Annotated in this window: 222 protein-coding genes, 6 tRNA genes, 3 rRNA genes and 2 riboswitches (2 of these 233 cut by a window edge); of the genes, 148 read left to right on the top strand and 83 right to left on the bottom strand. The window is 42.0% G+C overall.

The window, feature by feature from the left end:
* Positions 1-1,190 carry the 5' portion of a TonB-dependent receptor gene (locus METVE_RS0103845; RefSeq protein WP_020167128.1) on the bottom strand. It extends 883 nt beyond the left edge of the window, so the window shows 1,190 of its 2,073 coding nt (coding positions 1-1,190); the start codon lies at positions 1,188-1,190; its stop codon lies off the left edge, out of view.
* Positions 1,191-1,366: 176 nt separating this feature from the next.
* On the opposite strand from METVE_RS0103845, the gene METVE_RS0103840 reads away from it, so the two are divergent.
* Positions 1,367-4,819: a hybrid sensor histidine kinase/response regulator gene (locus METVE_RS0103840; protein ID WP_020167127.1), complete on the top strand. Its 3,453-nt coding sequence runs from the start codon at positions 1,367-1,369 to the stop codon at positions 4,817-4,819.
* A complete protein-coding gene (locus METVE_RS0103835; RefSeq protein ID WP_020167126.1) occupies positions 4,816-5,763 on the top strand; it encodes a response regulator transcription factor in 948 nt (315 codons plus the stop codon). The genes METVE_RS0103840 and METVE_RS0103835 overlap by 4 nt, the downstream gene beginning before the upstream one ends.
* Before the next feature lie 345 nt (positions 5,764-6,108).
* Here METVE_RS0103835 and METVE_RS0103830 read toward each other — a convergent pair whose 3' ends face one another.
* Both METVE_RS0103830 and METVE_RS0103825 read right to left on the bottom strand, forming a co-directional pair.
* Complete coding sequence (locus tag METVE_RS0103830; RefSeq protein WP_020167125.1) at positions 6,109-6,273, bottom strand: rubredoxin; 165 nt, start codon at positions 6,271-6,273, stop codon at positions 6,109-6,111.
* A gap of 190 nt (positions 6,274-6,463) precedes the next feature.
* Positions 6,464-7,957, bottom strand: coding sequence for a catalase (locus METVE_RS0103825; protein ID WP_020167124.1), 1,494 nt, complete (start codon positions 7,955-7,957; stop codon positions 6,464-6,466).
* Positions 7,958-8,330: 373 nt separating this feature from the next.
* Between METVE_RS0103825 and METVE_RS0103820 the strand changes: the two genes are divergently transcribed.
* Entirely contained in the window at positions 8,331-9,233 is a 903-nt protein-coding gene (locus tag METVE_RS0103820; protein ID WP_020167123.1) for a hydrogen peroxide-inducible genes activator, read from the top strand.
* A 100-nt stretch (positions 9,234-9,333) separates the two neighbouring features.
* Here METVE_RS0103820 and METVE_RS0103815 read toward each other — a convergent pair whose 3' ends face one another.
* The 7 genes from METVE_RS0103815 to dsbD form a co-directional block, all read right to left on the bottom strand.
* Positions 9,334-10,440, bottom strand: a complete 1,107-nt coding sequence (locus METVE_RS0103815) for a zinc-ribbon and DUF3426 domain-containing protein (protein ID WP_020167122.1) — start codon at positions 10,438-10,440, stop codon at positions 9,334-9,336.
* Positions 10,437-11,336, bottom strand: coding sequence for a 50S ribosomal protein L11 methyltransferase (gene prmA, locus METVE_RS0103810; protein WP_020167121.1), 900 nt, complete (start codon positions 11,334-11,336; stop codon positions 10,437-10,439). The genes METVE_RS0103815 and prmA overlap by 4 nt, the downstream gene beginning before the upstream one ends.
* Positions 11,337-11,381: 45 nt before the next feature.
* A complete protein-coding gene (gene accC / locus METVE_RS0103805) occupies positions 11,382-12,731 on the bottom strand; it encodes an acetyl-CoA carboxylase biotin carboxylase subunit (protein WP_020167120.1) in 1,350 nt (449 codons plus the stop codon).
* 41 nt (positions 12,732-12,772) lie between these two features.
* On the bottom strand, positions 12,773-13,237 hold the full coding sequence (accB, locus tag METVE_RS0103800; protein WP_020167119.1) for an acetyl-CoA carboxylase biotin carboxyl carrier protein: 465 nt from the start codon (positions 13,235-13,237) through the stop codon (positions 12,773-12,775).
* 75 nt (positions 13,238-13,312) lie between these two features.
* Complete coding sequence (aroQ, locus tag METVE_RS0103795) at positions 13,313-13,774, bottom strand: type II 3-dehydroquinate dehydratase (RefSeq protein ID WP_020167118.1); 462 nt, start codon at positions 13,772-13,774, stop codon at positions 13,313-13,315.
* A 247-nt stretch (positions 13,775-14,021) separates the two neighbouring features.
* Positions 14,022-14,552, bottom strand: coding sequence for a TlpA disulfide reductase family protein (locus METVE_RS0103785; protein WP_020167116.1), 531 nt, complete (start codon positions 14,550-14,552; stop codon positions 14,022-14,024).
* Positions 14,552-16,189, bottom strand: a complete 1,638-nt coding sequence (gene dsbD, locus METVE_RS0103780) for a protein-disulfide reductase DsbD (RefSeq protein WP_020167115.1) — start codon at positions 16,187-16,189, stop codon at positions 14,552-14,554. Before dsbD ends, METVE_RS0103785 begins: the two co-directional genes overlap by 1 nt.
* A 118-nt stretch (positions 16,190-16,307) precedes the next feature.
* Between dsbD and METVE_RS0103775 the strand changes: the two genes are divergently transcribed.
* A complete protein-coding gene (locus METVE_RS0103775) occupies positions 16,308-16,775 on the top strand; it encodes an FxsA family protein (RefSeq protein WP_020167114.1) in 468 nt (155 codons plus the stop codon).
* A 53-nt stretch (positions 16,776-16,828) separates the two neighbouring features.
* Entirely contained in the window at positions 16,829-17,860 is a 1,032-nt protein-coding gene (locus METVE_RS0103770) for a CDP-6-deoxy-delta-3,4-glucoseen reductase (protein WP_020167113.1), read from the top strand.
* Between the two features lie 2 nt (positions 17,861-17,862).
* On the opposite strand, the gene METVE_RS0103765 is transcribed toward METVE_RS0103770, so the two are convergent.
* Positions 17,863-18,678, bottom strand: coding sequence for a uroporphyrinogen-III synthase (locus METVE_RS0103765; protein WP_020167112.1), 816 nt, complete (start codon positions 18,676-18,678; stop codon positions 17,863-17,865).
* A gap of 11 nt (positions 18,679-18,689) precedes the next feature.
* Positions 18,690-19,628, bottom strand: a complete 939-nt coding sequence (hemC, locus tag METVE_RS0103760) for a hydroxymethylbilane synthase (protein WP_026361996.1) — start codon at positions 19,626-19,628, stop codon at positions 18,690-18,692.
* Between the two features lie 168 nt (positions 19,629-19,796).
* Between hemC and METVE_RS0103755 the strand changes: the two genes are divergently transcribed.
* Positions 19,797-20,486, top strand: coding sequence for a mechanosensitive ion channel family protein (locus METVE_RS0103755; RefSeq protein ID WP_020167110.1), 690 nt, complete (start codon positions 19,797-19,799; stop codon positions 20,484-20,486).
* 57 nt (positions 20,487-20,543) lie between these two features.
* Here METVE_RS0103755 and METVE_RS0103750 read toward each other — a convergent pair whose 3' ends face one another.
* Together METVE_RS0103750 and METVE_RS0103745 are read right to left on the bottom strand one after the other, a co-directional pair.
* The gene (locus tag METVE_RS0103750) at positions 20,544-21,323 is read right to left on the bottom strand and encodes a LytR/AlgR family response regulator transcription factor (RefSeq protein ID WP_020167109.1); all 780 of its coding nucleotides are present in this window, start codon (positions 21,321-21,323) and stop codon (positions 20,544-20,546) included.
* A gap of 72 nt (positions 21,324-21,395) precedes the next feature.
* Positions 21,396-22,385, bottom strand: a complete 990-nt coding sequence (locus METVE_RS0103745; protein WP_020167108.1) for a sensor histidine kinase — start codon at positions 22,383-22,385, stop codon at positions 21,396-21,398.
* 112 nt (positions 22,386-22,497) lie between these two features.
* Here METVE_RS0103745 and argH point away from each other — a divergent pair, with 112 nt between their 5' ends.
* Positions 22,498-23,913 carry an argininosuccinate lyase gene (gene argH, locus METVE_RS0103740; protein ID WP_020167107.1) on the top strand — a complete coding sequence of 472 codons (1,416 nt, stop codon included), beginning with the start codon at positions 22,498-22,500 and terminating at the stop codon, positions 23,911-23,913.
* Positions 23,914-23,932: 19 nt separating this feature from the next.
* A complete protein-coding gene (locus METVE_RS0103735) occupies positions 23,933-25,489 on the top strand; it encodes a type IV pilus assembly protein FimV (protein WP_020167106.1) in 1,557 nt (518 codons plus the stop codon).
* 34 nt (positions 25,490-25,523) lie between these two features.
* Here the strand turns inward: METVE_RS0103735 and hemW are convergent, their stop codons facing one another.
* The 6 genes from hemW to METVE_RS0103705 all read right to left on the bottom strand — a co-directional run bounded on the left by hemW (position 25,524) and on the right by METVE_RS0103705 (position 30,508).
* Positions 25,524-26,765: a radical SAM family heme chaperone HemW gene (hemW, locus tag METVE_RS0103730; protein ID WP_020167105.1), complete on the bottom strand. Its 1,242-nt coding sequence runs from the start codon at positions 26,763-26,765 to the stop codon at positions 25,524-25,526.
* Entirely contained in the window at positions 26,743-26,985 is a 243-nt protein-coding gene (locus tag METVE_RS0103725) for a hypothetical protein (RefSeq protein ID WP_020167104.1), read from the bottom strand. The genes hemW and METVE_RS0103725 overlap by 23 nt, the downstream gene beginning before the upstream one ends.
* Positions 26,982-27,614 carry an RdgB/HAM1 family non-canonical purine NTP pyrophosphatase gene (gene rdgB, locus METVE_RS0103720; protein WP_020167103.1) on the bottom strand — a complete coding sequence of 211 codons (633 nt, stop codon included), beginning with the start codon at positions 27,612-27,614 and terminating at the stop codon, positions 26,982-26,984. The genes METVE_RS0103725 and rdgB overlap by 4 nt, the downstream gene beginning before the upstream one ends.
* Positions 27,615-27,694: 80 nt before the next feature.
* The gene (gene rph / locus METVE_RS0103715; RefSeq protein ID WP_020167102.1) at positions 27,695-28,423 is read right to left on the bottom strand and encodes a ribonuclease PH; all 729 of its coding nucleotides are present in this window, start codon (positions 28,421-28,423) and stop codon (positions 27,695-27,697) included.
* Positions 28,424-28,552: 129 nt separating this feature from the next.
* Positions 28,553-29,482 carry a PP2C family protein-serine/threonine phosphatase gene (locus METVE_RS0103710; protein WP_020167101.1) on the bottom strand — a complete coding sequence of 310 codons (930 nt, stop codon included), beginning with the start codon at positions 29,480-29,482 and terminating at the stop codon, positions 28,553-28,555.
* A gap of 84 nt (positions 29,483-29,566) precedes the next feature.
* Complete coding sequence (locus METVE_RS0103705) at positions 29,567-30,508, bottom strand: serine/threonine protein kinase (RefSeq protein WP_020167100.1); 942 nt, start codon at positions 30,506-30,508, stop codon at positions 29,567-29,569.
* A gap of 235 nt (positions 30,509-30,743) precedes the next feature.
* On the opposite strand from METVE_RS0103705, the gene METVE_RS0103700 reads away from it, so the two are divergent.
* The 12 genes from METVE_RS0103700 to ubiA all read left to right on the top strand — a co-directional run bounded on the left by METVE_RS0103700 (position 30,744) and on the right by ubiA (position 44,176).
* Positions 30,744-31,598 carry a YicC/YloC family endoribonuclease gene (locus METVE_RS0103700; protein ID WP_020167099.1) on the top strand — a complete coding sequence of 285 codons (855 nt, stop codon included), beginning with the start codon at positions 30,744-30,746 and terminating at the stop codon, positions 31,596-31,598.
* A gap of 279 nt (positions 31,599-31,877) precedes the next feature.
* Positions 31,878-33,437 (top strand): circularly permuted type 2 ATP-grasp protein, encoded by a 1,560-nt coding sequence (locus METVE_RS0103695; protein WP_020167098.1) that lies wholly within the window; start codon positions 31,878-31,880, stop codon positions 33,435-33,437.
* The gene (locus tag METVE_RS0103690) at positions 33,431-34,378 is read left to right on the top strand and encodes an alpha-E domain-containing protein (RefSeq protein ID WP_020167097.1); all 948 of its coding nucleotides are present in this window, start codon (positions 33,431-33,433) and stop codon (positions 34,376-34,378) included. Before METVE_RS0103695 ends, METVE_RS0103690 begins: the two co-directional genes overlap by 7 nt.
* A gap of 77 nt (positions 34,379-34,455) precedes the next feature.
* The gene (locus METVE_RS0103685) at positions 34,456-35,310 is read left to right on the top strand and encodes a transglutaminase family protein (RefSeq protein WP_020167096.1); all 855 of its coding nucleotides are present in this window, start codon (positions 34,456-34,458) and stop codon (positions 35,308-35,310) included.
* A gap of 35 nt (positions 35,311-35,345) precedes the next feature.
* Complete coding sequence (locus tag METVE_RS0103680) at positions 35,346-36,548, top strand: hypothetical protein (protein WP_020167095.1); 1,203 nt, start codon at positions 35,346-35,348, stop codon at positions 36,546-36,548.
* A 104-nt stretch (positions 36,549-36,652) separates the two neighbouring features.
* Positions 36,653-37,381, top strand: a complete 729-nt coding sequence (locus METVE_RS0103675; protein ID WP_020167094.1) for a proteasome-type protease — start codon at positions 36,653-36,655, stop codon at positions 37,379-37,381.
* 3 nt (positions 37,382-37,384) lie between these two features.
* A complete protein-coding gene (gmk, locus tag METVE_RS0103670; protein ID WP_020167093.1) occupies positions 37,385-38,020 on the top strand; it encodes a guanylate kinase in 636 nt (211 codons plus the stop codon).
* Positions 38,021-38,168: 148 nt separating this feature from the next.
* Complete coding sequence (gene rpoZ, locus METVE_RS0103665) at positions 38,169-38,381, top strand: DNA-directed RNA polymerase subunit omega (RefSeq protein ID WP_020167092.1); 213 nt, start codon at positions 38,169-38,171, stop codon at positions 38,379-38,381.
* A gap of 32 nt (positions 38,382-38,413) precedes the next feature.
* Positions 38,414-40,651 (top strand): RelA/SpoT family protein, encoded by a 2,238-nt coding sequence (locus METVE_RS0103660; protein WP_020167091.1) that lies wholly within the window; start codon positions 38,414-38,416, stop codon positions 40,649-40,651.
* A gap of 38 nt (positions 40,652-40,689) precedes the next feature.
* Entirely contained in the window at positions 40,690-42,741 is a 2,052-nt protein-coding gene (recG, locus tag METVE_RS0103655; RefSeq protein WP_026361992.1) for an ATP-dependent DNA helicase RecG, read from the top strand.
* 5 nt (positions 42,742-42,746) lie between these two features.
* Positions 42,747-43,286, top strand: coding sequence for a chorismate--pyruvate lyase family protein (locus METVE_RS0103650; RefSeq protein WP_020167089.1), 540 nt, complete (start codon positions 42,747-42,749; stop codon positions 43,284-43,286).
* Complete coding sequence (ubiA, locus tag METVE_RS0103645) at positions 43,283-44,176, top strand: 4-hydroxybenzoate octaprenyltransferase (RefSeq protein ID WP_020167088.1); 894 nt, start codon at positions 43,283-43,285, stop codon at positions 44,174-44,176. Before METVE_RS0103650 ends, ubiA begins: the two co-directional genes overlap by 4 nt.
* A 35-nt stretch (positions 44,177-44,211) precedes the next feature.
* Here ubiA and METVE_RS0103640 read toward each other — a convergent pair whose 3' ends face one another.
* Entirely contained in the window at positions 44,212-46,116 is a 1,905-nt protein-coding gene (locus tag METVE_RS0103640) for a type IV pilus assembly protein FimV (protein ID WP_232415373.1), read from the bottom strand.
* A 272-nt stretch (positions 46,117-46,388) separates the two neighbouring features.
* Here METVE_RS0103640 and rplM point away from each other — a divergent pair, with 272 nt between their 5' ends.
* From rplM to METVE_RS0103605, 7 genes are all read left to right on the top strand, one after another.
* Positions 46,389-46,832: a 50S ribosomal protein L13 gene (rplM, locus tag METVE_RS0103635; RefSeq protein WP_020167086.1), complete on the top strand. Its 444-nt coding sequence runs from the start codon at positions 46,389-46,391 to the stop codon at positions 46,830-46,832.
* A 25-nt stretch (positions 46,833-46,857) separates the two neighbouring features.
* Positions 46,858-47,250, top strand: a complete 393-nt coding sequence (gene rpsI, locus METVE_RS0103630) for a 30S ribosomal protein S9 (RefSeq protein WP_020167085.1) — start codon at positions 46,858-46,860, stop codon at positions 47,248-47,250.
* Between the two features lie 95 nt (positions 47,251-47,345).
* The gene (gene argC / locus METVE_RS0103625; protein ID WP_020167084.1) at positions 47,346-48,401 is read left to right on the top strand and encodes an N-acetyl-gamma-glutamyl-phosphate reductase; all 1,056 of its coding nucleotides are present in this window, start codon (positions 47,346-47,348) and stop codon (positions 48,399-48,401) included.
* Between the two features lie 10 nt (positions 48,402-48,411).
* On the top strand, positions 48,412-48,783 hold the full coding sequence (locus tag METVE_RS0103620; protein ID WP_020167083.1) for a hypothetical protein: 372 nt from the start codon (positions 48,412-48,414) through the stop codon (positions 48,781-48,783).
* A gap of 90 nt (positions 48,784-48,873) precedes the next feature.
* Positions 48,874-49,257 carry a bactofilin family protein gene (locus tag METVE_RS0103615; RefSeq protein WP_026361991.1) on the top strand — a complete coding sequence of 128 codons (384 nt, stop codon included), beginning with the start codon at positions 48,874-48,876 and terminating at the stop codon, positions 49,255-49,257.
* A 200-nt stretch (positions 49,258-49,457) separates the two neighbouring features.
* Positions 49,458-49,823, top strand: coding sequence for an iron-sulfur cluster insertion protein ErpA (gene erpA / locus METVE_RS0103610; RefSeq protein ID WP_020167081.1), 366 nt, complete (start codon positions 49,458-49,460; stop codon positions 49,821-49,823).
* 84 nt (positions 49,824-49,907) lie between these two features.
* Positions 49,908-50,543, top strand: coding sequence for a GDSL-type esterase/lipase family protein (locus tag METVE_RS0103605; RefSeq protein WP_020167080.1), 636 nt, complete (start codon positions 49,908-49,910; stop codon positions 50,541-50,543).
* A 53-nt stretch (positions 50,544-50,596) separates the two neighbouring features.
* Here METVE_RS0103605 and gltA read toward each other — a convergent pair whose 3' ends face one another.
* The 3 genes from gltA to METVE_RS0103590 form a co-directional block, all read right to left on the bottom strand.
* On the bottom strand, positions 50,597-51,898 hold the full coding sequence (gene gltA, locus METVE_RS0103600) for a citrate synthase (RefSeq protein WP_020167079.1): 1,302 nt from the start codon (positions 51,896-51,898) through the stop codon (positions 50,597-50,599).
* Between the two features lie 108 nt (positions 51,899-52,006).
* Positions 52,007-53,143 (bottom strand): anhydro-N-acetylmuramic acid kinase, encoded by a 1,137-nt coding sequence (locus tag METVE_RS0103595; protein WP_020167078.1) that lies wholly within the window; start codon positions 53,141-53,143, stop codon positions 52,007-52,009.
* Positions 53,144-53,183: 40 nt separating this feature from the next.
* The gene (locus METVE_RS0103590; protein ID WP_020167077.1) at positions 53,184-54,548 is read right to left on the bottom strand and encodes a M23 family metallopeptidase; all 1,365 of its coding nucleotides are present in this window, start codon (positions 54,546-54,548) and stop codon (positions 53,184-53,186) included.
* Between the two features lie 105 nt (positions 54,549-54,653).
* On the opposite strand from METVE_RS0103590, the gene tyrS reads away from it, so the two are divergent.
* The 13 genes from tyrS to pnp all read left to right on the top strand — a co-directional run bounded on the left by tyrS (position 54,654) and on the right by pnp (position 71,304).
* Positions 54,654-55,877 (top strand): tyrosine--tRNA ligase, encoded by a 1,224-nt coding sequence (tyrS, locus tag METVE_RS0103585; RefSeq protein ID WP_020167076.1) that lies wholly within the window; start codon positions 54,654-54,656, stop codon positions 55,875-55,877.
* A gap of 743 nt (positions 55,878-56,620) precedes the next feature.
* A 16S ribosomal RNA gene (locus tag METVE_RS0103580) occupies positions 56,621-58,158 on the top strand.
* A 115-nt stretch (positions 58,159-58,273) separates the two neighbouring features.
* Positions 58,274-58,350, top strand: a tRNA-Ile gene (locus METVE_RS0103575).
* Positions 58,351-58,364: 14 nt separating this feature from the next.
* Positions 58,365-58,440, top strand: a tRNA-Ala gene (locus METVE_RS0103570).
* 397 nt (positions 58,441-58,837) lie between these two features.
* Positions 58,838-61,728, top strand: a 23S ribosomal RNA gene (locus METVE_RS0103565).
* 229 nt (positions 61,729-61,957) lie between these two features.
* Positions 61,958-62,071: ribosomal RNA gene (rrf, locus tag METVE_RS0103560) — 5S ribosomal RNA — on the top strand.
* The 16S, 23S and 5S rRNA genes sit together here with 2 tRNA genes alongside, the layout of an rRNA operon.
* A 291-nt stretch (positions 62,072-62,362) precedes the next feature.
* Positions 62,363-62,848, top strand: coding sequence for a ribosome maturation factor RimP (gene rimP, locus METVE_RS0103555; RefSeq protein ID WP_020167075.1), 486 nt, complete (start codon positions 62,363-62,365; stop codon positions 62,846-62,848).
* Between the two features lie 84 nt (positions 62,849-62,932).
* Positions 62,933-64,399: a transcription termination factor NusA gene (gene nusA, locus METVE_RS0103550; RefSeq protein WP_020167074.1), complete on the top strand. Its 1,467-nt coding sequence runs from the start codon at positions 62,933-62,935 to the stop codon at positions 64,397-64,399.
* Positions 64,400-64,524: 125 nt separating this feature from the next.
* A complete protein-coding gene (gene infB / locus METVE_RS0103545; RefSeq protein ID WP_020167073.1) occupies positions 64,525-67,233 on the top strand; it encodes a translation initiation factor IF-2 in 2,709 nt (902 codons plus the stop codon).
* Complete coding sequence (rbfA, locus tag METVE_RS0103540; RefSeq protein WP_020167072.1) at positions 67,233-67,589, top strand: 30S ribosome-binding factor RbfA; 357 nt, start codon at positions 67,233-67,235, stop codon at positions 67,587-67,589. Before infB ends, rbfA begins: the two co-directional genes overlap by 1 nt.
* 26 nt (positions 67,590-67,615) lie before the next feature.
* Positions 67,616-68,539, top strand: coding sequence for a tRNA pseudouridine(55) synthase TruB (truB, locus tag METVE_RS0103535; protein WP_020167071.1), 924 nt, complete (start codon positions 67,616-67,618; stop codon positions 68,537-68,539).
* Positions 68,540-68,732: 193 nt separating this feature from the next.
* On the top strand, positions 68,733-69,002 hold the full coding sequence (gene rpsO, locus METVE_RS0103530) for a 30S ribosomal protein S15 (protein ID WP_020167070.1): 270 nt from the start codon (positions 68,733-68,735) through the stop codon (positions 69,000-69,002).
* 187 nt (positions 69,003-69,189) lie between these two features.
* Positions 69,190-71,304: a polyribonucleotide nucleotidyltransferase gene (gene pnp, locus METVE_RS0103525; protein WP_020167069.1), complete on the top strand. Its 2,115-nt coding sequence runs from the start codon at positions 69,190-69,192 to the stop codon at positions 71,302-71,304.
* A gap of 105 nt (positions 71,305-71,409) precedes the next feature.
* Here the strand turns inward: pnp and dksA are convergent, their stop codons facing one another.
* Both dksA and folD read right to left on the bottom strand, forming a co-directional pair.
* Positions 71,410-71,832: an RNA polymerase-binding protein DksA gene (gene dksA, locus METVE_RS0103520; RefSeq protein ID WP_020167068.1), complete on the bottom strand. Its 423-nt coding sequence runs from the start codon at positions 71,830-71,832 to the stop codon at positions 71,410-71,412.
* Between the two features lie 136 nt (positions 71,833-71,968).
* Positions 71,969-72,838 carry a bifunctional methylenetetrahydrofolate dehydrogenase/methenyltetrahydrofolate cyclohydrolase FolD gene (gene folD / locus METVE_RS0103515; RefSeq protein WP_020167067.1) on the bottom strand — a complete coding sequence of 290 codons (870 nt, stop codon included), beginning with the start codon at positions 72,836-72,838 and terminating at the stop codon, positions 71,969-71,971.
* Between the two features lie 92 nt (positions 72,839-72,930).
* Here folD and METVE_RS0103510 point away from each other — a divergent pair.
* The 16 genes from METVE_RS0103510 to METVE_RS0103435 all read left to right on the top strand — a co-directional run bounded on the left by METVE_RS0103510 (position 72,931) and on the right by METVE_RS0103435 (position 89,088).
* A tRNA-Pro gene (locus tag METVE_RS0103510) sits at positions 72,931-73,007 on the top strand.
* Between the two features lie 66 nt (positions 73,008-73,073).
* Positions 73,074-73,150: transfer RNA gene (locus tag METVE_RS0103505), tRNA-Arg, on the top strand.
* 30 nt (positions 73,151-73,180) lie between these two features.
* A tRNA-His gene (locus METVE_RS0103500) sits at positions 73,181-73,256 on the top strand.
* Positions 73,257-73,622: 366 nt separating this feature from the next.
* Complete coding sequence (locus METVE_RS0103495) at positions 73,623-75,059, top strand: sigma-54-dependent transcriptional regulator (protein ID WP_020167066.1); 1,437 nt, start codon at positions 73,623-73,625, stop codon at positions 75,057-75,059.
* A 48-nt stretch (positions 75,060-75,107) separates the two neighbouring features.
* Entirely contained in the window at positions 75,108-76,508 is a 1,401-nt protein-coding gene (locus tag METVE_RS0103490) for an AAA family ATPase (protein WP_020167065.1), read from the top strand.
* Positions 76,509-76,621: 113 nt separating this feature from the next.
* Positions 76,622-78,505: a pilus (MSHA type) biogenesis protein MshL gene (gene mshL, locus METVE_RS0103485; protein ID WP_020167064.1), complete on the top strand. Its 1,884-nt coding sequence runs from the start codon at positions 76,622-76,624 to the stop codon at positions 78,503-78,505.
* 29 nt (positions 78,506-78,534) lie between these two features.
* A complete protein-coding gene (locus METVE_RS0103480) occupies positions 78,535-78,765 on the top strand; it encodes a hypothetical protein (protein WP_020167063.1) in 231 nt (76 codons plus the stop codon).
* Positions 78,766-78,767: 2 nt separating this feature from the next.
* Positions 78,768-80,087 carry a tetratricopeptide repeat protein gene (locus METVE_RS0103475; protein WP_020167062.1) on the top strand — a complete coding sequence of 440 codons (1,320 nt, stop codon included), beginning with the start codon at positions 78,768-78,770 and terminating at the stop codon, positions 80,085-80,087.
* A gap of 102 nt (positions 80,088-80,189) precedes the next feature.
* Positions 80,190-81,896, top strand: a complete 1,707-nt coding sequence (locus tag METVE_RS0103470) for a GspE/PulE family protein (RefSeq protein ID WP_020167061.1) — start codon at positions 80,190-80,192, stop codon at positions 81,894-81,896.
* 9 nt (positions 81,897-81,905) lie between these two features.
* Positions 81,906-83,111: a type II secretion system F family protein gene (locus tag METVE_RS0103465; protein WP_020167060.1), complete on the top strand. Its 1,206-nt coding sequence runs from the start codon at positions 81,906-81,908 to the stop codon at positions 83,109-83,111.
* A 32-nt stretch (positions 83,112-83,143) separates the two neighbouring features.
* A complete protein-coding gene (locus METVE_RS0103460) occupies positions 83,144-84,790 on the top strand; it encodes a hypothetical protein (protein ID WP_020167059.1) in 1,647 nt (548 codons plus the stop codon).
* Positions 84,787-85,404, top strand: a complete 618-nt coding sequence (locus METVE_RS0103455) for a hypothetical protein (protein ID WP_020167058.1) — start codon at positions 84,787-84,789, stop codon at positions 85,402-85,404. Before METVE_RS0103460 ends, METVE_RS0103455 begins: the two co-directional genes overlap by 4 nt.
* The gene (locus METVE_RS0103450; RefSeq protein ID WP_020167057.1) at positions 85,404-85,904 is read left to right on the top strand and encodes a hypothetical protein; all 501 of its coding nucleotides are present in this window, start codon (positions 85,404-85,406) and stop codon (positions 85,902-85,904) included. Before METVE_RS0103455 ends, METVE_RS0103450 begins: the two co-directional genes overlap by 1 nt.
* A 3-nt stretch (positions 85,905-85,907) precedes the next feature.
* Positions 85,908-87,533, top strand: coding sequence for a hypothetical protein (locus METVE_RS0103445; RefSeq protein ID WP_020167056.1), 1,626 nt, complete (start codon positions 85,908-85,910; stop codon positions 87,531-87,533).
* On the top strand, positions 87,530-88,339 hold the full coding sequence (locus tag METVE_RS0103440) for a type II secretion system protein (RefSeq protein WP_020167055.1): 810 nt from the start codon (positions 87,530-87,532) through the stop codon (positions 88,337-88,339). The genes METVE_RS0103445 and METVE_RS0103440 overlap by 4 nt, the downstream gene beginning before the upstream one ends.
* Before the next feature lie 2 nt (positions 88,340-88,341).
* Complete coding sequence (locus METVE_RS0103435; RefSeq protein ID WP_020167054.1) at positions 88,342-89,088, top strand: HesA/MoeB/ThiF family protein; 747 nt, start codon at positions 88,342-88,344, stop codon at positions 89,086-89,088.
* A gap of 12 nt (positions 89,089-89,100) precedes the next feature.
* Here the strand turns inward: METVE_RS0103435 and METVE_RS0103430 are convergent, their stop codons facing one another.
* Together METVE_RS0103430 and METVE_RS0103425 are read right to left on the bottom strand one after the other, a co-directional pair.
* A complete protein-coding gene (locus METVE_RS0103430; protein WP_020167053.1) occupies positions 89,101-90,123 on the bottom strand; it encodes an NAD(P)/FAD-dependent oxidoreductase in 1,023 nt (340 codons plus the stop codon).
* A gap of 48 nt (positions 90,124-90,171) precedes the next feature.
* Positions 90,172-92,148, bottom strand: a complete 1,977-nt coding sequence (locus tag METVE_RS0103425) for a monovalent cation:proton antiporter family protein (protein ID WP_020167052.1) — start codon at positions 92,146-92,148, stop codon at positions 90,172-90,174.
* Between the two features lie 201 nt (positions 92,149-92,349).
* Here METVE_RS0103425 and METVE_RS0103420 point away from each other — a divergent pair, with 201 nt between their 5' ends.
* The 16 genes from METVE_RS0103420 to METVE_RS0103345 all read left to right on the top strand — a co-directional run bounded on the left by METVE_RS0103420 (position 92,350) and on the right by METVE_RS0103345 (position 106,664).
* On the top strand, positions 92,350-93,369 hold the full coding sequence (locus METVE_RS0103420) for a KpsF/GutQ family sugar-phosphate isomerase (RefSeq protein ID WP_020167051.1): 1,020 nt from the start codon (positions 92,350-92,352) through the stop codon (positions 93,367-93,369).
* Positions 93,369-93,950: a KdsC family phosphatase gene (locus tag METVE_RS0103415; protein ID WP_020167050.1), complete on the top strand. Its 582-nt coding sequence runs from the start codon at positions 93,369-93,371 to the stop codon at positions 93,948-93,950. Before METVE_RS0103420 ends, METVE_RS0103415 begins: the two co-directional genes overlap by 1 nt.
* Before the next feature lie 49 nt (positions 93,951-93,999).
* On the top strand, positions 94,000-94,704 hold the full coding sequence (gene lptC, locus METVE_RS0103410) for an LPS export ABC transporter periplasmic protein LptC (protein WP_020167049.1): 705 nt from the start codon (positions 94,000-94,002) through the stop codon (positions 94,702-94,704).
* A gap of 120 nt (positions 94,705-94,824) precedes the next feature.
* Positions 94,825-95,463 carry a lipopolysaccharide transport periplasmic protein LptA gene (gene lptA / locus METVE_RS0103405; protein ID WP_020167048.1) on the top strand — a complete coding sequence of 213 codons (639 nt, stop codon included), beginning with the start codon at positions 94,825-94,827 and terminating at the stop codon, positions 95,461-95,463.
* Between the two features lie 46 nt (positions 95,464-95,509).
* Complete coding sequence (gene lptB, locus METVE_RS0103400; RefSeq protein WP_020167047.1) at positions 95,510-96,232, top strand: LPS export ABC transporter ATP-binding protein; 723 nt, start codon at positions 95,510-95,512, stop codon at positions 96,230-96,232.
* 12 nt (positions 96,233-96,244) lie between these two features.
* The gene (locus tag METVE_RS0103395) at positions 96,245-97,819 is read left to right on the top strand and encodes an RNA polymerase factor sigma-54 (RefSeq protein ID WP_020167046.1); all 1,575 of its coding nucleotides are present in this window, start codon (positions 96,245-96,247) and stop codon (positions 97,817-97,819) included.
* 157 nt (positions 97,820-97,976) lie between these two features.
* Positions 97,977-98,339 carry a ribosome hibernation-promoting factor, HPF/YfiA family gene (gene hpf, locus METVE_RS12560; RefSeq protein ID WP_036297921.1) on the top strand — a complete coding sequence of 121 codons (363 nt, stop codon included), beginning with the start codon at positions 97,977-97,979 and terminating at the stop codon, positions 98,337-98,339.
* 12 nt (positions 98,340-98,351) lie between these two features.
* The gene (hprK, locus tag METVE_RS0103385) at positions 98,352-99,404 is read left to right on the top strand and encodes an HPr(Ser) kinase/phosphatase (RefSeq protein WP_020167044.1); all 1,053 of its coding nucleotides are present in this window, start codon (positions 98,352-98,354) and stop codon (positions 99,402-99,404) included.
* Positions 99,404-100,291: an RNase adapter RapZ gene (gene rapZ, locus METVE_RS0103380; RefSeq protein WP_020167043.1), complete on the top strand. Its 888-nt coding sequence runs from the start codon at positions 99,404-99,406 to the stop codon at positions 100,289-100,291. The genes hprK and rapZ overlap by 1 nt, the downstream gene beginning before the upstream one ends.
* Before the next feature lie 82 nt (positions 100,292-100,373).
* Entirely contained in the window at positions 100,374-100,796 is a 423-nt protein-coding gene (locus METVE_RS0103375) for a PTS sugar transporter subunit IIA (RefSeq protein WP_020167042.1), read from the top strand.
* 86 nt (positions 100,797-100,882) lie between these two features.
* The gene (locus METVE_RS0103370; protein ID WP_020167041.1) at positions 100,883-101,152 is read left to right on the top strand and encodes an HPr family phosphocarrier protein; all 270 of its coding nucleotides are present in this window, start codon (positions 100,883-100,885) and stop codon (positions 101,150-101,152) included.
* A 2-nt stretch (positions 101,153-101,154) separates the two neighbouring features.
* Positions 101,155-102,945: a phosphoenolpyruvate--protein phosphotransferase gene (gene ptsP, locus METVE_RS0103365; protein WP_020167040.1), complete on the top strand. Its 1,791-nt coding sequence runs from the start codon at positions 101,155-101,157 to the stop codon at positions 102,943-102,945.
* 18 nt (positions 102,946-102,963) lie between these two features.
* Positions 102,964-103,320, top strand: coding sequence for a DUF4870 domain-containing protein (locus tag METVE_RS0103360; RefSeq protein WP_020167039.1), 357 nt, complete (start codon positions 102,964-102,966; stop codon positions 103,318-103,320).
* Positions 103,321-103,368: 48 nt separating this feature from the next.
* Positions 103,369-105,429, top strand: coding sequence for a M3 family metallopeptidase (locus METVE_RS0103355; protein ID WP_020167038.1), 2,061 nt, complete (start codon positions 103,369-103,371; stop codon positions 105,427-105,429).
* A 94-nt stretch (positions 105,430-105,523) separates the two neighbouring features.
* Entirely contained in the window at positions 105,524-106,192 is a 669-nt protein-coding gene (locus tag METVE_RS0103350; protein ID WP_232415372.1) for a DUF5343 domain-containing protein, read from the top strand.
* Positions 106,185-106,664, top strand: coding sequence for a TIGR02391 family protein (locus METVE_RS0103345; protein WP_020167036.1), 480 nt, complete (start codon positions 106,185-106,187; stop codon positions 106,662-106,664). The genes METVE_RS0103350 and METVE_RS0103345 overlap by 8 nt, the downstream gene beginning before the upstream one ends.
* A 36-nt stretch (positions 106,665-106,700) precedes the next feature.
* Here METVE_RS0103345 and METVE_RS0103340 read toward each other — a convergent pair whose 3' ends face one another.
* A complete protein-coding gene (locus tag METVE_RS0103340) occupies positions 106,701-107,360 on the bottom strand; it encodes an HAD family hydrolase (protein ID WP_198290313.1) in 660 nt (219 codons plus the stop codon).
* 132 nt (positions 107,361-107,492) lie between these two features.
* Here METVE_RS0103340 and xth point away from each other — a divergent pair, with 132 nt between their 5' ends.
* Positions 107,493-108,272: an exodeoxyribonuclease III gene (gene xth, locus METVE_RS0103335; RefSeq protein WP_020167034.1), complete on the top strand. Its 780-nt coding sequence runs from the start codon at positions 107,493-107,495 to the stop codon at positions 108,270-108,272.
* 69 nt (positions 108,273-108,341) lie between these two features.
* Here the strand turns inward: xth and METVE_RS0103330 are convergent, their stop codons facing one another.
* The 8 genes from METVE_RS0103330 to def all read right to left on the bottom strand — a co-directional run bounded on the left by METVE_RS0103330 (position 108,342) and on the right by def (position 117,212).
* Positions 108,342-109,610, bottom strand: a complete 1,269-nt coding sequence (locus METVE_RS0103330; RefSeq protein ID WP_020167033.1) for a sigma-54-dependent transcriptional regulator — start codon at positions 109,608-109,610, stop codon at positions 108,342-108,344.
* A gap of 75 nt (positions 109,611-109,685) precedes the next feature.
* The gene (locus tag METVE_RS0103320; protein WP_020167031.1) at positions 109,686-111,890 is read right to left on the bottom strand and encodes a sensor histidine kinase; all 2,205 of its coding nucleotides are present in this window, start codon (positions 111,888-111,890) and stop codon (positions 109,686-109,688) included.
* An 18-nt stretch (positions 111,891-111,908) separates the two neighbouring features.
* Complete coding sequence (locus METVE_RS0103315) at positions 111,909-112,688, bottom strand: DUF4390 domain-containing protein (RefSeq protein ID WP_232415371.1); 780 nt, start codon at positions 112,686-112,688, stop codon at positions 111,909-111,911.
* A 46-nt stretch (positions 112,689-112,734) separates the two neighbouring features.
* The gene (gene rsmB / locus METVE_RS0103310) at positions 112,735-114,030 is read right to left on the bottom strand and encodes a 16S rRNA (cytosine(967)-C(5))-methyltransferase RsmB (protein WP_020167029.1); all 1,296 of its coding nucleotides are present in this window, start codon (positions 114,028-114,030) and stop codon (positions 112,735-112,737) included.
* Between the two features lie 59 nt (positions 114,031-114,089).
* Entirely contained in the window at positions 114,090-114,530 is a 441-nt protein-coding gene (locus METVE_RS0103305) for a cupin domain-containing protein (protein ID WP_020167028.1), read from the bottom strand.
* Positions 114,531-114,663: 133 nt separating this feature from the next.
* The gene (htpX, locus tag METVE_RS0103300) at positions 114,664-115,527 is read right to left on the bottom strand and encodes a zinc metalloprotease HtpX (RefSeq protein WP_020167027.1); all 864 of its coding nucleotides are present in this window, start codon (positions 115,525-115,527) and stop codon (positions 114,664-114,666) included.
* Positions 115,528-115,723: 196 nt separating this feature from the next.
* Positions 115,724-116,674, bottom strand: a complete 951-nt coding sequence (gene fmt, locus METVE_RS0103295; RefSeq protein WP_020167026.1) for a methionyl-tRNA formyltransferase — start codon at positions 116,672-116,674, stop codon at positions 115,724-115,726.
* 37 nt (positions 116,675-116,711) lie between these two features.
* Positions 116,712-117,212 (bottom strand): peptide deformylase, encoded by a 501-nt coding sequence (gene def, locus METVE_RS0103290; RefSeq protein WP_020167025.1) that lies wholly within the window; start codon positions 117,210-117,212, stop codon positions 116,712-116,714.
* A 165-nt stretch (positions 117,213-117,377) separates the two neighbouring features.
* On the opposite strand from def, the gene METVE_RS0103285 reads away from it, so the two are divergent.
* The 3 genes from METVE_RS0103285 to METVE_RS0103275 are packed head-to-tail and all read left to right on the top strand — an operon-like array spanning position 117,378 to position 120,080.
* On the top strand, positions 117,378-118,445 hold the full coding sequence (locus METVE_RS0103285; protein ID WP_026361987.1) for a LysM peptidoglycan-binding domain-containing protein: 1,068 nt from the start codon (positions 117,378-117,380) through the stop codon (positions 118,443-118,445).
* A gap of 21 nt (positions 118,446-118,466) precedes the next feature.
* The gene (gene dprA / locus METVE_RS0103280) at positions 118,467-119,576 is read left to right on the top strand and encodes a DNA-processing protein DprA (protein WP_020167023.1); all 1,110 of its coding nucleotides are present in this window, start codon (positions 118,467-118,469) and stop codon (positions 119,574-119,576) included.
* Positions 119,577-119,621: 45 nt separating this feature from the next.
* Positions 119,622-120,080, top strand: a complete 459-nt coding sequence (locus METVE_RS0103275) for a DUF494 family protein (RefSeq protein WP_020167022.1) — start codon at positions 119,622-119,624, stop codon at positions 120,078-120,080.
* Positions 120,081-120,192: 112 nt separating this feature from the next.
* Here the strand turns inward: METVE_RS0103275 and metF are convergent, their stop codons facing one another.
* The 4 genes from metF to metK form a co-directional block, all read right to left on the bottom strand.
* On the bottom strand, positions 120,193-121,032 hold the full coding sequence (metF, locus tag METVE_RS0103270; RefSeq protein WP_020167021.1) for a methylenetetrahydrofolate reductase [NAD(P)H]: 840 nt from the start codon (positions 121,030-121,032) through the stop codon (positions 120,193-120,195).
* A gap of 62 nt (positions 121,033-121,094) precedes the next feature.
* Positions 121,095-121,439 carry a phage holin family protein gene (locus tag METVE_RS0103265; RefSeq protein WP_020167020.1) on the bottom strand — a complete coding sequence of 115 codons (345 nt, stop codon included), beginning with the start codon at positions 121,437-121,439 and terminating at the stop codon, positions 121,095-121,097.
* Positions 121,440-121,479: 40 nt separating this feature from the next.
* On the bottom strand, positions 121,480-122,889 hold the full coding sequence (ahcY, locus tag METVE_RS0103260; protein ID WP_020167019.1) for an adenosylhomocysteinase: 1,410 nt from the start codon (positions 122,887-122,889) through the stop codon (positions 121,480-121,482).
* A gap of 113 nt (positions 122,890-123,002) precedes the next feature.
* Positions 123,003-123,102: riboswitch (S-adenosyl-L-homocysteine riboswitch) on the bottom strand.
* 80 nt (positions 123,103-123,182) lie between these two features.
* Positions 123,183-124,346, bottom strand: coding sequence for a methionine adenosyltransferase (gene metK / locus METVE_RS0103255; protein WP_020167018.1), 1,164 nt, complete (start codon positions 124,344-124,346; stop codon positions 123,183-123,185).
* A gap of 159 nt (positions 124,347-124,505) precedes the next feature.
* Here metK and dapF point away from each other — a divergent pair, with 159 nt between their 5' ends.
* The 8 genes from dapF (at position 124,506) to METVE_RS12880 (ending at position 131,343) form a co-directional block, all read left to right on the top strand.
* Positions 124,506-125,336 (top strand): diaminopimelate epimerase, encoded by an 831-nt coding sequence (dapF, locus tag METVE_RS0103250; RefSeq protein ID WP_020167017.1) that lies wholly within the window; start codon positions 124,506-124,508, stop codon positions 125,334-125,336.
* A gap of 43 nt (positions 125,337-125,379) precedes the next feature.
* Positions 125,380-126,045 carry a DUF484 family protein gene (locus METVE_RS0103245; RefSeq protein ID WP_020167016.1) on the top strand — a complete coding sequence of 222 codons (666 nt, stop codon included), beginning with the start codon at positions 125,380-125,382 and terminating at the stop codon, positions 126,043-126,045.
* Between the two features lie 58 nt (positions 126,046-126,103).
* On the top strand, positions 126,104-127,048 hold the full coding sequence (gene xerC, locus METVE_RS0103240) for a tyrosine recombinase XerC (protein ID WP_020167015.1): 945 nt from the start codon (positions 126,104-126,106) through the stop codon (positions 127,046-127,048).
* A gap of 156 nt (positions 127,049-127,204) precedes the next feature.
* Positions 127,205-127,786: a superoxide dismutase gene (locus METVE_RS0103235; protein WP_020167014.1), complete on the top strand. Its 582-nt coding sequence runs from the start codon at positions 127,205-127,207 to the stop codon at positions 127,784-127,786.
* A gap of 253 nt (positions 127,787-128,039) precedes the next feature.
* On the top strand, positions 128,040-128,498 hold the full coding sequence (locus tag METVE_RS0103225) for a YybH family protein (RefSeq protein ID WP_020167012.1): 459 nt from the start codon (positions 128,040-128,042) through the stop codon (positions 128,496-128,498).
* Positions 128,499-128,705: 207 nt separating this feature from the next.
* Complete coding sequence (locus tag METVE_RS0103220; protein ID WP_232415544.1) at positions 128,706-129,014, top strand: hypothetical protein; 309 nt, start codon at positions 128,706-128,708, stop codon at positions 129,012-129,014.
* A 59-nt stretch (positions 129,015-129,073) separates the two neighbouring features.
* Positions 129,074-131,134 (top strand): TonB-dependent receptor, encoded by a 2,061-nt coding sequence (locus METVE_RS0103215; protein ID WP_020167010.1) that lies wholly within the window; start codon positions 129,074-129,076, stop codon positions 131,132-131,134.
* 83 nt (positions 131,135-131,217) lie between these two features.
* Positions 131,218-131,343: a hypothetical protein gene (locus tag METVE_RS12880; protein ID WP_020167009.1), complete on the top strand. Its 126-nt coding sequence runs from the start codon at positions 131,218-131,220 to the stop codon at positions 131,341-131,343.
* Positions 131,344-131,389: 46 nt separating this feature from the next.
* Here the strand turns inward: METVE_RS12880 and METVE_RS0103205 are convergent, their stop codons facing one another.
* On the bottom strand, positions 131,390-131,806 hold the full coding sequence (locus METVE_RS0103205; RefSeq protein ID WP_020167008.1) for a diacylglycerol kinase: 417 nt from the start codon (positions 131,804-131,806) through the stop codon (positions 131,390-131,392).
* Between the two features lie 94 nt (positions 131,807-131,900).
* On the opposite strand from METVE_RS0103205, the gene METVE_RS0103200 reads away from it, so the two are divergent.
* The 5 genes from METVE_RS0103200 to METVE_RS0103180 all read left to right on the top strand — a co-directional run bounded on the left by METVE_RS0103200 (position 131,901) and on the right by METVE_RS0103180 (position 138,415).
* The gene (locus METVE_RS0103200; RefSeq protein ID WP_020167007.1) at positions 131,901-132,176 is read left to right on the top strand and encodes an oxidative damage protection protein; all 276 of its coding nucleotides are present in this window, start codon (positions 131,901-131,903) and stop codon (positions 132,174-132,176) included.
* A 342-nt stretch (positions 132,177-132,518) separates the two neighbouring features.
* On the top strand, positions 132,519-133,022 hold the full coding sequence (locus tag METVE_RS0103195) for a MarR family winged helix-turn-helix transcriptional regulator (protein ID WP_020167006.1): 504 nt from the start codon (positions 132,519-132,521) through the stop codon (positions 133,020-133,022).
* A 61-nt stretch (positions 133,023-133,083) separates the two neighbouring features.
* Positions 133,084-134,067: a carbohydrate kinase family protein gene (locus METVE_RS0103190; protein ID WP_020167005.1), complete on the top strand. Its 984-nt coding sequence runs from the start codon at positions 133,084-133,086 to the stop codon at positions 134,065-134,067.
* 38 nt (positions 134,068-134,105) lie between these two features.
* On the top strand, positions 134,106-136,307 hold the full coding sequence (locus METVE_RS0103185; protein WP_020167004.1) for an HAD-IIB family hydrolase: 2,202 nt from the start codon (positions 134,106-134,108) through the stop codon (positions 136,305-136,307).
* A gap of 155 nt (positions 136,308-136,462) precedes the next feature.
* Complete coding sequence (locus tag METVE_RS0103180) at positions 136,463-138,415, top strand: amylosucrase (protein WP_020167003.1); 1,953 nt, start codon at positions 136,463-136,465, stop codon at positions 138,413-138,415.
* Between the two features lie 156 nt (positions 138,416-138,571).
* Here the strand turns inward: METVE_RS0103180 and phoU are convergent, their stop codons facing one another.
* Positions 138,572-139,279, bottom strand: coding sequence for a phosphate signaling complex protein PhoU (gene phoU, locus METVE_RS0103175; protein WP_020167002.1), 708 nt, complete (start codon positions 139,277-139,279; stop codon positions 138,572-138,574).
* A gap of 111 nt (positions 139,280-139,390) precedes the next feature.
* Positions 139,391-140,050 (bottom strand): ribose-5-phosphate isomerase RpiA, encoded by a 660-nt coding sequence (rpiA, locus tag METVE_RS0103170; RefSeq protein WP_026361984.1) that lies wholly within the window; start codon positions 140,048-140,050, stop codon positions 139,391-139,393.
* 130 nt (positions 140,051-140,180) lie between these two features.
* Here rpiA and ilvA point away from each other — a divergent pair, with 130 nt between their 5' ends.
* Complete coding sequence (gene ilvA, locus METVE_RS0103165; protein ID WP_020167000.1) at positions 140,181-141,692, top strand: threonine ammonia-lyase, biosynthetic; 1,512 nt, start codon at positions 140,181-140,183, stop codon at positions 141,690-141,692.
* Positions 141,693-141,930: 238 nt separating this feature from the next.
* On the top strand, positions 141,931-143,064 hold the full coding sequence (locus METVE_RS0103160; RefSeq protein ID WP_020166999.1) for a YVTN family beta-propeller repeat protein: 1,134 nt from the start codon (positions 141,931-141,933) through the stop codon (positions 143,062-143,064).
* An 88-nt stretch (positions 143,065-143,152) separates the two neighbouring features.
* Here the strand turns inward: METVE_RS0103160 and METVE_RS0103155 are convergent, their stop codons facing one another.
* Positions 143,153-143,614 carry an EVE domain-containing protein gene (locus METVE_RS0103155; RefSeq protein ID WP_020166998.1) on the bottom strand — a complete coding sequence of 154 codons (462 nt, stop codon included), beginning with the start codon at positions 143,612-143,614 and terminating at the stop codon, positions 143,153-143,155.
* A gap of 95 nt (positions 143,615-143,709) precedes the next feature.
* Between METVE_RS0103155 and METVE_RS0103150 the strand changes: the two genes are divergently transcribed.
* Positions 143,710-144,069 (top strand): DUF2237 family protein, encoded by a 360-nt coding sequence (locus tag METVE_RS0103150; protein WP_020166997.1) that lies wholly within the window; start codon positions 143,710-143,712, stop codon positions 144,067-144,069.
* Between the two features lie 503 nt (positions 144,070-144,572).
* Here the strand turns inward: METVE_RS0103150 and METVE_RS0103145 are convergent.
* Both METVE_RS0103145 and METVE_RS0103140 read right to left on the bottom strand, forming a co-directional pair.
* Entirely contained in the window at positions 144,573-144,878 is a 306-nt protein-coding gene (locus METVE_RS0103145) for a cell division protein ZapA (protein WP_020166996.1), read from the bottom strand.
* On the bottom strand, positions 144,875-145,111 hold the full coding sequence (locus METVE_RS0103140) for a hypothetical protein (RefSeq protein ID WP_020166995.1): 237 nt from the start codon (positions 145,109-145,111) through the stop codon (positions 144,875-144,877). Before METVE_RS0103140 ends, METVE_RS0103145 begins: the two co-directional genes overlap by 4 nt.
* Positions 145,112-145,306: 195 nt before the next feature.
* Positions 145,307-145,533: riboswitch (cobalamin riboswitch) on the top strand.
* A 151-nt stretch (positions 145,534-145,684) separates the two neighbouring features.
* Here METVE_RS0103140 and METVE_RS0103135 point away from each other — a divergent pair.
* The 5 genes from METVE_RS0103135 (at position 145,685) to METVE_RS0103115 (ending at position 149,881) form a co-directional block, all read left to right on the top strand.
* Complete coding sequence (locus METVE_RS0103135) at positions 145,685-147,628, top strand: TonB-dependent receptor (protein ID WP_020166994.1); 1,944 nt, start codon at positions 145,685-145,687, stop codon at positions 147,626-147,628.
* Between the two features lie 91 nt (positions 147,629-147,719).
* Entirely contained in the window at positions 147,720-148,301 is a 582-nt protein-coding gene (locus METVE_RS0103130; RefSeq protein WP_020166993.1) for a hypothetical protein, read from the top strand.
* Between the two features lie 53 nt (positions 148,302-148,354).
* On the top strand, positions 148,355-149,095 hold the full coding sequence (bluB, locus tag METVE_RS0103125) for a 5,6-dimethylbenzimidazole synthase (protein WP_020166992.1): 741 nt from the start codon (positions 148,355-148,357) through the stop codon (positions 149,093-149,095).
* Complete coding sequence (gene cobU / locus METVE_RS0103120) at positions 149,088-149,636, top strand: bifunctional adenosylcobinamide kinase/adenosylcobinamide-phosphate guanylyltransferase (protein WP_020166991.1); 549 nt, start codon at positions 149,088-149,090, stop codon at positions 149,634-149,636. The genes bluB and cobU overlap by 8 nt, the downstream gene beginning before the upstream one ends.
* A gap of 23 nt (positions 149,637-149,659) precedes the next feature.
* Positions 149,660-149,881, top strand: a complete 222-nt coding sequence (locus METVE_RS0103115) for an RNA-binding S4 domain-containing protein (RefSeq protein ID WP_020166990.1) — start codon at positions 149,660-149,662, stop codon at positions 149,879-149,881.
* Positions 149,882-149,903: 22 nt separating this feature from the next.
* Here METVE_RS0103115 and cobC read toward each other — a convergent pair whose 3' ends face one another.
* The 5 genes from cobC to lysM all read right to left on the bottom strand — a co-directional run bounded on the left by cobC (position 149,904) and on the right by lysM (position 153,352).
* Positions 149,904-150,482, bottom strand: coding sequence for an alpha-ribazole phosphatase (cobC, locus tag METVE_RS0103110; RefSeq protein ID WP_020166989.1), 579 nt, complete (start codon positions 150,480-150,482; stop codon positions 149,904-149,906).
* Positions 150,483-150,486: 4 nt separating this feature from the next.
* Positions 150,487-151,287, bottom strand: coding sequence for an adenosylcobinamide-GDP ribazoletransferase (locus tag METVE_RS0103105; RefSeq protein WP_020166988.1), 801 nt, complete (start codon positions 151,285-151,287; stop codon positions 150,487-150,489).
* On the bottom strand, positions 151,287-152,402 hold the full coding sequence (cobT, locus tag METVE_RS0103100) for a nicotinate-nucleotide--dimethylbenzimidazole phosphoribosyltransferase (RefSeq protein WP_020166987.1): 1,116 nt from the start codon (positions 152,400-152,402) through the stop codon (positions 151,287-151,289). The genes METVE_RS0103105 and cobT overlap by 1 nt, the downstream gene beginning before the upstream one ends.
* A 120-nt stretch (positions 152,403-152,522) precedes the next feature.
* Positions 152,523-152,810, bottom strand: a complete 288-nt coding sequence (locus METVE_RS0103095) for a hypothetical protein (protein WP_020166986.1) — start codon at positions 152,808-152,810, stop codon at positions 152,523-152,525.
* 41 nt (positions 152,811-152,851) lie between these two features.
* On the bottom strand, positions 152,852-153,352 hold the full coding sequence (gene lysM, locus METVE_RS0103090; RefSeq protein WP_020166985.1) for a peptidoglycan-binding protein LysM: 501 nt from the start codon (positions 153,350-153,352) through the stop codon (positions 152,852-152,854).
* A gap of 214 nt (positions 153,353-153,566) precedes the next feature.
* Between lysM and METVE_RS0103085 the strand changes: the two genes are divergently transcribed.
* Positions 153,567-153,642: transfer RNA gene (locus tag METVE_RS0103085), tRNA-Phe, on the top strand.
* Positions 153,643-153,646: 4 nt separating this feature from the next.
* Here the strand turns inward: METVE_RS0103085 and METVE_RS0103080 are convergent.
* The 8 genes from METVE_RS0103080 to METVE_RS0103045 all read right to left on the bottom strand — a co-directional run bounded on the left by METVE_RS0103080 (position 153,647) and on the right by METVE_RS0103045 (position 161,194).
* A complete protein-coding gene (locus METVE_RS0103080; protein WP_255349066.1) occupies positions 153,647-154,681 on the bottom strand; it encodes a tyrosine-type recombinase/integrase in 1,035 nt (344 codons plus the stop codon).
* Positions 154,600-154,938: a helix-turn-helix domain-containing protein gene (locus METVE_RS12845; protein WP_232415368.1), complete on the bottom strand. Its 339-nt coding sequence runs from the start codon at positions 154,936-154,938 to the stop codon at positions 154,600-154,602. Before METVE_RS12845 ends, METVE_RS0103080 begins: the two co-directional genes overlap by 82 nt.
* A 2-nt stretch (positions 154,939-154,940) precedes the next feature.
* A complete protein-coding gene (locus tag METVE_RS0103070) occupies positions 154,941-156,143 on the bottom strand; it encodes a replication initiation factor (RefSeq protein WP_232415367.1) in 1,203 nt (400 codons plus the stop codon).
* Positions 156,144-156,376: 233 nt separating this feature from the next.
* Positions 156,377-157,144 carry a hypothetical protein gene (locus METVE_RS0103065; protein ID WP_020166982.1) on the bottom strand — a complete coding sequence of 256 codons (768 nt, stop codon included), beginning with the start codon at positions 157,142-157,144 and terminating at the stop codon, positions 156,377-156,379.
* A gap of 12 nt (positions 157,145-157,156) precedes the next feature.
* Complete coding sequence (locus METVE_RS0103060) at positions 157,157-157,708, bottom strand: hypothetical protein (RefSeq protein WP_020166981.1); 552 nt, start codon at positions 157,706-157,708, stop codon at positions 157,157-157,159.
* A 14-nt stretch (positions 157,709-157,722) separates the two neighbouring features.
* A complete protein-coding gene (locus METVE_RS0103055) occupies positions 157,723-158,295 on the bottom strand; it encodes a hypothetical protein (protein ID WP_020166980.1) in 573 nt (190 codons plus the stop codon).
* Positions 158,288-159,112 carry a TIGR04255 family protein gene (locus METVE_RS0103050; protein WP_020166979.1) on the bottom strand — a complete coding sequence of 275 codons (825 nt, stop codon included), beginning with the start codon at positions 159,110-159,112 and terminating at the stop codon, positions 158,288-158,290. The genes METVE_RS0103055 and METVE_RS0103050 overlap by 8 nt, the downstream gene beginning before the upstream one ends.
* Before the next feature lie 555 nt (positions 159,113-159,667).
* Positions 159,668-161,194 carry a porin gene (locus METVE_RS0103045; protein WP_020166978.1) on the bottom strand — a complete coding sequence of 509 codons (1,527 nt, stop codon included), beginning with the start codon at positions 161,192-161,194 and terminating at the stop codon, positions 159,668-159,670.
* A gap of 370 nt (positions 161,195-161,564) precedes the next feature.
* Between METVE_RS0103045 and METVE_RS0103040 the strand changes: the two genes are divergently transcribed.
* From METVE_RS0103040 to dsrE2, 4 genes are all read left to right on the top strand, one after another.
* Positions 161,565-162,308: a hypothetical protein gene (locus METVE_RS0103040; protein ID WP_020166977.1), complete on the top strand. Its 744-nt coding sequence runs from the start codon at positions 161,565-161,567 to the stop codon at positions 162,306-162,308.
* Positions 162,309-162,455: 147 nt separating this feature from the next.
* Complete coding sequence (locus METVE_RS0103035; RefSeq protein WP_020166976.1) at positions 162,456-162,779, top strand: rhodanese-like domain-containing protein; 324 nt, start codon at positions 162,456-162,458, stop codon at positions 162,777-162,779.
* Positions 162,780-162,926: 147 nt separating this feature from the next.
* Positions 162,927-163,160, top strand: coding sequence for a sulfurtransferase TusA family protein (locus METVE_RS0103030; protein WP_020166975.1), 234 nt, complete (start codon positions 162,927-162,929; stop codon positions 163,158-163,160).
* Between the two features lie 10 nt (positions 163,161-163,170).
* The gene (dsrE2, locus tag METVE_RS0103025) at positions 163,171-163,638 is read left to right on the top strand and encodes a sulfur carrier protein DsrE2 (protein ID WP_020166974.1); all 468 of its coding nucleotides are present in this window, start codon (positions 163,171-163,173) and stop codon (positions 163,636-163,638) included.
* Positions 163,639-163,692: 54 nt separating this feature from the next.
* Here dsrE2 and METVE_RS0103020 read toward each other — a convergent pair whose 3' ends face one another.
* The 5 genes from METVE_RS0103020 to METVE_RS0103000 form a co-directional block, all read right to left on the bottom strand.
* Positions 163,693-163,893: a (2Fe-2S)-binding protein gene (locus METVE_RS0103020; protein WP_020166973.1), complete on the bottom strand. Its 201-nt coding sequence runs from the start codon at positions 163,891-163,893 to the stop codon at positions 163,693-163,695.
* A 33-nt stretch (positions 163,894-163,926) separates the two neighbouring features.
* Positions 163,927-166,821, bottom strand: a complete 2,895-nt coding sequence (locus METVE_RS0103015) for a valine--tRNA ligase (RefSeq protein WP_020166972.1) — start codon at positions 166,819-166,821, stop codon at positions 163,927-163,929.
* A gap of 84 nt (positions 166,822-166,905) precedes the next feature.
* Positions 166,906-167,820 carry a hypothetical protein gene (locus METVE_RS0103010; RefSeq protein ID WP_020166971.1) on the bottom strand — a complete coding sequence of 305 codons (915 nt, stop codon included), beginning with the start codon at positions 167,818-167,820 and terminating at the stop codon, positions 166,906-166,908.
* Between the two features lie 27 nt (positions 167,821-167,847).
* Entirely contained in the window at positions 167,848-168,414 is a 567-nt protein-coding gene (locus tag METVE_RS0103005; RefSeq protein WP_020166970.1) for a LemA family protein, read from the bottom strand.
* 51 nt (positions 168,415-168,465) lie between these two features.
* Positions 168,466-169,704 (bottom strand): FAD-binding domain-containing protein, encoded by a 1,239-nt coding sequence (locus tag METVE_RS0103000; RefSeq protein WP_020166969.1) that lies wholly within the window; start codon positions 169,702-169,704, stop codon positions 168,466-168,468.
* A gap of 310 nt (positions 169,705-170,014) precedes the next feature.
* Between METVE_RS0103000 and METVE_RS0102990 the strand changes: the two genes are divergently transcribed.
* Positions 170,015-170,458, top strand: a complete 444-nt coding sequence (locus tag METVE_RS0102990; protein WP_020166967.1) for an NfeD family protein — start codon at positions 170,015-170,017, stop codon at positions 170,456-170,458.
* 82 nt (positions 170,459-170,540) lie between these two features.
* On the top strand, positions 170,541-171,383 hold the full coding sequence (locus tag METVE_RS0102985) for an SPFH domain-containing protein (protein ID WP_020166966.1): 843 nt from the start codon (positions 170,541-170,543) through the stop codon (positions 171,381-171,383).
* A 91-nt stretch (positions 171,384-171,474) separates the two neighbouring features.
* On the opposite strand, the gene moaC is transcribed toward METVE_RS0102985, so the two are convergent.
* Complete coding sequence (gene moaC, locus METVE_RS0102980) at positions 171,475-171,966, bottom strand: cyclic pyranopterin monophosphate synthase MoaC (RefSeq protein WP_020166965.1); 492 nt, start codon at positions 171,964-171,966, stop codon at positions 171,475-171,477.
* Positions 171,967-171,993: 27 nt separating this feature from the next.
* On the opposite strand from moaC, the gene METVE_RS0102975 reads away from it, so the two are divergent.
* From METVE_RS0102975 to soxZ, 3 genes are read left to right on the top strand one after another with little or no spacing between them, the layout of a single operon-like run.
* Positions 171,994-173,628 (top strand): beta-barrel assembly-enhancing protease, encoded by a 1,635-nt coding sequence (locus METVE_RS0102975; protein ID WP_020166964.1) that lies wholly within the window; start codon positions 171,994-171,996, stop codon positions 173,626-173,628.
* Positions 173,628-174,068, top strand: a complete 441-nt coding sequence (locus tag METVE_RS0102970; protein ID WP_020166963.1) for a thiosulfate oxidation carrier protein SoxY — start codon at positions 173,628-173,630, stop codon at positions 174,066-174,068. The genes METVE_RS0102975 and METVE_RS0102970 overlap by 1 nt, the downstream gene beginning before the upstream one ends.
* Before the next feature lie 11 nt (positions 174,069-174,079).
* Complete coding sequence (soxZ, locus tag METVE_RS0102965; RefSeq protein WP_026361983.1) at positions 174,080-174,394, top strand: thiosulfate oxidation carrier complex protein SoxZ; 315 nt, start codon at positions 174,080-174,082, stop codon at positions 174,392-174,394.
* A 57-nt stretch (positions 174,395-174,451) separates the two neighbouring features.
* Here soxZ and METVE_RS0102960 read toward each other — a convergent pair whose 3' ends face one another.
* From METVE_RS0102960 to METVE_RS0102945, 4 genes are all read right to left on the bottom strand, one after another.
* Complete coding sequence (locus tag METVE_RS0102960; RefSeq protein ID WP_020166961.1) at positions 174,452-175,570, bottom strand: calcium:proton antiporter; 1,119 nt, start codon at positions 175,568-175,570, stop codon at positions 174,452-174,454.
* A 37-nt stretch (positions 175,571-175,607) separates the two neighbouring features.
* Positions 175,608-177,242 carry an NAD(P)/FAD-dependent oxidoreductase gene (locus METVE_RS0102955; protein ID WP_020166960.1) on the bottom strand — a complete coding sequence of 545 codons (1,635 nt, stop codon included), beginning with the start codon at positions 177,240-177,242 and terminating at the stop codon, positions 175,608-175,610.
* Between the two features lie 122 nt (positions 177,243-177,364).
* Positions 177,365-177,967, bottom strand: a complete 603-nt coding sequence (locus tag METVE_RS0102950) for an HdaA/DnaA family protein (protein ID WP_020166959.1) — start codon at positions 177,965-177,967, stop codon at positions 177,365-177,367.
* Positions 177,968-178,033: 66 nt separating this feature from the next.
* Positions 178,034-179,140, bottom strand: coding sequence for an AI-2E family transporter (locus METVE_RS0102945; RefSeq protein WP_020166958.1), 1,107 nt, complete (start codon positions 179,138-179,140; stop codon positions 178,034-178,036).
* A gap of 108 nt (positions 179,141-179,248) precedes the next feature.
* Here METVE_RS0102945 and purM point away from each other — a divergent pair, with 108 nt between their 5' ends.
* From purM to METVE_RS0102915, 6 genes are all read left to right on the top strand, one after another.
* Positions 179,249-180,319 (top strand): phosphoribosylformylglycinamidine cyclo-ligase, encoded by a 1,071-nt coding sequence (purM, locus tag METVE_RS0102940; RefSeq protein ID WP_255349063.1) that lies wholly within the window; start codon positions 179,249-179,251, stop codon positions 180,317-180,319.
* 73 nt (positions 180,320-180,392) lie between these two features.
* Complete coding sequence (locus METVE_RS0102935; protein ID WP_020166956.1) at positions 180,393-181,106, top strand: DUF3108 domain-containing protein; 714 nt, start codon at positions 180,393-180,395, stop codon at positions 181,104-181,106.
* Positions 181,096-182,226, top strand: a complete 1,131-nt coding sequence (locus METVE_RS0102930) for a DUF3108 domain-containing protein (protein ID WP_020166955.1) — start codon at positions 181,096-181,098, stop codon at positions 182,224-182,226. Before METVE_RS0102935 ends, METVE_RS0102930 begins: the two co-directional genes overlap by 11 nt.
* Positions 182,227-182,288: 62 nt before the next feature.
* Positions 182,289-183,821, top strand: coding sequence for an RsmB/NOP family class I SAM-dependent RNA methyltransferase (locus tag METVE_RS0102925; RefSeq protein WP_020166954.1), 1,533 nt, complete (start codon positions 182,289-182,291; stop codon positions 183,819-183,821).
* 6 nt (positions 183,822-183,827) lie between these two features.
* On the top strand, positions 183,828-185,066 hold the full coding sequence (locus METVE_RS0102920; RefSeq protein ID WP_020166953.1) for a dicarboxylate/amino acid:cation symporter: 1,239 nt from the start codon (positions 183,828-183,830) through the stop codon (positions 185,064-185,066).
* 203 nt (positions 185,067-185,269) lie between these two features.
* Entirely contained in the window at positions 185,270-185,803 is a 534-nt protein-coding gene (locus METVE_RS0102915) for a GNAT family N-acetyltransferase (RefSeq protein WP_020166952.1), read from the top strand.
* Between the two features lie 105 nt (positions 185,804-185,908).
* Here METVE_RS0102915 and ampD read toward each other — a convergent pair whose 3' ends face one another.
* On the bottom strand, positions 185,909-186,481 hold the full coding sequence (gene ampD, locus METVE_RS0102910) for a 1,6-anhydro-N-acetylmuramyl-L-alanine amidase AmpD (RefSeq protein ID WP_020166951.1): 573 nt from the start codon (positions 186,479-186,481) through the stop codon (positions 185,909-185,911).
* Positions 186,482-186,547: 66 nt separating this feature from the next.
* On the opposite strand from ampD, the gene METVE_RS0102905 reads away from it, so the two are divergent.
* Positions 186,548-187,549 carry a sodium:calcium antiporter gene (locus METVE_RS0102905; RefSeq protein WP_020166950.1) on the top strand — a complete coding sequence of 334 codons (1,002 nt, stop codon included), beginning with the start codon at positions 186,548-186,550 and terminating at the stop codon, positions 187,547-187,549.
* Positions 187,550-187,606: 57 nt separating this feature from the next.
* On the opposite strand, the gene METVE_RS0102900 is transcribed toward METVE_RS0102905, so the two are convergent.
* Genes METVE_RS0102900 through METVE_RS12780 form a run of 3 tightly spaced genes read right to left on the bottom strand, consistent with a single transcriptional unit; the run spans position 187,607 to position 190,993 of the window.
* Positions 187,607-189,028, bottom strand: coding sequence for a sigma-54-dependent transcriptional regulator (locus METVE_RS0102900; protein ID WP_020166949.1), 1,422 nt, complete (start codon positions 189,026-189,028; stop codon positions 187,607-187,609).
* A gap of 5 nt (positions 189,029-189,033) precedes the next feature.
* A complete protein-coding gene (locus METVE_RS0102895) occupies positions 189,034-190,713 on the bottom strand; it encodes a two-component system sensor histidine kinase NtrB (RefSeq protein ID WP_020166948.1) in 1,680 nt (559 codons plus the stop codon).
* Positions 190,714-190,741: 28 nt separating this feature from the next.
* Positions 190,742-190,993 (bottom strand): PP0621 family protein, encoded by a 252-nt coding sequence (locus tag METVE_RS12780; protein WP_026361981.1) that lies wholly within the window; start codon positions 190,991-190,993, stop codon positions 190,742-190,744.
* Between the two features lie 175 nt (positions 190,994-191,168).
* On the opposite strand from METVE_RS12780, the gene METVE_RS0102885 reads away from it, so the two are divergent.
* The 4 genes from METVE_RS0102885 (at position 191,169) to METVE_RS0102870 (ending at position 193,414) form a co-directional block, all read left to right on the top strand.
* Positions 191,169-191,759, top strand: coding sequence for an RNA polymerase sigma factor (locus METVE_RS0102885; protein WP_020166946.1), 591 nt, complete (start codon positions 191,169-191,171; stop codon positions 191,757-191,759).
* On the top strand, positions 191,756-192,178 hold the full coding sequence (locus tag METVE_RS0102880; RefSeq protein WP_020184170.1) for a DUF3619 family protein: 423 nt from the start codon (positions 191,756-191,758) through the stop codon (positions 192,176-192,178). Before METVE_RS0102885 ends, METVE_RS0102880 begins: the two co-directional genes overlap by 4 nt.
* A gap of 122 nt (positions 192,179-192,300) precedes the next feature.
* Positions 192,301-192,810 carry a DUF3106 domain-containing protein gene (locus tag METVE_RS0102875; RefSeq protein WP_020166944.1) on the top strand — a complete coding sequence of 170 codons (510 nt, stop codon included), beginning with the start codon at positions 192,301-192,303 and terminating at the stop codon, positions 192,808-192,810.
* Between the two features lie 193 nt (positions 192,811-193,003).
* Positions 193,004-193,414 carry an RDD family protein gene (locus tag METVE_RS0102870; RefSeq protein WP_232415366.1) on the top strand — a complete coding sequence of 137 codons (411 nt, stop codon included), beginning with the start codon at positions 193,004-193,006 and terminating at the stop codon, positions 193,412-193,414.
* A gap of 20 nt (positions 193,415-193,434) precedes the next feature.
* Here the strand turns inward: METVE_RS0102870 and lptG are convergent, their stop codons facing one another.
* Both lptG and lptF read right to left on the bottom strand, forming a co-directional pair.
* On the bottom strand, positions 193,435-194,523 hold the full coding sequence (lptG, locus tag METVE_RS0102865) for an LPS export ABC transporter permease LptG (RefSeq protein ID WP_020166942.1): 1,089 nt from the start codon (positions 194,521-194,523) through the stop codon (positions 193,435-193,437).
* 12 nt (positions 194,524-194,535) lie between these two features.
* The gene (lptF, locus tag METVE_RS0102860) at positions 194,536-195,663 is read right to left on the bottom strand and encodes an LPS export ABC transporter permease LptF (protein ID WP_020166941.1); all 1,128 of its coding nucleotides are present in this window, start codon (positions 195,661-195,663) and stop codon (positions 194,536-194,538) included.
* A gap of 256 nt (positions 195,664-195,919) precedes the next feature.
* On the opposite strand from lptF, the gene METVE_RS0102855 reads away from it, so the two are divergent.
* From METVE_RS0102855 to METVE_RS0102845, 3 genes are read left to right on the top strand one after another with little or no spacing between them, the layout of a single operon-like run.
* Positions 195,920-197,398, top strand: coding sequence for a leucyl aminopeptidase (locus METVE_RS0102855; protein WP_020166940.1), 1,479 nt, complete (start codon positions 195,920-195,922; stop codon positions 197,396-197,398).
* 41 nt (positions 197,399-197,439) lie between these two features.
* Positions 197,440-197,889 carry a DNA polymerase III subunit chi gene (locus METVE_RS0102850; protein WP_020166939.1) on the top strand — a complete coding sequence of 150 codons (450 nt, stop codon included), beginning with the start codon at positions 197,440-197,442 and terminating at the stop codon, positions 197,887-197,889.
* Positions 197,890-197,910: 21 nt separating this feature from the next.
* Positions 197,911-199,176, top strand: coding sequence for a hypothetical protein (locus METVE_RS0102845; RefSeq protein WP_020166938.1), 1,266 nt, complete (start codon positions 197,911-197,913; stop codon positions 199,174-199,176).
* Positions 199,177-199,211: 35 nt separating this feature from the next.
* Here METVE_RS0102845 and METVE_RS0102840 read toward each other — a convergent pair whose 3' ends face one another.
* On the bottom strand, positions 199,212-199,592 hold the full coding sequence (locus METVE_RS0102840) for a glycine cleavage system protein H (protein WP_020166937.1): 381 nt from the start codon (positions 199,590-199,592) through the stop codon (positions 199,212-199,214).
* 262 nt (positions 199,593-199,854) lie between these two features.
* Here METVE_RS0102840 and pbpG point away from each other — a divergent pair, with 262 nt between their 5' ends.
* Entirely contained in the window at positions 199,855-200,961 is a 1,107-nt protein-coding gene (gene pbpG / locus METVE_RS0102835) for a D-alanyl-D-alanine endopeptidase (RefSeq protein WP_020166936.1), read from the top strand.
* A 168-nt stretch (positions 200,962-201,129) separates the two neighbouring features.
* Here the strand turns inward: pbpG and topA are convergent, their stop codons facing one another.
* From topA to METVE_RS0102820, 3 genes are all read right to left on the bottom strand, one after another.
* Entirely contained in the window at positions 201,130-203,751 is a 2,622-nt protein-coding gene (gene topA / locus METVE_RS0102830; protein ID WP_020166935.1) for a type I DNA topoisomerase, read from the bottom strand.
* A 127-nt stretch (positions 203,752-203,878) separates the two neighbouring features.
* Complete coding sequence (ttcA, locus tag METVE_RS0102825) at positions 203,879-204,811, bottom strand: tRNA 2-thiocytidine(32) synthetase TtcA (protein ID WP_020166934.1); 933 nt, start codon at positions 204,809-204,811, stop codon at positions 203,879-203,881.
* A gap of 25 nt (positions 204,812-204,836) precedes the next feature.
* A complete protein-coding gene (locus METVE_RS0102820) occupies positions 204,837-205,577 on the bottom strand; it encodes a pteridine reductase (protein WP_020166933.1) in 741 nt (246 codons plus the stop codon).
* A gap of 65 nt (positions 205,578-205,642) precedes the next feature.
* On the opposite strand from METVE_RS0102820, the gene METVE_RS0102815 reads away from it, so the two are divergent.
* Both METVE_RS0102815 and trmB read left to right on the top strand, forming a co-directional pair.
* Positions 205,643-206,833 carry a class I SAM-dependent methyltransferase gene (locus METVE_RS0102815; protein ID WP_020166932.1) on the top strand — a complete coding sequence of 397 codons (1,191 nt, stop codon included), beginning with the start codon at positions 205,643-205,645 and terminating at the stop codon, positions 206,831-206,833.
* 35 nt (positions 206,834-206,868) lie between these two features.
* Positions 206,869-207,609: a tRNA (guanosine(46)-N7)-methyltransferase TrmB gene (gene trmB / locus METVE_RS0102810; protein ID WP_369751040.1), complete on the top strand. Its 741-nt coding sequence runs from the start codon at positions 206,869-206,871 to the stop codon at positions 207,607-207,609.
* 60 nt (positions 207,610-207,669) lie between these two features.
* On the opposite strand, the gene METVE_RS0102805 is transcribed toward trmB, so the two are convergent.
* Together METVE_RS0102805 and yihA are read right to left on the bottom strand one after the other, a co-directional pair.
* Positions 207,670-208,101 carry a cupin domain-containing protein gene (locus METVE_RS0102805; protein WP_020166930.1) on the bottom strand — a complete coding sequence of 144 codons (432 nt, stop codon included), beginning with the start codon at positions 208,099-208,101 and terminating at the stop codon, positions 207,670-207,672.
* The gene (yihA, locus tag METVE_RS0102800; RefSeq protein WP_020166929.1) at positions 208,098-208,742 is read right to left on the bottom strand and encodes a ribosome biogenesis GTP-binding protein YihA/YsxC; all 645 of its coding nucleotides are present in this window, start codon (positions 208,740-208,742) and stop codon (positions 208,098-208,100) included. The genes METVE_RS0102805 and yihA overlap by 4 nt, the downstream gene beginning before the upstream one ends.
* A gap of 100 nt (positions 208,743-208,842) precedes the next feature.
* Between yihA and METVE_RS0102795 the strand changes: the two genes are divergently transcribed.
* The 3 genes from METVE_RS0102795 to ccsB all read left to right on the top strand — a co-directional run bounded on the left by METVE_RS0102795 (position 208,843) and on the right by ccsB (position 212,903).
* Positions 208,843-209,547: a c-type cytochrome gene (locus METVE_RS0102795; protein ID WP_020166928.1), complete on the top strand. Its 705-nt coding sequence runs from the start codon at positions 208,843-208,845 to the stop codon at positions 209,545-209,547.
* Between the two features lie 261 nt (positions 209,548-209,808).
* The gene (locus METVE_RS0102790; protein ID WP_020166927.1) at positions 209,809-211,725 is read left to right on the top strand and encodes a cytochrome c biogenesis protein ResB; all 1,917 of its coding nucleotides are present in this window, start codon (positions 209,809-209,811) and stop codon (positions 211,723-211,725) included.
* A gap of 32 nt (positions 211,726-211,757) precedes the next feature.
* Positions 211,758-212,903, top strand: coding sequence for a c-type cytochrome biogenesis protein CcsB (ccsB, locus tag METVE_RS0102785; protein WP_020166926.1), 1,146 nt, complete (start codon positions 211,758-211,760; stop codon positions 212,901-212,903).
* A gap of 92 nt (positions 212,904-212,995) precedes the next feature.
* Here ccsB and METVE_RS0102780 read toward each other — a convergent pair whose 3' ends face one another.
* The gene (locus tag METVE_RS0102780) at positions 212,996-214,648 is read right to left on the bottom strand and encodes a sensor histidine kinase (protein ID WP_232415543.1); all 1,653 of its coding nucleotides are present in this window, start codon (positions 214,646-214,648) and stop codon (positions 212,996-212,998) included.
* A 319-nt stretch (positions 214,649-214,967) separates the two neighbouring features.
* On the opposite strand from METVE_RS0102780, the gene METVE_RS0102775 reads away from it, so the two are divergent.
* From METVE_RS0102775 to METVE_RS0102675, 21 genes are all read left to right on the top strand, one after another.
* On the top strand, positions 214,968-215,618 hold the full coding sequence (locus METVE_RS0102775) for a prepilin-type N-terminal cleavage/methylation domain-containing protein (protein ID WP_020166924.1): 651 nt from the start codon (positions 214,968-214,970) through the stop codon (positions 215,616-215,618).
* 109 nt (positions 215,619-215,727) lie between these two features.
* The gene (locus METVE_RS0102770) at positions 215,728-216,534 is read left to right on the top strand and encodes an ABC transporter ATP-binding protein (protein WP_020166923.1); all 807 of its coding nucleotides are present in this window, start codon (positions 215,728-215,730) and stop codon (positions 216,532-216,534) included.
* 16 nt (positions 216,535-216,550) lie between these two features.
* Positions 216,551-217,357 carry a lipid asymmetry maintenance ABC transporter permease subunit MlaE gene (gene mlaE / locus METVE_RS0102765; protein ID WP_020166922.1) on the top strand — a complete coding sequence of 269 codons (807 nt, stop codon included), beginning with the start codon at positions 216,551-216,553 and terminating at the stop codon, positions 217,355-217,357.
* An 18-nt stretch (positions 217,358-217,375) separates the two neighbouring features.
* Complete coding sequence (gene mlaD, locus METVE_RS0102760; protein ID WP_020166921.1) at positions 217,376-217,942, top strand: outer membrane lipid asymmetry maintenance protein MlaD; 567 nt, start codon at positions 217,376-217,378, stop codon at positions 217,940-217,942.
* 90 nt (positions 217,943-218,032) lie between these two features.
* Positions 218,033-218,602 (top strand): MlaC/ttg2D family ABC transporter substrate-binding protein, encoded by a 570-nt coding sequence (locus METVE_RS0102755; protein ID WP_232496459.1) that lies wholly within the window; start codon positions 218,033-218,035, stop codon positions 218,600-218,602.
* Positions 218,603-218,631: 29 nt separating this feature from the next.
* Positions 218,632-218,940: an STAS domain-containing protein gene (locus METVE_RS0102750; protein ID WP_020166919.1), complete on the top strand. Its 309-nt coding sequence runs from the start codon at positions 218,632-218,634 to the stop codon at positions 218,938-218,940.
* A gap of 218 nt (positions 218,941-219,158) precedes the next feature.
* On the top strand, positions 219,159-220,109 hold the full coding sequence (locus METVE_RS0102745) for an ABC transporter ATP-binding protein (protein WP_020166918.1): 951 nt from the start codon (positions 219,159-219,161) through the stop codon (positions 220,107-220,109).
* A complete protein-coding gene (locus METVE_RS0102740) occupies positions 220,096-220,884 on the top strand; it encodes an ABC transporter permease (RefSeq protein WP_020166917.1) in 789 nt (262 codons plus the stop codon). Before METVE_RS0102745 ends, METVE_RS0102740 begins: the two co-directional genes overlap by 14 nt.
* An 84-nt stretch (positions 220,885-220,968) precedes the next feature.
* Complete coding sequence (locus tag METVE_RS0102735) at positions 220,969-221,214, top strand: BolA family protein (RefSeq protein WP_020166916.1); 246 nt, start codon at positions 220,969-220,971, stop codon at positions 221,212-221,214.
* A gap of 70 nt (positions 221,215-221,284) precedes the next feature.
* The gene (gene grxD / locus METVE_RS0102730; RefSeq protein ID WP_020166915.1) at positions 221,285-221,596 is read left to right on the top strand and encodes a Grx4 family monothiol glutaredoxin; all 312 of its coding nucleotides are present in this window, start codon (positions 221,285-221,287) and stop codon (positions 221,594-221,596) included.
* Positions 221,597-222,862 (top strand): UDP-N-acetylglucosamine 1-carboxyvinyltransferase, encoded by a 1,266-nt coding sequence (gene murA, locus METVE_RS0102725; protein ID WP_020166914.1) that lies wholly within the window; start codon positions 221,597-221,599, stop codon positions 222,860-222,862.
* Between the two features lie 51 nt (positions 222,863-222,913).
* Complete coding sequence (hisG, locus tag METVE_RS0102720) at positions 222,914-223,558, top strand: ATP phosphoribosyltransferase (RefSeq protein ID WP_020166913.1); 645 nt, start codon at positions 222,914-222,916, stop codon at positions 223,556-223,558.
* Between the two features lie 68 nt (positions 223,559-223,626).
* Entirely contained in the window at positions 223,627-224,922 is a 1,296-nt protein-coding gene (gene hisD, locus METVE_RS0102715; protein WP_020166912.1) for a histidinol dehydrogenase, read from the top strand.
* Positions 224,923-224,935: 13 nt separating this feature from the next.
* Positions 224,936-226,018, top strand: coding sequence for a histidinol-phosphate transaminase (gene hisC / locus METVE_RS0102710; RefSeq protein ID WP_020166911.1), 1,083 nt, complete (start codon positions 224,936-224,938; stop codon positions 226,016-226,018).
* A gap of 236 nt (positions 226,019-226,254) precedes the next feature.
* The gene (gene hxlA, locus METVE_RS0102705) at positions 226,255-227,139 is read left to right on the top strand and encodes a 3-hexulose-6-phosphate synthase (RefSeq protein ID WP_020166910.1); all 885 of its coding nucleotides are present in this window, start codon (positions 226,255-226,257) and stop codon (positions 227,137-227,139) included.
* Positions 227,140-227,295: 156 nt separating this feature from the next.
* Complete coding sequence (gene hisB, locus METVE_RS0102700; RefSeq protein WP_020166909.1) at positions 227,296-227,883, top strand: imidazoleglycerol-phosphate dehydratase HisB; 588 nt, start codon at positions 227,296-227,298, stop codon at positions 227,881-227,883.
* Between the two features lie 34 nt (positions 227,884-227,917).
* Positions 227,918-228,571, top strand: a complete 654-nt coding sequence (gene hisH, locus METVE_RS0102695; protein WP_020166908.1) for an imidazole glycerol phosphate synthase subunit HisH — start codon at positions 227,918-227,920, stop codon at positions 228,569-228,571.
* A 79-nt stretch (positions 228,572-228,650) separates the two neighbouring features.
* Complete coding sequence (hisA, locus tag METVE_RS0102690) at positions 228,651-229,388, top strand: 1-(5-phosphoribosyl)-5-[(5-phosphoribosylamino)methylideneamino]imidazole-4-carboxamide isomerase (protein WP_020166907.1); 738 nt, start codon at positions 228,651-228,653, stop codon at positions 229,386-229,388.
* Between the two features lie 42 nt (positions 229,389-229,430).
* On the top strand, positions 229,431-230,198 hold the full coding sequence (gene hisF / locus METVE_RS0102685) for an imidazole glycerol phosphate synthase subunit HisF (RefSeq protein WP_020166906.1): 768 nt from the start codon (positions 229,431-229,433) through the stop codon (positions 230,196-230,198).
* Between the two features lie 13 nt (positions 230,199-230,211).
* Complete coding sequence (gene hisI / locus METVE_RS0102680; protein WP_020166905.1) at positions 230,212-230,610, top strand: phosphoribosyl-AMP cyclohydrolase; 399 nt, start codon at positions 230,212-230,214, stop codon at positions 230,608-230,610.
* 49 nt (positions 230,611-230,659) lie between these two features.
* Positions 230,660-230,686, top strand: the beginning of a protein-coding gene (locus METVE_RS0102675; protein WP_020166904.1) for a phosphoribosyl-ATP diphosphatase. It continues 291 nt past the right edge of the window; only the first 27 of its 318 coding nucleotides appear in the window; it begins with the start codon at positions 230,660-230,662; its stop codon lies beyond the right edge, outside the window.

The following is a 230,686-nucleotide window of genomic DNA, read 5'->3' as shown; positions in this document are numbered from 1 at the left end:
CACCATAAGCCAACACTGCCTTGTTTTACGGCATCTTCTCTGGTTGTGCTTAAGCGTTGGCGTGCAACTGTGCGATACAAACCGACATTGCCAATATCATCGTAACGGCCTTGTAGACCGATTTGATGACTGGTTTCCAAGTCTGCAATATTCGCATTAAAACTGCGTATAACTGCACCGCCAAATACATTGCGCTTATCGGCTTGTTCAAATTGGTCGCCGTTTATTGAGTCATCCAAAAAGTAGGTAAAGTTAGAAAATAAATCCAGTTTGTAATGAATCGCATAAGCATTAGCTTGCCATACGCCATCATGCCAATCGGCAGATAAGCTGTATCGGCTGGTTTCGCCGCCATCCGAGGTGTCGATTGCGCCAAAGCGGTTGATTAAGCCAGCGTTAATAGCACGTTTTGGCACTTGGTCTGTGGCATCCCATTTTGAGTTATAACCCATTGCCGTGATATTCCAGCCATGTTCTTCAGTACCCGTGCTGTAACGCAGCAAGCCATTGAATTTTTTAAGATTTTGGCTATTATCCCAAGCGCCATCATAACCTTGTGCTTCTACGGCGTATAAAAATTGACCATCTGTGATACCTTGCGAACCTGCGTTAAACAAACGTTGAAAACCATAACTGCCAAGCGTGAGTTTTGCAATAGATTGCGGTAATGTTTTGGCGTAGTGCAAATGTGTTGAGCCAGCTGCTGAAAAATCGCCCTGTTCCGCATGATAAGCACCTTTTTTAAATTCCAAACTGTCAATTAATTCTGGCATTAACCAATTAGAATCAATATAACCTTGGCCGTGCGCATGTGTCGGCATATTAAGCGGCATACCATCTAACCAAACGGCAAAATCGGTACCGTGATCGAGATTAAAGCCACGCAAATAATATTGATTGGCTTTGCCATCGCCCGAATGCTGGCTAACAATCAAGCCAGGCACTTGCTCTAACACTTCACCAGGGCGAGAGTGTGGGATATTACTGATGCGGTGGTTACTGATCACGCCTTCGCTGGCGGTATCCGCAATGCCGATTAAATTTTCGCGAACGGCAGTGACTTTGATATCTTCGGTTTTAATACTTTCAAATTGAATCTGCTCAAGATTAAATGATTCAGCGAGAACGTTTGTAGATAATAAGACTAGGTATGCACTTGAATAAAACGACGGTTTGTTTTTACGGGCCATAACTTACTTAAGATGAATGATTTTTTGATGATAATCGAGCAGTGAATATGCGTTAATACGTCATACTGCGTACAGGTTTTTTCTCCGATTTTAATTATGATAGTATTGGGTGATTCAACCATGTGGCATGGTTGTTGCTGTCGTATATGTACTAAACGCTTTACTTGATAAGGATAATGGTTGATGTGGTGGTTGAATTGAAGACAACGGATCTAACTGCTACCACACAGGGCAATACCGAACCAACACAGCGAATCGTTAAAATTCGCCGTGATTACAACACGTGGGTAGCAAACGAAAGTATTGAAGATTACGCGCTACGATTCACGCCGCGCTCATTCCGCAAATGGTCAATCTTGCGCGTTTCAAATACGGCTTTAGGTGCGATCTCATTTTTAGTGTTAGAAGCAATTGGCGGCACAATCGCGGTTAATTACGGTGTAATCAACGCACTTTGGGCGATTTTAGCAGTCGGCATGATTATCTTTTTAACCGGTCTGCCGATTAGCTACTACGCCGCTAAATATGGCCTAGACATGGATTTGCTCACACGCGGTGCAGGTTTTGGCTATATCGGCTCCACCATTTCATCGTTTATTTACGCGTCGTTTACCTTTATCTTATTTGCGCTAGAAGCCGCGATTATGGCTTACGCGCTTGAGCTATATTTTCATATGCCACTGTATATCGGTTACTTAGTCAGCGCGCTGGTTGTCATTCCGCTGGTCACACATGGCGTCACGCTAATCAGCCGTATTCAAATGATTACGCAACCAATCTGGTTGATTTTGATGTGTTTACCATTTATTGCGATACTGCATCAAGACCCACTTATATTCTCCAAAGTATTAGCATTTTCTGGCGTTTCTGGCAGTTCAGGTGAATTTAATCTGCTCATGTTTGGTGCAGCAACTGCGGTTGGTGTGGCATTAATTCCCCAAATTGGTGAACAAGTGGATTTTTTACGCTTTATGCCAGAAAAAACCGCCAAAAACCGTTGGCGCTGGAATTTTGGCGTATTAATGGCTGGGCCAGGATGGGTTTTTTTGGGCATGCTGAAAATGTTGGGTGGCGTGCTATTGGCGTATTTGGTCATTCAAAGTGATCTGTCGTTTGAGCAGGCGGTTAATCCGACCCATATGTATTTGGTCGGGTTTGGTTATGCATTTAGTTCACACGAAATCGCCTTAGCGGCCACCACTTTATTTGTGGTGATTTCACAGGTTAAGGTGAATATGACCAATGCCTATGCGGGTTCATTGGCATGGTCCAATTTTTTTGCACGGCTTACACACAGTCATCCTGGTCGCGTCGTATGGGTGGTATTTAATGCGCTGATTGCCATTATGTTGATGGAATTAGATGTATTCAAAGCCCTTGAGCAAGTATTGGGGCTTTATTCTAATATTGCGATTGCCTGGATTACCGCTGTAGTTGCCGATTTAGTCATCAATAAGCCGTTAGGTTTAAGCCCAAAAGGAATTGAATTTAGGCGTGCATATTTGTACGATATTAATCCTGTTGGTGTGGGTGCGATGTTTTTGGCATCTGCAGTATCGATTGCAGCGTTTTCGGGCATATTTGGCGAAGAAGCTAAAGCGTTTTCTTCCTTTATCGCTTTGATTACCGCGCTGGTGACTTCACCACTTATCGCGTGGTTAACCAAAGGTAAATATTACATCGCGCGCAAGCAATATAGTTTTCCAGTGAAAACGCGCACGCAAAAATGCGTGATTTGCGAGCGAGATTATGAAACCGACGATATGGCACATTGCCCAGCGTATCAAGGCGCGATTTGCTCGCTATGTTGTTGTTTAGATGCGCGATGTAACGACGCCTGCAAGCCGCAAGCGCGGTTATCGCAGCAGTGGTTAAACGCAAGCAAATTTATGTTACCAGAATGGATATGGCCGCATCTCAAAGGTGGGGTGGCACATTATCTTTTATTGATGTTTATCGCGCTGGCATTTTTTGGCGCATTGCTGGGTTTGATTTACTTTCATGAAACGATAACGCTAAAAGAAAACTCCTCTGCCTTATTGCCACAATTGCAGGCAGGTTATCTAAAAGTATTTGCATCGCTGGTTTTTGCCAGTGGCATTATTGCCTGGTGGTTAGTGTTAACTACTGAAAGTCGCCGCGTGGCACAGGAGGAATCGAATCGTCAAACAGGGCTTTTATTGCGCGAGATTGATTTACATAAGCAGACCGATAACGAATTACAGTTGGCAAGGCATCTTGCAGAGCAAGCCAACCAAGCCAAAAGTCGCTATATCACGGGGATTAGTCACGAATTAAGAACGCCGCTAAATAGCATTTTGGGTTATGCACAATTGCTGGATAACGATAGTTCGATTCCCCTGCACCGCAAGCACGCGATTCGTGTGGTGCGGCGCAGTGGTGAGCACTTACTATCGTTAATTGAAGGCACGCTGGATATTGCGCTGATTGAAAGTGGAAAACTGACGTTTGATATCAAGCCGATTAAATTTCGCGAATTTATTAGCCAAATCGTCAGCATGTTTGAGTTGCAAGCGCGTAATAAAGGCCTGGATTTTAAGTATGAAGCAATTGGCGAATTGCCAACTGTTGTTAAAGCCGACCAAAAACGATTAACGCAGATTTTGATTAATATACTGGGTAATGCCGTTAAATTTACCAAAGCGGGCAGCATTACTTTCCGCGTGCGTTATGTGCGCGAGATCGCTTATATCGAGATAAAAGATACTGGCCCCGGCATTACACGCGCAGAATATAACAAAATATTTGAGCCATTTTCACGCGGCAGTGCAGCCAATCAAATCAATATCGGCGGTACTGGGCTTGGTTTGACGATTAGCAAATTACTTACCGAGTTAATGGGCGGCGAGCTAAATTTCACCAGCGAAATCGGCAAAGGGACGACTTTTCAGATTCGATTATTTCTATCGCAAGTACATCATTTAGAAGAAATCGATACCAACGTTTTCGCTAATCGTGTGACCTATCTAGGTGCTAGGCGCAAAGTATTGGTGGTGGATAATGAGCAAGTGGATAGGGAACTGTTGGTGAATATTTTGGCACCACTGGGCTTTGAAATGGCGCAAGCGGCCACAGGTCAAGAGTGTCTGGATATTTATGAAGCGTTTAACCCAGATGTTATCCTGATGGACTTAGCCATGCCGGTAATGGATGGCTGGGAAGCGGCCTATGTCATCCGTAAAGTGCACCAATCGCCCATCCCGATTGGCATTGTCTCGGCCAATGCCTATGATAAAAACCTTGAAAATGCAGCAGGAATCGCTAGCGAAGACTTTATCGTCAAGCCAGTGAATGTAGAGGAATTGTTAAATTGGCTGGGCAATCGATTGAATCTGGAATGGATAACCGATACGACGATGGCGGAAAATTTACTGCAAAATCAAGATGATATAGTTGATCATAGCAAAATGGTTATGCCCCCTGAAAAAACATTAACTGAATTGTTGGAGTTGATTAATCTTGGCTATATAAAAGGCATCAATGGTAAGCTGGACGAAATTATTTTAATTGACCCTATTTATTCGGGTTTCGTAGAGCTTATGCGAAAGTTCTCTAGCCAGTTCCAGATCGATATCATGAAAAACTTTATACAAGAAATTAAAGCATGAGTAAACCAGATTTAAACCGACATCAATCGTCCGTTGTGCTGATTGTGGATGATGTGATGGATAATTTAGCCGTGCTGCACGATGCGCTTGATGAGTCTGGTTATACCGTGCTGATCGCGAATAACGGTAAAGTAGCGATTGAGCGCGCAGAGGCTGCACAACCAGAAATTATTTTGTTAGACGCCATGATGCCGGAGATGGACGGTTTTGAAGTCTGCCGCAAATTAAAAGCGAATGCTAAAACCAGCCATATTCCGGTGATTTTTATGACAGGTTTAACCGAATCGGAGCACGTAGTAGCTGCTTTTCAAGCTGGCGGTACTGATTATGTGACGAAACCGATTCGCACCACTGAAGTGATTGCAAGAATTGCTGCGCATCTCAAAACTTCACGTCAAGTACATCAAGCGCGCGGTGCGTTGGATGCGTTTGGTCAGGCGGCCATCGCCATCACTCCGCAAAATGGCAAAATTGTTTGGCAAACACCACTGGCACGGCAGTGGATACAGAGTTATTTTTTTCCGGATAATGAAGTCAGTGAGTTTGTGACGCCTTCGCCCGTATTCAATTGGATTGCTTCTGCTTATCAGGCTGATGCTTCTGGCAAAACATTGCAAGCGATGACGATTATTCAAAGTACAAAACGTTTAAGTTTTAGCCCGGCGGATATCAGTAGCGATGAACAATGGGTCATTGTGCTGAGGGAAGAATCAGATACAGCGCAGATTGAAGCATTGATGCTGACTTTTAAGCTAACAAAACGCGAATCGGAAGTGCTTTATTGGGCGATTAAAGGTAAAACCAGCCGTGATATTGGCGATATATTAAGCAGTAGCCCAAGAACGATTAATAAGCACTTGGAACACGTTTTTGTGAAGTTAGGTGTTGAGACAAGAACGGCTGCAGCATCTCTTGCTGCTTCAAAATTACGCGGTTTTAACTAGCAGATATAAATAAGTGTTTGAAATTAAAAAAGGCCTTTAAGGCCTTTTTATTTACAGTATTAATTATTTAACGTATCTGGTACAAGTGAACAAAAACGCACAGACCACGACCAGCACACCTAATAAATAATAAATACCCACAGCGCCAACAAAGTCCAAAATACTCTCCGATATAAATTTACAATTGATTAAAAAGTATTGCGCCAAAAAACTTGCGTACAAATAACTTACGTAAGTTCTGGTGCTAATTTTCGGATAATATTTTAGCTTAACTTAAAAAAATATCAAATACCCGTGAGTAAATACTAATTACTTGCGGTAAAAGTTTCACATAATTGGCATTTTTTAGAACTCAACCATTTCAAATTCTGCTTTAGTCACACCGCATTCTGGGCATGACCAATCGGCTGGCACATCTTCCCAGCGTGTACCTGGCGCAATGCCGTCATCAGGCCAACCTTTTTCTTCTTCGTAAATAAAGCCACATACAACACACATCCAAGATTTCATTTATTTTCCAATGATTTAAGTGGTTAACTCAAAGTTCTTATTATTTTAATTTAGCGATAACACATTCATTATAAATGGTTAATTTAACAAGGTGAACGCTTAGTTAACCACTATTAAACCTCAATTTTTCATAAAAATAGCCCACTTGCGTGGGCTATTAACTCGACTTAAGTGTTAACTAAAAAACTTATTACGCTGCAGCAAGTGCCTTTTTAACACCTTCTGCATATGCGGGGTCGGCCTTTTCAAACTGGGCTAACATGCGCTCTTGAATACTGGCATTCGCGGTTGATAATCCACCAGCAATATTGTCAAATAATTGCGCTTTTTGGCTGTTATTCATAATGCGGAATAAATTACCTGCTTGCGTGAAATAGTCCTCAGCATCTTGGCTGTGATAGCCAATCCAAGCGTCGCCTAACACCGGCATTGGTGGCGGTGTAACTTGCGGTGCAGGCACTGGCGCACCGTCATTTGCTCTATCATTGGGGAAAAAGTTCGAAGCACTAACGGTATTCACTTGACTGCCAAAACTTGCTTCGCCGTTTTCGCTGCCATGACCAACAGGACAACCCATTCCTGCAAATGCGCCATCACGTTGATAGTGATTGACTGGGCATTTTGGCGCATTGATTGGAATCTGATTCACATTTGCGCCAACTCGATAGCGATGTGCATCTTGATAAGCCAATAAACGACCTTGCAACATTTTGTCAGGCGATGCATTAATGCCGGGCACAAAATTACTTGGCGCAAATGCCACCTGTTCGGTTTCTGCAAAATAATTGTTCACGTTTTTGTTTAACTCTAATTGGCCAATCTCAATTAAAGGATAGTCTTTGTGCGGCCATACTTTAGTCAAATCAAAAGGATTAATGCCGTAAGTGCGTGCATCAGCCTCGCTCATTATTTGTACTTTTACCGTCCAACTTGGAAACTCTCTACGGTCAATCGCCTCGACCAAATCTTTTTGCGCGCCGTTTACAGGCATTTTTGCGGCTTCATCATTGGTTAAAGTTTTAATGCCTTGATTGGTTTTAAAGTGCCATTTGCACCAAACGCGTTCACCTTTTGCATTATAAAAGCTTAATGTATGACTGCTAAAACCGTGCACGTGACGATAGGATAATGGAATGCCACGATCAGACATCAAGATTGTCATCTGATGTAATGATTGCGGGTGATTCGCCCAAAATTCAAACGCATTGGCTGGGTTGGGTAAATTGGTGCGCGCATCTTTTTTCTGGCTATGGATAAAGTCTGGAAACTTGATTGGATCATTTAAAAAGAATACCGGTGTATTGTTGCCCACCATATCCCAATTACCTTCTTGGGTATAAAACTTGATTGAAAAGCCACGTGGGTCACGGGCGTAATCGTTAGAATCTTGCCCGCCACCTACCGTTGAAAAGCGTAAAAATACATCAGTTTGCTGACCAACCTCTTGTAAAAAGTGAGCAATCGTGTGGTCTTTTAAGCTTTTAGTCACAGTAAAAGTACCGTGAGCCGCCGTACCGCGTGCGTGCACCACGCGCTCAGGAATACGCTCGCGATTAAAGTGGGCTAATTTCTCAAATAAATAATGGTTATCAAACGTTAATGGACCGCGCGGGCCAACCGAAATACTATTATTATCATCTGGAACTGGTGCGCCTGCTGAGGTGGTTAGTGTTGTTTTACTCATACTGCTCTCCTTGATAAAGATTTTGCTCACTATAAAACTGTTTTTTGGATTAATTTATTTTGTGTCATGAATGTACTAGATTAATAAACCAGCGCATAAGTTGCCAGCAGCTCAATAAGCACTTGGTTTGTTGAATTAAATGGTTGTTTTAACATGTGCAGCTCCTTTTCAATCGTTCTGTTAATTATTGGCTTAATTTTAGTGTTAAGTTTTACGGTTAATTCTTTTTCAACACGATATTGATAACATGAAGTGCATTTTAGAGCAGTTATTTTGCTTTGTATAATTGTCTATTTTGATACCATTGATAAATAAAATTAATCAATGTAAGATTATTGATGATGATAAATTTTACTAATTCTAATGGAAAAAAATGACTTTAATCGAGCTTAAATTTGTAATGGCAGTAGCACAAGAGCGTAATTTTAGGCGCGCGGCCGAGAAATGTTTTGTGACGCAACCCGCATTAAGTTTAGGCATAAAAAAACTAGAAGATGAATTAAACGTGATGATTTTTGAGCGTAGCCGCAGCGATGTGACGCCAACGGAAATCGGCGCACAAATCATTGAGCAAGCATCACGCGTGCTAGAAGAAGCCGCGCGCATTAAGCAATTGGCGGAATTGGGCAAAAACCAATTAAAGGGCGCATTAAAACTTGGCATGATTCATTCAGTTGGGCCGTATTTATTGCCAGAGATTATTCCCATTTTGCGCAAAACAGCACCAGATATGCCGCTAGAAGTAGAAGAGAATTTAACCGCGAATCTTGAGGCGCAGTTGCGTAATGGCGTGATTGATGTGGCGATTGTTGCATTACCATTCGATGTGCCTGGCTTGCAATACAAAGCGCTGTACGATGAAGAGTTTGATGTGGTGGTGCCGATTCATCATCATTGGGCGACGCGTAAACAGATTAATCCAGAAGAATTATCCGATGAAAAAGTCTTGTTACTAAACAGCGGGCACTGCTTTAGTAATCAAGTTACACAAGCTTGCCCAGAGTTATCGCGCAAAGGTGAAGTTTTACAAGGTAACTCGCTAGAAACCATCCGAAATATGGTGGCTTCTAATTTGGGCATCACGGTTCTGCCTTGTTCTGCAACGGCAGAACGTTACAATAATCCATTAATTAAAGTAATCCCATTTACCAGCCCAGCGCCCACCAGACGCATCGCGATTGCTTGGCGGAAAAGTTTTGTGCGGGTGGAAACAGTGGAAAAAATCGTCGATGCGATTAAAGCGATTCGTTCTGATTATATGAATATGATTGCTTGAGTTTGGGTGTTAAAAAAGAGTTAAGTCAAACCACTAAATTTAAGTAAAGTGAGTGATTTAGAGTTGAATAACCGAAACTAAAATACAGGGAAATTGACGTTCAATAAGTTAATAACACACGATAACCCGCAACGGATAAAGCGTGCACATTAATCGCCAGCTTAATACGCTCTTCGTCATGTGCCCCAATGCCTTTTGCAGGGTCTGTTGTTGGCTGTAAATACTCTTGCGGCTTAACCAGTTTTCTCAATACAGGTTTATCTTCAGCATCGGTGAGCGTTAATTCAATATTGGGATACGCCTGCACATGATTGGAGTTATTAATAATTAAGCTAGAAAAATCAACTACATCTTGATGAATTTGACTTTCTTGCATATCCGAGTCATCAATGCTGAGTAAATCTAACTGTTGCGGTAAATGGATTTTACAGCGTAGATGTTCACAGGCTTGTACTAAATAAGGCTTAAATTGTGGATAATCGGCAGCAATTTTAGAGCGTAAAAAATAAGCGCTTTGTAAAATTGCCGCAAGCAATAATAAGCAATTAATCGCGATTAACCAGAAATTACGTTTTGGTTTTGTTAGCTGAAATTTAGGATCTGCGGTCAGGTCTTCTATTAAGATAGGCGCGCGAATGGATTCAATATCCACATCATCTTCTGAAATGATGATGGGTGTGAGATTGCTAATATAGGGATTACGCGTTGTGTCAATCGAGCCCAAATTGGCTTGTGCAAGTTCTGATGAGGTTAAGTCGGATAAGTCTGGCACGCCTTCCAACACAACATTTAATTTTTGACTAATCGGTTTTTCGTCGGTATTGCTAATGGGTAGCGACTTTATAGGTTCGCTAGCTGTTGATTCAACAGCTGAGGCTTCAATTTCTATATCGTTTGTTAAGGTTGGATTTGGTTCGATTTTAGAATCTGCAGCCAATTCAGTATTGGCATATTCTGCTGGAGTGTACAGATCTGAGTCGTGCTCAGTCGAATCTGATTCGGCTACTATATTTTCTGTTGCGCCATCTTCTGCTACGCTATATTCCTCAACACTTTGAATATCGTCAGAAACTTCGGTTAACCGGTTTTTTGCATTAAAAACATGATTGCAATTGCCGCATTGCACTTTGCCGCGATACGCTTTTAAGTGCTCTTTCGTGATTAGAAACTGCGTTTCGCAAGCGGGGCATGCGGTGATGTAATTCATTTTTTAGTGCCGGTTAGCAACACCCAAGCATCGCGTTGATGTGGCGCATCCATGGTAAACCATTCGCTATAACGTTCAATCAATGCGTCAGTTTGGGTTTCTAGTATGCCAGATAATGCTAATTTTCCACCAGCTTTGCAGTATTTTGCAAGTGCGGGCGCTAATACCATTAACGCGCTAGATAAAATATTCGCCACAACTACATCAAAGGTTTCATGGCTGAAAGTGTCAGCATCAAAAAAATCTGCATCTACTTGATTTTGCTCTGCATTATAGCGGCTGGCTACAATTGCTTGCGAGTCGATATCTACACCAACCACTTGCTGTGCGCCTAATTTTTTAGCCGCAATAGCTAGAATGCCTGAACCACAACCGTAATCTAAAACGCTTGGGCTCGGCATGGTTTTAGTTAACCATTCCAAACATAAATGCGTAGTAGGGTGGCTGCCCGTACCAAAAGCTAAACCTGGATCTAATACGATATTAATCGCTTCTTGATTCGCAGTTTGTTGCCATTCTGACTGATGCCAAGTTGGCACGATCCACAATTTATCGGTAATTTTAATCGGGTCAAATTGCGCTTGCGTGCTGCGTACCCAATCTTGTTCGGCGATTATTTCCGTCGCATACTGAAAGCTTTCAATGGCGGTAGCGGCACTTAATTGCTGAATCACTTGTGCGACATCTACTGCGTCATCAAACATGGCGGTGACGATATTTTGCTGCCAAATACCCGGCGGTGGATCTCCAGGTTCACCAAACAATGCTTGTTCTGCCTGAGTTTCTGCGTTGGCATCTTCAATACTGCAAGATAGTGCGCCCAAATCCATTAATGCGTCGCTTATGGTATCGGCATTATGTTCATTTGCTTGAATTTTAAGTAATAGCCACGCCATTATGTATTTTTACAGGTTAAGTTGTTGCAGATTAAAACAGAAAGATTACTTATGACTAATCCCCAATTTCTGCTCAAGATAATGAATGCTGGTACCGCCTAGATGAAACGCAGCATCTGCCATTAAATCTGCATGCAGCGGAATATTGGTTTTAATGCCATCCACTAGCATTTCAGATAATGCGATACGCATACGGGCAATTGCTTGTTCACGTGTTGCGCCATGCGTAATCAGTTTGCAAATCATCGAATCGTAATGCGGCGGAACGGTGTATCCCGAATAAACGTGCGTATCGATACGCACACCTGGGCCGCCAGGCATATGAAATGTCGTTAATTTGCCAGGCGAAGGTACAAAGCTGTATGGATCTTCGGCGTTAATACGACATTCAATCGCATGGCCGCGCAGCACGATATCTTTTTGGCGGAATTTTAATTTTTCGCCAGCGGCAACAAAAATTTGCTGCTGCACTAAATCAATACCCGTAATCATCTCAGTTACTGTGTGCTCAACTTGCAAACGCGTATTCATTTCAATGAAATAAAACTCACCATTTTCATACAAAAATTCAAATGTACCTGCGCCACGATATTTGATTTTGCGACAGGCTTCTGCGCAGCGCTCACCAATTTTGTCACGAATACGCGCACTTAAAAGTGGTGATGGTGCTTCTTCAATAATTTTTTGGTGACGGCGCTGCATAGAGCAATCACGATCGCCTAAAAATACCGCATTACCATGCTGGTCGGCCAAAATCTGTATCTCGATATGGCGTGGATTCTCTAAAAACTTTTCCATGTAAACCATCGGGTTGCCAAAAGCCGCTTGCGCTTCTGCTTTAGTCATATTCACGGCATTAATTAGTGCCGCTTCTGTGTGTACGACACGCATGCCACGTCCGCCACCGCCACCAGCCGCTTTGATGATCACGGGATAACCTACTTTTTTAGCGGTTTTGATGATTTCTATTGGGTCATCCGGCAGTGCACCTTCAGAGCCTGGCACACAAGGAACACCAGCAGCTTTCATGGCATTTTTGGCGGAAACCTTATCGCCCATCAGGCGAATAGTTTCTGCACGCGGGCCGATAAATACGAAACCGCTTTGTTCAACGCGCTCAGCAAAATCGGCATTTTCAGACAAAAAACCATATCCAGGATGAATGGCTTGTGCGTCAGTTACTTCTGCCGCGCTAATCACAGCAGGAATATTTAAATAACTTAAGCTAGAGGAAGCAGGGCCAATACAAACGGACTCGTCTGCTAACTTAACGTATTTAGCTTCTTTATCGGCAACAGAATGCACAGCAACTGTTTTAATACCCAATTCGCGACAAGCGCGTTGTACTCGTAGCGCAATCTCGCCACGGTTTGCAATTAATATTTTTTCAAACATGTTTAATTAACCAATCAGTCTTAATCATTATCGAATCTAGGCTATTCAATAATGAAAAGTGGTTCACCGTACTCTACGGGCTGGCCATTTTCTAATAATATTTTCTTCACTACGCCAGCAACGTCAGACTCAATCTCGTTGAGCAATTTCATCGCTTCAATAATACATAAGGTATCACCAATGGCGACTTTAGTGCCTACATCAACGAATGGTTTAGAATCAGGCGATGATGAACGATAAAACGTACCAACCATCGGCGATTTAACAATTTGACCTTCTATTTCTGCAACAACAGGCGTTGCAGCAACTGGCAACGGAGTTGTTTGAGCAACTGGCGCAGTTTGTTGTGCTGACATATAAGGTGCTGTCGTATATTGCACAGGCGCTTGGTTTGGCATCAGTGCGCGACTAATGCGGACTTTTTCTTCGCCTTCGGTTAATTCCAGCTCAGAAATGCCAGACTCCTCTACCAAATCGATCAATTTTTTTAGTTTACGTAAATCCATAATAACCTCGAGATAATCTATTTATAAGAATTTTTATTAGAATAATATTTAAATAATAATGGCTTAATAGAGAAATTAAGCCGGTTTTTTGTTGAATTGATTGATTGCGTAATTCAGTGCTGCGATATAGCCATCTGCACCCAAGCCGCTAATCACACCAACGGCAATATCGCTAAAATAAGAGTGATGTCTAAAACTTTCCCGCGCAAACACATTGGATAAATGCACTTCAATAAATGGTGTTTTAATTGCAGAGAGTGCATCGCGAATGGCAATGGAAGTATGCGTGAACGCCGCGGGGTTGATAATGACAAAATCGACGGAGTTAACCGCTAATGACTGTATTTTAGCAACAATATCGGCTTCTGAATTGCTTTGATGCGTTTCTAAATTAATATTAATATTCGCTTGTTGCGCTAACGATTTCAAACTGTCGTTAATCGCATCTAGCGTTAAACTGCCGTAATGCTCTGGTTCACGCAAGCCTAATAAATTTAAATTTGGGCCATGCAACACCAATACAGAACGAGCCACCATTATTTAGCTGCCTTTAATTGCAGATTGATTAATGAAGGCTCTGTTAATAACGGCTGGATTAAATGTATTTTTGACGCATTTGTGCAAGGTTTCATACTAACAAGTTTGCCGAACTTAAAGACTTTTGTCCAGCAAATTCGCAGTAGTTAAGCGAACTTAAGTTTTTAATTGGGCTTTAAAAATCATAAGTGATTGAATAGAATATGGATTTTAATATAATGAATTGATGTGCCAAGTATATGTAATTCTACATTAATGTTTTTAAAGTTTGTTCTAATAATGGTTTAGTCACGCGTCCAAAGTAAGTTTTGGCTATTGTTCCGTCCGCTTTAATGATGACAGTAAACGGCAATACACCTTTATTATTGCCTAAATTGCTGGCGATTTCCATGCCCTGCATATCAGCGGCAAATAAAGGATAACTGACTTTCGTTTCTTTTAAAAAGTCTTTAACTGCCGCAACATCTTCAATCGCCATGCCCAACACAACTAAATTACGATCTTTGTATTCAGTATGCAGTTGAGATAGTTCTGGCATTTCTTCGCGACAAGGTTCGCACCAACTTGCCCAAAAATTAAGCACTACAATTTTGCCCGCATATTGTTCTAATGCTTGTGGCTGACCATTCTCATCTGGGAAATTAGCAGCGAATAAAGTTTTGGTCGATTGATTACCGCCATCCTCTGCTTGCGTATTAAGGAAGAAATGAAAAATGCCAAAGCCAATCGTCATCATCAAGACGAGATAAAAAATGGGTGTCTTTAACTTGTTAAGCATTATTGTGTATTCACTTTATTGAGTATTTTTAAGAAGTCATTGGTGTTTTTATAGCCAATCACTTTAGGTGTTATTTCTTTACCTGACGCATCAAAAAAGATAATGCCGGGCGGGCCAAATAATCCAAAGCGTTTGAGTAATGCTTGATCGGCTTCGTTATTTTCAGTGACGTCTGCTTGCAATAAAACAGCGTCTTTTAATGCGGCTTTAACTTTGTCATCGCTGAAAGTGAATTTTTCCATTTCTTTACACGCAACGCACCAATCCGCATAAAAATCTAACATGACAATTTTGCCATTGGCGGCTTGAATGGCAGCATCTAAATCTGCAGTGCTTTTAATACGAGTAAAAGGTAAATGGTGTTCAGAGGAGTTGCCGATTAACTGATTGACGGGTGTAGTAATACTTGCAGGTAAGACTGGCCACACCAAATAAACGGCCATGGCCAACATCAATACACCAAAAAAGTTACGGATGATATTCATCCAACTGCCTGTTTTGGGCAGCAAACTGCCAGCAGATGCGCCGATTAGTAATAGCGGTACGCCCATGCCAATCGCTAAGGCGAATAATCCTGCGCCGCCTAAAAATACATTATGCGTTTGACCAATATAAATAAGCGCACCCGCTAATGGCGCGGCGACACATGGGCTAACGATGAGCGCTGAAAGCACGCCCATTACAAACACGCCTAAAAATTCACCGCCTTTTAATTTTTGACTAGCGCCTAATATTTTATTTTCAAATGTGGCAGGCAATTTAAGCTCATAAAAGCCGAACATGGAGAAAGCCAGCGCGACAAAAATCAAAGCGGTCGCACTTAATACCCAAGCGTTTTGTAAAGATTGGCTGAGTAAATTGCCAGATAAACCTGCTGCAATTCCTGCCAGCGTATAGCTCAACGCCATACCAAGTACATATGCAATTGACAGACTAAAAGCATGCAATTTGCTAGGTTGCGCGCGCTTACTTTGGCTACCAACAATAATGCTGGATAGAATCGGTATCATCGGCAAAACACAAGGTGTGAATGACAGTAATAAGCCAGCTAGAAAAAAGCCGCCAATCACTAACCATAAGTTGCCGGATTTTAAAGCTTGTGTGGTTTTATCGTCATCGCCAGTGCTGGAAACATTTGCATTTTGAGCTGAGCCAGTACTATTTTCTGCTAAGTTTAAGCTAATGATTTTAGTAATCGGCGCATAACATAGGCCTTTTTCACTACAACCTTGATAAGTTGCATGAATAATTGGATTGTTGGCTGCACTTAACTGAATTTTTGCATCAAATTCGTGATGATAAACTTCTTGCTTGCCAAAGTTCGGATCATCTTTAATCTCGCCTGCTGGTAAATTAATCGCTTCAATTTTTCCTGTACTTATATCTTTAATCACAAATTTAATGCGTTGTTTATAAAGATAATAACCTGGAACGACTTTGAAGTTGGCGTTCAAATTGTGCGCATCAATCGCAGTTAAATCCAATTTAAAAGCGACATCGGGCGATAAGAATTCGTCTTCTTTAACCTCTTCTAGAAAAGCATTTCTGCCAGCCGAACTACTTTCGCCCGCATGCAACAATGGCAAGGTGAGCGCTGTCACAAAAGCGATTACAATACTATTTAATAGGTGTTTCAAAAATGCTCCGCTGCAATGTTTTTTGCGTATTAATTAGGTTGAAAATTGGTATCAGCGGTTGCAAATGCCGTATTTAACCCCCAATTAGTTTAATAAATTGGTCAGAAAGTTCTTTAATATGCGTTATTTAATAGGTTTAATTTTACTCGCTTTTCCATTTGCCGAGCTATTTCTGCTGATAAGCCTTGCAGATGCTTACGGCTGGTGGCTATTGTTTTATTTAGTCGTGGTTGGCTTCTTGGGCTTACAATTGATTCGCGGCGAGAAATTATTGATGACCGCGAAGATGATGCAAAGTCTTACAGCTGGTGGCAATCCAGTTAAAACGATGATTGGTAGTGCGCGTAATATGGTAGCGGGCGTGTTGCTAATTATCCCTGGCGTTATTACGGATATTATTGCGGTCGTTTTATTGTTAATTCCTATTAGTAAGCAATTGAATAAACAAGGCGCAGATGCCACTAACCAATATCAACAACCGTTTCAGCAGCCGCAATATCAGCAAACACCCAATGTAGGCGCCGCCAATGAAGATGTGATTGAAGGCGAATATAAGCATGTGCCAGACGATAATGAGAAAAGCTAACTATTAAAAAAATAGTTATTTAAAAAAACAGTCATTGAAAAAGTGCGATTAACATGAGTAAAGTCATCATTAAAAACAGTGGCCACACATTCGATGTGCGCCCCAGCCAAACAGTGCTACAAGCAGCCATTGAAGCGGGTATCAATCTACCTTATGGCTGTCGTAACGGTGCATGTGGCGCCTGCAAAGCCGAAGTGATTACGGGCAAAGTCATGCATGACGATTATCAAGGCAGTGCGATGTCGGATGCAGAGCTGGCTGCTGGAACTGCGCTGTTATGTTGCGCAAGACCGCTGGAAGATTTAACTATTGAGTGCCGCGAAGTCGGCGGTTTAGCCGGTATCAAACCACGTATTTTACCAGCACGAGTAGCAAAAAAAGAACAGCTTGCGCATGATGTTATCGCGCTTCACCTGCAATTACCTGCAAGTGAGCGCTTACAATTTAAAGCGGGTCAATATATCGAGTTTATTTTAAAAGATGGCAAACGCCGTGCTTTTTCTATCGCCAATGCGCCGCACGATAGTGATTTTTTACAATTACATATTCGTGTGATTCCAGGCGGTCAATTTAGTGAATACGCTGCTAATGAGCTGGTAGAAAAAGCCATCTTAAGATTAGAAGCGCCTTTCGGCAGTTTTTTCTTGCGCGAAGATTCAAACAAACCAATCATTTTTGTCGCTGGCGGCACAGGTTTTGCGCCAGTAAAAGGCATGATAGAACACATGCTACACAACAATATCAAACGCGACATTACTCTCTATCGAGGCTCACGCCAATTGCGCGATCTTTATATGCACGACCTGTGTGAAAAGTGGGCAGAACTGATGCCTAATATTCGCTATATCCCAGTGCTATCAGAACCCGCTACAAGTGACGAATGGCAGGGTAGAACAGGGCTAGTACATCAAGCGGTTTTAGATGATTTTGAAAGGTTAAGCGATTATCAAGCCTACGCCTGTGGCGCGCCTGGAATGGTAGATATCGCGCATCAAGCCTTTGTGCAGCAAGGCTTAGAGTCTGATGAGTTTTTTAGTGATGCCTTTACGTTTGCAAATCCTGCGCCAAAATTAGCCAACGTATAAACTCAGTTTAACTGGGTGATATTCTCTAACATCCCAATATCACCTGGTGTATCCGCGATTTTCACTTTCAAGCCTAGTTGCAAAGGCAATTCCGCAATTCGGGCGTGATTCACATATAAAGTCACCTTCTTCAACCATCCTAAATCGCCCGCCAAATCTAGCAGATGGCGCATAGCCTCACTGCTAGTTACTACTACGCCGTGTAGTTTTTTTTCAGCCCATAATTTTGCCAATAAATCGCAGTTAGTTTGTGGGTTAATGCGTTGGTAGCATTCGGCAAACGTAACGATTGCGCCACGCGCTTTTAGCGTTTCTGCCAATACATCACGCCCGCCAATGCCGCGGAATAGCATGACTTTTTTGCCTTGTATCGCGTGCATTTCTGGCAAAGCCAGTAAAGACTCTGAATCAAAACGGACTTTATATTCTTCGTCTTGTTTGGCGTGGCTTAGTGGAGTTAACACTTGTTTTACGCCAAAATTTTGCAATTCGGCAGCAGTAACTGGGCCAATTGCGGCGAATTGTAATTGTGTTGGAATAACCTGTTTAAGCAAACGCGGCATGCCGTTTTGTACCGCATTGCTGCTGATAAAAATAGCCCAATCGTATTGGTCAATTGAGCTGATAACTGATTCAAACTGGTTGTAATCGGTGAGCGATGTGATTTCAATCAGTGGAAATGAAATCGGCGTGCCGCCTGCATCGCTAATTAATTGGCTTAATTTTTTGGCTTGGTCGATTGGACGAGTGATGGCAATACCGATACCTGCGAGCGGTTTTTCAGTAGGTGAATGACCAGTTAATAATTTGTCAGTCATGCTGGGTAAAACTACTTAATATGATCCAGCGCCGCCAAAATTTTATCAGCACCTTTTTCGACTAGTTTTGCCGCTAATTGCTGTCCTAGTGCTTCTGCATTATCCACACTGCCACTAAGTTTTTCGCGTAATATCTGTTGACCATCTACACTGGCGACAAAGCCTATGACGTTGAGTATATTGCCATCGCGTACCGCATAAGCGCCCAGTGGCACGGTGCAACTGCCAGCAAGCGCGCGGCTCATGCCGCGTTCGGCTTCTACACATAATTGCGTGTCGATGTGGTTTAGCGGCGCCAATATCTCGATTAAATCAGTACGACTTGCACTGATTTCAATGCCCAGCGCGCCTTGCCCAACGGCAGGAATACTCAATTCTGCTGAAATAAATTGGCGAATCCTGTTGCCTAATTGCAGACGAATCAAACCCGCTGCGGCTAAGATAATCGCCGCATATTGGCCTTCATCTAATTTGCGCAAACGCGTTTGCACATTGCCGCGTAACGATTCAATTTTTAAATGTGGAAATCGCGCTTGAATTTGGCTTTGGCGGCGCAAGCTGGATGTTCCAACAACACTGCCAATCGGCAAGTCTTCCAGTGCATTAAAATCGTTTGAAACAAACGCATCGCGCGCATCTTCACGTTCGCCAGTTGCTGCCATTACAAAGCCTTCAGGCAAGTTCATCGGAACGTCTTTCATGCTGTGCACAGCTAAATCTGCACTGCCATCCGCTAATGCGTTTTCCAGTTCTTTTACAAACAAACCTTTGCCACCAATACGCGCTAAAGGTGAATCTAATATTTGGTCGCCAGTAGTGGTCATGCCTAAAATAGTCACATCACAATTAGGGTAAATTTTTTGTAGTTTGGCTTGAATATGCTTGGCTTGCCACATTGCCAGCGCACTTTCGCGTGAGGCAATCACCAGTTTTGTGGGTTGATTTTTCATAACAATAATTTTAGCATGGCTTGTAGGCAATAAACGGATATACAAAATGGCGTTTTTTGGGTTAAGCTAAAAAGGATAAGCAATAAATTTAATGATAGGTTTTAATTTTTAAAGCAGACTTGTATTAATACATTAATCAGTTGCTTTAAACGTTTTTAGGAGAAGGTCATGCAATATCAATTAGATACTTTTGTCAGTTCGCTGAATGAGTTTTGGGGGCAATTGATTCACTTTGTGCCGCGATTACTAGCGGTAATTGTGATTTTGTTTTTCGGCTGGCTGATTGCCAAACTAGCCAGGGCGGCGGTAAAGCGCCTGTTGGTATTAACCCAGTTTGACAAATTCGCGCAAAAATCTGGTTTAGAATCGTTTCTCAATCAAGGCAGTTTAAATGTGACTTTAAGTGGCATTATCAGCCAAGTGGTTTATTGGCTGGTGATCCTATTATTCGTGATTACTGGCGCAAATGCGCTGGATCTAAGAGAAGTGGCGGTTTTACTACAACAATTAGCCAGCTATCTACCACGCATTATCGTGGCGATTTTAGTGTTGATTTTTGGTACTTTATTAGCGCGTTTTGTAAATCGTTTAGTATTTGCATGGCTTTACAGCATTAAGTTTAGCAACGCGTTAACCATCAGTACATCGGCTGAATACGGCATACAAATTTTGGCGGTATTTGTCGCGCTTGAGCAATTAGGCATCGGCATGCAATTGATTCACTCATTATTTGTAATCGTTTTCGGCGCTTTCTTCTTGGCACTTGCGCTGGCTTTTGGCTTGGGCGGACGCGATTGGGCAGCTAAAACGATTGCTGAAATGGACTCTAAAAAGAAAGTATCGCAAAAAGAGCAATAACGCTTGAGCAAATTTAATGCTAATTTTGAAGCAGTATTTTTTAATTAATTTTAAGTGTTAAGTTTCGCGCACAAGATGTTGTTGGCGGCGGCTAATGGCAACGGTTTCGGGAATGCCTTTTAATAAGGCAACCCAGCGTTGTTCGTTAACATTATCGCTATTTTCGCCATTGTTTGACTCTAAGTTTTGTTCAACGCTTTGCTGTATGTGACGTTTTTCGTAGCCAGCAATAAATAACGGCGCAACCAAGCAATTGCGATGCAAACGTACAAATCGCTCACCAAATTCGTTTTCTAGATGGGTGAGTGATTCTTCAATTAAATATTCCCGTTCAGCCGTGCGCACGGTGATATATTTCAACTCGGCACGCAGATAAATAATCTGCTCAACTGGCACCAAAATCACGCGACCTCGTTCATGAATACTCAGATGCGTGCGGGATTTTTGTAGCGGTTTTAACGCGTCGATCTGTTTGGGCTTTAGCGCTTGTGCTTTATCAATCGCGGTTTGCAGTCGTTCTAGCCGAATCGGTTTCAGTAAATAATCAATCGCATTTAAATCAAACGCTTTAATCGCATACGCATCAAACGCGGTGGTGAAAATAATGTGCGGTTTAGGTTCTAACTTCTGTGCATGTTGCGCCGCTTCAATGCCATCCATTAACGGCATGCGAATATCCAGCAACATCAAATCTGGCTTGGTTTGCATGGCGAGATCAATGGCTTCTTTACCATTTTTAGCTTCTGCCACAATACGCACTTCGGCAATATCGCCCAGCAGATCACGTAAGCGATTGCGCGCTGGGGTTTCGTCATCGGCGATTAAAATAGTTAACATGTTTTTTTGGGCGAATTTTTCAGTGAATTTTAAAAGATTTTTTGAGCGATTTTAAGTGTTAAGTAAGGGTTTTTAACGCGTTAATGGCAAGCGAATATGCACTTCGTAACGATCCTCTTTAGCCTGCGCTCTTAATGCCGCTTCTAAATCAAAATGCAAACTTAAGCGTTCTTTGATATTTTTCAAGGCCATTTTATTGCCAGTCAAATGCTGATTCTGCGCACTATACGGATTGCTGATATAAATATGCAACTCTTTATGGCGCGTATAAATCGTCACAATAATCTCGCCGCCGTCAGCCATCGGCTCGATTCCATGGTAAACCGCGTTTTCTAATAAGGGCTGTAAAATCAACGGCGGAATCAGCGCATCGGGTGGCATATCTTCGATTTGCCAAGTCACTTTTAAACGTTCATCTAAGCGCAGTTTTTCTAAAGCTAAATACTGGCGGCTTAATGCAATCTCTTGCGCCAGCGGTACTAAATCGCGATTATCGGCCATCAATACGCGAAATAAATCGGCCATATCTTCTAAAGCTGTTTCGGCACGTTTTGGTTGGCTACGAATCAGCGATAAAACCGCGTTAATACTATTGAACAAAAAATGTGGTCGAATACGCGCTTGCAAAGCCTGCAAACGCGCTTCTGCAATGGCTGGCGAATACGCACGTTGCTGCAAATGAAAGTAGTAAAAAACGATGCTGGTAACGATAGCCGTCAATAAACAAGCGCGATAAGGATCTGGAATAGTCGCAAATAAAAAAAGCTTGTTAAAAAATACAAAGACGAAAAAAGTCAGGCTGATTTCTAGTAGTAAAATGACGGCAATACCCAACCAATACGGCAATTTGTTGATCAGCGGATATAACGCATATAAAACTAACATGCTGAGCAGTAAAATGGGCTGCACGACTGCGGATAACTCGGCTAAAAGCGGTAAAAATTCCGTCAGTTGTTTGCTGAATAAAACTGCCGTATTGGCGGCTAATAGGTTCACAATCAGCAAAATGCGTAAGTGAATGCCAAGGTTATGAAAATTGGGTAAACGGCTATTTTTGCGCACGGCGTATAGTTCGTTATAATATTGTTGTAAGTATATTATTTTTAAAGAAATTTTTCACATTTAACAAGCGGCAATCTTTAAGCCCGTTAGCAATGACAAGAAAGTAAACCCCGTGCAAGAAAAAACAGCGCAAGACAATTCATTAAATAAAAAATCAACCGCGTGGTCTGGCCGTTTTAATGAGCCAGTGTCAGAGCTAGTTAAAAAATACACAGCATCGGTAGATTTCGATAAACGCTTGGCGGAATTTGATATTGCAGGTTCAGTCGCGCATGCAAAAATGTTAGGTGCGCAAAACATCATCAGCCTAGATGATGTCGCTCAAATTGAAAAAGGTTTGGCTGAGATTTTGACAGAAATTCAAGCGGGCAGTTTTGAATGGTTGCTGGATTTAGAAGATGTACATTTGAATATTGAAAAGCGTTTAACCGATAAAATCGGCGATGCAGGTAAGCGCTTACATACCGGCAGAAGCCGTAACGACCAGGTGGCGACTGATGTGCGGCTTTGGTTACGCGCTACGGTTGATGATATTTTAGTGGCGATTCAAAAGCTGCAATTGAGTATCGTCGATTTGGCTGAACAACATGCTGAAACCATCATGCCAGGCTTTACGCATTTACAAGTGGCGCAACCTGTGACGTTTGGCCATCATTTATTGGCTTATTTTGAAATGTTAAAACGCGATGCAGAACGCTTTGTGGATTGTCGTAAACGTATCAACCGTTTGCCATTAGGCGCGGCAGCTTTGGCCGGCACTAGCTACCCGATTAACCGCGAAATGGTTGCCAAAAGTTTAGGTTTTGATGGCGTTTGTGAAAATTCTTTAGATGCGGTTTCGGATCGCGATTTTGCCATCGAATTCACTGCAGCCAGCGCATTGTTAATGACGCATTTGTCGCGCTTTTCTGAAGAACTGATTTTATGGTCTTCACCCCGATTCGCTTTTGTGGATATCGCCGACCGTTTTTGTACGGGTTCATCGATTATGCCGCAAAAGAAAAATCCTGATGTACCAGAACTGGTGCGCGGTAAAACTGGCCGTGTGAATGGTCATTTGGTTGCCTTGTTAACTTTAATGAAAGGCCAGCCGCTGGCTTACAATAAAGATAATCAAGAAGACAAAGAGCCGCTGTTTGATACGGCTGATACGATTTTAATCACGCTGGCAATCTATGCCGACATGTTACGCGGTGTAGAAGTGAACAAAGCCAACATGCGCCAAGCGGCGTTGGAAGGTTTTGCGACTGCTACTGACTTGGCAGATTATTTAGCCAAAAAAGGTTTGCCGTTTAGAGATGCGCACGAAGCAGTGGCTTTGGCTGTCAAACATGCGGTGCAAAAAAAATGTGATTTGGCCGATTTGCCATTAGCCGATTTGCAGCGATTCAGTCCATTGATTCAAGATGATGTGTATGCGGTATTAACGCTGGAAGGTTCATTGGCAAGCCGTAACCATATTGGCGGAACTGCGCCAGCACAAGTGAAAAAAGCCATTGCGCGCGCGCGCCATTTATTAAGTTTGTAAATAGTTAACTAAGGTTGTTTTGAAACGAAAACTGTTTTTAAGCCTATTGATTGCGCTCATTTTCGTGGGAAATGTGGGCGCTGTTGATGGTTTAATAAATGATACGCAAGTTCAGAACGGCACATCTCGCGATACACAAAATACTCTGTCGTGGCCGGCGAAACCTGGCGAAAATCTGAACGATATGGCGTACGCGTTTTACCCGAAAAACCGTGCAATGCAGCGTTTATTTATCGCCAGAACTTTGCAATTAAACCCAACGATTGCGCCAAAACTTAAAGCATCAATGGTGTTTGAAGAGCCAACTTTAATCACCATTCCCACGCTTAAATCCTTATCGAAAAGCAAACAGGCGATTAACGCTGCAAAAATTGCTAACGAAAATCGCCAACTTAACATGAGTCTTAATATGGATAGTGTTGCGAGTGAAATCCCAGCGTTATTGGGGCAAGAGTATGAATTATTGTTAAGTAAGAATGCTTTATTAAAGACTGAATTAGAGGGTTTACATGCAAGAATCAATGCATTACAGGCCAAACTAAGTAGTTTAAAGCTGGTATTCGATAGAACACTGAGTTTATCCAATAATACAAACACGGATGACCAAAATGCCGCTGACAAAAATACGGCAAATAACTTAGTCTCTGAACATAATCAACCAGAAGTAACAGCTGAAACAAACACATTATCTGCCAAAAAAACATTCAAAAATTTAGATGAAAATAGTACGAATGCCGTCAATACGGTTGTTAAACAAGTAAAACCGCTTACGCAACAATCGCCAGAATCTGCTGTGATGACATCAACAATCACATCAGAAAAAGGTGAAGAAGCTTCAAATTTATTGAGCTACATTTTGTTGGCGGTTCTTGGCTTAGTAGCTTTGTTGGCTTTAGGCGCTTATTTATTTAAACAATATCGCTGGCGCAAACTGAGAGAGTTTAGTGAATCTGTGCCTATGATGAATGACACTTTGTCAGATTTTGGCGGCAATTGGCAAGACACGGGCCAAGGCGCAGAACAAGCGGCGCCAGCGGAGTATGTAGTTGAGCCCCAGTCAGCACCAACCAATAATTTTTTGAATACGCAAATGCGCGATGAGCAAGCCAAAGCGACTTCCAGTTTAGAGGAAGCAAAATTGCTGATGAGCGTAAGTCGGACGCAAGATGCGATTGATCACTTAAAGTTAACCATCGAAACGCAGCCAAAAACTTCAATCAATCATTGGCTGTATCTGCTGGAAATTTTCAGAAAGTTACATTTAAAAGAAGATTTTGAAGTTTATGCGCAAAGTCTGCACCGCGCATTTAATGTGATGACACCGGTGTGGTACGAAAGCAATGTTGCCAATAACGTGGCAATTAATACGGCAATTATAGTACCGCAGCAGTTGGAAGATTTTACGCATATTATGGTCAAGCTAGATGCAGTTTGGCCGAGTGATTTGGCGAAAGTCTATTTACATAGTTTGTTAACGGATAATCGTGACGGTGAGCGAGCAGGTTTTAGCAATGCTGTGTTAGACGAGATTTTAATGCTGATTACGCTTTTGGATACGCGCAAAGAATTTGATTAAACATTCAAAAACTCAATTTCAAGCTTATAAAAGCTTAAATCAAAAACAGTTCTAATAAATCGTTTAAATAACGTTGACCCAGTAAAGTCGGTTTTATGCGTTGCAAATCTTGCAAGATCAATTGTTTCTGCAAAGCAATCTGTAAACCAGAGCTAATGGTTTGTATGGATTTACCCGTACGTTCCTGAAATAATTTTGTCTCAAAACCGCTCGTTAATCGCAGTGCGTTCATCATAAACTCAAACCCCAAATCTGCTTGCGGAATCAACCAGCTATTATCTACAGCATTGCCAGCTTCTGCATTTTCCATAAACGCTTTTGGATGTTTATGCCGCGTTTCGCGCATGATTTTATCGTGATAACTTAATTTGCTGTGCGCGCCCGCGCCAATGCCCAAATAATCACCAAATTGCCAATAATTAAGATTGTGCCTTGCATGAGAGTTTGGCTTGCAGAAAGCCGATGTTTCATAATGTTCGTAACCATGTTCAGCCAACAACGCTTCAATCTGTTCTTGCATATCAGCGCTCAAATCATCATCAGGCAAACTAGGCGGCGTGCGGTGAAACGGCGTATTGGGTTCCAGCGTTAAATGATAAAACGATAAATGATCCGGATTTAGCGCAACTGCCTGTTTTGCATCTTGTAAAGCATGCGCTAGCGATTGGTTCGGCAACGCATACATCACATCTAAATTCACGCGTTCAAAGGTGTTAAGTGCCAGCTCAGCAGCTGCAATCGCTTGCTTGTCATCATGAATGCGACCAAGTGCTTTTAAATAATCCGCATTAAAACTTTGAATGCCCAGCGAGATGCGATTAACGCCAGCTTGTTTATAGCCAGCAAAACGGCCAATTTCCACCGTGCCAGGATTTGCTTCTAATGTTATTTCTGCGCCGTATTCAAGCGGAGTTAACATGCGCACAGTGCTCAAAATCTCGTCAATCGATTCAGCCGAAAATAAACTCGGCGTACCGCCACCAAAAAACACACTTCTAATTTTGCGCCCATAAACGCGTGGCACGGACTGTTCTAAATCGGCAATTAACGCCGCTACATAACGCTTTTCAGGTATGTCCGTACGTGATTCATGCGAATTAAAATCGCAATATGGACATTTTTTAACGCACCACGGAATGTGAATATACAGCGACAAGGGCGGCGGATTGGTCAGGCCTGATAATGTTGCATGACCTAAAAGTGGTGATGTGCTATTGATGGGCTCAATTTGCGAATTGAAAAGCGTATCCGCTTTAATTGGTATAACTTTTTTCAAGGGCCGCTTTGGTTTTTAGATAAGGGTTAATTAACTGATCGACGAGCTGATGCAAAGCATCGCGCATCTGCGTTTCAGAGACTTCCAGCAATAATCCATCCTCAAATGCATCTTGGGCGATTTGTTGAATCTCTTCAAAATTTTCGCGCATCACTTTGATTTTTTCGGTGCAAGAGACAATGCTGCCGTCATCTCGTAACCAGATTGGTAGTTTTTTCATACGTTTAATGCCTTGATTTTAATCATTAATTGTTGCAATGCTTGCCCGCGATGGCTGATTTTGTTTTTGATTTCGGTGCTTAATTCTGCGCCTGTTTTGTTGTGATTAGCATCTAAAAACAAAGGGTCGTAACCGAAACCGTTTGAGCCTCTAGGCGCCGTTAAAATTTCACCTGACCAGAAGCCCTCTGCGATGATGGGTTGCGGGTCATCATGCCGGCGCACTAATACCAGCGCACAATAATAATAAGCGTTGCGATTACTTTGGTCTCCCAGCGCACTTAATAAAGCTAGATTATTTTTTTCATCGCGGCCTATTTTTTCGGCATTTGTTTCAGCGCAATCTTCAGGATTCAGCATATCGGCAAAACGTGCCGAATAAACACCAGGCCGACCTTGCAAAGCTTCAACACACAAGCCTGAATCATCTGCTAATGCGGCTAATCCACTGTGCAAGCTGGCATGTCGCGCTTTGGCCAGCGCATTTTCGATAAAGGTGAAATGCGGCTCTTCTGCCTCTTGAATCTTTAAACTTGCTTGCGGTAGCGCTTTAATATTAAGTGGAGATAACAATGCTTGAATTTCAAGCAATTTGCCTTGATTATTCGATGCAATCACAAGTTTATTCATGGTAATTAATTTCCCAATTAACAATCAGGTTAATTCTGCAAATTGACTGATTTCTTTATCGATTGGTTCGTAACAATGTACTAACGTGCCAAAGCAGTTTGCTGCATCACCAGCAATTCACCAATGCCGCTGGCGGCTAAATCCAGCATCGCATTCATGGTTTCGCGCGAAAAAGGTTCGCCTTCCGCTGTGCCTTGAATCTCAACAAAGCCGCCATCTGCGGTCATGACGACGTTCATGTCTGTATCGCAATCAGAATCTTCAATATAATCTAAATCTAACACAGGCGTGCCTTTATAAACGCCAACAGAAATCGCGGCAACTGCTTGTTTAAGCGGATTCTCAGTGATTTTTCCACTAGCTAAAAGTGTAGAGATTGCGTCGTTTAATGCCACAAAAGCACCCGTAATACTGGCAGTGCGTGTGCCGCCATCGGCTTGAATCACATCGCAATCAATGTGCACGCTGCGTTCGCCTAGTTTTTCAAGATCAATAATGGCGCGTAAACTTCTACCAATCAAACGTTGAATTTCTTGCGTGCGGCCAGATTGTTTGCCCTTTGCCGCTTCTCTATCCATGCGGCTGCCCGTTGAACGTGGCAACATGCCGTATTCTGCAGTTACCCAGCCTTGATTTTTACCTTTTAAAAAGCCTGGCACTCTTTCTTCTACACTGGCGGTACAAAGCACGTGCGTATCGCCAAATTTAACCAATACCGAACCTTCGGCATGTTTGGTGTAATGGCGGATAATTTCTACAGTGCGTAATTGATTAGTGGCGCGTTGGCTTGGGCGGATAGTTGATTGCATGGTAATGACTTTAATAAATGTGCGTTAAGTAAAGACACATTATAAGCTATGCATTATTGCTATGCTGTTAAAACTGAATGTCTGTTAAAGCGAGCTATGACTTAACCCTAAAATTAGCCTAAAAATCGACTAGATTCTTGGTTTCTGCTGCGTTTTATTCAAAGCGTTTTGAATTTCGGCGATAGTATTTTCAATATCGTCATCAGAAAGATCTTGCAGATTCATCTCATCATTTGTCTGTTGCTGCACGGTATTCATAATGGTGGTGGTTTCGCCCAAAGGCATCAATTGGGTAGAAACCGCATCAGTGCTTTGTTGCCTATCGCCCCATTGCAAGCCAATCGCACTCATATTGTCGCCGCGTTCATCGCTGGCAAATTCGGCGTTGTCCATCAACTTATTCATGGCATCCGCAATCACGATATTGCGCTGAATAATCTCTTTGATTTGTACATCGCTCAATACGCCCCAAACGCCATCGGTGCATAACAAAATGGTGTCGCCTTCTAGCAACTCAAAACGGTCAGATAAATCAATTTGCGGCGGCGTTTCGCCACCTAAACAGTTGTAAATCTTATTTTTGTAAGGATGCGTCGCCATTTCTTCTTTGGTGATCATGCCTTTTTTATATAGCGATTGCACAACAGAATGATCTTCGGTACGGAACAGTAGATGACCATCACGGAAATGATACAAACGAGAATCGCCGACATGCGCGCAATATAGAAAACCACGCTGAATAATCGCCACAACGATGGTTGTGCGCGGCGATTCGATTAACTCTTCACTTTGTGTGACGTTATCAATCATATCGTGCACTTGCTGAATATGATCGATTAGAAATTTGGCAGGACTGCTTAAAAAAGGTACGGCTAAACGTTGAAAAGCATCGGTTAAAGTTTTAACCGCCAAATGTGCAGCCACTTCGCCATTGCGATGACCGCCCATGCCGTCTGCCAATACCAATAGCAAAGCATCTTTGCTGTAGGAATAAGCCAAGCGGTCTTGGTTGTAATTCCTAGGACCTTGACGGCTATTTTGATAAATAGAAAATTTCATTTAAGCGATTGTTTTATTTAGATATTCTAATATTTAACTGGTTTAAATTCACTGGTTTTAATATTAAACTTAAATTGACTGAATTTAAAGCGGCTTACTTAAAACATCTTTGATTTTTTCAGCCAAGCTGGGTTTCTTAACCACTAATGGCGGCACATCTTCAAATAATGTTTTCTGTAATGAGAACACGCTTTGTGGCCGTTCCATGTAGTTTAATTTTAAGCAGTTATCAATAATCTGCAGTAACTCTTGAGTATAAATACCTTTACCTACTTTTGCTGCTGGCGCTAAAAAATCCTTTTTGGCGCGTTGATTGGCGGCCATTGGCGCAGACCTTGCCAAGCAAGAGTACATGCTAGCGCCCACGCTATAAATATCGCTCCAAGGGCCTAATTGTTTACGCTCAAAATATTGTTCTGGCGGGGCAAAGCCTGGCGTATAGCTAGGGGATAATTTAGATTGCGTTTGCGTGAGTGTTTGGCGCGCAGAGCCAAAATCGAGTAACACAGGAGAGCCATCTAAACGAATATAGATATTGGCTGGCTTAATATCCAAATGCAGCAATTTTTGTGTATGCACTTCGCGCAAACCATTCAAAAGCTCACCAAATACACGGCGCACGAATCTTTCATTTACCGGTTCTGGTTGCGACAGAATAAAATCTTGCAAGGATTTGCCGCGCTCGTACTGCATCACCATGTAAACAGTGTTGTTTTCTCTGAAAAAATTCAGCACGCGCACGATGTTTTTGTGGTCAATTTTAGCTAGCGCTAAACCTTCTTCAAAAAAACATTTTAAACCGTGTTTAAACGTTGCAGCATCGTCATCGCTGCCTAATAATACCGTTGCGCCATCTTCACGCAAGGCTAAGCCAGTCGGCATGTATTCTTTAATCGCCACGATATTTTTGTTCATATCTTGCGCAAGATAGACAAAACTAAAGCCGCCAGTGCTTAACACCCGCGTGATAATGTAATCTTGCAGAATATAGCCGATAGGCAAAGATAGGTTTTTAAGTGTGGCCATCTAAAATTAGTTTAATAACAGTTTAGTTTAATCAAACACAGTCAATTTAATGCGCTAATTGTACTGAAAGAATGAGATTCCATGATACAGAAATTAAAGTGATTCTCACACACAATTTGCATTAAATCATAATTAAATCATAGTTGTTTGCTACAATTGTTACAAGTTACTTTAAGAAATTACATTAAACGGCAGGTTAAGTCGTTACTTTAGGAAACACCCAATGATATTAAGCATGACCGGATACGCTTCACTTGAAAGCCATACTAAAAATGGCGTTTTATTAATCGAATGCCGTTCGGTAAATCATCGTTACTTAGAATTACAACTAAAGCTGGATGACAATTTACGCCAGTTTGAGGCAACTGCACGCGAGTTGGTGCAAGCTAAATTAGGTCGCGGTAAAGTAGATATTCGCATGAACTTAATGCGTGAAATTGGCGCAGATGCCGCGCCGCAGTTGAATCATACAGTGTTGCAACAAATTGCAGAAAGCGCTAAAACCGCCGCGCAATATTTTCCACATACGCAGCCAGTGAATATGTTGGATATTTTGCGCATGCCGGGTGTGATGATGGCAGATGCGCTGGATAACGATGCATTGGAGATAGATTTTAAGCAGCTATTGAATCAAGTTTTGCAGAATCTAATCGATGCGCGCGGGCGTGAAGGCGCAAATTTAAAAGCGATTATTTTGGATAGATTGCAACAAATTGAGCAGCACGTTGTAAAAGTAAAACCGATGATGCCCAACTTAATTACACAATATCAAGCAAAATTGAGTGTTAAGTTACATGAAGCGACCAATAGCCATGACGATGACCGTATTCGGCAGGAAATGGTTTTGTATGCGCAGCGCATCGATGTAGATGAAGAGCTTTCACGCTTAAGCTCGCATATCTCGGAAGTGAAACGTATTTTGCAAGGTGGCGGCGCGGTGGGTAAGCGTTTAGACTTTTTAATGCAAGAAATGAATCGCGAAGCGAACACGCTAGGTTCGAAATCGGTAGCGATTGAAACCAGCAAAATCTCAATGGAACTGAAAGTGTTGATTGAGCAAATGCGCGAACAAATCCAAAATATTGAATAAATATCCTTAAAAACTCCTTTAAATAACGGTTTTTAACCGAATCGCATAAAACTAAATCCCCAAAGCACGCACTAATCTGTTGCGTGCGTTTAAAAAACCACTTTTGTCACGCACTAAATCTGTGCATATTTTCGAGGTGTTAAAAAATATTATTCTAAATAGTTGATTTTATTAAATAAATTAACTGGCATACGCCTTGCATAAGCTTTTATATTGGGCTTTTATATTAGTCCAGCATTCAAACCAATAAGTGTTTTATATTAAGCAAAGATTTTAATTATGCAAAAATCACTTCAATCATTTTTTGATGAAATGCAACTGGATTCAGCCAATGTAGATGAAACGCGAGTGCGTCATATTTATACGGCTTATCAGGATTGGTTAAAAGATATTCCACATCATCAATTAGAAAGTAAACGTCAAGAAGCGGAATTATTGTTCCGCCGCGTGGGCATTACTTTTAATGTGTATGGTGAAGAAGATGGCGCAGAACGCCTGATTCCGTTTGATGTGATTCCGCGTTTGATCTCTGCGACCGAATGGGCAAAACTGTCTGCCGGCGCTATTCAACGCGTGCGTGCCTTAAATATGTTTTTGCATGATATTTACCACGACCAGGAAATTATCAAAGCGGGCATCGTGCCAACCAGTATTTTAGCCAACAGCCAATATCGTCCAGAAATGTTTGGTGTCGATGTGCCAAACCAAGTCTACGCGCACATTGCAGGGATTGATTTAGTGCGCACTTCGGAATCACAATTTTATGTGTTGGAAGACAATCTGCGTACGCCATCAGGCGTGTCGTACATGTTAGAAGACCGCAAAATGATGATGCGGCTATTCCCTGAGTTATTCCGCCGTTATCACATCGCGCCAGTCGATCATTATCCGCAAGTGTTACTGAAAAACCTACGCGCGGTTGCGCAAACTGGTGTGCATGATCCAGTTGTCGTATTGTTATCGCCAGGCGCTTGTAACAGTGCTTATTTTGAGCATGCTTTTATCGCCCAACAAATGGGTATTGAGCTAGTGGAAGGCCAAGATTTATTTGTGCGCAATAACGCGGTGTATATGCGCACCACGCAAGGCCCGCAACGTGTGGATGTGATCTATAGACGTATCGATGACGATTATATTGATCCGCTGGTGTTTAATCCAGATTCTATGTTGGGCGTGCCGGGTTTATTGTCTGTGTATAGAAACGGTGGTGTGACTTTGGCAAATGCCGTGGGTACAGGCGTTGCAGACGATAAAGCGACCTATATTTACGTGCCAGAAATGATCAAGTTTTATTTAGGCGAAGAGCCTTTGCTGGAAAACGTACCGACTTATCAATTGAGCAAAGAAGATGAGCTGCAATATACCTTAGAGCATCTGCATGAACTGGTCGTTAAAGAAGTGCAAGGTTCTGGCGGCTATGGCATGTTGGTTGGGCCAGCGGCCACTAAAAAAGAGATTGAAGAATTCCGGTTACGCATTTTATCTAAACCTTCCAATTACATCGCGCAGCCGACATTAGCGCTTTCTACTTGCCCAACTTTGGTCGAGGCGGGTATTGCGCCGCGTCATGTCGATTTGCGACCTTTCGTATTATCTGGCAAAACGGTCACATTGGTACCAGGCGCTTTGTGTCGCGTGGCGCTGAAAGAAGGTTCGCTAGTAGTGAACTCATCGCAAGGCGGCGGCACTAAAGATACTTGGGTATTAGAAAGTGATGCATTAGAGCCAAAAGAGTTAACACCTAAAAATGCGCAAAAAGCAGCAGGACAAGCAGCTGGCGAAACAGAAGTTAACACTCAAAAACAGGTAAAAAATATCAAGGCGGAGTCCGTATGTTAAGTCGAACCGCTGATCATCTGTACTGGATGGCGCGCTACATTGAGCGTGCAGAAAATATGGGCCGCGTGTTGGAGGTCACTTACAGCATGTCTTTAGTGCCAAACGCGGCTGAAAGTGAAGCTGCGCTTTGGTTGCCTGCGCTGGAAATTTCTGGCAACGTAGACGAATATGAAGCGGAATATGGCGATATTAAAGCTTCTGATGTGATTCATTATCTGGCGATGGATCCAGATAATCCATCCAGCATTTATAACGCACTACGCAATGCGCGTGAAAATGCGCGGGCTGTGCGCGTGGCGATGACATCGGAAACTTGGGAGAATATCAACGCATTATGGCTTGAGTTTGAGCAGTTTAATGGCCAAGATCTCGCGGTAAATGGCTTGCGCGAGTTTTGTGATTGGGTAAAAGCGCGCTCACATTTATTTAGAGGCGTTTGTTTTGGCACGATGTTGCGCGACGATGCGTTTAGTTTTGTGCGCTTAGGCACGTTTATTGAGCGTGCGGACAATACTGCGCGTTTATTAGATGTGAAATATCACCTGTTATTGCCAGAGCAGGAAGAAGTTGGCGGCGCGGTAGATTACTACGAATGGAGTGCGGTGTTACGTTCAGTTTCTGCGTTCCAAGCGTATCAAAAAATATTCAGCGATACGATCGTGCCGTGGCGCGTAGCCGAATTATTGGTGTTAAGACGCGATATGCCGCGCTCGCTACACGCTTGTTTAGACGAAATCAGTCCGATATTAGATCAGCTTTCTGGTAATCGTCATACCGAGTGTAGAAGGCTTTCGGGCGAACTGCATTCTAGATTGCGTTACGGAAAAATGCAGGACATTTTCCAACAAGGTTTACATGAGTTTTTAAGCGACTTTATCGACTCTAACAATCTATTAGGTGCCGAAATTCAACGGGCGTTTTTAAGTATTAATCCAAGTTAACAAAATTAACAACGCTAACTTAGTCATTAATTAATCAGTCAGCAGTTAAAAAAAGTAAACAATTTAAAAGCAAAATTATGCGCCTTACTATCGAACATCATACGCAATACGTCTATACCACGCCGGTCAATTATACGATTCAGCAACTGCGTCTTACGCCGCAAAGCGGTTTTGGTCAGCACGTTAAATATTGGGATATTAAAGTGCAAGGCCAAATGCATGAATTTGAAGATGCTTTTGGTAATACCACGCATACGCTGGTGGTCGATACGCCGCATACGGAGTTAAGCGTGACAGTAGTGGGCGAGGTGGAAACTGGCGTCAATGATTATTCGCAAGAGCAACCGTTGCCTCTGATTATTTTTATGCGAGATACACCGTTAACCTTGGCGGATGCCGCCATTAAAGATTTTGCGATGGCTTTCAAGCATAAGCCAATTGATGACTTAATGCATGGATTGGTGGATAAAGTCGGTTACATTCCTGGCGCAACTGAAGTGACGACTACCGCGATCGAGGCTTTTAGGTTGGGGCAAGGCGTGTGTCAGGATCATGCGCATGTGTTTATTGCCTGTTGCCGCAGTTTGGGTTATCCGGCACGTTATGTAAGCGGATATTTATTCACCCAAGATGGCAGTTTGATGCAAAGTCATGCGTGGGTCGATGTATGGTTTGATAACGTTTGGCAAAGTATCGATGTATCCAACGGTTGCCATGCGGGCGAAACGTATGTGCGTTTGGCGACTGGTTTAGATTATCGTACCGCCAGCCCTGTCACGGGCATGCGTTCTGGCGGTGGTTCAGAGGGCATGGCCACTAGCGTGGTGGTGAATCAAGCTGGCGTGCCAATCCATCAAAAACATAAACTGAATCAAATCGAATTACTCAAACAGGCGCAGTTAATTCAACAAGCCCAACATGCGCAGCAATAATTAAAACTATTTGGATAGTAATAATTTAAGCATTTATGACCGTTAACTCACTGCAATCCATTCGCCATGGCGATAAAGAAAATTCCCCGTTTTTTGAGGAAAACTTAATCCGCTTGTTAGAAGAGCGTGACCAGTTGGGTTTAACCAGCATGATTCATGAAATTGATGCGCTGATGATTTCGGTTGATCCAGAACACGCGACCAAATATATCGCCGAACTGGCATTGATGACGCCGTATCATTACATGGTGACACTGGAAACCGAGCAACATTTAACGCATATATTGCGCATCGATTTGAATTCACCCGATATTTTGTTGCGCGAAGTAAAAGATCCTAACTTACGCGGTATTTTCAGAAGTTTGAATGAAGTGTATCCAATCGGTGCGAAAAAACCGAACAGTCGTTATATGGGCGAGATTATCCGCGTGAACGATTTACATAGCGTGGTGAAATTGCAAGCGCAGCGTGGATTTCGCTTTTTTAATCAAGACGAAGTGCGCAAATTAGAGTTGCCGGGCAATGTCGCCATTAGCAAGCCATCGCCATATACGCACAATATTGTCGGCTATTTAGAGCGAAAACCCGACGAATTAAGAGTGTATGCGCTGGGCGTCAGCATGATTAAAGCCGATGTGCAAATTGCTTATGAAGAAGCGAAAACGCTGCAAACAAAAATAGGCGTAACCGATTTATTATTACCGTTAGATCATTTAGCTACGCGGGTTTACAGCCAAAACCGTGAAGTGGCTATTTTGGAATATCTGTCGCTATCCAGCTATTATTTTTGGGGCGCCTATAATATTAAAGACCAAAACTCATCCACAAATGTAACCAAAAGCACGCATCCGATTCCAGAATCTAAAAGTCCAGCAAAAGTATTCACCGCTAACAACACGCCTTATTTTATTAACCATCTAGAACATTTGCCTTCGCCGACAGAAACGTTTGTACGCAATTACGGCCCGCGTTTGCACCATATGGCGATTTCGGTAAAAGATGGCGAACATAGGGGTAAAGAGAATATTGATTTTGTGGTGGATGCGATTGCCGAAAACGGCAAAGGCTTTTTGCTGGATGTGATTGGCTCCAAAGAGCAAGGCCTTAAACAAATATTCTCAAACGCCTCTGAACATTCTTCTTTGATCATCGAATATGTGCAGCGTTACGGTAGTTTTGATGGATTTTTTACTCAAGAAAACGTCGCTAAATTGACCGAGGCCGCTGGATTTATGTAGTTAAATCAGATTAAAAAGCCAGTAAATTTTATTAATTTCGCCATCAGCCATTATTCAAAATGGTATGATTTGTTTTTAGCAAATTCCGTATCTCCATCATTATCATGACATATTGCGTCGGCATATCATTAGAGCAAGGTTTAGTTTTCGCATCCGATACTCGCACCAATGCGGGAATCGATCAGGTGGCAATTGCGCCAAAAATGCATATTTTTGAGGTGAAAGATGAGCGCGTAATCGTGTTAATGACCTCAGGAAATCTAGCCGTTACACAATCTGTCGTCAATTCATTAAAACTTAAATTAATGGATCCTGATAACAAGCACCTAAAAAACGTAGGCAGCCTGTTTGAAGCAGCATCGCTGGTCGGTGATGAGATACGCGCATCTTTTGCACGCGATGGTGCGTTTTTAAAAGACCACGATATTGATTTCAACGCCACTATTCTGATCGGCGGCCAGATTAAAGGCGAAATGCCGCGATTATTCAAAGTGTACGCAGCAGGTAATTTTATTGAAATCGGCCAAGATACGCCTTACTTTCAGATTGGCGAAACCAAATACGGCAAACCGATTATCGACCGTGTGGTGAAATACGATACCGATATGATGGATGCGGTGAAATGTTTACTGGTTTCATTTGATTCCACCATTCGCAGTAACGTTTCAGTCGCGGCACCAATTGATTTACTGATTTATCGTACAGATAGTTTGCATGCGGATTGCAAGCAACGTATTACCGAAAGTGATCCTTATTTTTCCGCAATCAGGCAAGGTTGGGGCACTGGATTGAAGCAAGTTTTTTCGGCGCTACCAAGTCCGGATTGGTGTTAAAGCATGACATTAAGTTTGGTTTTAGATCAGGTTCAAGGTAACCTTTTTATCGTCACAGCGCCTTCTGGTGCGGGCAAAACGAGTTTGGTCAAATCGATATTGACGCACGATGCGCAAGTCAAATTGTCCATTTCACATACAACCCGTGCGTCAAGAGTAGGCGAAGAAAACGGCGTGCATTATCATTTTGTGAATGAAACGCAATTTTTAAGCATTTTAAATGATGGCGGATTTTTAGAGAGCGCAGATGTGCACGGCGCGAAATATGGCACCTCGCAAGCGGCGGTAGATAGCGCATTGCAGGCTGGTTATGATGTTATTTTAGAGATTGACTGGCAGGGTGCGGCGCAAGTGCGTGAGATTTATCCAGAAAGTATTGGCATTTTTATTTTGCCGCCGTCGGTCGAAACATTGGCATTTAGGCTGAATAATCGTGGTCAAGATACGACAGAAGTGATTAATAAACGCGTTGCCGCTGCGCGCGAAGAAATGAGTCATGTGGTCGAGTTCGATTATGTTACAATTAACGATAATTTCGATGTGGCTTTGCAAGATTTAATGGCGATTATTCGCACTTGCAGATTAGAAACCCAGTCACAATTACAGCGTTATGCTGCGCTGGTTAAACAATTAACTTAGACAATAATCATTCTATTCAAATAGTTAACCCTAAAAATAGGTTAACTTTTGGGGTGAATCCAGTGTTAATCTAAATTTTAACCACATTGATTTAAAACTCAGTATTTAAAGTTTTATTTAATTAAAACTTAACCTAAAGGTAAAAACCATGGCACGTATTACAGTAGATGATTGTTTAGATAAAATCCCAAACCGTTTTCAATTAACCTTAGTTGCGGCATATCGTGCGCGCCAATTGGCTAACGGATCAGATCCATTAGTGCACACTACTGGCCAAAAAGACAAGCCAACGGTGATGGCTTTGCGTGAAATTGCTGCGGGTAAAGTGGGCGTAGAAATCTTAAACCGCACACATTCTTAAGTATTTTCGTCCGTATTTAAGCATGCAATTCAATGCCAAAATCAGCAACCAAAAACGGCATTCATAAACAGACAATCGACACATTTCAACCTGCCGAGCCACACTTGTTGCCGGCAGATTCTGAAACTTCACAACTCACCTTATTATTAAAAGAGTATTTTAGCCAAGCCGACATTGAACAAGTGTGGGCGGCTTATCGCTATGCAGCGAAGGCGCATGAAGGCCAGATGCGCAAAACCGGTGAGCCGTACATTACGCATCCTGTAGCAGTCGCTTGTATTCTCGCCAAACTCCATTTAGATTTACCCACATTATTGGCAGCTTTATTGCATGACGTGGTAGAAGATACTGGTGTGTTGGTATCTGAAATTGCAGAGCAGTTCGGCAAGCAAGTGGGCACGCTAGTCGATGGTTTAACTAAGCTAGATAAAATTGAGCTGCAAACTGCAACCCAGGCACAAGCCGAAAATTTCCGCAAAATGTTGTTGGCGATGAGCCAAGATGTGCGCGTGATTTTGGTGAAATTGGCCGATAGATTGCATAATATGCAAACGCTGGAATCCATGCGGCCCGAGAAGCAAAAGCGTATCGCCCGTGAAACGTTGGAAATCTACGCGCCAATCGCCAATCGACTTGGGTTGAATGTCATTTATCAAGAGTTGGAAGATTTAAGTTTTCAATATTTGTATCCCATGCGCCATCGCGTGTTGTCAAAAGCCATTATGGTTGCGCGTGGTAATCGTAAAGAGGTCATCGCCAAGATCTTAGATGCAATCAAACACCGTTTAGAAGATGTGCAAATTGAGGCGGATGTTAAAGGCCGCCAAAAACATCTGTACAGCGTGTATCGTAAAATGGTCAGCAAAGGCAGTTCGCTAGAGCAGATCCACGATATTTATGGCTTTCGCATTTTGGTTAAAGATATGGCGCATTGCTATCTGGCGCTAGGTCATTTGCATGCGCTTTACAAACCGATTCCCGGTAAATTCAAAGACTATATTGCGATTCCTAAAGCCAACGGTTATCAATCTTTACATACCACCTTGTTTGGCCCTTTTGGTACGCCAATTGAGGTGCAAATTCGTAGTGAACAAATGCATAGCGTCGCTAATTCTGGCGTTGCCGCACATTGGATGTACAAAACATCGGATGCGAATTTAACCGCCTTGCAGCAACAGACGCATCAATGGCTGCAACGCTTGTTAGAGATTCAAACAGAGAGCGAAGACAGTTACGAATTTTTAGAAAACTTCAAAGTGGATTTATTCCCCGATGAAGTGTATGTATTTACGCCAAAAGGCAATATTCTAGCTTTGCCGCGCGGCTCAACCGCGGTAGATTTTGCCTATGCGGTACATACTGACGTAGGCAACAGTTGTGTGGCGGTTAAAATCAATAATGAGCTAGCGCCGCTACGCGCAGAAATGCGCAATGGCGATCATGTGGAAATTATCACTGCTGCGTTGGCTAAACCCAATCCTGCTTGGCTGAATTATGTGGTCACGGGCAAGGCGCGTTCACATATTCGCCATTATTTAAAAACCATACAAGTATCTGAATCGGCGCATTTGGGCGAGCGTATGTTGAATCTGGCTTTGCGCGCTTTGCATGTGGATACCAGCTTGATTAGTGATAAACAATGGCAAAAAGTCATGCGTGATTATGGCGCTAAAAATAAAATGGATATTTTGGCAGAAATTGGTTTGGGCAAACGCATGAGCTTGATGGTTGCGCATCAATTAGTTGCAATCGGTCAAGAGTTAACTAATGTTGAGAATACCAAAACCAAAAAACCGCTCGATATCATTACCATTCGTGGCTCTGAAGGTATGGCAGTGCAATTTGCGCAGTGTTGCACGCCAATACCAGGTGATCCTATTTTAGGGTTTATTAACAAAGAAAAAGGCTTAATTATTCACACGCATGATTGCCCAACGGTGGCTAAATTCAAGCTGGATCCTGATAAATGGCTGGATGTGGAGTGGGATCCTGATAATAAAAAACTGTTTAAAGTAAACGTGCGCATAGTAGTTGCGAATGAACGCGGCATGCTGGCAAAAATTGCGGCAGGCATTTCGGATGCAGGATCTAATATTGATAACGTCAGTGTTGAAGAGTCTGATGGCAGTCAATATTCCAATGTGAACTTTACCGTGCAAGTGAGCAACCGCGTGCATCTGGCAGGTTTGATGCGTAATTTACGCAAAATCCCCAATGTCGTGCGCATTAATCGAGTAAAAGGCGGCAATTCAGAAAATCGTATTCAGTAAGTGCTTAATTTTTGGGCATGCCCGCGCTTAGTAAATCTATGACCACACTAGCTGAAATCAAAGCTTTCTCAAAACCGCTGGTCGCCAATCTGCAAAAGTTGGGCATTTCAAATATTCAAGATCTCTTACTGCATCTGCCATTAAGGTATATGGACGAAACGCGCATTACCACCATTCGCGATTTGCACCTTGGCGATACCGTACAAATAGAAGGCGAAATTATCCACGCAGAAGTCACTTACAAGCCACGCAAAGCCTTAATTGCGCGCATTGAAGACGCTAGCGGGCAATTAACCTTACGTTTTTTACACTTTTATCCCAGTCAAATTGCCGCGTTGAAAGAAGGCTCAAAATTACGCGTTTATGGTGAAGTGCGGCATGGTTTTTTTGGTTATGAGATGGTGCATCCGCAATGCAAAGTTGCGGGTGAAAGCACAAGAGTGGCTGAAACACTCACCCCGATTTATCCCACTACAGCTGGCTTAACGCAACCCACCATCCGCAAGGCGATTGCACTGGCGATTCAGCAAAATGCACTAGCCGAAACCTTGCCCGTTGGTGTTTATAGGCACCCTGGCTTGAATGGTCATCTGCACAGTTTTGCCGAAAGTATCCTTGCTTTGCACAACCCCGCGCCCGATGCCAATTTAGTCGCCTTAGAAACTCACACCACGCCAGAATGGCGCCGTTTGGCCTATGATGAATTGCTGGCACAACAACTTTCAATGCGTAAACTTTATGCTAAAAGACGCAGCATTAACGCGCCCGCAATCGCAATTTCCAAAACATTAACCCATCAAATGCTTGAAAATTTGCCTTTTGATTTAACTGGTGCGCAAAAAAAAGTCGTGGCAGAAATCAGTCATGATTTGACTCAACCGCACCCGATGCAGCGCTTATTGCAAGGCGACGTCGGTAGCGGAAAAACGATTGTGGCGTGTATGGCTGCGTTGCAAGCGATTGAGCATGGCTGGCAAGTGGCGCTCATGGCACCCACAGAAATTTTAGCCGAACAGCATTTTAAAAAATTTGAAATGTGGTTAAAACCGCTCAATATCAATATTGCGTGGCTTACTGGCAGCCAAAGTAAAAAAGAACGTGAGTTAGCACTTGCTAACATCTCTAATGGACATGCTCAATTGGCTATCGGCACGCATGCATTGTTTCAGGATGCGGTTATATTCAAAAAATTAGGCTTAGCCATTATTGACGAACAACATCGCTTTGGCGTGCAACAACGTTTGGCTTTGCGCAAAAAAGGTGAGCCGGAACCGCATCAGCTTATGATGTCCGCCACGCCCATTCCGCGCACATTATCCATGAGCTATTTCGCAGATTTAGATGTATCCGTGATTGATGAATTGCCGCCAGGCCGTACCCCAATTGTGACCAAGTTAGTCTCAGATGAACGGCGTGATGAAATTCTGCAACGCGTACGCGAAGCCTGTTTGGCTGGCAGCCAAGCTTACTGGGTTTGCCCGTTAATTGAAGAGTCGGAGGCTTTACAACTGCAAACCGCCAATGACACCTTTGCCCATATGCAAGCCAGTTTTCCCGAGTTGAAAATTGGTTTGGTACATGGCCGCATGAAACCCGCCGAAAAACAGGCGGTGATGATGGCTTTCAGCAAAAATGAAACGCAATTGCTAGTTGCGACCACAGTGATAGAAGTTGGTGTAGATGTCCCCAACGCCAGTTTAATGGTGATTGAGCACGCAGAACGCTCTGGCTTAAGCCAACTGCATCAGCTACGCGGCAGAGTAGGGCGCGGTGCAGCCAAGAGTACTTGTATTTTGCTTTACCAAAACAAGTTAAGTGAGACAGCTAGAACGAGATTAAAAGTCATATTCGAAAGTAATGACGGCTTCGCAATCGCTCAGGCAGATTTAAATTTGCGCGGCCCAGGTGAGTTTCTGGGCACCCGCCAAAGCGGTGTGCCAATGTTAAAAATAGCCGATTTAGAGCGCGATGTGGATTTATTAGAAGCAGCAAAAAAATTAGCGGATAAACTAATCAGCGACTATCCGCAAGCAGTAGACGCACACCTACAGAGATGGATGAGTCACGCAGGTGAATTGGTGAAAGTTTGAATCAAATGTTAGTAAAATTTGCTTCAGGGAAGGTTAATTGGCTAAACAAACCAATATTGCCTGGACAATTAAAACCATGGTTAATTGACCATGGTTCACTAACTTCAAGCCTGCGGCGACGTTACCCGGATTTTAAAGTGCGACCTGTTGCGTTGAAATTCGCCAAGGCGATTGTGGATGAGACCAATTTATTACATATACCTGCACACAATACGGCTTTAATACGCGAGGTGCTATTGCTTGGTGGCGGCCAACCCGTTGTATTTGCGCATAGCGTATTACCAAGATCAAGTTTGCGCGGCTCATGGAATGGGCTTGGTAAGCTGGGTAATAAGCCTTTAGGCGCTGCATTATTTGCTAACCCTAAAGTAAAACGTGCGCCGCTTAGTTATAAAAAACTTTCCCCTCATCAGGTTTTGTACCAAAAAGCAGCGCAGCATTTAAGCGAGAAACCTGCTTATTTGTGGGCGCGACGTTCGGTTTTTCGGTTGAATTGCGCTACTATTTTGGTTACCGAAGTGTTTTTGCCCAATCTTTTAAAATGAATTCAGCCAACAATACAAAAATATTCATCCAAAAATTAGATGCTTATGAGCGTTTAATGCGCCTGGATAAGCCGATTGGCATTCTATTATTGTTATGGCCAACGCTCTGGGCGCTATGGATAGCCAGTCGTGGTAAACCAGATTGGATTACTGTGCTGATTTTTGTGACAGGAACCGTGTTAATGCGTAGCGCTGGTTGTGTGCTAAATGACATTGCTGATCGCAAATATGATGGTTTAGTCGAACGCACTAAAAATCGACCGCTGGCAACAGGTGAAGTAAGTGTAAAAGAAGCTTATTTATTGGCGGCAGGTTTGAGTTTGTTGGCGTTTTGTTTGGTGTTATTGTTTAATAAAACCACCATTTTATTGTCTTTCGCTGCCTTGTTTTTAGCCGCAACCTATCCTTATACCAAACGTTTTTTAGCTATTCCGCAGGCTTATTTGGGTGTGGCATTCGGCTTTGGTATTCCCATGGCATTTGCCGCAGTGAATGATTACATTCCTCCATTAGCTTGGCTTTTATTAACAGCAAATGTATTTTGGGCGATTGCTTACGACACGCAATATGCGATGGTTGATCGCGATGACGATTTGAAAATCGGCATAAAGTCTTCTGCCATATTTTTTGGTAAATATGATGTGATTGCAGTGATGGCATGTTATGCCGTCATGTTGGGATTATTGGCTTATATTGGTCAGTTAATGGGTTATGGGCAATATTATTATGCTGGCCTTGTTGTCGCATTATTGCTAACGCTTTGGGAATATAAATTAATACAAAAACGCTTTAAAACTGATTGTTTTAAAGCGTTTTTATACAATAACTGGATTGGATTAGCGATTTTCGCTGGGCTTGTCGCTGAGTATTATTTCAAATTTTCAGCTTAATTCGTCACCAAAATCCAACCAACTCAAATTGAAAGCTATTTATAATCAACCAAGTTGAATTCAAACATTTCCTCAGGTATTTCAAGTGATTTGGAATCATTTTTTGCTGCTGCAACCAAGGTTAACTCTTCCAGTTTCTGTAATTTATTTGCTTTAGTTGCCGCTAATTTTGCTTCTTTCAGTTCTTTAATCGCCATTTTTTTCTCATCCAATTGAATTACATCTGCTTTGTTAACATTGCTTTGGGCAATGCTTCTTAATAAAACCAACTCTTCTAATACGCTTTTTTCAAATCCAACGCGGTTTTCTAAGCGACTGTTGTAGATTAAGTCATCCAAGTAAACTAAGGCGGCAGGCGTTCCCCATGCTTGCTCTAAACCGGCAGTTAAGCGTGGAAAATCTTCTAATTTTTGTTTTGGGCTGGCTTCGTCATTAGTAAATGCGGCAATGCGGATATTGAAATGCTCTTTACATTCCAGCGTAGTTTGCTCGTAAACCGCCTGTAAATTTTCTTTGGCCAATAAATCCAACAAAAATAACCAGATAGTGACAGATTGTTTTGGATAATCCTGCAAATGATTTTGCAATAATTGGATCGCTAAGCTGGTGCGACCATGAGACAAAAATACATCAGCATGATCCAAAATGTTGTTTTCAAAAAGTTCTTCTTCAATTTGAAAAGGTACTGAAATGGTTTGAGTTGCCTCAAAATCGTCAGCGACTAATGCATCTTCTGCTTTAGTCGCTGCATCTGCAACTGGTTTGCTTTCAAAAAGTGTGTCATTAAAATCAAGCTCTTTGTAATAACCTACATTATTTGAGTTTGCGTCTAAAACGTCCCATACATCCTCAGCGTTATCTAATTGTTGCGATTGGCGACGACGGCGCCAAAAATCTGCCGAAAAATAGCTAGCTATAAGCAAGCCAGCACCAGCCAAATATGGCCACCAAGCGAAATTAAAGTTATCACCAAAGTTAGATTTAGCTATTTTTGATTTTTGCGTGTTTTGTTGAGTAGGTTGTGTGGTTAATTTTTTTTCGGCTTCCAACACATTGTTGCGTTGTTGCAAGGTGGTAATTTGTTGCTCTAAATGTGCAAGGCGATTGCTCAATACAGTTGCTTCATCTTCAACCGCAATGTTGCTGGCAAGTGCTTCCGGCGCTGTTTCTGCAGAAAAATGTAATTGTTTATCTAAACGTAAGCCGATGCTGTTGGCATTATTAAATACATCGCCACCAGAAATACTCAAACGAGGTTTGGATTCTTTTGGCGTTTTTTTAATGGCAGCACTGCTGGTATTTGAATTTGCACCATCATTATTGTTAACTGTTTTTTGCGCGCCATAATCAACGCTCAATACAGTATTCTCGTTAGAGGTATTTTTATTGGCAATAATTTGTTTATCAGCAGATTGTTTTTTGCCGGTATTTTTTTTATTACTATTATTTATTCTGGTCGTTTGCGCGACGGCTAGCGCAGGTTTTTTTGCAATATTGTCGATATTTTCGACAGAGCTGATTGTTTCTTCATCACTTGTTTGATTAATTTCAGTGGTTAAAAGCGGGTCAATTAACAACACGTAATCGCGACGAAAATTAGAATCACATTCTGCAATAACCGACAAGCTGACAATTGGCTCACTAATCGCCTCAGTAGTAGAAATCGTTAAAACACCTTCATCACCTTTAATATTAGTGAGCTTTAAATTGGCATGATTAATCGCGTTAATGCCGTCAGAATCGCCGCCAATCCTAAAACAGGCTTTGTCCTTAAGCTCACCAATGCCTTGCACGTTAATTCTGGCTTGCAGCGGCTGACCGATATGCGATCTCACCTCAATCTCGCCCAAGCCAACAGCAAAAGCCTGGCTGTGCAGGCCAATGCTTAGAATGGCAAGTGCCGTCATAACGGCTTCTTTTAATATATAATTGGTTTGCATAATGATTACCTGTTCTTCAGACTATCGTTCATGTATTTGGGTAAGCAATCTGTGTGCCAACTCAAATATATGCATTTGATATCGCTGTGGATATTCGACCAAGCAATATCCAAAAATTCTATATTCAGTATTAACTGTAAAAATAGAGTAATTAATCATTTTTTGTAATTGACAAGCGGATAAGCAAAAGCATATAATCCGCCCTCTTGATTTTATAAGCTGTAGAAAGTATACGGCTTAATACTGAACCGGCTTAATTAGGTAGTTATACGATGAATATTTTTTCTGGAAAAACATTTTCTGCAAAATCGCACGAAGTACAACACGATTGGTTTGTGATTGACGCAACCGATTTAGTGTTAGGTCGCCTGGCAAGTGCTGTAGCGCACCGCTTACGTGGTAAGCATAAAACCATCTACACACCACACGTTGATACGGGTGATTACATTGTAGTGATTAATGCTGACAAAATTAAAGTGACAGGCGCAAAAGCGACTGACAAACAATACCATAGTCACTCTGGTTATCCAGGCGGCATTAGCACTACTACTTTCTCTAAAATGCAAGACCGTTTTCCAGGTCGTGCTTTAGAAAAAGCGGTAAAAGGTATGTTGCCAAAAGGCCCTTTAGGCTATGCAATGATTAAAAAAATGAAAGTTTATGCTGGCGATAAGCATGAACATGCTGCACAACAACCAAAAGCATTGACTATTTAATAGTTTAAGAGACAGGGTAAATAAGATGATTGGTAAATACAATTATGGTACAGGCCGCCGCAAAAGTTCAGTAGCGCGCGTATTCATAAAATCGGGTAAAGGTAATATCGTTGTAAACGATAAACCTGTTGATGAGTACTTTTCACGCGTAACAGCGCGTATGATTTTACGTCAACCATTAGAGTTAACGAACAACTTAACCAGTTTCGATATTATGGTTAACGTTATTGGTGGTGGTGAATCTGGTCAAGCAGGTGCAGTGCGTCATGGCATTACACGTGCGTTGATTGACTATGATGCAGCTTTGAAAAGTGCATTGTCACACGCTGGTTTCGTAACACGTGATGCACGTGAAGTTGAGCGTAAAAAAGTGGGCTTCCGTAAAGCGCGTCGTCGTAAACAATTCTCTAAACGCTAATTTATTTAAGCGTCATGAAGTTAAAAAAGGTCGCGTTAGCGGCCTTTTTCATTTAAGGTTTAGGTTTTTAGATTATCATTTTGGTCGTAACGCATATGGCAAATCAAAAGTTAAAAATTGGTATTGTGGGTGGCACTGGCTATACGGGCGTAGAGTTACTGCGTCTTTTAGCTATTCATCCGCATGCACAAATAACAGCAATCACTTCGCGTGGTGAAGCAGGTTTACCAGTGGCAGATATGTTTCCTAGCTTGCGTGGATTTGTTGATTTAGCTTTTTCTGATCCTACAACGGCCGACTTAACTAGTTGTGATGTCGTATTTTTTGCAACACCGCATGGTGTGGCAATGAGTCAAGCGCAAGCTTTGCTGAAAGCGGGTGTGAAAGTAATCGATTTAGCCGCCGATTTTAGATTGCAAGATACTGCTGTTTTTGAGAAATGGTACAAAATGCCGCACAGCTGCCCAGATATTTTGGATGAAGCCGTTTATGGGATTCCAGAGCTTTATCGTGAAAACATTAAATCGGCTAAAGTGATTGGTAATCCAGGTTGCTACCCCACAACTGTCTTGTTAGGGTTGGCGCCACTGCTAGAGCTTGGCTTAATTGATTTTTCAGCACCGATTATTGCCGATGCTAAATCGGGTGTGTCAGGCGCGGGTAGAAAAGCAGAAGTGTCGACTTTGTTTGCGGAATCAAGTGACAATATGAGGGCGTATGGCGTGGCGGGACATAGGCACCATCCAGAAATTCATGCGCAGATGACGCAATTGGCTGCGGGCAAAAAAATAGATTTCATTTTTGTCCCGCACTTGATTCCTATGATACGTGGCATGCTTTCAACGCTTTATGTCAAATTGACTGACTCTGCTAAACAAATAGACCTGCAAGCAGTTTATGAAAAACGCTATGCCGATGAAGTATTTGTTGATGTGATGCCAGCGGGTAGCTTGCCAGAAACACGCTCAGTGCGCGGCGCTAATCAGTTGCGTATTGCTTTGCATCAACAAGCAGATACGGGCTACTTAACCATTGTTGTGGTGCAAGATAATTTGGTTAAAGGTGCTGCAGGACAAGCTGTGCAAAATATGAATATTATGTTTGGCTTGAATGAAAGTAGCGGTTTGCAAGTTGTGCCGCTGTTGCCTTAATTAAAAGCTTATGAAGCCAGTCCGCCGTAAAATTCGCCGCCATTTTGGGTTAACTGCTAAACAAGTGGCGGTACGTTCAAAGCGTCCGTGGTATTTCCAAACCCTATTAGCCATATTATTTGTTACTTTGGGGTTTGGTTCGGCTTACTGGATTTTTCAGGGCGGAGAAAATCAAAGCATTCGCCAAAAATCTGAACAGATTGCGTTGGAAAATAGAGTGCTGCAAACTAAGCTGGTTGGCGCGCAGCGTGAGTTGCAAATAGAGCTGGCAACCAATAATAACCTTGCCAAAGAGCTTGCAAGCGTTCAAGATGAGAGCATTAAAATCAAAGAAGATTTATTCTTTTACAAAAATATGCTGAAAGGTAAAAGCTCAAAATAGTCGATGGCTGATTTGATGATGTCGTTATATTTTAGACTATTTTGATCATAGATTTAGTAATGGATAAGCCTTTAGCAGCGGGGAATGAGCATGTTTTTTAAGAAAGCCAATAAGATTGATAACCGTATCGATACGCTAGTGGGTGCTGATACACGTATTGAAGGCGATTTGCATTTTAGCGGTGGTTTGCGTGTAGATGGTGTGATTCGTGGCAACGTCAGCGAACAAAGCGACACGCCCAGCACTATTATCGTGAGTGAGCATGGCAGAATAGAAGGCGCAGTGAGTGCTGCAAAAATCGTACTGAATGGCAAAGTGATTGGCCCAGTGAGAGCGAGTCAGTTTATTGAGCTGCAAACCAAAGCACGTATTACAGGCGATTTGTATTACAAATCGCTAGAAATGCACACTGGCGCGGTAATAGAAGGTAAATTGGTTTATTTAGGTGATGGTGTAGCAGACGAAGTACTTTAAATTGTCTGGTTGTGGCTAACACTATAAATTAAGTCTTAATTAAACAAATCTTGCAAAATAAGACTTATAAATTAAATAGTTAATCACTTGTAAAACGGAACATTAATCCCCAATTGTGTTCTATAGCGATTGACATATAATAGAAAACATAACGGCTTAATCTTAAGCCAAGCAGTATTGTGAAGTTTAAGGAGCAAAATATGAATGCAGTGACCGATTTAGCTGATGTAGAAATGCCAACACCGTTGGTATTTACTGATAATGCTGCCAAAAAAGTGAAAGAATTAATTGAGGAAGAAGGCAGCCCCGATTTGAAATTGCGCGTTTTTGTCAGTGGCGGCGGTTGCTCGGGCTTTCAGTACGGCTTTACTTTTGAAGAAGAAGTAAACGACGACGATACCCAAGTGCAAAAAGACAGCGTTACTTTGTTAATTGACCCGATGAGCCTGCAATACTTAATGGGAGCAGAGATTGATTATCAAGATAGCCTACAAGGCTCACAATTTGTGATTCGCAATCCACAAGCGACTTCTACTTGTGGTTGCGGTTCATCATTCTCTGTTTAGTATTTTTCATATTAATTGTTGATGTGTCATAAAGAATAAAGGCCAAGCTTTTGCTTGGCTTTTTGTGTTAAAGGCTGACGTTTCGTGAAAAAATATTTTGTTATTCTGTGCATTTTATTCATTGCTTTAGTCACTGCTTGTAACAAGCAAGAAAAATACGCAGCAATACCCAAAGGCGCAACAGTACTTGTTTTGGGTGATAGTTTGAGTTATGGAACTGGCGCAAAAGAGGGCGAAGATTATCCTACTTTATTGGCTAAAAAAACCGGTTGGACAATCATTAACGCAGGCGTTGCTGGCGATACATCGGCAGCTGGTTTAGAGCGGCTTCCGGTTTTATTAACAGAATATCAACCGCAATTATTAATAGTTGAACTGGGTGGTAACGACTTGTTGCATCAACTACCGCAAAGCGAAACAGAAGCAAACTTAAAGGCTATTTTGTCATTAGCCAAAGCACAAAACATTAAAACGATTTTAGTAGCAATTCCAGAAATTAATGCTTTAAGAGCCGTGATGGGCAAGTTAACCGACCATCCGATGTATGCATTGATTGCTAAAGAGACCGCTACGCCATTAATTAAAGCTATATTTTCAGACGTATTGTCAGATAGAAGCTTGAAAGCTGACCAAGTACATCCTAATGCGGCTGGCTATGCAGAAGTGGGGAATAAAATGCATCAAGCGTTAACAGATTTAGGTTTTCAGGTTAAAAATTAATATTCTGTAAGCCTGAGTAAAGACAGCTTACAGAATAATTTAGGTGCTAATTTTTAAACTCTTTTATCAAGCGGTACAAACTCACGTCTGTTCTCGCCTGTATACAATTGTCTTGGGCGCCCAATTTTGTGGTCTGGGTCGGCGTTCATCTCAGACCATTGCGCTATCCAGCCAGCTGTGCGGGCTAGGGCGAAGATGGCGGTGAACATGCTATTAGGAATTCCCATGGCGCGTAACACAATGCCGCTGTAAAAATCGACGTTTGGATATAGTTTGCGACTGACGAAATATTCGTCTTCAAGGGCGATTTTTTCTAAGGCTATAGCAAGTTTAAACATTGGGTCGTCATTTAAGCCCAGCTCTTTTAATACTTGATGACAGGTGCGTTGCATGATGACGGCGCGCGGATCCATGCTTCTATAAACGCGATGACCAAAACCCATTAAGCGGAAGCTATCAGACTTGTCTTTAGCGCGTTTGATAAATTCGCCAATGCGCGAAACATCGCCAATTTCTTCTAACATTTTAAGTGTGGCTTCGTTAGCGCCGCCATGTGCAGGACCCCATAAAGAGGCGATGCCAGCGGCAATACAAGCATAAGGGTTGGCGCCGCTTGAGCCAGCTAAACGTACGGTGGAAGTGGATGCATTTTGTTCATGGTCTGCATGCAAAATAAGGATTTTTTCAAAAGCATCCGCCAAAATAGGGTTTGGTGTGTAGGTTTCGCATGGCGTTGCAAACATCATATGCATAAAATTTTCAGCATAATTCAGATGATTTTGCGGATAAGTAAATGGTTGGCCAATATTATATTTATAGCTCCACGCTGCGATGGTTGGCACTTTAGCCAATAAGCGCAGTGCAGACGCTTGGCGATGGGCAAAGTCATACACGCTCATATCGTTGAAATAAAATGCCGACATAGAACCAACAACCCCAACCATTACTGCCATCGGGTGCGCATCGCGCCTAAAACCTCTAAACACATTGTTTAGTTGATCATGCAACATGGTGTGAGAGTTAATGGTTTTGGTAAACGCTTCTTTTTGCGTCGTATTTGGCAGTTCGCCATTAATCAACAAATATGAGACTTCTAAAAAATTACAGTTTTCGGCAAGTTGCTCAATGGGATAGCCGCGATAATATAAAAGACCTTTTTCGCCATCAATAAAAGTGATATCTGAATGGCACGATGCGGTGGACATAAAACCAGGGTCATAGGTAAATACGCCATGTTTGCCAAGGCTACGAATATCAATCACATCGTTGCCTAGCGTGCCTGATAACATCGGTAATTCAATTGGCGCTGCACCATTATCAAAAGTGATGGTGGCTTTGGTGGGTTTTATGGTCATAATTGGGTCTTTAAATGGACGTTAATTAAATGAAGCTTTAATTAAGTCGACGTTTACTTAAGTTTGATTAAGCAATAATAATACCAAATGCTTGCTGACTCGTGTGTTTTAGGCGGGATAAATTGCGCCTAAAACGCGCAAACCTTTTGCACCAGTCACGCTAGGTAAATTGCCAGATTGGTTATCGATACATTGCTTGGCAAGCCAGGCAAAGGCGGCGGCCTCAACCCAATCCACGCCGACACCTAATTCTGCTGTGCTTTCGAGTGTGGCGGTAAGCTGGTTATTGGCTAGCATCTCTTCTAAATGCCGGATCAATAAAGTGTTATGAGCACCACCACCACACAAATAAACGGTATTTACATTGCCACAATATCGGGCAAGCGCATCGTGAATGGTGCGTGCGGTAAGCGCAACCAAGGTGCGCGCGACATCTTGCGGAAGCCAATGATGATTGGCTAAATGTTGCTCAAGCCAAGTATCGTTAAACAGATCGCGGCCAGTGCTTTTAGGTGGAGGTAATGCGAAAAATGGTTCAGCCAGCATTTGTGCTAACAATGGCTGAATCACTTGACCAGAAGCTGCCCAAGCGCCATCTGCATCGTAATCTCTGCCTAAATGTTGCTTTACCCACGCATCTAACAGCATATTGCCTGGACCAGAATCAAAACCCAAAACTTGGGCGGAATTCAAGGTTAAGTCGTCAATATTTTTGCCAAGATAAGTAATATTGGCGATACCGCCGATGTTAACCAGCGCACGATTGCTATGCTGAGAGCTAAATACTGCTTGATGAAAAGCTGGCACCAATGGTGCTCCTTGTCCGCCTGCTGCAATGTCGCGGCTTCTGAAATCAGATACTACGCAGATATTGGTCAACTCTGCCAGCAAAGCCGCATTGCCGATTTGCAATGTAAAACCCAATTCTGGCTTATGGCGAATGGTTTGGCCGTGACAGCCAATTGCAGCAATTGCATCTGGTTTTAAGTTTTGCTTTTCTAATAAAGCATTAACAGCCTCAGCATATAAAAATGCGAGTTTATTGGCGGTTAAGGCGCTTATTTCTAGTTCGTTTTCACCGATTGTATGTAGCTGTAATAATTGAGTTTTTAATGCTGACGGATACGCTAAAAAATGCGTTGCGGCGACTATACATTTGGCGTCGTTTAAATCGCACAGTGCAACGTCAATGCCATCCAAACTGGTGCCAGACATGATGCCAATAAATAATTGTGCTTTAGACATGGTTAATTTTGTGCTTATTTAAACTTAATTTGGGGTTTGATTAATCAGTACTGGCTGTGTGACGACGATTCAGCATTTCAATTTGTGCCATTAAATCTAAACTTTGTGCATCGAATTCTTTTTTGTATTTGCCATCTATCGGCACGCTCATGGGCAAAGCGACTGTCATGGGGTCGCGATGTATTTTATTTACAAGGAATTCATAATGCAAATGCGGGCCAGTGGCTAAACCCGTCATGCCAACAAAGCCAATAATATCACCTTGCGATACACGCATACCTCTGCGCAGGCCCGGCGCGAAGCGAGATAAATGCCCGTACACTGTGCTAACACCGTTTTCGTGTTTGAGTACGATCACGTTGCCATATCCGCCTTTGCGCCCGACAAAATCGACTACGCCATCGCCAGAAGCTTTAATGCGCGTGCCAGATGGCGCAGCCATATCGACGCCTTTGTGCGCTTTAATGCGATTTAAAATAGGATGAAAGCGCCCGCTACTGAACGATGAGCTGATGCGCGTAAACTCAAGCGGTGAACGCAAAAAAGATTTATGCAGACTTTTGCCTTCTGGCGTGTAATAAGCAAATTTTCCTTCAGCATCACCAAAATGTACCGCTTGATATTTTTTGCCTTTGTTTACAAATTCAACCGCTAGCACATTGCCAACTTTCATCATTTCGCCAGCGTTATAAAGAGCTTCATACACCACATTGAAATGGTCGCCAGGTCTTAAATCATTGTAAAAATCGATTTCACTGGAAAATATATCGGCGATTTGTAAAGCAACTTGATCAGGTATGCCAGCGTCATCTGTCGCGCCAAATAATGAATTGACAATAATGGCGGATTTTAAAACTTGATGATTTTGTAGGATTAACTTCTGTGTCGCCACTTGATAGCCGCTGGGCGTTAAGCCTGCTACTAAAATGGTTTCATGATCAACTTCGTATTCTAAATGCAGCAATTTTCCGTCTAAGTTAGTCTTAATTTCTAAACTATGACCAGGAACCAACTGATTATTCATGACGCGAGCCTCTGGCGAAAGCATCAAAAACTTAATCGCATCTTCATCACGTATCGTCATGCGATTCAATAAGCTAGCCAGCGTGTCGTCACGCCGCACCTGATCAATTTGCCAAAACTCTTCATTACGATCAACATTGTGAACGGCTAACGGTAATGTGACATCTTCGATGACGGTTTCTAATTTAACGTAGCGCGGCAACTCTGGCGATACAGTGCCAAAGGCGGCGATAATCACAAAAAATGGTAAAACTAAAATCAGCGAAACCCAGCGTAATTTTATTTTATGTAAGAATTCCACATCACGCAGGCTCAATAATAGGTTTTGCGTTAAAATAGCAAGCTTAGATTTTTGCCTGTTTTTGTTCGAAAATTGCGTCATAAAAAGTCGTTAAAAACCGATCAAATGCTTAAATAGAAAAACATGGTAACAGAATTTTTCTGCTAATAAAAAGTAACAATTTGTAAGAACGCCACCTTTTAACCATTGGAAAAAGCCGTGAATACCAGTGCCGATATAAATATTAATCAATCATTAGCCATCATCAAACGCGGCTGTGAAGAATTGCTCATCGAGCAAGAGCTGGTCGAAAAATTAAAAAAAGGTGTTCCCTTGCGCATTAAGGCTGGCTTTGATCCGACTGCGCCAGATTTGCATCTTGGGCATACCGTATTAATCAATAAATTACGCCATTTTCAAGACTTGGGTCATCAGATTTTATTTTTGATTGGCGATTTTACCGGCATGATTGGCGACCCAACTGGCAAAAGCGTCACACGCCCACCATTAACAAAAGAGCAGGTGATTGAAAATGCGGCATCTTACGCGGAACAAGTGTTTAAGATTTTAGATAAAGATAAAACCGAGATCGTTTTTAACTCCAGTTGGTTAACTGATTTGGGCGCAGCGGGTATGCTAAAGCTGGCGGCAAGTTTAACCGTTGCCCGCATGCTGGAACGAGATGATTTTTCTAAGCGCTTTAAAGGTAATCAGCCCATTGCGATACATGAATTTATGTATCCATTATTGCAGGGCTACGATTCAGTTGCGCTTAATTCGGACGTTGAATTGGGCGGAACAGACCAGAAATTTAATTTGTTAATGGGTCGCGAGTTGCAAAAACAAGCCGGCCAGAGCCAGCAATGTGTGTTGACCATGCCGTTGTTAGAGGGCTTGGACGGTGTGAATAAAATGTCCAAATCGCTCAATAACTATATTGGTATTAATGAGCCGCCCGAAATTATTTTTGCCAAACTGATGTCGATTAGTGATGAGTTAATGTGGCGTTATATAGAGTTGCTATCATTTGAATCGCTAGAAACGGTGCAGCAATGGAAAGCGGCAGTGGCGGCGGGTGAAAATCCACGTAATGTGAAGGTTAAGTTCGCGCAAGAAATCGTGGCGCGCTTTCATAGTCAAGCCGATGCAGAAAAAGCACTCAATGATTTTCAAACGCGCGCCAAAGGCGGCGTGCCAGATGAAGTGCCCGAAGTAACGCTGAGTATCGATGGTGCAAGTATCGGCATCGCACAATTACTTAAGCTGGCCAATTTGGTCGAGAGTACATCGGAAGCGAATCGTGCAATTGATCAAGGCGGTGTAAAGCTGGATAGTGAAAAAGTGCTGGATAAGACTTTCCAGATCAATAAAGGCACTTCTGTCATCGCGCAAGTAGGTAAGCGCAAATTCGCCAAGATTAGTTTGGTTTAGTTTTTGGCCGATTTTGAGTGTTAAGTATTTTCTTCATTTGATTGTAACAATTTTGTAACTTCGTGAAATAGGGCTTGACCAAACTTTAAGCCTCTGTAGAATGCGCACCTCTTTACAGAAAACCGTAACGAAAGCAGTAAAAAAGACGCAGTAAATAACAGTGTTAATATTAATGAGAACTCTTTCGAAATTAGTGTTGACGCGGCTTAAAAGCTCTGTATAATGCGCACCTCGTTACAGAAAACCGTAACGAAAAGTAGTAAGAAAGCCGCAATAAAATACGCTGTTAATATTAATGAAGAATCTTTCAAAATTAGTATTGACGGGGCATAAAAGCTCTGTATAATGCGCACCTCGTTAACGCAAAGCGTGAAACGAAATACCAAAAAGTGATTCACTTAAGCGGTAGTAACAACAGGCTCTTTAACAATTTGAACGACTGATAAGTGTGGGTGTTTGTGGTTAAGACACATTTACTTGGACGCAATGAATGCTTGGTTTCGGCCTTGAATGTTTTGTTGTTTGGTTTAAGTAAATACTCAAGATAACAAATGCTTACACTTAAATTTATGACAAGTATGTAATAAGGCTTATTTAGTAATAGATAAGCAGTACACAAACCTTGACAATGAATTTGAGAAAAACAGCTCAACACATACTTAGAATTTCTCTAGGAGATGATTGAGTTGCAAAGCAAAAAGCGAATACCACCTCGAAAGAGGAAAAAGTAATAGTTGTGAATTAAACTGAAGAGTTTGATCATGGCTCAGATTGAACGCTGGCGGAATGCTTTACACATGCAAGTCGAACGGCAGCACGGACTTCGGTCTGGTGGCGAGTGGCGAACGGGTGAGTAATATATCGGAACGTATCCAATAATGGGGGATAACTAATCGAAAGGTTGGCTAATACCGCATACGCCCTAAGGGGGAAAGCAGGGGATCTTCGGACCTTGCGTTAATGGAGCGGCCGATATCTGATTAGCTAGTTGGTGGGGTAAAGGCCCACCAAGGCGACGATCAGTAGCTGGTCTGAGAGGACGACCAGCCACACTGGAACTGAGACACGGTCCAGACTCCTACGGGAGGCAGCAGTGGGGAATTTTGGACAATGGGCGCAAGCCTGATCCAGCCATTCCGCGTGAGTGAAGAAGGCCTTCGGGTTGTAAAGCTCTTTCGCAAGGGAAGAAACGTTACGAGCGAATAACTCGTGATAATGACGGTACCTTGATAAGAAGCACCGGCTAACTACGTGCCAGCAGCCGCGGTAATACGTAGGGTGCGAGCGTTAATCGGAATTACTGGGCGTAAAGCGTGCGCAGGCTGTTTTGTAAGTCAGATGTGAAATCCCTGAGCTCAACTTAGGAACTGCGTTTGAAACTACAAGACTAGAATATGTCAGAGGGGGGTAGAATTCCACGTGTAGCAGTGAAATGCGTAGAGATGTGGAGGAATACCAATGGCGAAGGCAGCCCCCTGGGATAATATTGACGCTCATGCACGAAAGCGTGGGGAGCAAACAGGATTAGATACCCTGGTAGTCCACGCCCTAAACGATGTCTACTAGTTGTTGGTGGAGTAAAATCCATGAGTAACGCAGCTAACGCGTGAAGTAGACCGCCTGGGGAGTACGATCGCAAGATTAAAACTCAAATGAATTGACGGGGGCCCGCACAAGCGGTGGATTATGTGGATTAATTCGATGCAACGCGAAAAACCTTACCTGGCCTTGACATGTACCGAATTTACCAGAGATGGTTTAGTGCTCGAAAGAGAACGGTAACACAGGTGCTGCATGGCTGTCGTCAGCTCGTGTCGTGAGATGTTGGGTTAAGTCCCGCAACGAGCGCAACCCTTGCCAATAATTGCCATCATTTAGTTGGGCACTTTATTGGGACTGCCGGTGACAAACCGGAGGAAGGTGGGGATGACGTCAAGTCCTCATGGCCCTTATGGCCAGGGCTTCACACGTAATACAATGGTCGGTACAGAGGGTCGCCAACCCGCGAGGGGGAGCTAATCCCAGAAAGCCGATCGTAGTCCGGATTGCAGGCTGCAACTCGCCTGCATGAAGTCGGAATCGCTAGTAATCGCGGATCAGCATGTCGCGGTGAATACGTTCCCGGGCCTTGTACACACCGCCCGTCACACCATGGGAGTGGGTTTTACCAGAAGTAGGTAGTCTAACCGCAAGGAGGGCGCTTACCACGGTAGTATTCATGACTGGGGTGAAGTCGTAACAAGGTAGCCGTATCGGAAGGTGCGGCTGGATCACCTCCTTTCTAGAGAACAAACCTTGGCTACAAACATTCACACTTATCAGTCGTTTAATAGTAAGCAACATCAAAAAAGATTGGCCAACATAGCAAAAGCAGCAATGTAATTGCTACCTTAACAGGGTCTGTAGCTCAGCTGGTTAGAGCACCGTCTTGATAAGGCGGGGGTCGATGGTTCGAGTCCATCCAGACCCACCAGATAAGCCTCAAATGGGGGATTAGCTCAGCTGGGAGAGCACCTGCTTTGCAAGCAGGGGGTCAACGGTTCGATCCCGTTATCCTCCACCAAAAAATTTGATGTTGTAAGTAAGGTAAGAAATTAGAAGCAAGCGTTTAAGTTTGAATGCTTACTTCTAGTTTTTAACTAGACTGTTCTTTAACAAAATGGAAGAAGTAAAGTGAGTACACGCTATTGTGATGATATGTGTGTGCTCAAAATGGGTAGTAATTGATTGCAAAATCGAAATATTTTGCTTCGTTTAGTTCCAGTTAGATAGTGTCGTAACTATTAGTAATAATGGTTGCAACATGAAATAACCAAGAAATAAATGAAACAAAAGAAATAACCAGTTAGTACTGTACAACCTTGCAGTATTAACGAAGTAGCTTTAGAAAAAACTATGACGCATGTTCTCATGCATGGCGATATCTGGATTTAAAAAGGGTTCAGGTGTTAACGTTATAGGATCAAGTGAATAAGTGCATATGGTGGATGCCTAGGCGATTACAGGCGATGAAGGACGTGGTAGCCTGCGTAAAGTTTCGGGGAGCTGGCAAACAAGCTTTGATCCGGAAATGTCCGAATGGGGAAACCCACCCGCAAGGGTAACTCCTCCTGAATATATAGGGAGGTTGTGGCAAACCGAGTGAACTGAAACATCTAAGTAGCTCGAGGAAAAGAAATCAACCGAGATTCCGTAAGTAGTGGCGAGCGAACATGGAACAGCCTGTTATTTTTAGCATATGCGATAGTAGAACGGAATGGAAAGTCCGGCCATAGAGGGTGATAGCCCCTTATACGAAATCCCGTGTGTGGAACTAGGGTAACGACAAGTAGGGCGGGGCACGAGAAACCTTGTCTGAACATGGGGGGACCATCCTCCAAGGCTAAATACTCGTAATCGACCGATAGTGAACCAGTACCGTGAGGGAAAGGCGAAAAGAACCCCGGGAGGGGAGTGAAATAGATCCTGAAACCGTATGCATACAAACAGTGGGAGCGGACTTGTTCCGTGACTGCGTACCTTTTGTATAATGGGTCAGCGACTTACATTCAGTAGCAAGCTTAACCGATAGGGGAGGCGTAGCGAAAGCGAGTCCGAATAGGGCGTCTAGTTGCTGGGTGTAGACCCGAAACCAAGTGATCTATCCATGGCCAGGATGAAGGTGCCGTAACAGGTACTGGAGGTCCGAACCCACAAATGTTGAAAAATTTGGGGATGAGCTGTGGATAGGGGTGAAAGGCTAAACAAACTTGGAAATAGCTGGTTCTCTCCGAAAACTATTTAGGTAGTGCCTCGTATATCATTCTCGGGGGTAGAGCACTGTTATGACTAGGGGGATCATAAGATCTTACCAACTCATTGCAAACTCCGAATACTGAGAAATGCAATTACGGGAGACAGACCATGGGTGCTAACGTCCGTGGTCAAGAGGGAAACAACCCAGACCGACAGCTAAGGTCCCAAATGACGTGCTAAGTGGAAAACGAAGTGGGAAGGCATAGACAGCCAGGATGTTGGCTTAGAAGCAGCCATCATTTAAAGAAAGCGTAATAGCTCACTGGTCGAGTCGTCCTGCGCGGAAGATGTAACGGGGCTAAGCACGTAACCGAAGCTTCGGATGCTCTATATTTATATAGATGCATGGTAGGAGAGCGTTCTGTAGGCCTGCGAAGGTGTTCTGTGAGGGATGCTGGAGGTATCAGAAGTGCGAATGCTGACATGAGTAGCGATAAAGGGAGTGAAAAGCTCCCTCGCCGAAAACCCAAGGTTTCCTGCGCAACGTTCATCGGCGCAGGGTGAGTCGGCCCCTAAGGTGAGGCAGAGATGCGTAGCTGATGGGAAACAGGTTAATATTCCTGTACCTTTATACAATGCGATGTGGGGACGGAGAAGGTTAGGTCAGCCGGGTGTTGGATGTCCCGGTTCAAGCGTGTAGGCAGTTTCTTTAGGCAAATCCGGAGAAACATTATGCTGAGGCGTGATAACGAGTCTACTTGTAGACGAAGTGATTGATACCAAGCTTCCAAGAAAAGCCACTAAGCTTCAGTTGTATAAGACCGTACCGCAAACCGACACAGGTGGGTAGGATGAGAATTCTAAGGCGCTTGAGAGAACCCGGGAGAAGGAACTCGGCAAATTAGCACCGTAACTTCGGGAGAAGGTGCGCCCTGGTAGTGTGTATAGACTTGCTCTAGAAGCACGATAGGGTTGCAGTGAAAAGGTGGCTGCGACTGTTTAATAAAAACACAGCACTCTGCAAACACGAAAGTGGACGTATAGGGTGTGACGCCTGCCCGGTGCTGGAAGATTAAATGATGGGGTGCAAGCTCTTGATTGAAGTCCCAGTAAACGGCGGCCGTAACTATAACGGTCCTAAGGTAGCGAAATTCCTTGTCGGGTAAGTTCCGACCCGCACGAATGGCGTAACGATGGCCACACTGTCTCCTCTCGGGACTCAGCGAAGTTGAAATGTTTGTGAAGATGCAATCTACCCGCGGCTAGACGGAAAGACCCCATGAACCTTTACTGTAGCTTTACATTGGACTTTGACAAGATTTGTGTAGGATAGGTGGGAGACGTTGAAGCGGAGTCGCTAGATTTCGTGGAGTCAACCTTGAAATACCACCCTGATGTTGTTGAGGTTCTAACCTAGGTCCATAATCTGGACTGGGGACCGTGTATGGTGGGCAGTTTGACTGGGGCGGTCTCCTCCCAAAGAGTAACGGAGGAGTGCGAAGGTAACCTAGGTACGGTCGGAAATCGTACTGATAGTGCAATGGCATAAGGTTGCTTGACTGCGAGACGGACAGGTCGAGCAGGTGCGAAAGCAGGTCATAGTGATCCGGTGGTTCTGTATGGAAGGGCCATCGCTCAACGGATAAAAGGTACTCTGGGGATAACAGGCTGATTCCTCCCAAGAGTTCATATCGACGGGGGAGTTTGGCACCTCGATGTCGGCTCATCACATCCTGGGGCTGTAGCCGGTCCCAAGGGTATGGCTGTTCGCCATTTAAAGTGGTACGTGAGCTGGGTTTAAAACGTCGTGAGACAGTTTGGTCCCTATCTGCCGTGGGCGCTGGAAATTTGAAGGGACCTGCTCCTAGTACGAGAGGACCGGAGTGGACGCACCGCTGGTGGACCAGTTATCATGCCAATGGTATAGCTGGGTAGCTAAGTGCGGAAGAGATAAACGCTGAAAGCATCTAAGCGTGAAACTCGCCTTGAGATGAGATTTCCCGGGGGTTTAACCCCCCTAAAGAGTCGTTCGAGACCAGGACGTTGATAGGACGGATGTGGAAGTGCAGTAATGCATTAAGCTGACCGTTACTAATTGCTCGTGAGGCTTGATCCTATAACCTTAAGACTTGAATTGCTTATTATTAAGTTAATGAGTAATCTAAGATGAAGGTTTGTTCTAAAGCTGATAATGTAATCAATACACCATTTGACCCCATACGAAAGTATGAAGACTTTACTTCTTCCAATTTGTTACAGACGCCTCATGAAAATGAGACGGCAACACAGCATAATCGCTTGTGTGTTTGGGTGAAAACCAGTAAACGCATGAGATACCAGTTATGCTTGGCGGCCATAGCGGTTTGGACCCACCCCTTCCCATCTCGAACAGGGCCGTGAAACGAACCAGCGCCAATGATAGTATGCTTTTTGCATGCGAAAGTAGGTCACTGCCAAGCTATTTATACCAAGTCATCTTCGATGGCTGACAATAAACCCTCCTCGTGAGGGTTTATTCGTTTCTAGAGCGGTCAATAATGTATTTGAAATAAGTGTTAACTAGTCTTTAACGCTTTCTAAGCGGTAGTAAGGCATAAAAACAAAAAACTCACTATACTAGTTAATGCAAAATGAAAGACTGATTGGATTCCAATTGCTTGAATTAATTGGTATAATAGGTGAATAATTCGATGGGCTTTTTGCCCATTTTTTGTTTCTGCTCGGTATGTAGCGTTTAAGGATGTGCGGTAATGCAAGATTTGCATGGCTTAATTGATAAAACAGTCACTCAACTCGGTTTTGAGTTGGTTGATCTCGAGATTTCAAATCGCGGCAAATTGTTGCGCGTGTTTATTGATAAATTAAACCCGACCGATATTAAAGATAGTATCAATATTGATGATTGCGTGTTAGTCAGTAATCAGTTGGGTAATGTATTAACAGTGGATCATGAAATTGATTACGACCGCTTGGAGATTTCTTCAGCGGGTATGGATCGTGTATTAAAAAAAGAAAAAGACTTTGTGCGATTTGTCGGTGAGCGAGCGCAAATTAAGCTGCGTATCGGCGTTAAAGATCAAAGTGCTGGCGCCGCCAAAAGTGCTTTACCACGTAAAACATTTGTCGGTATTTTAAAAGGTGTTGAAGATAGTCATATTCTGTTGGAGTTTGAAGGCAGTGACTATAAATTGGCTTTAAGTAATATTGATAAGGCACGTTTAAGCCCTGAGTTTTAGACGGTTAAATGTTTTGTCGCCTCACATTTAATGTGAGGTAAATAATGACAGTAAATTAGAATATATAAAAAGTTGGAGATTGTGATGAGTCGTGAGATTTTATTATTAGTAGATGCTTTAGCCCACGAAAAAAACGTGAGTAAAGAAGTGATTTTTACAGCTTTAGAGTTAGCTTTGGCATCGGCTACTAAGAAAAAACATCATGATGATGCAGATATTCGCGTCACAATCGATCGTGAAAGTGGGGCCTATGAAACCTTTAGGCGCTGGCAATATGTTGAATATGATTTGTTGGAAAACTCGGCTTTTCAGTTCGACGAAGAAAGTGAACATGCAAAAGACCGCGCGATTGGTGATTTTTATGAAGAGCCACTAGAGTCTATCGAATTCGGTCGTATTGGCGCACAAGCAGCTAAACAAGTGATTTTGCAAAAAGTGCGTGAAGCAGAGCGCGAGCAAATATTAGAAGACTTTTTGAGTCGCAATGAAAACTTGGTCACAGGCGTGATTAAACGCATGGAAAAAGGCAGCGCGATTATTGAAGTAGGTCGTATTGAATGTTTGTTGCCGCGCGAAGCAATGATTCCAAAAGAGAATTTACGTGTTGGTGATCGCGTACGTGCTTATCTATCACGCATTGAGCGTGGCGGTCGTGGCCCTCAATTGATTTTATCGCGTATCGCGCCAGACTTTTTAAAACGTTTATTTGAATTAGAAGTACCTGAAATTGAAGAGGGTTTGCTAGAGATTCGCGCTGCCGCCCGCGACCCTGGCTTACGCTCAAAAATTGCGGTTAAAACTAATGACCAACGTTTAGATCCGGTAGGCACTTGTGTGGGGATGCGCGGTTCACGCGTGCAAGCGGTAACGGGTGAATTAGCTGGTGAGCGCGTAGATATTATATTGTGGAGCATGGAACCAGCGCAGTTTGTGATTAATGCAATGGCACCAGCGGAAGTTTCTTCTATTGTTGTGGACGAAGATGCGCACAGCATGGATGTAGTGGTTAATGAAGAGCAGTTGGCTCTAGCTATCGGCCGAGGCGGACAAAATGTACGCTTAGCTTCAGAGTTAACAGGTTGGACGTTGAATATTCTGACTGAAGAACAAGCGGCAGAAAAAAATCAAACTGAGTACGCCAATGTGAGCCAGTTATTTATGGAAAAACTGGATGTGGATGAAGAAGTTGCCGATATCTTAGTGCAAGAAGGTTTTAGTACGTTAGAAGAAATTGCTTACGTACCATTGGCTGAAATGGCTGAAATCGACGCATTTGATGAAGATACAATTAACGAATTACGTTCACGTGCACGTGCTGCTTTATTGACCGAGGCAATTGCCAAAGAAGAAAAAGTAGAGGAAGCGGCTGAAGATTTACTGACGATGGATGGTATGGATGATGCAACTGCACATTTATTAGCTTCTAAAGGCATTTCTGCAATGGATGATTTGGCGGAATTGGCTGTTGATGAGCTGGTTGAAATAACTGGTATGGATGCAGAGCGGGCTAAAGGCTTGATTCTGACAGCACGCGCGCCTTGGTTTAAATAAACCGTAGTTAATGGCCGTATTAATGTAAGTTAAGTGACAAAAATAAGTGCTCACATTGATGGCAAGATCTTGCGCCACATGATGTTGAATGAGTAGTGTAGAAAATAGAAAGATTGGAGCAGTAAATGGCACAAACAACCGTAGCACAATTCGCCGCAGAGCTAGGGCTGCCGACCGCTTTGCTGCTTGATCAGCTTAAAAGTGCGGGTGTCGTTAAATCGGCTTTAGAAGATAAATTGGAAGAAGCAGATAAAACTGCGCTGTTAGATTTTCTGCGTAAAGAACATGGCGCAGAGCAGGCGCCGAAAAATAAAATCACATTGACACGCAAATCAAATACAGAGATCAAAAAAACTGATAGCTCTGGTCGTGCGCGCACGATTCAAGTAGAAGTGCGTAAAAAACGTGTATTAGAGCGTCCTGATGAATCGGAAGCAGCAGCGCCAACAGTTGAAGTACAAGAGTTGCCTGTTGAAGAGCCAATTGAAGTGCCACAAGCAACTGAGCCTGAAATAGTTGAGTCGGTTGTTGAGGTGGAAGAAATTGTTGTGCCTGAAGAGTTGCCAGTTGTTGAGGTTGAAGCGCCTGTTGAGATTAAAACTGAGCCAGTTGTGGAAGAGGTTCCAGCTATAAAAACGACAACAACACTTAAAAAACAAGTGTTAACACCTGAGCAAGTTGCAATTCGCGAGTCAGAAGCTAAACGACATGCAACTTTGGCTGCGATGCAAGCAGAAGACGTACGCAAAAAACAAGAGCTTGTACAGCGCCGTATAGATGAAGAGGCAAGAAAAGTTGCTGAAGCAGAAGCCGCTAAAGTTAAAGCAGCCAAATTGTCAGAAGGTACGTTACATAAGCCCGTTGCGAAACCAGGCGCTGTAGCAAAACCTGCTGCGACTAAAGATGCCAAAAAAGTTAAAGGTAATAATAAAGAGTGGACTGATGCCGAGAATAAAAAACGTGGTTTGAAAACACGTGGCGCGGTGACGACAGGCTCTAATTGGCGGTCACCAAAAGGTAAAAACAGATCACATCACGATGATGATGCAGAACACGCATTTACAGTACCAACTGAGGCAATCATCTATGAAGTCTTAGTGCCAGAAACGATTACTGTTGCTGAATTAGCACATAAAATGGCGGTTAAATCGGGCGAAGTCATTAAAAAACTCATGACCATGGGCATGATGGTGACGATTAACCAAGTTTTGGATCAAGAAACCGCCATTATTTTAGTGGAAGAAATGGGCCATAAAGCCTCAGCTGCTGCACCGAATGATCCTGAAGTGTTCTTGGAAGAAGCCGAACATGCGCAGGCTGTTTTGGAAACCCGTCCACCAGTGGTAACGGTAATGGGTCATGTGGATCACGGTAAAACATCGTTGCTCGATTATATTCGTCGGAGCCGAGTGGCTACAGGCGAGGCTGGCGGCATTACGCAACACATTGGTGCTTACCATGTGGAAACGCCACGTGGCATGGTGACTTTCCTAGATACACCAGGCCATGAGGCGTTTACTGCTATGCGTGCACGTGGTGCAAAAGCGACCGATATTGTGATTTTAGTCGTGTCTGCGGATGACGGCGTGATGCCGCAAACCATTGAAGCGATTCATCATGCTAAAGCCGCAGGTGTGCCGTTGGTAGTGGCAATCAATAAAATTGATAAGCCAGATGCTGCGCCTGAACGCGTCAAGCTAGAATTGGTTGCGCAAGAAGTGGTTCCTGAAGACTTTGGTGGTGAAGTCATGTTCCGCGAAGTTTCTGCTAAAACAGGTCAAGGTATTGATGAGTTGTTAGAGGCAGTATTGTTGCAAGCTGAAATTTTAGAGTTGCAAGCACCAAAAAATACGCCAGCTAAAGGCTTGGTGATTGAAGGCAGGCTTGATAAAGGTCGCGGTCCAGTAACAACAGTATTGGTGCAATCTGGTACATTAAAACGCGGTGATATGATTTTAGCGGGATCTACTTTCGGTAAAGTACGCGCCATGTTGGATGAGTCTGGTAATGATATTAAAGAGGCTGGGCCATCGATTCCAGTTGAAATATTAGGTCTTTCAGATGTTCCAAGTGCTGGCGAAGAAGTGATTGTATTGAATGACGAGCGCAAAGCCCGTGAAATTGCAAACTTCCGCGCAGGCAAGTTCCGTGATGTAAAACTCGCGAAACAGCAAGCGGCCAAGCTTGAAAATATGTTTGATCAAATGGCTGAAGGTGAAGTGCAAACATTGAACCTGATTATTAAATCAGATGTGCAAGGCTCTTACGAAGCGTTGGCAACCAGTTTACAAAAACTATCAACCGCTGAAGTGAAAGTGCATATTATTCATACGGGCGTTGGTGCAATTTCTGAGTCTGATGTGAACTTAAGTGCTGCTTCTGGTGCTGTGCTGATTGGTTTTAACGTACGTGCCGATGCTGGTTCGCGTAAATTGATTGATAATTTGGGTGTTGATGTACGTTATTACAATATTATTTATGAAGCAGTTGACGAAGTAAAAGCGGCTTTAGGTGGCATGCTGAAACCAGAGCAACGAGAAAGTATGATTGGTACGGTAGAGATTCGCGAAGTATTCCGTATTTCAAAAGTGGGTTCAATTGCGGGTTGTTATGTGCAAGACGGCATGATCAAACGCAACTCACGCGTGCGTGTGTTGCGTGCCAATGTGATTATTCACACAGGCGAATTAGACTCATTGAAACGCTTTAAAGACGATGTAAAAGAAGTGAAAAACAACTTTGAGTGCGGTTTGTCACTGAAAAATTACAATGACATTGAAGTGGGCGACATACTTGAGGTTTACGAAATGGTAGAAGTGGCAAGAACGCTCTAATGGCAAAAGAATTTTCAAGAGCAACCCGCGTTGCAGAGCAAATGCAACGTGAGTTAGCGGACTTATTGCAGTTTGAAGTAAAAGATCCGCGCGTAGGCATGATTACTATCACGCAAGTTGAAGTGACGGGCGATATGGCGCATGCCAAGATTTTTTATACGGCGGCAAAAGCTAGCGACAGTATTCAGCAAGGGCTTGAAAAATCCGCAGGTTTTTTGCGTACACAGATTGCCAAGCGCATGTTGTTACGTACTGTGCCACAATTGCATTTTGTGTATGACGCATCTATTGATAATGGTATGAAAATGGCGCAATTAATTGATGCGGCGCGCGCGACCGATAAAAACCAAGATTAATAAACCGTCAGATAATACTTCTAGCTTTGCAATTCAAACGCACGAAACGCGCCATTAATGGCGTTTTATTACTCGATAAGCCGCTCGGCTTTTCATCTAATCAAGCATTACAAAAAGTAAAGTGGCTATTTTCTGCCGCCAAAGCGGGCCACACTGGTACGCTTGACCCGCTAGCGACTGGTTTGTTACCAATCTGTTTGGGTGAAGCGACCAAGTTTGCCCAATATGTAACTGATGCAGATAAAACCTATTTCGCTACCATTAAATTGGGAGCAACCACCAGCACTGGAGATGCAGAAGGCGAAGTGTTAACGACTGCGCCAGTCAATGTTAATTACACTGAATTCGAATCAACCTGCAAACGGTTTTTAGGTGAAATAAGCCAAATGCCGCCGATGTATTCTGCTTTAAAGCATGAAGGTAAAGCTTTGTACGAATATGCGCGAGCAGGTGTGAATATTGAGCGTAAAGCACGGTTAATCACTATACAAAATGTTATTGTTAACAAGTTAAATGGCGATGTTGCTGAAATTACGGTCAGCTGCAGCAAAGGTACTTACATTCGCACGCTGGCAGAAGATATTGGTGCGGAGCTTGGTTGTGGCGCGCATTTAATTGGTTTGCGACGCACAGAAACCGCAGGTTATTTATTAGCAAACGCTATCACAATTGAGCAATTAGAAGCGTTAACTCAGCAAAGTCGAGATGCGTTGTTATTACCAGTTGATTCATCAATTGAAAGCTTACAAAAAGTTGTGCTAAATGTAGATGCTGCGCATTTTCTCATGTTAGGCCAAGCGGTTTGGATAGCTGGCAATCTACTTAAAAGCTTGTCAGTCGGCGATGATATGCGGCTTTATGATGAGAAGAATCAATTTATAGGCTTAGGTTTGTTGCAGGATGACGGAAAAATCGCACCTAAAAGGCTTATTCAGCGTTCAGCATATTAACACCTTAAAAGCTTTAACTTAATCATTATAAAAGATTAAAAAGTGTAATTGAATGAATGGCTTGCGATGTATAAAGCGCTTGTTAAAAATAATCAATCACGTTAGAATGCTGGATTATTCGTAAATGAATGTATTTGCGGGCGGAGTTTTAATAAGCCTGTTTTTACATTGACGCTAACTCAAAGGAAAAAAGATGGCAATTACAGCAGCAGATGTAGCAAAAGTAGTAGCAGCATATCAATTAAAACAAGGTGATACAGGTAGTCCAGAAGTGCAAGTTGCGCTTTTAACAAATCGTATTACTTATTTGACAGAACATTTCAAAGCAAACAAAAAAGACAATCACTCACGCCGCGGTTTATTGGCAATGGTTAGTCAACGTCGTCGTTTGTTAGATTACCTAAAAAGTAGAGATGTAAGCCGTTATCAAACATTGATTGAGCGTTTGAGCTTACGTAAGTAATTGTTTATAAAAGTGTTAAGTTTTTTAAAGTTTAAATCTTTAATTCTGGAAGCACTTTTATAATCTAAGGAAAGCCGATTGCATGGTGATATGCGTCGGCTTTTTTGTTTTAACTATTTATCACAAATTTAGAGTCAGTTGCTATTGGGTAGTGAATAGCAATTAATTGAATTGAAAAGGAAACCTAATGTTTAATAAAGTGAAAAAAAGTATTCAATATGGTGCGCATGAGCTCACGATTGAAACAGGTGAAATCGCGCGTCAAGCAGATGGCGCAGTCTTAGTTAGTTATGGTGATACGGTTGTTTTGGTAACAGTTGTTGGTAAACATGAAGTAAAAGCAGGTCAAGATTTCTTTCCATTAACCGTTGATTATATGGAAAAAACTTATGCAGCAGGTAAGATCCCAGGTGGTTTCTTTAAGCGTGAAGGTCGCCCTTCAGAAAAAGAAACGCTTACATCACGTTTAATTGATCGCCCAATCCGCCCGTTATTCCCAGAAGCATTTTTGAATGAAGTACAAATTGTTGCGACTGTGATGTCGTCTGATCCAGAAATCGATTCTGATATTCCTGCGATTATTGGTGCATCAGCAGCTTTGTCATTATCAGGCATCCCATTCTTTGGCCCACTGGGTGCAGCGCGCGTTGGCTATATTGATGGTGAATATGTATTAAATCCAACCAAAGCACAATTAGAAGTAACGGATTTAGATTTAGTGGTTGCAGCGACTGAAACTGCCGTGATGATGGTTGAATCTGAAGCGAAAGAGCTATCAGAAGAAGTAATGTTGGGCGCAGTTGTTTATGGTCACGAGCAAATGCAAGCAGTGATCAAATTGATTAACGAATTATCTGCAGAAGCAGGTAAAGATGCTTGGGATTGGGTTGCTCCAGAGCCAGATACAGCATTGATTGCAAAGGTGGCTGATTTAGCTGCGGCAGATGTGAATGCGGCTTTTCAAATTAAAGCAAAAGGCGCACGTTCTGCTAAATTAGACGAAATCAAAAATCGTGTTTTAGGTGAATTGATTAACGAAAACACTTCAACAGATGAAGCGAATAAAATTAAAACAGAGTTCTTTAATTTAGAAGCGAAAACTGTTCGTAGTCAAATCTTGAATGGTGAGCCACGCATTGATGGTCGTGATACACGTACTGTGCGTCCAATTACTGTGCGCACTGGTGTATTGCCGCGCACTCATGGTTCTGCATTATTCACACGTGGCGAAACACAGGCTTTAGTGGTTGTTACATTGGGTACAGGCCGTGATGAGCAAGTGATTGACGCATTACAAGGTGAGTTTAAAGATCGCTTTATGTTGCACTACAACATGCCTCCGTATGCGACAGGTGAAACTGGCCGCGTTGGTACACCAAAACGTCGTGAAATTGGTCATGGTCGTTTAGCCAAGCGTGCTTTATTAGCTGCATTACCAACACCAGAGGAGTTTGGTTACACCGTGCGTATTGTTTCAGAAATCACTGAATCAAACGGTTCTAGCTCAATGGCTTCAGTCTGTGGTGGTAGCTTGGCGATGATGGACGCTGGCGTGCCGCTTAAAAACCACGTAGCAGGTATTGCGATGGGCTTGATTAAAGAAGGCAACCGCGTTGCGGTGTTAACGGATATTTTAGGTGATGAAGATCACTTGGGTGATATGGACTTTAAAGTAGCCGGTACAGAAGATGGTATTACCGCGCTACAAATGGACATTAAAATTACCGGTATTACTGCACAAATTATGCAAGTGGCATTGGCACAAGCCAAAGAAGGTCGTGCGCATATTTTAGGCATTATGCAATCAGCTATGAGCACGGTTAACACTGAAATGTCAGCATTTGCACCGCGTATTATCACCATGAAAATTAATGCGGATAAAATCCGTGATGTGATTGGTAAAGGCGGCGCGGTGATTCGTGCATTAACAGAAGAAACTGGCACCAGCATTGATATCGAAGATGACGGTACCATTAAAATCGCTTGTACTAGTGCAGAACAAGGTGCTGAAGCGCAACGTCGTATTGCAGAAATTACTGCTGAAGTTGAAGTTGGCCAAATTTATGAAGGTCCAGTGGTTAAGTTGCTAGACTTTGGTGCGGTAGTTAGCTTGCTACCAGGTAAAGATGGTTTGGTACACATTTCACAAATCGCGCATCAACGTGTCAATGCGGTAAGTGATTTTGTAAAAGAAGGCGATATTGTTAAAGTAAAAGTAGTGGAAATTGATGACAAAGGTAAAGTGCGTTTAAGCATGAAAGCTTTGATTGATGCGCCAGCGAAAGAAGATACTGCGCAGTAATCAGTTTAGATAATAAAAAGCCCGCGAAAGCGGGCTTTTTATTAATCATGTTTTGTTGCCAATATTTTTTACACTAAAAATATGGTTAACTATTTAACCGTCACATTATTTAGCGACTTGTCTTTCGCGCATTTCGTCCAATGTTTTGCAATCAATGCACAATGTTGCAGTAGGGCGTGCTTCTAAACGTTTTAAACCGATTTCTACGCCACAACCTTCGCAATAACCATATTCACCCGCATCAATATTGCGTAATGTTTCATCGATTTTTTTAATTAACTTACGTTCGCGGTCGCGATTACGTAGCTCTAAAGCCATATCAGATTCTTGACTGGCACGGTCATTCGGGTCAGCAAACATGGTGACTTCATCTTGCATCGTGTGCACAGTTTTGTCGATATCGTGACTTAAATCAGATTTCCAGTTATTTAAAATAGCCCGAAAATGATTCAGTTGATTTTTATTCATGTATTCCTCATCAGGTTTTGGCTGATAAGGAGTGAATGTTTTAGTAAGGGTTTCTGCCATTGTTTTTCCAGCTAGTTTTTATAATAAAATCAGTTACTTGAAAAAATTAGAATGATAATTTTTTGAAATTTTCAATCGCGCGAGTGTACACCTATTGTGCTAGATATGCAAAAACTCATTTAGACTGGCTTTAAGGTTAATACGCATTAACGCGCTTTTCGCTTAGCTCCAAAGCTAATAATGTATTTTCCATTAACGTAGCTACTGTCATCGGCCCAACCCCACCAGGGACAGGCGTAATATAACTGGCGCGTTCTTTTGCCGCATTAAAATCCACATCACCACAAATAGAACCATCTTCAAGTCGATTAATACCAATATCAACAACAATCGCCCCAGGTTTAATCCATTCACCTTTAATTAGGCCTGGCTTGCCTGCAGCAGCGACAATTAAATCTGCGCGTTTGATATTTTCTGCCAAGTCTTTAGTGTGGCGGTGGCAGCTGGTAGTTGTGCAGCCGGCTAATAACAACTCTAATGCCATTGGCCGCCCTACATGGTTAGAAACGCCCACAATAACCGCATCTAAGCCCATTAAATTAATGTTGCTGGCTTTTAACATTTTAATGACGCCAAAAGGTGTACAGGAGCGCAGTGTGGGCTGCCGCACGGCCAAACGGCCAATGTTGTAAGGATGAAAGCCATCCACATCTTTATCTACGCTAATGCGTTCTATAATTTTTTCATCGGATATTTGCGCTGGTAATGGTGATTGCACCAAAATACCGTCAATCGTTTTATCTTTGTTAAGGTTATCTATTAAGGCAAATAATTCAGCCTCACTAATTGTTGCAGGCAATTCATGCACAATGGATTTAACGCCCGCTTTTTCACTGGCTAAACGTTTGTTACGCACGTAAATATGCGAAGCTGGATCGGCGCCCACCAGCACAACTGCCAAACAAGGCTCGCGTTTGCCATTACTCAAACGAGTGGTAATTTTGGCTTTAATGTCATTCAGCAACGCTTCTGCAATCGCCTTACCATTGATAATTTGTGCTGTCATACGGGTAAATTCAACAATTATTAAAAATAAACAGTGATTTTAACATATTAGAATTGACCAAAAGGCGGTATTGCGCTATATTTCTGCCTCTTCGGCGTGTAGCGTAGCCTGGTAGCGCGCCTGCTTTGGGAGCAGGATGTCGGGAGTTCGAATCTCTCCACGCCGACCAATTACTTTAGCAGTAAAAATAAAGTGGTCTTCCCTTTAAATGTTTGTGTTTCAAACGTGTAACCATCTGCCCGTAGCTCAACCGGATAGAGCACCAGCCTTCTAAGCTGGGGGTTACAGGTTCGATTCCTGTCGGGCAGACCAAACTTTGGTTTCAGTTGTTTCGTTTCAATGGTGGCTGTAGCTCAGTTGGTAGAGTCCAGGATTGTGATTCCTGTTGTCGTGGGTTCGAGCCCCATCAGCCACCCCATCAATTTCTCTCAAATTTAATCCGTTATTCGCTTTGTTAAGTTTCGCCAAGAAGCTAAAAAGCTATTTGTCCTTCTCTTGTCCTTTTGGGAAATTTATGACGACTAAAGTAATCTCCTGATGAGAAAGCAACACGCTGCGAAGTGGCAAACTAAGCAAAGCCTATATTCCATAAATCAACTTTATATCACCTGTATATATCAAAACAGAAACTTTAAATTGGATTTAAGCGCAATTACAGAGTTTAAATTCACTTAATAATCCACTTGCGCCAATTTAAGCAAACATGGATTGATAGCCTGCTTTTTAACGGTTATAGTATCCTTAATAAAAAATAACTAAACGTTTCAATTATAAGGATAAATCAATGGCTGAGCTTCGTCCTGTGCTCATGATTATCGACGATGATCCCCTCATTACCGATACCCTCCACTTTGTATTAAGTAAACACTTTGAAGTATGCGTGGCAGATTCGCGTGCGCAGGCTAAAAGCTTGCTTCGTCAACTCGACGAACCGCCTGCTTTGGCGCTGGTCGATTTAGGCTTGCCGCCTTCACAACATAAGCCAGACGAAGGCTTTAAGATGATTGGTGAACTGCTTGCGCATTCACCCAGCATGAAAATTCATGTGCTTTCTGGTCAAAGTGATGATGTGAATGTAAAACACGCACTTGCTTTAGGCGCACTGGATTTTATTCCTAAACCTTGTGACGTTGATAAGCTGAAAGAGCTGCTTTTAAATTCATTAAAAGTACAAAGTGTTGAGTTAACCGAACAAGCGCAAACGCAACAAGCAGAAGACAAAAATGGCGGCATGATTGGCGAAAGTTTGCCCATGCAAACCTTAATCACACAGATTCGTCAATTTGCCGATTCACCTTTTCCAGTATTGATTGAGGGTGAGTCGGGTTCAGGTAAAGAGCGCGTTGCAAGCAACTTTCATCGCTTTAGCAAACGTGCCAAACAACCGTATTTATCGATTAATTGTGCGGCAATTTCGCCCATGTTGGCTGAATCCATTTTATTTGGACATGCCAAAGGCGCTTTTACAGGCGCGGCAAATGCCAACACTGGCTATTTTGAAGATGTGAATGAAGGCACACTTTTCTTAGATGAAATTGGTGAATTGCCGCTTGAGATGCAGGCAAAACTATTGCGCGTGCTGGAAAATGGTGAATATACGCGTGTGGGCGAAACGCAAGTGCGCAAAAGTAAAGCACGAGTAGTCGCGGCAACCAATAGAGATCTACGTGCTGAAGTGCGTGCAGGCAATTTCAGATCGGACTTATATCATCGCTTAAGTGTTTTTGCCGTCAAAGTCCCACCGTTGCGCGATTTGGCAGAAGATAGTTTGATTTTGTTGCAGCATTTCAATGATTTTTATGCACGCGAAACAGGTCAGCAATCATTTAAACTAGACGCAAAAGCGCAATCACGTTGGCTCACCTATCATTTCCCAGGCAATGTGCGCGAGCTGCGCAATATCATTATCCGTTTGATTGCAAAGTACGCTGGTCAAACGGTTAATGAGGTACAGCTTTCTGCGGAATTGGATTTATCGCGCCAAAATGAGATTGATGGCGTGCCAACCATTAGCAATAGTGGCGATTTATCGGGTTATGCGCTGCAACATTTGCAAAATGAAGCGAATGTTAATTTAGACCAAGTTTTAAAATCTTGGGAAAAAGCTTATGTAGAAGCCGCGATGAAGATCACGCATGGCAACTTGAGCCAAGCAGCCAAAATGTTGGGGATTAATCGAACGACGCTATATAGCCGTATTCAATTACAAGAAGAAAAATGATATTAAAAATTATTTGTTCAATGGTTTTTTTCACGGTTCGTCAATAGTATGTACTACGCGCATTTTGGTTTAAAAGAACCGCCATTTAAAATCACACCCAATACCGAAGTTTTTTACACTGGAGGTAAGCGCGGTGCGGTTTTAGACGCGTTGATTTATGCGATTATTAATGGCGAAGGCATCGTTAAAGTGGTGGGCGAAGTCGGTAGCGGAAAAACTATGTTATGCCGTATGTTGCAAACCATGTTGCCAGAAAAAATCGAGAGCATTTATCTGGCGAACCCCAGTGTGGCGCCAGAAGATATCTTGCATGCTATCGCGTTTGAGTTGCAACTCAAGCTGCCCAAAAACGCAGATCGCTTAAAAGTGATGCAAGTGTTGCAGAGTCATTTATTGGCGCGCCATGCGGCGGGTAAACAAGTAGTGATTTTTGTGGAAGAAGCGCAAGGTATGCCGATAGCGACTTTAGAAGAAATCAGACTGCTTTCAAATCTAGAGACCAATCATGATAAATTGCTGCAAATTGTATTGTTTGGTCAGCCAGAGTTAGACGAAAACTTGAATCAAACACAAATTCGACAATTGCGTGAACGCATTACACATAGCTTTAATTTGGCACCGTTAGACCAGAAAGAAATTGGCGAATATCTTATATTCAGATTGCGCGCAGCGGGTTATTTTGGCCCACATTTATTCACAAAATCGGCGGTGAGTGCCATTGCTTCTTCTGCGCAAGGTTTGGTTAGACGTGTGAATATTCTGGCCGATAAAGCATTGCTGTCTGCTTTTGCAGATAATTTGTACCAAGTAACGCCAAAGCAAGTGCGTGCGGCGATTAAAGACAGTGAGTTCGGTTTAGAGCAATCAAAGTTAACCGCAAAAAAATCACAAATTTTGATGTGGGCTGGCTTGCTAATAGTCGGATTGGCATTGGGATACTTAACCAGTTATTTATTGCAAAAACCGCTTGTAGTGGCTGTTAAGGCTTCAGATACTGTTAACTCACCAAAGTTAACGCAAGATTTAAGCGCAAAATCCGCTGCAAAAGATGTTGCCGTTGCTAATACCGTTAGCCCAGTTGCTGCAGCGCCTGCAAGTGTTTCAAACACAGTATCAGAAGATATTCTAAGTCGGCGTTTAAGCGCCACTTCAAATTGGCTTGAAAGTCAGCCGCCCGCAACCGTGAGCATTCAATTGATGGGCGCGAATAGTGATGCACAATTAACGGCAGATTTAATGAATTTAAGTCAAAAAATTGAGTTGGACAATATTTATGTATTTCGCACCAAAGTCAGCAACCAGCCATTTTTAACGGTGTTGTATGGCAGTTTTGCTAATCGACTCGAGGCCACGCAGGCATTAAAAAAATTACCGGTGGAAATACAAAAGAATCGCCCACAATTACGCACAATTGCTGGCGTGCGGCAAGAAATACAACAAACGCCATAATGTGGCTATTTTATAATTAAAACCTATAAGAAATTCAATGGCTTAGTATTGCAATTTAACGCGGCTTATGCGATAACACATAGCGTACGCAATTATTAGGGAGCAGGCACGTCGTGCTTAGTCAAAACAACAAATTTAAACGATTGAAATTTGGCTTTTTATCAGCCATTTATTTCATTGTGGCTGGTTGCGCGCATGAGTCTGTAGTGCCGCCATCTAAAGGCCATATTGACGGCGGTTTAACGCCACAAAACCCCAATCAAAATTCGACAAATATAGCGCCAATCCCTAAAACCATTCGCAATAATCCACAATTACCCATACCAAAACAAACAACCAAAGCACAAACTTATAGCGTGGTTGTGAATGAAGTGCCGGTAAAGGAAATTCTGTTTGCATTAGCGCGTGAAAGTAATCTGAATATTGATATTCATCCGTCTATTCAAGGCCGCGCAACGCTAAATGCAGTGGATCAAACATTGCCTGCCATTTTAGAACGCTTGGCAAAACAGGTGGATTTGACTTACAGAATGGATGGCAACGTACTTTATATTGCGCCTGACCAGCCTGTTTTGCGCATTTATAAAGTGGATTACGTGAATATTAATCGTGATACCAAGGGTTTTATTGGGGCCGCGGCTGAAATTTCTAGCACGGGCCAAGCTGCTAGCACAGGTGCAAATGGTTCAACAACAATAACAAATACAAGTGGAAATGGCGCAAAAAATAGCTCAAGTACTTCTGTAGATAGCATTTCTAAAAATCATTTGTGGGAATCGTTAATACAAAACTTAAAAGAATTACTGGCAGAAACCGATAAGGAAGTGATCGTGTCACGTTTTGGCAGTGTGCCAGAATCCAGTGTGCAAAATACAAACGCAAATACTAGCGGCAACTCAGCAACTTCTGCGGCAACCTCTTTGGCAGAAGCGGCAAGGGCTGCAACTGAAGAGCGTAATCAGCAACGTTCGGAATATAAAACCTTATTTGCAGCTAATGTGATTGCTAACCCGGAAACAGGCGTGATTAGTGTTCGGGCCACCAATAAACAGCACGAAAAAGTACAAGAGTTTATCGATAGGGTAATTGGTAGCGCAAAAAAACAAGTCTTAATTGAAGCCACAATTGTTGAAGTGCGTTTAAACGATAGCTACCAAGCTGGAATTGATTGGAGCCGCTTTGGAAATCGTGGAACGAGTAGTGATGGATTTACTTTCCAACAATCATTAGGGCCAGAAGTTAATCCAGGCTCAATTGGTGGAGCGGGTATTGCGATTGGATATATCAATCAAATGAGCTCTCTTGGTAATCTGGCTGCATCTGTGACTTTGCTTAAGCAGTTTGGAGATACCAAGGTTTTATCAAGCCCTAAATTAATGGTATTAAATAACCAGACGGCTGTATTAAAAGTAGTAGACAACATCGTTTATTTTACGATACAAGCACAAATTTCACAGTCTGCCAGTGGGGTGTCAGGTACCAACCTTCAATCATTCACCACAACGCCAAATACTGTACCGGTTGGTGTTGTCATGAGTGTTACACCACAAATCAGTGACTCTAGTATTGTTAATATAAATGTAAGACCGACCATATCAAGAACTATTGGTCCAGGAAAGCAGGACCCTAATCCACAATTGGTATATCAGTCGGGGGATAACAATCAAAGAACTCAAATAGTCAGCTTAATTCCGGAAATTCAGGTGCGTGAAATGGAGTCAATGTTACAAGTTCATAGCGGTAGCACCGCAGTGTTAGGTGGCTTGATGCAAGATGAGATACAACGTAATACGGATGGCGTACCTGGCCTAATGGATGTCCCTGGTGTAGGTAATATTTTTAAAGGCCGCGATAATTTGAATCGCAAAACTGAATTAGTGATTTTTCTGCGTCCGACCGTGATTACCAATGCCAGCTTAGAAAGTGATGAGCTACAAAGCTACAAACAATATCTGCCTGCACAGCAATTACTAAATGTGCTGGAACAAGCGAATTGATTTGTGGATGTTTGCGGGTAGATTAATCAATGAGTTTACTGATTAAAGCATTAGATAAAGCGCAAGAAGCAAAGGCGCAAGAGGCCAAAGCGCAGGAATTAAAAGCCCAAATAGCTGACACTAAGCAAGCCGATAAAGTGCTGGAAACTGGCAGTGATTCTGCAACAAAACGCAAACCTCAAGTATTAGTAAATACGATTACAAAACCAGCAGTAAATGCAGCATCGGCAAAATTGGCAGCAGCCCAGCCAATGCGTTAGAAATGGAGTTATCACCTATTGCTAATAAAAGCGTAGCTGATAAAAAATTAGACAGCGCAGTTGACCGCGGCAACACACAAAATAATCCAGATATTTTTTCCACTACCAGTCCATTTCGGTTGCAAGAGCCGGCCGCAAACAACAAGGCTTCCGCAGCCGATATTCACGCTAATACTAGTAAAGCCTCAGCAAAAAGTGCCGCTAATGTATTTGCAGCAAAGCGCATCGAATCTAATAATCAAAATACAATATTGGCATTAATCGCTGGTGTTAGCTTGTGTGTATTACTAGCGGTTGCCGCGTATTTTTATTTATTTTTAGATCGCGCGCCAGATTTCTCACCAAGTTTATCAACAGTTAAGCCTGTGGCGACATTGCCAGAAAATACAGTCCAAACAATAGCTTCACAGGCAGAGCCTAATGCACAAATAACACCAGATCAGCCCGTTGTAGAAGCGACACTTGAAAGACAATCTGCCCCGCAAGCGATTGAGCCGACAATTACACAAGCCAATGAAGTCGCAATGCAAGCAGAGAAGCCGCTTAAAAATACGCCAAAATCAGCAGCATTTAGAGAAGAAAGTTTGACTGAAAATGAGGTGGTACTTAACCAAATGTTGGTTGAAAAAACACCTGGCAATAGATTAGCTCAGGTTAATCGCAACGAGCCAAGAACAATTGGGTTTGAAAATATCGCTTCGAAAAGTGCTTCTATTCAAGTGTCTAAAACTAAACCGCAAATGGGTGTTAACCCTATTTTGATGGATGCTTTTAATGCTTATAACGCAGGCAATGATGATGTAGCCAGTAAGCTTTATCGGCAAGTGCTGCAGCGTGATGTGCGTAATGTGGATGCTTTGCTTGGTTTAGGTGCGATTGCGCAAAGACAAGGCCGCATCGCGGATGCGAACGGCTGGTATGCAAAAGTGTTGGAAGTAGAGCCTAGAAATGCGTTGGCAACGTCTGCCATTTTAGATAGTCAGTCGCCAACTAATTTAGCAAATCAGGGTGATGCAGCAAATAATGAAAGCCGTATTAAAAATATGCTGGCAAAACAACCAGATGATGCGAATTTACACGCGACATTAGGTAATTTCTATGCAGATTTAAATCAATGGGCAGCGGCACAGCAAGCGTATTTTGATGCTTTTCGCTTAAATGCCAGTGCGGATAATGCATTTAATTTGGCGGTCAGTTTAGATCAATTAGGTAAGCCAAAGTTGGCGTTACCCTATTATCAGCGCGCGTTACAGCTGGCACAATCGGGCAGCTCGAATATTGATAAAAACGTGCTAGAAGCACGTATTGCGGCGATTCAATAAAAATTGATGAAAAAAACTAGTTAACTTAGAAAAATAACATAAGAAAAAGTAAGAAAACACACCAATGGCAATGCATAAACTAAACAAAAACAGGTTTCAATAATGACAGAACAGCGTCGTAAATTACGCTTGGGCGAGCTGATGATGCAGCAGGGCTTGATTAGTCAAGATCAGCTGCGCATTGCTTTGATTGAGCAAGAGCAAAATAATATTCCGCTAGGCCGTCAATTAGTGCGCTTGGGCTTTGTGTCGGAAAGCATGGTGCGCGATTTAGTTGCGCATACGATTGGCCAAGAAAGTATCGATTTAAGCACTGTCGTTGCTGATAATGATGCGCTAAGAATGGTGCCAGAGGATTTTTCAAGGCGCTATCATTTATTGCCGGTTGCCTATGAAGACATCACCAAAACCATGATTGTGGCGATGGCCGATATGTTTAACGTGGTGGCGCTAGACCAGTTACGCGCCATGTTGGGTGGACAGATTCAGCTTAAACCTGTGATGGCGGCTGAGGCGCAATTAGAAGAACATATTGATCAATTTTATGGATATGAGCTTTCAGTTGATGGAATTCTGCGCGAGATTGAAACGGGCGAAATTGACTATCAAAGCTTAACTGCTGATGGTGATGAATACACACAGCCAGTTGTACGATTAGTGGGCGCGTTACTGATGGATGCGGTAAAGCGCGCTGCATCGGATATTCACTTTGAGCCAGAGTATGCTTTTTTGCGTATCAGATACCGTATTGACGGCGTGTTGCAGCAGGTGCGAAGTATTCACAAAAGCTATTGGCCTGGCATTGCAGTACGCTTAAAAGTGATTTCGGGAATGGACATTGCCGAAACGCGTTCGCCACAAGATGGTCGTTTGAACATGAATCTATGTGGACGTCCAATTGATTTCAGGGTGTCTACGCATCCGACTATTCATGGCGAAAATATCGTCTTGCGCGTGCTGGACCGTGAAAAATCGATTATTCCGCTGGAGCGCATGGGTTTACGCACGAATACTTTAGCGCAATTAAAATTAATGATGACGCGCCCAGAAGGTATTTTAGTGGTCACAGGCCCAACTGGTAGCGGCAAAACCACCACGCTATATTCGCTACTTTCACATCTTAATGATGAAACCGTGAATATTATGACGTTGGAAGATCCGGTTGAATATCCAGTCACGATGATGCGCCAGACATCAGTGGCAGAGGTGAATAAAGTGGATTTTGCCAACGGTATTCGTTCCATCATGCGGCAAGATCCTGACATTATTCTAGTCGGAGAGATTCGTGATCAAGATACTGCCACCATGGCTTTCCGCGCCGCGATGACAGGCCATCAAGTATTCAGTACTTTGCACACCAATTCTGCACTAGGCGCTTTCCCACGCTTAACCGATATTGGTATTTCGCCTGACATTATGGCGGGTAATATTATTGGCGTGGTGGCGCAAAGGTTGGTGCGCGTACTTTGTCCGCAGTGCAAAGAACCTGTTAAGCCAACCGATGAGCAGCGTAAAATTTTGGGCGTAAAACGTAACGAAGCGATTCAAATTTACAAACATAAAGGTTGTAAGCGCTGCAACCAAACTGGCTATCGTGGCCGAATGGCGATTCTAGAATTATTGCGTATTGATGCGGATATGGATGCGCTCATCGCACGGCGTGCGCATTTAGATGAACTGCGTAAAGTAGCGCTAGAAAAAGGCTTTACCACCTTGGCAGATGACGGCGTGCGCCGTATTTTAGAAGGTTATACCAGTATTGATGAAGTGATGCGCGTGATTGATTTAACCTCGCGGCTAACGCACTAGTATCGCATTGTGGCAACGTTTAATTACAAAGCAATTGATCAAACTGGCAAGCATGCGCAGGGCCAAATTGATGCCTTGAACGAAGTGGATTTAGAGCTGCGTTTGGAGCGCATGGGGCTAGATTTAATCACGTTTAGAGCCTGTACCAAATCAAGTAGTGCTTTTGCAAAAAACAAAGTCAGTAATCGCGATTTAGTCATGTTTTGCTTTCAGCTGGAACAGTTAACCAGCGCGGGTGTGCCAATATTAGAAGGCTTGAACGATTTGCGCGAAAGTACGCAAAGCCCTTATTTTCAAAAAGTATTAGGCGCAATTGCTGGCGAAGTGGAAGGCGGAAAAATGCTTTCACAAGCGCTGGCTGAGCACCCCGAAGTATTTAATGAAGTATTTGTGAATTTGGTGGGTGCGGGCGAGCAAACTGGTCAGTTACCTGCAGTGTTTGATAATTTATCTAATACGCTCAAATGGCAGGATGAGTTATTAGGCCAAACCAAGCGCTTGTTGGCTTACCCCTTATTTGTGCTAGTGGTTGTGCTGGCGGCAGTGACTTTTTTAATGGTGTATTTAGTGCCAGAAATGGTCAAATTTTTACATAGCCTAGGCCAAGAGCTGCCATTGAATACGCGCATTTTAATTTTTATTTCGAATGCATTTGTACAATATTGGTGGCTAATTATAACTGTGCCGCTAGTGGTGGCTGTGGGGGCAGTTTCTTACGTTAAACAAAGTGCAGAGGCGCGCTATCGCTTTGATTATCTTAAACTTAAGTTACCAATTACGGGCGAAATTTTGCACAAAATCATCATGGCGCGTTTTGCGCGTTATTTTGCATTGATGTATCAAACGGGAATTCCTATTTTGCAAGCGATTAAAACTTGTGAAAAAATTGTCGGCAACCGCGTGATTGCCGATGCTTTAAGCCGAGCGCATGCGCAAATCAATGCGGGTGATAGCATGTCTGAAAGCTTTCATAATGCGGGTTTATTTCCACCTTTGGTGGTGCGTATGATTAAAGTGGGTGAAAGTACAGGCGCGTTGGATAAATCGTTGCTGAATATCAGTTATTTTTACGACAGAGATGTAAATGAGTTAATGCAGAAAATGCTTAAGTTATTAGAACCAGCTTTGACGGTGATTTTAGGCTTGATTCTAGCGTTTATTATGGTCTCAGTGCTAGGCCCTGTTTATGATTCTTTCAGTAAAATGAAGCTGTAAAACTTAGCTATAAATATTATTACTACAAAAATATGCTGAATAGTGCGAAAAAATTAATCTTATGTGCGAATAACCACAGCTTAACCGCTGGGGTTTGGCATGGCACCAAGCTGCAAAATTACGCTGTTTTTAATAATATAGACCATGATTACACTGCATTTAGTGAGTATTTGGCACAGCAACCGAATACTAATATTTATTTGATTGTTGATGCGGTTGAAGAAGATTATCGACTTGAAAGTTTGCCGCATACCACAGGGCGTGCACGCACTGAAATTATTGAGCGTAAGCTAAATCAATTTAATCGCAGTAGTATATTTCGTGCGGCGCATTTTATTAATCGCAGTACCGATAAACGCAAAGATGACAACTTTTTATTCGTTGCGCTGAGTAATGCCGATTCATTGCAAGGCTGGCTGGATGCGATTCAAGCGAATCAATCTCCACTTGTAGGCGTGTATTTATTGCCGATGATCAGCCAAGTTGTGGTGCGCCAAATGAAATTAATGGCGCCGCATATTTTACTGTGTGAGCAATTGCCTTCTGGTTTCCGCCAAACCTATCTGCACAATGGCCGCCTGCGCATGAGCCGTTTAGTGCCAATGGTGGATGTTAAACCAAATCAATTAGCGTATTTTTATTTGGTAGAAATTGAAAAAACGCGACTTTACCTAATGAGCCAGCGTTTGATTAGCAGCGAAACCCCGCTGCAAATGGTGCTGCCAGCACTGGATAATTCGCATCACGAAATCGCAAAAAGTATCAGCCAAGATCAAGGCTTGGAATGCAAAACAGTCGATATTTTGGCGTATGCCAAAAATGTGCGCATTGATAGCGCTTTAGTTAGAACCAATCCAGAACTGTTGCATATGCAGTTGTTGGCCAATGGCAATGTGCCAGATAATTTAGCGCCAGCTGCTTATAGCAAAATACATAATTTAAATAATATGCGCCGTATTTTGCAAATAGCCACGGCGATTATTGTGGCTGTTGGTGTGCTGTTAGCAGGCTTTTATCTGTGGCAAGGAAAAAAACAAAAAGACCAATTACAGGCGATTAACGCACAAACGGCTGAACAGCAGCATTTATATAATGTAGTTGCACAGAATTTCCCTGCCGCGCCAATACCCAGTAATGAATTAAAAGTAGCAGCAGAACTGGTGCAAGTAATTAAAAAAAATAGCCAAACACCGGCGCAACTGATGCAAATTTTAAGCGGCGCTTGCGAAGCCTCACCAGAAATCACGTTGAACAGAGTACGCTGGGTGCGCAGCGCGACTGACGACATTAAGGATGAAGCAAGCAGTGATAATACGGCTGCAAATCAATCTCAAACCAGTGTAGTTAATGCTAATAATGATCCAACAAATTTATTGCAAATAGGCTTTGTTAATGCCGATATTAAAGGATTTTCTGGGGATTATCGCGCGGCTTTAAATACCGTTAGCCAATTTGTAAACAAGTTGCGAGGGAATTCCGCAGTGGACCAAGTGGTGATATTGCAAGAACCAGTCAATGTAAGCTCACTGGCCAATTTACAGGGCAGCACGACAGATGAAAACACTGCAGAGCGGCCACCTGCGGCATTTAAGCTAAAAATCGTGTTAAAGAATACGGCTAATGTGCCAATGAATAGCACCCCAGTGAACGGCGCGCCAATTGGCGGAGGTGCGCGATGAGTATTTCCAACCAAGATTGGCGCAAACTACGCAACCCGATATTGGGCTTGGGGGCAGCTTTAGTATTGGTTGGATTGTTAATCAGTTTTGCTGATCAATATCGGCAAAAAAATGAACTTGCTTTGCAAACACAACAAAACTTACTGAATCAAGCGCGGCAAAAATATCAGTCCTCTGGCTTAGAAAAAGAAACTATTATCCAATACTTACCGATTTATAATAATTTATTGGCGAGCGGGTTTATTGGCGAAGAGCGGCGTATTGAGTGGATAGAAAGTTTGCGTCAGATTCATGCGCAACATAAATTATTCAGTATTGATTACAGCATTGGTTTACAAGAGAATTATAAGCCTAGTTTTTTATCTAATCTGGGCAGTTTTAAACTGCAACGGTCAGTCATGAAGTTGAATTTAGACATGTTGCATGAAGGTGATCTGCTGACGTTATTAGACGGATTGCAAGAACAAACTACGCCATTTATCGTGCGCGATTGTGAAATCACGCGACCCATTGGCACAGAAATTAATACAAAGAATATCACCGCCAATCTAAAAGCCGCATGTGAGATTGATTGGTTAACCTTGCGTGATCCGCAATTAACGGGGGTAATATAATGCGAGTAATTGTGTTGTTAATGCTAAGTTATTTGGTGTTACCTTTGGTGCAAATAAGCCATGCGGCAGAACCAATGGGTCGTTTATTTAGCTCACCCGCAGAACGCAGTACGCTGAATTATTTGCGCCAAACAAAAAAACCGAATATCGCCATACAACCAGAAACATCCGTACAGCAAGCCGAACCCGAAGTGCGCGCCTTACCCGATGCAATCAATATGCAAGGCTACGTAAAGCGCACTGACGGCAAGCAAGGAACTGTGTGGATTAATGACCAAGCCATGCAAGAAAATTCGGGCAACCAAGATGTGCAAGTGGGCAGATTGCCAGAGCACGGCAACCGTATTCCGATTAAATTGCCTGCTAACGGCAAACACTTAACACTAAAAGCAGGCCAAGTTTATGACCCAGAGAATAACCGTGTGCGTGAAGCTAGAAGCCACGCAGCGCAGGGAGATAGCGGAACAATAGATGGCACAATTGGCGATACTGAATATTAATGTATGCGAGTTGCGTATCTAAAAGCAAAGCAAACAGGCGCCACATTGATTTTAATGGCGTTTATTATCGCTTTGGCTACGACTGTATATTTGTTAAAAGCTTATGATCCAACTCAATTAAGGTTGGAACAAGACAAAAAAACATATCTTGCTTTGAATGAGGCAAAACAGGCTTTAATCGCTTGGTCTGCCAGTCATATGTATCATCCTGGTCAGATGCCGTTTCCAGACGGAAATGCAGATGGAAATTATGATGGTATCAGCAATTGTAATGCAGCCGCGCCTACATTTAGCTATAGCTTTTTATTGGGTCAGCTTCCAATATACGGACAAGAAAATACTTGTACAGTACCGCAAATAGGTATTGGTGGAGATTATCAAGATGCACAAGGTAACCGACTTTGGTATGCAGTATCTCGCAATCTTGTACACAAATATGAAGGTACACCTGCAGATCCTGTCATTAATCCTAGTGTAATTAGCAACCCTGTCTATCCTTGGCTAGTTGTGAAGGATAGGAATGGCAATGTGATATCAAATCGAGTTGCGGTTGTGATTATTGCGCCTGGTAATGCGTTAACTGGACAAAATCGCGCAGGCGCTGCGCCAAATGCGAATCAGTATTTAGATAGTTTTAGTATCGGCGCAACCAATTACAGCAATGCCAATTACGATTCGCCCAATGAAGATTTTATAATTGGCCAGGATAGTCGAGATATAACTGAGGCCGATATTAGTGTGACAAAGCCTTATTATTTTAACGATAAGCTGGTTTTTATCACGATTGATGAGTTAATCGCTGCTGTAACTAATCGCGCTAGTGGCGAGGCTAGTAAATTACTCAATCAATATAGAGCAAAAAATGGACAGTTCCCTTATGCGGCTGGTTTAGGGGCCACATTAGATAACCATAATTCATTAGGTGCTAGTACTAAAGGCATGCTACCGATTGACGCAACGGATAGTTGTGGTTGTAGCTCTGCTACAACTTGCAGTTGTAGTTTTCAGCCAATACTTAGCGTGACTTTTCATCATGATGCAGAGAATTGGAACACGACGCAGGATGTGGGGTTTTGTTCTTCTTCTGTAGATGTTACCAGTAAAAACTGCACCTGCACTGGAGCGGGAAGTTGCAGCAAACTAACTAAAAGTTTCACATGTTTTAACGATGGTAATTGTGAAACTGTTGATATACCCTTAAATCCATTGAATAAATACATCTATAAGGTCAATAATTACGCTGATTTTAATAAAGCGACGTTGGGGTGCATAATCAAAACAAATAATTTTCCTAGAGACACGGTAGAGTGCAGTGAGTCAGGTGACTTTAGCATCGGTTTGAGAGAGCCTGATTGGTTTAAAACAAATCTTTGGCAAGATTATTTTTATTATGAATGGTCATCAATTCCTCCTTACTTACAAGTTGGCATGAAAAATGAAGTCAATGCGTTATTGATTGGTGTTGGGCAAGCCATTGGTGCACAAAATAGACTTCCTTCAAATCCTAGCCGAAGTTTAAGTGACTATCTTGACAGTGTGGAAAATACAAATGGCGATAATAAATTTGATGCTACAACACAACAAAAGACCAACAATTACAACGATCAAACTTATATAGTCATGCCATGATATTTAAAAAATATATTAAACATAAAGGCTTTACTTTAGTTGAAATGGCCATTGTATTGGTCATTTTTGGCTTAATTTTGTCCGCACTCTTACTCCCACTGCGCGCGCAACGTGAGCAGGCGGCACAGGCGCAAACAATTAATACACTTGATAATGCAAAACAGGCTTTATTAGGTTTCGCGCAGGCAAATGGACGTTTGCCTTGCCCAGCGACTGCGGCTAGTAACGGGATTGCTTCACCCAATGCCAGTGGTGCGTGCACAGTACAGCAGGGATTTTTCCCTGCGGCTACGTTGGGTATACAGCCAGTTAATTCTCAGGGTTTTGCTGTTGATGCCTGGAATAATCCAATACGATACGCTGTTACATTAGCAGATAATCCAAATGGCGTAGTAGCTGGCTTACCAACTGGGTATGGCGTTAGAAACATCCCTGACTTTACTAGTTTTAACGAAATGCAGGATATTGGTATATCTAGAACAAATCCATCCCTGCCAGCTAATGTGCCAGCTTTAAATCCTGATTTGAGGGTGTCATGTGGCCAAATTGCAACCGCAGAGTGTGCGCCAGCAAATCTTATTATTAATAATGCAGTTGCAGTGATCTACTCAACAGGAGCGAATGGTGGCTTGCTAGATAGTGAAATTGGTGCAGATGAGGTTGCCAACAAAAATGCCACCACGCTTTTTTATAGTCGCACCCAAACAGCAAAAGGCTCTACGGCTGGTGAGTTTGATGATCTAGTTACTTGGATTTCACCATACGTGCTTTATAACGCAATGATACAAGCTGGGCAGTTACATTAATCATGAACGATAATCAACTTTTACGTTACAGCCGCCACATTTTATTGCCCAAAATCGGTTATGAAGGCCAAGAAAAATTGGTGAATAGCCACGCGTTAATTGTTGGTGCGGGTGGTTTGGGTTCGCCAGTTGCGCTGTATTTAGCGGCAAGTGGCGTAGGCAAGTTGACGATTTGCGATTTTGATACGGTAGACTTAACCAATTTGCAACGGCAAATTATTCACACTACGCAAAGCGTTGGCGTGAATAAAGCCGTTTCTGCGGAACAGACAATTCATGCGATTAATCCCGATATTCTGGTGCAAACCATTCAACAAAAATCAACTGAATCTGAGTTTGAACAGTTAGCAAAAGATGTTGATGTGGTGATTGACTGTAGCGATAATTTTGCCACGCGTTATGCGCTTAATCGCGTATGTTTAAAGTTAAAAAAACCATTAGTTTCAGGTGCAGCGATTGGGTTTGAAGGACAAATTACAGTTTTTGATTTCAGAAATGCAGCCAGCCCTTGTTATCATTGTTTGTATCCTGATGTGGGTAATGATGCTGAAATGCGCTGCGCTGAAAATGGTGTGTTTGCGCCGCTTGTGGGCATAATTGGCACAACTCAGGCGGCGGAAGCTTTGAAGCTAATGATGGGATTGGGTGAAAATTTGCAGGGCAGATTATTATTATTAGATGCGCTGAGTATGGAATGGCGCACTATTAAACTATCGCGAGATCCAGCCTGTACGGTTTGCGGTCAATAACTAATATTAAGATTAGTCACACATTAACGCGACAATTCGCCGCGCACTGGCTGGCGCCATAGTCAGACCATAACGAAAATGCCCGGTATTTAAAAACAAGTTTTTAATATGTGAATGCGCGGCAATTGTAGGTAAATTATCTGGCGTGCCGGGTCGCAAGCCGCTCCAATGTTTCAATATATTGGTGTTTTTTAAACTCGGCAAAATGCTTTCAGCTTTTGTTTGCAGTTCTTGTTTTACTATTTCTGTCGTATTTTTATCGAATCCAACATCTTCCAGCGTGCTACCAGCCAGTAATAAACCATCTTTTCTGGGTACAAGGTAAAAACCATTTGCATAAACAATGTGCGCTAGTTTTTCTGCAGTTTGTTCGTACAATAAAATCTGACCACGCATCGGTTTAATGTCTAGGTTTTGCGTAGTATTTTTTAACAGTTCAAAACTCCACGCGCCAGATGTAACGACAAATTGATCGGCAGTTAGTGTTTCGCCAGCGTTTGTTTGCCAAGTATTCAGTTCAGTATTATCTATCTCTTTAAGATTCAGCGGTTGTAATTCGGTGCGTTCCAATAAGGTTACGCCATTTTGCAATAATGCTTGGCGTAGCGCTTTTAGTAATTGTGGTGGGCGTACTTGCGCCACATGAGGCAATAATAATCCTTCAGCATTTTGTTGGTAAGCAATCGAATTTTTCTCACACCAATCAACTGCTTCAGCAATATTGGATGGATTTAAAATCTGCATGCCGCTGACTAGATGTTCCGGGTCGATACCCGTTTTTGTGAGTAAGCGCTCACATAATTTTGGATAAATTGCGGCGCCTTCAATGGCCAGTTGATTGACTGTGTCTTTGTACATCCAAGGCAATAATGGAAACAAAATACCAGCGCCTGCCCATGATGATTCACCAGATGTTTGGCTGGCAACCACATTGCGTTCGACTAATGTGACATCGCAACCGCGCTCAATAAGTTCTAACGCAGTTAAGCAGCCTACAATGCCGCCGCCCACAACAATTACTTCTTTAACCGTCATTTGTTGGTTAAGTTTTTATGATGCATTTGCATGGTTAATATGAGTGCATTAACGGCCTGTTAACAGGAATTTTTCGGCGCCACTCAAGTTGGCAGGGCTGCCCAACAATACTAATATATCGCCTGTATCAATCACAATGTCGGGTCGTGGTGAAATATCTTCCAGCATATTAGGGCGGCGAATGTGTTGTAACACGACATTAAACCGACGTAACTCTATGTCCCTGAGTGGCATATTGATCATAAAAGCCCCTTTAGTTGCTTCAACCGAATGTAGTCTAATTTGATGCGACTCAGTGATTTCAGTGGAAAGATCTGAAATGCCGTGGAAATATCCTTGAAACATTTTGTAGCGTTCTTCACGGAATAAGCGAATGCGCTTAACCACGCGGTTTAATGGAATGCCCAGCAATACCAGTGCGTGCGAAGCCAGCATTAAGCTGCCTTCTAGCACTTCAGGTACAACTTCAGTGGCGCCGGCATCTCTAAATGCGTCAATGTCTGCGTCGTCATAAGTGCGCACTATAACTGGTAAATTGGGATAATTTTCTTTAACAATGTGCAGCACTTTTAACGAGGCGCGCATATCAGAATAGCTGACAATGAGCGCTTTAGCACGCTCGCCACCTGCGGCTTCTAGCACAAGGCGACGACTGGCATCGCCATACACTACATGTTGTCCTGCAGCTGCAGCATCGTGTACGCGAGTGGGATCAATATCCAATGCGATAAATGGGATGCTTTCTTCTTTTAAGAAGCGGCCTAAATATTGCCCGCTACGGCCGTAGCCGCAAATAATCACATGATCACTCAGATTTTTGGCGACGCTACCAATCTCGTCGACCACTTGCCCGCTTTTACGGGTGTAGCTTTTAACCAGCTTGCGCGCGATACGTCCGTTGTATTGAATGATAAACGGTGCGACGACCATGGATAAAAGTGAGGCGGCTAATACCACTTGTAGCTCATCGCCGCCGATTAATTTTTGCTCTAAGCCTAAGGCTAAAATCACGAAACTAAATTCACCCGCTTGCGCTAAAACGATACCTGTACGAATGCCAACGCCGAGTTCAAAACCAAACAATCGGCTTAACACGGCAATGACTATGCCTTTAAATAAAACGAATCCAACCAGTAATGCCAGCACTAAACCGATGTGGTTAAATAGTTGGTGAAAATCTAATAGCATGCCGACGCTGATAAAAAACAGACCGAGCAATATGTCGCGGAAAGACGCAATGTCTGACTCCACTTGATAACGATAGCGTGTTTCAGAAATCAACATGCCAGCGATAAAAGCACCCAGTGCGTAAGATAATCCGGCCAATTTTGTGGCAAAAGCCAACAATAACGTGACCATTAATACGTTCATCACAAATAATTCGCGCGAATGTTGCCGTGCAACTACGCTAAACCAATAACCGACAATGGTTTTGCCAAATTTAAACAATAAAAACAACAACACAACGGTTTTAATGAACGACCAACCTAACGTTGCGCCTAAATCACCGGATTGCGCCCCAAGCGCTGGAATAAGCACCAAGATAGGAATAACGGCTAAATCTTGAAACAGTAAAATACCGATACTTAAACGACCATGACGTGAGTTTAAATCGACGCGCTCGATTAAGATTTTAGACACGATTGCGGTAGATGACATGGTTAATGCGCCGCCAATCACAAACGCAGTTGGCAGACTTAAACCCGCTAGCCAACCCACCAACATCGCAACACCCATGGTAATGATGACTTGCGCGCCACCTAAACCAAACAGGGTTTTGCGCATAGCATAAAGTTGCGGCAGGCTAAATTCTAAACCAATGCTGAACATCAAAAATACAATCCCAAACTCGGCTATATGGCGGCCACTTTCCGTATCAGGTAGTAAATTTAATGCGTATGGGCCGAATAGCACGCCAACGAAAAAATATGCTAATAGGGCTGGCATACGTAGCGCGCGAAAAAGCGCAACAGCTAAAACCGAGCTGGTAAGTAATAACAATAGGCTGGGTAAGGAATCAAACATTTAGGTTTTTATTAAATTGCTTTTTTATAGTTGAAAAAATTTATTGCTAAGTTTAAGTGGTTAAGTCAGAAAGACTAAAGCACTTTTGTAAGATTTATTTTAACTAAGTTAGGCAAAAATTGTGCCTACTTTTACTGTTTTACATAAAAACAGTGGTATTTTACTTTATTAGTCGCGCTTTCCCTTTTATACTAACTGATTATGTCACCTACATTACTGCAATCCGATCGCGGTCACGCGCCAAAATCATCTAATCAGAACGCTACTTTGCAATTAGCGCGTAGCGTATTGGCTATTGAGGCGCATGAAATTACGCTGTTAGCGAATCGCTTAGATGACAGTTTTGAAGCAGCAGTAAAGCTGATTTTACAATGCAAAGGTCGCGTTGTGGTGAGCGGTATGGGTAAATCTGGACACATTGGCGGCAAAATTGCAGCCACACTTGCCAGCACTGGCACACCAGCATTTTTTATGCACCCTGCAGAAGCCAGCCATGGCGATCTCGGTATGATTACCGATGGCGATGTGGTGATTGCATTATCTAATTCTGGCGAAAGCGATGAGTTATTAAATATTTTGCCCACCATTAAACGTTTAGGCGCAAAAGTAATCAGTATTACGGGTGCGCCAAATTCAACTTTGGCTAAAGAGTCCGATGTGCATTTAAGTGCAGAAGTGTCTCAAGAGGCCTGTCCATTGGGTTTGTCGCCAACCGCCAGTACAACAGCGGCCTTGGCGTTGGGTGATGCTTTAGCCGTCTGTGTACTAGATTGTCGCGATTTTACCGCTGAAGATTTTGCGCGTTCGCACCCTGGCGGCAGTATTGGACGCAAATTGCTGACACGTGTAAAAGATGTGATGCGCGTTGGTGATGCTATTCCAAGTGTTGCTGAAGAAGCAATGTTGTCCGTTGCGCTGACTGAAATGACACAAAAAGGACTGGGCTTAACTGCGGTGATTGATGCGGAAAATAAGCCTATTGGTATTTTTACCGATGGTGATTTACGCCGTGCTTTTGCCAATGGCACACATGCCAATAGCGCAAAAATAACGGATGTGATGCATGCCAGCCCGAATACGATTAACGTGAATCAACTAGCGGTAGAAGCGGTTGAGATGATGGAAATAAACAAGATTAATGGTCTGCTAGTGATTGACGATGCAGGGAAACTGGTTGGTGCATTTAATATGCACGATTTATTGAAAGCGAAAGTCGTTTAATGTCTGAAATTATCTTGTCTGAATTTGCCTCTACTGGATTTGCAACTAAAGTATCACCAGAAGTTTTAGCGCGCGCAAAAAAAATCAAAGTAGTGATTTTCGATGTGGATGGCGTGATGACCGATGGCGGTTTAACCATTGGCGATGACGGGCAAGAATATAAAACCTTTCATTCACATGACGGTTTGGGTATGAAATTGCTTAAAAAAACTGGCGTGCAAATGGCGATTATAACTGGACGCACTTCGGATGTGGTCACAAAACGTTCAGAAAGCACGGGCATTGCGCATTTTTATCAAGGTGTAGAAGATAAATTGGCCGCGTTTAATGACTTGATTGCCAAGCTGAATATTACGGCTGAAGAAGCTGCCTTTATGGGCGATGATGTCGTCGACGTGCCGCCAATGTTGCGCTGTGGTTTGGCAGTGACGGTGCCTGCTGCGCCAGACTCTGTGAAGAGTCGTTCACATTACATCACGCAAAGAGGCGGCGGACGTGGCGCGGTGCGCGAGTTATGTGAGTTGATCATGCAAGCACAAGGTACTTTAGACGCACAGATGGCACCATTTTTTGCTAAATAATATGGCTAAAGTATTGAGTTAATGTTAATCGTGATTGTTAATCAATAGCATGTTGACACGTTCGGCATTATTTTTTCCGTTGGTGTTGGCTGTGTTACTGGCCTTGCTGACGTTTTGGATCAACCAAACGGTAGAGCAGCAAGGCCCTAAAATTGATGGCAGTAATCGACATGACCCCGATTACACCATGCATAATTTTGTGACCACGCAAACCGATGCGACAGGTAGATTGAGTTACATATTGGCTGCGACAGAAATGCTGCATTATCCAGATGATGACAGCACGGTCTTACAGCGGCCGCGTTTTACGCAATACACGCTAGATAAGCCATATACGCAAATTGAAGGTTTGCATGGATATGTTTCGAGCAATGGCGAGCAGGTGACATTGGTTAATAATGTTAAAGTGGTGCGCCAGGCGTTTGAAGGCAAAGGCGAGATGCAAGTGTTAACGGAAAAGCTACTGATTTTTCCTAAAAACGATTTAGTAAAAACCGACGCGCCAGTGAGGATTACACAAGCACCAAAAACCGTGATTACTGGAGTTGGCATGATTTACGATAAAAAAGAGCAAACCGTGACTTTGCTGAATCGGGTAAAAGTACATTATGAACGGCCGCCAGTTGTTGTGCCAAAACAAGTGACTGCACCAAAAAATGTCAAAGTAAAGCCAGCAAAAACCAGTAAGATAGCACCTAAAAAATCGGCCAGTGCGAAATTGACTGGTGCTAAAAGTGCTAAAAAAGTAAAGTGAAAAAGACTACAAATAAAATGAAGCAAAAAAAGCAGCAACTCAATACGAAATCGCGGAGAAATAATGGTTAACTTTATTCGCATAAGCTTATTCAACAATAAGTTTAATGGCGCATTAATAATGGGTTTTTGCTTAAGCTTGTTCACAAGCTTGCACGCAATGGCAGAATCGGCAGATCGCGATAAACCGATTGAGCTTGAAGCGGATACCGTTACGGTGAATGACGCAAAAAAAACCAGCACCTATACGGGAAAAGTGATTTTAACGCAGGGCACACTGATTATTCATGCAGATAAGTTGATTGTGCGTGAAGACAAAGAGGGTTTTCAGCACAGTACGTCGACTGGCAATCCAACCACTTTTAAGCAAAAAAGTGAGGGTAAAGATGAGTATATACAAGGCAGCGGTCAGCGCATTGAATATGATGGCCGTATGGACAAAGTGCAGTTGTACACGCGCGCATGGGTAAAGCGTGGCGAAGATATCGTGCATGGCGATTACATCAGTTATGACGCCAACGCTGAATATGCAGAAGTGATTGGTGGCGTGAAATCTGAAGGCAGTGGTTCATCTACGGGTCGCGTTAAAGCGATTATTCAGCCGAAAAATAAACCCGCCGCCATTCCAAATGATAAGCCGGCAAATGATAAATCCTCTGAATTGAAAATCAACACGAATCCGCCGCCCAGAGTGGATAAGGTTTTAAGGTTTAGCAATACGTCTGAGGCGACTAGCAAACCTGAGTCTCAATCAAACTAATACAAACTTAACCGAATAAAACACTTAATAAAATAAAACATCAAAAATGAGCGAACTCGTTGTAGAACATCTACGGAAGTCTTATAAAACACGCACAGTGGTGCAAGATATTTCGCTGCAAATCAATAGTGGCGAAGTGGTGGGTTTGCTTGGGCCAAATGGCGCGGGTAAGACAACGAGCTTTTACATGATTGTCGGATTGGTAATGTTGGATGCGGGACGTATTTTGCTGAATGGCAAAGATTTAAGTCGCATGCCGATTCACAGCCGTGCGCGCATGGGCTTGGCTTATTTGCCGCAAGAGCCATCTATTTTTCGTAAGTTAACCGTAACCGAAAATATATTGGCTATTTTAGAGCTGCAAAATCTAACTGAAGATGAAAAAAATACGCAGCTGGAGTCTTTATTGCAAGAGTTGCATATCACGCATATTCGCAACAGTTCGGCAATCAGTTTGTCTGGCGGTGAGCGCCGTCGGGTTGAGATTGCGCGCTGTTTAGCCACCAATCCTAGTTTTATTTTATTAGATGAACCTTTTGCTGGTATCGACCCAATCGCGGTTTTAGATATTCAAAAGATTATTCGTTTTTTAAGCAGCAAAAATATTGGTGTATTGATTACAGACCATAACGTGCGCGAAACTTTAGGTATTTGCGACCGCGCTTATATTGTAAATGACGGTACGGTGTTTGCGTCTGGGCATCCTGCAGAAATTGTAAATAACGAAGCAGTGCGGGAAGTGTATTTAGGGAAAGATTTCAGGCTCTAGCCTCAAGTATTTATGAAGCAAAATCTACAACTTAGAATGTCGCAAAATTTGGCGTTAACGCCGCAATTGCAGCAATCAATTCGTTTGCTGCAATTATCGAGCCTTGAGCTAAATCAAGAGCTAGATGTGATTTTGCAAGAGAATCCATTGTTAGAGCTGGTCGATGGCGAAGATGGTGAGGCAGATGCAGGTTTCGACGATAGTGTATTGCAAAAAAATAACGATAATGACAACTTGGATGCTGATGGCAAACAAGCCGCCGATGTTGATGAACCAGATGCTTTTAATAGTTTAGATTATCAAGAAACCAGCACGACTAACTCCCAAGAAAACACAGAATCGATTGATGCGCCGCAAGAATCCAGTGCAGGAGAAGATTTTTCAGCAACTGATTTTGATGAAAATTACGAAGAATATGGCAGCGCGAGTAACTGGGATGAAGGCGGGCGTCAGAATAATAGTGACGATGATGATGGCGACTACACGCGACAAGAAATCGTCTCAGCTAGTTTGCGCGAGCATTTATTAAGCCAGCTTAAGTTAATGCCTTTATCTGATCGCGATCAGACACTGGTGCTGTTATTAATTGATAGCATCAACGAAGATGGTTATTTAGAAGAGTCATTGGCTGACATGGCAGAATTATTGCCAGAAGAGCTTGAAATTGAATTGCTAGAGCTAGAAACTGCGCTAAAACTGATTCAGCATTTGGATCCGCCAGGTTTAGGGGCAACCAATTTACAAGAGTGCCTACTGTTGCAGCTCAATGTGCTGCCAAAAGAAACTGACTTTTTGAACATTGCCAAAATCATTGTTCAACAACATTTAGCGGTATTGGCAAATAAGGATTTCGCTAAGTTACGTAAATTGCTGAATTGCGATGATATCGCCTTAAAAGGCGCACAAACTTTAATCAAACAGCAAAATCCGCGCCCAGGTAGCGATTTTGCGCAACTCAGTCGCGATCACTTTATTCAGCATGAAGTGCTGGTTAAAAAAGTGAAAGGCATTTGGATTGCAACGTTAAATGATGGCGTGATTCCTAAACTACGTATTAACCAATTGTACGCAGACATTTTGAAGCGCAATCGCGAAAATTCGAATCAATATCTGCAAACGCAAATGCAAGAAGCCAAATGGATGATTAAAAATATCCAGCAGCGTTTCTCTACTATTTTGCGCGTTAGCCAAGCGATTGTTGATCGCCAACGTAATTTTTTTGAGCATGGTGAAATCGCCATGCGGCCACTCGTTTTGCGTGAGATCGCAGAAGAGCTTGAGTTGCATGAATCGACTATTTCACGCGTAACAACGCATAAGTATATGCTCACTCCGCGCGGTGTTTTTGAACTGAAATATTTCTTTGGGAGCCATGTAGCAACTGATGCTGGCGGCTCTGCTTCTGCCACGGCGATTCGTGCGCTGATTAAACAATTGGTCGCAGAAGAAACGCCTAAAAAGCCATTGTCAGATAATCAAATCACCGATATTTTGGCGAAACAAGGCATTATTGTCGCGCGCCGGACTATCGCAAAATATCGCGAATCGCTGAATATTCCGCCAGCGAATTTACGCAAATCGCTTTAAGCAATTTTACAAAAGCGTTACAAATAATACTGAATAATCTGCTCAAACCACCTCGCAAAAAATAATCAAAGGTGTACACTTAAATTGTTCGATGAGTAAAGATGTGCTACTTATTGGCAAGCTTTACTTGGAGAACAATTTCAATAAGGAGCAAGTCATGAATTTACAATTAACTGGGCATCACTTAGAAATTACACCTGCAATGCGCGAATATGTGCAGAGCAAACTCGTTAGAATTCGCAATCACTTCGATCATGTGATTGACGTTAAAGTTACCATGAGTGTAGAAAAGCTCGCTCAAAAAGTAGAGGCTACATTACACGTACCCGGCAATGATTTACACGCTGAGTGCATCGATGAGAATATGTATAGCGCGATTGATATGTTGACAGACAAACTAGACCGCCAAGTTCTCAAACATAAAGAAAAACACGGCAGTCATCATAAAGCGAATGGTGCTGTTAAACATCAAGATATAGGTCAACATCCGTCTATTGATGAAAATCCAACTCTTAACTAACTTAAATAATCTATGGCTCAAATTAACGTAGCCGAACTCTTCAAGGAAACCCGCCTCAAGCTCAAACTCCACTGGATTGCAGGGCTTGATGGCGGCAATAACCAACTCAATTCCGAAAAAGTCACTAAGCCTTCTCTGGCTTTAATTGGCCATCTCAATTTCGTACATCCTAACCGTGTGCAGGTGTTGGGTTGCGCTGAAATGGACTATCTAAATAGTCTGAGCATTATTGCGATGCAGCAAGCTATTACTAATTTATACGCAACCGATTTAGCCGCAGTTGTCGTTGCAAATGGTGAAAAAGCGCCGAAAGAATTAATTTCAGCAGCCAATACTCACCATATTCCATTATTCACTTCCACCATGCAAAGCCCGCAGTTAATGGATTTATTAAGCCATTATTTAAAACTTGCGATGGCAGAAACCATCAGTTTGCATGGCGTTTTTATAGAAGTACAAGGTTTTGGCGTGCTAATTAAAGGTGATGCTGCGATTGGTAAAAGCGAGTTAGCGCTAGAGCTTATTACACGCGGACATCGTTTGGTAGCAGATGATATTGTCGATTTTTTTAAAATATCACCGGAACGCATTGAGGGTCGTTGCCCATCGTTATTACAAGATTTTTTGGAAGTACGTGGTTTAGGTATTCTTAATATTCGTGCACTTTTTGGTGATAATGCAGTGAAGCCAACCAAGCCGCTGGATTTGATTATTCAGTTGGAATTAGCGGATACATTGAATCCACTTAAGCTCGATAGACTGAATGCCAAAACGCAGCATGAGCGCGTGTTGGAAGTAGAGATTCCAAAGGTGAATATACCGATTGCGGCGGGACGCAACATTGCGGTATTGCTGGAAGTTGCTGTGCGCAACCACATGTTGTTATTAAGAGGCATCAATGCAACGAAACAGTTTAGTCAGCGTCAAAAGCAAATGATGCAAAAAGCCAGTTTAGAAAATGCCAATTTAAAAAGAATTAACAGTCAAAGCGCTGATACTGAAAGTGCTGAGCCAAAATCCAGTCTTAAATCAGCCCCAAAATTAAAGCTTAAGCAGGCAAAGTAATGCAGATTATTATTGTGACAGGTCTTTCTGGCTCAGGTAAAAGTATTGTCTTGCGCGCATTAGAAGACAACAGGTTTTATTGCATCGATAATTTGCCCGCCACTTTATTGCCCCATATTTCACAGCACCTTAATGCGATCCATCATAATAAAGTCGCCATCAGTATCGATAGTCGCAGTGCAGCATTAGAAGCTTTACCCAAAGCGATTGAAAGCCTGAAGGCTGATGGCAATCAAGTGCAAGTGTGGTTTTTAGAGTCCGCTGCCGAAACTTTGGTAAAACGTTTTTCAGAAACGCGTCGTAAACATCCGTTAAGTAACGAAAGCACGACATTGGCCGAAAGTATCGCCAAAGAACGCGAACTGCTAGCTGGTGTTGCAGAGCTTGGTCATCATATCGATACCAGCAACTTAAGTGCTAATGCATTACGCAACCATATACGCGATCTGCTCAAGCAAGATAACAGCACGGATGAGCCGAGTAGCCGCGGCTTAGTTTTACTATTTACTTCTTTTGGTTTTAAAAATGGTATTCCGTTGGATGCGGATTTTGTGTTTGATGTGCGCAGTTTACCTAATCCACATTACGATGCAGTTTTAAAACCATTAACAGGCAAAGATTTGCCTGTACAGGAATTTTTAGCAAAACAGCCTGCAGTCATTGAAATGCTGGCAGATATTCAGCATTATGTAGAAAAGTGGTTGCCGAGTTTTAACCAAGATAATCGCAGCTATTTGACGGTGGCGATTGGTTGCACTGGCGGGCAGCATCGTTCTGTGTATTTTGTAGAGCAATTGGCCTTATATTTTGCGGGCGCACATTTTAAACAGCACGCGAATTTGACACATAGACAACAAGTGATTACTCGGCATCGTGAGCTTGATTAATCACTATTATAATTAGAAGCATATGATTAAAACTAGGTTAATGAACGCTTAAGTTAACGCGTCAGAAAGTGGAAAAAGTAACATGATTGGACTTTTAATTATCGCGCATGGTAATTTGGGTGAAAGCCTGATTCACTGTGCTAGCCATGTATTAGGCAAACGGCCGCCGCAATTGGAGGCGTTAGAGGTTGCGACCAATGACGACCCTAGCGTGTTATTGCCACAAGCACAGCAATTGGTTAAATCGCTGAATACTGGCGATGGTGTATTAGTGCTGTCGGACATGTATGGCGCGACGCCATGTAATATGGTACTTAAATTGCTAACACCCAACCTGGTTGAAGGCGTTGCAGGCGTTAATTTACCAATGTTAGTGCGTGTACTCAACTATCGTGAATCCAGCATTAAAACATGCATGGAAAAAGCCATTAGTGGCGGGCGCGAAGGAGTGGTGCGTTTTACCGAAATCAGTTGTGAACATTATCATGTAGCAAATCGAAAATAATCAATCTAACTATTAATACAATTATTTAAACTTAAGTATTTAGCTTAAGTAGTTAAATATGAGTATTCAAACCTTAAGAGCAAAAAATGATTAAACAAGAAATAGAAATAATCAATAAACTGGGTTTGCATGCACGCGCCAGCAGTAAATTAACGCAAACTGCCAGCCAGTTTAACTGTGAAATTTGGATAGAAAAAGCCGGTCGTCGCGTCAACGCCAAAAGTATCATGGGTGTGATGATGCTAGCCGCGTCAAAAGGCTCAGTCATTACTTTAGAAGCCGATGGTAAGGATGAAAGTGAAGCAATCGCGGCTTTGCAGGCGCTAATAAACAATTATTTTGGCGAAGGCGAATAGCCTTGAGTAATCAAGAAAATCAACCATCCAGTTTTAGCATTCACGGCATTGGTGTATCCAGCGGTATTGCCATCGGTCGTGCACATTTGGTTTCTAATGCACTGCTTGAGGTAGTGCATTATCAATTACCCAAGCATTTAATTGACGATGAAATCGCCCGTTTTAATCTAGCAATTGAAACAGTAAAAAAAGAGTTAGAAACCATTCGCGCATCATTATCCAAAAACGCGCCAGCTGAAATCAGTGCGTTTATCAATACACATCTTATGATGCTGGCAGATAAATCTCTGTCCGAGATTCCCAAAGAGATTATCCGCAAAGAACAATGCAATGCCGAGTGGGCGATTAAGCAGCAAATGGATGACATTGTTGAGCAATTTGACGCCATAGACGATGAATATCTGCGTGAGCGCAAACAAGATGTGGTGCAAGTTGTTGAGCGCGTAATCAAGGTTTTGTTAGGGCATCCTAATCAAACGCCTAGTCAAACTTCCAATCAAGCGTCGACCAAACAGCAGACTGTTAAACAGCAAGAAAATGCCACCATTTTGGTCGCGCATGATATTTCGCCAGCAGATGCGATTCAGTTTAAACAGCACCATTTTGCTGCGTTTATAACCGATGTTGGCGGCGTGACATCGCACACGGCAATTTTAGCGCGCAGTTTAAATATCCCGTCTATTGTGGCTTTGCAGCGTGCCCGCGATTTAATCAATGATAATGAATTGATTATTGTCGATGGCAGTTTGGGTGTGGTGATTGTTAACCCAAGCAAAGAAATTCTGGCCGAATACAGGCTGCGTCAAGACCAGTGGGAGCTGGAACAACAAAAATTACAGCGCATTAAATCAACCAAAGCCGTGACGATTTGCGGCACGGCGATTGATTTGCACGCGAATATCGAAGTGCCAGAAGATGTGGTTGCGGTAAAAGCATCAGGCGCGACTGGCATTGGTTTGTATCGTACCGAATTTTTGTTTATGAACAAGCGTGAAATGCCAGATGAAGAAGAGCAGTTTTTGGCTTACAAGCAAGTGGCAGAAGCCATGAAAGGCATGCCCGTCACTATTCGCACGCTGGATTTAGGCGCCGATAAACAAATGAATCCCGATACAGTGAGCAATTGCGCGAACCCAGCTTTAGGTTTACGTGCGGTGCGGCTATGTTTAAGCGAGCCGCAAATTTTTCATACGCAATTGCGCGCGCTTTTGCGTGCATCGCATTACGGGCATATCAAAATATTGATTCCGATGTTGTCTACGCTATCGGAATTGCGTCAAACCAAACTGTTGCTAGAGCGCGCAAAAATCAGTCTGCGCAAACAAAATATTCCTTTTGATGAAAATATTGCACTAGGTGGCATGATCGAAGTGCCAGCGGCAGCCCTAAATGCCGAGGCGTTTGCTAAAGAGTTAGATTTTATGTCGATTGGCACCAATGATTTGATTCAATACACGCTGGCGATTGATCGTACCGATGATGCAGTCGCGCATCTTTACAATGCGCTGCATCCCGCGGTGTTAAAGCTGATTTCAATGACGATTAAAGCGGGTGAGAAACTGGGTAAATCGGTATCAGTGTGTGGTGAAATGGCCGGCGATGCTAAATTAACGCAGTTGTTAATTGGCATGGGTTTGCGGCAATTTTCTATGCACCCGAGTAATATTTTGAGTGTTAAACAACAGATACTGCACAGTGAAGTATCTGTGCTAAATGTGCACGCACGCAAAGTGTTAAACCATACCGATATTGAAAAAATTGAACTTAAGGTTGCCAGTTTTAATCTGCATTAATGTTAAAAAGGAATCAATATGCCAACAGAGATTATTGTGTCGAGCGACTTAACACCTACAAATGATGAAAAAAATATCGCCACCATCACGCATTTAGGCGGTACAGTTTTTTCATTTATTCCATCACTAATCGTCTGGTTTTTAAAAAAAGATGACAGCGCCTATTTGAGCGATCAAGCCAAAGAAGCGTTGAATTTTCAAATCACCATGCTAGCTGCGCAATTTGTTGCAGGCATTTTGGTGTGGATATTAATCGGATTTATTCTGATTCCACTTGTTTGGTTGTTTAATATTGTTTTTTGCATTATCGCCGCCATCTCTACCAGTAAGGGTGAAACGTATCGTTACCCATTATGTTTAAGATTGATTAACTAGAATCAATCTTCATTTTAGAATTCAGGCTAAAAAGTAAAGGAAGTCCCCGTGTCAAATCCATTGTTATATGTCGCTGGTTTACCCAAATTCAATGAAGTCAAACCAGAGCATATCAGCCCTGCGGTGGATAGTTTGATTGCTGAAGGTCGTGCGTTGGTTGAGCAATTAGCTACTAGTACAGAAACGCCAACGTGGGAAAATTTTGCGCTTAAACTAGAAGATCACAGCGAAAAATTGGGCCGTGCCTGGAGCCAAGTCGGCCATATGAATGCAGTGGTCAACAGTCCAGAATTACGCGAAGCTTATAACGACAATTTAGCGAAGTTAACCGATTATGGCAGCGATATTTCGCAAGATGAGCGCTTATATGCGAAATTCAAAGCAATTCAAGCAAGCAGTGCCTTTGCTAAATTAAGCCCAACCCAACAAACAATTATTAACCATGAAGTGCGTGATTTTAAATTAGGCGGGGCTGAATTACCTGCAAATGAAAAAGCACGCTTTAAAACCGTGAGTGAAGAGCTTTCTAAATTGGGTGCTAAGTTTGAAGAAAACATTCTGGATAACACCAACGATTTTAAATATATCGTTGAAAATGTGGCTGATTTAGCGGGCTTGCCAGAAGATGCGATCGAAGCAGCCGCTGAAGCTGCCAAGACAGATGGCAAAGTTGGCTATCAATTTAGCCTGCAATTTCCCTCTTATATGCCAGTTTTGCAATATGCGGATAATCGCGCTTTACGTGAAACTTTGTACCGCGCTTATGCAACGCGCGCGTCTGAATTGAGTAAAGCAGATGAAAATGGAAACCCAAAGTGGGATAATACGCAATTGATTAGCGATATTTTAAAGCTCAAGCAAGAAGAAGCACGCATGTTGGGTTTTAAAAATTATGCAGAACTTTCGCTGGCTACCAAAATGGCTGATACGCCAAAGCAAGTGACTGACTTTTTAGACACGCTTGCCAAGCGCGCTAAGCCTTATGCAGAAAAAGACATGCAGGAGCTTTTAGCCTATGCAAAAAAATTAGACATTAACGAGTTGCAAGCGTGGGATGTTGGCTATGTAAGCGAAAAACTACGTGAAGACAAATATGCGTTTTCTGATCAAGAAGTAAAACAGTATTTCCCTGAAAGCAAAGTATTAGCCGGTTTATTCAAAGTAACTGAGACTATTTTTGGCGTACAAGTGCGCAAAGCCGAAGCGCCAGTTTGGCACGCCGATGCCGCATTTTATGAAATATCTGACTCCCAAAATAAACCAATTGCCTACTTTTATTTAGATTTATACGCCCGCAACAACAAACGTGGTGGCGCTTGGATGGATGAATGCATTACCCGCCGCAAAAAACTTAACACTCAAAATCAATCAATAATTGAATTGCCAGTGGCATTTTTAACCTGCAACTTCTCTGCGCCAGTTGGCGGTAAACCAGCCTTATTCACGCATGACGAAGTCATCACCATGTTCCACGAGTTCGGCCACGGTTTGCATCATATGCTCACGCAAGTCGATGATTACAGCGTTTCTGGCATTAAAGGCGTGGAATGGGATGCCGTAGAGTTGCCTAGCCAGTTTATGGAAAACTTCTGCTGGGAATGGGAAGTGCTACGCCATATGACCGCGCACGTAGAAACTGGCGCGCAATTGCCGCGTGAGTTATTCGATAAAATGGTGGCCGCCAAAAACTTCCAGGCTGGTATGCAAACCGTACGCCAAATCGAATTCTCATTATTCGATATGCGCTTACATGGCGAGTTCGACCCAAACGGAAAACAAACCGCACTCGATTTGATCGAACAAGTGCGTGACGAAGTAGCCGTGGTTAGGCCACCAAAATGGAATCGCTTTCCTAACAGCTTTAGCCATATTTTCGCAGGCGGCTACGCGGCAGGTTATTACAGCTACAAATGGGCAGAAGTTTTATCTGCAGATGCCTACAGCCTGTTTGAAGAAATGGGTACGCTATCCGCAGAAGCCGGTAGCCGCTTTAAAAATGAAGTGTTAGCCAAAGGTGGAAGCCGCCCAGCGATGGAATCATTTGTAGCGTTTAGAGGCAGGGAGCCGAGTTTGGATGCGCTGTTGCGACATAATGGAATGGCTTCATAACAATTTACCTTAATATTCAAAAAGCTAAGTGGTTGTCACTTAGCTTTTTTTACGTCATTATCTCTACAATAATATCTAAAAAAGGAGAGTTACAGTGTCAGAATCTCATCCTTACATATCAGGGCCAGGTAATATTTCTCAGATGGTTACTCATCTTAGAAAAGCATTTCCTCAAACAGTAACATCTGAAACAGTCAAAAAACTTGGATTAGCTTCAAATAATGAGAGTTATGTAATTAATGCATTACAGTTTATTGGAATTATTGATGAAGATGGTAAAAAGACTCCTGAAGCTTCCAGTGCATTTTCTAATCACAAAGATGACGAATTTAGTAAATCTTTCGGAGAGTTAGTTAAGAAATCATATTCAGCTCTGTTTGAGCTACATGGGGAGAGTAGTTGGGCTTTAGATATAGATGAATTAATTACTTTTTTCAGAACCAGCGACCAGACTAGTGATGCAATTGGCCGCAGGCAGGCAAATACTTTTAAAACTTTTGCCGCCCTTTCAGGCTATGGCGAAATTTCAATTCCAAAAAATACGAAATCCACCACAGTTTCCACTAAAGCAAAAATAAAAACAAAAACTAGCATGAAAGATTCAACTGTTCAAAAACCTGAAGTTAAAATTGAAACTCCTCAAACGAGAACTAAGGACTTTGGTCTGACCGTAAGAGTCGAAATTAACTTACCCTCTGATGGCACCAAAGAAACTTATGACAATATCTTTAAAAGTATTAAAGAGAATTTAATTGATGGATAACAGTTTTGATAGATTCCAATCTATTACTAGAGAGGTGCCTAACTTTACTCACTCTAGAAGAGAGCCTACTAAAATCAATCAACTACATCCTTATGAAGAGAGGAATGTTCATCCTGAAATAGATACAATTACAAGAGCACTTTTCGACAATGGGCATTATTCCCATGCGACATTTGAAGCATTTAAATATATTGATAAAAAAGTTCAAAAGCTATCCAGTTGCAATGAGTCTGGATATAAGTTGATGACTCAAGCTTTTAATGAGGCATCGCCTTTGATTAAATTAACCAATTTATCTAATACCAGTGAAAAAGATGAGCAGAAAGGATATATGTTTATATTTACTGGCGCTGTTATGGCCATCAGGAATCCAAGAGGACATGAGGTTTCAATGAAAGAAACCCCCACTCAATGTTTAGATCACATAAGTTTAGCCTCTTTGTTATTAAGACGTTTGAGTGATGTTAAGTAGTAGATTAATTATTGATATGTTGAGCTAACCAAAGTGTTAGGTTCTTGAACCATGCATAATCCTGCAAGCATTTAACCAATCTTTCAAGCTAACAACTACTTCGTGGCAATTTTCCCTGACGTATTCACTTGGTTGCTGTAAATCAGGCACTACCACCACCTTTAAACCTGCAGCAATTGCAGCGCGAGCGCCAGTCTCGCTGTCTTCAAATGCAATACATTCTTCAACATTCAAGCCCAATTTTTTAACAGCAAGCAAGTAAATATCCGGGCTGGGTTTGCCATGTGTGACTTCTTGCCCGCTGGTGACATGGCCGAAAAAATCCAGCACGCCGACTTGGCTTAAGCGGTGATTGATATGCTGCGTGGGCGAAGAAGATGCCACGCTACAAACAATATTGTTGGCTTGATAATATTGAAGCAAATCCAGCGCGCCAGGCTTAAGCGGAAAGCTTTGATTGCATTCTGCCAATCGAGCATCTAAACCTTGCATGACTAAGTTAAAGTTTTCCACGCCATTTAATTGCTCAATCATCCTATGCGTGGAATCTGGTCCCGCGCGGCCAATCAGCTGGGCATATTCAGCTTGAGTGTAAGTAATGCCTATTTCCTTGGCGGCGGAGATGCACGCTTGCATAATGATGCGCTCAGAATCAATCAACAAACCATCCATATCGAATATTGCCGCTTTAATCACTTTTATAATGCCCAAAAAAAGCTCAAACTTTAACACATGCTTTAATAAGAGCTAAAATACTTAACACTAAAAAACAGTCAATTTTTAACGCGTGATAAAATAAAACCCGTTATTTAACAACAAGGTAATTCTGTGAAACTAGCAACGTGGAATGTCAACTCGCTGAATGTGCGTCTGCCGCACGTGTTGGATTGGTTGCGGGATAATCCTGTCGATGTGTTGTGTATTCAAGAAACCAAGCAAGAAGACAGCAAATTCCCCTATGCTGAATTAGCCGCTGCAGGTTATCAGTCTGTGCATGCGGGCCAAAAAACCTATAACGGTGTGGCGATTCTAAGTCGTCATGAAATGACCGATATTGAGCGCGGGATTTTCGATTTTGAGGATGCACAGCAGCGCGTGATTAGTGCGACGATTACTGATGTTTCTGGCAAGCACATTCGTGTTGTTTGTGTGTATATCGTCAATGGTCAGGCGGTGGATTCTGAGAAGTATATTTACAAAATGCGTTGGTTGGATGCATTAACCATTTGGCTTGCGGAAGAGCTGAAAAAATATCCTAATTTGGTATTGCTAGGCGATTACAACATTGCACCGGAAGACCGTGATTGTCATGATCCTGCTGCGTGGATAGGGCAGATATTGGTCAGCCCCAAAGAGCGAGAAGCGTTTCAGCGTATTATTAATTTAGGTCTACACGATAGTTTTAGATTATTTGAACAGGTCGAAAAAAGTTTTACTTGGTGGGATTACCGCATGATGGGTTTTAGACGCAATTTTGGCATGCGCATTGACCATATTTTGGTCAGCGATGCGCTTAAGCCGCTTTGCCAAACTTGCGTGATTGATAAAACACCGCGCAAACTAGAGCGTCCATCGGATCACACGCCTGTAGTTTTAACGCTGGGTTAAAAGTTGTTATCTAAATTAGCTTTAAATTTAGTACAGAAGCTAGTCTGCAAAATCTTTGCTAGATATTAGCTAGCCTTTGATTTTAATGCCCAACTGCTTAAGTTTGCGATACAAATGCGTGCGTTCCAAGCCAGAAATTTCGGCTAGTTTGCTCATATTGTTATTGATGAGTTTCATATGATATTGAAAGTAAAAACGTTCAAAATCATCGCGCGCTTCGCGTAAAGGTTGAACCAATTCGATTGGTAATGATGGCGAGTTAGTGGTTTGATTTATTTCGCTGGCAGTGAATTGCTCAAGTACGCGGTTTACGTCGCTCAGTGTGATTTTGTCGGTCAAACTACTTAACATAGCGTTTTGTACAACCGCTTCTAATTCAGCCAAATCGCCTGGCCATTCCGCATTTCTTAACGCATTTAATGCGGCAATATCAAAGCTTTTGTAATCCGCTCCAGAGGTTTCTACTAGCAAGCTTGCCATGGCGGTTGCTAAATCGGGAATATCTTCTTTATGGTCATTTAGCGCTGGTACTTTTAAGGTACTTTGCGATAAGGTTTGCATTAAGCTGTAATCAAATTGTGCGTTATCCGCCAATTGCGGCAAACTGAATGCACTGGCACATACAACACGCACTTGATACTTTTCTGCTTTGCTTAATAGCAATTGCAGGCCTTTTTGTTCGGTTTTATTCAGTGCGGCAACTTCATCCACGTACAAAACGCCATCGCGTGTTGATTCTAAAATCTCTAGAGGTGCACTGGCGAGCTTTTCATATTCTGTAAGGCTTAGCCAAGGCGTGCCGGCGGTGTGCAAAAAGCGCGCGCAGAGTTCTACGCTACCGCCTTTTTTGCCGATTAGTAGCAACGCATTTTTAGTGCGAGAAATTTGCTCTAAGCGTTGCTTTAATTCGTTAATCACCAAACTTTTACCAAAACTGGCTAAATTCATCTCCGTTTTTGGTAGATTTTCAGCATGTTTTAATGCCGCTAATACGGTTTTCAGTAATTTTTGTAACGCGATTGGTTTCTCTAAAAAATCAAAGGCGCCAATGCGTGTAGCTTCTACCGCCGTATCAATCGTGCCGTGGCCAGACATCATCACAACAGGCATCGTCAGTAATCCGGCGTTGCCCCATTCTTTCAGCAAGCTAATACCATCACAATCAGGCATCCAAATATCTAATAACACTAAATCTGGACGCTGTTTTAGGCGCGCATCTCTAGCTGCTTGGGCGTTTTCTGCCAGCGTAATATGATGACCTTCGTCCTCTAAAATATCTCTTAATAATTCGCGAATGCCTATTTCGTCATCCACCACCAAAATATGCCGTGATGTCATGCTTTGTTTTTCCTAACCAGTTTTTTACTGTTACTTTTGTTCATTTTACTCATATTTTTCTGGGCCTTACGTCTACTATTTTCTTTTAGCTTCATGAGTAATCGGCAAAAAAATTGTCACACAAGCGCCACCAGAAGTGTTGTTTTCAATTTTAATTTGGCCTGCATGTTCATCTACCATTTTTTTTACAATCGCCAAACCTAAGCCAGTGCCATGCGCTTTGGTGGTGACATACGGCTCATAAGCGTGTGAAATTAATGCTGCGGGAAAACCCTGTCCATTATCTCTGACCATCAGCTTAATCGTAGATTCATTAAAACTGGTTTGAACTAAAATTTCCGGATGACTAATAGGCTGATTTTCTTCAGTAGGCATAAGTGCATCTTGCGCGTTTTGCATTAAGTTATGTAACACTTGCCGTAACATCGTCGCGTCGCCTAAAATGTCCGGCATATTGGGCATTAAGTCATACGTCATTTTAACGCTGGAATGCTCATTTGTGGCCTCATCGCGCACATTTTCATACAACGTCGAAACATCTTTAATCAGCGCGTTGATGTTCAGCTTACTCAAGTTTGCCGAGGGCGCGCGCGCATATTCGCTAAACTCGTTCACCATGGTTTTCATGGCGCTCACTTGGTTAACAATTGTATCAGTGGCACGTTGTAGCATGCTGGCATCATCGGCATTTAATTTACTGCTCAGTTTGTGTTGCAGGCGCTCGGCAGACAATTGAATCGGCGTGAGCGGGTTTTTAATCTCATGCGCCAGCCTACGCGCAACTTCACCCCAAGCGGCATCGCGCTGAGCTTGCACCATCGTTGTTACATCATCAAACACCACCACAAAGCCGTTATCATTACTACCTGCACTAGTGTTATGTGGCAGACGAGTCGCACGGACTAAAAGCAATTGTTTGCCTTGCTGTTTGACGATTTCAATTTGGCGCGTCAGCTCAGTTTTAGCTAGCTCATCGGATTTAGTCAGCTCAAAATGCGATTTCACTAAGCTAATAAATTCTGCTAGAAAAAGATTACTTTCGCTAATTTTAGTAAATTGTTGATTTTCAAACGGTGCAAGATTTAAACCTAAAATCGTGCTGGCAGTCAGGTTAAAGGTACGCAGTTCACCTTGTTCATTGATCGCCAATACGCCAGATGACAGATGCGCCAGAATGGTGGCCAAATAGCTACGCGCGGCTTCCACACGCACACGGTTGCGCTCAGTCGCTTTGGTGGCGTCATCTAATTGGCGCGTCATACTATTGAATGACTTAACCAATACACCCAGCTCATCTTTGCCATGTTCTGGCAACATAGTGCTGTAATCGCCACTGGCAATGGCGCGCGTGCCTTCTGCTAATACCGTTAATGGCTGCGTGATACGGCGACTTAATACAAATGCAATCGCCAATGCGGATAACATCGCTAACATCAATACCAAAGTTAACGTTAACGCGAAAACATCTTTAAGCGAATTGCGGCTGTAAGACAATTCTTGATAATCGCGATACACTTCTTGCACGGCTTCAGCGGTATTAGACAGTGACTTTGGTACAGGCTGCAATAATTGCAAAATGCGCGTTTGGCCAGCTAACTCTTGTACATTAACTGGCGCTAATACCCGTAAATACAGGCCTTTGTTGGGTATGGGTTCGATTTTGCCATAGATGCGAGTTTGTGCTTGGCGTAACTGTGGAATGCTGGGTAATTCTGGCAAAAAACTACTCGGGTCACTGCTTGAAACTGAGATGATTCGGCCTTGCGGCGATAACAATGCAGCGTCCTGTATGCCTGATTTTTCGCGCAAATCATTCAGTAAACTATAGTGTGTACGCGATGGCTGAAACGCCAAAGTAAGCGCCATATTCTCAGCTTTTTCTTCTACATCTTGCAACATGATATCTAACGCGCGCTGGCCTAAACTTAAGCCACCATCTAACGCAGACTCCACTTTAACGTTAAACCAGGATTCAATAGAACGCGTCAGAAAGTTAACACTCACCAAATATACGATTAAGCCAGGGATAATCGCCATCAAAGCAAATGTGCCTAAAAGGCGCAGGGTTAAGCGGCTACCCATCACGCCACTTCTGATTTTTTTGTACAAATGCCACAGTTGGATGACAATAAGCACGATTAAAACGCCGGCCAATGCGACGTTAAGGTAGAGCAGGATTTTGTAGTAATCATTAGAAACCGTCGTATTGGCGCTGGCTAATGAAAGTAAATACAGCAGTACGATGCCTAGCGCTACACTTACAAATACAATATATCTCATCAGCTAATCTGCAATATCTTATTTGAGCTCTTTACCACTCGACTCTTTAAAGTTGTACTGGTCTTTAAAATTCAGGTCTTTAGAATTCAAATCGTTAAGATTGATATCTTTAGTATTTGAATCTCTATTATTTGGCTCTTTAGTATTTAAATCTTTATTGCTCAAGTCTTTGTTATTTAAGTCTTTATTGTATAAATCTTTAATGTTAAAGTCCTTGCTGTTCGGTTCTTTAATATTTTGCTCTTTAAAACTCGGCTCCTTAATAATCTGCTCTTTATTATTTAAGTCCTTCAAAGGCCATTCATATTTTTGGGAAGTTAAATTCCATTTATCCGAGCCGATCGCATCTACTTGAATCGCTTTTGGCAGTTTGGATTGATCTAAACGTATCAGCAAAGCCGCCTTATAAGTCTCACCTTTTTCAATCAGCGATTTATCCAATACCTTCCAATTACTGATTTCCAGCAACGCATCTTTGGCTTCATACAGCGTTTCGAACGACTTTTGATGCATGCCGTGATTCACCAAATATTGCCGACTTAAAGCGTGATAGCTCAAACTAACACCATTGCTAGCCGTCACGATTTCATCATCAAACCAATATTTCCAAGGCTTAACCACTTGGAACTCGATTAAAAAATGCAGCGCGACACCTTTATTTACTGCCTCTTCAATCGCGTCATCAAAATCAATATCCACATCGGCATTCAGCGCGTAAAAATTATCTAAAGGATGTAATTCAGCTTGATTAATGATAATGCTGCTGGCGGCAAACGCTTGCGACGTGCTATTCAACAATAAAAAAACAATACTTAACCGTACAAAATGACCAAGTTTTTTGAAGTTATGTTTTTTGAAGAAGTGCGTAAAAAAGACCATCATGTTGACGGTTAGGAATAAGTTGGCCGTGCTCAAGCTGAATGTTTTGATGATTTTCATTAGTCAGCGTTAAAGGCAATTGAGTTGCATCATGATTTTTCAGTAAAAAATGGTCAATTTGTTGTTGATTTTCTTCATTAAAAATCGAACAGGTCACATAAAGTAATTTACCGCCTTTTGCTAATAATTGCCACAAATTAGCCAAAATTAGCGATTGTTGTTGCGTAAATGTCACAATATCGCGCTCTCTGCGCAACCATTTTATATCCACATGGCGCCGCACAATGCCAGAAGCAGTACAAGGGACATCGGCCACAATACGCTCAAAAGGCTGGTTAGCTTGCCATATGGCGGCATCGCCCAGTTGCAAATCGGCATCTAGATTCAGTCGGTTTAAATTGCTTTCTACCCGATTCAAACGGCTGGCATCGTTATCTAGCGCGGTTAACTTAACATCAGTTAACTCTAAAATATGACCAGTTTTCCCACCCGGCGCACAACACGCATCCAGTACAGTCATGCCAGCTTTTAAATCCAATAAACCTGCCGCCAGCTGCGCGCCATAATCTTGCACAGAAACAACACCATCTGCAAAACCCGGTATTTTTTCAACGGGAATCGGCTGCTCTAAAATGACCGCATATTCGCCCACTTGGCTGGCTGCAATATCTTGTCGCGCCAATAATTGCACATATTCTTTCGCACTGGTCTTTTGCGCATTTACGCGCAAAGTCATGGGCGGATGCGTATTTCCAGTCGTTAAAATACTTTGCCAAGTTTGTGGATATTGAATTTTGAGCTTGTTAATCCACCAGCTTTGATAAGAATAAATCGCGACTTCATTTGTTTTTGTATCGGCCTGAATCTGCTGACTTAACACTAATTTTTGACGTAAAAAATTACGCAAAACACCATTAACTAAACTTTTTGACCAACGCGGTTTTGCATAACTCGCTGCTTCAACGGCTTGATTCACCACTGTAAAATCATCGGCTTTATCATGTAATAACTGATAAATCGCCACCAATAATAGCGCGGTAATATGTTCATTACTCAATGGTTTTTCAAGCAATTTAACCAAGTAAGCATTTACTTCACCATAAAATCGGAGCGTGCCATAACTTAAATCTGCCGCAGCACCGCGCTGTTGCGGTGTTGAATTTGGATAACTAGAAAGCGCATCTGGCAACGCCAACGTAAGATTGCGGCCAGATAACACTTGTGACACTGCAATGGCAGCGATTTGTTGGGAGATATACAAAATAACTTTCTAAAAAGTAGCACCTAAAAACTAGCGCTAAGATTGCGCTTATAAGCGGATTAAAATAAAGCTTGAATATAACGTAAGGCAGCTTTAGCTTTAAACACAACGCGCCAATACATATTGGTAAATGGCGTATCAGCTAAAATCACTTGTTTTTCAAATGGCTGAGTGACGCGCCAAACACAACGTAAACCTGGTGCAAAAGTGGCAAAATCACCTTGCTGAATCAGCACGCTATCGGTTGAACCATCTGGCGTGACATAGACTTCGCCTTTGGTCACATAAATTGTTTCCGACTCAGGAAACTGCCACAAAAATGTAGATGGCTCTTTCTTCCAAGTAGCCCATTTATCTACATTTAACTTAGCTAACTCGTCTGCAGGCAAGTGGTGGCGCACATAAATACTGTCTTTAGGCGCATTCTGATTCACTAAAAAAGTGAATAGCGCAGATAATAATAGAAAAATTACAATCAAACTGCGGGTTAACTTATTCACAATTACTCTGCCTTAAAGATTGATAAAAAGTTATAAACCTTTAAGCAGTATAAAACAAGGTTTTAGTTGATTGCTATCAAATCGAGCCATTATTAAATGGCTTTTGTGCCTAATGTGAATAGTAATATTAGCGTTAAATCGCCATTGCCATCAATCTGCGCACGCGCTCTTCAGTCTTAGGGTGCGTGCTGAATAAGCTGTCGAACGAAACGCCTGAAAGTGGGTTGATAATCATCATTTGCCCAGTTTCAGGATGCGCTTCTGCGGTTTCGTTAGGGATTTGATGTGCGTAATTATGAATTTTTTCTAACGCGCTGGCTAAGGCTTTTGGGTCTTTGCTGATTTGCGCGCCCATTCTGTCGGCTTCAAATTCGCGACCGCGTGAAATGGCCATTTGAATTAAGCTGGCAGCTAGTGGCGCCAAGAACATCATTAAAATGCCGATAATCGGACTGCCGCGTTCACCATCTCTATGACCGCCGCCGAAAAACATGCCGAATTGCGCGATAGACGCGATTGCACCCGCCATAGTGGCCGATATAGTTGAAATAAGCGTATCGCGGTGTTTGATGTGCGCTAATTCATGTGCCATCACGCCACGCAATTCGCGCTCATTTAACGTTTGCATAATACCGACAGTTGCCGCTACCGCTGCATTTTCTGGGTTGCGACCTGTAGCAAACGCGTTGGGTTGGCTCTCGTTCATCACATACACTTTTGGCATTGGCAATTCAGCATTTTGTGCTAATTCTTTCACCATGTTGTAGTAATTGCGAAATTGTCCATCGCCATAATTGTTGTCTGGTGAGACTTCTTGCGCACCATACATTTTAAGCACGGCTTTGTCCGAAAACCAATAGGCGTAAATGTTCATGCCTGCAGCAAATAAAAGCGCGATTAACATGCCTGTACCACCGCCAACTGCCGCGCCCACTGTACCAAACAGCGCAACGATGGCTGCCATTAAAATAGAAGTCTTTAACCAATTGCCAAACATATGAATCTCCTAACGATTACAAATGTGTTTAAATATTTTTTTGCTGAATTATTATGGTTAATATGCTGCCAAATCACCTAAAATTCAAGGTTGTTTGCATGCAAGCGGCTATATCAGTCTGGCTAGAAAACTTATCTCTTCAATTGAATAGTTAACTAACATTTAATAAGTATAAAGTTAATTAACTAAAAGAGTATTAACCAAAAAAATCGCCGACTTTTAAATGCTGACCTTGCGCAAATTGCTGCGCTGTCTGGCGTTTTGCGCCTGGCATTTGTAGCTCAGTAATCTGCAAAATGCCATCACCACAAACAATATTAATGCCGTTTTCTAGACCAACTATTTCGCCAATGTTCTTTTTATCAAGCTTACTGGTTTGATTGTTGTCACTTGCAGTCGCTTTTGCAAACCAGATGCGACAAGTTTCACCTTTAAATTGTGCGGTAGCGACAGGAAAAGGATTAAATCCGCGTACTTGGCGCGATATTTCAATCGCACTTTTCTGCCAATCAATCGCCGCTTCGGATTTTTCTAGTTTGTGCGCGTAGGTGACTAAACTTTCGTCTTGCACTTCGCTAGTTAACCCACCATTTTTACTCAAATCTTGCATGGCTTGCACCATTAAGTCCGCGCCGATGATGGCGAGTTTGTCATGCAAACTTTGAGTCGTGTCGTCATCAGTTATCGGCACAATGCCTTTACTTACCATCGCACCTGCATCTAAAGCGGGTACAACCTCCATAATGGTGACGCCAGTTTCTGTATCGCCAGCCAATAAAGCGCGATGAATAGGCGCAGCACCGCGCCAGCGTGGCAATATTGAGGCGTGAATATTGTAACAACCAAATTTGGGCATATTCAACACGGTTGTTGGAATAATCAAGCCGTAAGCGGCGACTATCATCACGTCAGCATTACATTGCGCAATTTGTGCTTGCACTTCTGCAGGTTTGAGAGAGTTGGGTTGAAAAACAGCTAGATGATGTTGTAACGCTAATTGCTTTACTGGGCTGGCTTTCAGTTGCATGCCACGTCCGGCGGGTCGGTCTGGTTGTGTGAGCACCATGACGATTTGATGGCCAGCTTCAATCAAAGCGGCAAGTGCGGGTACTGCGAAATCAGGCGTACCTGCAAAAATAATGTTCATAAATTTTAAAGTTTTTTAAATAAGCTGAAAATAAACGTTAACGATCGCGCTGCAATTTAACCATTTTGGTCTTAATGCGATTGCGCTTAAGCGGCGACAGATATTCAACAAATACCTTGCCTAATAAGTGATCCATTTCATGTTGAATGCATACGCTCAACAAGCCTTCAGCCTGCAATTTAAAACGTTTTCCTTGCGCATCTAATGCTTCAACCGTGATCTTTTCTGCACGCGTCACGCTCTCATACACGCCAGGCACAGATAAACAGCCTTCTTCATAATCTTGCAAACCACTTTTTGCCACAATTTTAGGGTTAATAAACACTTGCAGCTTGTTTTGCTCTTTGCTGGTATCAATCACAATCAATTGAATGTGCTGATCCACTTGAGTCGCTGCTAATCCTACGCCTGGCGCGTTGTACATGGTGGCTGCCATATCGTCAATCAATTGGCGAATTTCAGCATTCACCTCTTTGATGGGTTTTGCCACTGTATGCAAGCGTGGGTCTGGGTAATTGAGTATATTCAGTAGTGCCATAATCGTTAAATGTTAAAAGTGTTGCCTTATATCAACAACTGCTTTTGTAAAAAGTTTCATTTTTGCAAAAAAGCTTGATTGTTGAATGAATTACGTGATAAATTTAATGCAATTTCGCGGATGCAATTTCCAATTTTTACCCGCTATCTTGACCGAGGTCATGCAATGAATAAACGCATTATAACGCTGCTTGTGCTTGCTTGCTTAAGCTCGAATGTAAATGCTGATGAAATTCAGCTACAAAAAAACCATCCAGAACGCCATGTGGTGGTAAAAGGCGACACATTGTGGGGTATTTCAGGTCAATTCTTAAAAGATCCTTGGCAATGGCCAAAAGTTTGGCGCATGAATCGCGAACAGATCAAAAATCCGCATTTAATCTATCCAGGCGATGTCGTGGTATTAGATACAAGCAGCGGTTCGCCTCAACTTAAACTGTTACGCGAAACAGTCACCTTGCAACCCGGTATTCGTGAAGAAGCTTTAGAAAAAGAAGCTATTTTAACGATTGCTCCAAAAGTGATTGGGCCATTTTTAAATCAACCTTTACTAATTGAAAATGGGGCATTAGACACCGCGCCACGTATTATTGCTGGCCAAGATAATCGTGTGGTTTTAAGCCCTGGTACGCGCATTTATATCAACGATATTAAAGACGGTGAAAGTGTACATTGGAATATTTATCGTCCAGGTGAGCTGTTAAGAGACCCAGATAGCAACGAAGTGTTAGGTACGGAAGCGATTTATTTAGGCGATGCCGACATTGCGCGTTTTGGTGAGCCAGCAACGGCCGATATCATCCGTGCTAAAGAAGAGATTTTTGCTAAAGATAGGCTGGTTGTTTCGCCCGAAGAATTTAAAGGTAGTTTTGTACCACATGCACCAGATTCACAAATTTCAGGGCGCATTGTGCGAATTTACAGAGGCGTAGCAGAAGCTGGACCTAACACTGTGATTGCGATTAGTCGTGGTAAAAAAGATGGTTTAGAAGAAGGCCATGTTTTGGCCATCAGTCGTTACGGGCGCACTGTGAAAGATTCAGAATATAAAGAGTTGGATGCTAAAAAGGTGTCTTCTGATGGCAAGCCAGCTTTAGCGCCGGGTGAGGTTAAATTGCCTGATGAGCGGGTCGGTTTAATGATGGTTTTTAGAACATTTGATCGCGTATCTTACGGTTTAATCATGAACTCAACAGACGCGGTTTACACAGCAGACTCTGTCCATACGCCATAAGAGTACTGACATAGTTAAGTCATGTTAACCAAAGCCAACATGCAAGAAAATGATGTTGCACTTTGGGTTTCTCTCAATTTCATTGCTGGCCTAGGTAGTGCGGGTATCTGTCAGTTATTGGCAAGGTTTGGCTCGCCCGAAGCAATTTTCAGCGCTAAAAGTCATCAGTTACGCGAAGTGGTTGATGACAGCGTTGCGCAAAAAATCTCAAATGGTATCAATGTCGAACTAATTCAATCCACACTTGATTGGCTACAAAGAGACAATGCGCACATTGTTACGTTGGCGGATGACACTTACCCTCAACGTTTATTAGAAATCAGCAATCCGCCCGCATTATTGTATGCAATTGGTGATTTGCATTGGCTGAATCATCCCTCTATTGCGATAGTCGGTAGCCGAAGCAGCACGCCGCAAGGTGAAAAAAATGCCGAAGATTTTGCCGCCAGCTTGTGCAATTATGGTCTATGCGTGGTGAGTGGTATGGCGTTAGGTATTGATGCTGCAGCACATCGTGGCGCATTGAAAGCAAATGGTGCAACGATTGCGGTAGTCGGCACTGGTTTAGATATCGTGTATCCCGCTAGACATCGTGATTTGGCACATAAGATTGCAGAACGTGGCTTGATTCTATCTGAGTTTCCATTAGGCACGCCGTCAAAAGCGCAAAACTTTCCCCGTCGCAATCGAATTATCAGTGGCTTGAGTTTAGGCTGTTTGGTGGTAGAGGCAAATGTGGAGAGTGGCTCTTTAATTACTGCGCGCATGGCAGTAGAGCAAGGGCGTGAGGTTTTTGCCATTCCAGGTTCAATTCATTCGCCTGTGGCAAAAGGGTGCCATCAATTGATTAAGAATGGCGCTAAGTTAGTTGAAAGCACCGAAGATATTGTAGAAGAACTAAAAAATTTGTTACCGAGCATTAGCCCGTTGGGGCTAATGGGCGAATCAAGCCAAAATTCATCAGAACCCAATGCTGTATTGGCTTGCATGGGTTTTGACGCGATTAATTTCGAAACAATTCTAACGGCCTCTGGATTGACTACAGAAGCGCTTTCCGCCATGCTTATGGTGATGGAGCTAGAAGGCAAAATAACGACCTTGAGCGGCGGCAAATATCAACGGTTAGTGTAGTGAGTGCCAGCAATAAATAGTCCAAATTGATAGCCAGGAGATGCTATGTTTGAAGTGTTAGTGTTCATGTTTGAAAATTATTTTTCGCATCATGCAACATTAGATAGTGATGTGATGGAGCAGGAGCTTTCAGCTGCTGGATTTGACTCGTCTGATATTACAGGCGCGTTTGATTGGTATGCGGAAATGAAATCAAGGTTAACCGAGCCTGCGCTGCATTACTCACATAAACACTCAGGTATTCGCGTATTTTCGGATACGGAATTAAAGAAGATTAATACTGAAGGCATCGGCTTTATCTTGTTTTTACAGCAAGCCAATGTCATTAACGATATGGAACGCGATTTGATTATTGATCGTGCGATGGCGCTTAAACAACAAGTGATTACGGTTGAAGAGATGCGTTGGATTTCAATGATTGCTCTGTGGAATGAAGGCCGCGAAAAAGATTATCTGTTTGTAGAAGATGCTTTGTTTAACCCGCGTGGATTGGCTATTCATTGATTGATTAGATTTTAAACCTAGTACTTAACGTATTAAAATTTATAAAAATGGGCAAGTTGAATAACTTAAATATTCAACTTGCCCATTTTTTTAGCTAAATCAATCTGTTTTTCTAGTTTTTACTGTTTAAATTATCAATAATTTTAGAAATGACACCCGCTTGATTCAACGTGTAAAAGTGTAAGCTCGGTACGCCCCAGCTCAGTAACGTTTCACATAGTTCGCTCACCACATCAATACCCAACGCCCGTAAAGACGGCATATCATCTGCATAAGCTTCTAAACGCAAACGTAGCCAACGTGGGATTTCCGCGCCACAAACGCCAGAGAATCGAGCCAATTGTGTGTAGTTATAAATTGGCATAATGCCTGGCACAATCGGTATGGTGATGCTGTCCGAGTCACAACTTTCGACAAATCTAAAATAAGCATCTGCATTGTAAAAATATTGCGTGATGGCAGAATCAGCGCCAGCGTCTACTTTACGTTTAAAGTTAGCCATGTCTTTCGCGGCAGATAACGCTTCTGGGTGAAACTCTGGGTAAGCAGCAACTTCCAAATGAAACCAATCACCAGTTTCTTGGCGGATAAAATTCACCAGTTCATTCGCATATTTAAAATCACCCACACTCACTTCGCCCGATGGCACGTCTCCGCGCAGGGTAACTAAACGTTTGATGCCTTTAGCTTGGTAAGCTGAGAGTAATGCGCGAATCTCATCTTTGCTGGAAGAAATACAAGAAATATGCGGCGCCGCTTGGTAGCCATCTGCTTGAATCTCAAATACGGTTTCTTTAGTACGATCAGTAGTAGAACCGCCTGCACCAAAGGTTACTGAGAAGAATTCAGGATTGAATTTGGCTAGTTGTGTGCGTGTTTCGCGTAAATTGGCGATGCCTTCCGCCGTTTTTGGCGGAAAAAACTCAAAACTTAATGGAATATTTTGCTTCATTTTTTGCGTTAACTTTTTTGTTTTTAGATTTTCTATGTTGTTCGGGTTGCTTATTAATGAGCCTATTTTTTGTCAGTCACAATTGCGCTTAAAATCCACGAAATAATACTGTAAACAATCGCGCCAATAATGCCAGCAGTAATTGTCTTTACATCAAAACCTTGTAAAAAATAACCTGCCAGCCAAAACATTAAGCCATTGATCACAAAGATAAATAAACCTAATGTCAAAATAGTCACAGGTAATGTCAGTATCAATAAAATAGGTTTGATCAGTATATTGGCTAAGCCGATTACCGCTGCCGCGATTAAGGCATAGGTAAAGCTAGACACATGAATACCCGGTACAAAGTATGCAACAGCCAATAATGCCAAAGCATTTAGCAACCATCCGATGAGTAGTTTCATGTGTCTGCTTCCTTTTTCTTTAATTAAATAATTTTAAAACTTAATAACGATAAGTATCAGGCTTAAAAGGACCATCTTGCGAAACGCCAATATAAGCCGCTTGCGTTTCAGATAATCTTGTCAATTGTGCATTTAATTTTCTCAATTGCAACACAGCGACTTTTTCATCTAAATGTTTTGGTAATACATAAACACCGACTGGATAATCCGCTTGGCGCGTAAATAACTCGATTTGCGCAATCGTTTGATTGGCAAAGCTTGAGCTCATCACGTAGCTTGGATGGCCTGTACCGCAACCTAAATTTACCAAACGACCTTGTGCCAACAGAATGATTTTTTTACCATTAGGGAAAATCACATGATCCACTTGTGGCTTGATTTCATCCCACTCATATTTTTCAAGTGAAGCAACGTCAATTTCATTGTCGAAGTGACCAATATTACACACAATTGCTTGATCTTTCATTTTTGCCATGTGGTCATGCGTAATCACGTGGTAATTGCCTGTTGCAGTCACAAAAATATCACCATGCTCACAAGCATAATCCATTGTAACGACACGGTAACCTTCCATTGCTGCTTGTAACGCACAGATTGGATCAACTTCTGTCACCCAAACTTGGGCAGATAATGCACGCAATGCTTGTGCAGAACCTTTACCCACATCTCCGTAACCAGCAACAACAGCTACTTTGCCTGCAATCATCACATCTGTTGCGCGTTTGATCGCATCGACTAATGATTCGCGGCAACCATATAAGTTATCGAATTTTGATTTAGTCACTGAATCGTTTACGTTGATTGCTGGGAAAGCCAATTTGCCTTCTTTATGCATTTGATACAAGCGGTGCACGCCAGTGGTGGTTTCTTCAGTTACGCCAATAATTTGCGCTAAACGTGTTGAATACCAAGTTGGGTCTGTTTTTAGTTTTGCTTTAATGGCATCGAATAAACAGATTTCTTCTTCGCTAGTCGGTTTAGAAACAACGGATAAATCTTTTTCAGCGCGCGTACCAAGATGTAGCAATAATGTCGCATCGCCGCCGTCATCTAAAATCATGTTTGAATAGCCGCCATCAGTCCATTCAAAAATGCGATGCGTGTAATCCCAATATTCGGTCAATGTTTCGCCTTTTACCGCGAAAACCGGTGTGCCGCCAGCAGCAATCGCAGCCGCAGCATGGTCTTGTGTAGAGTAGATATTACATGATGCCCAACGTACTTCTGCGCCCAAATCTTTAAGCGTTTCAATCAGTACAGCAGTTTGAATGGTCATGTGTAACGAGCCAGTGATGCGCGCGCCTTTAAGTGGTTGTGCAATTGCGTACTCTTCGCGAATAGCCATTAAACCTGGCATTTCTGTTTCAGCAATAGCGATTTCTTTACGACCGAATGTTGCTAAATTAATATCAGCAATCACATAGTCTTTGACATCAGTCACAGTGTTCATTTTCAATTCCTTGAAGTGTGACCAGACTGGGGATATTGAGAGCAAACCGGATTAAGCTTGAAAAAACTATAACGGTTTTTGTTCACCCAAATCCCGTGTCTGGCACGGTTTAAATTAGGTGAACGCCGTTACAAGTTAACCAATATTTTGATTTAACTTGTAAACCGAGCCTGGGATTTGTATGAAACAAACCTCGCAACGTTCCTCGGTTATCAATACTACTAAAAATTAGCTTGCCATTATAATGAAACCACTGCTTTTGTAAAGCAATGATTTCATTCATAAAACTGGCATTATAGCCCTGCAGCTGCTTTCAATATTGCAGCTTTATCTGTCGCTTCCCATGTAAACTCTGGCTCATCACGGCCAAAGTGGCCATAAGCTGCGGTTTTAGTGTAAATCGGACGTAATAAATCTAACATTTTCACAATGCCTTTAGGGCGCAAGTCAAAATGTTCGCGCACTAATTGCGTTAATACTTCATTGGAAACCTTACCAGTTCCATAAGTTTCAACCATCACTGAAGTCGGTTGTGCAACACCAATCGCGTAACTGACTTGTACTAAGCAACGTGAGGCTAAACCTGCAGCCACAATATTTTTTGCCACATAACGACCTGCGTAAGCCGCGCTTCGGTCTACTTTTGAAGGATCTTTACCAGAGAATGCACCGCCGCCATGAGGTGCAGCGCCACCGTAGGTGTCGACAATAATTTTACGGCCTGTTAAACCGCAATCACCTTGTGGGCCGCCGATGACAAAGCGACCTGTAGGATTCACTAAAAACTTAATATCACCTTTGATCAACTCTTTAGGCAACATTGGTTTGATAATTTCCTCAATCGTCGCTTCACGAATATCTTCTAAGCTGATTTCAGGCGAATGCTGCGTAGAAACTAAAACCGTATCAATTTTGTATGGTTTACCGTCAACATATTGCACAGTTACCTGACTTTTGGCATCTGGACGTAACCACGGCAAGCGACCATCTTTACGCAGTTGCGCTTGGCGTTCCATTAAACGGTGGCTTAACCAGATTGGTAACGGCATCAACTGCGGTGTTTCATCAACGGCATAACCAAACATTAAACCTTGGTCGCCTGCGCCTTGGTCTAGCGGGTCATCCTGCGCGCCATCTACGCCTTGTGCGATGTCTGGCGATTGTTTGTCGTAAGCAACTAATACGGCACAACCTTTGTAGTCGATGCCGTATTCTGTGTTGTCGTAACCAATGCGTTTAATGGTATCGCGCGCTACTTTAATATAATCAACGTTGGCTGTAGTTGTGATTTCGCCTGCTAATACGACTAAACCAGTATTAGCCAAGGTTTCCGCAGCCACGCGTGCGGTTGGATCTTGCACTAAAATAGCATCTAAAATGCTGTCTGAAACTTGGTCTGCGAGTTTGTCTGGATGGCCCTCAGAAACAGATTCTGAGGTAAATAGGTATTCATTCATGAGTTGCGCCTTGAAAACTTAATTTAATAAAAGAGAAAACAATATCGACTAAAGGCTGAAGCAAATATTGTTAATCACTGTTGGATTACGGATTGTACATGGTTAACCACTTGTAAACACTCAAATTTGGTAGAATATAAGTAACTGATTGAGGTAAAAATGCAAGTTAAGTTCACAAAAATGCAAGGCGCGGGCAATGATTTTGTCGTCATCGACAGTTATTCACAAATTGTCACGCTAAATGCAAGCCAGATTAAGCAAATCGCCAATCGCTATTTTGGGGTTGGATGCGATCAATTGTTAATGGTTGAAAAAAGCACATCAGCGGATGTCGATTTTAAATATCGCATTTTTAATGCAGATGGTGGCGAGGTGGAGCAGTGCGGAAACGGCGCACGTTGCTTTGCCAGATTTGTCGCAGAAAAAGGTTTAACCGATAAACGTGAAATAACGGTTGAAACGGCTAGTGGCATTATTGTGTTGCAATTGCAAATGGACGGACAAGTAACGGTGAATATGGGTGCGCCTATTTTTGAACCGGCGCGTATTCCTTTTGCTGCGTCAAATCAGCAAGCGCAGTATGCATTGCAGTTGCAATCAGAAATCATCACAATTTCCGCTGTTTCCATGGGCAATCCGCATGCGGTTACGTTGGTGAGTGATGTGGAAACTGCAAAGGTAGCGCAATTAGGGCCGCAAATTGAATCGCATACAAGTTTTCCGCAACGCGTTAATGCGGGGTTTATGCAGATTGTGAATGCGCATGAAATCAACCTGCGCGTGTATGAACGCGGCAGTGGCGAAACGCTTTCTTGCGGCACGGGGGCATGCGCAGCGGCGGTGAGTGGTATTGCATTAGGGCTTTTGCAATCGCCAGTTTTAGTGAACACGCGTGGTGGAAAACTGAATATTGCATGGACTGGGGAAATTGCGCCAGTAATGATGACTGGGCCCGCTGAGTTTGTGTTTGAAGGATTGATTGAGCTTTAAAAAGCATACAAAAAAATAAATAACTAAATTTAGGGAATAATGCATGTCAGAAGAAATGAAGTTAGACGAAATAAAAACTTATTTAAAAAATCACCCTGAATTTTTTGAAGAAAACGCCGCGTTATTAGCAGATATTCACCTACCTAGCCCGCATGGTAGCGGTACAATTTCATTGGCAGAACGACAACAATTGGCGCAGCGTGACAAAATCAGTGCGCTTGAAGGCAGGTTTGTAGAGCTGGTATTGAATGCGCAAGAAAATGATGCGTCTGCGAACAAGATTCATACGTTTAATTTGCGCTTACATCAAGCGAAAAATTTTGATGCGATTGAGCAGTTAATTAGCCATGATTTGCCTGAGGTTTTTGACTTAAGCGATACGTGTTTGCGTATTTGGGTGCAGCCGTTAGCCCAGTCGAGCCAAGCAAATTTGGTGTTTAGCGAAACTTCTGATGCAGTTAAAACTTGGATTGCTGAGCTGAGCAAGCCTTATTGTGGTAAGCCGCCTGCGATTGTAGGCGACGATTGGTTTATAGATTCAGCGAATACGCTTGCTATCATTCCATTGCGTCATGGACAATTATTCGGATTTTTGGCATTAGCAAGTGAAGATGAAAACCGTTTTTATGCAGACATGGGTACGGATTTCTTAAATAAAATGGGTGAGCTGGTGAGTGCTGCATTATCTAGACAGCTGACTTTTGCTTAAATCTTACTAAATGTTGATTTAATTTGTTATTTAAATTGGGAGTCGATCACAAAAACCAATGCTAACTCAACACTTAACCGATATATCTGATCAGAATGCAGCTTCTAAAAGCTTGGTGAATCAATATCTTGATTTTCTAAATTTTGAGCGTGGTTTAAGCGAATTAACGCGTAAAAATTACGCTAGGGATTTATCGCAGTTATTGCAATTAAGTAATGAAATAGCCTTAAATGAAATACAAAATACGCACATCAGGCGTTTTGTCGCGAACTTACATAGCAAAGGTTTGGGTGGAAAAAGCATCGCGCGCCTGTTGTCTTGCTGGCGAGGATTTTTTAGTTATCTCATTCGCGATCACGACTATACGCAAAACCCTGTATTGGGTTTACGTGCACCAAAATCAGCGCAAACCTTGCCACAAGTTTTATCTATTGAGCAAACTACAAAGCTGGTAGATATTGAAGAAGATAGCCTGTTAAGTACGCGCGACCATGCGATTTTAGAATTGTTTTATTCGTCTGGTTTGCGTTTAAGCGAGTTGGTTAATTTAAATGTGAGCGCACTGGATTTTGTAGAAGGTACGGTAACCGTAACGGGTAAAGGCAATAAAACGCGCATCGTGCCCTTAGGTGCTTTTGCCATAAAAGCCATCCAAAATTGGTTAACAGTGCGCCCAACTGTGGTCAATGAATTCGCTAATAAACCAGTATTTACCAGTTTGCAAGGCAGGCGAATTTCAGCGCGCAATATTCAATATCGCATTAAAGAATGGGCAATCAAACAAGGTATTCATTCGTCAGTGCATCCGCATATGTTACGCCACAGTTTTGCCACACATGTGCTGCAATCCAGCGGCGACCTACGCGCTGTGCAGGAAATGCTAGGACACGCCAACATTAGTACCACTCAAGTGTATACGCATCTAGATTTTCAGCATTTAAGTAAAGTTTATGATGCGGCGCATCCAAGGTCAAAAAAAGTGGACGCTAAAAAAGTGCGCTAAGAAGCGGCTAATATAAAAATTGTTGCTAATTAATATAGAAAAATTGAATCTTTCTTTAAATTTGTAGTTTAAATTATTACTTAATGCCCAATATATATTAATGTACGTTATATAAATTAATAATCACAAACCATTAACCAATGTTAGGAAAACAAAATGGAACATACACTACCAGCTTTACCCTATGCTAGAAATGCGCTTGTACCGCATATTTCAGAAGAAACACTGGATTTTCACTATGGTAAACATCACCAAACCTATGTGACTAACTTGAATAATTTGATTAAAGGTACTGAGTTTGAAAATAGTAGCCTTGAAGAAATTATTAAAAAATCATCTGGTGGCATTTATAACAATTCTGCACAAATTTGGAATCACACATTTTTCTGGAGCAGCTTGAAGCCAAATGGCGGCGGTGCTCCTACAGGGGCATTAGCCGATGCAATCAACAAAAAATGGGGCAGTTTTGATGAGTTCAAAAAAGCTTTCCAAGCTTCAGCAGTTGGCAATTTTGGTTCTGGTTGGACATGGTTAGTTAAAAAAGCCGATGGTGGCGTGGATATTGTCAACATGGGCGCGGCGGGTACACCATTAACAACTGGCGATAAGGCTTTGTTAACGATTGACGTGTGGGAACATGCTTATTACATCGATTATCGCAATGCGCGCCCTAAATTTGTAGAAACATTTTTGGCTTCATTAGCCAATTGGGATTTCGCAGAAAAGAATTACGCTTAAGCCTTGTTATAAGTTAATAATTAATACCTTGTATGAAAAAGCCCTTGGAGGAAATCCTTGGGCTTTTTTATTTCAGATATCTGAAATAAAAAGTAAATCCCAAATAGAGATTGGAGAAGTGAGTAATAATTATCTTGACATAGTTAGCCAGCTAACTATAATGATGCTAATTAGTTTGGTTTTATAGGTTGTCTTTTAAAGCCAATTTTTTTAGAGTTGTTATTTACTCAATTTAATTAGGAGAAATTTTAAAATGAAAAAACTATTAAGTGGTGCATGTGTGTCTTTGCTATTAACTTTGGGTCTAGCAACTAGCGTAATGGCTAAGGATGGCAACATTAAATCAATCGTTGAATCAGCAAACTCAGCTTGGAATCAAGCGCTTAATACTGGCAATGCAAAAGCGTTATCAAACCAATATGCAGAAAATGCAACACTATCTCCAGGAGATGGGAAAGTTTTGGTTGGAAGGACCGAAATTGAAAAACTATTCAAAAGCTTTGTTGAAAACGGTGTTCACAACCACGCGATAGAAGTAGTCAATGTGGGTGGAACTGGCAATGTCATTTATCAAATCTCTAAATGGAGTGCCAACGGAGCAGAGGCTAATGGTAAAGCGCCAGCTTTTGGTGGGATAACAACAAGTGTTCTGATCAAGGGTGCTGATGGCAAATGGTTGACGCAATCACAGGTCTGGAACGTTGCTAATTAATGACCAAAGCTAAGCTAGCCATTCATGCATTTTGATGTTGAATGAAATGTGCGTAGATGGCTAAGTCATGAAGGGTTTGTGTTGACCAGATATTTTTAATAATAGCTCTTTAGACTTAGGATTTATGCATTTAAAAGGCCGCTGTTCCAGCGGTCTTTTTTTAAGTTAATCATATTTTTGTCATCATTTTCTGCTAATATTGCAACTATGTTGCAGAGGATGTTCATTCATTTAAGTTTAGTCGTACTATTTGCTTTCACGCAAATGGGCATTGCGACGCATGAAATCAGCCATCTTGCCGACTTAACGCAACAAAACCAGCAACATAAAAATACGCCGAATCATCAGTGTGAGCAGTGTATTAGCCATGCAGGTATTGAAAATGGCTTGAATTCGCAGCCTTTTGTTTTTGCGTTGCAGCAAACCATTTCGATTGCACCTGTCAGTTTAAAATCTTACTTCTTCAGCACCACTAGCCAGCATTACGCTGCGCGCGCTCCTCCTCAAACTGCATAAATATTCATGTTCCAGCAGTATCTATTGCTGGCTAATGCTATTTTTTTGAGGATTCAACCATGTACCAAATCAATCAATCGCAAATGCGTAAGGCATTTGCATGTAAACCTATTATCTTGGCAGTTGCGACGCTTTTTACTGGAAATGCATTCGCCGAAGAAACCAATATCGAATTAGCGCCAGTAGCGATTACTGGCAATCCTTTAGGCGTAGAGTCTGATGAGTTGGTTGTGCCAGTTAGTGTGTTAAATGGGCGTGAATTAAGCCTTAGGCGAGAAGGCACTATTGGCGAAACGCTAAATGGTATTCCAGGCGTGACAGCTACCCAATTCGGGCCAAATGCATCACGTCCAGTGATTCGCGGTTTAGACGCAGAACGTGTGCGTATTATGCAAAATGGCGTCGGCATTTTAGATGCTTCATCATTAAGTTTCGATCATGCCGTGAGTGTGGATCCGCTGATTATTGAGCAGATTGATGTGGTGCGTGGGCCAGCCGCATTGTTATATGGTGGCAGTGCTGTGGGCGGCGTGGTGAATGCGATTGATCACCGCATTCCTAAAGAACAATTAGATGGGATTACAGGACGCGCCGAAACACGTTTTGGCGGGCCAGATAATACAAGAAATGGTGCGGCGGTTGTCGATGTAGGAAATGGTCAATTTGCGATTCATGCGGATGTATATAAACGACAAACAGACGATTTAGATATTAACGGTTTTGCAGTATCCAAGCGAAAATCTGAAGCAGATGGCACGCCGCGTGAGAATCGTGGAAAATTAGTGAATAGTAGTTCTGATGGTGATGGCGGTGCAGTTGGTGCAGCGCTAACATTTGATAATGGCTACGCGGGCGTTTCATATTCCACCATGAATAATAATTACGGTACAGTGGCGGAAGAAGCCGTGCGCATTGATATGAAAAGCGACCGCTGGGATGTGGCGAGTGAATTTACCGACTTGGGAAATGTGATTAATCGTGTGAAATTCCGCATGGCACATACCGATTATGAACATGTTGAATTAGAAGATGGCGAAGTTGGCACGACTTTTAAAAACCGGGGTGTCGAAGGTTCTTTTGAGGCTGGACATGCGCCGATTCAAACAGGTTTGGGTACTTTGAACGGCGTGATTGGCTATCAGTTTAGCAATACCAACTTTGAAGCCTTGGGTGAAGAGGCGTTTGTACCAGGCGTTAACTCACAAAGCCATGCTGTCTATCTGTATGAAGAGTTGCCGATAGCTGGTAGTGAAAAGGCGCAACATAAAATCACTTTTGGTGGTCGTTTAGGTCATGCTTCGGTTGATTCGAAAGATAACGCAAACTTTGGCGTAGGGCAGAATAATAGCTTTAACCCAAACAGCTTTGCGCTGGGCGGTTTATATAGTTTGAATGAGCAATGGTCGTTAACCAGTAATTTATCGCATAATGAACGCGCGCCGAGTTATTTTGAGTTGTATGCCAATGGCGCACACATTGCGACAGGTCAATTTGAGTTGGGAAATACTAATTTTGATGTAGAAAAATCAAATGGTATTGATGCGCAGATTCGCTGGAAAGAAGGTAAAAACTCATTCAGCATTGGCACTTATTACACGCGATTCGATAATTTTATTGGACTATTTAACACTGGCAATAGTCGCGAACTCGTTCTTGGGTCAGGAGATTTTTTACCTGAAGCACAATTTAGGGCGGTTCCAGCTGTATTCAAGGGTTTGGAGGCAGAAGGTAAATTTAACGTTGCCAATAATTTAGACTTAACTGTTCGCGGCGATTACGTGCACGCGAAAGAAACGCGTACAAATGACTATTTACCGCGCATCTCACCGCTACGCTTAGGCGCTGGGCTTCAGTATAGTCTGAATCGTTTCAGCGTCAGGTTAGATGCATTGCATGCTTTTAAACAAGACAATACTGCTGAAAATGAATTGGCAACCGATAGCTATACCAATGTGAGCGCGATTGTGGCGTATAAATTACCGACCAAACTTAATTTGGAGTTGTTCGCTAAAGCCAATAATCTATTGAATGATGAGATTCGTGAGCACGCGTCGTTCTTAAAAGATATTTCGCCAGCTGGTGAGCGGTCATTGTTAGTCGGGTTGCGTGGTGATTTTTAGGCGACTTTTAATTTAAGCAGCCTGCTGAACCAAACAAATCAATAAGGACTCAATTAATTATTGAGTTTTAATTGAGGTTAATCATGAGTCCGTTTAAATATATTGTATTAGGATTGGTTTTTTTTGTTTCAGTCGCAGCGGGCTGGTTAACTTTATTAGAGTACAGAGATGATGGCCATGGCAATCATGGCTGGTATCTTAAACAGTAGTTAAAAACGTAATCAAGCATATTTGGTGCTTAATTAATCAATATATTTAGTTAACCAAGATTAAGCACCAAATAATCACTACATTTGCCAGCGCAATAAACACCGCCGCGCTGCCGATATCTTTTGCGCGTTTAGCGAGTTCATGGCGTTCTATCGAAACACGGTCAACAACTGCTTCAATCGCAGAATTCAACAATTCCACAATCAGCACTAATAAAACGCTGCCAATCATCAGCGCGCGATGAATGGCGGTTGGTTCTAAGTAAAATGCCAAAGGAATGAATATTGCTGCTAACAGAACCTCTTGCCTAAAGGCATCTTCATGTTTATAGGCGGCTTTAAAGCCTTCTAGTGAATAGCCAAACGCGTTAAAGAGTCGGCGTAAACCGGTTTTACCTTTAAAAGGGCTTTCAACATGTGGTTGGTTTGACATTTGGTCTAAATCAGGCGGATCTATTTTCATTGCGCGATAGTATTCATTAAAATTAATCGGATTATTTTAACATGCGTTATCATATTGTTTTGTTTCATGTTAATTAATCTATAAAGGTTTGCAGATGGCACGCACAGTACAATGTATCAAATTAGGCAAAGAGCTAGAAGGCATGGATTTTCCTCCTTACCCTGGCGAGTTGGGCAAGCGCATTTACCTGCAAGTTTCTAAAGAAGCTTGGGCGGCATGGCTAAAACAACAAACCATGCTAGTGAATGAAAATCGCCTCAGTTTGGCAGACCCAGCCGCGCGAAAATATTTAAGTGAGCAAACTGAAAAATACTTTTTTGGTGAAGGTGCTGATACCGCAAGTGGCTATGTCCCAGAAAAGTATAATTAAGCGTTAATCAATGCTGGGTTGAGTGTTTTAGCCTGTAAAAGCCATACTATTTTTAGTATGGCTTTTTTGTTTTTAGGCGCTATCTCAGCATGCAAATGAGTTGTGCATAGATTAAAGACGTCAATACAAACATTGGTTGAAAATTACGGTTGTAAGCAATTACATTTATACAATATATATTTGTATAAATGTAATTGCTGGCGTACACTTAAATTTATAAAAATGAAGTTAACACTATTTTGAGTGCAAATTCTGTGCATTTAGATTTTGCACTCAGCTTTATAAAATCGTTTTTACAAACTCAGTAAACCAATCTTTTCAATTCTTATTTTTACCTAAAATATGACAAATACCCCAGTGCTTTTAGTTAACCAAGACTTGCAAGCTAAATTGGCAACCGCTTCTTTACAGCATTTTCGCGTGATTTTTAGTTCAGTAAAAAAACATTTGAGCGATACAGAATCGGCTTGCGGCATCAGCGGTTCTCAGCTTTGGGTGCTTTACGAGTTGAACCGAGCGCCGGATTTAAAAGTCTCAGAATTGGCTGCTAATTTAGCGATTCATCAATCGACTGCCAGTAATTTGATTGAAAAACTGGTTAAGAAAATGTTGATCGTTAAAAAGCGTGAAACCACGGACCAGCGTGTGGTGCGTTTGTCGCTGACAGAACAAGGTTTGGAAATGATTAAAAACGCGCCGCCTTCACCAAGAGGCGTGTTGCGGGATGCGCTCGATCGTTTAGATGCGGATGTGCTAGAAACTTTAACCGAAAGTTTGGCGCAATTGTCGTTGCAAATAAATAGTAAGGATGTTGGTGCAGGTTTGATTCCGCTGGCAGATTTATAGCATCTGGTTATTTAGGTTTAGCGTCATTTAAGCAACACATTTAGCAACAAAAGGAGCGACATTGTCACCTAATGAGATTCATGCCAACACACATACAGTGATTGGCATATTTGGCGAAGTATTAGCAGATATTTTTCCGGATGAAACGGTATTGGGCGGTGCGCCGTTTAATGTGGCACGCCATTTACAAGCATTTGGTTTGCATCCGGTGATGATGACAAGAACCGGTAACGACGCGCTACGCACGCAATTTTTGCAAGAAATGCAGCGATTAAAAATGGACGTTTCTGGTCTGCAAATTGATGCTAAATACCCAACAGGGCAGGTAAAAGTAAAGTTAACCAATGACGGTCACCAATTTGAGATATTGGAAGATCAGGCATACGACCATATTCATGCGGGCATTACGCATATGGTGACGATGTCACTTAAGCCAGAAATGGTTTATTTTGGTACGTTAGCGCAGCGTAGTATGCCGTCCAGATTAGCGTTAGATAAATTTTTAGAAGATGGCAAATGTCCACGCTTTTTAGATGTTAACTTACGCGCGCCTTTTTACAATAAACATACCATCAATCGCTCTTTGCTACGCAGCGATATCGTTAAACTGAATGAAGAAGAGCTAGTGATTATTGCTAAATACTTCAAAATTGACGCTAGTAATCCATCGCCATCCAGTAATCAACCCCAGTCAAATTTGTATGAAAAAGCAAAAAAATTAGCAGCAGAGTTTGATATTAAACAAATCATCGTCACAGCAGGCGCGCAAGGGGCCTGGATGGTAGCTGGCGATAAATTAATCAAAACACAAGCGCAATCAACTGAGCAATATACGATTGATACAGCAATTAGTGATACGGTTGGCGCAGGTGATGCTTTTTCAGCCGTATGTATGTTAGCTAACATACTAAATTGGGATCATGCCAGTATGCTTGATCGTGCGAATGCGTTTGCTCGTGCAATTTGCACCATTCGTGGTGGCGCGCCAACAGATATGGGTTTTTACACGCCTTTTATCGATAGCTGGAATCTGCGCCAACAATAACTATTTAAGCAAACGATTTAAAAATTTGATTGGGTTATATGATTAATGATGCTTTAGCTAAAGCAGCACAAAAGTCTGAATCGCCCATTTATGTGCTGATGATTAGCATGCACGGATTGATTCGTGCCAACGATATGGAGCTGGGAAAAGATGCCGATACGGGCGGACAAACGACGTATGTGGTGGAATTGGCGCGCGCGTTAGCAAAGCATAAAGGTGTGGATAAAGTCGATTTACTTACCCGCTTAATTGAAGATAATAGTTTATCGACTGATTATGCCGCAACCGAAGAATCGCTAGACCCTGGCGCTCGCATTATACGGTTGCGTTGTGGGCCCAAACGTTATTTAAGAAAAGAATTGCTGTGGCCACATTTAGATCAAGTGGTCGATAAAGCACTACATTTTTTAAGGCAGCAGGCGCGCGTGCCCGATTTAATCCATACGCATTACGCCGATGCTGGTTATGTCGGCCAGCAATTGTCACTTTTGCTGGGCATACCGCAAATACATACTGGTCACTCGCTTGGTCGGCCGAAACGCGATCGCTTAATGGCCAGTGGACGAAAAACATCCGCGATTGAAAAGCAATTTAATTTCGAACGGCGCATTGCGGTTGAAGAAGATATTATTCAACATGCCTCATTGATTGTGACCAGCACAAAGCAAGAGATTGAGCAGCAATATGGCATGTACAATAATTTTAACCAGTCACGATTCAGCGTTATTCCACCAGGCACAGATACATCCAGATTTTTGCCGCCCGGTCGCGTTAAACAAAAAACATCTATCCAGCAAAAAATTGATAGCTATTTAGCTGACCCAGAAAAACCGCTTATTTTTGCCATGAGCCGTCCAGAAATTCGCAAAAACATTCGCGGCTTAATTGAAGCTTATGGCAACAGCCCAGCATTGCAGGCAGCAGCAAATTTATTGATTGTTGCGGGCACACGTGAAGACATTCACGATTTAGAAGAATCGCAGCAAAAAGTCATGAAGCAATTATTGTTCGATTTAGATCGTTATGATTTATGGGGCAAAGTGGCGATTCCAAAATTCGTCGCGCAGGAAGATGTGCCTGAATTGTATCGGTTAGCAGCAAGACGTCGTGGCGTATTCGTTAACCCCGCTTTTACCGAACCATTTGGCTTAACCTTGATTGAAGCCGCCGCTAGTGGCTTGCCATTTGTGGCGCCTGATGATGGCGGGCCACACGATATATTGGGCAATTGCCGCAATGGTGTCATTGTAAACACGCTGGATAGCAACGCGATTGCGGGTGGCTTGCTGCATGTGTTAGAAGACAAAAAACGCTGGCGAAAATGGGCAACTAGCGGTTTGGCAGGCGTTTGGCGACATTACAGTTGGTCGGCGCACGTAGACAAATACATGAAAGAAGTGAATCGATTATTGCGTCGTGACCAAAAACGTTTGCGCCGCCAGCAAGCTTTAATTCTAAACGCGGGAATGTCCAGCACAGAGAAGTCGCGCATACCTTTGGCTAAAATGGCGCTGATTAGTGATATTGATAATACCTTGGTTGGAAATAAAAAATCGCTTAAAGATTTAACCGTTTGGGTAGATAACAATAAAGCAGATTGCGTTTTTGGCATTGCAACGGGAAGATGGCTTGAAAGTGCCGTGGAAATACTCAAAAAAAATCAGGTTAACATACCCGATGTGTTGATTACATCGGTCGGATCTGAGATTCATTACGGTAAGAAACTAGTGCCAGATACTGGCTGGGCAGCGCATATTCGCTATATGTGGCGAAAAGATGCACTTGAAAGCGCGTTAAGTCATTTCCCTGGATTAACCTTGCAGGCACCTGAAAATCAGCGTGAGTTTAAATTAAGTTATATTGCTACGCCAGAATTAATGCCGCCTTTAAGTGATATTAAAAATTATCTGCGTCAAAATAATTTACACGCGCAACTGATTTACTCACATGAGGAGTTTTTGGACGTATTGCCTGTGCGCGCCTCTAAAGGTCATGCTATTCGCTACTTGGCCTATAAATGGGGTTTGCCGCTGGAAAATTTTGTAGTGGCAGGCGATTCTGGCAATGATATTGAAATGTTGATTGGCGACACGCAAGCGATTGTGGTGGGCAATTATAGTCAGGAATTAGAAAAATTACGTCAAAGTGAGCATATCTATTTTGCCACACAACATTATGCAGCCGGCATTCTGGAAGGTTTGTCGCATTATGGATTACACCCTAAAAGTACTCTAGTTTGAATAAAACACTTAACACAATAAAAAGTAAAGAAATTGAAACGGTGAAATAGAAGTTAGCGAAATATAAGACAGTGAAATACGGTTTAAAACAGAAAACATTAAAGTGAAATAAGAAATAAGTGAAACAGCGCATCAACTAAAATTGGATAAAATTTATGTATGAACAAGTTTCACATTCGTTGTTAAACGACATATTGACCGAAATTGAAGCGGAAATTAAAGATAAAAATCTGCAATATTTTTATACGCGATTAGGCGCAAATTTTTATGCCATTTATTCGCTGTTTCATCAATTGTATGGTCAACGTGATGACTTTAAATCACAATTAAATCAGCTAGTTAAAATTCTCACACGTTCCTATGTCGCGCGCTCAGTAGAATTGCGCCAGCTTGATCTAGCGCGAGAAAAAAACCATAACTGGTTTTTAAGTCAGCAATGGGTCGGTTATGCAGTTTACTGCAGAGAGTTTTCTGGCGATTTAAAAGGTTTAGAAACCAAGCTTGGTTATCTGCAAGAGTTGGGTATTAATATGTTGCACATTATGCCGATTTTAGATTGCCCAAAAGGCAAGAGTGATGGCGGTTATGCGGTACGTGATTTTAGAAAAATCAATGCAGAAATCGGCACGGTGGAAGATTTAGATGCATTGGCGGCGAATCTTAAAAAACGCGATACTTTACTTGTGTTGGATGTGGTGGTGAATCACACATCAGATGAGCATGCATGGGCGCTTCAGGCGGTTGCTGGCGATAAGAAATACCAAGATTATTACTACATGTTTGATGACCGTGCTATTCCAGATTTGTATGAACAATACATGCCGGAAGTATTTCCCGAGAACGCGCCGGGCAATTTTACCTGGAATGCGGAAATGGGTAAGTGGGTGATGACCGTATTCAATGATTATCAGTGGGATTTGAATTATCAAAATCCTGCTGTATTCATCGAAATGGTGGATATTATTTTGTATTGGGCAAATCACGGTGCGGATATTATTCGCTTGGATGCAGTGGCGTTTTTATGGAAAAAAATTGGCAGCACTTGCCAAAATGAGCGTGAAGCACATTTGATTCTGCAACTCATGAAAGACTGCTGCCAGGTGACCGCGCCAGGTGTGCTATTTATTGCCGAGGCAATTGTTGCACCGATTGAGGTGATTAAGTATTTTGGCGAAGATGCGATTAATGCCAAAGAGTGCGAAATTGCGTATAACGCTACTCTAATGGCTTTGTTGTGGGAAGCTGTCGCCACCAAAAATGCTACGCTACTCAATCGGGCGATTCGTTCGATTCCCGATAAATTAGAGCGTGCAACGTGGCTAAATTATGTGCGTTGTCATGATGATATTGGCTTAGGTTTTGATGACAATGATATTCGTCTAGCGGGTTATGAACCTGCATTGCACCGACAATTTTTGCTACATTACTACACAGACCGTTCGGCAAACTCTTCTGCCAAAGGCATCGCTTTTGGTACCAATGTAAAAAATGGCGATGCGCGCATTGCGGGTTCGTTGGCATCATTGGCGGGATTAGAAACGGCGATTGAACATCATGATGACGATGCCATTACGCGCAGTATCGATACTATTTTGCTGTTGCATGGGTTGATTTTAGCTTTTGGCGGTATTCCGCTGATCTATTATGGCGATGCGATTGGCACGTTAAACGATCAAGCTTATTTGGAAGACGATTACAAAAAAAATGATAATCGTTGGATTCACCGCCCAGCCATGGACTGGAATAAAAGTGAATTAAGATATGAAAAAGGCACTACGCAGCAGCGTATTTTTTCTGGTCTGAAAAGAATGATTGCGACTAGAAAAGAGATTACCGCCTTTGCAGACCACAATAATCGCGAATTGATTTCGTTGGATAATCCACATTTATTCTGTTTTGTGCGTACGCATGGCACAGGCAACCATCCGCGCGTGCTAGTGATTTGTAATTTTGACCACAAAGTACAAGTTTGCAATATCGATGGCTTACGTAAGTTAGGTTTATTGCAGCACGCCGCAGTGAAAAACTTATTCTCAGATGACACCATCGATTTGTCTAATGGCATACTTACAATCCCGCCGCTTGGCATGTATTGGCTGGAAACTTAAATACGTTAATAAAAATTTTTAAGTAAAATTTAAAATAAATTGACACTAAAAAAGTGGTTAACTAAGTGGATAAACGCCAATAGTTGATGTGATATAAAATAAAAAAAGCAGCTTAAAGCTGCTTTTTGAATACCCATTTTTTTAATGAAACTGATATTAAGGCTCCAGGGTTTCGCGTTCCATATCGGCTAAACTGGTATGGCGAACATCTTTGCCTTTCACCATATACACCACATATTCGGCGATATTTTTAGCATGGTCGCCAATACGCTCAACGGCTTTTGCCACAAATAATACTTCTAATGACATCGAAATCGTGCGTGGATCTTCCAGCATGTACATCACCAATTGACGCATCGCCGCGCGAAATTGCTCATCGACTAACTCGTCTTGTTTGGCGACTTCTACAGTTTGGCTCACATCTAAACGTGCAAATGCATCTAATGACGTACGTAGCATTTCGCGTACGATTTTAACCATCGCTTTAATTTCAGTAAAGCGCGGTTTGTACATGCGGTCTTCATCAAAAATACGCTGTGCTGTACGCGCGATTTTAGTGGCTTCATCGCCAATACGCTCTAAATCGGTGATAGTTTTTACCATCATCATCACCATGCGTAAATCGCCCGCTGCTGGCTGGCGGCGCGCGATAATGTGGCTACAGTCTTCGTCAATCTGCACTTCAAGCGTATTCACACGCGCATCATTTTCCATGACTTCTTTGGCGAGTTTGATGTCGGCTTTAATTAATGCTTCTAACGCGTTAACAATTTGCTGCTCAACCAAACCACCCATTTCAAGCACTTTAGCGCGAACGGATTCTAATTCAGCATCATATTGTTTAGAGGTGTGTTCAAATTGCATGTTTACTATCCTTGTGATTCATTGCTAAATTTAGTCGATTTTAATGATAGCGAACAATTGTTACAGTAATATTATTTAACTTAACACATTTTTTTGCTGCATTTTTCTGGCTTACTTTTTATAGGTCACTACGCCATCAGCCGTGGCTAACAGTAATACATTGGCTGGGCGCGCGGCAAATAAACCATTGGTTACTACGCCGACGATTTGATTTACTTTGGCTTCAAAAGCAATTGGGTCGCTAATGGTTAGGCCGTGCACATCTAAAATGAGGTTGCCATTATCAGTTGTAAAGTCGCGCAATTGGGGCTGGCCGCCCAACTTTACCAATTCGCGCGCCACATAGCTTTTAGCCATTGGCAACACTTCTACTGGCAATGGAAATTTACCTAAAACTGGCACGTATTTGCTGGCATCACAGATACAAATAAATTGTTTAGCCACGGCTGCCACGATTTTCTCACGCGTCAATGCGCCGCCGCCACCTTTTAACATATGTAAATGCTCTGTAATTTCATCGGCGCCATCTACATAAATATCCAGTTGGTCTACGCTGTTTAAATCAAACACTTCAATACCATGGCCGCGCAAGCGTTGCGCAGTTGCTTCAGAACTGGCTACAGCGCCGTCGATTTTATGTTTTACTTTCGCTAATTCTTCAATAAAAAAGTTAGCTGTTGAGCCTGTGCCCACACCAATAATGCCGCTTTTTACATATTCAACTGCTGCTTTAGCTACTTGTTGTTTTAATTCGTCCTGAGTAAATGCCATTTTCGTCAAATCCCTAATAATTTCTTTATAATACAAACAATTCAACATCATACACTGCGCTAGTTAATTTCTAAATAGCGTGATTTCTGAGACATAATTTAAGACATTAGTTAAGGCATTAAAACCGCGCATGACCATCAATTACAGACAAAAAATAGAAAATTCCCACGTTTACGACGTGGCAAAAAAAACGCCTTTGGAGTTTCAGCCTAATTTATCCGCACGTATTGGTAACCGCGTATTACTGAAGCGCGAAGATATGCAGCCAGTATTTTCATTTAAATTGCGTGGCGCATATAACAAGATGGCGAATTTATCGGCAGAGATTTTGGCGCGCGGTGTAATTGCAGCCAGTGCAGGTAATCATGCGCAAGGCGTTGCTTTAAGCGCACAAAAATTGGGTTGTCGCGCGGTGATTGTGATGCCAACAACTACGCCATTAATCAAAATTAATGCAGTCAAAAGCAGAGGTGCGGAAGTTGTGCTGTTTGGCGATAGTTACACTGATGCTTATGTGCACGCTTTAACGCTCGAAAAGACAGAAAATCTGACTTTTGTGCATCCTTATGATGATCCAGATGTGATCGCTGGACAGGGTACGATTGCGCTAGAAATATTGCAAAGCCATCCGGAACCCATAGAAGCCATATTCTGCAGTGTAGGCGGCGGCGGTTTGATTGCAGGTATCGCGGCTTATATAAAAGCCTTGCGGCCTGAAATTAAAGTGATTGGTGTAGAGGCAAAAGACGCAGAAGCAATGAGCGAGTCACTGAAACAAGGCAAACGTGTGATGCTGGACCAAGTAGGTTTATTTGCCGATGGTGCTGCGGTTAAACAAGTGGGTGAACATACATTTGCATTGTGCCAACAGTTTGTCGATGAAATGATCATTGTCGATAACGATGCAATATGCGCGGCGGTGAAAGATGTATTTGAAGACACGCGCAGCATTTTAGAGCCAGCTGGCGCATTAGCGACGGCTGGCATTAAAGAATATGCCAAACGTAATAACATCACGGGCAAAACATTGGTTGGCATCGCATCGGGTGCCAATATGAATTTTGACCGTTTACGTTTTATAGCGGAACGCGCGGAAATCGGCGAAAAGCGTGAAGCGGTTTTGGCGGTGACGATTCCAGAAAAAGCCGGCGCATTTAAAACGTTTTGTCGCTTGCTGGGCGACCGCAATATTACCGAGTTTAACTATCGTTATTCTGATCCAGTAGCCGCGCATATTTTCGTCGGCGTGGCGATTGCAGATCCAGCAGAGTCCGTCAAATTAGTGCAAGATTTGCAAGCGCAAGGTTTACCTGCGCTGGACTTAACCGACAATGAAGTCGCAAAACTGCATTTACGCCATTTGGTTGGTGGTCACGCGCCGCAGGCTGAAAATGAAGTGGTGTTTCGCTTTGAGTTCCCTGAAAAGCCAGGTGCACTGATGAAGTTTTTAGATACAGTGGGACACGATTGGAATATCAGTTTGTTTCATTATCGCAATCACGGCGCCGATTTTGGCCGCGTGTTAGTTGGTATGCAAGTGCCGCCGAACCAGTTGCAAGATTTCGCTACGGTTTTGCAAACGTCAGGTTATCCTTATTGGGATGAGACACAAAATCCTGCTTATAAACTGTTTTTGGGTTGATGCTTAACGTTAATATTTGAGCTATTTAATCCTGACTTAACCATTATTTTTGGTCAAAAATTAAGTCTGGTTAAATTGGTTCAACCACCACCACTTTGGCTGTATTCAGCCAATTCTAATATTGGTTGAAAATAAGCAATTGTTTATATTGGCTTTTTAAGCGTATACTAATGAGTATAGTTTTTGCTTGATAATAGATTATATTGAAAACTAAATACAAATTCTTTGGAGATTTGGAATGAAATTAACCTTAAATAAAACACGCATCAGCTTAATTTTAATTGCGCTAGTTGCAAGCGTGACGGCCTGTAATAAAGAAAAAGCAGCAGAACCTAAATTAGACGAACCAGCAGTGCAAACATCTGCCGAAACGCCGACAACATCAGCAGGCGTGGCTTATGTAACCAGCCAAGATGCAAGTGTGAGTGTGATTGATTTAGCGACTATGGAAGTGGTTAAGCAGCTTGATCTTAAAGCTGCATCACCACGTGGTTTAGGTGTGACAGATGATGGTAAAAAACTGATTGTAGCGACGCGCGACAACGAAAGCGTTTCTGTCATTGATACTGCCACTGGCGATGTGCTGCAACAAATCAAAGTCGGTAAAAATCCTGAATTCGTGCGCGTAAGTGGCAATTTTGCTTATGTATCTTCTGAGCCAAGCTCAAAAGGTGGGCCTCCACCAAAACCGGGTGAAAAAGCCAAAGCAGAGGAAGAAGATGACGACGACGACTTGATTCCAGCAAAAATTGCGGTGATCGATTTAGCCAAAGGTGAAAAAATACGTGAGATAACTGGCGGACCAGAAACAGAGGGTATTGAGTTCTCAGCCGATGGTAAGCAGCTAGTCATTACTAACGAAGCCGATAATACAGTGACCGTACATAATATTGAAACGGGCGAGTTAGTTAAAACCATTAAAACGCATGAATTGGGTGACCGTCCACGCGGTATTAAAGTATCACCGGACGGCACGACTTATTTGGCCACATTAGAATATGGCAACAAATTTATGGTGTTGGATAAAGATTACAATTTGGTGCGCACCGTAGATACGGCAGAAACACCTTATGGTATTGCGTATGACAAAAAAGGCGAGCGTATTTTTGTGGCGACTAACAAGGCTAAATTGCTGCAGGTGTTCGATGCGAAAACCTACGAAAAAATTAAAGAAATCCCAACAGGTAATCGCTGCTGGCACTTTAGTTTTACGCCTAATGAAAAAGAAATCTTATTGGCATGCGGAAAATCAGATGCGGTTTATGTGATTGATGCAGAAAAATTAGAAGTAACCAAACAAATCGAAGTAAAAGGCATGCCGTGGGGTTTGGTCACTTATCCTAAAGCGATGGGAAGTTTGGATAAGCCTTAACTCAAGTTTGAGTTAATCATTAAAAAGCCCGCGAAAGCGGGCTTTTTAACATCAGTTAACCTAAAGTTAACACTAAAATTGGCTTAATTTATGTGTTAAGTAATTCTAAAATATATCGCCAATCCTGTGCCTCCACAGGCGTAATGGATAAGCGATTGCCACGTTGTAAGATGCGTAAGTTTTCTAGTTTTGGCGTTTCACGCAACTCTTTTAAGCTCAATAAACGTGTTTTGCGCACTAGTTTTACATCCACATTAAACCAGCGCGGTGTTTCTGGCGTGGCTTTCTCATCAAAATATTTGTGACTTTTTATAAATTGTAATCGGTCGGGATAAGCCAAGCTGCTCACTTCTGCAATGCCTGCGATACCTGGCATTTCGCAATTGGAGTGGTAAAACAGTACGCCATCGCCAATCTGCATTTGGTCGCGCATAAAATTACGCGCTTGATAATTGCGCACACCATACCAATCGACTGTTTGATTCGGCATCGTGGCCAAATCGTCAATCGATACATCTGTCGGTTCTGACTTCATCAACCAATAACGCATTGCAACTCATCTTTCTTCATTTAAAAAATTTGATTTAAAACTAGAATCCATAATTTTGGGTATGATAATTGAAGTTTATCATTTTGGAATAAAACATGGCGCGTAACGTATTAGGCACAACTCTGCAAACTTGTGGTTTAGATCCTGTAACCGGCTTTACCCGCAATGGATGTTGTGAAACGGGACCTGAAGACAGTGGAAGCCACACGGTTTGTGCGCAAATGACGGATGAGTTTTTAGCCTATTCAATTTCGCGCGGTAACGATTTAAGTACGCCAAGACCTGAATATGGTTTTGAAGGGTTGGTCGCTGGTGACCGTTGGTGCGTATGCGCAGCGCGATGGTTAGAAGCAAGTGAAGCTGGTTTTGCACCGCCAGTGGTTCTAGAAGCGTGTCATGAGAAATGTTTGGAAATTGTCAGTCTGGCTGATTTGAAATATCACGAATTGCGTTAAAACTAGCTGTCACAAGCTAGTTTTGAGTGCGAGTTTAAAGTGCAAATATTGTTCAAATGAAGCTGAGGCAAAGAATTTGAACGAATGCAGTACATCAAGTACGGGGAGTGAAAAACAACACGGGAATTTCGCTTTAAAAACAAAACCTATTCTCTGTGGTGTTGCCTGAGCCGTTATCCTGAACCAAAAAGGTCCAAGTGGTAACAACCTAAAGCGCTTAAGGTTCACTCGCCAAGGGTGCCTTAAAAGACATCCCAATTTAGAGCGCTCACACCGCGACTTGAATAGCTGAAACCTATAACGAAAACTAGTTCAAGGAATTTAAGACTCAAGCAACACCACAGAAAACAAGTTAAATGTTAAAACTAACTTGTGACGAACGGATGAATAAAACTGATTACAACAGCCTAGTTGAAGAACTAGGTTAAAAAGCCATGTTAACTAAACCAGTTTACTATTATTTAACCAATAAAGTTAACACATAAAAACGTTTAAAAACTACCTTATAACAGCTTTGTTTGATCAGTCATTGCATCGTCAATTTGATTCTGCATGGCACTAATCCTACGCTTATAATCGCCGATGTCAACATCGCCAGTCTTGGTATGCAGCAATTCGTGCGACAAATTTAGCGCGGCCATCATCGCAATACGTTCAATACCAATTACTTTTCCAGTATCACGAATATCGTGCATTTTTTTATCTAAATAACTCACTGCCTCAAGCAAACCTGCGCGCTCTTCATCCGTGCATGAAACGGTAAATTCACGTCCCATAATGGTTAAATCGATTGATCTCGCGATACTCATGATATTTCTTCATCCGTAGTAACTGTGCCAGAAGCAACCGCATCAGCTGGCATTGTTTCAAGCAGAATTTCAAGCTTTTGGCTCGCTAATAGCATATTGCTTTTTAAAGTATCGGAGTTTTGTTGTGCTTGCGTCAAGTTGCCGCGCAACTGTATATTTTCTTCGCGTAACGTTACGCACAAAGAAATGAGCTTGCTAATTTTATCTTCTAATCTTTTTAAATCTGCATCCATATCCCACTATAAAGGAAAAAAATCATTATAGTCAATAGCTAACGGTGACTATTCAAAGTAATTTAATATGTTTTAACCCACTTGTTGCGTAAACATTCAAGCGTTTGGTAATTGCTTAGCCAAGCACTTAAGTGATGGTTGCGAGTATTTATACCGCACTTGAATAAATAACAGGTGCAATAAAATTAAAGATATAATCCCGCCTAGTTGATAGGTGCCTAACGTTAATATTCGATTAACAAAGGTGAAACTGGGAAATAAGTGCGTTTAGTTGGTATTTAAGACTAAAAACAATGCTTATGCTGCCCCCGCAACGGTAAGTGAGTGTAGTTTTGCAAATCAAGCCACTGAGTGAAATTAACTTGGGAAGGCGCAAATCATTCCTCATAAGCCCGGAGACCGGCCTACAACAAACTCGTTAGGAAATACCGCGGGGTGACGGTAATCAAAACATCATGTGCAATTAAAATTGACGTCAATTTTTTGTATATTTCGTTCTGGTTTTACAAACATTTCCGGTATTCCTCATTATAAAAACACGCGGGGTCGCGTGATAAACAGGGATATCCACCAATGAAACAGTCTATTATTGTCAGCTTAGTCGGCTTGGCAATCACTTCTCCACTTTTTGCCGCTGAAAATATTAATTTAGATGACGTGACCGTTAAAGCGAATCGCTTTGAGCGCAAAGATACCGAAACCACTTATGCTTCAGAAATTCATACTGCGAAGCAAATTGAGGACTCTGGTGTTACGACACTTTATGACTATCTAGCGCAGCAAACGTCACTAAATGTGTCACCTAACATCGGTAATCGAGCTACTCCAGCGATTAATTTACGTGGTTTTGGTACCGAAAATGGCTATCAAAATGTAGTCATAACTATTGATGGTCAGCGTCTAAATAATATTGACTTATCTCCCGCTCTACTCGCTGGTATCCCTCTTGGCAATGTTGAGCGTATTGAGATTGCTAAAGGTAGCGGTTCTGTACTTTATGGTGATGGGGCGACTGCTGGTGCAATTCAAATTTACACTAAAAATAAAACGGGCATCTCATTAAGTAGTTCATTAGGTAATTTCGGTCAAAAGAACTCATTAATTACTGCTGGGATTTCAGAGCAATATATTGATTTGTCTGCGAGTTTATCGCATGACAGTAATGATGGTTTTAGTAAAAAAGATGTTACAGGGCACAAAGACCAATTTACCAGCAACAGCCAAAACGTAAAACTGAAAATTAAGCCCACTGAAGATTTGCGTTTTTTTGCAGAAGGTACAAGTTCACGTAATGATATTAGATACGTAAACACACTTACTAAAGCTCAGTTTAGAGACAATCCAAGACAAAGTGGCCCATTTCCTTATACTCACCAATCATTTAATAGTGACCAATGGCGAATTGGAACTGAATTCAATATTACAAAAAATATACAAATTAGTGCATTCCATTACCAAGAAGATAAATACTCAGATTTTATTTCTGCATTTCCATCTACAGCTAATTATAACTACGACTCGAACGAAGTAAATCTAACCTATAAAAATGAGTTTTTAAATGCAATTGTAGGTTATCAAAATTTTGATGGTGAAAGAAAATCTGTAAGAGCTTTTGGTACACCTAAAGACACATCGACTAAAGATAATTATGCGTTCTTTGCCCAAGCTGAATATCGTATTGATAATTTAACGTTATCAGCAGGTGGTAGAAACGAAAATGTTAAATATAAGATATCTCCCATAGGTGGACCTATTGATAAAGCATCAAATGATATCGACGCATGGGACATTGGCGCAAATTATCGTATCAATAATGAAGTCAGTGTTTTTACAAACTACAATCTTGCGTATCAAGCGCCTGACCTTGATCGTTTATATGATTTTTTTGGGGGTGGCTTTAATGGGTTTATTGATCCTGCTAAAGTTAAAACGCTTAATGTCGGTTTAAATCATGTTGTTGAGAATAATCGTTTAAAACTAAATGTATTTCATGCGAAATTAGACAATGAAATTTACTTAGATCCAACACTTGGATTTTTTGGTACAAACTCAAATATTGATAAATCATCAAAATATGGCTTTGAAGTACAAGATTACTTTAAATTTAATCAAAATTTAAATGCTAGCGTAATTTATAACTATACTCGCGCAATTATTGATAAAGACGTTACACTTAGTAATGCAACTGTTAGAAATAAAGACTTACCAGGAGTGCCGAAACATACCATAGTTGCCAATTTGAACTATCATTTTTATGAGCATGCCAATTTAAATCTTAACCATACATGGCGTTCAAAAGCCTATTCATTTAAAGACTTTCAAAACAATTTGGATCAAAAGCAGGATGACTACAACTCAACTAGCATCGCACTAAATTATCAGTACAAGAATTTGAATTTCTTTACATCAATTACTAATTTGTTTGAAGAAGAGAACTCAATTCAAATTGCTGATGACTCAATCTATCCTGTCGATTTCGTGCGTACTTGGCGCGTTGGAATGCGCGCAGATTTTTAAGTTTTAATCGTTCATTTGAAAAATAAAAGCTACATAATGGTATGATTCGTCATTACTAATTTGTGGCTTTTAAAGCGCAGGGCAATCATCTATGCAAAATCATTTAACATTATCAAAACAACTGATTATCGCGGCAGTTATTACATTTTTTATGCTGTTAACGCGCGGCAGTCATGTGTTGACGCATGTTTCATTGCCTGATGCCAGTTTAGTATTGTTTTTATTAGGCGGTTTATTGTTAAAACGCGCTACTTGGTTTATTGTATTTTTTGTATTAGCCACGGTGATTGATTTTGGCGCTGCTGCGTTTGATCCTGCACAAGGCTTTTGTTTAACAGATGGCTATTGGGGTTTGATTCCTGCTTACGGCGCAATGTGGTTGGGCGGTTTATGGTTAGCTAAACAAAAAGACACATTCGCCGCTAATGTAAGTGCTGTGTTGTCTTATATCTTAGTGAGTGTAGGAACGACATTTGTTGCTTTTGTTATTTCTACTCAAACTTACTATTTGTTTTCTGGCCGTTTTCCAGCTGAAGGTTTAGTCGAGTCTATGCGACATGGTTGGGAATATTTGCCAAACTGGATGGGATTCTCAATGATGTATTTTGCGTTTTTTTGGTTGAGTGTTGCGCTTTGGCGTAATGTTAAACCCTTGCAAACTTCAAAAATATAATCATGCATAATAAAAAAGTCGCTTAATTTAAAGCGGCTTTTTTTGTATTTAACATGTCTAATTCTCACGCATACAGCCCAGCGGAACAAGCCGCAATTTATAAAGTCATTGCTGAACGGCGTGACATGCGACATTTTCTATCAACAGCTGTTGCGCCTGAGGTTTTGCAGAAAATTCTGCAAGCTGCGCACCACGCACCTAGCGTCGGTTTAATGCAGCCTTGGCGATTTATCCATATTACTGATAATCAATTGCGTAAGAGCATTCATCAATTGGTCGATATTGAGCGCATTAAAACATCACAGGCCATTGGCGAGTTTGAAAATACAGCGACTGGGTTTGTTCATAATGGGTTTGATGCTAAAAGTGCTGAATTTTTACGCTTAAAAGTTGAGGGTATTTTAGAGTGTGGCGAGTTGTTAATTGCTACGCTCTGTAATAATCGTGAGCAACATATTTTTGGCCGCCGTACCATACCAGAAATGGATATTGCATCGGTGAGTTGTGCAATTCAGAATATGTGGCTTGCATCACGCGCGGAAGGATTAGGTATGGGCTGGGTGTCGCTTTTTGATCCAATTCAGTTAGCACAATTATTACAGATACCCGAAGACGCAACACCAATAGCCATACTGTGTTTGGGGCATGTGAGCAGCTTTTATAAAGCACCTATGCTAGTGGAAACGGGTTGGGCAAAAGAAAAGCCCTTAAGTGAAATGTTGATGGAAAATAGCTGGAAAACGAACGGTTCGCAAGGCGATAATTTGTCAGAAATGGGTTCAAAAAATGAATAAAGTAACGCTGGTTTTAGGTGGTGCACGTTCTGGTAAAAGTAGCTATGCTGAAAAGTTGGCGATTGAATCTGGCTTGCCAGTGACTTATATCGCCACTGCACAAGTTTACGATGATGAATTTAAGCAGCGTATTGCATTGCATCAGCAAAGCCGCCCATCACATTGGAAAACACTAGAAGTGCATCATCATCTTGCAGATGCGCTAGTAAATGAAGCCAAACCAAACACTTGTGTGATTGTCGATTGTTTAACATTATGGTTGGCGCAATGTATTTGCCCAGAGTGTGTGCCGCCTGAAAATGTGAAAGATACCGCTAAATTTTGGCAAGATACACGCAAGGATTTTCTGGATATTTTGCCGAAACTAGAAGGCAACATTATTTTAGTGAGTAATGAAGTCGGTATGGGAGTCGTACCTTTGGGGGCAATTAATCGTCAGTTTCAGGATGAGCAAGGCAGGTTGAATCAAGCAATTGCTCAACAGGCGCATGAAGTAGTATTTATTGCAGCAGGTTTGCCGCTTAAACTAAAAAGCGCTTAAATTTTAAGTATTAAAGGATATATATGGAAACCAGCACATTTGAATTAAAAGGCGAGTTTATTGCGCTGTGCGATTTGCTTAAAACGACTGGTATCGCCGATAGCGGCGGGCAAGGTAAAGCGTTTGTTGCAGACGGTATTGTGTTAGTAGACGGTGCGATTGAATTGCGTAAAACCGCCAAAATCCGCGCAGGGCAAACGGTGGAATGTTTCGACAATAAAATTTCGGTGATTGCAGCGACTTAACACTTAAATAAGCGCAAAATTCTTAAAGATTCACAAAATTAATTTTAGGCACAGCACCTGATTGAGCATCGCCAAACTCCAGTTGCGTGATACTGCCGTAATCAATATTAAAGCGAAATAAACCTTTCAGCGGCATGTTTAATACATGCGCAAGCAGGGCGCGTATCATGCCGCCATGCGTCACGATTGCAATATTTTCTGCAGAATGACTGCTTAAGATTTCATTCAAAAAATCGACTCCACGCACTTGTAATTGGCTAAAAGTCTCACCGTTTGGTGGTGCAGTTTGGGCATAATTTTGCGCCCACACATCGAAATGTTCACGTGGAATCGCATCCCAGGCATGTAATTCCCAATCGCCAAAATGTAGTTCTTTTAGACGAATATCCAGCATCGGAACGCCGATATTCAGCGAATGGGCTAACTTTTCGCATCGCTGTAACGGGCTGCTATAAACCGCATCAAATGCCATGTCAGCTAGTTTTGTTTTAGTTTTTTCAGACTCTTCAATAAATGTGGCGGCTACATCGATATCGCTTTGTCCATAACAAATGCCAGGTGCAATCTGTAAACGCGTGTGGCGAATCAATGTTAATTTCATGATTTTAATTTAATGTTTTAAGCGACCAAGCCAATACGCCTAAATAGAAGGCCAGTTCTGTTAATTGCTGGATGGCGCCTAAAGTATCGCCTGTGTATCCGCCTAAGTTCTTTTCCAGTTTTGCGCGCCACCAAAGCCACACAATCAAGCTTGGTAAGAGTGACATTAAAATATAATGAGCGATGTTTAAATGTGAGTGATCACTCACAATTAGCATGCCAACAATGCCTAAAAATGGTAATAAGCCAAAGATGTTCGCAATGACTAAATCGCGCTTGCTTAGTTGTGTCGCTAATGGTTTAGCTTTACCTACAGGTTTGGCATAACTTAAAGCCGCCATTAACCATACCGCCCATAAACGACTCAAAGCGTGCCCTGTGATTAAGGTGAGTGGAATTAAAATGGGGTTAAGACTATTAAGCGTTTGAAATTTAGCCATCAACATTAAAAATAATGCCACTGCGCCATAAGTGCCTAATCGCGAATCTTGCATGATAGTGAGTATTTGCTCACGCTCCCACCCGCCGCCAATGCCATCTGCGCTATCTGCTAAGCCATCTTCATGAAACGCACCAGTGAGGTAAATAGTGGCTGCCATGCTGATTAATACGGCGATAGTTTGCGGAAAGACTAGGCTGCCTGCGTAAAAGAAAACAGCACCAATCAAGCCGACAAAAATACCAACAAGCGGAAAATATTTGGCGGAATGATTTAAGTCTGATTCTTGAAAATGGGCAAAATTAGGCACAGGAATGCGCGTGAAAAAACCTAAAGCCAATAAGAAATATTGCCATTCTTTTTGCATTAAGTCGTCCTCTCAAGCTGGCTATCAATACTTTCATGCGCACTTTCACCAATACTTTCACTGACGCCTGCACTGGCGAAGCTGGCCATTTCATTTAAAAAATTAACCGCTGCTTCAATCAATGGATAAGCCAATGCCGCACCAGATCCTTCGCCTAATCGTAAATTAAGATTTAGCAGAGGTTTTGCTTTTAAATAATCTAACATTTGGCGGTGCGCGGTTTCGTTGGAGCAATGCGCAAATACACAATAATCCAAGATATTGGGTTGCAAATTGTAAGCGACTAATAAGGCCGCCGTTGCAATAAAGCCATCAATGATTAACAGTGTTTTATGTTCAGCGGCACTTAGCATTGCGCCTGTCATCATGGCAATTTCAAAACCGCCAAAAGTCGCTAAAGTCTGTATAGCATCTTGTCCGTTTAAGGCGTGCTGTTGAATTGCCTGTCTCAAAATAGCCGTTTTATGCTCAACGCCTGCATCATCCAAACCTGTGCCACGACCGACACATTGCCCAATCGGTATGGCGCATAACAGACTCATTAAGCAACTGGCGGATGAGGTGTTGCCAATGCCCATTTCACCAAAACCCAGCACATTGCAGCCGTTATCTATTTCGGCTTTTGCCAGTGCCGCACCTTTTGCGATTGCCTGCTCACATTGCGTTAAACTCATCGCTGGTTCAACTAAAAAGTTATGTGTTCCATAGTCAATTTTTGCATCAATTAAAGTGTTAAGTATTTGGATATCAGGCGCAAAAGTGTGATTCACGCCTGCATCGATCACGCGTAAGGTCATGTTATTTTGTTTGGCGAATACATTAATCGCCGCGCCGCCTTGCAAAAAATTGATGACCATTTGCGCAGTCACCGCCTGCGGATAAGCGCTGACGCCTTGATTGGCGATGCCATGATCTGCCGCGAATACCAAAATAGTAGGATTATTTAATTGTGGTGTGAGCGTGTTTTGGATTAATCCGATTTGCAGTGCGAGATTTTCTAATTCACCCAGCGCGCCAATCGGCTTGGTTTTTTGCTGGATTTTTTGTAGTAGAGAGGCTTGCAATGCAGTTGATTCTAAATGACTATTTAATGGCGTAATTTTAAATCGATTCATAGTAATAAGTGTAAATGAAAAACCCGTAAAACCTCACGGCTTTACGGGTTAAATTTTAGTCTAAATATAGGGTTAACTAGGTACAGTTAACCTAATTATTAGCAGAATAATTGAGAGTGGTTATTTTGTTGCTTCGTGAGCTGCATCTTTAGCTGCTTGCACTGCATCTACCGCTTCTTCTTTTGCCTCAGCCGCCGCTTCTGATGTTGCCGCCGCTGCGTCTTTTGCTGCGTCAGTCACGGCATCTTTTGTTTCTGATGCAACAGCACCAGCCGCTTCTTTGGTTGCGTCTACGGCTTCGCCAACTTCTTCTTTCATGGTTTCCACTTTGTCATCCGATTTATGACAACCAGCTAATAATGACACTGCAAAAACACCTGCTAATAATGCGCGTAAAAATGTATTCATGGTAAAACTCCCTTATTGATATTATGTTGATGAAAAATAAATTACTGCGGTGGAATACGTAAAGATTGACCTGGATAAATTTTATCAGGATGGCTTAACATTGGCTTATTTGCTTCAAAAATTTTCATGTACGCATTCGCGTTGCCATAAAATTGTTTAGCGACTTTTGACAAAGTATCACCACTAACAACCGTATAAAATTGTGGCTCAGCTTCTGCTTCTATCACGCCTAATTGATCCTGCACATGCTCAACACCTTTTACATTGCCACAGCATAATAAGATTTTCTCTTTGGTTTCTTGCGTATCCGCCATACCTTGCACAATCACCGTGCCAGATGCGCCATCAAAACCAATCGTTAAATCTTGTGCGGTTAAATTCATTTTGGCAACATAAGCTGCAATCGCATCAGCCGCGGCTTTATTGGCTGCGTCTACGTTTACAGGTGTTGGTGCTTTTTTTGCGACTTCTTCAGCGGCTTTTGCTTCGCCAATACCAAATAGTTTTTCACCAGCTTCTTTAATAAATGAAAACATTCCCATACCAAACTCCTTTTAATTTTATTGTCGTCATTCGAACGTAAAATAAACTGTGCCACTTGTTAGTGGCAGCAGCAAGTTGATTGTTGCTAATATCATCATAAAACAATTAAATTAACTTAACACGCAAAGTTTGAATTAAATTGCACTTGTCTGTGTAAATTTATGTGAAGTTTGCTATAATGCGCGACTTGCAAATAATTATGTTATTGCAGCTGGCCGGGTAGCTCAGTCGGTAGAGCAGCGGATTGAAAATCCGCGTGTCGACAGTTCGATTCTGTCCCCGGCCACCAGTATTTAAAAAGGGTTTAACTTAACTGTTAAGCCCTTTTTTTCTTGATGACTGTGACCAAATTGTGACAATTCAATCACATTGTGACGAGAACCAATATCCAATCGACTAGCTGCATGTGCAAGATGTTCTGTTGCAAATTTAGCATACCGATCAACCATTGATCGCGTTTTCCAACCACCTAGTTCTTTCAGTTCATCACAACTTGTACCAGCTTGACGATGCCAAGAAGCCCAAGTGTGACGCAAGTCGTGAAATCTAAAATCCTCTAATCCTGCTTTCTTAAGTGCTGTGATCCAAGCATGATTCGTGATGTTGTAACGAATCGGTTCACCGTTATAAGTAAAACAAAATTTCGCGTGTTTCCCAACTTGATCTGATAAAACCTTAACTGCACTTTTATTTAATGGAACCCCTCTCGGTGTGCCATTCTTAGTTTGATTGAGCCAAGCCGTATTTCGATTTAGATCAACTCTATTCCATTCCAAACCAAGAATTTCCCGAGCGCGGCATCCTGTCGCTAAAGCAAAGTTCACAACGGCTGCTAGGTGAGGTGGGCAAACAGCTAACAAACTATCTGCTTCATCTCTTGTTAGCCATCTATCGCGTTCCACCTCGCCAGTTAACATGCGAATTTTAGGGATATGATCTATCCATTGCCATTCGTCACGCGCCATACGCAATAATCCACGTAAAGCAGCTAAGTATCGATTTACGGTTGCTGGTTTATTTCCCTTTTTAAATTCACCCTCAATGATCAACCAAACAATGTCGCCATTAATTTGATTAAGCATCAGGTTTCCTAAATAGGGATGTAAATTCAGACAAATCCGTTTTACATCACGATAACTTCTAAGCCTTGCTTTAATTTCGAGATACCTTACAACAGCTTCCTGCCAAGAGCGTTCAGCCTTTATACCAAAATGAATTGCACGATACGAATCTAACTTAATTTTAGCTAGAAGGGCTTCGGCCTCTTCTCGGATTTCAGACCCAGAACTCTTGCGTATTCTTTTGCCGTTTGAGAGTGTTGCACTGATCCACCAATAAGGTGAACCATCTCTCCTGTAGATTCCGGTTTCACGAGCCATAATGTTTCCTTTCCGGCTCGCCCTCGCTGCTTATATTCCTCTAACCAAAGATCCAAGTCAATCACGTCATAAACGGATCGACGACCAAACTTAATGATTGGAATATCCAGTTCACTTAATAAAGTAACTCCAATACCCAAATATTTAGCCGCCTCTTCTTTAGAAAGACAACGCACAACAGGCAAAGGCAAGTCGTTATCTTTCATGTTTATTCACCGTCAGAGGCGCGACGATAAGCGTCAGAGTTAAACGATAAGTATTCTTCTTGAGGGTTGGTGTTTAAGGTATTAAACAACCTCGCTTTGTAAGCCACCTTACTCATGATCATTTCATCGACATGCAAATTAAACTTATTGGCCTTATCGGATATATGGATTGCTAGAGCGTCACAGAATTGTCGAAAGGCGGTATCTGGATCATCTTTGGCATTACACGCCATCCATGTGGTAAAAGCACTTAAGCCGCGATCCATGACTGCTTCATGGTTTGGTGTACGTTGATTATTAAAACGACTCTTAAGTGGTGAATCGTTGGTTTCCCAATCGAGTGTTGCGAGTTGCTGCCACATCGGATGAACAGGCCATCTGGCGCGAGTATCATCGTTTGCATTAGGAGTAGTAAGTTTTAACCATTCAGTAGTGGCGTAAGACCATAAGCCGTTTAAATTGGCTAATGCATCTTTAAGTGGGATTAAATCTTTCTGGCTTAAAAAATCACGCTTAAACTCAAACTCTAATCGCCAGACAGGTTCATTAACTAGTCTTCCAGCAGCTTCCCATAAGGGAATCAGATAGCCTTTGTTGCTGGTAGTAATTTCAAATAGCTTGTTATATAACCTAGCACCAATGACCCCACCCATGCCAATTGCCCAGCCAGTGAACTGTTTATTAATGGCATAGGAACTGATAGAGCCAGCACGTGTGACCCATGCTTCTCGTGTCCATGCTTCCATGTTCTGATGCGATACAAAGTCCACGTACAGATCAATACGACTGACATTGGCAGAAGACTGTAAGACGCCTAGTTCAGTGAGAATATTATTAATCGACTTTTCTGCATCGGCTGGTGTTTTGTAAGTGAGGTATTCACTAGATACTTTGACATAAGCCATCGGTACTGATTTTTTAGGTCGTGATAGCTGAATTCTGAACGCATTGTCTTCGAGGATATAGGCAAACATCGAAGTGCCTTTATCTTTGACCTCAAATAGATGATCGCCTATCTTGTATTGGGCTTTGGCTTGTTGACCTTGATTGTCTGATCTAGCTAATAGTTTAAGCTTGGATAATTTCTCATCTACACTTTCAAAGATTTCACCTTGATAAGAGATATAAAGACTATCAACTCCAAATCTTAAAAACTTAATTAAATTTATATTATTGCTGTTATTAGTAGCTGTGTTACTAGGCACCGCTACCGATTCTCTTTCTCCTCCCCCGCGCAGTGCGCGGCAGTCGTCGGCCAGAGAATCGGTGTTGGGTTCATTGTGTTGTTGCTTATTCATTTCTAACTCCGTTAATTGGTGGAGTTAGAATCCTGACTTTTTAAAGATGGATTAAAAATTACATGCTAGAAAAACAAATACTACTTAAATTAGCAGTAGTATTTTTTAGCTAGCATTTATACGGTTTTCTATAAAAAAAATTAAATGTCTTGAGTAGTGATTTTGTTAGATCGTCGACCTACTCTAGCACTAACTTCGGGAGGAGCAACTTCACTTAGCCAACGCCTAACGACTTCGTAAACATATGGTTTTGCACCTCCCAATATTTGAATTTCAGGGCGACGCACCATATCAGCTATAGAAACATTATTATCAGTCCTCCAAATGTTTTGAGCAATCACTTGACAAGCAATTTTAGTTAATTGGTTTGGACGATTACGGCTTGAGTTTTTGAGATCATCATTTTCAGCGATGTGAATCTGATCCTCATCTACTTCTGGCCAATGAAAAGAAAAAGAGACAGAAACTCCACTTTCTTTGGGCTCTTCATGCCGCATAGCAAAACCAGGATATCCACCGATTGGTTGATCATAATCAATCTTCCAGCCTGGGGGAAACCAGAACTCGGGAGGAGTTATGGCTCTACGAACGCACCATTCATAAAACCAATTACGATCAAGCGTCGCCCATTTCAGTAATTTAATATTATATTTTTGACCATGAATACATGCGTAAACATTATCGATATGAGTTCTGATGTAATAATCCGGATCTGCTTTTGAATTACTAGGCCTCTTGTCTAAACATAGGGTGTTACAGATAATTTCCCCTTCAAGTATGGCTAACATTAGTAATCGAAAGTTATCTTTGACTAATAAAGGATACCTTAAATAAAATCTGTCAGGATCAAAGCCAGCCCAGCGAAAACTAACATCCCAAACAGTTAATTCTTCAACTAATAAAGCCATAAATTTTTTGGTCTAAATCACTGTAAGGTTTTGATTGGCTAGGTCTAACAACTTTGATCTGATACTTCTTTGATTTTGCTTGTTGTCAACTGAAATGTGACAAATGTCTGCGTGAGAAGAGTCTCTCTCCAAAGCTGTATCATAAATCCCAAGACCAAAATTATTTTCATAATCAGTTAATGTTCTGATATTTATTGCAACAAATTTGGTCAAAGCATGCAATTTTCTTTGCGGCTTTTCAGGGTTTGTAATATTAAATACTTTTGTTTTTAGAGAGGCAGCATCAATTACTTGGGCTTCACTTGTAATGAGATGTGATCTGTTTACTGATAAACCTTTATTAAAAACATCATCAAAAGCTGTAGGTTTAAGAGTTTTTGAATCAGTATCCAAATGAATTGGGGAAATTATTTGTCTTATTAATGGCTCTTCGTCTTGAACTGGGTGTGGTGAAAACTTAGAAGCAGACTCCAGTTGCCAAGTGTATTTGCTCGGTTCTTTTTGGAGTAACTTACATTTATCATTATTATTTAAATGTACATCGAAAAAGTCTTGGCAAGTCATTATTTACTAACTACTTAAGCCAAATATAAAATACTTGCGTTCTCTTTAATCCAATTAGTAGTTAAAGAATCTTCGGGTAAATTATCGAAAAAAAACTCATCCAAACCATCGATTTTTTTTCTAATATATAAAGATATATTTTGATAGTCTTCTAAATGGAGATCAGCGTAGAAAAAGTCATTACTCCAGTAAAGTCCTAAATTACCATTTTTGGAAATCATGGGAATTGGATTAGCTATTCCAGATGGCAACTTACCTAATAGATTTTTAGCTCTATTTAAGGCATCTACTGACGGCGCATAACTGTCATCACCATCCCATCCATCTGAAAGAAAATGATAGCTATCAATTTCATTGTTGATGGCTTCAAGATGATTATAATTAAAATGTGTGACTATCTGAGGTGCTATTAAAAAATCAGTAACAGGGGAAAAATCCTTCGTTATTGTATAACGCGTTTCTAATTCTGGCAGGATACCAGATGCCACCTCATTTTGATTTGAATGAAAATAGTCTGGCTTTCTAGTTGCAACTGGTAAGCAGGCTAAATAGCTAACAAAAAGCGCTGAAGTAATTGGCTCAAGCATTATTAACCTCTAATTTTATTTTTTTGCATAGCTCGTCAGAAAGCAATTCTGTCATTATAAGTTTATTTTCAGTATGTAAAGAATTTATAACTTGGTCAATTAGAGACATAATTTGATCATTAGTAGACCAAATGACATTCTTTAAAGTTGCTCTATGTGAAGTTGTTATTTGAATTGATAACACACCAGCGTCATTAATTAAATTAACATTTACGTTATCCAACCTGCTATTTGGAATAGGTTTATCTGACTCCACGATATAACCATGATGGGAATGCCACAAGCCATTAAGCAGTAAAACATTAGGAGTTAAGAATTTACTATTAGGTTTAAAAACCTCTTGTAATCTTAATTGCTTAGGATCATCTTTCCATACAAACACATCTGAATACTGCAAACCAATGTTGGCAATAGCAGCATTCTTTAATTGCTTAAGTATTATTGAAAAATACTTATTAACGTCTGCCCAGACATTATCCCATCTACTATATTCGTTTATTAATACTATTAAGCTCTGTTTTGACAGCGATATTGAGCGTGTAGGATTAGTAGAATACTGCGATCTTTTCTCATAAAGAAATCCTCCTAGTTCAACACTAGGCGAAATCTTATTTGGGGAGTTAGTATCCATAACAAAAGATATTTTTTGATGATGTTGCGGAAGCTGATTAGGGAAATCTTGCTTCAACTCAGATTCTATTGCTGAGTGAATAGATTGCAGTTCACTAGAGCTTAATTCAACCTGCCATTCAATGGCAAATGCTGCATTTTGAATTGCGTTATTGCCAGCAATTGGAAATAAATTTTCAATAGACATAACTCGAGATTATACATTAACCATATAGTTTTTAAATTAATCATGCATAACAGGAACAGATAATTCACATATTCTGAACCTTAAAATTCATTACATATTACAAGAAACACATTTGAATTGACAAATATCTGTAGTTTTAGAGGTAAATAATTGCGAAAAAATTTTCGAATTTTGTAGAAATAAATTTAATATTAATTATTGAATGTGACAATTTTATTTTACTTTGGCGATTATTCGAGAGCGAGGGCGAACCAATACAGTAAATAATGTAAGTCTATTTAAAATTGAAAATCCGCGTGTCGACAGTTCGATTCTGTCCCCGGCCACCAGTATTTAAAAAGGGTTTAACTTAACTGTTAAGCCCTTTTTTCTTAGTGTTATGAATAAGCTTCGATAATTCATAACACTAAGCCTAGCCGTAATTCAATTTAGGTTCACTCTTTACACTCTCGATGTGGGTGATCATGATTAACTTATTTAAGATACCTAATTCATATAGTAAAAAAGCCCGTTTTAATACGGGCTTTTTTGTACGGCTAATAATATCAAGTGTTTTTAAAATCTCATGCGTAAACCTGTACCCACTGTACTAACGTTGGCATAGTTAGTAGCGCTTGGGTATTTATCGCCAGTAAAATGGTTGGTGGTATATGCAAAATAGGTATCAAAACGTTTGTTAAATTTGTAATCTGTCACCATGGTCCAAGTATCTATATTGCCTTGTGAGTTGGTTGAAGTTGTCGGCCCATCAATCGCGTCAAACTTGGTATCGTAAAAGCCTATAGAGGATGTTAAGCCAGTAAGCGCTGGCATACGCTGAGAAAAATCAAAGTTAGCACCAATAAAATAAACATCATTATCTTGTTTGTAACCTGGTTTTAAAGCAGAGTTTGCCACGCCACCAAATAAAGTTTGGTCGAATATCGATGAGTATGTCAGTGAACTATCAGAGGAAGGTTTGAGTTGATAGTGTTCCCAGCCGCCAGAAATCTTTAAATCTTTGGTCGGCGTCCATTTGAGTGTAACGACAGTGGCATCGGTATTGTAAAGTGATGCTGAAATAGTGTCATTCGCCAAAGGATTTCCGATTCCAGCGGTAGCAACTTTAACGCTATCGGTGAATTTGTCATAAGCAAATTGAATTCCAAATAAGCTATTTTCGTAACCTAATTGTGCGGTTAGGCCATCACCATGTGCGCTGCCAGCAGCATTACCAAACTCATACATTAAGGCGTAATTCACTTTTGCATGTTCACCTGTATCAAAAGTGTTGGCATATTTAATGGAGTTTTTCATGCGTGCATTTTCAGAAATACCACCACCACCGCCAACTGTGCCACTTTCACCAAATGGTGAGAAAGTATCGGCTTTGTTATTCGGATCATAAGCTGCAAAAATTTCGAAGAACGGATTGTATTGCGTACCGTAGGTTAATCGACCTAGTTTGCCGCCATCGACGCCTGCCCATGCTTGGCGCGCAAAAAACTCTCCGTTTAAAGAAGAATCAGAGTTGAGGCTTGAATTTGCGTGTGTGCCAGAGTTGTCTGCAACGGTTTCTGCTGCATTATTAAGTTTAAAATCAATCGGGTTAAAGCCACCCTCAAACTGATAGACAAATTTAAATGATTCATCCATTACTTTAAATTGACCAACATCACCTTTTAAACCAAACCTTGAATCTTGTAGGCCGCCATTAATCCATTTGGTACGAGATTTAACTGCCGGATTAACTTTAGCGCCAGAGTAGGGATATAAATTATTAGGCAGCTCGTAATTGGCTGGCAGAGAGTGGTTAGCGTTAGCGAGGGCAATATCGATAATGCCGTAAAATTGAATATTGACTGGCTGATCACCTATATTAAAACCGTATTTGAATGGTGCGTCAGAATTTAGGAAGTCAAAACCTGGTTGGCTTGAAACGTTGTTCTGAGCAACTACAGGCTCATCTTTAGGCGTGTTTTGAGTAGTATTGTTGTTATTGGTAGATGTGTTGTCTGCGAATTTATTTAAATGCGCAGCATTGGCATGACTGATAGTAGAAAATAAAACTAGCGCTAACTGAATTTTAAAATTTGTAGGCATATAGAGTTTTTTAATTCTTCCTCGACGATTTGTGAATGATAGGATTGAAATTATTAAAAATAAATATGACATTAATATGACAAGACTATATAAAAGGACTATATATTGCATCGTTTTAAGTAGCGGCTAATACTTAACTAATTTTTTAGCGTGATAATTTTGTCACGTTACTGCCAGCATTTATAATAGATTCCGCATGACCGATTTAATCGGGAACTAAAAACCGATATGCTTGCCGATACAAGGCCTATTTATTTGGTCATTGTGCTTTAAGCATATTATTTTTAGCTACTTGAAAATAAGTACACGAAATAAAAACATGACAACGATAAGTTGTTACAAGATTCACTATTATTTGACTTTTTAAGTTATGAAACGTATTAAATTCTGTTTTTGTTCTATTTTTGCAATTATCGCAGTACCTGCATATGCTGATTTTACTGAAGGAACAGCTGCATTAAGTAGTGGTAATCCACATATTCCGGAGCCGTTATTGTTTGACCTTGTCAGGCCGTTGGGGGCAAAGAAAGGCGAGCTGGAAATCAATACACTTGCACAACAAAATATTCATGGCGGACCATTGGAATGGGCGCCAGAAATTGAATATGCCTTCGCTGATGGATTAGCTTTTGAATTGGAGTTACCTACCGAAAACTCCAAAATCACCGATTACAAGGTCGCGTTTCAAGGCACATTCTCTAACAGTTTGAATAACCCCAATATGATTCATGGTTGGCAAGTAATCGCGACAAAAAATCGAGAATCAGCCAAGTATTCATCAGATGTTTTATATATTAATGGCTACCGATTTATGGGTAAGTGGAGCACATTGAATATGGTTGGATTGAGAAAGCCCGAATTCGGCAAAAGCAGCAATGCAATCGGGTTGATAAACAATAATTTGTTTTACGATTTCTCGCCAAGATATACGGTTGGGCTAGAACTGAACCATGAAGTCGATACAAAAGGCGTGTGGAGATACAGTGTTACACCGCAAATGCATGTGGATTTAAATAGCAATATTACCGTACAAGCAGGCACAGGCGTTTCAAGATTAAACTTAGCTAAAAAGTCTGAAAAGTTATTTGCGTTAAGAATGATTTACGCTTTTTAAACTTAACCTATATTTTAGGTTAAGTTTAATGATGGAATCGCTTGCAATGTGCAATGTTTTTAAGCGTTTTAATGCTTAGTCTTCATGTGTACAATACAAAAATTATTGTGAAGTTCGCCCTATGAAAGTTACTATTTAAAAGTTACGATGAAAAATTATTCAGATATTGAAGCAGCAGATTTACTCAATTTAATTACCCAGCCCAAAGTGATGTTAGTGGATGTGCGCAATGACGACGAAGTCGCGCGCGGTATCATTCCTGGCGCAATTCATATTCAATTATCCATGTTGCCAGTGGAATATGAAAAATTAGTCAATGCAAATAGCGTTATATTTTACTGCCACAGCGGCGTGCGCTCTGCACATGCAGCGGATTTCGCCACCAGCAAAGGTTTAAAAAACGTACATAATTTGGTCGGCGGCGTGCTTGCTTGGGGCAGAGCTGGTTATGCTTTTGGCGCAAAAAAATAAACATTGTGAGCACTTAATTTTTTGGCTCATTTATTGTGTTAAGTTGCTGTTAAGTTAACGTCATAGTGTTATTAAGTTAAAAATCGGCTTATTGGGAATAGCTAGCTTATTCAGGAATAACTGTTCAGAACAGAATAGGAATAAAAAATGGAATTTGATAAAGAAATTGACGCGCGTAATTTGAATTGTCCCTTGCCGATTTTGCGTTGTAAAAAAGGCTTAAGCGAAATCGAAGCCACGCAAACACTAAAAGTGTTGGCGACTGACCCTGGTTCTGTGAAAGATTTCCAAGCGTTTTGCAAACAAACTGGCCACGAATTATTGCAGCAAGATGAAGTAGACGGTTTGTTTACGTTCTACATTAAAAAGCGTGTGGCTTAACTCAAAAGCAATGACTAAAAAACTCGCATTAATTGCTTCTAAAGGCACGCTCGATTGGGCATATCCACCTTTTATATTGGCTTCAACTGCGGCTGCATTAGATTACGAAGTGGAAATATTCTTCACTTTCTATGGCTTAACTTTGCTTAAAAAAGATATTAGCGATTTAAAAGTTTCACCACTTGGCAACCCAGCCATGCCGATGCCAGTTCCCATGCCGAATTTTGTGCAAATGTTACCCGGAATGGAGAGCATGGCGACGATGATGATGAAACAGAAGATTGCCGATAAAGGCGTGGCAAGTATTGAAGACTTACGCACCGCCTGTTTGGAAAGTGGCGTTAAATTCATTGCCTGCCAAATGACGGTAGATTTATTTGATTTTAAACCGAGCGATTTTATTGAAGGTATCGAGTTTGGCGGCGCTGCGACCTTCTTTGAATTTGCGGGCGAATCAGATGTAAATTTATTTATTTAGTTAAAAATAAATGAAATAAACAGCTCGATTTAGTTGCCATCGCTTTAACAAATATTACTTTTGTTGCTCAGCCAGCTCCCGCAAATACTCCGCAATATCCCACTCGCAACCTGCACAACCTGAAAGTGCGCCCGTTCTTCTAGAAATCGCTTCTTGGTCTGCGCCTTCATTAAATAAACGCTTGATATCCCGCCGCTTAGTGCCGCTACAAGAACACATCACATCGTCATCGTCATTGTAGGTTTTAATCGACATTGATGATTTTTGGTCAAAAATAATGGTTAAGTATTATTTTTCAAGCTTGGATAATTGAACATTCAGCTTTTCTAAACTCGCGCCAAACTCGGCCACTCGCGCTTTTTCTTGCTCAACTACGGCTGCTGGCGCGCGCGCGACAAAACTTTCGTTATTCAATTTTCCATTCGCTTTGCCAATTTCAGCAATCAAACGCGCGATTTCTTTACCTAAACGCTCTTTCTCTGCAGCAACATCAATTTCCACTTTTAACATCAGTTTAAAGTCATTCACTAACATCACCGGCGCATCTGCTTCTGGCAATTCCGCAACGATAGTCACTTCCTCCAATTTTGCTAAAGCTTTTAAATAGGGCGCATAAAGCGCTAATTTATCTGCTTCGCCAGATGCAATCAATGGCACGCGAGCTGCAGGTGAAATGCTCATTTCACCGCGCAAACTGCGGCAAGCATCTACGGCTTGTTTTAATAATGCCACCCACGCTTCTGCAGCTTCATCAATCTTAGCTGGCTGCGATTTTGGATACGCTTCAAGCATAATGCTTGGGCCGTTACGGCCAGACATTGGCCCAATCGTCTGCCAGATTTCTTCTGTGATAAACGGCATAATAGGATGTGCTAAACGTAAAATCGTTTCTAGCACTCGCAATAAGGTACGGCGCGTTGCGCGCTTTTCAGCATCATTACCAGTTTGAATTTGTACTTTTGCCAGTTCTAAATACCAGTCGCAATATTCATCCCACACAAATTCGTAAATAGCTTTTGCCGCCAAGTCAAAACGATAATCGGTAAACGCACGTTCAACATCGGCTTCCGTGCGTTGTAATCTGCTCACAATCCAGCGGTCAGCTTGGCTAAAACTTAAGTAACCATCAGGCTGCGTTTTGCAATCTTCCAAACCATTATCTTGCGGGCTGCCATCTTCATTTTGCGTATTCATCAACACAAAGCGTGTGGCATTCCACAATTTATTGCAGAAATTACGGTAGCCGTCGCAACGTTGTAAATCGAACTTAATATCGCGACCTGGGCTTGCTAATGCAGCAAATGTAAATCTAAGCGCATCCGTTCCATAAGCGGCGATACCTTCTGGAAACTCCTTACGCGTACGCTTTTCAATTTTTTCAGTATCTCTTGGGTTCATCAAGCCTGTCGTGCGTTTTTTAATCAGCGCGTCTAAATCAATACCGTCGATCAAATCAATCGGATCCAGCACATTGCCCTTAGATTTAGACATTTTTTGGCCTTCGGCATCTCGAATCAGGCCGTGTACATACACATGCTTAAACGGGATTTTTCCAGTGATGTGCTTGGTCATCATCACCATACGCGCCACCCAGAAAAAGATAATATCGAAACCTGTAACTAGCACGCTAGAAGGTAGATATTGTTGCAGCGCAAGATTGGCGTCATCCTTGGCTTTATCGCCGGTCCAATCTAGGGTTGAAAAAGGCCACAAGGCTGATGAGTACCAAGTATCCAATACATCATTATCGCGTTTGAGATTACCTGTATAACCTTTTGCTGTCGCTATTGCACGCGCTTCATTTTCATCATGCGCCACATAAAAACTGCCATCGTCACCATACCAAGCAGGAATCTGATGCCCCCACCAAAGCTGACGCGAAATGCACCAATCCTGAATATTGTTTAACCATTGGTTGTAAGTGTTTACCCAGTTTTCTGGATAGAATTTGATTTCACCAGATTCAACAACATCCAATGCTTTTTGCGTGATACTTTTGCCATCATCACTTGGTTTGCTCATTGCCACGAACCATTGGTCAGTCAGCATCGGTTCAATCACCACGCCAGTTCGGTCGCCACGCGGTACTTTGAGTTTGTGTTTTTCAGCTTTAACTAAAAACCCGCCGGATTCTAAATCACTCACGACCTGTTTACGCGCAGCAAAACGCTCTAAACCAATCAAGTTTTGCGGTAAATCAATGGGCTGTTTAGCTGAGCCGTTTGCACCCCAAACTTCTGCGCTAGGCGGCAAAAATCCTTTCAGATCCAGAATCACGATTTTATCTAAACCTTGACGTTGGCCAACCATATTGTCATTAAAATCATGCGCTGGCGTTACTTTTACGCAACCTGTACCAAATTCCATATCCACATAATCATCGGCAATAATCGGAATTTCTCGGTCGCAAAGCGGTAGCTTAACACTTTTTCCAACCCAATTTTTGTAGCGAGCATCTTCAGGATGCACCATCACTGCAACGTCACCCAGCATTGTTTCAGGGCGTGTTGTCGCTACCGTTAAATGGCCAGAACCATCTGCAAGTGGATAGTTGATATGCCACATAAAGCCATCTTCTTCTTCCTGCACTACTTCTAAATCTGAAACCGCTGTGCCGAGTTTTACATCCCAATTCACCAAGCGTTTACCGCGATAAATCAGGCCTTCGTTATATAAATCTACAAAAGTTTTGGTGACGGTTTTGCTTAAACCTTCATCCATCGTAAAACGCTCACGGCTCCAATCAGGCGAAGTGCCCAAGCGGCGCATTTGTTTGGTAATGCTGCCGCCAGAGTATTCTTTCCATTCCCACACTTTTTCCAAGAATTTCTCACGACCTAAATCGTGGCGCGAAACGCCTTGTGCATCCAGTTGGCGCTCCACCACAATTTGGGTTGCGATACCTGCATGGTCTGTACCAGGTTGCCACAGCGTGTTATCGCCACGCATACGGTGATAACGTGTCAGCGCATCCATCAGCGTTTGGTTAAAGCCATGGCCCATATGCAAAGTGCCAGTGACGTTGGGTGGCGGTAATAAAATACAGAAATTATCTTTGATAGCTGGATTTAAGCCAGCGCCGTAATAGCCTTTGCTCTCCCAAAACGCATACCAATGGCTTTCAATGGCTTTCGGGTCGAATGATTTGGCTAATTCTCGGGTTTGTGTGTTTGCAGTGTCCATAGCCGCTATTTTAACACGGCGGAATCGCTAATTTAGCAAACGAATATGAAGGAATTTAAAACGAATGAGTAGGATTTTTTGTGCTTAATTTGTCGTTATTTTAAATGCCACCAATACAAATAAAAAAGTGATGATATGCACCAAAGACCAATATTGATAACTATTGCGCAATTGTTGCGGTGATTGTGCGGATATTAAAAATAGCTGATTATTTGCGGGTTTGGATAAAGTGAAGTTGCCAGTATGCGCCGCCATCATTTGATTGGCCGTTGCTTGTCTGATCGCATCTTGGCGCGCCAATTCCCACTCGTCGGCGTCAATCTTGCCATCCCAATTGTGGTCGTAGCGATTGCGTAACTGGTCTGGACGACTTTTCCAATCGGCTAAAGTATTGCGCACTTCTAGATTCAGTGCGGCTTTATCCGTTAAATGCTTTAGTGTATTTAATTGCCCTAAAACATAGAGTTTTTTAGCTGCAGGTAAATATTGCTCTACGTAACGGTGCGCATTTTTGCGCCAAGTACGCGCTTCAAAATGGATGACTTCAGCATCTTTAGGATTGATTGTACAACTGGCTGTGCCGTCATTTAGCGTGAATGGTTGATTGCTTTCATGATAATTCAGCAGGCGATTGCCACAAATATCGGGCAAGCCTTTTTGGTCTTCTACATTGGCGTAAACCCATGCGCGATACCAAACACAAGGAATGCCGTGAAAAGGTGTTTTAAGTGAGTTTTCAGTAGATGCCGTACCATGCAGCTCGACATAACCTTGCGCGGCGGCGGCAATTGTGGAAATCGGTGCTTCGGAGATTTTAAGCAAACGCCAGTAATTGAAGATAGTGGCAAAACCACTGACTAATAAAGCAACCGCGCATAATAGTTGCCATGTTTCGTGATTGCTTGGACCAATATCTTTCGCATAAGCACCAATCGCCAAGCCGCCGATAATGCCAATCGCAATTAAATTGACGCGATTGGCTTTAAACTTTTGAAGCATTTTAAAGTGTTAACTAAACTATTAAATCTAGCTGTTAAATCGATTGCCCACGTGAATATCTTTTAATTCCTCTGGTGCAAATTGCAGCATTTCTTTGTGCTCAAAATTAAATACACGTGCCACAATCAAGTCAGGAAATTGCTCAATGCGCACGTTATTAATGTTCACAGAATCATTATAAAACTCGCGTCTATCGGCGATTTGATTCTCAAGCCCAGTAATGCGTTGCTGCAAATTAATAAAAGATTGATCGGCTTTTAAATCAGGATAGTTTTCTGCCACCGCATAAAGATCCACTAAGCTCGCAGTCAGTGACGATTCCGCACGATTTAAACCCGCCACATCTTGCGTTTGACGCACTGCATCTAAACCCATGCGCGCACGAATGACTTTTTCTAATGTGCTGGACTCATGCTGCATATAGGCTTTGCAGGTGTCGATTAATTTAGGCAATTCTTCATTGCGCTGTTTCAGCAACACGTCAATATTCGCCCAAGCTTTGGCGACATTATTGCGAATACTCACTAAGCTGTTGTAAGTCATGATGATGTAAAGCGCAGCCACGACCAATATAATCACTAACAAAAAATCCATTCAAACCTCCAAATTAGCATGATTGCCATGCGTTTCATGATTGCAATTTGTTTAAAACTGCTGATTAAAGCGTTCACCCAACAGTTCTGGGCCGACTTTTTCCCAATAACGCGAAAAGCGTTTGAGGCGTTTTTCGCTAATGGTCGCTTGGGTAAACTTAACTTCTGGCTCCCAAATTGGGTTAAAAGGCTCTAATAACGCTTTTATCTGCATATTCGGCGTTTGTTGGGTAATCACTTGGCCAACGCCACGGCTTTTTAATACTTTTCGCGTATCGCCCATCCACACTTCTACATCTTGTAATTCGTTTAAGCAATCCGCTAAAAATTGCAGACGTTTAAGCGGCCATCTACCATGTAGAAATTCATCAAACACAAAAATTTTTGGCATGGATTTATGCATTAATGGGTGTGCGGCAGAGAGCATTTCATCGTGTACGAATATCGCGACTGCTTGATGGCTAGAGATAGACTCTTTTAGCGGCATGCTAATTTTATGTTTTTTGGCGACCGCAGGCGTTTGGTGCGCAAATAATTTATCGCTAAGCGCTTCGTAACTATCATCAAATGGGCAGGTGATTTTACAGTTGGTACAATATTTCTCGCCTGTGTGGCGTGCCAAATTTTCTTTATTAAAATAGTAGGGTTTTGAGCTAAAAAGCGAGGCAACCCATTGCCAAGATAGATGATTAGAAGCTTTGTCGCCGTCTAATAAATTATTCTCAAACCAATCAGCCGCTTCGCGCCAATCGACTTTTAGCCAATGCACCACATAGGCGGCAAACCACATCCGCGCATGATTATGCACATAACCATCATGCATCAAATCGCGGATAAAGCCATCCATACAAGGCAAGCCAGTAATGCCTTGGCGAATGAAATCGGGCATCAATTTATCGCCCAGCGCGACTTTTGGATCTTCCATATCGCTAAAGATATCGTTGCCTTTATCGTGCCAAACTTGGCGCCAGTAATCGCGCCAAGCTAATTCGAACACGAACTTTTCAGCATGTGCACCAAAAAGGCTTTGTGCACCATCGCTGGCTTCTTTTAAGGTTAAACAGCCATGCCGAAAATAGGGGGAAAGTTTGGTGACATTGCCATTCAGAAAGTTGCGATTACGATTGTAAGCAATCGCATCCATGCTATTTAAACGCTTAAGCGCTTCATGTCGACCGCCACGCCAATCGTCACTTAAAAATGAACCGAGTGCTTGTGGGAAAATCCGCCTGATGTATTGTAGACGCTCAGCGCGGTCGCATGGAATGGTCAGTTTGGTCGCTTGTGCCATTAAAATAGCTCTTGTTGTAGATGCTTTAGTTTTGAGAGTGTACTCTTTTTTTGACGTTTTTTTGTGATTAATTCCTGCCCATTCTTGTGTCGTTCACTGCCCAGCATGCCTTTGCGCGATGCGTGCTTTTATCACCGCTTGTGTTTCTTCTAGCCAATATAGATAAGAAGCGGCACTCATTAACATGGCGCGCATATCATGCGTGCGCATAGTGCAGATTCTCAAATTCCATTTCGGGTTCTAATTCTAGTTTTTAAACTAAAAGTGATACCATTAATCACTTTAGTTAACACTGTTTAAAGGTGACAATATGATTGATGCAATGTGGATTTGGGGCGCAATTGGCTTATTGTTGCTGGCTGTAGAGATGGCGATCGGTACCGTTTATGTATTATGGTTTGGTATTTCTGCGCTGTGTGTTGCGATTGCCACTTGGGTATTTCCTACCATGCCGCCAGCCATACAATTTGCGATTTTTGCCGCGTTGTCGATTGGTTCTTTAGCGATTTGGAAGCTTTTTTACAAGAAAACGGAAACACATTCCAGAGTTGGCCAAGCGCAAGGTGAAGAGATTGGTCGCACTGGAACGGTAATTGAAAGTGTTAACGCTAATCAGAACGGCAAAATAAGTTTTGTACAAGGTTTGATGGGTAGCCGCGAATGGGTCGCTGTGGCAAATGAAACGATTGAAGTGGGCAGCCAAGCCAAAGTAATAGCCGTTGAGGGTAATGCTTTACGCATTATCAAGATTTGATTTCAATGCTGGATTTTAAGCTTTGCTTAAATTTTGGTTAGAAAAGTTTAGTTAATCGCATTACATTTTTAGGGAAAATATCATGACAGAAGTTAGTTTAATACTCATATTTTTAGTGGCGATAGCCATATTCAAAGGCGTGCGTATTGTGCCGCAAGGTGAAGAGTGGGTGGTAGAGCGCTTAGGTAAATTTGCCGGCGTGCTTTCACCGGGTTTACATGTGATTAACCCAATCTTTACTAAAGTAAGTTACAAAGTCACCACTAAAGATATTATTTTAGAAATCCCACAGCAAGAAGTGATTACAGCCGATAACGCGGTGATTTTGGCCAATGCGGTGGCGTTTATAAAAGTCAGTAATATCGAACGCGCTGTTTATGGCATTGAAAATTTCCGTGAAGCGATGCGTAATATGGTGCAAACGAATTTACGTTCAATTATTGGCGGCATGGAATTGAATCATGCGCTGACTTCGCGCGACCGTATTAAAACAGAGCTTAAATTAGCAATCGCTGATGAAGCACTGGATTGGGGATTAACGGTAAAATCCGTTGAAATTCAAGATATTAAGCCATCGACTAATATGCAAGATGCGATGGAAAGACAAGCAGCAGCAGAGCGTGAACGCGTTGCGGTGGTAACTGAAGCAGAAGGCGCAAAACAATCACTGATTTTAAACGCAGAAGCGCGATTAGAAGCGGCGCGTAAAGATGCAGAAGCACAAATGGTGGGGGCTAAAGCCTCTGCGGAATCGATTAAATTCATTACTGAGGCGGTAAAAGAAAACAACGCCTCAGCTATGTTCTTATTGGGCGATCGCTATATCACTTCACTACAAAAAATCTCAGCTTCCAACAACAGTAAAATCGTCATCATGCCAGGCGATTTAGTTGGTGCGGTTAAAAGTTTGATTGGCAGTAAATAGTATCAATTTGCATAGTTTTAAGTTACACAGTTTTAGACTCTGCTTTAATTTTTAAAAATTAAGCTTTGCAAGTGGCTAAGTCGTCACAAACTTAACTGCTTGCAATCCAATCGCCTGATTTCCCACCATGTTTTTCTAACAATCTTATGGCGTTAATCGTCATGCCGCGGTCTACCGCTTTGCACATGTCATAAATGGTGAGCAAACCGACACTGACTGCAGTCAATGCTTCCATCTCTACCCCAGTTTGACCTGTCGTTTCACAACTTACCGTGCAGTTAATGCTAGATTCAGGCGCATTTATGTCGAATGTTACCGATACTTTAGTCAGTGAAATCGGATGACAAAGCGGAATCAAATCGGCTGTTTTTTTGCTGGCTTGAATCGCTGCAATACGTGCGATGCCGAGTACATCGCCTTTTTTTGCATCGCCTTGCTGAATTAATTTAAGCGTGGTGGGCAACATGCTAATTGTGCCGGTGGCAATGCCGATGCGGCGCGTAGCGGCTTTGTCGCCAACATCCACCATATGCGCTTGGCCGCTGTGATCAAAGTGGGTAAGTGCTTGATTGGTATTCGCCATGTATTTACAATCCATTCAAAATTTGGCATGAACTTGCGCCATAAAGGCATTATCATAACAATAATGAAATTAAAGTTAACATTAATTAATGAGCAAATTAATCGGCAAAAAACCACCAGCGCAAAAATTGCCTTAGTGATTTTTACGCAGACGATTTTTATAACAGGTTTGTTTGTGACCAATACAACATTGGCAGACAACATCAAACAATCTGCGATTTCTGGCAAACCTTATGAAGATGGTGGGCTAAATACAAATATACCTAGCCGAGATTTAGATACTAATTTGCCAGATTTGGGCGATATTGCGCAAACGGTATTAACGCCACAAGATGAACAGCGCATTGCCGAACAGATTTTACGCCAAGTGGCTGTGAGCGATGATGTATTAGAAGATGCGGAAGTCACCGATTATCTACAGGCGGTTGGTCAAAGATTAGCCGCCAGTGGCCCAGATAAACGCCAGACGTTTAACTTTTTCGTCGTGCGCGATAATTCGATTAATGCATTCGCTATGCCAGGCGGCATTATTGGTGTTCACACGGGTTTGATTTTAGCGTCAAATAGCGAATCTGAAATGGCTGGTGTGTTGGGGCATGAGATCGGGCATGTGACGCAACGTCATTTGGCGCGGATGTTGGCTTCGCAAAAATACGATACCTTCAAAAATATTGCAGGAATTGCACTGGCTTTATTGGTTGCGCGAGCCAATCCAGAGCTCGCTAGCGGAGCATTAACCGCTTCAACTGCGGCAGGCGTGCAACGGCAATTAGATTACACGCGAGAACATGAACGTGAAGCGGACCGCGTTGGTTTAACCATATTAGACGCGGCGGGATACGATGTGCGTGCGATGCCAGCATTTTTTACCACTTTGCAACGTGGCACGCGCTTTGTAGAAGGCACGGCGCCTAGCTTTTTACGTTCGCATCCACTCACGGCGGAGCGCATTGCGGACGTATCAAACCGTGTCGAAACCATGCCTTACCGGCAAGTGCCAGATAGTTTGGATTTTCAACTGGTTAAGGCGAAATTGCGCGCTGGCAACGGCATGGCGCAATCGGCGATTGACCAATTTCAAGATAATTTGAAAGAGCGCAGATTTGCCAATGAAACAGCCGAGAATTATGGTTTGGCAGTGGCGATGTTGCGCAAAAATGATTTAGCCGGCGCAAGCAAACAAATGCAATGGTTAAAAACCAATGCGGCTAAGCATCCTTTTATTGAAAACTTGGCTGCGCGCATTGAAGTCGCGCGTAATAATCCGCAGGCGGCGGCTATTCAATACGCTAAAGCACTGACGTTATTCCCTAATCACCGCGCGCTGATTTATGGTTATGCCGAACATTATTTGGCCACGAATCAGCCAGATAAAGCACTTCAGTTGATTGCGGAAAAACAACCGCTGTTTCCAACGGATGCTTATTTTTATGACATGATGGCAAAAGCGTATGCGGCAAAAGGTAAAGATCTCTTGCGCTTTCAGGCGCAGGGCGAAGCTTATTATCGCAAATATAATTTAAGCAGAGCCGTTGAGCAGTTTGATTTCGCGGTCAAAGCCAAAGACGGTAATTTTTATGAGCATTCCATTGTAGATGCGCGTTTAAAAGAATTACGTCGTTTGCAGGCAAATGAAAAAACCGCACTGGAAAGGATGGGCTGATGCAACGTAGAGATTTTTTAAGTGTTTTTTTGGGTTTGGTAACATTGTTGATTACGCCCATAAATGCGCTAGCCGCCACTTGGAACAAGCGCGCATTTGAAGCAACAAAGTTCAGCAATGCTGCTAGTGATTTGGCGATTAGCAATGAGCTACCGAGTAATGATATCGATATTAACGCGCCAGATCGTGCAGAAAATGGCGCAATCGTACAATTGGAAATCAATAGCCGCATACCGAATACCGAATCGATTGCAATATTTGTAGAACATAATCCGACCACGTTGATTGGACATTTTACGTTTAGCAACGGTGCACTACCAAAATTGGTGACGCGTATTAAAATGGCAGAAACTTCTGATGTGAAAATAGTGGTTAAGGCGGGCGACCAATATTTTACTGCTTCCAAAAATGTGGTGGTGCTTGAAAACGGTTGCGGCTAAAAGGCGAAAATATGGACAATATAAAAATGCGCGCCAAGCTGGTTAACGACTTAACTGAGGTCAAATTGATCATTAATCATCCGATGGAAACTGGCCGCAAAAAAGACGATTCTGGAGAGTTGATTCCAGCCCATTTTATTCAATTGTTAACGGCTAAATTGAACGAAAAAATCGTGCTTGAAATGCAGTGGGGAACTGGCATCTCAAAAAATCCCTACCTGACTTTTTACCTAAAAGACGCGAAAATTGGCGACAAAATAATGGTTAACTGGACAGATAATCTGGGAAAAATAGGTGAAGGCGATGTGTTGGTGATGGCTGCATAATCAGAAATAATTAGTTCTGATTATCCAAATTAAACAAGGATTATGATTAAACAAGTTTTATGGAATTGCGGTCGTAAACAGATATACGCCAAATATCACCAAAAGTATCACGCCTTGTAAAACATTGGTGCGGCCAGTTGCCAGTGAAATGGCGTTTACAAACAAAGCCAACAACACTAAAACGGTCGATTTCATATCGATGCCTAAAAACAGCGTCCATCCTGTTGCCAGCGATAGAATCGCAACGGCAGGAATGGTTAGGCCGATACTGGCGAGTGCTGAGCCCAACGCTAAATTCAAACTGGTTTGAAACATGTTCTTACGCGCGGCGCGTACAGCGGCCAAGCCTTCTGGCAGTAAAACGATACTTGCGATAATCACGCCCACCAATTGATGCGGTGCATGAATCAACTTCACAAAATCTTCAATGGTTGGCGCAAGCGATTTTGCCAGCAATACAACAGCTACCAAGCAAATCAATAACATGCCTGCGCTAATGTAAGTGACTCGATTAGAATCTTTATTCTCGTCGGCAGAAATTGAATTTCCTTCAAAGTCGCTTTCTTCATCGTCGTTATTATCTTTTGCATCTAAAAAATAATTTCTGTGGCGAATGGCCTGCACAAATACAAACGTGCCGTATAAAACCAGCGAAACCAGTGCGATAAAAGCCAGTTGGCTTCCACTGTAAACAGGTCCGCGTGTGGTTAATGTGTAGTTGGGTAAAATTAGCGTTAACACCACAATCGCTGTCAAAGTGGATAGGGCAGCATTCGCGCCATGCAGTTTAAACACTTGCTCTTTGTATAACATGCCGCCGATTAATGAACAGATGCCGACAATACCAGTGATGATAATCATCACTGCTGCGAATACCGTATCGCGCGCCAATGCAGCGGTTTCGGGCCCGCCAGTTAACATTAACGATAAAATCAGCCCGACTTCGATAACAGTAATAGCCGTTGCCAATAATAAAGTTCCATACGGCTCACCCAGTTTATGTGCGATCGTTTCTGCGTGATGGACTGCCGCTAATACCGCGCCAATTAACGCAATGGCCATGACGATGGATTCGATATTGCCTAAATTTAACTGTAACTGAGTTAACCCTAATACGATTAAAGCGAGCACTGGGGCAACGATGGATGATGTTGAAATGGTTGAACCGTTACTCATATAGATGACCTTTTTTTACTACTCGTTTTGGTGCGATTTATAGTTTGTTGATGTCAAGAATGACTGCTTCTGCCACTTTAATGCCATCAACGCCAGCAGATAAAATGCCGCCTGCATAGCCAGCACCTTCGCCGCATGGGTACAAACCTTTGGTATTAATACTTTCAAGCGAGTCATCGTCGCGCTTGATACGGATTGGGCTGCTGGTGCGCGTTTCCACGCCCGTTAAAATGCCTTCAGCCATATCATAACCTTTTATCTGCTTAGCAAACGCAGGAATCGCCTCACGAATCGCATCAATCGCAAATTGAGGTAACGCAGATTCCAGATTAGTCAGATGAACGCCAGGCGTGTACGAAGGTGCAACTTCACCCAATTGTTGAGATGGTTTATTGGCTAAAAAGTCACCAATCAATTGGGCTGGTGCTGCGTAATTATTGCCACCCAGCACATAAGCATGACTTTCTAATTGACGCTGTAGTTCAATCCCTGCCAACGGATGCGCGGGAAAATCTACTTCAGGCGTGATGCCCACGACAATACCTGAATTGGCATTGCGTTCATTGCGGCTGTATTGGCTCATACCGTTTGTCGCCACGCGACCTTCTTCAGAAGTGGCTGCAACAACCGTGCCGCCTGGGCACATGCAAAAACTATAAACGCTACGACCATTGCTGGCGTGGTGCACCAATTTATATTCAGCCGCTCCTAGCTTGCTGATTAAATCTTCACTATAGCTGCTGCCATAACGTGCTTTGTCGATTAACGATTGCGGATGTTCAATACGAAAGCCGATGGAAAAAGGCTTGGCTTCCACAAAAATACCTTTTTTGTGCACCATTTCAAACGTATCACGCGCACTATGTCCAACCGCCAATACAACATGATTACTGGGAATCTGTTCGCCATTCGCCAGCATCACACCTTGAACAGCGTTATCTTTAATCTCAATATCATCTACGCGCGAATTAAAACGAATCTCACCGCCCAGCGCGATAATATTGTTGCGCATATTTTCGACCATACTCACTAAGCGAAACGTGCCGATGTGCGGATGGCTGATATACAGAATCTCTGCTGGTGCGCCAGCCGCCACAAACTCTTCCAGCACTTTGCGTCCATAATGTTTGGGGTCTTTAATCTGGCTCCACAATTTTCCATCCGAAAAAGTACCAGCGCCACCTTCACCAAACTGCACATTCGATTCTGGATGCAGTTTACTTTTGCGCCATAAATCCCAAGTATCTTTGGTTCTTTCTTTCACGGCTTTACCGCGTTCCAGCACAATCGGTTTGAATCCTGCTTGCGCTAAAATCAATGCGGCAAAAATCCCCGCAGGGCCAAAGCCAATCACAATCGGTCGCGATTTTAAATGCGTCGGTGCGCTGGCAACCGCTTTATAGTCTGTATCAGGCGTTAACTTAACATGCGGATCTTTAGCGAATTTTGCCAATACTTTTGCTTCATTTTCAATCACCACATCCAGCGAATAAACCAGCAATATCGCATGCGACTTGCGTGCATCTGTGCCGCGCTTAAAAATGCTAAAACTGGTTAAATCACTCGCGCTAATCCCCAATTTTTTAATCGCCGCCACGCGAAGTTCTGCCTCTGTATGGCCTTCTTCAGCAGATGTGGCGATGGGTAATTTGATTTCGGTGATTCTTAACATGGGTTTAATCTTATCGGTATTAGTCGTTTAAATGGATATTTAAACCGTTGAATATAAATCTCAACCAGTAAATTGAAGCTTACATGTTCAAGCTTATAAAGCCAGACTTACAAATTCAAGACTTACAAATCCAGATTGAGTTGCAATAATTTGCGCAACATTGGCACTGTAATCGGTTTTTGCATGGTCAGCGACCATTCGTCCAGCGCATCTAAAGTCGCCATTAGCGTTGGTAAATCGCGGCGCAGATAACGCAGGCAATAATCCACCACTTCATCGGGCAATTTCATGCCGCGCTCAAAAGCGTGCTGTTTAAGTGCAGTGGCTTTTTCAATATCATTTAGTGGATGTAACTGATACACCAAACCCCAAGCCAATCGCGTTGCTAGGTCGTCGCGCAAACCCATTTGTGTGGGCGCATGCAAACCTGCGGTAATCATAAATTCGTCCGCTTCTTTGCGTTGATTATATTGGTTAAATAAATCAATTTGCGCTGCGTTATCCAGTAAATGCACGTTATCGGCTACGTTCGCACCGATTGCTTTGCATGCTTGTAATAAATGACTTTTACCTGAACCAGACTCGCCCCACAAATAAATAAATCGTGGTGAATTACCGCTAATCGAAAGGGTTAAGCTCGCCAGCGCTTCCGCATTACGCCCCACCACAAAGTTTTGCAATGTGGGTGGCGCGGCAGGTTTAATGTCGAGTAGCAGTTGTTTCATGCAGCTTTTGCTTGAAAAAATAGAGGTGAAAAATGGGTTAACTTAAGGTGGTTTAAGCTTGCTTGATTATTTAAGATAAGTATCGCTATCTAGATAACTATCTTTGGTGCGGCGTAAACCCACTGCAATCATCGCGCTCACAGGTAAAGCCAGCAATACACCTGCAAAGCCGAATAATTGCCCACCCGCTAACAACGCAAAAATCACCACAACAGGATGCAAGCCGATGCGGTCGCCTACCAATTTTGGTGTAATAAAATTGCTTTCTATCAATTGACCAAGACCAAATACCAACAAGACGGGGATTAATTGACCGAAACTACTAAAATGTAATGCGCCAACCAATAAAGCCAAGCCTAAACCGATTGCTGGGCCTAAATACGGGATAAAACCTAATAAACCTGCGATGATGCCGATAGGCAACGCCATTTCTAAGCCGGTTAACCATAATCCAAGCGCATAAAACACGCTCATGATAATCATCACCGTAAATTGGCCGCGTAAAAATTCAGCTAACATCTGGTCGATCTCTTGGGCGATTTCAGTGGTTTTGCCAACAATATGACGTGGAATCAAGTTGCCGATACCTGCAATCATCTCATCCCAATCTCGCAATAAATAAAATAAAACCACAGGCAACAATAGAATATTTGCGACAACGCCGACCAGTGCCATGCTATTGGTACCAGCCGTTTTTAATACGTCACCTAAGACACCGCCGGCTGTTTTCCAGTTTTTGGTGATGACATCTTGAATTTGCGTGCTATCAATCGCCAAACTGATACCAAAGTGTTTTTGCAGCCATGGTTCGGCTATGGTGCGAACGCTTGTAATAAAATTCGGCAGGCGCTCAATAATGAGTTGCGACTCTTTTTGCAATAAGGGAATAATAATTAAAAGCAGTAATGTAATAACACCTACAAGTCCCATCATGACTAATACGGTGGCGGTTGTGCGGCCAAATTGATATTTTTTGTAGCCTAATATGCTCAGCCTATCAACCAAAGGGTCGCACATATAAGCCAAAATCGCGGCGGTTAAAAATGGTGTCAACACAGGCGCCAGAAAATACAATAACAGTAGAAAAACTGCACTTAAAATCAACCAACGATTATCTGACACAATGTTTGAGTCAGATAATGGTTTGCGACTGTTTTTTGGTTGATTAGGCATGGTTAAATTAATTGTGAGTTAAAATGCGAGTTAGTTAAATGTGTATTTAAGTTAAAATTATACTTAAGTTAAATAGTGATATTGCAATTAATTGAATCGAGAACAGTTTTGAACACCACGAACCCAGAAAAAACCGCTACAAACCCAAGCACAAATTCCATTAGCTACCGCGATGCTGGCGTTGATATGGAAGCAGGCGACGCCTTGGTTGAGCAAATTAAACCGTACGCAAAGCGTACTATGCGCCCAGAAGTATTAGCAGGAATCGGCGGATTTGGCTCTTTGTTTGAAATGCCTAAAAAGTTTAAAAATCCGGTGCTGGTTTCTGGCACAGATGGCGTGGGCACGAAATTAAAGCTGGCTTTTGAGCTGAATAAACATGACACGGTTGGTATCGATTTAGTCGCTATGAGTGTGAACGATATTTTGGTACAAGGTGCAGAACCGCTATTTTTCTTAGATTATTTTGCCTGCGGTAAGTTAGAAGTTGGCACTGCCGCACAAGTAATCAAAGGCATTGCTGAAGGTTGTGAGCAGTCTGGCTGTGCGCTAGTGGGCGGCGAAACAGCGGAAATGCCAGGCATGTACCCAGCAGGCGAATATGATTTAGCGGGTTTTGCAGTCGGCTGTGTGGATAAAGAAAAAATCATTAACGGATTAAGTATTGCCGCTGGTGATGTGGTGCTGGGCTTGGCTTCAAGCGGTGCCCATTCCAATGGATATTCTTTGATTCGCAAATTGATTGCGAACTCAGGCATCGATTTCGAATCCGATTTTCATGGTAAAAAATTCAAAGACGTAGTGATGGCACCGACTAGAATTTATGTGAAATCACTGCTTAAGTTGATTGAAACCTTACCTACAAAAGGTATGGCACATATTACAGGCGGCGGTATTACAGAAAATATTCCGCGTGTATTACCTGCTGGCTTAACCGCAGAAATCAATGCAAAAAGTTGGGATTTGCCGCCTTTGTTTAAATGGCTGCAAGCGCAAGGCAATATTACGCACAGCGAAATGTACAGAACCTTTAACTGCGGTATTGGCATGGTGGTCATTATGTCTAAAACAGATGCTGCTGCTGCTAAAAAATTGTTAGAAGATGCAGGTGAAACCGTGTATGAAATTGGGTCGATTCGCGCACAAAATAACGGTGAAGCGCCGACTATTGTTGTTTAGCCACACGATATGTTGGACAACGCATAGTGATGTGGTGCGTTGAGTAGCTTCATTCACAACTTGGAAAAATAATATGTTTAAGCAAAATCAATGGATTATTTTTTTCTGCTTAGCGCTTTACGGTGCTATCGCACAAGCGGCACCTAAAAGTATTCAGCTGGAATATGACTTAAAGCGCGACGGCAAATTATTTGCCAAAGTGGTCGAAAACTATAGTCAAGTTGGCGACCAATATAAAATCGAATCAGTGACAAAAGGCGTTGGCGTTTATGCGTTGTTGGGTGAACGCAAATTATCAAGCAACGGCAGCGTGACAAAAGATGGTTTAAAACCAAAACATTTTGAATCGCATCAAGGGGATAACAATAAAAAATCCTTAATTAACGATTTTGATTGGGCAAAAAATATGCTCAACATGCAGGTGAAAGGTGAAGTGAGAACGCAAGCTTTAGAAAAGGGCACACAAGATTTATTGAGCTATGCCTACCAATTTATGTTTGCGCAGCCAACTAAAGCGCGTGTTGGCCAAAATAGCATCAATGTGACATTAACAACGGGTAAAAAGCTAAAGCAATATCAATATAAAATTATTGCGCGCGGCTTAAAGTTAAACGCGGCAGGCACAGATTTTAAAACTTTGAATATTGCCAATACGCCAGTGGCTGGGGATGATAAAAAAGAGCTTTGGCTAGCTGAAGATAAATATTATTTGCCTGTGCAATATAACTTGATCGATGAAGACGGTGCCAATTTTGAGCAAATATTAACCAAAATACATGTGGAATAATGTTGTAGATATTGTAAAAAACCAGAGCACTAAAAGACTAGCGCTGGCAATCGTTGTTTCTGTGGTTTTGCATGCGTTTTTAGTTGGTGGTCTTAATGTGCATATACCCAGTCTAAAAAAAGAAATGCATGTTATTGAGGCGAGATTACAAATGCCTAAAGTGCTTATTCAACAAGAGGCAACTAAAGAAGTTGTAGTAAATGCACTACCGAAGCCCATTGTTCCTTTGCCGCAAGAGCAGACGCCAAAGCCGGTGCCAGAGGCGATTGAAGAGCCAGTATCTGATATAAAACCGCAAAAAACGGATGTGGCGCCTGAAGTTTTAAGCTCAGTAGCGCTAGAGCCGGTGATAAGCCCAGTGCCAGTTGAAGAAGCACTGCAAGCTGAAAATAGCCAATCAGTACAATCAGAACAGCAAGCTGAATCGCAACCAGTTGATGCTGGTTTGGTGACAAACGAAAACGCGTATCAATACGTGGAAACAGATTTTGATGTAAGAACTAAAATAGATGGTGCAGCTGAAGGCTCGGCTAAGATTACTTATAATCTAATCGATAATCAGCAATATGCGCTTAAAAGCGTGATTAAGCCGCGAGGCTTCGCGGCACTAATTATTTCTGATTTGTTGCAAACTAGCGATGGCATACTTACTAAGAATGGTTTGCAGCCTAATACTTACTTGTACCGATATGGTGACAAAACGGATAAAACTTATTCAGCAAAATTTGATTGGGCTAGTAAAATGGTGAGCTTAATCACCGCTAAAGGCACAAAAACCGCAGAAATTGCGGATGGAACGCAAGATTTACTCAGTTTTATGTATCAATTTATGTATGTGGCGCCGTTAGAACGTATGCAAATTAGTATCGCTACTGGCAAAAAACTCGCCAACTATGACTATAGTTTTGATGGCGAAGAGAGTATTAGTATTCCGATGGGCGAAATTAAAACGCTGCATATTTTTCATGCGGGTGACGATAGCGATGAAAAAACTGAGTTATGGCTAGCACTTGATTACCAATATGTGCCGGTAAAAATTCGCAAAACTGAAAAAAATGGCAAGATATATGAGCTGGTCGCCACACGTATTAATACTGCGCGCCCAGTTGTACTAAACTAGTATTCATATTTGTAATATAGCCACACCAATCTTAACCAATATTTGTTTAATTAAGCTAAACCATGACACCAAATCTACTGCGCCAAGCAGCTATGTTACTCACTAATCTGTTGGATTTTAACAGTCCAGCCGATGCCAAATTAGGCGAGTTTTTTCGTAATAATCGCGACCTAGGCACTAAAGATCGCGCTTTTGTGGCGGAAAGTGTTTATGGCGTTTTGCGTCGACTGCGCTATTTAAGTGCGGTGACGGCGAATGACGAAAATGATCCAGATGATGGCCGTAAACTGATTTTAGCGTGGTTATTGCGTGTGCAAGGTAAAAGTATTCGCGAGCTGGAATTTATTTTAAACGAGCAACAAACCGAGTGGGCGCATGCGATTAAGGCAAAATCTACTCAAGATTTGCCATTAGCCGTGCAAGCGGACGTGCGTGATTGGCTGTGGAATAAGCTGGTGGTGCAATATGGCGAAACGGAAGCGTTAACCATTTGCCGTAGTATGTTTGATCAAGCGGCGTTAGATTTGCGTGTGAACACCATTAAAGGCAACCGCGAAGAAGTGTTGGCGCGCATGCTGTCCGAAAATACCATTAAAGATAACACCATTGAAATTACGCCGTACTCACCCACTGGCATCCGCATGGGCGCACGGTTGAATATTAGCCGACACGTATTATTTGAAGCTGGAAAAATTGAAGTACAAGACGAAGGTAGTCAATTATTGGCATATTTAGTCGCGCCAAAACGCGGCCAAATGGTGGCCGATTTTTGTGCTGGCGCAGGCGGAAAAACGCTGGCGATTGGCGCATTAATGAAAAATACAGGCAGATTATATGCCTTTGATATTTCTGAAAAACGCTTACTTAATTTAGGTAAACGATTGAAACGTTCTGGCTTGTCTAATTTGCATGCGCAAGTTATTTCTAGCGAAACTGACCCAAAATTGAAACGCTTAAACGGTAAATTTGACCGTGTTTTGGTCGATGCGCCTTGTAGCGGTTTTGGCACTTTGCGCCGTAATCCTGATTTAAAATGGCGTTTTGAAGAATCTGATATTGCAGAGCTTAATATTAAGCAAACCAATATTTTAGCGCGCGCAGCCAAGTTAACAAAAGTGGGCGGACGCCTGATTTATGCCACTTGCAGCTTGTTAAGTGATGAAAATGAAGCAATCGCAGAAGCGTTTTTAGCCGCAAATGCAGATTTCAAATTAATTCCTGCAAATGAAGTGTTAAGTCATCAGCAAATTAAACTGGATACTGGGCATTATTTAAAATTATTGCCGCATTTACATGGTACCGATGGTTTTTTTGCCGCGGTGTTCGAGAAAATCAATCCAACGGATGATTCAGTCAAAATCTCAGAAGAAATCGTGCAAGAAGCGGCTGAACTGATTGAAAGTATTAAAGCCGCCGTTTCGGATGAGGCAGAAGCTGAGATTACACCCGAAGCAGAACCCGCGCCTAAGAAAAAAGTGGTGGCGAAAAAGTCCGCAACTACAAAAAAGACCGCAACTAAAAGTGCAAAAACTACCGAGCCCAAAACGACAAAAACTGCCAAACCAACTCTAGATTCAAAAGCAGATAAAGTGTAAATTCACATGAAAATGCCCAGTTTAAATACGCAGATTTTAATTGGTGCAGTGGTTGGCGTTTTAACCGGCTTATATTTTCATCAGCTTGGTGCGAATCATCAGCTTGTGCAAGCGGGGCTTTATGCTTCTGGTTTAATCGGTACTTTGTTTATCGATTTACTCAAGATGATTTTGATTCCACTGGTGTTTTGTAGCATTGCGGTGGGCATCGCAAACTTGCGGCAACACCAAAAAATACACAGTGTTTGGATAACAACGCTGCTGTTTTTTGCGCTCACCACATCAATCGCCATTACGCTTGGTTTAGCCGCCAGCAACTATTTTAAACCTGGTGCGGGTTTAGAGATCTCTCTTTTTGCAGATGCCATGCAAAACTTCAAAGCGCAGCAACTGCCTTTGCCTGAGTTTTTTGCACAGTTTCTGCATGGTTTATTTGTCAATCCTTTTACTGCTATGGCAAATGGTCAAGTGTTGGCAGTCGTGATGTTTGCATTGATTTTAGGCGTTGCTTTAGTGGTAGGCGGTGATCGTTATAAAAATATCTTAGCGCTTTTGCAAGAAGGTTTAGAGCTCACCATGCGCATGGTGAGCTGGGTTATGGTGTTAGCGCCTTTCGGTATCGCCGCGTTGTTAGTCAAGCTTGTCGCCACGCAAGATACAGCCATGTTGGGCATTATGGCGAAATTTATGACCATGGTAATTGGCATCACTTTGCTGCACGGCGTAGTGATTTTGCCGCTACTTTTATATTTGATTACTGGCAAAACGCCATTATGGTTTTGGCGCGGCGCGCGTGAGTCGCTCATTACCGCATTTGCCACCAGCTCAAGCTCCGCTACTTTGCCCGTCACCATGCGCTGCACCACGCAACATTTACACGTTAAGCCAGAAATCGCCGGTTTTGTAGTGCCGTTAGGCGCTACTGTGAACATGGATGGCACGGCTTTATATGAAGCCGCCGCGGCTTTATTTATTGCCAATCTAGTTGGCGTAGAGCTCAATTTAACGCAACAGTTAATCATATTTTTTACTGCAATGATAGCCGCAATAGGCGCGCCAGGTATACCAAGCGCAGGCATGGTTACCATGATAATGGTGTTGCAAAGCGTGGGTTTGCCAGTAGAAGCGATTGCGATTTTGTTACCAATAGATAGATTGCTAGATACCATACGTACAACTGTGAATGTGGAAGGCGATATGATTGGCAGCTTAGTGGTGCAAAAACTGGTGGATAAAGCGAATTAAATTGGTTGCGGTAATGTGTTAACTTAACCATCAAACAATCAGCAAAAAATTCATTCAATAGTGTGTTTTATAATGATTCACATGTGCCTGTAATACGTACTTTCTTGAGAACTTATTTTGATAATATTGTTTATATTCAAAATATTGCATCCAAATTTTCTAAATTAAACAAACCAAATGTTAAACAATTGAGATAGTTAACTATGCTACATTTTCACAAAGCTGAACTAGTGGATGCGCAAGAAATCGCTGCGCTGGTTAACTCCGCTTATCGCGGCGAAAGCAGTCGCGCAGGTTGGACAACCGAAGCTGATTTATTAGATGGCTTGCGCACCACCACGCCAGAAATCGGTAACCTAATTAAACGCGAAGATGCATTTATATTAATCGGTGTGCTAAACGATCAAATCGTCGCCACAATTTGCTGTGAGCTACAAATTATCGCAGGCAAAAGCACCGCACATTTCGGCATGATAGCCGTCAAGCCAACCTTGCAAAATCGTGGCTACGGTGTAGAAATCATTCAAGCGGCAGAAGCCATGACGCTAAGACAATGGCGCGTTGCAGGCTTTCACATGGCAGTCATTTCCATCCGCAACGAACTCATCGCCTTTTACGAACGGTTGGGATTTATGCGCACTGGTGAATTTAAAGACTTTCCCATTGAACCAGCACTTTGGCAACCCAAAGTAGAGGGCTTGAATTTGGAGTATTTGGCGAAAGTGATTAATCGATAAGTTTTAACAGTTTTAAACTAAGCTCAATATAATTGAGCTTAGTGCTTTTATAGCTTGTATTATAATAATCAATTTTTGGTAAGACAGCTTTGTATTAACAGTTACTTAGACTTTAATTTTACGCCAGTCAAAATACGGTCCTGGATCAGTTTTTCTGCCTGGTGCGATATCGGAATGACCAACAATATGCTGAATGGGATAGGTTATTTTTAGGCCATCAATCAATTGTTGTAGCACGGTATATTGAGCCACTTCAAATGCCTCAAAATCACTGCCTTCCAATTCGATGCCGATTGAGAAATCATTACAGCGTTCACGGCCAAGCCAGTTTGATACGCCTGCATGCCATGCGCGCTGCAAGCAAGACACAAATTGAATCAATTCGCCATCACGTCGAATGAAGAAATGTGATGACACCTTGCGCGTGTAAATCTCGGCGTAATAGGGATGTTCATTTGGGTTAAGTGTATTGGTAAATAATTCAACTACGCCGTTACCGCCGTATTGGTTGGGTGGCAGACTGATATTGTGGATAACAATCATGCTGATTTCTGGTATTAGATTATCAGCGCTATTTTCAACGTTGCCATCACTATTAGCACGCTTATCAAAATTGGGCGAAGCGATTTGTTTGGCGCTGTTTGCGAAACCATTTTTGTTGATTTTTATTTCAGCCATAATTGATGCTAAATACGATTAATCCGATAAAATACCATCTTACCTAATTTTTAGAGATGTTTAAGCATGGTTTTCTTACAGTTATTTGCAATGCTGATTGTTATTCTAATCGCGGCAGAAGTGTTTACCAACGCGCTTGAACATTTGGGCGAAAAGTTGGGCATTTCAGAAGGTGTGACGGGCTCGCTATTTGCGGCAGTTGGTACAGCGTTGCCAGAAACCATGGTGCCGTTACTAGCGATTTTTGCAGGCACATCTAGCATGGCGACCAATCATGAAATCGGCGTGGGCGCTATTTTAGGCGCGCCTTTAATGTTAGCGACTTTATCGCTTAGTTTGATGGCGCTTTCCGTGTATAAAAGCCGTGGTGCAAGCGGGCATTTACGCCCAGAGCGCACAGGCTTAACGCGCGATATTAACTATTTTATCGTTGCGTTTATATTGGCCGCCGCGGCGTTATATGTGCCGCATGACGATAAATTGATTCGCTATGGCTTGGGATTTGCGATGGTGCTGATTTATGTGGTGTATGTGTGGCAAACTTTGCGTGCCTCAAAAAGTTTAGTTGAAGAAGGCCACGCCACACAAGCGCACAGCGAGATGTTTTTAGGCCGCATTGGCTTGCCAACCAATACTTTCACCATCACATTACAGATTATCATCGGTTTGGCTTTGTTGGTTGCAGGCGCAAAAGGCTTTATTAATGGCGTCGATGAAGCATCAAAAATACTGGGTATTTCAGCGTTAATGTTATCTTTGCTGATTATTCCAATCGCAACCGAATTGCCAGAAAAAGTGAACAGCATTTTATGGATTCGCAAAGGAAAAGACACGCTGGCATTCGGCAATATTACCGGTGCAATGGTGTTTCAAGGCACATTGTTACCAGCAATCGGTATTACATTAACGCCTTGGGAACCGCGACCAGAAGTGGTTTGGGGGCTTGTAATCACATTGCTTGCGGCGCTTTGGATGCGTTATCTGCTACACAAAGGTGGTATCCGCGTGTGGCATTTGCTTGTTAACGGCGCAATGTATGCGACTTATTTGGTGATTGCGCTTAGTTAGAGTTGTTTATAAATAAGGATTAATGAATAACGACATTCATTAATCCTGACCAACTACTTAATCGTACAGACTTTCATCCGACATATCCGTATCGTCATCTTTAGCCAGCCCCAACTTGGCTAATCGATATCTTAAGGTTCTAAAGCTAACGCCCAACAATTTAGCAGCTGCGGTTTTATTATTATTAGCTTTAGCTAATGCTTTTAAAATCGCACGCTTTTCAATATCTTCTAAATATTCTGATAAACCTAATTCCAGCGTTTTGCCTGAATCACCTTTGCCTAAATCACTTTTGTTAAGATCAAAAGTGATTTTGTCTTCTGCTCTAAATTTAAACTCTTGATCCATCAATAAATCATCGGTGCAGATTTTCTGCCCATCACATAAGGCCAATGCGCGTTCTAGCATATTTTCTAGCTCGCGCACATTGCCGTCAAAATGCAATTTCCCAATTAGCTTAGCCGCACTTTCTTCTAATGCCGGCATTGTAATGGCTTGTGAATCACAGAGTTTTTGCAATAATTTTTGTGTTAACTCTGGTATATCTTCTGGGCGATCTCTTAAAGCGGGCATTTTCAACTGAATCACATTTAAGCGGTAATATAAATCTTGCCTGAACAAGCCGTTGCTCATCATATCGCTCAAGTTTTTATGCGTGGCGCTGATGATGCGCACATCTACACTTTCTTCAGCAGTGCCCCCAACGGTGCGCACTTTTTTCTCCTGAATTGCGCGTAATAATTTAACTTGCATGGCTAGCGGCAAATCAGCGACTTCATCTAAAAAAAGCGTGCCGCCATTAGCTGCTTGAAATAAGCCAGAAGTATCTTGTACTGCGCCTGTAAAAGCGCCTTTTTTATAACCGAAAAACTCACTTTCCATTAGGTTTTCGGGTATCGCGCCACAGTTAACTGCGACAAAAGATTTATCGCGTCTGGAGCTATTGCTGTGAATAAGTCTTGCTGCTAACTCTTTGCCGCTACCAGATTCGCCGCTGATGTACACAGGTGCTTGGCTACGCGCGAGTTTTGCAATCATGGTACGCACATAATCCATGGCAGGCGATTTGCCAATCAAATCAACCGTATTTTGCGTTTGTTTGACGTCCGAACTGGATAGTTTAAGTGCAGATTCCACTAACGGGCGCAGTTGTTTCAGGGAAATGGGCTTGGTTAAATAGTCAAAAGCGCCCGCTTTTAAAGCAGAAACGGCGTTTTCGGCACTACCATAAGCGGTAATCACCGCAACAGGCAAGCCAATATAATTGGCTGCGATATGTTGTACTAATTCCAGCCCTAATCCGTCTGGCAGGCGCATATCAGTCAGACATAAATTGTAGCTTTGGCTGGCCAATAATTGTTTGGCTTCGGCAAGGTTGCTAGCGCTATCCGCTCTAATATCCATGCGCTCTAGCGTTAAAACCACTAGTTCACGAATATCCGTTTCATCATCTACCACTAAGCAGTTAAATTGCGCCATTAAATTTAAGCCTTTTTGATGTAAATGATAAATTGCGTGCCAATATTGGATGTTGCGAGACTCGTTGGCGTTTTATGTTGCAGTTTTGCGCCATTCGCATCGGCCAGTTCGCGCGCGATGTAAAGCCCCAAACCAGTGCCGGATTTTTCTGTGGTAAAAAACGGTTCAAACAAATGACTGCGGACGTTTTCTGGTATGCCACTACCATCATCGTTAATTTCAATTTGCACAGTCTGTATTTTTATCGATACTAATAATTTTAAGCTGTTTTCATTTTGTTGCGAATGCCGCCAGCCATTTTTGCACAGGTTCCACAAAATTTGGTTTAAATGCCTACGGTCAAAAGAAATCACAGTATCTTGAATTTTTTCTAGCGCATTCAGTTCTAATTTAAAACATCGCGGCGGAATTTTTTCTACCGCACAAAATTGCGTATAAAAATCGGTAATAAAATTCCCAAGGTGAATCATTTCTTGATTGGTACGATCACGCCGATTTAGCTCTAATACATCCTTTATAATTTGGTCAACACGCTGAACATTGTCGCCAATGATTTGCAGCATACGCTTCGTTGCAGCGTCGTTATCCTCTTCCTGCAACAGTTGGTTAGCGTGGCTAATCGCGCTCAGCGGATTACGAATCTCATGCGCAATATTGGCCGTAAGTCGTCCAAGAGCGGCCAATTTAACTTGGTGTGCTTGTGTTTGCATTTGTGACCAATCCTCAATAAAGATCACCGCGCCTTGTTGGCGATTATCACTAACAGGCAAAAACCTCAGTCTTAACTCACGTGATAAAGCATTCAGTTTTAAAATGTTAGCTTGAATATTGGGTTGCATATTCGGCAGGATATTTTCTAGTGTATTTTCTGTTTCAGACATCCAATTTTGCAGCATTTTACTAATGTCTGGTGAAACGTCTTTTAACGAATTTTCCTGCCAATTATCTGCATTGCTGTTGTCTGTATTGCTATATAAGCCTAATAAGGTTCTAGCTTGCATATTGTGGTGTTTAATTTGAAAGTTTTGATCGACTACTAATACACCATCATGCATTTCATGTGTGATTAATGCGTTAATCTGCGCCAGATTTTTGACATCTAAACCGCGTTGTGAGGCCAGCAATTCACTTTGTTGAACACGCTTAGCCAAACTATACGCCAGCCATGCAGTCGCAAAACAACTTAAGCTTAGCATCACTGCACCTGTATAACTTTGAATCTCTCTATCGATTATCAGCATCAGATAGGTTTGCTCAATTAATATACCAATCGTGGCGAGCGCTGCGTAAAACAGTGCCAGACGGCCCTCGCTGATTAAACTTGCGCTGGCAATAGTGACAATCAGCAATAAACCCACACCGCTTACGCCATCTTGCTGTGCATGCATTAACAACACAATAAAAATGATATCGATAATGATTTGAGCAGGCAGATTGAAATCGATATTGGGTTTTTCCAGCGAAGTTAAAATGGCAGATATACAGCTAAAAATAAAGTAGCCTAATACCAAGTTTGAAAATAAATATTTTTCGCCAATTTGTAAAAGATGGCCTTCACTCATCGTGCTTTGCGTGATTAAAAACATCAATGCAATCACCAGACGATAGACGTTATAAAGCTTTAAACTGCGCCAGCGAGTAGCGGTAATGGTGGCGTCAATATTGGAGATTAGCTCAATGACCATTTTTTATTATCTAGATGTTCTGGGTATTTTATTGTTTGCGATTGGGCTCTGTATTATTGCATTCGGGATTATTGCAAGTAACAAGATTGTTTTTGATATGGCTGTCCGATTCGGGCACATGCAGGCCACACTGTGAACATTGGACGATCTGTTCAGCCGATTTTTCATTATGATCAGATTTGTTTGCAGCTGAATTTCTTAATTCGGAGTTGGCAATGATGCGCTTAATTACCGCGTAAAGTATCCAAACTAATAAGATTAACAGTAGAATTCGTGCCATATTTTTCCCAAATCACAAATGTGTTTTAACAACAAGGATTGTAACCAAAAGCGTGCCAGTTACAAGCTTATTAAGGCTGCTCGAATCTAAATCTAAGCCTAAATCAAGCTAAAACCCAAGTCAGCATAAAACCTAAAACTGTTATACTGATAGTAACAATTTAATCACTCATCTCATGGCTAGTTCTCAAGAATTATCAGATTTTTTGCGCGATGTAGAGCGCCGCGCATTTAAGCAAACCGTATACGCGGTGCGCGAAGAGCAGGCCGCATTGGATATCGTGCAAGATTCGATGTTAAAGCTTGCCGAAAAATATGCCGATAAACCTGTCACAGAATATCCCATGTTGTTTCAACGTATTTTGCAAAATACCATGCGTGATTTTTGGCGCCGGCAGAAGGTACGCAATTTATGGACAACCTTACTTTCCTCCTTTGGTGCAGGGCAAGATGGCGAAGACGATCATGATCCGTTAGAGACGATTGACGTGGAAGATGAGTCTGAAAATCCGATGACGCAACTTGAACGCAGTCAAACCATGAAGGTGATTGAAAAAGCCATTGAAAAATTACCAGCACGTCAACGAGAAGCCTTCATATTGCGTTATTGGGAGGATATGGACGTTGCGGAAACTGCCCAATCGATGGGTTGTTCACAAGGCAGTGTTAAAACACATTGCTCTCGTGCAGTTCACACATTAGCCGCCATTCTGGAAAAACAAGGCTTGGGCGCACGCGCAATCGCACATTTAGGAGCAGGATCATGATGGAAGACAACATGAATCAGGACAAATCAGACAGTTATTTAGCTGATCATGCCGCAGAAGATATTCAGGGCAAACAAATCGCTGATTTGTTAAACAGTCATGCCAAAAATTTAAGTCTACGCACTTTGAAACAACTGGAAAATGGGCGTGAGCAAGCAGTTAAAGCGCATATCCAACAAACGGGTGCAATCAATCGTGATGGCACGATTAGTGGCATGGTTTATTGGGCGGAACATCATCGCATTGCAACCACAGGCATGTTATTGGCGGCAATTGTCGCTGGGTTTGTATTAACACAAGCTTTTAGTCAAAATATTGAGCACGGCGATGCGTTTTTATTGGGTGCAGAATTGCCGCCAGAAGCATTTGTTGATACGGCTTTTGAGCCATCATTAAATACTGCACACGCAAAGCTTTAAGGAGGCAATAAAACATTCGTTATAAAATTGATCACAAAAATGGCCTTAATAAAATTTAAGGCTTTTGCCGTATTAGAATGATAAAAATATCTTAAAAAAATTCTTAAAAGAAACTGACCGTAATGAATAAAATTTTATTGTTGCTATTACTCGCTGCAAGCCATTTGAATGCGCAAGAAACCATCAATCACAATCAGCCGATAAACTTGGCGATGGGCGATATTGGTAGCATTAAATCTTCACTGAATGATAGTTCAACTAGTCAAGCATCCACTAAAACCTGGGCGCAATTATCGGATGATCAACGTAAAGTGTTATCACCGTTGGGCGCTGAATGGGATACTTTGCGCCCTTGGCAGCGCGAAAAAATGTTGGATATCGCTAAAGATTATCCAAAAATGGATGCGCAAAAACAGCAACGTGTGCAAAAGCGCTTAAATAGTTGGAGTCGTATGACGCCTTATGAGCGCGAAAATGCGCGTAAGCGCTATCAACAGTTTTATGCATTAAGTCCAGAGAAGCAAGATGAAGTGCGCAAAAAGTGGGCGGATTATCAAAAGCTATCTGAAGCGGATCGCGAAAAATTGCGCAAAGAATCGCCTGAGCTAGATTACGATCCTGACTTTGATTAAAGACCTGATTTCGATTAAATAAAGCTCAAGTTTAAACATTAAGTTTAGATGTATGATAAAAAAGCCCACTTAACCATTAAAGTGGGCTTTTTTATATGAAAATAATGGTTAACTTAATCGGCAAATAAGCTAAAAATGACGATTAAGAAACCATGAATAAGAAGATGACTAAAATACGATGATCAAAACTGTAATGAATATAAGTTACTTTCGATTTTTTGCCGCTTGTGTATACGAGTTGCTACTATTAATTGCGTTATGGTTTATAGCGGCTTTAATATTTATAGCCATATTCGGCGATGCCACTCATTCGTATAAACGCTTTTTATTGCAGTTTTTTTTGTGGTTGGTGACAGGCGCCTATTTTGTCTGGTGCTGGAGTAAAAGCGGGCAAACTTTGGCAGCACAAACTTGGAAAATAAAGCTGGTGAATCAAGCAGGTGCGACACTTAGTATAAAAGAATCCGTTATTCGATATGTGCTTGCTAGTTTATCGGCGCTGCTATTCGGGCTAGGTTTTATATGGATTTTTGTTGATAAAAACCAATTGTATCTACATGATAGATTATTGAAATCGCGCTTTATTTTTGTGGATAAAAACTAACGGTTATCAGCTGATCATTATCAACGTCGTTCCACAATAAATAGCATGCCTAAGCCCGCTATTAAAAATAAAATGGTGGGTATGATCGCGCTCATTAATGGTGGCCAATCGTTTAAAACGCCTAAGTGAATAAATACGCGATTCATGATTTGATACACCACGCCAAGCAACACGCCAATAAAGATTTTAGTACTAGCGCCACCAGAACGTTGCTGCAAAAAACCAAACGGCAATGCCAGCACCACCATCACCATACAAGCTAGCGGGTAAATCATCTTGGCCCACAAAGCCACTTGATAACGTGTGGTCTTTTGTTTATTGGTCTGTAAGTGATTGATAAATGAGTAGAGATTCCACGCAGACATTTTTTCTGGCGCGACTAACAGTACATTCAGCAACTCTGGTCGAATCAGTGATTTCCAGTTAGCCTCACTAAAAAATTGCGTCTGTACGTTATTGAATTGCACTTTTTCAAACGTGTTGAATTTTGTTTGTGTTACTTTAGATAAGTGCCAGCGTTCGTTTTCAAACGCACCATTTTTAGCGTTGCTAATGCTGCGCAACCTGAAGTTTTCATCGAATTCATAAATATGGATATTGACTAGACTTGCATCTGGCAGAACAGTCTCTACGTTAACGAAACTTCTGCCATCTTTTACCCACAAGCCAGTTTTAAAGTCTTGGGCAACAACAGAATCAGTGGCTTGAATGCGCATGCGTTGCGCCATTTTTTCGCTGATTGGCGTGATTAACTCGCCCACAATAAAAGTAACAACTGTAAATAAAAAACCGATTTTAATTAATAACCAACCGATATCTGTAACAGATAAACCGCTTACGCGCATGACGACCAGCTCGGAATTTCTGGCTAAAGTGCCCAGGCTGTACATCATGCCAACCAATACTGCCACAGGTACTACTTCGTATATATGTCCAGGAATACTTAACAGCACAAACACCAGTATTTTGCTGATGCCGTAATCGCCGCGCCCAAGCGTGTCCAGTTCTTGAATCAGATCAAAGAATGAGAACAATGCCAGTAAACCCAGCATGATCATCAAGATGCTAATGCAGCATTCTTGCCAAAAGTAACGATTAAAAATATTCATGCTAATTGATGGTTAAGTTTTAGGTTTGGATTTTAACCAATTGCCTGGCCAAAAAAGCGAAAAGAAACTAGGAATAATCGGTAACAAATAAGTGCGGCGATAGTACATGTAAAACGCTAATAGCAAAAAGAAAACGTGTACAGGCCATAATCCAACTAAAGGGTTTAAACGTCCTTGCGTAACCCAAGCTTGAAAAATACTTAAAATATTGTTGTAGATAATATAAATAAGTAACGCAAACATCAGGTTAAGTGAACGACCTGCGCGTGGATCGACAAAGCTTAATGGCACCGCCAATAAAACCAATATTAATGCAGAAATAGGAATCGCTAATCGCCATTGTAATTCTGCTTGGCCTGCCGGTGTTTGGCTGTTTAATAGCTGTTCAGTTGAAAGTGCATTGGTAGAATTAGGTTCGCGCGCGACTTCTTTAGTTTCAATGCGGATAGCGTAACGGTCAAACTCAGTGGTTGAAACTTCAGCCGTATTGGGCTTGGCTTCATAACGACGACCTTTTTCTAGTACGATAAAGTTGTCACCATTTTTGACTTTGTCTCTATGCCCAGTAGACGACACAACCACGCCAGTTTTTTGATGCTGTGTGGTTTGAATGAAAATATTCTTGACCACGTTACCTAATTGATCGAAGCCTTCAATAAAATAAATACGATCACCAGCATTGGATTCTTTAAATACACCTGGGCTGATGGAAGCCAATTCATCGCGACTTTTCAGTTGTACACGGTAATCTTCCACTTTTTGTGTAGCCCAAGGCATCACAAAAAAACTCAGCAAGAAAATCACTACAGTAACAGGTGCTGCAAAATTTAAGATGGGCCGTATCCAATTGCTCACGCTAAGCCCAGAACTAAACCAGACCGCCATTTCAGAATCACGATGCCAGCGTGTTAACGTCATCAGCACACTTAAAAAAATCGTCAGCGATAAAATCATGGGCAGGAACTTAACCATGTTAAAACCTAACAAAGTAGTGATGGCGTCATTTGGAATCCAGCCTTTTGCAGCACTACGCACCAAAGCACCTGCACGTTGCGCGATGACGATGCCCATCAGAATTAAAAATAACCCGCCGGCGGTGCTGATCAATTCATGTGATAACGATTTTTTGAATATACGCAATTTAAAATTGTTCCAAATTGGACTTAACCAATTTTTAAGTACTGTTTTTTTAGAGAACTGTTTTTACAGACCATTGTTTAAAGCTGTTGTTCGAAATGAATGTTCAAATTTAGGCTTTGATTTCGCCCCAAAACGCTGGATAATTGATTAAAACTAACTAGAACTTATTTAGTTAAAACTAAAAGCACTCAATCTATAAAGCACTTAAATTTATTAAGATCATTTATCTATAAGCATTTACTTATAAGGACAAGCAATGGAATTTAGCATAAAAAATGGAAATCCTGAAAAACAACAATCAGATTGCGTTATTGTAGGCGTTTTTGAGGGCAATAAGCTAACCGATGCTGCCAAAGAGTTAGATAAAGCGTCCAATAAAGCCATTAGCAAGGTATTAAAAAATGGTGATTTTGAAGGCAAGTTGAATTCGACATTAGTGTTGCATCAATTAACTGATATCACCGCCACGCGCGTGTTATTGGTCGGCTTAGGCAAGCAAGATGAGTTTACCGAAAAGCATTATCGCCAAGCAGTACGTGCAGCGATTAAAGCGACGCCAAAGGGCGTGGCGAATGCCAGCTTCTTTTTAACTGAAATCGCGATAAAAAAATCAGACACGCATGCCAAAGTAGCGCATTTGGTAGAGGTGGCATTAGATGCAACTTATATTGTGAATGCGATTAAGGCGAAAAAAGCTGATGCCTGCACATTAACTGAAATCACCATTCATGTAGATAAATCTGAAAATACTATTGCTGATGCTGCTGTTAAACAAGGTCGTTCTATTGGCGTTGGTGTGACTTTAGCCAAAAATTTAGGTAATTTGCCGCCAAATATTTGCACGCCGACTTATTTGGGTGAGCAAGCCAAAAGTTTAGCCAAACAATATGGTTTTAAAGTAGAAGTGTTAGAACAAGCTGAAATTGAAAAGCTAGGAATGGGTTCATTTTTAGGCGTTGCCCAAGGCAGCGTGGAGCCGCCGCGTTTAATTGTATTGCAACACTTAAACGGCAAAAAAGGCCAAAAACCAGTGGTGTTAGTTGGTAAAGGTATCACGTTTGATACAGGCGGTATTTCATTAAAACCAGGCGCTGATATGGATGAAATGAAATACGATATGTGTGGCGCTGCCAGTGTGTTCGGCACATTTAAAGCCATAGGCGAACTGAATTTGCCACTGAATGTTGTGGGTATTATTCCAACTTGTGAAAACATGCCAGATGCAGGCGCGATTAAACCAGGTGATATTTTAACCAGCATGGCAGGTTTAACGATCGAGGTATTAAATACCGATGCTGAAGGTCGCTTGATTCTATGTGATGCGTTGACTTATGCCGAGCGTTTTGAACCAAGTGCAGTGGTGGATATTGCCACGTTAACTGGCGCGTGTGTGATTGCGCTAGGTCATCATCCAAGCGGTTTATTTAGTAACAAAGATGCCTTAGCCAAAGAGTTGTTAGAGGCTGGCGATGCCGCGCATGATCGCGCATGGCATATGCCATTGTGGGAAGAGTTTCAAAGTCAGTTAGACAGTAACTTTGCAGATATGGCAAATATTGGCGGGCGTGCTGGTGGCAGTATCACGGCGGCTTGTTTCCTGTCTCGCTTTGCTAAAAAATACGACTGGGCGCATTTGGATATTGCTGGCACTGCTTGGAAAAGTGGTAAGGAAAAAGGCGGTACAGGTCGTCCAGTGCCGTTATTGACTACATTTTTAATTCAACGTGCTAGTTAAAGTGCTGCTTAAACTGAATATTTTGGAAGCAAGCATTTAGCATGACGCGAATTGAATTTTATTCTAATGTGGCTGATAAAAAGCATCTGCTTTTAAGCCTGACAGAAAAGGCATTGGGTAAACATCGGCAAGTGACTGTGTTTACTGAAGACGCTACAAGTGCGGCTGATGTTTCTGATTGTTTATGGCAACATCAGCCAGCCAGTTTTTTGCCAAACGTGATGGCGGATAATGCGCATGTGGCTAAAACGCCTATTATTATCGTCTGTAAAACAAATGCAGCAGGGCAGATGGATAATGTATTACAAGACGAGTTGTTGATTAACTTAACACCACAAGAACCACCATTTTTCAGCCGCTTTACGCATTTGATTGAACTGGTGGGTATTGATGAATCCGATAAGCTAAGCGCACGTCAGCGCTACAAATTTTATCGCGATAGAGGCTATGAGATTCAACATATTGACCATGCAAAAAATGCAGACACTTAAAAACGCAGATTAGAGATTATTTTGGCAGACCATTCATCAGACAGCAAAATCCCAGTGCTCACAGAAGTGTATCAGCCCAAAATTAAGGCTGAACGCGCTGCAGAAACTGCGCAGGATTTTAAACCTCAAAGTAAACAAAGCGACCCAACTTTAGGTATCACGCCAGAGTTTATTGCACGCGTGACTAATCACGTTAGACCACGGCTGGAAGCGGATATTACACAAGCGGTTATTGAGGGTTTGCGTGATGCGATTAGAAAAGACGTCGTTAAAGATTTGCAAATTGAAATTGCAAAAACGCAGTCAGCCATTGAATCTAACATGGAAAATTTTATTGATAAAACCAAAGCTGATCTCAAAACTGAATTGCCGCGTATGTATCAAACCAGCGCAGAGCTAGTGCAAAGTAGCTTGGCCGATAAAATTGCTGGTATGCAAACAGCGGCGGTTACTCAAGTGGATAGAATTTTAACCGATGTGATGCAGTCAGCGACGCAAACTGCTGATGGTGAGATTAATACCTATGTAGAAGCGCTTAAAACTGATGCCATCGCGCGCATTCAAGGTGAGTTAAATCAAGATATGCAGGCGTTTCATAATGAGTCACTACAGCAGCATCAAGCGCTATTAACAAGTGACTTAGCGAATGCTTATCAAACGATTACACAATCAGCCGAACAAGACTTACAGCAGCAAATACAAACGTTGCAAACCGAATCATTAACACAAGTTCGTGCTGAGTTAAGTGAGGCGCTGCCTGCGATTTATAGTACTGCTGCAGAACAAGTAAAAGCGAATGTTGATGCGCTGAATAACGAGGCCAGCGAGCGTCTTAAAGTGGATTTGAGTGAAGGTATGCAGACATTCACTCAAGAGTCATTACAGCAATTTCAGGCGCAATTAAGCAGCGATTTATCGAATGCTTATCAAACCATTAAACAAACCGCAGAGCAAGATTTGCAACAACAATTGCAAGCGATGCAAACTGACGCGTTAACAAAAATTCGCGGCGATTTAGATGAGGCAATGCCTGCTATTTATACGATAGCTGCAGATGAAGTTAAAGCGAAATTCATCAATGAAATGACGACGCAAAGCTTGCTGGTAAAAGAGGAGTTTATAACCAAAGTAAATGGTGATTTGCCAGCAGTACAAGAGGTGCTGCATGCGAATATTCAACATATATTGGCTGGTGCATTGCCAGCTTTAGAAAATGATTTGCGCAGGCAATTAACGGATGAATTGCAAGAATTGCTACTTAAAGTAAAGTTTGTGTTGCCAAATTAAAAACTTATTGGCTTAACCAAAGTTAGTTTAATCCGTTAACTTTTCACTAAATCTGCATAAGCATCAGCAGTTAAAAAATGCGTTATAGCATTAGCATCAGTGGGTTTAAATTTAAATATCCACGCGGCATAAGGCTTATCGTTAATGCCTTCGGGTGCATTTAACAAATCATTGTTAATTTCAGTCACAACACCATCCATCGGCGCATGCAAATCTGAACCAGTCTTAACCGATTCAACCACACCACAAGGTTTACCATTTATCAGTACATCATGGATATTAGGTGGTTGAATAAACACAATGTCGCCCAATAAATCTTGTGCATAATCTGTGATGCCCGCCGACCATTCGCCAGTAGGCGATTGGCTCACCCATAAATGTTCTGCGGTGTAATATAAAGTGTCAGGATTTTTCATTGTATTTATTAAGCCATATTTTATTTAAAATGATTAATTAAACAGATCATTTGAACAATAGTAGATTGCAGTTGGTCTATGTATTTTCGCATAAAGACAACACTCGCACCTAATTTCGGATGTCTTTTAAAGCAGTTGTGTCAAAAAAGTCACAATATTTAATATGTTAATATTATTTTTACAAATATGCGCTAAGCTAATGACAAATAAACATTTTTTATATATTATCTATTTCAAATGTAGTTGAAATAAGGTCATTGAAATGAATAAGCTGTTAAAGAAAATCGTGTTGTTTTATGTGGCATTCTCGCTGGTAGCAATGCCAATTGAGACGTTGGCTGCGCAGAAAAAAGTCAATAAAACTGCCTCTAAAAGTCACAAAAGCACAGTAACTAAATCACGTGTAAAAACGACAATTAAAGGCGGTAAGGTACAAAAAGTCAATTTTAAGCCCCACGCATCAACTAAAGCGCGCACTTTTACACAATCAGAATATTTAGCTGCTGATCGTTACGATGGTAGCGGTATTTTACAATTAGCATCTGCAAAAGCGTTGATCATCAATCAAAATACAGGTGAAATCATCTACGCGAAAAACACCAACGCGCCTACGCCAATTGCTTCTATTACTAAATTAATGACCGCAATGGTGATGTTGGATGCAAATTTATCGCTGGATGACACGCTGACTGTTACCGATGAAGATGTGGATTATTTAAAAGGCAGTAGCTCAAGATTGAGCGTTGGTTCGGCATTAAGTCGTAGCGATATGTTGCAATTAGCGCTGATGGCATCAGAAAATCGCGCAGCTTCTGCAATATCCAGACATTATCCTGGCGGAAAATATGCGTTTTTTAAAGCGATGAATGCAAAAGCCATACAACTTGGTATGACAAACACTGAGTTTTTGGATGCGACAGGTTTAAATAGCCGCAACATATCAACTGCAGAAGATTTGGCGAAAATGGTAGAAGCTGCTTACCAATATCCAGAAATTAGAATGGCAAGTACAAGTCCGTCGCATGAGGTTTATATTAACCATCGTACTAGCCCCGTTAATTTTAACAACACTAATGGCTTAGTTCGCGGTGGTGAGTGGCAAATTGGATTGTCGAAAACTGGCTATATTACTGAGGCAGGCCGTTGTTTGGTTATGCAAGCGGAACTTGGTGGCGAACCAATGATTATTGTGCTGTTGGATTCAACCGGTAAATTAACGCGTATAGGTGATGCAAACCGTGTGCGTAAATGGGTGGAATATAACAGCGAGCCGAAAATGACAACAACTGGCCAAATAGATTTGCAGCTTAAATCTTTGCAAGCTAAACCTACACATAACAATGTGGCGATGTCAGGCAAGATTTCTTAAACTAGAGATACTTTAAGAGTAAGGCTGGTTTGAAATTTTAAATAGAATTACAACCAAATTAAAAAAACGGCTCTGAAGTAATTCAGAGCCGTTTTTTATACAACGTTTACACAATCATTTTAAGTGGTTATTTAGTGTTAACTATTAACCACTTAAATTAAGTAACTTTTATTCAGAAGCCAATTTTTTTGTGGAGGCTTTTTTAGCTGCTGGTTTCTTAGCGGCCACTTTTTTTACCGTTGCTTTAACCTTGGTATCTGATTTTTCAGCAACTTTTTTAACAGTGGCTTTCTTGGCAGCAGGTTTTTTAGCCGCTGGTTTTTTCTTGCTAGTTTTGCCCGTAGCTTCTTCTTTGGCTGCTTTTTCAGCCAACAAGCCAAGCGCTTCTTCCAATGTTAATGTTTCAGGCTCTATGCTTTTTGGCAGTGTTGCACGTAATTTTCCATGCTGTACATAAGGACCATAACGGCCAGCAAACACTTCAATTCTGCCTTCGCCAGATGGATGTGCGCCCAACTCTAATAATGGTGCAGGGCCAGTATTGGCGGCCGCTAGCAATGTAACTGCACCTGTTAAATCGATACTAAAAACACTATCGCTTTTTGGAATCGATTTGAATTTACCATCATGATTCACATAAGGCCCAAAGCGCCCAATATTCGCCACGATTTTTTTATTCGTTTCTGGATGCAAACCTAAATCGCGTGGCAGTGATAACAGCATATTAGCGATATCGATATTCACATTGGTAATCGGTATTTCTTTCGGAATACTGACGCGTTTCGGTTTTTTCTTTTCGCCTTCAATCGCCACACCAATTTGCAGATAGGGTCCATAAGGCCCATTCATTAAATAGATTTCTTTACCAGATTCAGCATCAGTACCAATCGTTACTGGATCAGCTCCTGCTTGTGCCGTTCCGTTCAAACTACGTTTATAGTCACATTTTGGCTCATCGTTATAGCCCGTACAGCCAATAAAACTACCAAAACGACTGAGTTGTTTTTGTAAGGGTTTGCCACATTTTGGGCAAGCTTCATCTATTAGCTCGTTGCCAGGTCTGTCTACATCGGCTTTACTGATAATTTGCGCATTAAAGCCTTGCCAGAATTCATCCATTAATGGAATCCACTCACGCGAACCATCGGCTACGCTATCCAGCGCATTTTCAAGATTGGCGGTAAAGTCGTAATCCACATATTTAGTGAAATGTTCGGTTAAGAATTTATTCACCACGCGACCTACATCGGTTGGCGTAAAGCGTTTCTTGTCCAAAATGACATATTCGCGGTCTTGCAAGGTGCTGATAATGCTGGCGTAAGTAGAAGGGCGGCCAATGCCGTATTCCTCTAAAATCTTCACTAAGCTCGCTTCGCCGTATCTTGGCGGTGGTTCGGTAAAATGTTGGTCGCCGTAGATTTTCTCAACATTCAGAATCTCGCCAGTTTCAAGGTGCGGTAACTTGCTTTCACCTTCTTCCTCTTCATCATCGCGGCCTTCCATATACACAGCAATAAAGCCTGGGAATACCAATGTCTGACCAGTGGCGCGGAATAGATTGGCCTCAGAACCAACACTTAAATCGACGCTCACTGCATCAAATTTGGCAGGTGACATTTGGCAAGCGAGCGTGCGCTTCCAAATCATTTCATATAATTTAAATTGCTCATCATTCAAATATTTGCGCATCGCGGTTGGATTGCGTGAAATATCGGTAGGACGAATCGCCTCATGCGCTTCTTGCGCATTTTTAGCTTTGGTTTTGTACATAATCGGCGATTTTGGCAAGTATTCTGCATCAAAATTCTTTTTGACATAATCGCGAATACTCATCACTGCTTCAGTCGCTAAGCTGAACGAATCGGTACGCATATAGGTAATCAAACCTGTTGTGCCAGAGCCTACATCAACGCCTTCATACAGTTGTTGTGCTACGCGCATCGCTCGGCTAGTGGTAAAGCCAAGTTTACGTACGGCTTCTTGTTGCAGAGTCGATGTGGTAAATGGCGCGGCAGGGCTGCGGCTACGTTGCTTTTTCTCAACGCGCGAAACAGTGGTTTTGCCTGCGCTAGCGAGTAATAATTTGCCGACAATGTCAGCTTGCTGGTCATGATTAATGACGGTGAATTGCTCTACTTTTTCGCCATTTAATTGGATTAACTTGGCGTTAAAGCTATGCGTATGTTTCAGCGCATCTAAATGAATCGACCAATACTCTTGAGATTTGAACGCTTCAATCTCTAATTCACGTTCTACAATCAAGCGCAAAGCAGGGCTTTGCACGCGGCCTGCGGATAAGCCCCTGCGAATCTTTTTCCACAATAACGGTGATAAATTAAAACCAACCAAGTAGTCCAGCGCGCGGCGTGCTTGTTGCGCATTGACCAAATTCATCGCAATATCGCGTGGATTATCGATGGCGTGTTTTACCGCTGTTTGCGTAATCTCATTAAATTCAACGCGTTTTAATAGCTTGTTTTTAAGGAGTTTTTTCTCAGCTAGAATTTCGGCAATATGCCATGAAATCGCTTCACCTTCGCGATCAGGATCGGTTGCCAGATAGATGCTATCCGCATTTTTTACCGCACGCGTGATCGCATCCATATGTTTGGCATTACGCTCAATAATGTCGTATTTCATGGCGAAATGATTGTTAGGATCGACTGCACCATTTTTAGGAATTAAATCGCGAATATGACCATAACTGGCCAACACCTCAAAATCGTTACCAAGGTATTTTTTAAGCGTTTTTGCTTTAGAAGGTGATTCTACAATGAGTAGTTTTGACATTAATGCCTAAGATAATGGCTAAAAGTGAGTAATTGCGTAGATGATAGCAAGCTAATCGACTTGTAGACAATAAGTCAATGCAAAAAACCGATTATTTAATCATTTGCTCGGTTATTTGTATGTTGGCTTATTTGTTTCGGGTGAACTCAATACGTGTGCCATTGTTGCTGGCTAGACTTAATGCGCCGCTGGAATTTGTTGAAATATTTTCAGATTCTTTGGCTGCAATATCACCAAAAAGAGGATCTTCGTCGCAGGTCTTGGCTTGCGTTAAACTTTTAAAATCATATAAATTAGTATCTGCAAGGTGTGAAGGTTCTACATTACCAATCGCGCGGAAAATATTATTCACGCGACCAGGTTGCTCAATCTCCCATGCTTGCAACATATCTTTTACTTTTTGGCGCTGAAGATTTTCCTGACTGCCGCATAAATCGCACGGAATAATCGGAAACGCCATTTGTCGCGCATAGCTGGCGATATCTTTTTCAGCACAATAAGCTAAAGGGCGAATCACCACGTTTTGTTTATCATTAGTAGCCAGTTTTGGTGGCATGGCTTTTAATTTGGCGCCAAAAAACAGGTTAAGAAAAAGTGTTTCTACAATATCGTCACGATGATGTCCCAGCGCGATTTTATTCGCACCCAATTCTTTTGCAGTGGTGTAAATAATGCCGCGCCGTAAGCGTGAACAAAGACTACAAGTGGTCTTGCCTTCAGGAATTTTCTCTTTAACCACTGAATAAGTATCAGCCTCAACAATGCGGTAATCCACACCTAAATCTTTAAAATATTCAGGCAAAATATGCGCAGGAAAATTCGGCTGCTTTTGGTCCAAATTCATGGCAATAAGTTTAAAGTCGATCGGCGCACGCTCTTGCAAAGCCAATAACATCATCAACATGGTGTAACTATCCTTGCCACCGCTCATACACACCAAAACCGTGTCGCCGTCCTCAATCATGTTGTAATCGCCAATGGCCTTGCCAGTGGACGAAATCAAGCTATTGCGCAGCTTAATAAAGTTGTTGGAATGGTTTTCAGGCAAATGTTTAATCATATTGAGTGTTTATTCATGTTTGAAACTATAAATTTAAAGACCGCCCGCCATCCACCGCCAATACATGGCCTGTGATAAATGGTGCATCGGCTACCAAAAATTTGACTGCTTTGGCAATGTCTGATGCTTCGCCTACACGTTTGAGTAAAGTCTGTGAAATCACGCGTTGGCGATACACTTCATCAAATTGCGGATTATTTTCTGGCCATTGTACTGGCCCAGGCGCAACTGCGTTAACGCGTACTTCGGGGCTTAATTCATGTGCCAGTGATTTGGTAAGCGTCACTAAACCTGCTTTAGCCACGCTATAAACCACATAGCCTTTTTTCGGCCGTTCAATGTGCATGTCGGTGATATTCACAATGCAGCCGTGACTTTTGCGCAATTCTGTTGCAGCAGCTTGCGCTAAAAACATCGGTGCTTTTAGATTGCTGCCCATTAGATCTTGCCAGTTATCTTCGGTTATCGCGCCGATTTCAGTGGCGTAATAGCTGGATGCGTTGTTGATTAACACATCTAATTGGCCAAAATGTTTCACCGTTTCTTGCACCAAGCTAGGCAAAACCGCGATATTCAGTAAATCGCCTTGAATGATCGCCACAGAATTCGCGCGTTGCAAATTCAGTTCTGCTTGCAATGCGCGCGCTTCATTGGTGGATGATTTATAGTGAATCATCAATTGTGCGCCGCAAGCATGTAGCTCGCGACAAATCGCCGCGCCCACGCGTTTTGCGCCGCCAGTGATTAGCACGACTTTATTATCCAAGGTTTTATTGTGTAGAGACTGGCTCAATTTTTACTCACTTTAGTAATCGAATATTATAATGGCTTATGGCCTCATCATTAAATCTAAATCACCCCATTCCAGACCTGTTAGCGCAAAGTCGCAGCCAAGAGTTAACCACTTTAATTCAGCAAAAAATTAATGATGCAGGTGGTTGGATAGATTTTGCCACGTTTATGCACATGACCTTATATACGCCCAGTCTAGGTTATTACAGCGGCGGCAGTGTTAAGTTCGCAGACTCTGTAAAAGGTGGTGGAGATTTTGTTACCGCACCGCAAATCTCACCGCTTTTTACCTGCACATTGGCAAGACAAGTGGCGCAAATATTGCTGGAAACACAAGGCAACATTTTGGAATTAGGTGCGGGTACTGGCAAATTGGCCGCAGATTTATTGCTTGAATTACAGCAGTTAAATCAATTGCCAGCACAATATTATATTTTGGAAGTAAGTGATTACTTGCGTCAGATTCAGCTTGAGGCTTTGCAGACGTTATTATCTGCAGATATATTCAAACGTGTAGTTTGGCTAGATACGCTGCCAACCAATTTTGTCGGTTTGATATTCGGTAATGAAGTATTAGATGCGATTCCTGTGCATCTTATCTATCAATCACAACAGGACTGGCTTGAACGTGGTGTTACGTTTGATGCTACAGAACAGCAAAAGCTTATTTGGCAAGATAATCCGTTAGCTGATGTAGATTTAATTAAAGAAGTCAGTACACACTCTTTACCAAACGATTATCTGACGGAAGTTTGCCCTGCAGCAAATGGGCTGATTGCAAGCTTGGCGCAATCATTAAAACAAGGTGTTATCTTGATGTTGGATTATGGGTTCGGTGCGCCAGAGTATTATCATCCGCAACGCAGCGCCGGCACATTAATGTGTCATTACCAGCATCAAGCACATAGCGATCCGCTGCTGAATGTTGGCCTGCAAGATGTGACTGCGCATGTGAATTTTACTGCGATTGCAGAAGCTGGGCTTTCTAATGGGTTAAGTCTGGCGGGATACTGTAATCAGGCCAGTTTTTTGATGAATTGCGGGATTTTAGAAATATTAGCTGAAACTTCGCCATACGATATCGCTGCCTATATTCCGCTTGCCACTGCCGCGCAAAAATTGCTTTCGCCTGCCGAAATGGGTGAGTTGTTTAAAGTGATTGCGTTGAGCAAAGGCATTTCAAACGATTTAATCGGCTTTAAAAGTGGCGATAAAGCACACATGCTTTGAAATAAATTGAGTCTAAATTCAGTATAATGCGCGGCATGATTGAAAATCCAATAGAACTAAACAAAACTTCGGACGAAACGCCAGACAACAATTTAAGGAATCGCCGCATCCGCAGCTTTGTACTGCGCCAAGGCCGATTAACCAAAGGTCAAGAGCGTGCGCTGCAAGAGGTATGGCCGCAATTTGGTGTTGAATATGCAGAACAATTGTTAGATTTGAATGCGACTTTTAATCGAACTGAATCTAAAAAAATCTTAGAAATTGGGTTTGGTATGGGTGAAAGTACAGCCAAAATCGCCCAAACTTTACCGAGTTGTGATTTTTTAGCAGCAGAGGTGCATACGCCAGGCGTTGGCAGTTTACTTAAGCTGATCCAAGAAGGAAACATTAACAATATTCGTGTGATTCAACATGATGTGGTTGAAGTGCTGCAACATATGATTGCTGATGCCAGCTTGGATGGCGTGCATATTTTCTTTCCGGATCCTTGGCATAAAAAACGTCATCATAAACGTCGCTTGATTCAAGCGGGATTCATCAAGCAGTTATGTGCAAAATTGAAAGTGGGTGCTTACATTCACGTGGCAACCGATTGGCAAGAATACGCAGAATGGGTTTTGGACGTGTTGAAATCCGAACCGCAATTGCAAAATACGGCGACTGACTTAACACAAGAGTATGCTGAAAAACCTGCTTACAGGCCATTAACCAAGTTTGAAAATCGCGGTATTAAGCTAGGTCACGGCGTATGGGATTTGGTATTTTTAAAGAAATAAACTGAAAGGCTTAACCGTTTTTTACAGACAGCTTTTTTCACAGGCATTCAACGCTTGATATTAAGGTTGCGATTTTTCAGTGAGCTGGCTGCCCGTCACGCCTGCATAAAACACCACGATTTTTACAGGCGTGTTACCAATATTGCGCCCGTTATGTAAGGTGTTGACCACCTCAACTAGCGCATCACCTGCATGTAAAATTTTAGTGCTGCCGTCTTTCAGTGATACTTCTAAACTACCTTCAAGCATCATGCCAAACGATGGCACTGCGTGCAAATGCCAGCCCGTTTCTCCGCCCACCGCAATTTCTACCAGCATGCCGGTGATTTCTGCCTGACCGTTTGGGTAAGCGATTGGCACGCCGTTCCAGCTGGTTGTGGTTTTTAATAGCGGCGTAACAGTGATGCTTTTCGATGCTTCTAACGCCAATGCTGTGTTGTGCGCAAGACTCAATAAAAAGAGTGTTGCGAGCACTATGGCTGGTTTTTTCATATATTTTGACCTTGTTCACTTGCCTCATCTTCACCTGCAAACAGCCATTTTCCAATTACTTTTTCAGCTTCTTCGACGCCTAATTTTTTAGAACTGGAAAATAGTTGCACTGTGCAATTGCTGCCATAGGTTTTGTCCCAAGTTTCTAACAACTCTTTACGCACTTTTGCCAGCGTTAATCCCGCTTCACCGCGTGATAATTTGTCTGATTTAGTTAATAAAACATGCACAGGTTTACCACTGGGGCAAAACCAATCCAGCATTTGTCGGTCTAGCGGAGTGAGCGGATGACGGCTATCCATCACCAAAACCAAGCCACCTAAACTGGTGCGTTCAGATAAATAACGCGCCAATACACTTTGCCAATGCGCACGCATGCTTTCTGGTACTTTTGCGTAACCGTAGCCAGGTAAATCGACTAAGTGGCGGTCGTTACCAAGTGTGAAAAAGTTAATCAGTTGTGTTCGCCCAGGTTGTTTACTGACGAACGCCAAGCGATTATGGTTGGCGAGCGTATTTAAGGCGCTAGATTTACCTGCGTTTGAGCGGCCTGCGAATGCGACTTCAATGCCGGAAGCTGGTGGTAAATCGCGTAGATGATGGGCTGAGATGAAAAAGGTGGCGTTTTGAAATAGCGGCATTGGATGTTTTGTCAGTGAAACTTAAGGCATAAATGCTATCACGAACAGCTGATTTTTGATAAAATATTAGGATAATTAAATAGTTAGGAAAGTTTTAAAAATGTTTACCAAAGTTTTTGCTAGCGTTAAAAGTGCGTTAAATAATAGCGTTAAGTGCATCACCGTAATGGCTTTTTTAGTGACCAGTTTGTTCATCACACAGAGTTTTGCAGAAACAAAACCAGCAGAGGCGACAAAAGCAACAGCGGCCGCAAAGCCTGTAGCTGCAGCCAGTAAACAAACCGCTGAGCAAATCGTGAAAAATGTCTGTGCAGCTTGTCATGCGGTAGATGGCAATAGTGTCATTAGTTTGAATCCAAAATTAGCGGGTCAGCATCCAGAATATCTGTTGAAACAATTAACTAATTTTAAAGATGGCACGCGTGCGAATGCGGTGATGTTAGGCATGGTGACTAACTTAACACCTGAAGATATGCAAAATCTAGCGACTTATTTTGCGGGGCAAAAACAAACGCTAGCAAAAGCTAAAACCAATGGTGCTGGTTCGTTAGGTGAAAAAATCTATCGTGGCGGAATCGCTAAAACCAGCGTGCCAGCATGCGCTGCGTGCCATGGTGCAAAAGGCGCTGGCATTCCAAAACAATTTCCACGTTTAGCAGGTCAACATGCAGACTATACGCAACAGCAATTAAAAACTTTCCGCACTGGTGAGCGTGCAAATGCACCGATGATGATAGCAATTGCCGCGAAAATGACGGATGCAGAAATGCAAGCGGTTGCAGACTACATACAAGGTTTGCGTTAATTTTGTGATTATTTGGGCGCTGGACTAATAGAGTTTGAATTAAGGGTGATTTTTAATCACCTTTAATTTTAGCCAAATTAATTAACGCTTAATAAATGGAAACTTTCACACCATTTTGCCAAACATTTTATGTTTATATTCCCATTTTAAATTTTCATGTCCTCCAACTTGCTGTAGTCAGCGTTAAAGTCAAACCTTGAAAACACTCACATTTTGAAACCTACTCCTATTCATCATCGTTTTTACGAGCTATTTAGTTCTATGCGCTTTGCCGTGAGCATGCTCACTGTTTTGGGCATTGCATCTATCATCGGCACAGTGTTAAAACAAAATGAACCCTACGAAAACTATATCGTTAAGTTTGGCCAGTTTTGGTTTGAAGCATTTGAAAAGCTCGGTTTGTTCGATGTTTATCACGCCATCTGGTTTTTGGTGATTCTGCTGTTTTTAGTGATTTCGACCAGTTTATGTATTTATCGCAATAGCCCGTTGATGGTACGCGAATGGAAAACCTTTAAAGAACATGCGGCAGAAAAATCGCTACGCGCGTTCAGCCACCAAGCTAATTTTAAATACTCTGGTAATCAACAATCAGCAAGCCTAGTTGAAACACAAAACAAACTTGCAAGCTATTTAAGTGAACAAGGTTTTAAATTCAAATTTAAAACGCAACAAAATGGTGATGAATTAATTGCAGCCAAAGCAGGCACGCATCAGCGTTTGGGTTATATCTTTACGCATGTGGCGATGGTGATTATCTTTTTTGGCGGATTACTAGATGGAAACTTGCCTTTAAAAATACAAGAAATGCTGGGCAATAAAAAAATTGAGGTATTGGATATTCCAGAAAGCCAAGTGCCGGCAATTAGTCGCTTAAGCGCTAATAATGGATCATTTCGCGCCAATATGACATTGCCGGAAGGTACCAGTGATGATGTGGCATTTGTGCGCGTACGTGATGGATATTTGGTGCAAGAGTTGCCTTTTAGAGTGGCGCTAAAAGATTTTCGCATCGAACATTACGCGACTGGGCAGCCAAAATCGTTCGAAAGTGATATTGAGATCACCGACAAAGATTTAAAACAGCCGCTGAAAAGTACCATCAGCGTCAATCATCCACTGGTCTATAAAGGCATCGCCATTTATCAGTCGGATTTTCAAGATGGTGGCTCAAGCGTTAACTTTAAAGTGTGGGATTTAAGTCAACCAAATGCGAATACGACAACGCTGGATGGTGAGATTTTCAAAAAAACCTTGATTGGCGAAGGCGAAGATCAGTTAACGGTTGAATTTAACGAATTTCGTAAATTCAATATCTTAAATTTAACGCCAGATGGCAAAGGCAAGCCGCGTAACGTTGGCCCCAATGTCACTTACAAACTGCGTGACACATCAGGCCAAGCGCGCGAATATGTCACTTACATGCAGCCGATGCAGCTAGATGGCAAATCATTTTTTATCTCTGGCATGCGCGAAACGGTGCAAGAAGACTTTAAGTTTTTGCGCATTCCGGTAGATGATGATTTTGAAATAAACGGATTTATGCGTTTCCGCGCTGCCATGTTGGATAGCAAATTGTATCCAACGATCGCCAAAAAATTAATTGGCAATATGGAAACTAAAGATCCGAAACTGCAAGCGCAGTTTGAAGGTAGTGTGATTCAATTGTTACATACGTTTGCGGATGGCGGTTATACCAATCTTGCTAAAGTCATCGAGGCAGCAGTGCCAGAACCGCAGCGTGAAAAAGCTGCGCAAACCTATATTAAAATGCTGAATTCAGCCGCGTTTGAAGCATATAATTTAAGCCTTTCGCAAGCGAATAAAAAGCCATTGGTATTTGATACTAAGGTGCAATCGATGTTGCAAGATAGCTTAAATGCTTTTAGCGATACGTTTTTTTATGGTACGCCATATTATTTGCAACTGGCAGATTTCAAACAAGTGGAAGCTAGTGGTTTTCAGTTAACCAAATCGCCAGGGCAAAAATGGGTGTATTTGGGCTCTGTGTTGCTGGTTTTAGGTATTTTTTCGATGTTTTATATTCGTGAACGACGTATTTGGTTGTTAGTCAAAGCGGATGAAGTGCTGTTTGCGATGTCGGCGAATCGCAAAAATTTAGATTTTGAGCAAGATTTTGAACGTATAAAAAAACAATTAGGTCAGATACTTTCTTAATAGATTGTTTAGACCAAATCAAGGAAGCAATCATGAACACAAATGCATTAAGTTTCGCGCCTAAAACATTGTGGCAAACGTTAAAAGTGCAGGATTGGCTTTATGCCATTTTATTGGTGGCGGGCGCTATTTTCGCTTACAGCAAATATTCGCAGCATATGGATATTTATGAAGTGAGTTTTTTATTTGGTGCGGCGATTGCATTTAGTTACTTAGGCTGGCGTTGGAAAAATCTAGCCAAATTAGTGATTGGTGTGGGCGTCATTAGTTTGATTTCCATTAGCATGTATCATGGCGACCAAGCGCGCGCCACACAGGCTTTCTTCTTAAAATTTCTGATTTCCAGCCAATCTGCCGTCATGTGGATGAATGTGCTATTTATTTTAGCCATGGTCACTTATTGGTTTGCCTTATATAAACGCAGCGATTTTGCTGGCCGTGTGGCATCTGCCTTAACGTGGAGCGCGGTGTTGTTTGGCTTTGTCGGCTTAATGGTGCGTTGGTACGAATCTTATTTAATCGCGCCAGATGTTGGACATATTCCCATCAGTAATTTATATGAAGTGTTTATTTTATTCTGTTTAATTACCTCACTTTTATATCTGCATTACGAAGACAAATTTAATACTAAACAATTGGGCGGTTTTGTATTGTTAATTATTAACGCTGCCGTCGCATTTATTCTATGGTATCGATTCGATCGCGGCGCAGATGCGATTCAACCGTTAGTACCCGCATTGCAAAGTTATTGGATGAAAATCCACGTGCCAGCAAACTTTGTTGGCTATGGTTCTTTCTCATTGGCGGCAATGGTAGCGAGCGCTTACTTGTTATCCAGAAAAGGCATTTTAACCAGCCGCTTGCCTAGTTTAGAAGTGCTCGATGACGTGATGTACAAAGCGATTGCTGTGGGCTTTGCATTTTTTACTATTGCGACTATTTTGGGTGCGATGTGGGCAGCAGAAGCGTGGGGCGGTTATTGGAGTTGGGATCCAAAAGAAACTTGGGCATTAATTGTGTGGTTGAATTACGCTGCATGGTTGCATTTGCGTATGGTTAAAGGCTTGCGCGGGCCAGTACTGGCTTGGTGGGCATTAATTGGCTTGCTAGTCACAACCTTTGCATTTTTGGGTGTGAATATGTTCTTAAGCGGCTTGCATTCTTACGGCGAGCTATAAATTGTAAGTTTCAAATTTTGTGCAATTATCATATGCCAGCGAAAGCTGGCATATGTTTTTAGGGCGCTAATTGCAACAATTCAGATTCGCGATTAAGCGCTCAACTGCACTCTAAATCTTACTGTGCCATTCACATTGCTATCTAAAATCAAATTGTATCCTGCTTGTTTGGCATCTTGTGCGGCATGATATAAACCAACGCCTAATCCATTGTGCGAGGCGATGTGTTTTTTAAACAAATCATGCGCAATCGCTGCATCCATCGCTTTACCCGTATCCGTCACATCAATACAAAAATGTTTGCCATCATCACCGCTCGTTGCAATGTGATGCATCTCAATGGTAATCAGTGTATTCGGCTGATATTTGGCTTTTTCTAATGCGTTATTCAGCAGATTATCCAACACGCTATCTAGCACTTCTGCATTAATATCTTGTTTAGGTAATTCGCTGGCTTTAAATTCAATGCGATCTTGCGTGTGACGTAATTGCAGGTTTTTCCACCATGCAGACATTTTTTCTACGCGCTTTTTATCTTCATTCGGTGCTTTAAGTTTATCTAAAGTCGCAGCAATACGTTGATTTAATACAGGTAATTGCTTGCGGATTAAGTTAAGTAACGCAGCGTTATCTTTATCTTCAGTTTGTTCAGCCGCGGAAACCAGTGTGCCAACCGATTGCAAAATATTTTTAATATCATGTGTTAAACGTGAGCCTGTTTCATAAAATGCCTGCATATAAGCATTCTGGCGCAAGGTTTCTTCGCGTCGTTTGGCTTCATAAAACTCGCCCATAATTTGGGTTAACAATTTTACATGTACATACAAAGCGGGTGAAATTTGCCAATTGGTGTGCAATGTCATGTGAAAATCTTTAAAGCTAAAATTGGTTTGATGTTTGGATGACTCGCCCAATTTGCCTTGTGTCTCATCTGCCAACCAAGAAACGCCAGAAACCCAAGCTAGTGATGTCATTTCTATCATCGCAGCTTGCACAAAACCGTTTGGAGTCGATTCGATTTCAGCCAAAACCGCGATACTTTTTACCCATTTTTCAAATGGCATGCCGATACTTAACAGATAGCGTGACATCAAAAGTTCTACGCCGGAGAAACGTGTGCTGGGCTGCCATAAGAAGCTAAACGCCAGCAATACAAAAGCCATGCTGAATATGGTGATAAACATCACTTGTATGTAGTTAACTGTGTTTAGTGTACCAATTGCGTAACTGCCAAGTACTAAAATCAAGGCAACAAGCATGAGTAATAAGGTATAGAAAAAGTCTAAAACCGGTAATTGGCCCGATTTGCTAGTTTGATTGCCAATAAAAAAGATAGTGATCGGTAACAGCGGAATCAAGTAGCGAATGACAAAAGTAGCCGCCTCTAAATCATCAGATGCGCCGAGTAGTTTTGGTACAACCCACAATAGCAGCATTGAAAGTAAATAACTGGCTGCCAAAATATGGATAATGCGGTTGGTTTTGGTTTCTTCTGAAAAAATCCGCCCGCCCAGCAAGCCAAATAAAATAGATAGCCAAAGCGCAGTTAACCACCAACTGGAATAAAAAAAGCCAATAATGCCGACGCCAATAAAGATGGCGAGCGCTGGCCGCGAAAGTTTTTCAGTGCTGCGCCAAATAGGCTGCCATAACAAAAACAAAGCGTATGTTCCTAAGAAAAGTGTTTGTTTTAAGTAATTTTGCTCGTTGCCCCAAATTAAAAAAGCATGCAGTGAGAGCAACATTAATGCTAAAACACGGTGTGAGTTTCTAATCAAAATAAGATTTATTTTGTGGTAATTGAATAGGGTTTTAAACATCGGGTATAGTCCGTATTTAGAAGGTACGTTGTCGTTAATGTGTCAATAATCTGTCAGTTATGACGAAATCTCAACAAGCATTTTTATTGCTTGGGTTAAATTTACTTCAAAATAACTTAAATAGCCATTAAACAAGACCTGATGCGGTGAAAATGCATTGGCATGTTGTTTGCATGAATTATGACAAAATTGTGATTGTTGCAATAAAAAATCACATGATAATATCGGTTAAAAGGATACCACAATGAATAAACAAACAGGTTTTACCCTTATTGAGCTAGCCATCGTGCTGGTGATTATCGGCCTGTTGCTGGGCGGTGTTTTAAGAGGGCAGGAACTGATTAATAGTGCTAAGGCAAAAAATATCACTGCAGATCTTAAAAACGTACAAATTTTTATTTACGGCTACCAGGATAAGTTTCGTGCAATTCCTGGTGATGATGCTAATGTGGCAGTTCACATAAATGGCGGCACAGCAGCAGGCTCGCCAGCAGCAACGCTTAATAATGCGCAAATTAATGGAGCATGGAATTCTACAACTCCTACAGATGAATCATTTTTATTTTGGCAACATGTACGTTTAGCTGGTTTTGCAACAGGTCCTACAGCAGTTAATGATCCTGCATATTTACCACGTAATGCTGAAAGTGGTCGTTTTGGAGTACAAAGTCTTCCTGGCTTTGCAACTATTGTGGACGCTGCTCCAATGACGGGTTCATATGTAACTTGTACTGAAAACATTGCTGGTAGACTGGTTAAGCAAATTGATGCTAATCTAGATGATGGTAATACGGCAACAGGTTCTTTGAGAGCAGTAGCAGTAGCTGGACAACCTTCTGTGGCAACAGGACAAATTGTAGATGGAACACCCTATATCGTTTGTCTTGCGTTTTAATAGATTAGCCCGCATATGCGGGCTTTTTTGTTTGTAATACTATCTATTTAAACTTTTGATTGTTAGACGTTTTGATTTAGAATGTCTACAAAATTAAATCCCACATCAAATGACTCCAAATATCGTCGAACTCGACAACCTTTCTTTTGGCTATAAAAACCGCATGTTGCATCAAGGCATCAACATGGTGTTTCCGCGTGGCAAAGTAATTGCCATTATGGGCGGCAGCGGCAGCGGTAAAACCACGTTATTACGTTTAATCGGCGGGCAACTTAAGCCAAGCAAAGGTGAGGCGCGCGTTGACGGCCAGGTGGTACATAAACAAAGCCGCGCTGGCATTTATCAATTGCGCCGCAAAATGGGTATGTTGTTTCAACAGGGCGCATTATTCACCGATTTGTCTGTATATGAAAATGTGGCCTTTCCGATGCGTGAACATACCGATTTACCTGAAAGTATGATTCACGATTTGGTACTGCTGAAATTAAATGCTGTTGGTTTACGTGGCGCCCATAAATTGATGCCAACTGAGTTGTCTGGTGGTATGGCGAGGCGTGTGGCGCTAGCAAGAGCAATTGCGCTTGATCCCGATATTATTATGTACGATGAGCCTTTTGCAGGTTTAGACCCTATTTCTATGGCAGTTATTTGCGATTTGATTCGCACTTTAAATGATGCGCTTGGCGCAACCTCTATCATCGTGTCGCATGATGTAAAAGAAACATTTACCATCGCAGATTATGTCTATTTTGTTGCCAATGGCGTGGTTGCAGCAGAAGGTACACCAGAAGATTTGCGTAAATCAGACTTGCCATTTGTGCATCAATTTGTGCATGGCGAGAAAGATGGGCCAGTACCGTTTCATTATGCAGCGGGTGATTACAAGCAAGATTTGTTAGATTTTAAAGCGACATAATTGAAGTATATATAAGATGATTAAATCTAACTTATTTGTCTGTTTAGTTCGTACATTGCGCAGCATAGGGCATAAATTCAGTGACAACGTTTGGCGCTTAGGCGCTGGTGCGCGACTGTTTGGTCTAACGCTGGCTTCTTCTGGTGAAAGTTTTCGCCGATTTCATTTAACTGTTCGAGAAGTCTATTTTACGGGCGTTATGTCGCTGGTTATTATATTGGTATCTGCTTTTTTTGTCGGTATGGTGCTGGCTTTGCAGGGCTATCACACCTTGCAAAAGTATGGTTCATCCGAGTCTATCGGCGTATTGGTGGCTTTATCGTTGTTGCGCGAATTAGGCCCTGTGGTGACGGCGCTGTTATTTGCAGGACGTGCTGGCACAGCTATTACGGCAGAAATTGGTTTAATGAAAGCGACCGAGCAATTATCTGCAATGGAAATGATGGCGGTTAGCCCTATCTCACGCGTTATCGCACCACGGTTTTGGGCAGGCGTGATTGCGATGCCAATTTTGGCTGCGTTGTTTTCAATGGTCGGTATTTTGGGCGGTTATTTAGTTGCGGTACCGTTAATTGGTGTAGATGCAGGCGCATTCTGGTCGCAAATGCAGGCCAATGTTGATTGGCAATTTGATATTTTAAATGGCGTGATAAAAAGCCTTGTGTTTGGTGTTGCTTGTACCATGATTGCCTTGTTTGAAGGTTACGATGCGCCGCCAACAGCCGAGGGTGTGAGCCGCGCGACGACCAGAACAGTGGTGACATCGTCATTAGCAATTTTAGGGCTAGATTTTGTATTAACCTCATTAATGATTAGCATGTAAGGCAATAGGAGCAGGGCGATGGAAAGAACAACGATTGATTTATGGGTAGGTATTTTTGTGGCATTAGGGCTGGCTGCGCTGCTTGGTCTGGCCATGAAAGTGGGCAATTTAACCAGTAGCAATATTGGTGAAACCTACACGGTTACCGCTAATTTTGAAAATATTGGTGGTTTAAAACCACGTGCACCAGTTAAAAGTGCTGGTGTTGTCGTTGGACGTGTTGCAGATATTAAATTCGATTCAGCAACTTTTGAAGCGGTGGTTAGTCTGAATATCGATAAGCGCTATCCATTTCCAAAAGATACGTTTGCGAATATTTACACAGCGGGTTTATTGGGTGAGCAGTATATTGGTTTAGAAGCAGGTGGCGATGAGGTTAAGTTGGCTGATGGCGACAAAATCACGCAAACGCAAGATGCAGTCGTGTTGGAAAAAATGATTAGTCAATTTTTATATAACAAAGCGTCAGAGCCAGCAGCTGACTCAACTAAATCAAATGCTTCAGAATCACCATCAACCAAAAGTACAGATGATGCGTTAGGTGCAAACCCGTTAGATGAAATCACAAAACCGGTAAAACCTTAAAGAAGCTAAATTAATAGATACATTAAGAAACGATAAATAGGATTGCTCATGATTAAAAATGCGACAAAACAGTTATTAATTGCAACCACGATGTTGTGCTTTAGCGTTGGTGCATTTGCGGCAGAAGGTCCAGATGCCTTGGTTAAACGTACAGCTGAAGATGTGTTGGCTGTAGTAAAAAACGATAAAGATATTCAAGCGGGTAATCAGCAAAAAATATTTGCCTTGGCAGAGGAAAAAATCTTACCTAACTTTAACTTTGACCGCGTTTCACGCTTGGTACTGGGAAAAAATTGGACAAATGCAACGCCAGAGCAAAAGGCCGCCTTCCAAGCGGAATTCCGTACATTGTTATTGCGTACTTATGCAACGGCACTATCAAAATATAAAAATCAAGTAATTGAGTACAAACCATTGCGTTTAGATGACGGTGCAAATACTGCGACTGTTAAAACATTGATATTACAACCCGGTGGCCAGCCAGTGGCGGTAGATTATGCGTTGGAAAAACAAACTGATGCATGGAAAGTGTACGATATCGTGATTGAAAGTGTAAGTTTGGTGACGAATTATCGTGGTCAATTCGCGCAAGAAATACGTCAAAATGGTTTAGATAGTTTGATTAAAAAGCTTGCTGATAAAAACAAAGCGGCTAGTTAGTAATTTTTAAAATAGTTAAGTTGAGCAGCATGGCACAAAATAATATTGCACAAAATAGCGTTGTGAAAGTAACGCAGGTAAATGGTGGCTGGGATGTTAGTGGCGATGTGCTTATTACTACGGCCAATGATCTGCTAAAACAAAGCCAAGCGTTCGCAATTGAAAACACGAAAATCGATTTTGCGAATGTAACCGATGTAGATACAAGCGCAGTGAGTTTGATTTTAGAGTGGAAGCGCCGTGCAGAGAAAGAAAATCAATCGCTGACATTTGTTAATTTGCCTGCTAATTTAATCAGCTTAGTGCAATTGTATGATGTCGCTGATTTAATAAATTAGTCAAAAATTGATTAATAAAACTGAAGTAATTAATTAGTTAACACTTATTTTGTTGCAATAAAAACTACTAATTCGTTTTTTTAGCCCCATCTGAATGATGGGGTTTTGTTTTTGTACATGCCAATTAAATGACGTTGAAATAGAAAAGTTTATGCGGCTGCAATGTAAATCCTGTGCATGTTTAACAAAAGCTACTTTAAATTTAAAGATTTCTAAAGATGAAAGTGAAGATGGCAGATAAAATATCAGCCCCAGCGATAAAGATTGAACAAATCCATAAGCACTTTGGTGATTTGCATGCGCTAAGAGGCATTGACTTAACCATTGAACAGGGTGAATTTTTTGGTTTATTAGGTCCAAATGGTGCGGGGAAATCAACCTTAATCAATATTCTGGCCGGGTTGTTAAAGCCTTCGCGGGGCAAAATATCCATCATGGGACATGATGTGATTGATGATTATCAAGCCGCGCGTTTAAGTTTGGGTGTTGTGCCGCAAGAGTTGGTGTTCGATCCATTTTTTAATGTGCGCGAGATGCTGCGTTTTCAGGCGGGATATTTTGGCCGTGGTCGTGAAAATGATGCTTGGGTGGATGAGGTGATTGAAAGTCTAGACCTTACCGACAAAGCACATACCAATATGCGCAAACTTTCTGGTGGTATGAAACGCCGCGCATTGATTGCCCAAGCCTTAGTGCACAAGCCGCCAGTAATCGTTTTAGATGAGCCGACCGCTGGCGTGGATGTTGAGTTGCGCCAAATGTTGTGGACGTTTATCAAAAAATTAAATGCAGATGGTCATACGATTATTCTCACTACGCATTATCTTGAAGAAGCCGAGACTTTATGTGAGCGTGTGGCGATGATGAAGCAAGGCGAGATAGTAGCGTTAGATACTACCGCTAATTTATTAAGCAAATTGCCAGGCAAAAATTTGCGCCTGAATCTTGGCACAGCGAGTTTGCCGCCAGCTTTATTGCCGATGTTGAAAAATGGTGAAAATGGTATTTACACACTGGCGTTGACTGAACTGAATCAAGTGGAATTCGCCTTGAGTGCATTGCGAAAAGCCAAGATTCAGGTAGAAGATATGCAATTAATTGAAGCGGATTTGGAAGATGTATTTATGTCACTAGTCGGTGGCAAGAGTGGTCAATATGAATCTAATTGATGATTTGATTTCGCCGCAATGGCGCGGTACGTATACTTTATTTAAAAAAGAGTTGCTGCGTTTTTGTCGCGTAGCGTTCCAAACGGTCGCGTCGCCAGTATTAACTTCGCTGCTGTATTTATTGATATTTTCGCATGTGCTGGAAAGTCATGTGCAGGTATACAAAGGCGTGCCATATACCGCATTTTTAATCCCTGGCTTGATTATGATGTCGCTGCTACAAAATGCATTTGCGAACAGTTCGTCTAGCTTAGTGCAATCTAAAATCATGGGCAGTATTGTATTTGTACTGTTAACACCATTATCGTATTTACAATTTTTTATCGCATTTTTAGCTGCGGCAATCATTCGCGGTTTTTTAGTCGGCATCAGTATTTATCTAGTCGCCCTTTGGTTTGTCGATTTAACGCTGGTGCATCCATTGTGGATATTTGTATTTGCTTTACTGGGCAGCGCGTTATTAGGCACTTTTGGCATTATTGCAGGCATTTGGTCGGATAAATTTGATCAAATGGCAGCGTTTCAGAACTTCGTTATTATGCCGCTGACATTTTTATCTGGTGTATTTTACTCGATTCATTCCTTGCCGCCATTTTGGCAAACCGTGTCAAAATTTAATCCATTTTTCTACATGATAGATGGCTTTCGTTACGGTTTTTTTGGGCAAAGTGATATTTCACCTTGGTTGAGTTTGGTAGTCGTATTAGGCTTCTTATTAGCGTTAGCATGGGCAGCGCTAAAAATGTTAAAATCCGGCTATAAATTAAGAGGTTAAATTAACGGCCAAGATTCAGTATTGAGTTCAAGCTGTTAATTAAAGATTACTTATTAGATGGTTAAAATTACGGATTAATAAAGCATGTTAAGCGCAGCGCAGTTACAAAATTACATCACGCAAGGGTTACCTTGCGATTACATTCAAGTATTAGGCGATGATGGCACGCATTTCGAAGCGGTGATTGTCAGCCCTGCTTTCGTGGGTAAAAATATGGTGCAACAGCATCAGTTAGTCTACGCCGCATTGGGCGATCGTATGCGCGCAGAAATTCATGCATTAGGTATGAAAACGTATACACCTGAAAAATGGCAAATACTTAACCAATAAAAATCGATCATTTTTCAGGTAAAAATTCAGATTAAAACATTAAATTAAGACATCAGTTTAGGAGTAAGAGATGGACGCACAAGCACAAATTAAAGAAACAGTGACCAGTAATAAAGTGGTTTTATATATGAAAGGTAGCCCAAAATTTCCGCAATGTGGTTTTTCTAACTTGGCTACTCAAATTTTAGATGCCTGTAATGCACAGTATGTAGCGGTTGATGTGTTGCAGGATCAAGCGATTCGCGAAGGCATCAAGCAATATGCCAATTGGCCAACTATTCCGCAATTGTATGTAAACGGTGAGTTTTTAGGCGGTTCAGATATTATGCGCGCCATGTACGAAAGTGGTGAGTTGCAAGCATTGTTGGGCGAGGCTGCTTAGTTGGATAAGCTGATTATTGAAGGCGGTTTTGCGTTAAATGGTGAAGTCACCATTTCTGGTGCAAAAAATGCAGCACTACCGATTTTATGTGCATCACTCTTGGCTGAAACGCCACTGAATTTGAGCAGTATCGCGGCGTTAAAAGATATCGATACTACCATCACATTGTTAGATACCATGGGCGTTAAAGTAGCGCGCGATGCTGACAAAGTGAGTTTAGATGCTTCGGACGTGCAATCGTTTGAAGCGACTTACGAAATGGTGAAAACCATGCGCGCTTCCATTCTGGTGCTTGGCCCTTTATTGGCGCGTTTTGGTACAGCACGTGTTTCATTGCCAGGCGGCTGTGCGATCGGCTCACGCCCTGTGGATTTGCATATTAAAGGCTTGCAAGCAATGGGTGCGGCGATTCATATTACGCACGGCTATATTCAAGCTAGCACTTTGCATTTACCCAATCGTCGTCTACAAGGCGCACGTTATTACATGGATTTGGTCACGGTTACAGGCACTGAAAACTTGATGATGGCGGCTGCTTTGGCTGAAGGTACAACAGTATTAGAAAATGCTGCCAAAGAACCTGAAGTGGTCGATTTGGCAGAATGCTTGATTAAAATGGGCGCGAATATTACTGGCGCGGGTACCGATGTGATTACCATCATTGGCGTGGAAAAATTGCATGGTGCTGATCATTCAATCGTATGCGATCGCATTGAGGCAGGCACTTATATGGTGGCAGCGGCAATGACAGGTGGCGAAGTGAAATTACTGAATGCGCGTGCTGATTTGCTGGATGCGGTGATTGAAAAATTACGCGATGCTGGCGCAACAGTGACTAGCGATGCAAACAGTATCACGGTAAAAAGTGACGGCAAATTAAAAGCAGTCAATATTCGTACTGCGCCACATCCTGCTTTTCCAACAGACATGCAGGCACAATTTATGGCGTTAAACACAGTTGCAACCGGCGTTGCAAAAGTCACCGAAACGATTTTTGAAAACCGTTTTATGCACGTGCAAGAAATGCAACGTTTAGGCGCAGATATCAGCATTGACGGCAATACTGCGCTAGTCAAAGGCGTAGAGTTTTTAGACGGCGCGATTGTAATGGCAACCGATTTACGCGCTTCAGCAAGCTTAGTCTTAGCTGGCTTGGTGGCAAGAGGCGAAACGGTGATTGAGCGTATTTATCATCTAGATCGTGGCTACGAATATTTAGAAGAGAAGTTAACTAAGTTAGGCGCAAAAGTGCGTCGCGCACACTAAATAACGCAATAAATTAAAACAGACTTAACCCCAAAATATAAGCAAAAAATCATGATTACCATTGCATTAAGTAAAGGCAGAATCTTCGAAGAAACCACACCATTATTGGCTGCTGCGGGTATTCATGCGTTGGAAGATCCTGAGTCTTCACGCAAACTGATCCTGCCAACCAATCGCGATGATGTGCGGCTGATTATTGTGCGCGCAACGGATGTGCCAACTTACGTGCAATATGGCGCGGCAGATTTAGGTATAGCTGGCAAAGATGTGCTGGATGAGCATGGCAGCGAAGGTTTGTATCAGCCGTTAGATTTGCAAATTGCCAAATGCAAAATGATGGTGGCGGTGCGTGAGGGCTTTGATTACGAAGCCAGTATTCGCCAAGGTGCGCGGCTGAAAGTGGTGACGAAATATGTCAAAACCGCGCGTGAGCATTTTGCTGCTAAGGGCATGCATGTTGATTTGATTAAATTATATGGCTCAATGGAGCTTGGCCCGTTGGTTGGTTTGGCAGATGTGATTGTCGATTTGGTGAGCACGGGCGGCACTCTGCGTGCGAATAACCTTAAAGCCGTAGAGTTTGTCGGCGATATCAGCTCACGTTTAGTCGTAAATCAGGCATCGTTAAAATTGAATCGTGCGCAATTGCAGCCGATTATTGAGAGTTTTGCTAGCGCAATCACTTTGCCAGCCTAAAATTCACCAATTTAATTGGCCTATTTATAGTGTTAAGTATTCAAAAGAAATGTGAAAGTATTTGAGTCATGAAGATTAGACGTTTATCCACAAAAGAATCGACATTTGATGCGGATTTGAAAGCCTTACTGGCGTTTGAAACCGCGCAGGATGATTCTATAGACGTGGTTGTAGCCAATATATTGAAAGACGTAAAGGCCCGCGGCGATGTTGCGGTATTGGAGTACACCAATCGTTTTGATAAAACAAATGCGACTCAATTAGCTGAGTTGGAAATTAGCCAAGCTGAATTACAAGCGGCATTAAATGGATTGCCAACTGAGCAACGCGCAGCTTTGCAGGCGGCTGCTGATAGAGTGAAAAGTTACCATGAAAAACAAGTGATGCAATCATGGAGCTACACTGAAGCAGATGGCACTTTACTCGGTCAGCAAGTGACTGCATTAGACCGTGTTGGTTTATACGTACCAGGCGGAAAAGCCGCTTATCCGTCTTCAGTATTAATGAATGCGATTCCGGCAAAAGTGGCGGGTGTTCAAGAGTTAATCATGGTGGTGCCGACGCCAAATGGTGAAAAAAACGCCTTAGTCTTGGCGGCAGCTGCGATTGCAGGCGTTGACCGCGTATTCTGTATCGGTGGCGCGCAAGCTGTAGGTGCAATGGCTTATGGCACGCAAACCGTGCCGCAAGTAGATAAAATCGTTGGGCCAGGTAATGCATATGTTGCAGCAGCAAAGCGCCGTGTATTTGGTGTGGTGGGTATTGATATGGTTGCTGGGCCTTCAGAGATTTTGGTGATTTGCGATGGTAAGACTAATCCTGACTGGATTGCGATGGATTTATTCAGCCAAGCGGAACATGATGAATTAGCGCAGTCTATATTGTTAAGCCCAGATGCGACGTTTTTAAATGCAGTTGCTGCCAGCATGCAAAAACTGGTAGAAACCATGCCGCGCAAAGATATTATCAATACCTCGATATCAGACCGCGGCGCGTTAATCTTAACCAAAGATTTAGATGAAGCGATTGCAATCAGCAACTACATTGCGCCAGAGCATTTGGAATTATCTGTTGAAAATCCGCTTGAAATGAGCAAGAAGATTAGACACGCAGGTGCTATTTTTATGGGGCGTGATACTTGCGAGGCACTAGGTGATTATTGCGCAGGACCGAATCACGTGTTGCCGACTTCGCGTACTGCGCGTTTTTCTAGTCCTTTGGGTGTATATGATTTTCAAAAGCGCTCAAGCCTGATTATGGTTTCTCAAGATGGCGCGCAAAAATTGGGCAAAATTGCTTCTACACTTGCGCATGGCGAAGGTTTAACCGCGCATGCAAGATCAGCTGAATATCGCTTGAAATAGTGGGATTATTTCAATGAGTAAATTCTGGAGTGATGTTGTACATAAGTTGACACCTTACGTGCCGGGCGAGCAGCCTAAACTAAATAGTCTGGTTAAACTTAACACAAACGAAAATCCTTATGGCCCAAGCCCTAAAGTGATTGAAGCACTAAAGTTAGAAGCTGCTGATAGCTTAAGGCTTTACCCAGACCCGAATTCTGACAAACTCAAAGCGGCTATTGCACAAAACTTTAGTTTGCAAGGCATCGATATAAAGCCCAATCAAGTGTTTGTCGGCAATGGTTCTGACGAAGTGCTGGCGCATGTTTTTCAGGCTTTATTAAAACATGAAAAGCCGCTGTTATTTCCTGACATTACCTATAGTTTCTATCCAGTTTATTGTGGGCTGTATGGTATTCAATATGAAACCATCGCGTTGGATAAACAATTTAACATTGATATCCATGACTATGCGCGACCTAATGGTGGCATTATTTTTCCGAATCCTAACGCGCCAACAGGGGTTCCGTTAGCGCTTTCAGACATAGAACAATTGCTACGCCAAAATACGCATTCGGTTGTGGTAATTGATGAAGCTTATGTGGATTTTGGTACAGAATCGGCGGTTAAGTTAATCAATACTTATCCCAATTTACTGGTCACACATACGCTCTCAAAAGCGCGCTCATTAGCGGGATTGCGTGTGGGCTATGCGTTGGGGAATAAGGACTTAATCGAAGCGCTAGTCCGTGTCAAAGATAGTTTCAACTCCTATCCAATTGATCGATTTGCTGAAGCAGGTGCAGTTGCCGCCATGCAAGACAGTGCTTATTTTGATGAGACTTGTGCAAAAGTAGTCGCGACAAGGCATCAATTGGTTAACGACTTGCAAGCACTCAATTTTGAAAGTTTGCCATCAGGCGCTAATTTCATATTTGCAAAACACAAAACGCTGGGTGGTGCTGAGTTGGCGGAAAAGTTACGTGAGCACAATATCATTGTGCGACACTTTAAAAAACCATCAAGAATCGCGCCATATATTCGCATCACTATAGGCACAGATGCGCAATCAAATAGCCTTATACAAGCACTTACAACGATTTTAAAATCAGATTAACTGATACAACTGGCGCATAAGTACGCTAAGGTACTTGTTTTGTAATCAAATTATGACCAAATTGTTGAAATATTGAATCAATTGCGGTTATGATGTCGAAATGTACAAAATGTGCAAATAGTATTTTGTAAAATTACTTTGAATTAAAACAAAATAACTACAGAATATTAATTTTTTAATCAAATAATTTTATCGAACCCTTTTAAATTATTAGCGAGCTCGGAGGAATAGGCACCATGGCACAAACCCAGATGGCATTAGATTCATTAGATTTTGACGCAACAGTTGCATTGGCAACTAAAGTAGCACCACACGTAGATATCTTAGAAATCGGTACACCTTGCATTAAACACAATGGTATTGAATTATTAAAAACATTGCGTGCAAAATTTCCAAACAACAAAATCTTAGTTGACTTGAAAACAATGGATGCTGGTTTCTACGAAGCTGAGCCATTCTACAAAGCCGGCGCAGACATCGTTACTGTTCTTGGTACTGCTGATCTTGGTACTATCAAGGGTGTAATTGATGTTGCTAATAAATATGGTAAACAAGCACAAGTTGACTTGATTAACGTAACAGACAAAGTGGCACGTACTAAAGAAGTCGCAAAATTAGGCGCGCACATCATTGGTGTTCACACTGGTTTAGATCAACAAGCAGCTGGTCAAACACCTTTTGCTGATTTGGCTTTGATTACTGGTTTAAACACCGGCGCTAAAGTTTCTGTTGCTGGCGGTGTTAAAGCGGCAACAGTTCGCCAAGTAGTTGATGCAGGTGCTGATATCGTGGTTGCTGGTGCAGCAATCTATGGCGCAGCAGATCCAGCAGCTTCAGCTGCTGAAATTTCAGGCTTAGCACGTGGCAACTCAGCTGCAGCTGGTGGTCTTGGTAAATACTTACCATGGGCATTAATCGCAGGTGCAGTACTTTTAGGTTTATATCTATTAACTGGTAATAAACCAGCTCAAGAAGCGCCAGTTGACGCGCCAGTTGTTGAAGAAGTGGCTCCAGCGGCTGAAGCACCAGCTGCAGTTGAAGAAGCTGCACCAGTTGAAGCGGCTCCAGAAGCACCAGCTGAAACTGCTCCAGCAGAAGCAGCGCCAGCTGCGGCTCAGTAATAGTTTTTTCAAGCTAAGCAATATTTAGCATGGTAAAAAGCCGACTATTTAGTCGGCTTTTTTATTTGCTGTGTTTATTTAGGGTGACTTTGCGCCCAAGGCTTAGTTTGAGTTAAAATACGGTTAAATTATTGATTGTTTTCATTTAAGTTACCCATGCGCCAAGCTGAAGTCATCCGCAACACATTAGAAACGCAAATTACTGTCTCGATTAATATCGATGGCAACGGCACTTCACAATTTAATACTGGGCTCGGTTTTTTAGACCACATGCTGGATCAGATTTCACGCCATGGCATGATGGATATTAACGTTCAGGCCAAAGGTGATTTGCATATTGATGCACATCACACTGTTGAAGATATCGGTATTACTTTAGGCCAGGCATTTTCAAAAGCAGTGGGCGATAAAAAAGGCATTAATCGCTATGGCCATGCTTATGTGCCGCTTGATGAAGCGTTAAGTCGCGTGGTGTTGGATTTATCAGGTCGTCCTGGTTTGGAATTTAATTGCCAATTTACGCGTGCCGCAATTGGCGAGTTTGATGTTGATTTAGTACACGAATTTTTTCAAGGTTTTGTGAATCACGCCAATGTCACACTACATATCGATAATTTAAAAGGCCACAATTCGCACCATCAAGCTGAAACGATATTTAAAGCTTTTGGACGCGCTTTGCGCATGGCAGTTACGCCCGATGCACGCATGGCGGGCATCATGCCATCTACCAAAGGCAGCTTATAATCGCTGCGGTACCAATAATTGATTAAATTAGCACATGACTAAAATAGATATTGCAGTCGTTGATTACGGCATGGGCAATTTGCGATCCGTTTCTAAAGCGGTTGAGCATGTCGCGCAGGGTAAATCGGTTGTCATCACCAGTGATGCTTCTGTGATTCAGCTGGCAGAGCGCATTGTTTTTCCTGGGCAAGGCGCAATGCCAGATTGCATGCGCGAATTAGATAGTAGAAACTTACGTGATGCCATCCTGTATGCAGCAGCCAATAAACCTTTCTTAGGTATTTGCATCGGCATGCAATTGTTGTTTGAACACTCTGAAGAGGGCGATACAGCTGGATTGGGCATATTTAAAGGCGATGTGAAACGTTTTGCGGCGCATCAAATAGTGAATGATGAGAAATTGAAGATTCCACACATGGGTTGGAATCAAGTCTATCAATTAAAAAACGACCAAGATAAGCCGCACGCCTTGTGGCAAGATATTGAAGATGCCACGCGGTTTTATCATGTACATAGTTATTATGCCGCCCCTTTGGATGCTGCTTTAACTGTCGGTGAAACTGAATATCCTGAGCGTTTTTGCAGTGTTGTGGCGCAAGATAATATATTCGCAACACAGTTTCACGTAGAAAAAAGTGCGCAAGCCGGCTTGCAATTACTGCGCAATTTTGTATATTGGAAACCTTAATCAGCAGTTAACAAGTGAAGACTTGATAAACTAGAATCTTTAACTCCATTTTTTTTGTAATTTTTAATCAATAACAATCATGCTTATTATTCCTGCAATTGATCTCAAAGATGGCCATTGTGTACGTTTAAAACAAGGCCTTATGGAAGAATCCACCGTATTTTCAGAAGATCCAGGCGCGATGGCGCGGCATTGGGTTGATCAAGGCGGCAAGCGTTTACATCTAGTCGATTTGAACGGCGCATTTGCAGGCAAGCCTGTTAACGAGAATGCCATCAAGTCGATTGTAAACGCTGTTAAAGGTGAAATTCCTATTCAATTAGGTGGTGGTATTCGCGATCTGGAAACCATAGAGCGTTATCTAGATGACGGTATCGATTACGTGATTATTGGCACAGCAGCTGTTAAAACGCCGGGCTTCTTACATGAAGCTTGTTATGCTTTCCCTGGTCAAATTATGGTCGGTTTAGATGCAAAAGAAGGCAAAGTGGCGATTGATGGTTGGTCGAAACTCACCGGACATGATGTGATTGATTTGGCTAAAAAGTTTGAAGATTATGGTGTTAATGCCATTGTTTACACAGATATTGGCCGCGATGGCATGTTAACTGGCGTGAATATCGAGGCGACAGTTGCCTTAGCCCAAGCCTTAACTATTCCTGTGATTGCTTCAGGCGGTGTAACTAATTTAGATGATGTGCGCAAACTGTGCGCGGTGGCAAGTGAGGGTATTATTGGTACGATTACAGGTCGTGCGATCTATGAGGGCACACTGGATTTTGCCGCTGCACAAAGTCTTGCAGACTCGCTGAGTTAATGACTTTAAATCAGCTCAAAATAATGAAGTGGATTTAAGCCAATGGCATTAGCAAAGCGCATCATTCCTTGCCTAGATGTGACCAATGGTCGCGTGGTGAAAGGCATCAACTTTTTAGAGTTGCGTGATGCTGGCGACCCGGTTGAAATTGCCAAGCGCTATGATGACCAAGGTGCAGACGAACTCACTTTTTTAGACATTACTGCCAGCTCAGATAATCGCGGCTTGATTCTACATATTATCGAGCAAGTGGCCAGCCAAGTATTTATTCCTTTAACAGTTGGTGGTGGCGTGCGCGAGGTGGAGGATGTGCGTCGTTTACTCAACGCGGGTGCTGATAAAGTCAGTATAAATACGACCGCCGTATTGAATCCACAAGTGGTACAAGATGCCGCTGCGCGATTCGGTTCACAATGCATTGTAGTAGCCATCGATGCTAAAAAGGTAGACAATCAGCCATTTGAATGGGAAGTTTTTACCCATGGCGGCCGTAAAGCGACAGGGCTAGATGCAGTCAAATGGGCTGAATATATGGTCAGTTTGGGTGCAGGTGAATTATTGGTCACCAGCATGGACAGAGACGGTACGAAAATTGGTTTTAATAATCCATTAAATCGCGCGATTTCAGATGCGGTAGATGTGCCATTGATTGCTTCTGGCGGTGTCGGTAATTTACAGCATTTGGTTGATGGTGTGACTATTGGCGGCGCGGATGCTGTGCTAGCGGCGAGTATTTTCCACTATGGTGAATACACAGTCCAGCAGGCAAAAGAATATATGCGTAGCCACAAAATTGAGGTTAGACTTTGAGCGGGCTGACAATATGAATTGGTTAGATGAAGTAAATTGGGATGCAAACGGCTTGGTGCCTGTAATTGCGCAGGAATTTGATAGTGGGCGTGTGTTAATGTTTGCGTGGATGAATCGCGAAGCTTTACAGTTAACCAATGAATCAAAACAAGCTGTTTATTGGTCGCGCTCACGTAATAAATTATGGCGTAAAGGTGAGGAATCCGGTCACACGCAAAAAGTGCATGAGATTCGTCTGGATTGTGATGAAGACGTTGTGTTGATTAAAGTGGAACAAATTGGTGGAATCGCTTGCCATACGGGTCGACATAATTGTTTTTTTAAGAAGCTAGAACAAGATAAAGATTCGCAAGCGCAATGGTTAATTGACCAGCCTGTGCTAAAAGACCCTAAAACGATATATCACGATTGATTTTTCGCGATGGTTTTTTAAAGATTATTAGTGATTAAGACTGAATAGCATGAATGATGTATTAGATCGATTAGCA

The sequence above is a fragment of the Methylotenera versatilis 79 genome (assembly GCF_000384375.1).
Taxonomy (GTDB): Bacteria; Pseudomonadota; Gammaproteobacteria; order Burkholderiales; family Methylophilaceae; genus Methylotenera_A; species Methylotenera_A versatilis_B.
Note: the sequence above shows the minus strand (reverse complement) of the source record. Positions and strands in the feature narration are given on the sequence as shown.

Excerpts from the sequence above, each read along its gene's own strand:
- hisC (WP_020166911.1), top strand. The coding sequence starts at position 224,936 with ATGAGTAAATTCTGGAGTGATGTTGTACATAAGTTGACACCTTACGTG.
- METVE_RS0103215 (WP_020167010.1), top strand. The coding sequence starts at position 129,074 with ATGTACCAAATCAATCAATCGCAAATGCGTAAGGCATTTGCATGTAAA.
- METVE_RS0103045 (WP_020166978.1), bottom strand. The coding sequence starts at position 161,194 with ATGCCTACAAATTTTAAAATTCAGTTAGCGCTAGTTTTATTTTCTACT.
- METVE_RS0103620 (WP_020167083.1), top strand. The coding sequence starts at position 48,412 with ATGAAGCCAGTCCGCCGTAAAATTCGCCGCCATTTTGGGTTAACTGCT.
- METVE_RS0103275 (WP_020167022.1), top strand. The coding sequence starts at position 119,622 with ATGTTTGAAGTGTTAGTGTTCATGTTTGAAAATTATTTTTCGCATCAT.
- METVE_RS0103060 (WP_020166981.1), bottom strand. The coding sequence starts at position 157,708 with ATGACTTGCCAAGACTTTTTCGATGTACATTTAAATAATAATGATAAA.
- METVE_RS0103435 (WP_020167054.1), top strand. The coding sequence starts at position 88,342 with ATGAACGATAATCAACTTTTACGTTACAGCCGCCACATTTTATTGCCC.
- hisD (WP_020166912.1), top strand. The coding sequence starts at position 223,627 with ATGAAGATTAGACGTTTATCCACAAAAGAATCGACATTTGATGCGGAT.
- hisF (WP_020166906.1), top strand. The coding sequence starts at position 229,431 with ATGGCATTAGCAAAGCGCATCATTCCTTGCCTAGATGTGACCAATGGT.
- rph (WP_020167102.1), bottom strand. The coding sequence starts at position 28,423 with ATGCAATCAACTATCCGCCCAAGCCAACGCGCCACTAATCAATTACGC.
- rpsO (WP_020167070.1), top strand. The coding sequence starts at position 68,733 with ATGGCAATTACAGCAGCAGATGTAGCAAAAGTAGTAGCAGCATATCAA.
- METVE_RS0102815 (WP_020166932.1), top strand. The coding sequence starts at position 205,643 with ATGGCCTCATCATTAAATCTAAATCACCCCATTCCAGACCTGTTAGCG.
- METVE_RS0103150 (WP_020166997.1), top strand. The coding sequence starts at position 143,710 with ATGGCGCGTAACGTATTAGGCACAACTCTGCAAACTTGTGGTTTAGAT.
- METVE_RS0103495 (WP_020167066.1), top strand. The coding sequence starts at position 73,623 with ATGGCTGAGCTTCGTCCTGTGCTCATGATTATCGACGATGATCCCCTC.
- cobC (WP_020166989.1), bottom strand. The coding sequence starts at position 150,482 with ATGAAATTAACATTGATTCGCCACACGCGTTTACAGATTGCACCTGGC.
- lptG (WP_020166942.1), bottom strand. The coding sequence starts at position 194,523 with ATGAATATTTTTAATCGTTACTTTTGGCAAGAATGCTGCATTAGCATC.
- METVE_RS0103040 (WP_020166977.1), top strand. The coding sequence starts at position 161,565 with ATGAAACGTATTAAATTCTGTTTTTGTTCTATTTTTGCAATTATCGCA.
- METVE_RS0102735 (WP_020166916.1), top strand. The coding sequence starts at position 220,969 with ATGTTAAGCGCAGCGCAGTTACAAAATTACATCACGCAAGGGTTACCT.
- METVE_RS0102775 (WP_020166924.1), top strand. The coding sequence starts at position 214,968 with ATGAATAAACAAACAGGTTTTACCCTTATTGAGCTAGCCATCGTGCTG.
- METVE_RS0102905 (WP_020166950.1), top strand. The coding sequence starts at position 186,548 with ATGGTTTTCTTACAGTTATTTGCAATGCTGATTGTTATTCTAATCGCG.
- METVE_RS0103375 (WP_020167042.1), top strand. The coding sequence starts at position 100,374 with ATGATTGGACTTTTAATTATCGCGCATGGTAATTTGGGTGAAAGCCTG.
- METVE_RS0102790 (WP_020166927.1), top strand. The coding sequence starts at position 209,809 with ATGCGCTTTGCCGTGAGCATGCTCACTGTTTTGGGCATTGCATCTATC.
- METVE_RS12845 (WP_232415368.1), bottom strand. The coding sequence starts at position 154,938 with ATGAAAGATAACGACTTGCCTTTGCCTGTTGTGCGTTGTCTTTCTAAA.
- ahcY (WP_020167019.1), bottom strand. The coding sequence starts at position 122,889 with ATGAACACTGTGACTGATGTCAAAGACTATGTGATTGCTGATATTAAT.
- METVE_RS0102925 (WP_020166954.1), top strand. The coding sequence starts at position 182,289 with ATGACACCAAATCTACTGCGCCAAGCAGCTATGTTACTCACTAATCTG.
- METVE_RS0102750 (WP_020166919.1), top strand. The coding sequence starts at position 218,632 with ATGGCACAAAATAATATTGCACAAAATAGCGTTGTGAAAGTAACGCAG.
- METVE_RS0102875 (WP_020166944.1), top strand. The coding sequence starts at position 192,301 with ATGAATAAAATTTTATTGTTGCTATTACTCGCTGCAAGCCATTTGAAT.
- METVE_RS0103675 (WP_020167094.1), top strand. The coding sequence starts at position 36,653 with ATGACATATTGCGTCGGCATATCATTAGAGCAAGGTTTAGTTTTCGCA.
- METVE_RS0103700 (WP_020167099.1), top strand. The coding sequence starts at position 30,744 with ATGACCGGATACGCTTCACTTGAAAGCCATACTAAAAATGGCGTTTTA.
- METVE_RS0102920 (WP_020166953.1), top strand. The coding sequence starts at position 183,828 with ATGAAAATGCCCAGTTTAAATACGCAGATTTTAATTGGTGCAGTGGTT.
- moaC (WP_020166965.1), bottom strand. The coding sequence starts at position 171,966 with ATGGCGAATACCAATCAAGCACTTACCCACTTTGATCACAGCGGCCAA.
- METVE_RS0102900 (WP_020166949.1), bottom strand. The coding sequence starts at position 189,028 with ATGGCGCAATTTAACTGCTTAGTGGTAGATGATGAAACGGATATTCGT.
- METVE_RS0103445 (WP_020167056.1), top strand. The coding sequence starts at position 85,908 with ATGCGAGTTGCGTATCTAAAAGCAAAGCAAACAGGCGCCACATTGATT.
- bluB (WP_020166992.1), top strand. The coding sequence starts at position 148,355 with ATGTCTAATTCTCACGCATACAGCCCAGCGGAACAAGCCGCAATTTAT.
- METVE_RS0103000 (WP_020166969.1), bottom strand. The coding sequence starts at position 169,704 with ATGGCACAAGCGACCAAACTGACCATTCCATGCGACCGCGCTGAGCGT.
- rplM (WP_020167086.1), top strand. The coding sequence starts at position 46,389 with ATGAATATTTTTTCTGGAAAAACATTTTCTGCAAAATCGCACGAAGTA.
- METVE_RS0102990 (WP_020166967.1), top strand. The coding sequence starts at position 170,015 with ATGATTGATGCAATGTGGATTTGGGGCGCAATTGGCTTATTGTTGCTG.
- mlaE (WP_020166922.1), top strand. The coding sequence starts at position 216,551 with ATGATTAAATCTAACTTATTTGTCTGTTTAGTTCGTACATTGCGCAGC.
- gltA (WP_020167079.1), bottom strand. The coding sequence starts at position 51,898 with ATGACCATAAAACCCACCAAAGCCACCATCACTTTTGATAATGGTGCA.
- METVE_RS0102950 (WP_020166959.1), bottom strand. The coding sequence starts at position 177,967 with ATGAAACAACTGCTACTCGACATTAAACCTGCCGCGCCACCCACATTG.
- METVE_RS12780 (WP_026361981.1), bottom strand. The coding sequence starts at position 190,993 with ATGGCACGAATTCTACTGTTAATCTTATTAGTTTGGATACTTTACGCG.
- argC (WP_020167084.1), top strand. The coding sequence starts at position 47,346 with ATGGCAAATCAAAAGTTAAAAATTGGTATTGTGGGTGGCACTGGCTAT.
- METVE_RS0103840 (WP_020167127.1), top strand. The coding sequence starts at position 1,367 with ATGGTTGATGTGGTGGTTGAATTGAAGACAACGGATCTAACTGCTACC.
- METVE_RS0102975 (WP_020166964.1), top strand. The coding sequence starts at position 171,994 with ATGAACTTGCGCCATAAAGGCATTATCATAACAATAATGAAATTAAAG.
- METVE_RS0103020 (WP_020166973.1), bottom strand. The coding sequence starts at position 163,893 with ATGTCGATTAAAACCTACAATGACGATGACGATGTGATGTGTTCTTGT.
- METVE_RS0103035 (WP_020166976.1), top strand. The coding sequence starts at position 162,456 with ATGAAAAATTATTCAGATATTGAAGCAGCAGATTTACTCAATTTAATT.
- METVE_RS0103205 (WP_020167008.1), bottom strand. The coding sequence starts at position 131,806 with ATGAAAATAGATCCGCCTGATTTAGACCAAATGTCAAACCAACCACAT.
- METVE_RS0103695 (WP_020167098.1), top strand. The coding sequence starts at position 31,878 with ATGCAAAAATCACTTCAATCATTTTTTGATGAAATGCAACTGGATTCA.
- hxlA (WP_020166910.1), top strand. The coding sequence starts at position 226,255 with ATGGCACAAACCCAGATGGCATTAGATTCATTAGATTTTGACGCAACA.
- soxZ (WP_026361983.1), top strand. The coding sequence starts at position 174,080 with ATGGACAATATAAAAATGCGCGCCAAGCTGGTTAACGACTTAACTGAG.
- trmB (WP_369751040.1), top strand. The coding sequence starts at position 206,869 with ATGATTGAAAATCCAATAGAACTAAACAAAACTTCGGACGAAACGCCA.
- METVE_RS0103470 (WP_020167061.1), top strand. The coding sequence starts at position 80,190 with ATGACAGAACAGCGTCGTAAATTACGCTTGGGCGAGCTGATGATGCAG.
- def (WP_020167025.1), bottom strand. The coding sequence starts at position 117,212 with ATGGCACTACTGAATATACTCAATTACCCAGACCCACGCTTGCATACA.
- rdgB (WP_020167103.1), bottom strand. The coding sequence starts at position 27,614 with ATGAATAAACTTGTGATTGCATCGAATAATCAAGGCAAATTGCTTGAA.
- METVE_RS0103370 (WP_020167041.1), top strand. The coding sequence starts at position 100,883 with ATGATTAAACAAGAAATAGAAATAATCAATAAACTGGGTTTGCATGCA.
- METVE_RS0103450 (WP_020167057.1), top strand. The coding sequence starts at position 85,404 with ATGCGAGTAATTGTGTTGTTAATGCTAAGTTATTTGGTGTTACCTTTG.
- pnp (WP_020167069.1), top strand. The coding sequence starts at position 69,190 with ATGTTTAATAAAGTGAAAAAAAGTATTCAATATGGTGCGCATGAGCTC.
- METVE_RS0103750 (WP_020167109.1), bottom strand. The coding sequence starts at position 21,323 with ATGTTAACTATTTTAATCGCCGATGACGAAACCCCAGCGCGCAATCGC.
- ampD (WP_020166951.1), bottom strand. The coding sequence starts at position 186,481 with ATGGCTGAAATAAAAATCAACAAAAATGGTTTCGCAAACAGCGCCAAA.
- METVE_RS0103135 (WP_020166994.1), top strand. The coding sequence starts at position 145,685 with ATGAAACAGTCTATTATTGTCAGCTTAGTCGGCTTGGCAATCACTTCT.
- METVE_RS0102955 (WP_020166960.1), bottom strand. The coding sequence starts at position 177,242 with ATGTTAAGAATCACCGAAATCAAATTACCCATCGCCACATCTGCTGAA.
- METVE_RS0103685 (WP_020167096.1), top strand. The coding sequence starts at position 34,456 with ATGCGCCTTACTATCGAACATCATACGCAATACGTCTATACCACGCCG.
- METVE_RS0103065 (WP_020166982.1), bottom strand. The coding sequence starts at position 157,144 with ATGGCTTTATTAGTTGAAGAATTAACTGTTTGGGATGTTAGTTTTCGC.
- METVE_RS0103830 (WP_020167125.1), bottom strand. The coding sequence starts at position 6,273 with ATGAAATCTTGGATGTGTGTTGTATGTGGCTTTATTTACGAAGAAGAA.
- METVE_RS0102970 (WP_020166963.1), top strand. The coding sequence starts at position 173,628 with ATGCAACGTAGAGATTTTTTAAGTGTTTTTTTGGGTTTGGTAACATTG.
- accB (WP_020167119.1), bottom strand. The coding sequence starts at position 13,237 with ATGGATTTACGTAAACTAAAAAAATTGATCGATTTGGTAGAGGAGTCT.
- METVE_RS0102935 (WP_020166956.1), top strand. The coding sequence starts at position 180,393 with ATGTTTAAGCAAAATCAATGGATTATTTTTTTCTGCTTAGCGCTTTAC.
- METVE_RS0102780 (WP_232415543.1), bottom strand. The coding sequence starts at position 214,648 with ATGTTGCTCTCACTGCATGCTTTTTTAATTTGGGGCAACGAGCAAAAT.
- METVE_RS0103440 (WP_020167055.1), top strand. The coding sequence starts at position 87,530 with ATGATATTTAAAAAATATATTAAACATAAAGGCTTTACTTTAGTTGAA.
- METVE_RS0103415 (WP_020167050.1), top strand. The coding sequence starts at position 93,369 with ATGTCTGAAATTATCTTGTCTGAATTTGCCTCTACTGGATTTGCAACT.
- METVE_RS0102915 (WP_020166952.1), top strand. The coding sequence starts at position 185,270 with ATGCTACATTTTCACAAAGCTGAACTAGTGGATGCGCAAGAAATCGCT.
- METVE_RS0103055 (WP_020166980.1), bottom strand. The coding sequence starts at position 158,295 with ATGCTTGAGCCAATTACTTCAGCGCTTTTTGTTAGCTATTTAGCCTGC.
- METVE_RS0102745 (WP_020166918.1), top strand. The coding sequence starts at position 219,159 with ATGAAAGTGAAGATGGCAGATAAAATATCAGCCCCAGCGATAAAGATT.
- lptA (WP_020167048.1), top strand. The coding sequence starts at position 94,825 with ATGGGTTTTTGCTTAAGCTTGTTCACAAGCTTGCACGCAATGGCAGAA.
- folD (WP_020167067.1), bottom strand. The coding sequence starts at position 72,838 with ATGACAGCACAAATTATCAATGGTAAGGCGATTGCAGAAGCGTTGCTG.
- lptB (WP_020167047.1), top strand. The coding sequence starts at position 95,510 with ATGAGCGAACTCGTTGTAGAACATCTACGGAAGTCTTATAAAACACGC.
- METVE_RS0103420 (WP_020167051.1), top strand. The coding sequence starts at position 92,350 with ATGTCACCTACATTACTGCAATCCGATCGCGGTCACGCGCCAAAATCA.
- METVE_RS0103815 (WP_020167122.1), bottom strand. The coding sequence starts at position 10,440 with ATGAATTACATCACCGCATGCCCCGCTTGCGAAACGCAGTTTCTAATC.
- METVE_RS0103660 (WP_020167091.1), top strand. The coding sequence starts at position 38,414 with ATGCCAAAATCAGCAACCAAAAACGGCATTCATAAACAGACAATCGAC.
- METVE_RS0103835 (WP_020167126.1), top strand. The coding sequence starts at position 4,816 with ATGAGTAAACCAGATTTAAACCGACATCAATCGTCCGTTGTGCTGATT.
- METVE_RS0103030 (WP_020166975.1), top strand. The coding sequence starts at position 162,927 with ATGGAATTTGATAAAGAAATTGACGCGCGTAATTTGAATTGTCCCTTG.
- recG (WP_026361992.1), top strand. The coding sequence starts at position 40,690 with ATGACCACACTAGCTGAAATCAAAGCTTTCTCAAAACCGCTGGTCGCC.
- mlaD (WP_020166921.1), top strand. The coding sequence starts at position 217,376 with ATGGAAAGAACAACGATTGATTTATGGGTAGGTATTTTTGTGGCATTA.
- METVE_RS0103160 (WP_020166999.1), top strand. The coding sequence starts at position 141,931 with ATGAAATTAACCTTAAATAAAACACGCATCAGCTTAATTTTAATTGCG.
- hisH (WP_020166908.1), top strand. The coding sequence starts at position 227,918 with ATGACTAAAATAGATATTGCAGTCGTTGATTACGGCATGGGCAATTTG.
- accC (WP_020167120.1), bottom strand. The coding sequence starts at position 12,731 with ATGTTTGAAAAAATATTAATTGCAAACCGTGGCGAGATTGCGCTACGA.
- METVE_RS0103105 (WP_020166988.1), bottom strand. The coding sequence starts at position 151,287 with ATGCAAAAAGAATGGCAATATTTCTTATTGGCTTTAGGTTTTTTCACG.
- METVE_RS0103710 (WP_020167101.1), bottom strand. The coding sequence starts at position 29,482 with ATGAAATTTTCTATTTATCAAAATAGCCGTCAAGGTCCTAGGAATTAC.
- hisB (WP_020166909.1), top strand. The coding sequence starts at position 227,296 with ATGCGCCAAGCTGAAGTCATCCGCAACACATTAGAAACGCAAATTACT.
- METVE_RS0103480 (WP_020167063.1), top strand. The coding sequence starts at position 78,535 with ATGAGTTTACTGATTAAAGCATTAGATAAAGCGCAAGAAGCAAAGGCG.
- METVE_RS0103690 (WP_020167097.1), top strand. The coding sequence starts at position 33,431 with ATGTTAAGTCGAACCGCTGATCATCTGTACTGGATGGCGCGCTACATT.
- METVE_RS0103010 (WP_020166971.1), bottom strand. The coding sequence starts at position 167,820 with ATGCTTCAAAAGTTTAAAGCCAATCGCGTCAATTTAATTGCGATTGGC.
- cobT (WP_020166987.1), bottom strand. The coding sequence starts at position 152,402 with ATGAATCGATTTAAAATTACGCCATTAAATAGTCATTTAGAATCAACT.
- yihA (WP_020166929.1), bottom strand. The coding sequence starts at position 208,742 with ATGCCGCTATTTCAAAACGCCACCTTTTTCATCTCAGCCCATCATCTA.
- METVE_RS0103155 (WP_020166998.1), bottom strand. The coding sequence starts at position 143,614 with ATGCGTTATTGGTTGATGAAGTCAGAACCGACAGATGTATCGATTGAC.
- METVE_RS0103775 (WP_020167114.1), top strand. The coding sequence starts at position 16,308 with ATGCGTTATTTAATAGGTTTAATTTTACTCGCTTTTCCATTTGCCGAG.
- METVE_RS0103130 (WP_020166993.1), top strand. The coding sequence starts at position 147,720 with ATGCAAAATCATTTAACATTATCAAAACAACTGATTATCGCGGCAGTT.
- METVE_RS0103825 (WP_020167124.1), bottom strand. The coding sequence starts at position 7,957 with ATGAGTAAAACAACACTAACCACCTCAGCAGGCGCACCAGTTCCAGAT.
- hisA (WP_020166907.1), top strand. The coding sequence starts at position 228,651 with ATGCTTATTATTCCTGCAATTGATCTCAAAGATGGCCATTGTGTACGT.
- infB (WP_020167073.1), top strand. The coding sequence starts at position 64,525 with ATGGCACAAACAACCGTAGCACAATTCGCCGCAGAGCTAGGGCTGCCG.
- METVE_RS0103455 (WP_020167058.1), top strand. The coding sequence starts at position 84,787 with ATGAGTATTTCCAACCAAGATTGGCGCAAACTACGCAACCCGATATTG.
- METVE_RS0103765 (WP_020167112.1), bottom strand. The coding sequence starts at position 18,678 with ATGACTGACAAATTATTAACTGGTCATTCACCTACTGAAAAACCGCTC.
- metK (WP_020167018.1), bottom strand. The coding sequence starts at position 124,346 with ATGAATGAATACCTATTTACCTCAGAATCTGTTTCTGAGGGCCATCCA.
- rapZ (WP_020167043.1), top strand. The coding sequence starts at position 99,404 with ATGCAGATTATTATTGTGACAGGTCTTTCTGGCTCAGGTAAAAGTATT.
- METVE_RS0103490 (WP_020167065.1), top strand. The coding sequence starts at position 75,108 with ATGTACTACGCGCATTTTGGTTTAAAAGAACCGCCATTTAAAATCACA.
- rimP (WP_020167075.1), top strand. The coding sequence starts at position 62,363 with ATGCAAGATTTGCATGGCTTAATTGATAAAACAGTCACTCAACTCGGT.
- METVE_RS0102930 (WP_020166955.1), top strand. The coding sequence starts at position 181,096 with ATGTGGAATAATGTTGTAGATATTGTAAAAAACCAGAGCACTAAAAGA.
- METVE_RS0103360 (WP_020167039.1), top strand. The coding sequence starts at position 102,964 with ATGCCAACAGAGATTATTGTGTCGAGCGACTTAACACCTACAAATGAT.
- METVE_RS0103640 (WP_232415373.1), bottom strand. The coding sequence starts at position 46,116 with ATGCAAACCAATTATATATTAAAAGAAGCCGTTATGACGGCACTTGCC.
- METVE_RS0103095 (WP_020166986.1), bottom strand. The coding sequence starts at position 152,810 with ATGAATACATTTTTACGCGCATTATTAGCAGGTGTTTTTGCAGTGTCA.
- METVE_RS0103140 (WP_020166995.1), bottom strand. The coding sequence starts at position 145,111 with ATGGATGCAGATTTAAAAAGATTAGAAGATAAAATTAGCAAGCTCATT.
- fmt (WP_020167026.1), bottom strand. The coding sequence starts at position 116,674 with ATGAACATTATTTTTGCAGGTACGCCTGATTTCGCAGTACCCGCACTT.
- METVE_RS0103285 (WP_026361987.1), top strand. The coding sequence starts at position 117,378 with ATGAATAAACGCATTATAACGCTGCTTGTGCTTGCTTGCTTAAGCTCG.
- METVE_RS0103050 (WP_020166979.1), bottom strand. The coding sequence starts at position 159,112 with ATGTCTATTGAAAATTTATTTCCAATTGCTGGCAATAACGCAATTCAA.
- metF (WP_020167021.1), bottom strand. The coding sequence starts at position 121,032 with ATGAAGCAAAATATTCCATTAAGTTTTGAGTTTTTTCCGCCAAAAACG.
- lptC (WP_020167049.1), top strand. The coding sequence starts at position 94,000 with ATGTTGACACGTTCGGCATTATTTTTTCCGTTGGTGTTGGCTGTGTTA.
- rbfA (WP_020167072.1), top strand. The coding sequence starts at position 67,233 with ATGGCAAAAGAATTTTCAAGAGCAACCCGCGTTGCAGAGCAAATGCAA.
- METVE_RS0103225 (WP_020167012.1), top strand. The coding sequence starts at position 128,040 with ATGAAAAAACTATTAAGTGGTGCATGTGTGTCTTTGCTATTAACTTTG.
- METVE_RS0102850 (WP_020166939.1), top strand. The coding sequence starts at position 197,440 with ATGACGCGAATTGAATTTTATTCTAATGTGGCTGATAAAAAGCATCTG.
- rpiA (WP_026361984.1), bottom strand. The coding sequence starts at position 140,050 with ATGGCATTTACTCAGGACGAATTAAAACAACAAGTAGCTAAAGCAGCA.
- METVE_RS0102795 (WP_020166928.1), top strand. The coding sequence starts at position 208,843 with ATGTTTACCAAAGTTTTTGCTAGCGTTAAAAGTGCGTTAAATAATAGC.
- METVE_RS0103650 (WP_020167089.1), top strand. The coding sequence starts at position 42,747 with ATGTTAGTAAAATTTGCTTCAGGGAAGGTTAATTGGCTAAACAAACCA.
- METVE_RS0103115 (WP_020166990.1), top strand. The coding sequence starts at position 149,660 with ATGGAAACCAGCACATTTGAATTAAAAGGCGAGTTTATTGCGCTGTGC.
- METVE_RS0103220 (WP_232415544.1), top strand. The coding sequence starts at position 128,706 with ATGTTGCAGAGGATGTTCATTCATTTAAGTTTAGTCGTACTATTTGCT.
- grxD (WP_020166915.1), top strand. The coding sequence starts at position 221,285 with ATGGACGCACAAGCACAAATTAAAGAAACAGTGACCAGTAATAAAGTG.
- METVE_RS0103330 (WP_020167033.1), bottom strand. The coding sequence starts at position 109,610 with ATGACATCACGGCATATTTTGGTGGTGGATGACGAAATAGGCATTCGC.
- xerC (WP_020167015.1), top strand. The coding sequence starts at position 126,104 with ATGCTAACTCAACACTTAACCGATATATCTGATCAGAATGCAGCTTCT.
- METVE_RS0103755 (WP_020167110.1), top strand. The coding sequence starts at position 19,797 with ATGCAATATCAATTAGATACTTTTGTCAGTTCGCTGAATGAGTTTTGG.
- lysM (WP_020166985.1), bottom strand. The coding sequence starts at position 153,352 with ATGGGAATGTTTTCATTTATTAAAGAAGCTGGTGAAAAACTATTTGGT.
- hisG (WP_020166913.1), top strand. The coding sequence starts at position 222,914 with ATGATTACCATTGCATTAAGTAAAGGCAGAATCTTCGAAGAAACCACA.
- hprK (WP_020167044.1), top strand. The coding sequence starts at position 98,352 with ATGGCTCAAATTAACGTAGCCGAACTCTTCAAGGAAACCCGCCTCAAG.
- htpX (WP_020167027.1), bottom strand. The coding sequence starts at position 115,527 with ATGTTTGGCAATTGGTTAAAGACTTCTATTTTAATGGCAGCCATCGTT.
- METVE_RS0103615 (WP_026361991.1), top strand. The coding sequence starts at position 48,874 with ATGTTTTTTAAGAAAGCCAATAAGATTGATAACCGTATCGATACGCTA.
- METVE_RS0103015 (WP_020166972.1), bottom strand. The coding sequence starts at position 166,821 with ATGGACACTGCAAACACACAAACCCGAGAATTAGCCAAATCATTCGAC.
- METVE_RS0103245 (WP_020167016.1), top strand. The coding sequence starts at position 125,380 with ATGTCAGAAGAAATGAAGTTAGACGAAATAAAAACTTATTTAAAAAAT.
- METVE_RS0103705 (WP_020167100.1), bottom strand. The coding sequence starts at position 30,508 with ATGGCCACACTTAAAAACCTATCTTTGCCTATCGGCTATATTCTGCAA.
- METVE_RS0103595 (WP_020167078.1), bottom strand. The coding sequence starts at position 53,143 with ATGTCTAAAGCACAATTATTTATTGGCATCATGTCTGGCACCAGTTTG.
- dsrE2 (WP_020166974.1), top strand. The coding sequence starts at position 163,171 with ATGACTAAAAAACTCGCATTAATTGCTTCTAAAGGCACGCTCGATTGG.
- ilvA (WP_020167000.1), top strand. The coding sequence starts at position 140,181 with ATGACCATCAATTACAGACAAAAAATAGAAAATTCCCACGTTTACGAC.
- METVE_RS0103460 (WP_020167059.1), top strand. The coding sequence starts at position 83,144 with ATGCTGAATAGTGCGAAAAAATTAATCTTATGTGCGAATAACCACAGC.
- METVE_RS0103185 (WP_020167004.1), top strand. The coding sequence starts at position 134,106 with ATGATTAATGATGCTTTAGCTAAAGCAGCACAAAAGTCTGAATCGCCC.
- METVE_RS0102740 (WP_020166917.1), top strand. The coding sequence starts at position 220,096 with ATGAATCTAATTGATGATTTGATTTCGCCGCAATGGCGCGGTACGTAT.
- METVE_RS0102960 (WP_020166961.1), bottom strand. The coding sequence starts at position 175,570 with ATGAGTAACGGTTCAACCATTTCAACATCATCCATCGTTGCCCCAGTG.
- nusA (WP_020167074.1), top strand. The coding sequence starts at position 62,933 with ATGAGTCGTGAGATTTTATTATTAGTAGATGCTTTAGCCCACGAAAAA.
- topA (WP_020166935.1), bottom strand. The coding sequence starts at position 203,751 with ATGTCAAAACTACTCATTGTAGAATCACCTTCTAAAGCAAAAACGCTT.
- METVE_RS0102855 (WP_020166940.1), top strand. The coding sequence starts at position 195,920 with ATGGAATTTAGCATAAAAAATGGAAATCCTGAAAAACAACAATCAGAT.
- METVE_RS0103590 (WP_020167077.1), bottom strand. The coding sequence starts at position 54,548 with ATGACGCAATTTTCGAACAAAAACAGGCAAAAATCTAAGCTTGCTATT.
- METVE_RS0103475 (WP_020167062.1), top strand. The coding sequence starts at position 78,768 with ATGGAGTTATCACCTATTGCTAATAAAAGCGTAGCTGATAAAAAATTA.
- dapF (WP_020167017.1), top strand. The coding sequence starts at position 124,506 with ATGCAAGTTAAGTTCACAAAAATGCAAGGCGCGGGCAATGATTTTGTC.
- METVE_RS0102895 (WP_020166948.1), bottom strand. The coding sequence starts at position 190,713 with ATGGTCATTGAGCTAATCTCCAATATTGACGCCACCATTACCGCTACT.
- METVE_RS0103180 (WP_020167003.1), top strand. The coding sequence starts at position 136,463 with ATGTATGAACAAGTTTCACATTCGTTGTTAAACGACATATTGACCGAA.
- METVE_RS0103265 (WP_020167020.1), bottom strand. The coding sequence starts at position 121,439 with ATGAAACTACTCATCGGATGGTTGCTAAATGCTTTGGCATTATTGGCT.
- METVE_RS0103725 (WP_020167104.1), bottom strand. The coding sequence starts at position 26,985 with ATGAAAAAACTACCAATCTGGTTACGAGATGACGGCAGCATTGTCTCT.
- METVE_RS0103320 (WP_020167031.1), bottom strand. The coding sequence starts at position 111,890 with ATGAGATATATTGTATTTGTAAGTGTAGCGCTAGGCATCGTACTGCTG.
- METVE_RS0103395 (WP_020167046.1), top strand. The coding sequence starts at position 96,245 with ATGAAGCAAAATCTACAACTTAGAATGTCGCAAAATTTGGCGTTAACG.
- METVE_RS0102885 (WP_020166946.1), top strand. The coding sequence starts at position 191,169 with ATGGCTAGTTCTCAAGAATTATCAGATTTTTTGCGCGATGTAGAGCGC.
- dksA (WP_020167068.1), bottom strand. The coding sequence starts at position 71,832 with ATGGCAGAAACCCTTACTAAAACATTCACTCCTTATCAGCCAAAACCT.
- hisI (WP_020166905.1), top strand. The coding sequence starts at position 230,212 with ATGAATTGGTTAGATGAAGTAAATTGGGATGCAAACGGCTTGGTGCCT.
- METVE_RS0102985 (WP_020166966.1), top strand. The coding sequence starts at position 170,541 with ATGACAGAAGTTAGTTTAATACTCATATTTTTAGTGGCGATAGCCATA.
- ubiA (WP_020167088.1), top strand. The coding sequence starts at position 43,283 with ATGAATTCAGCCAACAATACAAAAATATTCATCCAAAAATTAGATGCT.
- aroQ (WP_020167118.1), bottom strand. The coding sequence starts at position 13,774 with ATGGTGGCTCGTTCTGTATTGGTGTTGCATGGCCCAAATTTAAATTTA.
- METVE_RS0102880 (WP_020184170.1), top strand. The coding sequence starts at position 191,756 with ATGATGGAAGACAACATGAATCAGGACAAATCAGACAGTTATTTAGCT.
- METVE_RS0103785 (WP_020167116.1), bottom strand. The coding sequence starts at position 14,552 with ATGCTTAACAAGTTAAAGACACCCATTTTTTATCTCGTCTTGATGATG.
- METVE_RS0103430 (WP_020167053.1), bottom strand. The coding sequence starts at position 90,123 with ATGACGGTTAAAGAAGTAATTGTTGTGGGCGGCGGCATTGTAGGCTGC.
- METVE_RS0102805 (WP_020166930.1), bottom strand. The coding sequence starts at position 208,101 with ATGAAAAAACCAGCCATAGTGCTCGCAACACTCTTTTTATTGAGTCTT.
- METVE_RS0103195 (WP_020167006.1), top strand. The coding sequence starts at position 132,519 with ATGACAAATACCCCAGTGCTTTTAGTTAACCAAGACTTGCAAGCTAAA.
- ccsB (WP_020166926.1), top strand. The coding sequence starts at position 211,758 with ATGAACACAAATGCATTAAGTTTCGCGCCTAAAACATTGTGGCAAACG.
- METVE_RS0102945 (WP_020166958.1), bottom strand. The coding sequence starts at position 179,140 with ATGCCTAATCAACCAAAAAACAGTCGCAAACCATTATCTGACTCAAAC.
- METVE_RS0103770 (WP_020167113.1), top strand. The coding sequence starts at position 16,829 with ATGAGTAAAGTCATCATTAAAAACAGTGGCCACACATTCGATGTGCGC.
- METVE_RS12880 (WP_020167009.1), top strand. The coding sequence starts at position 131,218 with ATGAGTCCGTTTAAATATATTGTATTAGGATTGGTTTTTTTTGTTTCA.
- prmA (WP_020167121.1), bottom strand. The coding sequence starts at position 11,336 with ATGGCGTGGCTATTACTTAAAATTCAAGCAAATGAACATAATGCCGAT.
- METVE_RS0102770 (WP_020166923.1), top strand. The coding sequence starts at position 215,728 with ATGACTCCAAATATCGTCGAACTCGACAACCTTTCTTTTGGCTATAAA.
- gmk (WP_020167093.1), top strand. The coding sequence starts at position 37,385 with ATGACATTAAGTTTGGTTTTAGATCAGGTTCAAGGTAACCTTTTTATC.
- dprA (WP_020167023.1), top strand. The coding sequence starts at position 118,467 with ATGTTAACCAAAGCCAACATGCAAGAAAATGATGTTGCACTTTGGGTT.
- hpf (WP_036297921.1), top strand. The coding sequence starts at position 97,977 with ATGAATTTACAATTAACTGGGCATCACTTAGAAATTACACCTGCAATG.
- rpsI (WP_020167085.1), top strand. The coding sequence starts at position 46,858 with ATGATTGGTAAATACAATTATGGTACAGGCCGCCGCAAAAGTTCAGTA.
- METVE_RS0102870 (WP_232415366.1), top strand. The coding sequence starts at position 193,004 with ATGAATATAAGTTACTTTCGATTTTTTGCCGCTTGTGTATACGAGTTG.
- METVE_RS0103145 (WP_020166996.1), bottom strand. The coding sequence starts at position 144,878 with ATGAGTATCGCGAGATCAATCGATTTAACCATTATGGGACGTGAATTT.
- METVE_RS0103425 (WP_020167052.1), bottom strand. The coding sequence starts at position 92,148 with ATGTTTGATTCCTTACCCAGCCTATTGTTATTACTTACCAGCTCGGTT.
- METVE_RS0103235 (WP_020167014.1), top strand. The coding sequence starts at position 127,205 with ATGGAACATACACTACCAGCTTTACCCTATGCTAGAAATGCGCTTGTA.
- rpoZ (WP_020167092.1), top strand. The coding sequence starts at position 38,169 with ATGGCACGTATTACAGTAGATGATTGTTTAGATAAAATCCCAAACCGT.
- METVE_RS0103345 (WP_020167036.1), top strand. The coding sequence starts at position 106,185 with ATGGATAACAGTTTTGATAGATTCCAATCTATTACTAGAGAGGTGCCT.
- METVE_RS0102755 (WP_232496459.1), top strand. The coding sequence starts at position 218,033 with ATGTTGTGCTTTAGCGTTGGTGCATTTGCGGCAGAAGGTCCAGATGCC.
- cobU (WP_020166991.1), top strand. The coding sequence starts at position 149,088 with ATGAATAAAGTAACGCTGGTTTTAGGTGGTGCACGTTCTGGTAAAAGT.
- phoU (WP_020167002.1), bottom strand. The coding sequence starts at position 139,279 with ATGCAATTTGAACACACCTCTAAACAATATGATGCTGAATTAGAATCC.
- METVE_RS0103200 (WP_020167007.1), top strand. The coding sequence starts at position 131,901 with ATGGCACGCACAGTACAATGTATCAAATTAGGCAAAGAGCTAGAAGGC.
- pbpG (WP_020166936.1), top strand. The coding sequence starts at position 199,855 with ATGAATAAGCTGTTAAAGAAAATCGTGTTGTTTTATGTGGCATTCTCG.
- erpA (WP_020167081.1), top strand. The coding sequence starts at position 49,458 with ATGAATGCAGTGACCGATTTAGCTGATGTAGAAATGCCAACACCGTTG.
- hemC (WP_026361996.1), bottom strand. The coding sequence starts at position 19,628 with ATGAAAAATCAACCCACAAAACTGGTGATTGCCTCACGCGAAAGTGCG.
- METVE_RS0103820 (WP_020167123.1), top strand. The coding sequence starts at position 8,331 with ATGACTTTAATCGAGCTTAAATTTGTAATGGCAGTAGCACAAGAGCGT.
- ttcA (WP_020166934.1), bottom strand. The coding sequence starts at position 204,811 with ATGATTAAACATTTGCCTGAAAACCATTCCAACAACTTTATTAAGCTG.
- METVE_RS0102840 (WP_020166937.1), bottom strand. The coding sequence starts at position 199,592 with ATGAAAAATCCTGACACTTTATATTACACCGCAGAACATTTATGGGTG.
- METVE_RS0103680 (WP_020167095.1), top strand. The coding sequence starts at position 35,346 with ATGACCGTTAACTCACTGCAATCCATTCGCCATGGCGATAAAGAAAAT.
- METVE_RS0103005 (WP_020166970.1), bottom strand. The coding sequence starts at position 168,414 with ATGGATTTTTTGTTAGTGATTATATTGGTCGTGGCTGCGCTTTACATC.